General features: G+C 72.2%; 215 protein-coding genes, 2 rRNA genes, 5 pseudogenes and 2 riboswitches (1 of these 224 running past the window's edge). Of the genes and pseudogenes, 114 read left to right on the plus strand and 108 right to left on the minus strand.

The genetic code is table 11. The annotated features are described in order from the left end of the window. Nucleotides 1-221 precede the first annotated feature (221 nt). The 12 genes from RV983_RS30640 to RV983_RS30695 all read left to right on the plus strand — a co-directional run bounded on the left by RV983_RS30640 (nt 222) and on the right by RV983_RS30695 (nt 13,851). A 23S ribosomal RNA gene (locus RV983_RS30640) occupies nt 222-3,343 on the plus strand. Nucleotides 3,344-3,427: 84 nt separating this feature from the next. Further along, nucleotides 3,428-3,544: ribosomal RNA gene (gene rrf, locus RV983_RS30645) — 5S ribosomal RNA — on the plus strand. A 117-nt stretch (nt 3,545-3,661) separates the two neighbouring features. After that, nucleotides 3,662-4,270, plus strand: a complete 609-nt coding sequence (gene clsA / locus RV983_RS30650) for a cardiolipin synthase ClsA (protein WP_475988944.1) — start codon at nt 3,662-3,664, stop codon at nt 4,268-4,270. Between the two features lie 134 nt (nt 4,271-4,404). Then, nucleotides 4,405-6,900, plus strand: coding sequence for a sugar phosphate nucleotidyltransferase (locus RV983_RS30655; RefSeq protein WP_475988945.1), 2,496 nt, complete (start codon nt 4,405-4,407; stop codon nt 6,898-6,900). Nucleotides 6,901-6,994: 94 nt separating this feature from the next. After that, nucleotides 6,995-7,933 (plus strand): DUF881 domain-containing protein, encoded by a 939-nt coding sequence (locus RV983_RS30660; protein WP_475988946.1) that lies wholly within the window; start codon nt 6,995-6,997, stop codon nt 7,931-7,933. Continuing rightward, nucleotides 7,930-8,262 carry a small basic family protein gene (locus RV983_RS30665; RefSeq protein WP_003984969.1) on the plus strand — a complete coding sequence of 111 codons (333 nt, stop codon included), beginning with the start codon at nt 7,930-7,932 and terminating at the stop codon, nt 8,260-8,262. The genes RV983_RS30660 and RV983_RS30665 overlap by 4 nt, the downstream gene beginning before the upstream one ends. A gap of 148 nt (nt 8,263-8,410) precedes the next feature. Then, nucleotides 8,411-9,328 carry a DUF881 domain-containing protein gene (locus tag RV983_RS30670; RefSeq protein ID WP_475990509.1) on the plus strand — a complete coding sequence of 306 codons (918 nt, stop codon included), beginning with the start codon at nt 8,411-8,413 and terminating at the stop codon, nt 9,326-9,328. Nucleotides 9,329-9,440: 112 nt separating this feature from the next. Continuing rightward, on the plus strand, nt 9,441-10,262 hold the full coding sequence (locus tag RV983_RS30675) for an FHA domain-containing protein (protein ID WP_475990510.1): 822 nt from the start codon (nt 9,441-9,443) through the stop codon (nt 10,260-10,262). A gap of 18 nt (nt 10,263-10,280) precedes the next feature. Further along, nucleotides 10,281-11,021: a transcriptional regulator FtsR gene (ftsR, locus tag RV983_RS30680; RefSeq protein WP_475988947.1), complete on the plus strand. Its 741-nt coding sequence runs from the start codon at nt 10,281-10,283 to the stop codon at nt 11,019-11,021. Between the two features lie 89 nt (nt 11,022-11,110). Next, nucleotides 11,111-11,584, plus strand: a complete 474-nt coding sequence (locus tag RV983_RS30685) for a bifunctional nuclease family protein (protein ID WP_475988948.1) — start codon at nt 11,111-11,113, stop codon at nt 11,582-11,584. 237 nt (nt 11,585-11,821) lie between these two features. Beyond that, entirely contained in the window at nt 11,822-12,400 is a 579-nt protein-coding gene (locus RV983_RS30690) for a MerR family transcriptional regulator (protein WP_475990511.1), read from the plus strand. Nucleotides 12,401-12,489: 89 nt separating this feature from the next. Next, on the plus strand, nt 12,490-13,851 hold the full coding sequence (locus RV983_RS30695) for a DNA polymerase IV (protein ID WP_475988949.1): 1,362 nt from the start codon (nt 12,490-12,492) through the stop codon (nt 13,849-13,851). Between the two features lie 19 nt (nt 13,852-13,870). Here the strand turns inward: RV983_RS30695 and RV983_RS30700 are convergent, their stop codons facing one another. Further along, the gene (locus RV983_RS30700; protein ID WP_475988950.1) at nt 13,871-14,254 is read right to left on the minus strand and encodes a PRC-barrel domain-containing protein; all 384 of its coding nucleotides are present in this window, start codon (nt 14,252-14,254) and stop codon (nt 13,871-13,873) included. Nucleotides 14,255-14,355: 101 nt separating this feature from the next. Further along, nucleotides 14,356-14,460: riboswitch (glycine riboswitch) on the plus strand. A 150-nt stretch (nt 14,461-14,610) separates the two neighbouring features. Here RV983_RS30700 and gcvP point away from each other — a divergent pair. Then, nucleotides 14,611-17,505 (plus strand): aminomethyl-transferring glycine dehydrogenase, encoded by a 2,895-nt coding sequence (gene gcvP / locus RV983_RS30705; protein WP_475988951.1) that lies wholly within the window; start codon nt 14,611-14,613, stop codon nt 17,503-17,505. Between the two features lie 118 nt (nt 17,506-17,623). Here gcvP and RV983_RS30710 read toward each other — a convergent pair whose 3' ends face one another. The 3 genes from RV983_RS30710 to RV983_RS30720 all read right to left on the minus strand — a co-directional run bounded on the left by RV983_RS30710 (nt 17,624) and on the right by RV983_RS30720 (nt 19,219). Further along, nucleotides 17,624-17,830, minus strand: a complete 207-nt coding sequence (locus RV983_RS30710) for a DUF5999 family protein (protein WP_475988952.1) — start codon at nt 17,828-17,830, stop codon at nt 17,624-17,626. 250 nt (nt 17,831-18,080) lie between these two features. Beyond that, on the minus strand, nt 18,081-18,710 hold the full coding sequence (locus RV983_RS30715) for a hypothetical protein (RefSeq protein WP_475988953.1): 630 nt from the start codon (nt 18,708-18,710) through the stop codon (nt 18,081-18,083). A gap of 242 nt (nt 18,711-18,952) precedes the next feature. Next, nucleotides 18,953-19,219: a hypothetical protein gene (locus RV983_RS30720; protein WP_475988954.1), complete on the minus strand. Its 267-nt coding sequence runs from the start codon at nt 19,217-19,219 to the stop codon at nt 18,953-18,955. A gap of 35 nt (nt 19,220-19,254) precedes the next feature. Between RV983_RS30720 and RV983_RS30725 the strand changes: the two genes are divergently transcribed. Together RV983_RS30725 and RV983_RS30730 are read left to right on the plus strand one after the other, a co-directional pair. Then, nucleotides 19,255-20,751 carry a glutamate-cysteine ligase family protein gene (locus RV983_RS30725; protein WP_475988955.1) on the plus strand — a complete coding sequence of 499 codons (1,497 nt, stop codon included), beginning with the start codon at nt 19,255-19,257 and terminating at the stop codon, nt 20,749-20,751. A 42-nt stretch (nt 20,752-20,793) separates the two neighbouring features. Continuing rightward, nucleotides 20,794-21,621, plus strand: coding sequence for a CPBP family intramembrane glutamic endopeptidase (locus RV983_RS30730; protein ID WP_475988956.1), 828 nt, complete (start codon nt 20,794-20,796; stop codon nt 21,619-21,621). Between the two features lie 12 nt (nt 21,622-21,633). On the opposite strand, the gene RV983_RS30735 is transcribed toward RV983_RS30730, so the two are convergent. Beyond that, nucleotides 21,634-22,464, minus strand: a complete 831-nt coding sequence (locus RV983_RS30735; RefSeq protein WP_475988957.1) for a PhzF family phenazine biosynthesis protein — start codon at nt 22,462-22,464, stop codon at nt 21,634-21,636. A 650-nt stretch (nt 22,465-23,114) separates the two neighbouring features. Between RV983_RS30735 and RV983_RS30740 the strand changes: the two genes are divergently transcribed. Further along, nucleotides 23,115-23,270, plus strand: a complete 156-nt coding sequence (locus RV983_RS30740) for a DUF6131 family protein (protein WP_475988958.1) — start codon at nt 23,115-23,117, stop codon at nt 23,268-23,270. Nucleotides 23,271-23,392: 122 nt separating this feature from the next. On the opposite strand, the gene RV983_RS30745 is transcribed toward RV983_RS30740, so the two are convergent. After that, entirely contained in the window at nt 23,393-23,803 is a 411-nt protein-coding gene (locus RV983_RS30745) for a Fur family transcriptional regulator (protein WP_475988959.1), read from the minus strand. A 444-nt stretch (nt 23,804-24,247) separates the two neighbouring features. On the opposite strand from RV983_RS30745, the gene katG reads away from it, so the two are divergent. Together katG and RV983_RS30755 are read left to right on the plus strand one after the other, a co-directional pair. Further along, nucleotides 24,248-26,479 (plus strand): catalase/peroxidase HPI, encoded by a 2,232-nt coding sequence (gene katG, locus RV983_RS30750; protein ID WP_475988960.1) that lies wholly within the window; start codon nt 24,248-24,250, stop codon nt 26,477-26,479. Nucleotides 26,480-26,594: 115 nt separating this feature from the next. Continuing rightward, nucleotides 26,595-26,921 carry a hypothetical protein gene (locus RV983_RS30755; RefSeq protein WP_475988961.1) on the plus strand — a complete coding sequence of 109 codons (327 nt, stop codon included), beginning with the start codon at nt 26,595-26,597 and terminating at the stop codon, nt 26,919-26,921. A gap of 43 nt (nt 26,922-26,964) precedes the next feature. Here RV983_RS30755 and RV983_RS30760 read toward each other — a convergent pair whose 3' ends face one another. After that, entirely contained in the window at nt 26,965-27,984 is a 1,020-nt protein-coding gene (locus RV983_RS30760) for an aldo/keto reductase (protein WP_475988962.1), read from the minus strand. Nucleotides 27,985-28,119: 135 nt separating this feature from the next. On the opposite strand from RV983_RS30760, the gene RV983_RS30765 reads away from it, so the two are divergent. The 3 genes from RV983_RS30765 to RV983_RS30775 all read left to right on the plus strand — a co-directional run bounded on the left by RV983_RS30765 (nt 28,120) and on the right by RV983_RS30775 (nt 30,401). Then, nucleotides 28,120-28,713, plus strand: a complete 594-nt coding sequence (locus RV983_RS30765; protein WP_475988963.1) for a TetR/AcrR family transcriptional regulator — start codon at nt 28,120-28,122, stop codon at nt 28,711-28,713. A 96-nt stretch (nt 28,714-28,809) separates the two neighbouring features. Next, complete coding sequence (locus RV983_RS30770) at nt 28,810-29,217, plus strand: YciI family protein (RefSeq protein WP_475988964.1); 408 nt, start codon at nt 28,810-28,812, stop codon at nt 29,215-29,217. A gap of 8 nt (nt 29,218-29,225) precedes the next feature. Next, a complete protein-coding gene (locus tag RV983_RS30775; protein ID WP_475990512.1) occupies nt 29,226-30,401 on the plus strand; it encodes an RNA polymerase sigma factor in 1,176 nt (391 codons plus the stop codon). Between the two features lie 51 nt (nt 30,402-30,452). Here the strand turns inward: RV983_RS30775 and RV983_RS30780 are convergent, their stop codons facing one another. The 3 genes from RV983_RS30780 to RV983_RS30790 form a co-directional block, all read right to left on the minus strand. Next, the gene (locus RV983_RS30780; protein ID WP_475988965.1) at nt 30,453-31,028 is read right to left on the minus strand and encodes a hypothetical protein; all 576 of its coding nucleotides are present in this window, start codon (nt 31,026-31,028) and stop codon (nt 30,453-30,455) included. Then, nucleotides 31,025-32,524 carry a sensor histidine kinase gene (locus RV983_RS30785; protein WP_475988966.1) on the minus strand — a complete coding sequence of 500 codons (1,500 nt, stop codon included), beginning with the start codon at nt 32,522-32,524 and terminating at the stop codon, nt 31,025-31,027. Before RV983_RS30785 ends, RV983_RS30780 begins: the two co-directional genes overlap by 4 nt. Before the next feature lie 83 nt (nt 32,525-32,607). Beyond that, entirely contained in the window at nt 32,608-33,297 is a 690-nt protein-coding gene (locus tag RV983_RS30790) for a response regulator (protein WP_475988967.1), read from the minus strand. A gap of 306 nt (nt 33,298-33,603) precedes the next feature. Between RV983_RS30790 and RV983_RS30795 the strand changes: the two genes are divergently transcribed. From RV983_RS30795 to RV983_RS30805, 3 genes are all read left to right on the plus strand, one after another. After that, nucleotides 33,604-34,359 (plus strand): DUF3152 domain-containing protein, encoded by a 756-nt coding sequence (locus tag RV983_RS30795; protein WP_475988968.1) that lies wholly within the window; start codon nt 33,604-33,606, stop codon nt 34,357-34,359. A gap of 105 nt (nt 34,360-34,464) precedes the next feature. Further along, nucleotides 34,465-34,635, plus strand: a complete 171-nt coding sequence (locus tag RV983_RS30800) for a hypothetical protein (protein WP_475988969.1) — start codon at nt 34,465-34,467, stop codon at nt 34,633-34,635. Between the two features lie 259 nt (nt 34,636-34,894). Then, the gene (locus RV983_RS30805; protein ID WP_475988970.1) at nt 34,895-35,209 is read left to right on the plus strand and encodes an ABC transporter permease; all 315 of its coding nucleotides are present in this window, start codon (nt 34,895-34,897) and stop codon (nt 35,207-35,209) included. A gap of 114 nt (nt 35,210-35,323) precedes the next feature. Here the strand turns inward: RV983_RS30805 and RV983_RS30810 are convergent, their stop codons facing one another. Together RV983_RS30810 and RV983_RS30815 are read right to left on the minus strand one after the other, a co-directional pair. Then, entirely contained in the window at nt 35,324-36,088 is a 765-nt protein-coding gene (locus tag RV983_RS30810; RefSeq protein WP_475988971.1) for an SDR family NAD(P)-dependent oxidoreductase, read from the minus strand. 104 nt (nt 36,089-36,192) lie between these two features. Beyond that, the gene (locus tag RV983_RS30815) at nt 36,193-37,674 is read right to left on the minus strand and encodes an MFS transporter (protein ID WP_475988972.1); all 1,482 of its coding nucleotides are present in this window, start codon (nt 37,672-37,674) and stop codon (nt 36,193-36,195) included. A 294-nt stretch (nt 37,675-37,968) separates the two neighbouring features. On the opposite strand from RV983_RS30815, the gene RV983_RS30820 reads away from it, so the two are divergent. Together RV983_RS30820 and RV983_RS30825 are read left to right on the plus strand one after the other, a co-directional pair. Further along, on the plus strand, nt 37,969-38,613 hold the full coding sequence (locus RV983_RS30820) for a TetR/AcrR family transcriptional regulator (RefSeq protein ID WP_475988973.1): 645 nt from the start codon (nt 37,969-37,971) through the stop codon (nt 38,611-38,613). A gap of 111 nt (nt 38,614-38,724) precedes the next feature. Beyond that, nucleotides 38,725-39,177, plus strand: a complete 453-nt coding sequence (locus RV983_RS30825) for a MarR family winged helix-turn-helix transcriptional regulator (protein WP_475988974.1) — start codon at nt 38,725-38,727, stop codon at nt 39,175-39,177. A 434-nt stretch (nt 39,178-39,611) separates the two neighbouring features. On the opposite strand, the gene RV983_RS30830 is transcribed toward RV983_RS30825, so the two are convergent. After that, a complete protein-coding gene (locus tag RV983_RS30830) occupies nt 39,612-40,517 on the minus strand; it encodes an NmrA family NAD(P)-binding protein (RefSeq protein WP_475988975.1) in 906 nt (301 codons plus the stop codon). 46 nt (nt 40,518-40,563) lie between these two features. Further along, a complete protein-coding gene (locus RV983_RS30835) occupies nt 40,564-40,977 on the minus strand; it encodes a hypothetical protein (protein ID WP_475988976.1) in 414 nt (137 codons plus the stop codon). Nucleotides 40,978-41,474: 497 nt separating this feature from the next. Here RV983_RS30835 and RV983_RS30840 point away from each other — a divergent pair, with 497 nt between their 5' ends. Further along, complete coding sequence (locus tag RV983_RS30840) at nt 41,475-41,945, plus strand: hypothetical protein (RefSeq protein ID WP_475988977.1); 471 nt, start codon at nt 41,475-41,477, stop codon at nt 41,943-41,945. A 229-nt stretch (nt 41,946-42,174) separates the two neighbouring features. On the opposite strand, the gene RV983_RS30845 is transcribed toward RV983_RS30840, so the two are convergent. After that, on the minus strand, nt 42,175-42,543 hold the full coding sequence (locus RV983_RS30845) for a DUF6188 family protein (protein ID WP_475988978.1): 369 nt from the start codon (nt 42,541-42,543) through the stop codon (nt 42,175-42,177). Nucleotides 42,544-42,770: 227 nt separating this feature from the next. Here RV983_RS30845 and RV983_RS30850 point away from each other — a divergent pair, with 227 nt between their 5' ends. Together RV983_RS30850 and RV983_RS30855 are read left to right on the plus strand one after the other, a co-directional pair. Continuing rightward, the gene (locus tag RV983_RS30850; RefSeq protein ID WP_475988979.1) at nt 42,771-43,124 is read left to right on the plus strand and encodes a VOC family protein; all 354 of its coding nucleotides are present in this window, start codon (nt 42,771-42,773) and stop codon (nt 43,122-43,124) included. 216 nt (nt 43,125-43,340) lie between these two features. Beyond that, on the plus strand, nt 43,341-44,063 hold the full coding sequence (locus tag RV983_RS30855) for a GNAT family N-acetyltransferase (RefSeq protein WP_475988980.1): 723 nt from the start codon (nt 43,341-43,343) through the stop codon (nt 44,061-44,063). Between the two features lie 792 nt (nt 44,064-44,855). Here the strand turns inward: RV983_RS30855 and RV983_RS30860 are convergent. Beyond that, a complete protein-coding gene (locus RV983_RS30860) occupies nt 44,856-45,476 on the minus strand; it encodes an L-threonylcarbamoyladenylate synthase (protein WP_475988981.1) in 621 nt (206 codons plus the stop codon). A gap of 416 nt (nt 45,477-45,892) precedes the next feature. Here RV983_RS30860 and RV983_RS30865 point away from each other — a divergent pair, with 416 nt between their 5' ends. Next, the gene (locus RV983_RS30865; RefSeq protein WP_475990513.1) at nt 45,893-46,507 is read left to right on the plus strand and encodes a PadR family transcriptional regulator; all 615 of its coding nucleotides are present in this window, start codon (nt 45,893-45,895) and stop codon (nt 46,505-46,507) included. 69 nt (nt 46,508-46,576) lie between these two features. On the opposite strand, the gene RV983_RS30870 is transcribed toward RV983_RS30865, so the two are convergent. From RV983_RS30870 to RV983_RS30880, 3 genes and pseudogenes are all read right to left on the minus strand, one after another. Beyond that, nucleotides 46,577-47,626, minus strand: a complete 1,050-nt coding sequence (locus RV983_RS30870; RefSeq protein WP_475988982.1) for an alpha/beta fold hydrolase — start codon at nt 47,624-47,626, stop codon at nt 46,577-46,579. A 262-nt stretch (nt 47,627-47,888) separates the two neighbouring features. Continuing rightward, nucleotides 47,889-48,922: pseudogene (locus RV983_RS30875) on the minus strand (nitronate monooxygenase). A gap of 107 nt (nt 48,923-49,029) precedes the next feature. After that, nucleotides 49,030-49,647, minus strand: a complete 618-nt coding sequence (locus RV983_RS30880) for a TetR/AcrR family transcriptional regulator (protein WP_475988983.1) — start codon at nt 49,645-49,647, stop codon at nt 49,030-49,032. A 196-nt stretch (nt 49,648-49,843) separates the two neighbouring features. Between RV983_RS30880 and RV983_RS30885 the strand changes: the two genes are divergently transcribed. From RV983_RS30885 to RV983_RS30905, 5 genes are all read left to right on the plus strand, one after another. Next, nucleotides 49,844-49,996, plus strand: coding sequence for a hypothetical protein (locus RV983_RS30885; RefSeq protein WP_475988984.1), 153 nt, complete (start codon nt 49,844-49,846; stop codon nt 49,994-49,996). Beyond that, the gene (locus RV983_RS30890) at nt 49,980-50,225 is read left to right on the plus strand and encodes a nuclear transport factor 2 family protein (protein ID WP_475988985.1); all 246 of its coding nucleotides are present in this window, start codon (nt 49,980-49,982) and stop codon (nt 50,223-50,225) included. Before RV983_RS30885 ends, RV983_RS30890 begins: the two co-directional genes overlap by 17 nt. 42 nt (nt 50,226-50,267) lie before the next feature. After that, on the plus strand, nt 50,268-50,570 hold the full coding sequence (locus tag RV983_RS30895; RefSeq protein ID WP_475990514.1) for a muconolactone Delta-isomerase family protein: 303 nt from the start codon (nt 50,268-50,270) through the stop codon (nt 50,568-50,570). Between the two features lie 132 nt (nt 50,571-50,702). Continuing rightward, the gene (locus tag RV983_RS30900) at nt 50,703-52,013 is read left to right on the plus strand and encodes a YbfB/YjiJ family MFS transporter (protein ID WP_475988986.1); all 1,311 of its coding nucleotides are present in this window, start codon (nt 50,703-50,705) and stop codon (nt 52,011-52,013) included. A gap of 139 nt (nt 52,014-52,152) precedes the next feature. Then, nucleotides 52,153-52,866 carry an SDR family NAD(P)-dependent oxidoreductase gene (locus RV983_RS30905; RefSeq protein ID WP_475988987.1) on the plus strand — a complete coding sequence of 238 codons (714 nt, stop codon included), beginning with the start codon at nt 52,153-52,155 and terminating at the stop codon, nt 52,864-52,866. 120 nt (nt 52,867-52,986) lie between these two features. Here RV983_RS30905 and RV983_RS30910 read toward each other — a convergent pair whose 3' ends face one another. The 6 genes from RV983_RS30910 to RV983_RS30935 all read right to left on the minus strand — a co-directional run bounded on the left by RV983_RS30910 (nt 52,987) and on the right by RV983_RS30935 (nt 58,549). After that, nucleotides 52,987-53,685: an SDR family oxidoreductase gene (locus RV983_RS30910; RefSeq protein WP_475988988.1), complete on the minus strand. Its 699-nt coding sequence runs from the start codon at nt 53,683-53,685 to the stop codon at nt 52,987-52,989. Nucleotides 53,686-53,959: 274 nt separating this feature from the next. Continuing rightward, nucleotides 53,960-54,568, minus strand: coding sequence for an NAD(P)H:quinone oxidoreductase (wrbA, locus tag RV983_RS30915; protein ID WP_475988989.1), 609 nt, complete (start codon nt 54,566-54,568; stop codon nt 53,960-53,962). Nucleotides 54,569-55,290: 722 nt separating this feature from the next. Continuing rightward, on the minus strand, nt 55,291-55,986 hold the full coding sequence (locus tag RV983_RS30920; RefSeq protein ID WP_475988990.1) for a cytochrome b/b6 domain-containing protein: 696 nt from the start codon (nt 55,984-55,986) through the stop codon (nt 55,291-55,293). Continuing rightward, a complete protein-coding gene (locus RV983_RS30925; RefSeq protein ID WP_475988991.1) occupies nt 55,931-56,656 on the minus strand; it encodes a molybdopterin-dependent oxidoreductase in 726 nt (241 codons plus the stop codon). Before RV983_RS30925 ends, RV983_RS30920 begins: the two co-directional genes overlap by 56 nt. A 115-nt stretch (nt 56,657-56,771) precedes the next feature. Further along, nucleotides 56,772-57,395: a hypothetical protein gene (locus tag RV983_RS30930; protein WP_475988992.1), complete on the minus strand. Its 624-nt coding sequence runs from the start codon at nt 57,393-57,395 to the stop codon at nt 56,772-56,774. 68 nt (nt 57,396-57,463) lie between these two features. Beyond that, nucleotides 57,464-58,549 (minus strand): LacI family DNA-binding transcriptional regulator, encoded by a 1,086-nt coding sequence (locus RV983_RS30935; RefSeq protein WP_475988993.1) that lies wholly within the window; start codon nt 58,547-58,549, stop codon nt 57,464-57,466. Between the two features lie 107 nt (nt 58,550-58,656). Between RV983_RS30935 and RV983_RS30940 the strand changes: the two genes are divergently transcribed. After that, nucleotides 58,657-60,930, plus strand: a complete 2,274-nt coding sequence (locus RV983_RS30940; RefSeq protein ID WP_475988994.1) for a glycoside hydrolase family 3 N-terminal domain-containing protein — start codon at nt 58,657-58,659, stop codon at nt 60,928-60,930. Between the two features lie 88 nt (nt 60,931-61,018). Here RV983_RS30940 and RV983_RS30945 read toward each other — a convergent pair whose 3' ends face one another. After that, nucleotides 61,019-61,408 (minus strand): winged helix-turn-helix transcriptional regulator, encoded by a 390-nt coding sequence (locus RV983_RS30945; RefSeq protein WP_475988995.1) that lies wholly within the window; start codon nt 61,406-61,408, stop codon nt 61,019-61,021. A gap of 119 nt (nt 61,409-61,527) precedes the next feature. Here RV983_RS30945 and RV983_RS30950 point away from each other — a divergent pair, with 119 nt between their 5' ends. Together RV983_RS30950 and RV983_RS30955 are read left to right on the plus strand one after the other, a co-directional pair. After that, nucleotides 61,528-62,376: an NAD(P)H-binding protein gene (locus RV983_RS30950; RefSeq protein ID WP_475988996.1), complete on the plus strand. Its 849-nt coding sequence runs from the start codon at nt 61,528-61,530 to the stop codon at nt 62,374-62,376. 50 nt (nt 62,377-62,426) lie between these two features. Next, nucleotides 62,427-62,795: a cupin domain-containing protein gene (locus RV983_RS30955; RefSeq protein ID WP_401594822.1), complete on the plus strand. Its 369-nt coding sequence runs from the start codon at nt 62,427-62,429 to the stop codon at nt 62,793-62,795. Between the two features lie 15 nt (nt 62,796-62,810). On the opposite strand, the gene RV983_RS30960 is transcribed toward RV983_RS30955, so the two are convergent. Beyond that, entirely contained in the window at nt 62,811-64,118 is a 1,308-nt protein-coding gene (locus tag RV983_RS30960; RefSeq protein WP_475988997.1) for an RICIN domain-containing protein, read from the minus strand. A 570-nt stretch (nt 64,119-64,688) separates the two neighbouring features. Between RV983_RS30960 and RV983_RS30965 the strand changes: the two are divergent. From RV983_RS30965 to RV983_RS30990, 6 genes and pseudogenes are all read left to right on the plus strand, one after another. After that, nucleotides 64,689-66,936, plus strand: a pseudogene (locus tag RV983_RS30965) (RICIN domain-containing protein). 286 nt (nt 66,937-67,222) lie between these two features. Then, a complete protein-coding gene (locus tag RV983_RS30970) occupies nt 67,223-68,647 on the plus strand; it encodes a ricin-type beta-trefoil lectin domain protein (protein WP_475988998.1) in 1,425 nt (474 codons plus the stop codon). A 70-nt stretch (nt 68,648-68,717) separates the two neighbouring features. After that, on the plus strand, nt 68,718-69,440 hold the full coding sequence (locus RV983_RS30975; RefSeq protein ID WP_475988999.1) for a pyridoxine/pyridoxamine 5'-phosphate oxidase: 723 nt from the start codon (nt 68,718-68,720) through the stop codon (nt 69,438-69,440). A gap of 106 nt (nt 69,441-69,546) precedes the next feature. Continuing rightward, nucleotides 69,547-70,113: a hypothetical protein gene (locus RV983_RS30980; RefSeq protein WP_475990515.1), complete on the plus strand. Its 567-nt coding sequence runs from the start codon at nt 69,547-69,549 to the stop codon at nt 70,111-70,113. 12 nt (nt 70,114-70,125) lie between these two features. After that, on the plus strand, nt 70,126-71,118 hold the full coding sequence (locus RV983_RS30985; protein ID WP_475989000.1) for an EamA family transporter: 993 nt from the start codon (nt 70,126-70,128) through the stop codon (nt 71,116-71,118). Between the two features lie 165 nt (nt 71,119-71,283). Next, complete coding sequence (locus tag RV983_RS30990) at nt 71,284-72,258, plus strand: DMT family transporter (RefSeq protein WP_475990516.1); 975 nt, start codon at nt 71,284-71,286, stop codon at nt 72,256-72,258. On the opposite strand, the gene RV983_RS30995 is transcribed toward RV983_RS30990, so the two are convergent. Beyond that, nucleotides 72,192-72,884 carry an alpha/beta fold hydrolase gene (locus tag RV983_RS30995; RefSeq protein ID WP_475989001.1) on the minus strand — a complete coding sequence of 231 codons (693 nt, stop codon included), beginning with the start codon at nt 72,882-72,884 and terminating at the stop codon, nt 72,192-72,194. The two genes, RV983_RS30990 and RV983_RS30995, sit on opposite strands and share 67 nt — an antisense overlap. A gap of 274 nt (nt 72,885-73,158) precedes the next feature. Here RV983_RS30995 and RV983_RS31000 point away from each other — a divergent pair, with 274 nt between their 5' ends. Next, a complete protein-coding gene (locus RV983_RS31000) occupies nt 73,159-74,757 on the plus strand; it encodes a phytoene desaturase family protein (RefSeq protein WP_475989002.1) in 1,599 nt (532 codons plus the stop codon). Nucleotides 74,758-74,810: 53 nt separating this feature from the next. On the opposite strand, the gene RV983_RS31005 is transcribed toward RV983_RS31000, so the two are convergent. From RV983_RS31005 to RV983_RS31020, 4 genes are all read right to left on the minus strand, one after another. After that, the gene (locus tag RV983_RS31005) at nt 74,811-75,710 is read right to left on the minus strand and encodes a geranyl diphosphate 2-C-methyltransferase (protein WP_475989003.1); all 900 of its coding nucleotides are present in this window, start codon (nt 75,708-75,710) and stop codon (nt 74,811-74,813) included. A gap of 36 nt (nt 75,711-75,746) precedes the next feature. Continuing rightward, nucleotides 75,747-76,805: a family 2 encapsulin nanocompartment cargo protein terpene cyclase gene (locus RV983_RS31010; protein ID WP_475989004.1), complete on the minus strand. Its 1,059-nt coding sequence runs from the start codon at nt 76,803-76,805 to the stop codon at nt 75,747-75,749. A 28-nt stretch (nt 76,806-76,833) separates the two neighbouring features. Continuing rightward, a complete protein-coding gene (locus tag RV983_RS31015) occupies nt 76,834-78,276 on the minus strand; it encodes a family 2B encapsulin nanocompartment shell protein (protein WP_475989005.1) in 1,443 nt (480 codons plus the stop codon). A 249-nt stretch (nt 78,277-78,525) separates the two neighbouring features. Continuing rightward, nucleotides 78,526-79,785, minus strand: coding sequence for an MFS transporter (locus tag RV983_RS31020; RefSeq protein WP_475989006.1), 1,260 nt, complete (start codon nt 79,783-79,785; stop codon nt 78,526-78,528). 209 nt (nt 79,786-79,994) lie between these two features. On the opposite strand from RV983_RS31020, the gene RV983_RS31025 reads away from it, so the two are divergent. After that, entirely contained in the window at nt 79,995-80,342 is a 348-nt protein-coding gene (locus tag RV983_RS31025; protein WP_475989007.1) for a DUF1330 domain-containing protein, read from the plus strand. On the opposite strand, the gene RV983_RS31030 is transcribed toward RV983_RS31025, so the two are convergent. Then, the gene (locus RV983_RS31030) at nt 80,339-80,980 is read right to left on the minus strand and encodes an FMN-binding negative transcriptional regulator (protein ID WP_475989008.1); all 642 of its coding nucleotides are present in this window, start codon (nt 80,978-80,980) and stop codon (nt 80,339-80,341) included. The two genes, RV983_RS31025 and RV983_RS31030, sit on opposite strands and share 4 nt — an antisense overlap. A 14-nt stretch (nt 80,981-80,994) precedes the next feature. Continuing rightward, complete coding sequence (locus RV983_RS31035) at nt 80,995-81,684, minus strand: pyridoxamine 5'-phosphate oxidase family protein (protein ID WP_475989009.1); 690 nt, start codon at nt 81,682-81,684, stop codon at nt 80,995-80,997. A 26-nt stretch (nt 81,685-81,710) separates the two neighbouring features. Between RV983_RS31035 and RV983_RS31040 the strand changes: the two genes are divergently transcribed. Further along, a complete protein-coding gene (locus tag RV983_RS31040) occupies nt 81,711-83,051 on the plus strand; it encodes an aminotransferase class I/II-fold pyridoxal phosphate-dependent enzyme (RefSeq protein WP_475989010.1) in 1,341 nt (446 codons plus the stop codon). Nucleotides 83,052-83,070: 19 nt separating this feature from the next. Here the strand turns inward: RV983_RS31040 and RV983_RS31045 are convergent, their stop codons facing one another. Beyond that, entirely contained in the window at nt 83,071-84,024 is a 954-nt protein-coding gene (locus RV983_RS31045) for a DMT family transporter (protein ID WP_475989011.1), read from the minus strand. A 74-nt stretch (nt 84,025-84,098) separates the two neighbouring features. On the opposite strand from RV983_RS31045, the gene RV983_RS31050 reads away from it, so the two are divergent. Both RV983_RS31050 and RV983_RS31055 read left to right on the plus strand, forming a co-directional pair. Beyond that, nucleotides 84,099-85,013, plus strand: a complete 915-nt coding sequence (locus RV983_RS31050) for a LysR family transcriptional regulator (RefSeq protein WP_475989012.1) — start codon at nt 84,099-84,101, stop codon at nt 85,011-85,013. Nucleotides 85,014-85,040: 27 nt separating this feature from the next. Continuing rightward, a complete protein-coding gene (locus RV983_RS31055; RefSeq protein WP_475989013.1) occupies nt 85,041-85,685 on the plus strand; it encodes an SMI1/KNR4 family protein in 645 nt (214 codons plus the stop codon). Between the two features lie 97 nt (nt 85,686-85,782). On the opposite strand, the gene RV983_RS31060 is transcribed toward RV983_RS31055, so the two are convergent. Beyond that, complete coding sequence (locus RV983_RS31060; protein WP_475989014.1) at nt 85,783-86,259, minus strand: Rieske (2Fe-2S) protein; 477 nt, start codon at nt 86,257-86,259, stop codon at nt 85,783-85,785. A 293-nt stretch (nt 86,260-86,552) separates the two neighbouring features. On the opposite strand from RV983_RS31060, the gene RV983_RS31065 reads away from it, so the two are divergent. The 5 genes from RV983_RS31065 (at nt 86,553) to RV983_RS31085 (ending at nt 90,303) form a co-directional block, all read left to right on the plus strand. Beyond that, the gene (locus RV983_RS31065; protein WP_475989015.1) at nt 86,553-87,371 is read left to right on the plus strand and encodes a HipA family kinase; all 819 of its coding nucleotides are present in this window, start codon (nt 86,553-86,555) and stop codon (nt 87,369-87,371) included. Nucleotides 87,372-87,418: 47 nt separating this feature from the next. Continuing rightward, nucleotides 87,419-87,760: a DUF3037 domain-containing protein gene (locus tag RV983_RS31070; protein ID WP_475990517.1), complete on the plus strand. Its 342-nt coding sequence runs from the start codon at nt 87,419-87,421 to the stop codon at nt 87,758-87,760. 118 nt (nt 87,761-87,878) lie between these two features. Then, nucleotides 87,879-88,640: a 3-oxoacyl-ACP reductase FabG gene (fabG, locus tag RV983_RS31075; protein ID WP_475989016.1), complete on the plus strand. Its 762-nt coding sequence runs from the start codon at nt 87,879-87,881 to the stop codon at nt 88,638-88,640. Nucleotides 88,641-88,663: 23 nt separating this feature from the next. Further along, entirely contained in the window at nt 88,664-89,425 is a 762-nt protein-coding gene (locus tag RV983_RS31080) for an SDR family oxidoreductase (protein ID WP_475989017.1), read from the plus strand. A gap of 194 nt (nt 89,426-89,619) precedes the next feature. Then, the gene (locus tag RV983_RS31085) at nt 89,620-90,303 is read left to right on the plus strand and encodes a uracil-DNA glycosylase (RefSeq protein WP_475989018.1); all 684 of its coding nucleotides are present in this window, start codon (nt 89,620-89,622) and stop codon (nt 90,301-90,303) included. Between the two features lie 19 nt (nt 90,304-90,322). Here RV983_RS31085 and RV983_RS31090 read toward each other — a convergent pair whose 3' ends face one another. The 3 genes from RV983_RS31090 to RV983_RS31100 form a co-directional block, all read right to left on the minus strand. Further along, a complete protein-coding gene (locus RV983_RS31090) occupies nt 90,323-90,754 on the minus strand; it encodes a hypothetical protein (RefSeq protein WP_475989019.1) in 432 nt (143 codons plus the stop codon). A 71-nt stretch (nt 90,755-90,825) separates the two neighbouring features. Beyond that, nucleotides 90,826-91,335 carry a DinB family protein gene (locus tag RV983_RS31095; protein ID WP_475989020.1) on the minus strand — a complete coding sequence of 170 codons (510 nt, stop codon included), beginning with the start codon at nt 91,333-91,335 and terminating at the stop codon, nt 90,826-90,828. Nucleotides 91,336-91,388: 53 nt separating this feature from the next. Next, nucleotides 91,389-91,973 carry a TetR/AcrR family transcriptional regulator gene (locus RV983_RS31100; protein ID WP_475989021.1) on the minus strand — a complete coding sequence of 195 codons (585 nt, stop codon included), beginning with the start codon at nt 91,971-91,973 and terminating at the stop codon, nt 91,389-91,391. A 384-nt stretch (nt 91,974-92,357) separates the two neighbouring features. On the opposite strand from RV983_RS31100, the gene RV983_RS31105 reads away from it, so the two are divergent. After that, complete coding sequence (locus tag RV983_RS31105; protein WP_475990518.1) at nt 92,358-93,257, plus strand: Gfo/Idh/MocA family protein; 900 nt, start codon at nt 92,358-92,360, stop codon at nt 93,255-93,257. Here RV983_RS31105 and lnt read toward each other — a convergent pair. Together lnt and RV983_RS31115 are read right to left on the minus strand one after the other, a co-directional pair. Then, entirely contained in the window at nt 93,229-94,749 is a 1,521-nt protein-coding gene (lnt, locus tag RV983_RS31110; RefSeq protein ID WP_475989022.1) for an apolipoprotein N-acyltransferase, read from the minus strand. The genes RV983_RS31105 and lnt overlap by 29 nt on opposite strands. Nucleotides 94,750-95,027: 278 nt before the next feature. Then, on the minus strand, nt 95,028-95,762 hold the full coding sequence (locus RV983_RS31115) for a hypothetical protein (RefSeq protein WP_475989023.1): 735 nt from the start codon (nt 95,760-95,762) through the stop codon (nt 95,028-95,030). Between the two features lie 148 nt (nt 95,763-95,910). Between RV983_RS31115 and RV983_RS31120 the strand changes: the two genes are divergently transcribed. From RV983_RS31120 to RV983_RS31140, 5 genes are all read left to right on the plus strand, one after another. After that, nucleotides 95,911-96,786, plus strand: a complete 876-nt coding sequence (locus tag RV983_RS31120) for an Fpg/Nei family DNA glycosylase (protein ID WP_475989024.1) — start codon at nt 95,911-95,913, stop codon at nt 96,784-96,786. A 162-nt stretch (nt 96,787-96,948) separates the two neighbouring features. Further along, entirely contained in the window at nt 96,949-97,560 is a 612-nt protein-coding gene (locus tag RV983_RS31125) for an NAD(P)-dependent oxidoreductase (protein WP_475989025.1), read from the plus strand. Nucleotides 97,561-97,680: 120 nt separating this feature from the next. After that, nucleotides 97,681-98,217 (plus strand): DoxX family protein, encoded by a 537-nt coding sequence (locus RV983_RS31130; protein WP_475989026.1) that lies wholly within the window; start codon nt 97,681-97,683, stop codon nt 98,215-98,217. Between the two features lie 67 nt (nt 98,218-98,284). Beyond that, nucleotides 98,285-99,478: a lactate 2-monooxygenase gene (locus RV983_RS31135; RefSeq protein ID WP_475989027.1), complete on the plus strand. Its 1,194-nt coding sequence runs from the start codon at nt 98,285-98,287 to the stop codon at nt 99,476-99,478. A gap of 52 nt (nt 99,479-99,530) precedes the next feature. Further along, on the plus strand, nt 99,531-100,022 hold the full coding sequence (locus RV983_RS31140; protein WP_475989028.1) for a hypothetical protein: 492 nt from the start codon (nt 99,531-99,533) through the stop codon (nt 100,020-100,022). Between the two features lie 519 nt (nt 100,023-100,541). Here RV983_RS31140 and RV983_RS31145 read toward each other — a convergent pair. From RV983_RS31145 to RV983_RS31190, 10 genes are all read right to left on the minus strand, one after another. Then, nucleotides 100,542-102,500 carry a PAS domain S-box protein gene (locus RV983_RS31145; protein ID WP_475989029.1) on the minus strand — a complete coding sequence of 653 codons (1,959 nt, stop codon included), beginning with the start codon at nt 102,498-102,500 and terminating at the stop codon, nt 100,542-100,544. A 318-nt stretch (nt 102,501-102,818) separates the two neighbouring features. Beyond that, nucleotides 102,819-103,670, minus strand: coding sequence for a DMT family protein (locus tag RV983_RS31150; RefSeq protein WP_475989030.1), 852 nt, complete (start codon nt 103,668-103,670; stop codon nt 102,819-102,821). A gap of 49 nt (nt 103,671-103,719) precedes the next feature. Beyond that, nucleotides 103,720-105,618 carry a complex I subunit 5 family protein gene (locus RV983_RS31155; RefSeq protein WP_475989031.1) on the minus strand — a complete coding sequence of 633 codons (1,899 nt, stop codon included), beginning with the start codon at nt 105,616-105,618 and terminating at the stop codon, nt 103,720-103,722. Between the two features lie 7 nt (nt 105,619-105,625). Beyond that, on the minus strand, nt 105,626-105,970 hold the full coding sequence (locus tag RV983_RS31160) for a sodium:proton antiporter (protein ID WP_475989032.1): 345 nt from the start codon (nt 105,968-105,970) through the stop codon (nt 105,626-105,628). Beyond that, nucleotides 105,967-106,695 (minus strand): MnhB domain-containing protein, encoded by a 729-nt coding sequence (locus RV983_RS31165; RefSeq protein WP_475989033.1) that lies wholly within the window; start codon nt 106,693-106,695, stop codon nt 105,967-105,969. The genes RV983_RS31160 and RV983_RS31165 overlap by 4 nt, the downstream gene beginning before the upstream one ends. Further along, nucleotides 106,692-106,985: a Na(+)/H(+) antiporter subunit B gene (locus RV983_RS31170; RefSeq protein ID WP_475989034.1), complete on the minus strand. Its 294-nt coding sequence runs from the start codon at nt 106,983-106,985 to the stop codon at nt 106,692-106,694. Before RV983_RS31170 ends, RV983_RS31165 begins: the two co-directional genes overlap by 4 nt. After that, complete coding sequence (locus RV983_RS31175; protein WP_475989035.1) at nt 106,982-107,311, minus strand: monovalent cation/H(+) antiporter subunit G; 330 nt, start codon at nt 107,309-107,311, stop codon at nt 106,982-106,984. Before RV983_RS31175 ends, RV983_RS31170 begins: the two co-directional genes overlap by 4 nt. After that, nucleotides 107,308-107,586, minus strand: coding sequence for an MrpF/PhaF family protein (locus RV983_RS31180; RefSeq protein WP_475989036.1), 279 nt, complete (start codon nt 107,584-107,586; stop codon nt 107,308-107,310). The genes RV983_RS31175 and RV983_RS31180 overlap by 4 nt, the downstream gene beginning before the upstream one ends. Further along, nucleotides 107,583-108,047 (minus strand): Na+/H+ antiporter subunit E, encoded by a 465-nt coding sequence (locus RV983_RS31185; protein ID WP_475989037.1) that lies wholly within the window; start codon nt 108,045-108,047, stop codon nt 107,583-107,585. Before RV983_RS31185 ends, RV983_RS31180 begins: the two co-directional genes overlap by 4 nt. A 166-nt stretch (nt 108,048-108,213) precedes the next feature. Then, the gene (locus RV983_RS31190) at nt 108,214-108,579 is read right to left on the minus strand and encodes a hypothetical protein (protein WP_475989038.1); all 366 of its coding nucleotides are present in this window, start codon (nt 108,577-108,579) and stop codon (nt 108,214-108,216) included. A gap of 199 nt (nt 108,580-108,778) precedes the next feature. Here RV983_RS31190 and RV983_RS31195 point away from each other — a divergent pair, with 199 nt between their 5' ends. Both RV983_RS31195 and RV983_RS31200 read left to right on the plus strand, forming a co-directional pair. Continuing rightward, nucleotides 108,779-110,131 (plus strand): 6-phospho-beta-glucosidase, encoded by a 1,353-nt coding sequence (locus tag RV983_RS31195; protein ID WP_475989039.1) that lies wholly within the window; start codon nt 108,779-108,781, stop codon nt 110,129-110,131. 152 nt (nt 110,132-110,283) lie between these two features. Beyond that, entirely contained in the window at nt 110,284-111,615 is a 1,332-nt protein-coding gene (locus RV983_RS31200) for a glycoside hydrolase family 18 protein (RefSeq protein ID WP_475989040.1), read from the plus strand. 72 nt (nt 111,616-111,687) lie between these two features. Here the strand turns inward: RV983_RS31200 and RV983_RS31205 are convergent, their stop codons facing one another. After that, entirely contained in the window at nt 111,688-112,347 is a 660-nt protein-coding gene (locus RV983_RS31205; protein ID WP_475989041.1) for a CAP domain-containing protein, read from the minus strand. Nucleotides 112,348-112,794: 447 nt separating this feature from the next. On the opposite strand from RV983_RS31205, the gene cobF reads away from it, so the two are divergent. The 10 genes from cobF to RV983_RS31255 all read left to right on the plus strand — a co-directional run bounded on the left by cobF (nt 112,795) and on the right by RV983_RS31255 (nt 123,610). Further along, a complete protein-coding gene (gene cobF, locus RV983_RS31210; protein WP_475989042.1) occupies nt 112,795-113,550 on the plus strand; it encodes a precorrin-6A synthase (deacetylating) in 756 nt (251 codons plus the stop codon). 181 nt (nt 113,551-113,731) lie between these two features. Then, nucleotides 113,732-113,859, plus strand: a riboswitch (cobalamin riboswitch). A gap of 102 nt (nt 113,860-113,961) precedes the next feature. Continuing rightward, a complete protein-coding gene (locus RV983_RS31215) occupies nt 113,962-115,314 on the plus strand; it encodes a prenyltransferase/squalene oxidase repeat-containing protein (RefSeq protein ID WP_475989043.1) in 1,353 nt (450 codons plus the stop codon). After that, on the plus strand, nt 115,311-116,231 hold the full coding sequence (locus RV983_RS31220) for a hypothetical protein (RefSeq protein ID WP_475989044.1): 921 nt from the start codon (nt 115,311-115,313) through the stop codon (nt 116,229-116,231). The genes RV983_RS31215 and RV983_RS31220 overlap by 4 nt, the downstream gene beginning before the upstream one ends. After that, nucleotides 116,231-117,412 (plus strand): energy-coupling factor transporter transmembrane protein EcfT, encoded by a 1,182-nt coding sequence (locus RV983_RS31225; RefSeq protein WP_475989045.1) that lies wholly within the window; start codon nt 116,231-116,233, stop codon nt 117,410-117,412. The genes RV983_RS31220 and RV983_RS31225 overlap by 1 nt, the downstream gene beginning before the upstream one ends. Beyond that, complete coding sequence (locus RV983_RS31230) at nt 117,409-119,043, plus strand: ABC transporter ATP-binding protein (protein ID WP_475989046.1); 1,635 nt, start codon at nt 117,409-117,411, stop codon at nt 119,041-119,043. The genes RV983_RS31225 and RV983_RS31230 overlap by 4 nt, the downstream gene beginning before the upstream one ends. Continuing rightward, complete coding sequence (locus RV983_RS31235; RefSeq protein ID WP_475989047.1) at nt 119,040-119,948, plus strand: ECF transporter S component; 909 nt, start codon at nt 119,040-119,042, stop codon at nt 119,946-119,948. Before RV983_RS31230 ends, RV983_RS31235 begins: the two co-directional genes overlap by 4 nt. A 378-nt stretch (nt 119,949-120,326) precedes the next feature. Then, a complete protein-coding gene (locus RV983_RS31240; RefSeq protein WP_475989048.1) occupies nt 120,327-120,848 on the plus strand; it encodes a hypothetical protein in 522 nt (173 codons plus the stop codon). An 83-nt stretch (nt 120,849-120,931) separates the two neighbouring features. Next, the gene (locus tag RV983_RS31245; protein WP_475989049.1) at nt 120,932-121,774 is read left to right on the plus strand and encodes a DUF4097 family beta strand repeat-containing protein; all 843 of its coding nucleotides are present in this window, start codon (nt 120,932-120,934) and stop codon (nt 121,772-121,774) included. A 55-nt stretch (nt 121,775-121,829) separates the two neighbouring features. Continuing rightward, nucleotides 121,830-122,828 (plus strand): ATP-binding cassette domain-containing protein, encoded by a 999-nt coding sequence (locus RV983_RS31250; RefSeq protein ID WP_475989050.1) that lies wholly within the window; start codon nt 121,830-121,832, stop codon nt 122,826-122,828. Further along, nucleotides 122,825-123,610 (plus strand): ABC transporter permease, encoded by a 786-nt coding sequence (locus RV983_RS31255; RefSeq protein WP_475989051.1) that lies wholly within the window; start codon nt 122,825-122,827, stop codon nt 123,608-123,610. The genes RV983_RS31250 and RV983_RS31255 overlap by 4 nt, the downstream gene beginning before the upstream one ends. 863 nt (nt 123,611-124,473) lie before the next feature. On the opposite strand, the gene RV983_RS31260 is transcribed toward RV983_RS31255, so the two are convergent. Beyond that, nucleotides 124,474-125,490 (minus strand): hypothetical protein, encoded by a 1,017-nt coding sequence (locus RV983_RS31260; protein ID WP_475989052.1) that lies wholly within the window; start codon nt 125,488-125,490, stop codon nt 124,474-124,476. A gap of 161 nt (nt 125,491-125,651) precedes the next feature. Between RV983_RS31260 and RV983_RS31265 the strand changes: the two genes are divergently transcribed. Next, nucleotides 125,652-126,248: a TetR/AcrR family transcriptional regulator gene (locus RV983_RS31265; protein ID WP_475989053.1), complete on the plus strand. Its 597-nt coding sequence runs from the start codon at nt 125,652-125,654 to the stop codon at nt 126,246-126,248. A 15-nt stretch (nt 126,249-126,263) separates the two neighbouring features. Here the strand turns inward: RV983_RS31265 and RV983_RS31270 are convergent, their stop codons facing one another. Further along, complete coding sequence (locus tag RV983_RS31270; protein WP_475989054.1) at nt 126,264-127,253, minus strand: alpha/beta fold hydrolase; 990 nt, start codon at nt 127,251-127,253, stop codon at nt 126,264-126,266. Between the two features lie 444 nt (nt 127,254-127,697). Between RV983_RS31270 and RV983_RS31275 the strand changes: the two genes are divergently transcribed. From RV983_RS31275 to RV983_RS31285, 3 genes are read left to right on the plus strand one after another with little or no spacing between them, the layout of a single operon-like run. Beyond that, complete coding sequence (locus tag RV983_RS31275) at nt 127,698-128,702, plus strand: glycosyltransferase family 2 protein (protein ID WP_475989055.1); 1,005 nt, start codon at nt 127,698-127,700, stop codon at nt 128,700-128,702. Then, on the plus strand, nt 128,689-129,126 hold the full coding sequence (locus RV983_RS31280) for a GtrA family protein (protein WP_475989056.1): 438 nt from the start codon (nt 128,689-128,691) through the stop codon (nt 129,124-129,126). The genes RV983_RS31275 and RV983_RS31280 overlap by 14 nt, the downstream gene beginning before the upstream one ends. Then, a complete protein-coding gene (locus RV983_RS31285; protein WP_475989057.1) occupies nt 129,123-130,391 on the plus strand; it encodes an NAD(P)/FAD-dependent oxidoreductase in 1,269 nt (422 codons plus the stop codon). Before RV983_RS31280 ends, RV983_RS31285 begins: the two co-directional genes overlap by 4 nt. A gap of 530 nt (nt 130,392-130,921) precedes the next feature. On the opposite strand, the gene RV983_RS31290 is transcribed toward RV983_RS31285, so the two are convergent. Beyond that, nucleotides 130,922-132,673: a hypothetical protein gene (locus RV983_RS31290; RefSeq protein WP_475989058.1), complete on the minus strand. Its 1,752-nt coding sequence runs from the start codon at nt 132,671-132,673 to the stop codon at nt 130,922-130,924. A 275-nt stretch (nt 132,674-132,948) separates the two neighbouring features. On the opposite strand from RV983_RS31290, the gene RV983_RS31295 reads away from it, so the two are divergent. Together RV983_RS31295 and RV983_RS31300 are read left to right on the plus strand one after the other, a co-directional pair. Then, nucleotides 132,949-134,682 carry an RNA ligase family protein gene (locus tag RV983_RS31295; protein ID WP_475989059.1) on the plus strand — a complete coding sequence of 578 codons (1,734 nt, stop codon included), beginning with the start codon at nt 132,949-132,951 and terminating at the stop codon, nt 134,680-134,682. Nucleotide 134,683: 1 nt separating this feature from the next. Then, nucleotides 134,684-137,506 (plus strand): poly(A) polymerase, encoded by a 2,823-nt coding sequence (locus RV983_RS31300; protein ID WP_475989060.1) that lies wholly within the window; start codon nt 134,684-134,686, stop codon nt 137,504-137,506. Nucleotides 137,507-137,550: 44 nt separating this feature from the next. On the opposite strand, the gene RV983_RS31305 is transcribed toward RV983_RS31300, so the two are convergent. From RV983_RS31305 to RV983_RS31315, 3 genes are all read right to left on the minus strand, one after another. After that, entirely contained in the window at nt 137,551-138,717 is a 1,167-nt protein-coding gene (locus RV983_RS31305; RefSeq protein WP_475989061.1) for an alpha/beta hydrolase, read from the minus strand. Nucleotides 138,718-138,832: 115 nt separating this feature from the next. Beyond that, complete coding sequence (locus RV983_RS31310; RefSeq protein ID WP_475989062.1) at nt 138,833-139,924, minus strand: NAD(+)/NADH kinase; 1,092 nt, start codon at nt 139,922-139,924, stop codon at nt 138,833-138,835. A 145-nt stretch (nt 139,925-140,069) separates the two neighbouring features. After that, nucleotides 140,070-140,465, minus strand: a complete 396-nt coding sequence (locus RV983_RS31315) for a hypothetical protein (protein ID WP_475989063.1) — start codon at nt 140,463-140,465, stop codon at nt 140,070-140,072. A gap of 171 nt (nt 140,466-140,636) precedes the next feature. On the opposite strand from RV983_RS31315, the gene RV983_RS31320 reads away from it, so the two are divergent. Beyond that, complete coding sequence (locus RV983_RS31320) at nt 140,637-141,041, plus strand: ACT domain-containing protein (RefSeq protein ID WP_475989064.1); 405 nt, start codon at nt 140,637-140,639, stop codon at nt 141,039-141,041. On the opposite strand, the gene RV983_RS31325 is transcribed toward RV983_RS31320, so the two are convergent. Genes RV983_RS31325 through RV983_RS31360 form a run of 8 tightly spaced genes read right to left on the minus strand, consistent with a single transcriptional unit; the run spans nt 141,042 to nt 144,708 of the window. Further along, the gene (locus RV983_RS31325) at nt 141,042-141,449 is read right to left on the minus strand and encodes a gas vesicle protein K (RefSeq protein ID WP_475989065.1); all 408 of its coding nucleotides are present in this window, start codon (nt 141,447-141,449) and stop codon (nt 141,042-141,044) included. Further along, nucleotides 141,446-141,679, minus strand: coding sequence for a gas vesicle protein (locus RV983_RS31330; RefSeq protein ID WP_475989066.1), 234 nt, complete (start codon nt 141,677-141,679; stop codon nt 141,446-141,448). The genes RV983_RS31325 and RV983_RS31330 overlap by 4 nt, the downstream gene beginning before the upstream one ends. Then, on the minus strand, nt 141,676-142,485 hold the full coding sequence (locus RV983_RS31335; RefSeq protein ID WP_475989067.1) for a GvpL/GvpF family gas vesicle protein: 810 nt from the start codon (nt 142,483-142,485) through the stop codon (nt 141,676-141,678). The genes RV983_RS31330 and RV983_RS31335 overlap by 4 nt, the downstream gene beginning before the upstream one ends. Further along, nucleotides 142,478-142,936, minus strand: coding sequence for a gas vesicle protein (locus RV983_RS31340; protein ID WP_475989068.1), 459 nt, complete (start codon nt 142,934-142,936; stop codon nt 142,478-142,480). The genes RV983_RS31335 and RV983_RS31340 overlap by 8 nt, the downstream gene beginning before the upstream one ends. Nucleotides 142,937-142,957: 21 nt before the next feature. Beyond that, complete coding sequence (locus tag RV983_RS31345) at nt 142,958-143,209, minus strand: gas vesicle protein GvpG (protein WP_475989069.1); 252 nt, start codon at nt 143,207-143,209, stop codon at nt 142,958-142,960. Nucleotides 143,210-143,233: 24 nt separating this feature from the next. Then, nucleotides 143,234-143,947, minus strand: a complete 714-nt coding sequence (locus tag RV983_RS31350; protein ID WP_475989070.1) for a GvpL/GvpF family gas vesicle protein — start codon at nt 143,945-143,947, stop codon at nt 143,234-143,236. 1 nt (nt 143,948) lies between these two features. Beyond that, the gene (locus RV983_RS31355) at nt 143,949-144,404 is read right to left on the minus strand and encodes a gas vesicle structural protein GvpA (RefSeq protein ID WP_475989071.1); all 456 of its coding nucleotides are present in this window, start codon (nt 144,402-144,404) and stop codon (nt 143,949-143,951) included. 25 nt (nt 144,405-144,429) lie between these two features. Further along, complete coding sequence (locus tag RV983_RS31360; RefSeq protein ID WP_475989072.1) at nt 144,430-144,708, minus strand: gas vesicle protein GvpO; 279 nt, start codon at nt 144,706-144,708, stop codon at nt 144,430-144,432. Nucleotides 144,709-144,839: 131 nt separating this feature from the next. Here RV983_RS31360 and RV983_RS31365 point away from each other — a divergent pair, with 131 nt between their 5' ends. Together RV983_RS31365 and RV983_RS31370 are read left to right on the plus strand one after the other, a co-directional pair. Then, the gene (locus RV983_RS31365) at nt 144,840-145,673 is read left to right on the plus strand and encodes a histone protein (RefSeq protein ID WP_475989073.1); all 834 of its coding nucleotides are present in this window, start codon (nt 144,840-144,842) and stop codon (nt 145,671-145,673) included. Between the two features lie 3 nt (nt 145,674-145,676). Beyond that, entirely contained in the window at nt 145,677-146,711 is a 1,035-nt protein-coding gene (locus RV983_RS31370; protein ID WP_475989074.1) for an SRPBCC family protein, read from the plus strand. A 395-nt stretch (nt 146,712-147,106) separates the two neighbouring features. Here the strand turns inward: RV983_RS31370 and RV983_RS31375 are convergent, their stop codons facing one another. Further along, a complete protein-coding gene (locus tag RV983_RS31375) occupies nt 147,107-147,709 on the minus strand; it encodes a DUF1349 domain-containing protein (RefSeq protein ID WP_475989075.1) in 603 nt (200 codons plus the stop codon). 119 nt (nt 147,710-147,828) lie between these two features. On the opposite strand from RV983_RS31375, the gene RV983_RS31380 reads away from it, so the two are divergent. Continuing rightward, on the plus strand, nt 147,829-149,541 hold the full coding sequence (locus RV983_RS31380; protein WP_475990519.1) for a sensor histidine kinase: 1,713 nt from the start codon (nt 147,829-147,831) through the stop codon (nt 149,539-149,541). Nucleotides 149,542-149,578: 37 nt separating this feature from the next. Here RV983_RS31380 and RV983_RS31385 read toward each other — a convergent pair whose 3' ends face one another. From RV983_RS31385 to RV983_RS31410, 6 genes are all read right to left on the minus strand, one after another. Next, entirely contained in the window at nt 149,579-150,478 is a 900-nt protein-coding gene (locus tag RV983_RS31385; protein WP_475989076.1) for a hypothetical protein, read from the minus strand. 137 nt (nt 150,479-150,615) lie between these two features. After that, complete coding sequence (locus tag RV983_RS31390) at nt 150,616-151,320, minus strand: response regulator (RefSeq protein WP_475989077.1); 705 nt, start codon at nt 151,318-151,320, stop codon at nt 150,616-150,618. An 84-nt stretch (nt 151,321-151,404) separates the two neighbouring features. Beyond that, nucleotides 151,405-151,866 (minus strand): Crp/Fnr family transcriptional regulator, encoded by a 462-nt coding sequence (locus tag RV983_RS31395; RefSeq protein WP_475989078.1) that lies wholly within the window; start codon nt 151,864-151,866, stop codon nt 151,405-151,407. Between the two features lie 57 nt (nt 151,867-151,923). Continuing rightward, the gene (locus tag RV983_RS31400; RefSeq protein WP_475989079.1) at nt 151,924-152,991 is read right to left on the minus strand and encodes an alcohol dehydrogenase catalytic domain-containing protein; all 1,068 of its coding nucleotides are present in this window, start codon (nt 152,989-152,991) and stop codon (nt 151,924-151,926) included. Further along, nucleotides 152,936-153,337, minus strand: a complete 402-nt coding sequence (locus RV983_RS31405; protein WP_475989080.1) for an STAS domain-containing protein — start codon at nt 153,335-153,337, stop codon at nt 152,936-152,938. Before RV983_RS31405 ends, RV983_RS31400 begins: the two co-directional genes overlap by 56 nt. Before the next feature lie 771 nt (nt 153,338-154,108). Beyond that, nucleotides 154,109-157,648: a choice-of-anchor D domain-containing protein gene (locus RV983_RS31410; protein WP_475989081.1), complete on the minus strand. Its 3,540-nt coding sequence runs from the start codon at nt 157,646-157,648 to the stop codon at nt 154,109-154,111. A 349-nt stretch (nt 157,649-157,997) separates the two neighbouring features. Between RV983_RS31410 and RV983_RS31415 the strand changes: the two genes are divergently transcribed. Next, nucleotides 157,998-158,561: a PadR family transcriptional regulator gene (locus tag RV983_RS31415; protein ID WP_475989082.1), complete on the plus strand. Its 564-nt coding sequence runs from the start codon at nt 157,998-158,000 to the stop codon at nt 158,559-158,561. Nucleotides 158,562-158,823: 262 nt separating this feature from the next. On the opposite strand, the gene RV983_RS31420 is transcribed toward RV983_RS31415, so the two are convergent. Next, the gene (locus RV983_RS31420; RefSeq protein WP_475989083.1) at nt 158,824-159,927 is read right to left on the minus strand and encodes a sensor histidine kinase; all 1,104 of its coding nucleotides are present in this window, start codon (nt 159,925-159,927) and stop codon (nt 158,824-158,826) included. 448 nt (nt 159,928-160,375) lie between these two features. On the opposite strand from RV983_RS31420, the gene RV983_RS31425 reads away from it, so the two are divergent. Continuing rightward, on the plus strand, nt 160,376-161,056 hold the full coding sequence (locus tag RV983_RS31425) for a histidine phosphatase family protein (RefSeq protein ID WP_475989084.1): 681 nt from the start codon (nt 160,376-160,378) through the stop codon (nt 161,054-161,056). A gap of 52 nt (nt 161,057-161,108) precedes the next feature. On the opposite strand, the gene RV983_RS31430 is transcribed toward RV983_RS31425, so the two are convergent. Both RV983_RS31430 and RV983_RS31435 read right to left on the minus strand, forming a co-directional pair. Further along, nucleotides 161,109-161,378 (minus strand): hypothetical protein, encoded by a 270-nt coding sequence (locus tag RV983_RS31430; RefSeq protein ID WP_475989085.1) that lies wholly within the window; start codon nt 161,376-161,378, stop codon nt 161,109-161,111. A 124-nt stretch (nt 161,379-161,502) separates the two neighbouring features. After that, nucleotides 161,503-162,576 (minus strand): C40 family peptidase, encoded by a 1,074-nt coding sequence (locus tag RV983_RS31435; protein ID WP_475989086.1) that lies wholly within the window; start codon nt 162,574-162,576, stop codon nt 161,503-161,505. A 325-nt stretch (nt 162,577-162,901) separates the two neighbouring features. On the opposite strand from RV983_RS31435, the gene RV983_RS31440 reads away from it, so the two are divergent. Further along, complete coding sequence (locus RV983_RS31440; protein ID WP_475989087.1) at nt 162,902-163,447, plus strand: GNAT family N-acetyltransferase; 546 nt, start codon at nt 162,902-162,904, stop codon at nt 163,445-163,447. Between the two features lie 24 nt (nt 163,448-163,471). On the opposite strand, the pseudogene RV983_RS31445 reads toward RV983_RS31440, so the two are convergent. Next, nucleotides 163,472-163,818, minus strand: a pseudogene (locus tag RV983_RS31445) (ISAs1 family transposase); the annotation flags it as partial. Between the two features lie 145 nt (nt 163,819-163,963). Here RV983_RS31445 and RV983_RS31450 point away from each other — a divergent pair. Continuing rightward, a complete protein-coding gene (locus RV983_RS31450) occupies nt 163,964-164,746 on the plus strand; it encodes a FadR/GntR family transcriptional regulator (RefSeq protein WP_475989088.1) in 783 nt (260 codons plus the stop codon). Here RV983_RS31450 and RV983_RS31455 read toward each other — a convergent pair. The 8 genes from RV983_RS31455 to RV983_RS31490 all read right to left on the minus strand — a co-directional run bounded on the left by RV983_RS31455 (nt 164,731) and on the right by RV983_RS31490 (nt 172,953). After that, on the minus strand, nt 164,731-165,567 hold the full coding sequence (locus tag RV983_RS31455) for an amidohydrolase family protein (protein ID WP_475989089.1): 837 nt from the start codon (nt 165,565-165,567) through the stop codon (nt 164,731-164,733). The two genes, RV983_RS31450 and RV983_RS31455, sit on opposite strands and share 16 nt — an antisense overlap. Further along, nucleotides 165,564-165,902 (minus strand): L-rhamnose mutarotase, encoded by a 339-nt coding sequence (locus tag RV983_RS31460; protein WP_475989090.1) that lies wholly within the window; start codon nt 165,900-165,902, stop codon nt 165,564-165,566. The genes RV983_RS31455 and RV983_RS31460 overlap by 4 nt, the downstream gene beginning before the upstream one ends. Beyond that, complete coding sequence (locus RV983_RS31465; protein ID WP_475989091.1) at nt 165,899-167,080, minus strand: mandelate racemase/muconate lactonizing enzyme family protein; 1,182 nt, start codon at nt 167,078-167,080, stop codon at nt 165,899-165,901. The genes RV983_RS31460 and RV983_RS31465 overlap by 4 nt, the downstream gene beginning before the upstream one ends. A gap of 31 nt (nt 167,081-167,111) precedes the next feature. Further along, nucleotides 167,112-168,014, minus strand: coding sequence for a carbohydrate ABC transporter permease (locus tag RV983_RS31470; RefSeq protein WP_475989092.1), 903 nt, complete (start codon nt 168,012-168,014; stop codon nt 167,112-167,114). 2 nt (nt 168,015-168,016) lie between these two features. Next, nucleotides 168,017-168,970: a carbohydrate ABC transporter permease gene (locus RV983_RS31475; protein WP_475989093.1), complete on the minus strand. Its 954-nt coding sequence runs from the start codon at nt 168,968-168,970 to the stop codon at nt 168,017-168,019. Nucleotide 168,971: 1 nt separating this feature from the next. Then, a complete protein-coding gene (locus RV983_RS31480; protein WP_475989094.1) occupies nt 168,972-170,342 on the minus strand; it encodes an ABC transporter substrate-binding protein in 1,371 nt (456 codons plus the stop codon). An 833-nt stretch (nt 170,343-171,175) separates the two neighbouring features. After that, complete coding sequence (locus RV983_RS31485) at nt 171,176-171,937, minus strand: SDR family oxidoreductase (protein ID WP_475989095.1); 762 nt, start codon at nt 171,935-171,937, stop codon at nt 171,176-171,178. Beyond that, on the minus strand, nt 171,934-172,953 hold the full coding sequence (locus RV983_RS31490) for a zinc-dependent alcohol dehydrogenase (protein WP_475989096.1): 1,020 nt from the start codon (nt 172,951-172,953) through the stop codon (nt 171,934-171,936). The genes RV983_RS31485 and RV983_RS31490 overlap by 4 nt, the downstream gene beginning before the upstream one ends. A gap of 143 nt (nt 172,954-173,096) precedes the next feature. On the opposite strand from RV983_RS31490, the gene RV983_RS31495 reads away from it, so the two are divergent. The 4 genes from RV983_RS31495 to RV983_RS31510 all read left to right on the plus strand — a co-directional run bounded on the left by RV983_RS31495 (nt 173,097) and on the right by RV983_RS31510 (nt 178,385). Continuing rightward, nucleotides 173,097-174,092: an aldo/keto reductase gene (locus RV983_RS31495; RefSeq protein WP_475990520.1), complete on the plus strand. Its 996-nt coding sequence runs from the start codon at nt 173,097-173,099 to the stop codon at nt 174,090-174,092. A gap of 356 nt (nt 174,093-174,448) precedes the next feature. Next, nucleotides 174,449-176,857, plus strand: coding sequence for a right-handed parallel beta-helix repeat-containing protein (locus RV983_RS31500; RefSeq protein ID WP_475989097.1), 2,409 nt, complete (start codon nt 174,449-174,451; stop codon nt 176,855-176,857). Nucleotides 176,858-177,050: 193 nt separating this feature from the next. Continuing rightward, a complete protein-coding gene (locus RV983_RS31505) occupies nt 177,051-177,665 on the plus strand; it encodes a flavin reductase family protein (protein WP_475989098.1) in 615 nt (204 codons plus the stop codon). An 18-nt stretch (nt 177,666-177,683) separates the two neighbouring features. Next, nucleotides 177,684-178,385: a hypothetical protein gene (locus tag RV983_RS31510; protein WP_475989099.1), complete on the plus strand. Its 702-nt coding sequence runs from the start codon at nt 177,684-177,686 to the stop codon at nt 178,383-178,385. 40 nt (nt 178,386-178,425) lie between these two features. Here the strand turns inward: RV983_RS31510 and RV983_RS31515 are convergent, their stop codons facing one another. Further along, nucleotides 178,426-179,112: a TVP38/TMEM64 family protein gene (locus RV983_RS31515; RefSeq protein WP_475989100.1), complete on the minus strand. Its 687-nt coding sequence runs from the start codon at nt 179,110-179,112 to the stop codon at nt 178,426-178,428. A 66-nt stretch (nt 179,113-179,178) separates the two neighbouring features. Between RV983_RS31515 and RV983_RS31520 the strand changes: the two are divergent. From RV983_RS31520 to RV983_RS31535, 4 genes and pseudogenes are all read left to right on the plus strand, one after another. Next, a pseudogene (locus RV983_RS31520) lies at nt 179,179-179,885 on the plus strand (DNA alkylation repair protein). 16 nt (nt 179,886-179,901) lie between these two features. Beyond that, nucleotides 179,902-180,552, plus strand: a complete 651-nt coding sequence (locus RV983_RS31525; protein ID WP_475989101.1) for a class I SAM-dependent methyltransferase — start codon at nt 179,902-179,904, stop codon at nt 180,550-180,552. 30 nt (nt 180,553-180,582) lie between these two features. Then, nucleotides 180,583-180,981, plus strand: a pseudogene (locus RV983_RS31530) (EF-Tu C-terminal domain-related protein); the annotation flags it as partial. Further along, nucleotides 180,951-181,808 carry a spermidine synthase gene (locus RV983_RS31535; protein ID WP_475989102.1) on the plus strand — a complete coding sequence of 286 codons (858 nt, stop codon included), beginning with the start codon at nt 180,951-180,953 and terminating at the stop codon, nt 181,806-181,808. The pseudogene RV983_RS31530 and the gene RV983_RS31535, both read left to right, overlap by 31 nt. Here the strand turns inward: RV983_RS31535 and RV983_RS31540 are convergent. Then, entirely contained in the window at nt 181,748-183,085 is a 1,338-nt protein-coding gene (locus RV983_RS31540; protein WP_475989103.1) for an MFS transporter, read from the minus strand. The genes RV983_RS31535 and RV983_RS31540 overlap by 61 nt on opposite strands. Nucleotides 183,086-183,178: 93 nt before the next feature. Further along, nucleotides 183,179-184,171: a DUF8017 domain-containing protein gene (locus RV983_RS31545; protein ID WP_475989104.1), complete on the minus strand. Its 993-nt coding sequence runs from the start codon at nt 184,169-184,171 to the stop codon at nt 183,179-183,181. A 72-nt stretch (nt 184,172-184,243) separates the two neighbouring features. Between RV983_RS31545 and RV983_RS31550 the strand changes: the two genes are divergently transcribed. After that, nucleotides 184,244-184,696, plus strand: coding sequence for a DUF4442 domain-containing protein (locus tag RV983_RS31550; protein ID WP_475989105.1), 453 nt, complete (start codon nt 184,244-184,246; stop codon nt 184,694-184,696). 89 nt (nt 184,697-184,785) lie between these two features. Here RV983_RS31550 and RV983_RS31555 read toward each other — a convergent pair whose 3' ends face one another. After that, complete coding sequence (locus RV983_RS31555; protein ID WP_475989106.1) at nt 184,786-185,586, minus strand: hypothetical protein; 801 nt, start codon at nt 185,584-185,586, stop codon at nt 184,786-184,788. A gap of 306 nt (nt 185,587-185,892) precedes the next feature. Here RV983_RS31555 and RV983_RS31560 point away from each other — a divergent pair, with 306 nt between their 5' ends. Beyond that, complete coding sequence (locus RV983_RS31560; protein ID WP_475989107.1) at nt 185,893-186,546, plus strand: DedA family protein; 654 nt, start codon at nt 185,893-185,895, stop codon at nt 186,544-186,546. Between the two features lie 10 nt (nt 186,547-186,556). On the opposite strand, the gene RV983_RS31565 is transcribed toward RV983_RS31560, so the two are convergent. Further along, nucleotides 186,557-187,117: a gamma carbonic anhydrase family protein gene (locus tag RV983_RS31565; RefSeq protein WP_475989108.1), complete on the minus strand. Its 561-nt coding sequence runs from the start codon at nt 187,115-187,117 to the stop codon at nt 186,557-186,559. 56 nt (nt 187,118-187,173) lie between these two features. On the opposite strand from RV983_RS31565, the gene RV983_RS31570 reads away from it, so the two are divergent. The 4 genes from RV983_RS31570 to RV983_RS31585 all read left to right on the plus strand — a co-directional run bounded on the left by RV983_RS31570 (nt 187,174) and on the right by RV983_RS31585 (nt 190,361). Further along, the gene (locus RV983_RS31570; RefSeq protein ID WP_475989109.1) at nt 187,174-188,094 is read left to right on the plus strand and encodes a pseudouridine-5'-phosphate glycosidase; all 921 of its coding nucleotides are present in this window, start codon (nt 187,174-187,176) and stop codon (nt 188,092-188,094) included. Nucleotides 188,095-188,134: 40 nt separating this feature from the next. After that, entirely contained in the window at nt 188,135-188,884 is a 750-nt protein-coding gene (locus tag RV983_RS31575; protein WP_475989110.1) for an acyltransferase, read from the plus strand. A gap of 104 nt (nt 188,885-188,988) precedes the next feature. Beyond that, a complete protein-coding gene (locus tag RV983_RS31580) occupies nt 188,989-189,546 on the plus strand; it encodes a YbaK/EbsC family protein (protein WP_475989111.1) in 558 nt (185 codons plus the stop codon). After that, nucleotides 189,543-190,361 (plus strand): GNAT family N-acetyltransferase, encoded by an 819-nt coding sequence (locus tag RV983_RS31585; RefSeq protein WP_475989112.1) that lies wholly within the window; start codon nt 189,543-189,545, stop codon nt 190,359-190,361. The genes RV983_RS31580 and RV983_RS31585 overlap by 4 nt, the downstream gene beginning before the upstream one ends. Here the strand turns inward: RV983_RS31585 and RV983_RS31590 are convergent. Both RV983_RS31590 and RV983_RS31595 read right to left on the minus strand, forming a co-directional pair. Next, on the minus strand, nt 190,336-190,842 hold the full coding sequence (locus tag RV983_RS31590; protein WP_475989113.1) for a GNAT family N-acetyltransferase: 507 nt from the start codon (nt 190,840-190,842) through the stop codon (nt 190,336-190,338). The two genes, RV983_RS31585 and RV983_RS31590, sit on opposite strands and share 26 nt — an antisense overlap. Beyond that, nucleotides 190,839-191,246 carry a CoA-binding protein gene (locus RV983_RS31595; RefSeq protein ID WP_475989114.1) on the minus strand — a complete coding sequence of 136 codons (408 nt, stop codon included), beginning with the start codon at nt 191,244-191,246 and terminating at the stop codon, nt 190,839-190,841. The genes RV983_RS31590 and RV983_RS31595 overlap by 4 nt, the downstream gene beginning before the upstream one ends. A gap of 81 nt (nt 191,247-191,327) precedes the next feature. Here RV983_RS31595 and RV983_RS31600 point away from each other — a divergent pair, with 81 nt between their 5' ends. Continuing rightward, the gene (locus RV983_RS31600) at nt 191,328-191,954 is read left to right on the plus strand and encodes a YigZ family protein (RefSeq protein ID WP_475989115.1); all 627 of its coding nucleotides are present in this window, start codon (nt 191,328-191,330) and stop codon (nt 191,952-191,954) included. On the opposite strand, the gene RV983_RS31605 is transcribed toward RV983_RS31600, so the two are convergent. The 5 genes from RV983_RS31605 to RV983_RS31625 form a co-directional block, all read right to left on the minus strand. Beyond that, entirely contained in the window at nt 191,951-192,391 is a 441-nt protein-coding gene (locus RV983_RS31605; RefSeq protein ID WP_475989116.1) for a histidine phosphatase family protein, read from the minus strand. The two genes, RV983_RS31600 and RV983_RS31605, sit on opposite strands and share 4 nt — an antisense overlap. Before the next feature lie 200 nt (nt 192,392-192,591). After that, nucleotides 192,592-192,936, minus strand: coding sequence for a hypothetical protein (locus RV983_RS31610; RefSeq protein WP_475989117.1), 345 nt, complete (start codon nt 192,934-192,936; stop codon nt 192,592-192,594). Then, nucleotides 192,933-193,451, minus strand: a complete 519-nt coding sequence (locus RV983_RS31615; RefSeq protein ID WP_475989118.1) for a GbsR/MarR family transcriptional regulator — start codon at nt 193,449-193,451, stop codon at nt 192,933-192,935. The genes RV983_RS31610 and RV983_RS31615 overlap by 4 nt, the downstream gene beginning before the upstream one ends. Before the next feature lie 53 nt (nt 193,452-193,504). Next, nucleotides 193,505-194,443, minus strand: coding sequence for a tellurite resistance/C4-dicarboxylate transporter family protein (locus tag RV983_RS31620; protein WP_475989119.1), 939 nt, complete (start codon nt 194,441-194,443; stop codon nt 193,505-193,507). 68 nt (nt 194,444-194,511) lie between these two features. Further along, entirely contained in the window at nt 194,512-196,104 is a 1,593-nt protein-coding gene (locus RV983_RS31625; protein WP_475989120.1) for a serine/threonine-protein kinase, read from the minus strand. A 211-nt stretch (nt 196,105-196,315) separates the two neighbouring features. Here RV983_RS31625 and RV983_RS31630 point away from each other — a divergent pair, with 211 nt between their 5' ends. Both RV983_RS31630 and RV983_RS31635 read left to right on the plus strand, forming a co-directional pair. Continuing rightward, complete coding sequence (locus RV983_RS31630) at nt 196,316-197,476, plus strand: exonuclease SbcCD subunit D (protein WP_475989121.1); 1,161 nt, start codon at nt 196,316-196,318, stop codon at nt 197,474-197,476. Beyond that, on the plus strand, nt 197,476-200,478 hold the full coding sequence (locus RV983_RS31635) for an AAA family ATPase (protein WP_475989122.1): 3,003 nt from the start codon (nt 197,476-197,478) through the stop codon (nt 200,476-200,478). The genes RV983_RS31630 and RV983_RS31635 overlap by 1 nt, the downstream gene beginning before the upstream one ends. Here the strand turns inward: RV983_RS31635 and RV983_RS31640 are convergent. Then, nucleotides 200,443-200,892 (minus strand): Lrp/AsnC family transcriptional regulator, encoded by a 450-nt coding sequence (locus RV983_RS31640; protein WP_475989123.1) that lies wholly within the window; start codon nt 200,890-200,892, stop codon nt 200,443-200,445. The genes RV983_RS31635 and RV983_RS31640 overlap by 36 nt on opposite strands. A gap of 94 nt (nt 200,893-200,986) precedes the next feature. Here RV983_RS31640 and RV983_RS31645 point away from each other — a divergent pair, with 94 nt between their 5' ends. Beyond that, nucleotides 200,987-201,499, plus strand: coding sequence for a rhodanese-like domain-containing protein (locus RV983_RS31645; protein ID WP_475989124.1), 513 nt, complete (start codon nt 200,987-200,989; stop codon nt 201,497-201,499). Nucleotides 201,500-201,821: 322 nt separating this feature from the next. Here RV983_RS31645 and RV983_RS31650 read toward each other — a convergent pair whose 3' ends face one another. The 3 genes from RV983_RS31650 to RV983_RS31660 form a co-directional block, all read right to left on the minus strand. After that, complete coding sequence (locus tag RV983_RS31650; RefSeq protein WP_475989125.1) at nt 201,822-202,352, minus strand: GNAT family N-acetyltransferase; 531 nt, start codon at nt 202,350-202,352, stop codon at nt 201,822-201,824. 350 nt (nt 202,353-202,702) lie between these two features. After that, complete coding sequence (locus tag RV983_RS31655) at nt 202,703-204,376, minus strand: DUF885 domain-containing protein (protein WP_475989126.1); 1,674 nt, start codon at nt 204,374-204,376, stop codon at nt 202,703-202,705. Between the two features lie 48 nt (nt 204,377-204,424). After that, nucleotides 204,425-204,907, minus strand: coding sequence for an Lrp/AsnC family transcriptional regulator (locus RV983_RS31660; RefSeq protein WP_475989127.1), 483 nt, complete (start codon nt 204,905-204,907; stop codon nt 204,425-204,427). 59 nt (nt 204,908-204,966) lie between these two features. Between RV983_RS31660 and RV983_RS31665 the strand changes: the two genes are divergently transcribed. Then, on the plus strand, nt 204,967-206,148 hold the full coding sequence (locus RV983_RS31665) for a trans-sulfuration enzyme family protein (protein ID WP_475989128.1): 1,182 nt from the start codon (nt 204,967-204,969) through the stop codon (nt 206,146-206,148). Here RV983_RS31665 and RV983_RS31670 read toward each other — a convergent pair. Together RV983_RS31670 and RV983_RS31675 are read right to left on the minus strand one after the other, a co-directional pair. Then, nucleotides 206,102-207,469, minus strand: coding sequence for an N-acetyltransferase family protein (locus RV983_RS31670; protein WP_475989129.1), 1,368 nt, complete (start codon nt 207,467-207,469; stop codon nt 206,102-206,104). The genes RV983_RS31665 and RV983_RS31670 overlap by 47 nt on opposite strands. A gap of 76 nt (nt 207,470-207,545) precedes the next feature. Next, nucleotides 207,546-208,079 carry a DUF1990 family protein gene (locus RV983_RS31675; RefSeq protein WP_475989130.1) on the minus strand — a complete coding sequence of 178 codons (534 nt, stop codon included), beginning with the start codon at nt 208,077-208,079 and terminating at the stop codon, nt 207,546-207,548. A 259-nt stretch (nt 208,080-208,338) separates the two neighbouring features. On the opposite strand from RV983_RS31675, the gene RV983_RS31680 reads away from it, so the two are divergent. The 4 genes from RV983_RS31680 (at nt 208,339) to RV983_RS31695 (ending at nt 212,065) form a co-directional block, all read left to right on the plus strand. Beyond that, complete coding sequence (locus RV983_RS31680) at nt 208,339-208,710, plus strand: nuclear transport factor 2 family protein (RefSeq protein ID WP_475989131.1); 372 nt, start codon at nt 208,339-208,341, stop codon at nt 208,708-208,710. Between the two features lie 438 nt (nt 208,711-209,148). Beyond that, nucleotides 209,149-209,673, plus strand: coding sequence for a hypothetical protein (locus tag RV983_RS31685; RefSeq protein ID WP_475989132.1), 525 nt, complete (start codon nt 209,149-209,151; stop codon nt 209,671-209,673). Beyond that, entirely contained in the window at nt 209,615-210,154 is a 540-nt protein-coding gene (locus RV983_RS31690; RefSeq protein ID WP_475989133.1) for a hypothetical protein, read from the plus strand. The genes RV983_RS31685 and RV983_RS31690 overlap by 59 nt, the downstream gene beginning before the upstream one ends. A 57-nt stretch (nt 210,155-210,211) precedes the next feature. Beyond that, the gene (locus tag RV983_RS31695) at nt 210,212-212,065 is read left to right on the plus strand and encodes a glycoside hydrolase family 15 protein (protein WP_475989134.1); all 1,854 of its coding nucleotides are present in this window, start codon (nt 210,212-210,214) and stop codon (nt 212,063-212,065) included. Between the two features lie 146 nt (nt 212,066-212,211). On the opposite strand, the gene RV983_RS31700 is transcribed toward RV983_RS31695, so the two are convergent. Both RV983_RS31700 and RV983_RS31705 read right to left on the minus strand, forming a co-directional pair. Beyond that, nucleotides 212,212-213,423: an MFS transporter gene (locus tag RV983_RS31700; RefSeq protein ID WP_475989135.1), complete on the minus strand. Its 1,212-nt coding sequence runs from the start codon at nt 213,421-213,423 to the stop codon at nt 212,212-212,214. Between the two features lie 467 nt (nt 213,424-213,890). Beyond that, the gene (locus tag RV983_RS31705) at nt 213,891-215,339 is read right to left on the minus strand and encodes an NCS2 family permease (RefSeq protein WP_475989136.1); all 1,449 of its coding nucleotides are present in this window, start codon (nt 215,337-215,339) and stop codon (nt 213,891-213,893) included. A 259-nt stretch (nt 215,340-215,598) separates the two neighbouring features. Here RV983_RS31705 and sigJ point away from each other — a divergent pair, with 259 nt between their 5' ends. Further along, nucleotides 215,599-216,516, plus strand: coding sequence for an RNA polymerase sigma factor SigJ (gene sigJ, locus RV983_RS31710; protein WP_475989137.1), 918 nt, complete (start codon nt 215,599-215,601; stop codon nt 216,514-216,516). A 79-nt stretch (nt 216,517-216,595) separates the two neighbouring features. Further along, a complete protein-coding gene (locus RV983_RS31715) occupies nt 216,596-218,440 on the plus strand; it encodes a tetratricopeptide repeat protein (protein WP_475989138.1) in 1,845 nt (614 codons plus the stop codon). A 9-nt stretch (nt 218,441-218,449) separates the two neighbouring features. On the opposite strand, the gene RV983_RS31720 is transcribed toward RV983_RS31715, so the two are convergent. After that, on the minus strand, nt 218,450-219,196 hold the full coding sequence (locus RV983_RS31720) for an SDR family oxidoreductase (RefSeq protein ID WP_475989139.1): 747 nt from the start codon (nt 219,194-219,196) through the stop codon (nt 218,450-218,452). A gap of 613 nt (nt 219,197-219,809) precedes the next feature. Between RV983_RS31720 and RV983_RS31725 the strand changes: the two genes are divergently transcribed. Then, nucleotides 219,810-220,574, plus strand: coding sequence for a GntR family transcriptional regulator (locus tag RV983_RS31725; RefSeq protein WP_475989140.1), 765 nt, complete (start codon nt 219,810-219,812; stop codon nt 220,572-220,574). 21 nt (nt 220,575-220,595) lie between these two features. On the opposite strand, the gene RV983_RS31730 is transcribed toward RV983_RS31725, so the two are convergent. Together RV983_RS31730 and RV983_RS31735 are read right to left on the minus strand one after the other, a co-directional pair. Beyond that, the gene (locus RV983_RS31730) at nt 220,596-222,218 is read right to left on the minus strand and encodes an alpha/beta hydrolase (RefSeq protein ID WP_475989141.1); all 1,623 of its coding nucleotides are present in this window, start codon (nt 222,216-222,218) and stop codon (nt 220,596-220,598) included. A 221-nt stretch (nt 222,219-222,439) separates the two neighbouring features. Beyond that, nucleotides 222,440-223,597 (minus strand): ROK family transcriptional regulator, encoded by a 1,158-nt coding sequence (locus tag RV983_RS31735; RefSeq protein ID WP_475989142.1) that lies wholly within the window; start codon nt 223,595-223,597, stop codon nt 222,440-222,442. A gap of 128 nt (nt 223,598-223,725) precedes the next feature. Between RV983_RS31735 and RV983_RS31740 the strand changes: the two genes are divergently transcribed. Then, nucleotides 223,726-224,127: a hypothetical protein gene (locus tag RV983_RS31740; protein WP_475989143.1), complete on the plus strand. Its 402-nt coding sequence runs from the start codon at nt 223,726-223,728 to the stop codon at nt 224,125-224,127. Between the two features lie 235 nt (nt 224,128-224,362). Continuing rightward, nucleotides 224,363-224,776 carry the beginning of a glycoside hydrolase domain-containing protein gene (locus RV983_RS31745; protein ID WP_475989144.1) on the plus strand. Its footprint extends 957 nt past the window's final position, so 414 of the gene's 1,371 nt are visible here — the first part of the coding sequence; its start codon is at nt 224,363-224,365; the stop codon falls past the right edge of the window.

The following is a 224,776-nucleotide window of genomic DNA, read 5'->3' on the forward strand; positions in this document are numbered from 1 at the left end:
CATGGGTGGAACGTTGACTATTCGGCACGGTCTTGAGGGTTCACTAGTACTGCTTCGGCGTGGAATGTGAATCTGATGGGGCCGGGTCGGGCGCGCTGTTGGGTCCTGAGGGCACGGAAGTGTTCTCGGTTGTGGACCGGACTCGGAGAGCCTCGCGTTGGTGGGGGGATCTGGGTGACGGGTCGTTGTTTGAGAACTGCATAGTGGACGCGAGCATCTATGGCCAAGTTTTTAAGGGCGCACGGTGGATGCCTTGGCACCAGGAACCGATGAAGGACGTGGGAGGCCACGATAGGCCCCGGGGAGCTGTCAACCAAGCTTTGATCCGGGGGTGTCCGAATGGGGAAACCCGGCAGTCGTCATGGGCTGTCACCCATACCTGAACACATAGGGTATGTGGAGGGAACGCGGGGAAGTGAAACATCTCAGTACCCGCAGGAAGAGAAAACAACCGTGATTCCGGGAGTAGTGGCGAGCGAAACCGGATGAGGCCAAACCGTATGTGTGTGATACCCGGCAGGGGTTGCGCATGCGGGGTTGTGGGATTGTACTTCAGTCGTCTGCCGGCGGCTGGGCGAGTCAGAAACCGTTGATGTAGGCGAAGGACATGCGAAAGGTCCGGCGTAGAGGGTAAGACCCCCGTAGCTGAAACATCAACGGCTTGCTTGTACAACTCCCAAGTAGCACGGGGCCCGAGAAATCCCGTGTGAATCTGGCGGGACCACCCGCTAAGCCTAAATATTCCCTGGTGACCGATAGCGGATAGTACCGTGAGGGAATGGTGAAAAGTACCGCGGGAGCGGAGTGAAATAGTACCTGAAACCGTGTGCCTACAAGCCGTGGGAGCGTCGCATGCAAGCTTGCTTGTATGTCGTGACTGCGTGCCTTTTGAAGAATGAGCCTGCGAGTTTGCGGTGTGTGGCGAGGTTAACCCGTGTGGGGTAGCCGTAGCGAAAGCGAGTCCGAATAGGGCGACTTTAGTCGCACGCCCAAGACCCGAAGCGGAGTGATCTAGCCATGGGCAGGTTGAAGCGTGGGTAAGACCGCGTGGAGGACCGAACCCACCAGGGTTGAAAACCTGGGGGATGACCTGTGGTTAGGGGTGAAAGGCCAATCAAACTCCGTGATAGCTGGTTCTCCCCGAAATGCATTTAGGTGCAGCGTCGCGTGTTTCTTGCCGGAGGTAGAGCACTGGATAGGCGATGGGCCCTACCGGGTTACTGACCTTAGCCAAACTCCGAATGCCGGTAAGTGAGAGCGCGGCAGTGAGACTGCGGGGGATAAGCTCCGTGGTCGAGAGGGAAACAGCCCAGAGCATCGACTAAGGCCCCTAAGCGTACGCTAAGTGGGAAAGGATGTGGAGTCGCACAGACAACCAGGAGGTTGGCTTAGAAGCAGCCACCCTTGAAAGAGTGCGTAATAGCTCACTGGTCAAGTGATTCCGCGCCGACAATGTAGCGGGGCTCAAGCGTACCGCCGAAGTCGTGTCATTGCAGCAATACTCCCAACGGAGGCTGTGATGGGTAGGGGAGCGTCGTGTGCCGGGTGAAGCGGCCCTGTAAGGGAGTCGTGGACGGTTCACGAGTGAGAATGCAGGCATGAGTAGCGATACAAGAGTGGGAAACTCTTGCGCCGATTGACTAAGGGTTCCTGGGTCAAGCTGATCTGCCCAGGGTAAGTCGGGACCTAAGGCGAGGCCGACAGGCGTAGTCGATGGACAACCGGTTGATATTCCGGTACCCGCTTTGAAGCGCCAACGTCGAACCCTCTGATGCTAAGCCCGTGAAGCCGCCGGCTGAATCTTCGGATGATGTCGGAGTGGTGGAGCCGGTGACCCAAGGTGGTAGTAGGTGAGCGATGGGGTGACGCAGGAAGGTAGTCCAGCCCGGGCGGTGGTTGTCCCGGGGTAAGGGTGTAGGCCGAGTGGTAGGCAAATCCGCCACTCATTAAGGCTGAGACCTGATGCCGAGCCGATTGTGGTGAAGTGGATGATCCTATGCTGTCGAGAAAAGCCTCTAGCGAGTTTCATGGCGGCCCGTACCCTAAACCGACTCAGGTGGTCAGGTAGAGAATACCGAGGCGTTCGGGTGAACTGTGGTTAAGGAACTCGGCAAAATGCCCCCGTAACTTCGGGAGAAGGGGGGCCATTGCTGGTGAGGGGACTTGCTTCCCGAGCTGGTGGTGGCCGCAGAGACCAGCGAGAAGCGACTGTTTACTAAAAACACAGGTCCGTGCGAAGCCGTAAGGCGATGTATACGGACTGACGCCTGCCCGGTGCTGGAACGTTAAGGGGACCGGTTAGCTCTGATTCGTCGGGGCGAAGCTGAGAACTTAAGCGCCAGTAAACGGCGGTGGTAACTATAACCATCCTAAGGTAGCGAAATTCCTTGTCGGGTAAGTTCCGACCTGCACGAATGGCGTAACGACTTCTCGACTGTCTCAACCACAGGCCCGGTGAAATTGCACTACGAGTAAAGATGCTCGTTTCGCGCAGCAGGACGGAAAGACCCCGGGACCTTTACTATAGCTTGATATTGGTGTTCGGTTCGGCTTGTGTAGGATAGGTGGGAGACTGTGAACTCCAAGCGCCAGCTTGGGGGAGTCAACGTTGAAATACCACTCTGGTCGTGCTGGATGTCTAACCTCGGTCCGTGATCCGGATCAGGGACAGTGTCTGGTGGGTAGTTTAACTGGGGCGGTTGCCTCCTAAAGTGTAACGGAGGCGCCCAAAGGTTCCCTCAGCCTGGTTGGCAATCAGGTGTTGAGTGTAAGTGCACAAGGGAGCTTGACTGTGAGACTGACGGGTCGAGCAGGTACGAAAGTAGGGACTAGTGATCCGGCGGTGGCTTGTGGAAGCGCCGTCGCTCAACGGATAAAAGGTACCCCGGGGATAACAGGCTGATCTTCCCCAAGAGTCCATATCGACGGGATGGTTTGGCACCTCGATGTCGGCTCGTCGCATCCTGGGGCTGGAGTCGGTCCCAAGGGTTGGGCTGTTCGCCCATTAAAGCGGTACGCGAGCTGGGTTTAGAACGTCGTGAGACAGTTCGGTCCCTATCCGCTGTGCGCGTAGGAGTCTTGAGAAGGGCTGTCCCTAGTACGAGAGGACCGGGACGGACGAACCTCTGGTGTGCCAGTTGTCCTGCCAAGGGCATGGCTGGTTGGCTACGTTCGGGAGGGATAACCGCTGAAAGCATCTAAGCGGGAAGCCTGCTTCGAGATGAGGACTCCCACCCCCTTGAGGGGTTAAGGCTCCCAGTAGACGACTGGGTTGATAGGCCGGATGTGGAAGCCCAGTAATGGGTGGAGCTGACCGGTACTAATAAGCCGAGGGCTTGTCCGTAGGTTGCTCGCGTCCACTGTGTAGTTCTGAAACAACGAACCCCGGCTTTTTTGTGCCGGTGCCGGTTCGACAGTTTCATAGTGTTTCGGTGGTCATAGCGTTAGGGAAACGCCCGGTTACATTTCGAACCCGGAAGCTAAGCCTTTCAGCGCCGATGGTACTGCAGGGGGGACCCTGTGGGAGAGTAGGACGCCGCCGAACAATTCTTCAGCCTGTCCCCGGAGATCGATCACGATCCCCGGGGACAGGCTTTTTTATGCCCTGGGGTAGGGTCGGGTGGAATCATCGGAGCGTACGTACAAACAGGAGGGGCCCCCGGTGGAGGTCCAGGAGACACGGGTGCAGACGGATCGGGTCTTGACGATCCCCAACATCCTGAGCATGGCACGGCTGGCCGGCGTGCCGGTTTTCCTGTGGCTGATCCTGTGGCCGGAGTTCGGCGGCCCGAAGGCCGACGGCTGGGCTCTCCTCATCCTCGCTCTCAGCGGCATCAGCGACTACCTCGACGGCAAGCTCGCGCGCCGCTGGAACCAGATCAGCAACCTCGGCAGGGTGCTGGACCCGGCCGCGGACCGGCTGTACATCGTGTCGACGCTCGTCGGCCTGACGTGGCGCGGCATCCTCCCCTGGTGGCTGACGGCCATCCTGGTGGCCCGGGACGTCGTCCTCGGGGTGATGATCCTGGTCATGAGGAAGCGCGGCTGGGGTCCGCCGCAGGTCAACTTCATGGGCAAGGCCGCGACCTTCAACCTCATGTACGCCTTCCCGCTCTTGCTGCTCAGCGACGGTGACGGGTGGCTGAACACGCTCGCTGCTATTTTCGGATGGGCGTTCGCCGGATGGGGTACAACCCTCTACTGGTGGGCAGGAATCTTGTACGTGGTCCAGGTCCGCCGACTCGTGAGAGCGGACGCCACGGCCGATTGAGCCCGCGATCCCCGGCAGGACTGGCCTCCCGTCGGGTACCCGACGTGTGACCAGGTGGTCCGCCGGACCTCGGAGGTCCGAAGCGCGGGTGAGGTCGGCAAGCCAGTCGTCTCGCCAAGGAGGACGCTTCCGACATGAAGGCCGTCGTGATGGCCGGCGGCGAGGGCACACGCCTTCGCCCGATGACCTCGAGCATGCCCAAGCCGCTGCTGCCGGTCGTGAATCAGCCGATCATGCAACATGTGCTCAAGCTGCTCAAGCGGCATGGTCTGACCGAGACCGTGGTGACCGTGCAGTTCCTCGCCTCACTCGTCAAGAACTACTTCGGCGACGGCGAAGAGCTCGGCATGGAGCTCACCTACGCGAACGAGGAAAAGCCACTCGGCACCGCCGGCAGCGTCAAAAACGCCGAGGACGCCCTCAGGGACGATTCGTTCCTGGTGATCTCAGGTGACGCACTGACCGACTTCGACCTGACCGAGCTCATCAATTTCCACAAGGAAAAGGGTGCGCTCGTCACGGTCTGTCTGACGCGGGTGCCCAATCCCCTGGAATTCGGCATCACCATCGTCGACGAGGAAGGGAAGGTCGAGCGCTTCCTCGAGAAGCCGACCTGGGGCCAGGTCTTCTCGGACACGGTGAACACCGGCATCTACGTCATGGAGCCGGAGGTCTTCGACTACGTCGAGGCCGATGTCTCCGTCGACTGGTCCGGCGATGTCTTCCCGCAGTTGATGAAGGAAGGGAAGCCGGTCTACGGCTACATCGCCGAGGGCTACTGGGAGGACGTCGGCACGCACGAGAGCTACATCAAGGCGCAGGCCGATGTACTCGAGGGCAAGGTCGATGTCGACCTGGAGGGCTTCGAGATCTCGCCCGGAGTGTGGGTCGCCGAAGGCGCCGAGGTCCACCCGGACGCGGTGCTGCGCGGGCCGCTGTTCATCGGCGACTACGCGAAGGTCGAAGCCGGCGCCGAGATCCGCGAGCACTCCGTGGTCGGCTCCAATGTGGTCGTCAAGTCCGGTTCCTTCCTGCACAAGGCCGTTGTGCACGACAACGTGTACATCGGACCGCAGACGAATCTGCGGGGCTGCGTCATCGGCAAGAACACCGATGTCATGCGAGCGGCGCGGATCGACGACGGCGCGGTCATCGGCGACGAGTGCCTGATCGGCGAGGAGTCGATCATCGCGGGCAATGTCCGTGTCTACCCCTTCAAGACGATCGAGGCCGGCGCGTTCGTCAACACCTCGGTCATCTGGGAGTCCCGTGGGCAGGCCAATCTCTTCGGCGCGCGCGGTGTCTCCGGCATTCTGAACGTCGAGATCACCCCCGAGCTCGCCGTTCGGCTGGCGGGCGCGTACGCGACGACGCTCAAGAAGGGCTCGACCGTCACCACGGCCCGTGACCACTCCCGCGGTGCCCGCGCGCTCAAGCGGGCGATGATCTCGGCACTGCAGGCCAGCGCCATAGACGTGCGGGACCTGGAGAACGTGCCGATGCCCGTGGCCCGGCAGCAGACCGCGCGGGGCAGCGCCGGCGGCATCATGATCCGTACCAGCCCGGGGATCCCGGACTCGGTCGACATCATGTTCTTCGACGAGCGGGGCGCGGACCTGTCGGCCGCCGGTCAGCGGAAGCTGGACCGGGTCTTCGCGCGTCAGGAGTACCGCCGTGCGTTCCCGGGCGAGATCGGTGACCTGAACTTCCCCTCGAGCGTCTTCGACTCCTACACCGGTGCGCTGCTGCGGGCCGTGGACACCTCCGGGATCGCCGAGGCGGGCCTGAAGGTGGTCGTGGACGCCGCGAACGGCAGTGCGGGCCTGGTTCTGCCGAGCCTGCTCGGCCGGCTCGGCGTGGACTCCCTCACCATCAACCCCGGCCTGAACGAGGCACGGCCCACCGAGACCTCCGACGGTCGCAGGGCGGGCCTGGTGCGGCTCGGGGAGATCGTGGCCTCCTCGCGAGCGGCGTTCGGCGTGCGGTTCGACCCGGTCGGCGAGCGGCTGTCGCTGGTGGACGAGCGCGGCAAGATCATCGAGGACGACCGCGCACTGCTGGTCATGCTCGATCTGGTCGCCGCGGAGCGCCGCAGCGGCCGGGTGGCGCTGCCGGTGACCACGACGCGTATCGCCGAGCAGGTGGCGGCCTACCACGGCACGCAGGTGGAGTGGACGACGACGTCGCCCGACGACCTGACCCGGGTCTGCCGCCAGGAGTCGACGATCTTCGGCGGCGACGGCAGGGGCGGCTTCATCGTGCCCGAGTTCAGCAGTGTCTTCGACGCCTCCGCCGCGTTCGTGCGGCTGATCGGCCTGGTGGCCCGCACTCAGCTCACTCTGAGCCAGATCGACGCCCGCATCCCGCGCGCCCACGTCCTCAAGCGGGACTTGGCGACGCCGTGGGCGGTCAAGGGCATGGTCATGCGCCGTGTCGTTGAGGAGGCGGGGGACCGCTTCGTCGACACCACGGACGGGGTGCGCGTGGTCGAGCCCGACGGACGCTGGGTGATGGTGCTGCCCGACCCGGCCGAGGCGGTCACCCATGTGTGGGCGGAGGGCCCGGACGACGCGTCCGCGCAGTCCCTGCTCGACGAATGGGCCGCGATCGTGGACAGCGCCGGCCGCTGATCACACTCCGCGTACGGCTCACGGGCTCTTCCCGGCGCGCGCAACGGCGCGCCGGGAAGAGCCCGTTCGAGGTAGGACGCGGCGACGTGCGACGATGTGCGGCATGCCGCAGCAGCACCCCGATCGGAGCAGCCCCAGTGACAGGGCGGTGAACCGGCGCCCCGACGCGTCCATGTCGCTGCTGACCAACGTCATGGAGCACAGCCTCGACGACGGATATGCCGAGGCCGCGGCACGCAGGGGCGAGACCGGCCGCTCCCGGCTGCCGGGGTCCCTGCGGGGCAAACTGGTGCTCGCGCTCGGGCTGGTGCTCGCGGCCGTCGTGGTCACGGTGGGAGCCGCGCAGACACGGGTCGCGGCGCCGACGCTGGCCAAGGAGCGGCAGAAGCTCATCGACCGCATCCAGTCGGAGACGGCCGCCGCCGACGAACTGCAGGGCAGCGTGGACACTCTGCGCGACGACGTGGCGGCGAGGCAGCGCCAGGCGCTCAAGGAACAGGGCGGCGGCGCCGAGCAGGTGGCGTTGCTGGCGGGCGCCACTGCGGTGACCGGGCCCGGCATCAACGTGGAGGTCGACGACGCCAAGGAGGCGTCTTCGGGGGGCGGCGGCAATCCGCGGACCACCAGTGGCTTCTCGGACACGGGTCGGGTCCGCGACCGCGACATGCAGCGGGTCGTCAACGGACTGTGGGCCTCCGGAGCGGAGGCGATCTCCGTCAACGGGCAGCGCCTCACCGCCCTGTCGGCGATCCGTGCCGCCGGAGACGCCATACTGGTGGACAACAGGCCCCTGGTGCCGCCCTACACGATTTCGGCGATCGGGAACCCGCAGCACCTCAACACGTCTTTCCAGGACAGTGCGGACGGACAGTACCTGCACGTCCTGCACGAGAACTACGGGATCCGCGTGAGCATCTCCCAGGAGGAGAAGCTGAGTCTGCCGGCGGCGCCGAGTCTGATCATCCGCTATGCGACGCCGGTCCCCTCGGCCGGTTCGCCGGACGCAAACGGAACTGGGAAGGGCACGAATTGATCGCCGTACTGGGCCTGATCGTCGGAGTCGTGGTGGGCCTGGTGGTCCGTCCCGTGGTGCCGACGGTGGTCGAGCCCTACCTGCCCATCGCCGTGGTGGCCGCGCTCGACGCCGTCTTCGGCGGCCTGCGCGCCATGCTCGACGGGATCTTCGACGACAAGGTCTTCGTGGTTTCCTTCCTGTCCAACGTCGTGGTGGCGGCCCTGATCGTGTTCCTCGGTGACAAGCTGGGGGTCGGGGCTCAGCTCTCCACAGGTGTGGTGGTCGTCCTCGGTATCCGCATCTTCTCCAACGCGGCGGCCATCCGCCGCCATGTCTTCCGGGCGTGACAGCACGATGACGGACGAGCACGACCGGCACGACGAGCACGGCCGGCGCGACGAGCACGGCCGGGGACCGCAGGAGCCGGTGCCCGGGCCGGAGTCGGGCCTGCCCGGAGGAGCGCCCGACGGCACGCCGGAGCGGCCCGCCCGGCCGGTGTCCCCGGAGCAGCCGTCCGCGGCCGTGCCGGATGACGGCCCCGGGGAGCCCGAAGCGGCGCCGCCCGCCCGGGAGTCGGAGCCGTCCCCCGTGGTCCCGCCCGCGTCGGCGGCACTGCCCGGCTCCGCTTCCGATTCCGGCCCCGGGCCGCGGGAACCTCACGAGCAGGCGCCCGCGCCGTCCACCGCTGTGTCGACCGGCCGTCAGCGGCTCAAGGCCGGTCTCTGGCCGCCGCGGGCCAGCCGTGCTCAGCTCATCGTCGCGCTGCTGCTGTTCGTGCTCGGACTGGGCCTGGCGATCCAGGTCAGTTCGACCAGCGACACCAGCGCGTTGCGCGGTGCCCGCCAGGAGGACCTCGTGCGGATCCTCGACGAGCTCGACAACCGCACGCAGCGTCTCGAGGACGAGAAGCAGCGGCTGGAGGACCAGCGCCGGGAGCTGGAGAACAGCTCCGACCAGGCCGAGGAGGCCCGGAAGCAGACCGAGCAGAAGGCCGCCCAACTCGGCGTGCTGGCAGGCACGGTCGCGGCGCAGGGCCCGGGCATCACGCTGACGATCACCGACACCAAGGGCGGGGTCGAGTCCGACATGCTGCTGGACACGCTGCAGGAACTCCGCGCCGCCGGGGCCGAGGCGATCCAGATCAACGACATCCGGGTGGTCGCCGACACGTACTTCACACAGGGTGCCGACGGCGCCGTGGAGATCGACGGCCACAAGGTCGCCCAGCCGTACCGCTTCAAGGTCATCGGTAATCCACAGGATCTCGAACCCGCCCTGAACATCCCGGGAGGCGTGGTACAGACTTTGGAGAAGGAGCAGGCCACGGTCGATGTGACGCGTTCGCAGAAGATCGTCGTGGATGCCTTGCGGCCGCCGGAGCAGCCTGACTACGCTCAGTCGTCATCCCGGTGAGTCCGGTACGAGTGTGGGTGTACGGGGGAGGGCAGGAGAATGCGGGGGGTCGCCGCACCGTTGGGGTGGTGCGTGAGGGAAACTGTGTGTTGGTCGTGACTGAGGGTTCGTCCTGCCCCACGGGCGGGTCTGTGTCGTTCAAGGGGAATCGCCCGTGAAGTTGTTCGGTAAGTGGTTCGGCAAGAGTGCGCGTCCGGCCGGTGACAGCCCTACGGCACGTCACCGGGCGCCCCGGCACGCGCAAGATGAGTCCATGGGCGAGGATCGCCCGCTGTTCCGGGATCAGGGCGCTGCTCCAGGTGGCGACATTTCGGGCGGTCATGGTGCGGTTTCTGTTGACCCTGCCGCATCGGGGCGCATAGGTTTCGAGCAACCATCAGGCTCCAGCACGGGTGGAGGGTCCTTGCCGGTCTGTACGCGGTGCGGTTTCCAGAACGCGGAAGCGAGCCGTTTCTGCTCCAACTGTGGTGCGCCGCTGCGTGCCGGAGTGCCGTCGGAACGTCCCTCCGAGACCACGTCCACGATCTCGATCTCCGGCCTGGAGGCCTACGAGGCCGAGGTCACCGGGCAGACCGTGCTTCCCGCGCTGTCCCCGGAGGCCCAGGCGGCGGTCGACGCGCTGCCCCCGGGGTCGGCGCTGCTGGTCGTGCGTCGTGGGCCCAACTCGGGCAGCCGCTTCCTGCTGGACGGTGAGCTGACGACGGCCGGGCGCCACCCGGAAGGTGACATCTTCCTGGACGACGTCACCGTCTCCCGCCGCCACGTCGAGTTCCGGCGCGGCCAGGACGGCAGCTTCACGGTCTCCGACGTCGGCAGCCTCAACGGCACCTACGTCAACCGGGAGCGCATCGACTCGGTGACCCTGGCCAGTGGTGACGAGGTTCAGATCGGCAAGTACCGGCTGGTCTTCTACGCGAGCCAGTGGGGCGCCTGACCCCGCGAGGGAAGGTTCATGCTTCGTACACCGTCGGGCGGTGCCGGCAACGGCACCGCCACCGCGGACGACCGACCGCTGAGCATCGGAGCGGTGCTGAACGACTTGCGTGAGGAGTTTCCCGAGGTCACCATCTCCAAGATCCGCTTCCTCGAGGCGGAGGGGCTGGTGGAACCGCACCGCACCCCGTCCGGCTACCGGAAGTTCTCGGTCAGGGACGTCGAGCGGCTCGGTCACGTACTGCGGATGCAGCGGGACCACTATCTTCCGCTGAAAGTGATCCGTGAGCACCTGGACGCCCTGGACCGGGGCGAGCCGCTGCCGCTGCCCGCCCCCGCGGAGCCCCGGGAGCTGCTGGAGACCGGTGCCATGGAGCCGGACGTGGGCCGGGGTCTGCGGATCGGCCGGGACGAGCTGATGGCCGCCACGGGCGCCGACGAGGCCGAGCTGGTGCAGTGGGAGGCGTACGGGCTGGTGGAGGCCGGTGCTGACGGCGACTACGACGCCGAAACGGTGAACATCGCCAAGCTCGTCGCGGATCTGGGACGATTCGGCCTGGAGCCGCGCCATCTACGCGCTGTGAAGGCCGCCGCCGAACGCGAGGCGGGCCTGGTGGAGCAGGTCGTCGCCCCGCTGCGGCTGCACCGCAATCCGCAGACCAGGACGCACGCCGAGGCCACCGCCAAGGAGCTGGCGGCCCTGTCGGTGCGCCTGCACGCCGCGCTGGTCCAGTCGGCTCTCAGGATCCGGCTCTTCTGACGCTGAGTGACCGGGACTCGGCCCGGCCGGTGACCGGCCGGGCCCGTCCCGACTACCCAAACCTGCCGGGCACGTCCTAGGGTTGCTGTGTGAACGAGCTCGACGTCGTGGGTGTCCGGGTCGAAATGCCCTCCAACCAGCCGATTGTGCTCCTGCGGGAAGTGGGAGGCGACCGCTACCTGCCCATCTGGATCGGGCCGGGGGAGGCCACCGCCATCGCTTTCGCGCAGCAGGGCATGACGCCTGCGCGGCCGCTGACCCATGATCTTTTCAAGGACGTGCTCGAGGCCGTCGGCCAGACGCTGACCGAGGTCCGGATCACCGACCTGCGCGAGGGCGTCTTCTACGCCGAGCTGGTGTTCGCCAGCGGCGTGGAGGTGAGCGCCCGTCCCTCCGATGCCATAGCGCTCGCACTGCGGACCGGAACCCCCATCTACGGGAGCGACGGTGTGCTGGACGATGCCGGCATCGCCATCCCCGACGAGCAGGAGGACGAGGTCGAGAAGTTCCGCGAATTCCTCGATCAGATCTCGCCCGAGGACTTCGGATCCAGCAGCCAGTGAGGTCCGGCGCCGGCCATTCGACGAGCCGTACCCCCTGAGCGGATACGCGAAACCACTCCAGGGGTTGATATCACTCGGCGTGCCGAGCGTGGCGATCGTTGACGCACCCGGAGTGACTGCCTACCGTCGAGATGGAAAGTCCCGATGGCACGTGCGCGTGCCCTCAGGGGTGCGAAGGGACGGGAGGTCGGCGTGAGAAGCACCGGCGACGGTATGGCCGCTGGCGGCCCGTACCCGATGCGCGCGGCCCTGGCCCGCAACGCGGCCGTGGCCTCCGGCGGGGGCACGGGCGAGGTCTCCGGTCGGGAGCCGGAAGGGTCGGGCGAGAGTGTCGGCTACCGCGGGCCCACGGCCTGCGCGGCGACCGGGATCACCTACCGCCAACTGGACTACTGGGCCCGTACGGGACTCGTGGAGCCCAGCATCCGGCCGGCCTACGGTTCGGGCACCCAGCGGCTGTACAGCTTCAAGGACGTCGTCGTCCTCAAGATCGTCAAGCGGCTGCTCGACACGGGGGTGGCGCTGCAGAACATCCGCACCGCGGTGCAGCACCTGCGCTCCACCAGCCCCGCCGAGCTGGCCCGGATGACCCTGATGAGCGACGGCGCGACCGTCTACGAGTGCACGTCGCCCGACGAGGTCGTGGACCTGCTCCAGGGCGGCCAGGGCATCTTCGGGATCGCGGTGGGCGTCGTGTGGCGGGATGTGGAGAGCGGGCTGTCGCAGCTGCACGGCGAGCGGGTCGACACCGGCGAGACGCTGGTGGGCCGCAACCCCGGCGACGAACTCGCCCGCCGCCGCCATCGCGCGGTCTGACCTGCGGACCGCCGGGCCGGACCGTCGCACCAACCGGCTGCCGTACGGGCGTACGGCGGGTGTCGGTGCCATAGGGCACCATCGGTGACGTGAGAAGCGCGCCGACCATCCTCCATCTGGACATGGACGCGTTCTTCGCTGCCGTCGAGCAGGCCGCGAAGCCGAGTCTGCGGGGGAAGCCGGTCATCGTCGGGGGGCTGGGCCCGCGGGGCGTGGTGGCGACCGCGTCGTACGAGGCCCGTGTGCACGGCGTCCATTCGGCGATGGCGATGGCGTACGCCCGCCGGCTCTGCCCGAACGCGGCGTACCTCGTGCCGCGCTTCGGGGTGTACCGGCAGGTGAGCGACGTCGTCATGGAGATCCTGGCCCGGCTGTCGCCGCTGGTGGAGCCGCTGAGCCTGGACGAGGCGTTCGTGGACCTGGAGGCCGGCGGCATCGCTGACGAGCCACTGCGGGTGGGGGAGCGGCTGCGGGCCGACATCAGGGCGGCCACGGGGCTCGCGGGCTCGGTCGGGCTCGCCGGGTCGAAGCTGCTCGCCAAGATCGCCTCGGAGCAGGCCAAGCCGGACGGCATGGTCGTCATCCAGCCGGGCACCGAGCGCGAACTGCTGGCGCCCATGCCGGTGCGCACACTGCCGGGGGTGGGACCCGCCACGGCCGAGCACCTGCGCAGGGGCGGCATCACCACGGTCGGGGACGTCGTGGAGGCGGGGGAGGCCGAGCTCGTGCGCCTGCTGGGCAGGGCGCACGGCGCGCATGTGCACGGCATGGCCCTGGGGGTGGACGAACGGCCCGTGGTCCCCGACCGCGAGCACAAGTCGATCTCGGTCGAGGACACCTTCGACGTGGACCTCACCGACCGCGTCCGGATCCGGCTGGAGGTGGACCGGATCGCCGACCGCTGCGTACGGAGGCTGCGCGAGGCAGGGCGCTCCGGCCGCACCGTCGTGCTGAAGGTGCGCCGGTACGACTTCACGACGCTCACCCGGTCCGAGACGCTGCGCGCCCCGACCGACGACCCCACGGTGGTTCGGGAGACGGCGGAGCGGCTGCTGGAGGCCGTCGACCTCTCGGGCGGCGTCCGGCTGCTCGGCGTCGGCGTGGCGGGGCTGGCGGATTTCACACAGGAGGACCTCTTCGCCCAGGCGGCCGAGCGTGAGGAGGAGGCCCCCGACGAGGAAGGCGCCGCCGGGGCGGACGCGGGGGCGGATCAGCCCACCGCCGCCGCGGGGACGCCGACCGCCGCGGAACGGCGCTGGACGCCGGGTCAGGACGTCCGGCACGCCGAGTACGGCGCAGGCTGGGTGCAGGGCAGCGGCGTGGGCCGGGTCACCGTGCGTTTCGAGGAGCCCCATTCGGCATTGCCGGGGAGGGTGCGGACCTTCGCGGTGGCCGACCCCGATCTGGAGCCGTCCGAGCCGCTGCCGCTGGTGTTGTCCGCGGGCGGGTGAGGGAGGCGGAAGCGGACGGTCAGCCGTCGCCGGCCAGTTTGCCGAAGTCCCGGTCGGGCGGCGGCTCGTCGTCCGGCCCGGTGACGGCGCTGGGGCCGTTCATCCCGTAGTGGTGGTAGAGCTGCAGCTCCTGCTCCGGGGAGAGATGCCGGCCCACCCCGAAGTCCGGGGCGTCCTTGATCAGTGACTTGTCGAAGGGGACGCGCAGCCCGTCCTCGCCGAACTCGCTCGGTTCCAGCGGAACGAAGGCGTCGCGACTGAACAGGCCGGTGCGCACCGCGGCCCACTCGGGCTCGCCGGTGGCGTCGTCGAGGTACACCTCGTCGACGGTTCCGATCTTCATTCCGTTGCGGTCGAAGGCCCTGCGCCCGATCAGGCTCCGCGGATCGATACCGGTCTGCACGGTCCCTCCAACTGGTCGCGATTACTCCCATTTAGGCACGAAAGGTGTCCGCTGTCACATGACCGTTCAACGAACCCCGCTGGTAGGCTGGCATCGGCTGGCGACCCCATGCGGGAGAGCCCTGGCGGTGCTCAGCACCGGCCGCCGGGCGCCGAAGGAGCAAACCCTCCCCGGAATCTCTCAGGCATCCGTACCGCATGGGTGAGGTCACTCTGGAAAGCAGGAAGGGACGCCCGTCCGTGGCAGCCCGTTCCTCACCGACGGTGAAAGCCGTCCCGCGCGCGGGACGGTGAAACTCTCAGGTTCAGATGACAGAGGGGGAGGCCGTGTCGCGTCAGACCAGGAGGCCTCCGCAGATGACCGCCCACCGCATCCCTCTCGCCGAGCTGGAGCGCGGCATCCCGTTCGAGCAGCGTCACATCGGACCCGATGCCGCCGCGCAGGCGAAGATGCTCGCGCATGTCGGCTACGGTTCGCTGGACGAGCTCACCGCCGCAGCCGTACCGGACACCATCAAGAGCGCCGAGGCCCTCGGCCTCCCGGCCGCCCGCACCGAGCCCGAGGTGCTGTCCGAACTGCGCGCGCTCGCGGACCGCAACCAGGTGCTGCGGCCGATGATCGGCCTGGGGTACCACGGCACCTTCACGCCGCCGGTCATCCTGCGCAATGTCATGGAGAACCCCGCCTGGTACACGGCGTACACCCCGTACCAGCCCGAGATCTCCCAGGGCCGCCTCGAGGCCCTCCTCAACTTCCAGACGGTCGTCGCGGACCTGACCGGTCTGCCGACCTCCGGCGCCTCGCTGCTCGACGAGGGCACCGCGGCCGCCGAGGCGATGGCGCTGGCCCGCCGGGTCGGCAAGGTCAAGCAGGGCGTCTTCCTGATCGACGCCGAGACCTTCCCGCAGACCGTCGCCGTGATCGAGACCCGCGCCGAGCCCACCGGCGTCGAGGTCGTCGTCGCCGACCTCACCGACGGCATCCCCGCCGAGATCGCCGAGCGCGGTGTCTTCGGCATACTCCTGCAGTACCCGGGTGCCTCCGGTGCGGTGCGCGACCTGAAGCCCGTCATCGAGCAGGCCCACGGGCTGGGCGCGATCGTCACCGTCGCCGCCGACCTGCTCGCCCTGACGCTGCTCACCTCCCCGGGCGAGCTCGGCGCCGACATCGCGATCGGCACCACGCAGCGCTTCGGCGTGCCGATGGGCTTCGGCGGTCCGCACGCCGGTTACATGGCGGTCCGCGACGCCCACGCCCGCAGCCTGCCCGGCCGCCTGGTCGGCGTCTCCGTCGACGCCGACGGCGACAAGGCCTACCGCCTGGCGCTGCAGACCCGCGAGCAGCACATCCGTCGCGAGAAGGCCACCAGCAACATCTGCACCGCCCAGGTGCTGCTCGCCGTGATGGCCGGTATGTACGCGGTCTACCACGGCCCGGACGGCCTGGCGCAGATCGCCCGCCGCACCCACCGCTATGCCGCCGTCCTCGCCGGGGGCCTGCGCGCCGGCGGCGTCGAGGTGACCACCGGTGCCTTCTTCGACACCGTCACCGCCCGCGTGCCGGGCCGCGCCGCCGAGGTCGTGTCCGCCGCCCGTGAGGCCGGTGTGAACCTGCGCAAGGTCGACGCCGACCTGGTGAGCATCGCCTGCGACGAGACCACCGGCCGTGCCGACCTGGCCGCCGTCTGGGCCGCCTTCGGTGTCACCGGCGACAACGCCGACATCGAGGCGCTGGACGCAGCCACCGAGGACGCGCTGCCCGCGGGGCTGCTGCGCGACGTGGACTACCTGACCCACCCGGTCTTCCACCAGCACCGCTCGGAGACCGCGATGCTGCGCTACCTGCGCCGCCTCGCCGACCGCGACTACGCGCTGGACCGCGGCATGATCCCGCTCGGTTCCTGCACGATGAAGCTGAACGCGACCACCGAGATGGAGCCGGTCACCTGGCCCGAGTTCGGCCAGCTGCACCCCTTCGCGCCCGCCGAGCAGGCCGAGGGCTACCTCACGCTCATCCGTGAGCTGGAGGAGCGTCTCGCCGAGGTCACCGGCTACGACAAGGTCAGCCTTCAGCCCAACGCCGGTTCCCAGGGCGAACTGGCCGGTCTGCTCGCCGTCCGCGCGTACCACCGTGCCAACGGCGACACCCAGCGCACGATCTGCCTCATCCCGTCCTCCGCGCACGGCACGAACGCCGCCAGCGCCGTGATGGCCGGCATGAAGGTCGTCGTCGTCAAGACCGCCGGCGACGGCGAGGTCGACGTCGAGGACCTGCGGGCCAAGATCGAGCAGTACCGCGACGAACTCGCCGTGCTCATGGTCACCTACCCGTCCACGCACGGTGTCTTCGAGGAGCACATCGCCGACATCTGCGCGACGGTCCACGACGCCGGCGGCCAGGTCTACGTCGACGGTGCCAACCTCAACGCCCTGGTCGGCCTGGCCAAGCCCGGTCACTTCGGCGGCGATGTCTCGCACCTGAACCTGCACAAGACCTTCTGCATCCCGCACGGCGGCGGCGGTCCCGGCGTCGGCCCGGTCGCGGTCCGCGCGCACCTCGCGCCGTACCTGCCGAACCACCCGCTGCAGCCCGCGGCCGGTCCGGAGACCGGCGTGGGCCCGATCTCGGCGGCCCCGTGGGGCTCGGCCGGCATCCTGCCGATCTCCTGGGCGTACGTGCGGCTGATGGGCGGCGAGGGCCTCAAGCGCGCCACCCAGGTCGCGGTGCTCGGCGCCAACTACATCGCCAAGCGTCTGGAGCCGCACTACCCGGTGCTCTACACCGGCCCCGGCGGGCTGGTCGCGCACGAGTGCATCATCGATCTGCGCGAACTGACCAAGGAGACGGGCGTCACCGTCGACGACGTCGCCAAGCGCCTGATCGACTACGGCTTCCACGCTCCGACGATGTCGTTCCCGGTCGCCGGGACGCTGATGATCGAGCCGACGGAGAGCGAGAACCTCGCGGAGCTGGACCGCTTCTGCGACACGATGATCGCCATCCGCGCGGAGATCGAGCGGGTCGGCTCGGGAGCATGGCCCAAGGACGACAACCCGCTGCGTAACGCCCCGCACACGGCGGCGGCGCTGGGTGGGGAGTGGAAGCACTCCTACACGCGCGAGGAGGCGGTGTTCCCGGCGGGCGTGTCGGCTGCGGACAAGTACTGGCCGCCGGTGCGCCGTATCGACGGCGCCTTCGGCGACCGCAACCTGGTCTGCTCCTGCCCGCCGCTGGACGAGTACGACGTGTAGTCACGACCGGGCCCGGGGGAGCGGGCCGGGGAGTCACCAGGGTCGGCCCCGCTGTTCGTCGGCGGGGTCGGCCCTTTTCAAGTCTGTCGCGTCGTTCGTGTGTCGTCGGTGCCGCGGGTCATGCGGCGGTGACGACGTGCTCGCTGCCGAGCGGGCGGTGCGGGGCGATGATCTGTCCGTCGGGGAGCAGTTCACCGGTGTCCTCGAAGAGCAGGACGCCGTTGCACAGCAGACTCCAGCCCTGCTCGGGGTGGCTGGCGACGATGTGCGCGGCCTCCCGGTCGGAGTTGGCGGCGGACGGGCAATGCGGCTGGTGCGAGCACATGGACGATGTCTTTCGCTGCGAGTGGTGTGACATACGGCTTGATTGGGTAGGAACCTCAGTCATGGCCGTTCCCCCGTTCAGTCGGTCGGTCCCAGTGTTGCTCTACTGACGGTTTTCCGCAGGGATTTCGCGCGAGCTGCCCTCGATAGTTGGTGACGCTTTCACTCTGGCGGGCGGTTGCCCGGACAATGCAACGCCTCCGTGACCGGTCGGTCACGGAGGCGTTCGAGCATCGCCCCGGGAGGAACCGTCAAGCGATGGTGCCGAGCAGGGGTGGCGGTGCCAGCCGCAGGGTGAGCACGGGCACCAGATCGGAGAGCCGGTGCATGCGGTGGGCCGCGATGCCGGGAGGCGCCGGCGCGAGGGGGATCAGCAGGTCCGTGGCGGCCGGCTGGGCCGTTCCGGCGTCGGCACCGGTGTCACCGTGCAGCCACAGGGTCAGCATGTAAAGGCCCGGCACCGAGAGCAGGTGCGGCTGGTAGGGCGCGACCAAGGCGTCGGCCTGGAGCAGCGCGCGCTCGGTCGAGGCCAGGTAAGGCCCTTCGCAGAAGTGTGAGAACGCCCATCCGTCCGGCGTGTGGACGGTCTCCCCGGCGGCGACCACCCGGTCCCGGCCGTCCGACGGCGGGACCGCCGCCTCGTTCCGCTCCCCGGAGTGGATGTGGAAGCGCCAGCCGGTCAGCCGCGCCCTCGGCAGTCCGTCGGGCCCGGCGGCCACGGGGTCGAGCACGTGCAGTGGCAGCGGGTTCTCGGCGACGAGCAGCCTGTTCGCGGAACGCAGTGAGGGTGTGCGGGCCTCGCGGACGGCGGTGGGCGAGCTGAGTGCGGCGAGAACGCTTCGCAGAGCGGGTGCGGGGGCTGGAGCTACCTGCAGCGGCATGGTGGGCGGCCTCTCATGGGGAGACACGGGATGCTCAATGGGGTGCTAACAGCGCTGTCAGCGATGAAACGGCAGGCCAGGGCAGGCCGAACACATGGGGCGCCGGTGGGTGGCGGCGTTCGGAATCAGCGGGGGCATGCGGATCCCTTTCCCGTGGCCGGAGCGTCGCGGGCGCGCTGCGGATCGCGGAGGCTCTGCCTGTGAACTGAGGATATACGAGGTGTGTTCGGGCAGTGTTTCACCTAGCCGTCAGCGATATTAACCGCAAGGCGGATCCCGGTCACCCTGAACGGCCGAATGTTCCGCATTCTGGCCGTCTCCCGCTCGACGAACTGCGCATTCTCCGTGGACACGGATGGCTGAATCTCGTCGGCGTTTTTCACGAGGGCGCCGCCGATGGCAAATGAATGATGTGCCATGCCATCGGAATGTGCCGGAAGACGGTGCTGCGGCCAGCTTACCGGGTCGTGTGCGTCACAGGGGGCGTTATCGATCTCAACCGTGGGCATGATGTGATCACGGCCCACGCGAGGAGGGACCTTCGATGGGGGAAAAGGTCGCAGCGACGGGGTTCGACCTCTCCGACCGCCAGCGCTACCGCAGGAAGCTGAAGCAGTGCCTGCTGGGGCTGGAGCGGCTGCTGGAGGAGAAACGTTTCGACAAGCCCCGGAATCTCATGGGGCTGGAGATCGAACTCAATCTCACGGACCGGGACGGTCTGCCGCGCATGATGAACGAAGAGGTGCTGGAGCGCATCGCGAGCCGTGATTTCCAGACCGAGCTCGCACAGTTCAACATCGAAGTGAACATCGCTCCGCACCGGCTTTCCGGACGGGTCCTGGACCGTCTCGCCGAAGAGTTGCGCATGGCACTGGGATATGCCGACAGAAAAGCCAGGGAGGTCGGCGCCCAGATCGTGATGGTGGGAATCCTTCCCACGCTCGGGGCGCAGGACCTGGTGGGCGCCAATCTTTCCCGCGTCGACCGCTACACCCTGCTCAACGACCGCATCCTGGCCGCCCGCGGCGAGGACATCACCCTCGACATCGCCGGCGTGGAGCGCCTGACGAGCACGTCCGGCTCCATCGCGCCCGAGGCGGCCTGCACCTCGATGCAGATGCACCTCCAGGTCACCCCGGCCCGCTTCGCCGCCGTATGGAACGCCGCGCAGGTGGTCGCCGGGCCGCAGGTCGCCCTCGGTGCCAACTCCCCGTTCCTGTTCGGCCGTGAGCTGTGGCGGGAGACCCGGCCGACGCTCTTCCAGCAGGCCACGGACACGCGTCCCGAGGAGCACCGCGCCCAGGGCGTACGCCCGTTGACCTGGTTCGGCGAGCGCTGGATCGACTCCGCCTACGACCTGTTCGCCGAGAACGTGCGCTACTTCCCCTCCCTGCTGCCGATCTGCGAGGACGAGGACCCGCTGCACGTCCTCGACGAGGGCGGGGTACCGCAGCTGAGGGAACTCACCCTGCACAACGGCACGATCTACCGGTGGAACCGGCCGGTCTACGCGGTCGTCGACGGCGTCCCCCATCTGCGGGTGGAGAACCGGGTCATGCCCGCCGGTCCCACCGTCGCCGACGTCGTCGCCAACACGGCCTTCTACTACGGCCTCGTGCGGGCCCTGGCGGAGGCGCCGCGCCCGGTCTGGACGCGGCTGCCGTTCGCCGCCGCGGCGGCGAACTTCGACGAGGCCTGCCGCCACGGCATCGAGGCCGTGCTGCGCTGGCCCAGGTCTTCGCGTGGCAGCGGGACCATCGAAGTGCCCGTCGTGGAACTCGTGCTGGAGGAACTGCTGCCGATGGCCGCCGCGGGCCTGGACGGCTGGGGCATCGACCCGGTGGACCGGGACCACTACCTGGGGATCATCGAGGGCCGCTGCCGCAGGCGCACGAACGGCGCCGAGTGGCAGGCCGCGGTCTTCCACCGGGAGCTGGACCGCGGCCTGGACCGGCAGCGCGCCCTGGCCGCGATGACCGTGCGCTACTGCGAGCTGATGCAGGACGGGGCGCCCGTCCACGAATGGCCCGTGGGGCGCTGAGCCGGGCCCCGCGCGCGCTGCCCGCCGAGCCGATGAGGCAGGATGGCGCGCGTGGACGCCACGGAGGACGGCAGGACGATCGACGCGGGCGGCGCCGGGGGCAGCGGCGCCGGCGCACTTGAGCCGCGCACGCTGCGCAGCGAGACCTTGCTGGTGCTCGCGCTGTCGCTCGGCGCCAGCGCGCTCTCGGCGCTCATCAGCTTCATCGGCTCCCTCACCAAGCCGGGCGGGCTGAAGGACCAGGCCGCCACCCTGGTGGGTACGCAGGCGCCCGGGCGGCCGTGGCTGGATCTGGCCTGGCAGCTGTTCGGGATCGCCACCGCGCTGGTCCCGGTGGCGCTCGTGGCCCACCTGCTTGCGCGGGAGGGCACGGGCATGCCGGTGATCGGGTTCGACCTGCGGCGGCCGCGCTCCGATGTGCTGCGCGGGGCGGTCGTCGCCGCCGTCATCGGTGGTACGGGGCTGCTGTTCTACCTGGGGGCCAGGGCCTCGGGGGCCAACCTGACGGTCGTGCCGGAGTCCCTGCCGGACGTGTGGTGGAAGATCCCGGTCCTCATCGCCTCCGCGATGCAGAACGCCGTGCTCGAAGAAGTGATCGTCGTCGGCTATCTGCTGCGCCGGCTCGGCCAGTTGGGCTGGACGCCGATGGGGGCGCTGGTGGCGAGCAGCGTGCTGCGCGGTTCGTACCACCTGTACCAGGGCATCGGCGGCCTGCTCGGCAACATGGCGATGGGCGTCGTCTTCGTGCTGCTCTACCGCCGCTGGGGGCGGGTGGGCCCGCTGGTGGCGGCCCACTCGCTCATCGACATCGTGGCGTTCGTCGGGTATGCGGTGCTGGCGGGCAAGGTCGGCTGGCTGCCCACCGCGTGAGCGCGCGGCGGGTCAGGGGCGGGCGTGCAGTTCGCCGTCGACCACCGTCACCGCCCGGCCGGTGAGCAGTACGCGGTCCCCGCGGAGCACCGTCCGTACCAGGCCGCCACGGGCGGAGGCCTGGAGCCCGGTCAGCTCGCCGCGGCCCAGTCGCGCCGCCCAGAACGGGGCGAGTGCGGTGTGCGCGCTGCCCGTCACCGGGTCCTCGGGGATGCCGAGGGCGGGGAAGAAGCACCGCGAGACGAAGTCGTAGCCCGCCGTCCCGGGGGATTCGGCCGGTGCCGTGACGATCAGCCCGCGGCCCGACGGCAGCGCGGCCACCTGCGCCAGGTCGGGGGCGAGGGCCCGTACCGTCTGCTCGTCGGCCACCTCGACCAGGAGGTCGCCCACGTCCTCACCGGTCCCGTGGGCCGACAGCACGCCGGCGCCGATCGCCGGAGTCACGCCGGCGGGCACCTCGACGGGTGTCAGCGGCGCGGCCGGGAAGTCCATGGTGATCGTGCCGTCCGCGGCCGTGCTCGTCGTCAGCACTCCGCACCGGGCGCTGAACCGTACGGTGCCGCCGGCGGCGCCGCTGGTCTGCAGGGCGTGGGCCGTCGCCAGTGTGGCGTGCCCGCACATGTTCACCTCCGCCGCCGGGGTGAACCAGCGCAGTGCCCAGTCGGCGTCGGCGGCACCGGGCGTGGGGTGCGCGAAGGCGGTCTCGGAGAGGTTGAGCTCCGCGGCGACGGACTGGAGCCACTCGTCCGCGGGGAAGGTGTCCGTGTCGGGCAGCAGCAGCACGCCGGCCGGATTGCCCCCGAAGGGGCGGTCGGTGAAGGCGTCGACGATTCGAATCCGCATGAAGGTGAGCCTAGGCGGGGTGTGAAGCCGCAGGCCAGGGCCAATCCGGCGGTCGTGGACCCGGGGATCGGCCGGGCGTCGGGCGAAGAGGGCGTTCATGTACTCGACGTCGGACCGGAGGCTCTTGACGCGGTGGGCCTTGCCGTCCCGCAGGACGAGGACCGTCGACGCGCGCTCGCCGGAACCGCGTGGTCGCGGCGGGCGGCGTTGTGCGGGGACAGTGCCACGTCGTCCCGGCTGGGCGGGATGTGGAGCGGTGCGAAGTGCGGACCGCACCCGGCGATGCGGCGGGCGAGTCCGGTGATGGGCGGTCCCGGAGACGCGTGGTGCGTGCTGTCGGCCGACCGGCCCGCTCGCACCGGTCCGGTGCGGGCTTTTCGAGGCCGGGCGTCCGGCGAACGCGGGCCCCTGGAAGTGCACGAGTCGGAACAGGGATGATCCGCGCAAACGGGGGTAGCCGCCCGAAAGGAACGGATTATGGCGAATGAGGTGATTTCGATGACCGCACGGTCGCGCAGCACGCCGGAACGGCGGGACAGGCACCTCGGCGAGGTGCACAGAAGTCGGGCGAGTGCCGGTGGCGCAACGGAGCGAACGCCGCTCGCGCCGTGCGGAACCGGGCGTCGTGACATCGGGCAACGGAGGACATCATGATCGTACTCGGCGTCATCCTGCTGATCATCGGATTCCTGGCAGGCATATCGATCCTGTGGACCATCGGGATCATCCTCGTGGTCATCGGGCTCGTGCTCTGGGTGCTGGGCGCACTGGGGCACGCCATCGGCGGCCGCCGCCACTACTACTAGGCGACCCGGGAGAAAACGCGAACGGCGCGCCATCGGCGCGCCGTTCGGCGTGCGAGGGGTCAACGCCGGGCTGCCGGCGCGACGATCGCCCCGAGGCCCGGCGCGGACGGGCGCACGACGTGTCAGGCGCAGGACGGGCAGAGCCCGCGGTAGGTGACCTCGACGTCGGACACCACGAAACCGAACCGTTCCTGCGCGGGGAGGTCGGCGAGCGGGTCGCCGGCCGGGTGGACGTCGCGGACGGTGCCGCAGCGGGAGCACACCAGGTGCTGGTGCGGGCGGTGCGCGTTGGGGTCGTAGCGCTTCGCGCGGCCGTCCGTGGCGACCTCTATGACCTCGCCGAGGGAGACCAGTTCGCCCAGGGTGTTGTAGACGGTCGCGCGGGAGATCTCGGGCAGCCGCCGCGACGCGCGGGCGTGCACCTCGTCGGCCGTGAGATGTACGTGGTCGCCGTCGAGGACCTCCGCAACGACACGCCGCTGGGAGGTCATCCGCCAGCCACGCCCTCGCAGTCGCTCCAGAAGGTCACTCATGTCGGTTCACCTGTTCAGGTTCGATGGGATACCCGAAATTTACCAGTGGACGTCCCGGGGCCGGTGCGTTCGGCGGTGGGGGTTGGCTCGCTTCTTGACTTGGACTGCGTCCATCGTAGGATCGGTTCCGGCAATAGCCAAGGGACTGGAAGCCCCCAGCACGGCAGGAGACAGGGACGTGACGGGATCACCGCCGGCGATCTGCGCGCTGCCGGCCCGGCCGTGCCCGACGGCGAGGACCGCCCGGAACGGTGGCCTTCCCGGTACCGGAGCGGGTCGTGCCGTCCTGCCGACTCGTGGCTGAGGCCTCCTCCGCGTTCACCGCGGCGCGTTCCGTGCGTCGCGCCCGGCCCCTGCCGTACGGCCCACGAGGCCCCCTGCCCCCGCTGTCCTGCCACCCGCAGTGCCTGAGCACCGTGATCCGCCTGGTCCGGAAGGATTCGCATGTCTGAGAACCATGACGCAATCGTCGTAGACGCCAAGACGGAGGGCGGAGGTGGCTGCCCGGTCGCCCACGGGCGTGCTCCGCACCCGACGCAGGGCGGCGGCAACCGCCAGTGGTGGCCGGAGCGGCTCAACCTGAAGATCCTCGCCAAGAACCCCGCCGTGGCCAACCCCCTCGGCGGCGACTTCGACTATGCGGCGGCGTTCCAGAGTCTGGACCTCCCCGCGGTGAAGCGCGACCTCGCCGAGGTCCTGACGACCTCGCAGGACTGGTGGCCCGCGGACTTCGGCCACTACGGCCCGTTCATCATCCGCATGGCGTGGCACAGCGCCGGCACGTACCGCATCAGCGACGGCCGGGGCGGCGCCGGCGCCGGCCAGCAGCGCTTCGCGCCGCTCAACAGCTGGCCGGACAACGGCAACCTCGACAAGGCCCGCCGTCTGCTGTGGCCGGTCAAGAAGAAGTACGGCCAGAACCTCTCGTGGGCCGACCTCATGATCCTCGCCGGCAACGTCGCCCTGGAGACGATGGGCTTCGAGACCTTCGGCTTCGCCGGCGGCCGCGCCGACGTCTGGGAGGCCGACGAGGACGTCTACTGGGGTCCCGAGACCACCTGGCTCGGCGACCAGCGCTACACCGGTGACCGGGAGCTGGAGAACCCTCTCGGCGCCGTGCAGATGGGCCTCATCTACGTCAACCCCGAGGGCCCCAACGGCACCCCGGACCCGATCGCCGCGGCCCGCGACATCCGCGAGACGTTCCGCCGGATGGCGATGAACGACGAGGAGACCGTCGCCCTGATCGCGGGCGGTCACACCTTCGGCAAGACCCACGGCGCCGGCCCGGCGGACAGCGTCGGCGCCGACCCGGAGGCCGCGGCGCTGGAGGAGCAGGGCCTCGGCTGGAAGAACACCTTCGGCACCGGCAAGGGCGGCGACGCCATCACCAGCGGTCTCGAGGGTATCTGGACCAACACCCCGATCACCTGGGACAACACCTTCTTCGAGATCCTCTTCGGCTACGAGTGGGAGCTGTTCCAGAGCCCCGCCGGCGCCAACCAGTGGCGGCCGAAGGACGGGGCGGGCGTGGGCACCGTCCCGGACGCGCACGACGCGTCGAAGTCGCACGCGCCCACGATGCTGACGACCGACCTGTCGCTGCGCGTGGACCCGGCCTACGAGCAGATCTCGCGGCGCTTCCTGGAGAACCCCGCCGAGTTCGCGGACGCCTTCGCGCGTGCCTGGTACAAGCTGACGCACCGTGACATGGGCCCGGTCGTCCGCTACCTCGGCTCCGAGGTCCCGGACGAGGTCCTGCTCTGGCAGGACCCGCTGCCCGCCGTGACGCACCCGCTCGTCGGGGCCGGCGACGTCGCCGCCCTCAAGGGCCTGATCCGCGACTCGGGTCTGACGGTCTCGCAGCTCGTGTCCACCGCGTGGGCGTCGGCCTCGTCCTTCCGCGGCAGCGACAAGCGTGGCGGCGCCAACGGCGCGCGCATCCGCCTTCAGCCGCAGAGCGGCTGGGAGGTCAACGAGCCGGACGAGCTCGCGACGGTGCTGCGCACCCTGGAGGGTGTCCAGCGGTCCTTCAACTCGGGCCGGACCGACGGCAAGGAGCTCTCGTTCGCCGACCTGGTCGTCCTCGCCGGCGGCGTGGGTGTCGAGCAGGCCGCCAAGGAGGCGGGCTTCGAGGTCGAGGTCCCCTTCACGCCGGGCCGAGCGGACGCCACGCAGGAGCAGACCGACACGGAGTCCTTCGCCGCGCTGGAGCCCGTCGCCGACGGGTTCCGCAACTACCTCGGCAAGGGCAACCGGCTGCCGGCCGAGTACCTGCTGATCGACCGGGCGAACCTGCTGACCCTGAGCGCCCCCGAGCTGACCGTCCTCGTCGGCGGTCTGCGCGTCCTGGGCGCCAACTACAAGCAGTCGTCCCTCGGTGTCCTCACCACGACCCCCGGGTCGCTGACCAACGACTTCTTCGTCAACCTGCTCGACATGGGCACGGTGTGGAAGGCGACGTCGGAGGACGCGAACACCTTCGAGGGCCGCGACACCGCCACGGGCGAGGTCAAGTGGACCGGCACTCGTGCCGACCTGGTCTTCGGCTCGAACTCCGAGCTGCGCGCGCTCGCGGAGGTCTACGCGAGCGACGACGCGAAGGAGAAGTTCGTGGGCGACTTCGTCGCGGCGTGGTCCAAGGTCATGGACCTCGACCGGTTCGACCTCGTCTGAGCGTCCTGCCGTGTGATGCCCCGGCGTCCGGGCCGGCCCCATCGGGGTGGCCCGGACGCCGGGGGCGTCCAGGGAGTTCGTCCGCTCCGGGATCGCCGGGGATAGGCTGACGCTCATGGGACCGCTCCTGCCGTACCTGGTCCTCGCGGCCTGCCTGGCCGCGATCATGGGCCTCTTCGCGTGGCTGGCGACGGTGATCCGCCGCCGGGGGGTGGCCGGTTCGGCCGTCCGGGCGGCCATGGCCTCCTACGAGGAGGCCTTCCAGGTGACGGCCCATGACGCGCACTACGAGATCCTGGCGCAGGCGGAGCGCACGATGCCCGTGATGGCGCCCGACGATCCGTGGCGCTCTGCCCGCGACGGAGGGGTTTCTCGCCGCGTTCCGTCGAAGAGGCGCCCGCGCCGGCGGTCCGGTGGCTGGTGGCGAGTCCTCGGTCGCTGATGCCTCGCTGATGCCTCGCGGATCCGCCTGATATGACGGGGCGTCAGCGGCGCCGCAGCGACGGGTCGAGCAGGGCGGGCGGCGTGTCGAACTTCTCGTGTGCGGCGAGGTCGACGCCGGGCGGGACGATCGCGTCGATCGCATCGAGCACGTCGGCGGAGAGCGTGGTGTCCGCGGCGGCGAGCTGCGTGTGCGCGTGGTCCAGCGTGCGGGGGCCGATGATCGCGCTGGTCACGGCGGGGTGCGCGGTCACGAATCCGAGCGCGAGCTGGATCATGGTCAGACCGGCCTCCTCTGCGACCCCGGCGAGTCGCTCCACCGCGTCGAGCCGGGCCCGGTTGGACGGGACGGAGAGATCGAAACGCTGCGGCAGGAGCGCCGAGCGGCTGGTGGTGATCTCCCGGCCCTCGCGGACCGCACCCGACAGCCATCCGGAGGCCAGCGGGCTCCACACCAGCACGCCGAGGCCGTACTCCTCGGTCACGGGCAGGACGTGCGCCTCGATGCCGCGCTGCAGGATCGAGTAGCTGGGCTGCTCGGTGACGTAGCGGCTCACATGGTGCTCCCGGGCGGCCCATTGTGCCTGCACGAGACGGTGGGCCGGGAACGTGGAGGAGCCGAAGTAGCGGATTTTTCCCGCGCGTTGCAGGTCGGTCAGGGCCGACAGGGTCTCCTCGTCGCTGGTGGCCGGGTCCCACCGGTGGATCTGGTAGAGATCGACGTGATCGACACCGAGGCGGCGCAGGCTGTTGTCCAGCTCGGTGACCAGCCAGCGGCGTGAACTGCCCCGGTGGTTGCGCTCGTCGCCCATCGGCATGGTCGCCTTCGTCGCCAGCACGATGTCGTCACGTCGGCCGGCGATGGCCTTGCCGACCATCTCCTCCGACTGGCCGTCGCTGTACCTGTCGGCGGTGTCGATGACATTGATCCCGCCCTCGAGGGCGGCGTCGACGATCGCTGTGGCCTCCTCCTGGGTGGTGCGCCCGATCGCGCCGAAGTTCATCGCGCCGAGCGCGAGGGAGCTGACCTGCACACCGGTGCGGCCCAAGGTGCGGTACTGCATGACCGTGTCTCCTTTGGAACAGCTTGGCCGTGGCCCCCTGCTCTGACATCATAAGCAAGCGGAACCTTGTTCCGTTAACGATACGGAACGATGTTCCGCTTAGCAAGCCCGGTTCGGCGGCGGAAGGACAGTGCGGTGGACGGCAGCGACGAGAACGCGGGGGGCGCGGCCCGGCCCAGGCGGGCGGACGCCCGGCGCAACAAGGACACCCTGCTCGAAGCGGCCGCCGCGCTCTTCGTCACGGCGGGCGTCGAAGCGCCGGTACGCGACATCGCGGCCAGGGCCGGGGTGGGGACGGGCACGATCTACCGCCACTTCCCCACGCGGGCGGACCTCATCATCGCCGTCTACCGGCACCAGGTCGAGGCGTGTGCCGAGGCCGGTCCTGCCCTGCTGGCGGGTGGCGCGAGTCCGTACTCCGCGCTGGCGGAGTGGATCGATCTCTTTGTCGACTTCCTGGTGACCAAGCACGGACTGGCCGCGGTGCTCCAGTCCGACAACGCCGACTTCGAGGCCCTGCACGCCTACTTCCTCGACCGGCTCCTTCCCGTGTGCACCCGCCTGCTCGACGCCGCGGCCGGCGCCGGCGAGATCCGCACCGGCATCGACGCCTACCAGCTCATGCGCGGCGTCGGGAACCTCTGCATCGGTGCGGAGAGCGATCCCCGCTACGACCCGCGGCAGCTGGTCGGACTCCTCGTCGCGGGACTGCGTTCGCCCCGGTGCTGATTCCGGCGGCCTCGCCGTGTCGAGAACCGGCGGTCGGCTCCGTCCCAGCGGTGAAGGTGACCACAATGGGTCGCACCAGCATCGAGGAGAACCACCATGGCCAAGTACTTGCTGCTCAAGCACTACCGAGGCGCTCCGGCCGCGGTCAACGACGTGCCCATGACCGAATGGACGCCGGAGGAGATCTCGGCGCACGTGCAGTACATGAACGACTTCGCGGCCAGGCTCGAGAAGAGCGGTGAGTTCGTCGACGGCCAGGCGCTCGCCCCCGAGGGGACCTGGGTGCGGTACGACGGTGAGGGTCGCCCGCCCGTCACGGACGGCCCGTTCGCCGAGACCAAGGACCTCATCGCCGGATGGATGGTGATCGACGTCGACAGCCACGAGCGCGCCGTCGAACTGGCCGGGGAACTGTCGGCCGCCCCGGGAGCGGGCGGCAAGCCGATCCACGAATGGCTGGAGCTGCGCCCGTTCCTGACCGCGGCCCACACCATCACGGAGTGACCTCTCCGATGGACGAGGCCCTGCTCCGGAGCCTCACGCCGAGCGTGCTCGGGATCCTCGTCCGCCGCGGAGCGGACTTCGCGGCGGCCGAGGACGCCGTGCAGGACGCGCTGATCGAGGCGGTGCGCGTCTGGCCGGCCGACTCTCCGCGCGATCCGAAGGGGTGGCTGGTCACCGTCGCCTGGCGCCGGTTTCTCGACGCGACCCGGGCGGACGCCGCCCGACGCCGGCGCGAGGACCTCGTGGACGACGAGCCGACGCCCGGGCCCGCGCCCGCGGTGGACGACACGCTCCGGCTCTACTTCCTGTGCGCCCACCCGTCGTTGTCGCCCTCCTCCGCGGTCGCGCTCACGCTGCGCGCCGTCGGCGGGCTGACCACACGGCAGATCGCCCGGGCCTACCTGGTGCCCGAGGCGACCATGGCGCAGCGGATCAGCCGCGCCAAGCGCACGGTCTCCGGTGTGCGCTTCGACCGGCCCGGCGACGTCGCCACCGTGCTGCGCGTCCTCTACCTGGTCTTCAACGAGGGCTACTCCGGCGACGTCGACCTCGCCGCCGAGGCGATCCGTCTCACCCGCCTGCTGGCCGCCACGATCGACCACCCCGAAGTGGCGGGGCTGCTCGCGCTCATGCTGCTGCACCACGCCCGGCGCGCCGGCCGGACCGCGCCGGACGGCAGCCTGGTGCCGCTCGCCCAGCAGGACCGCGGCCGGTGGGACACCGCGTCGATCGCCGAGGGCATCACGATCCTGCAGGCGGCGCTCGTCCGCGACCGGCTGGGCGAGTTCCAGGCGCAGGCCGCCATCGCGGCGCTCCACGCCGACGCGCGAACCGCCGAGGAGACCGACTGGGTGCAGATCGTCGAGTGGTACGACGAGCTCGCCCGTCTGACCGACAGCCCCGTCGTCCGGCTCAACCGCGCGGTTGCCGTCGGCGAGGCCGATGGACCGCGCGCGGGGCTGGCGGCGCTCGCGGCGCTGGACGACTCCTCCCCGGGCACATCGGGCAGGGACGAACGCATTCCCCGCCGTACCGCGGTGGCGGCGTATCTCCACGAACGGGACGGTGACATCGAGACGGCGGCACGGCTGTACGCCGAGGCGGCCCGGACGGCACCCGACCTCGCCGAGCGCGATCACCTCACGCGCCAGGCCGCCCGGCTCAACACCCGCCGGCGTCGCTGACCGACCGTGACCGCGGCCGCGCCCTCCGGGGCCGGCCGGTGTGGTCGCCTCCTACGGGCGCAGCGGGTCGGGACACGCGTCGGTCTGCTGCGTCCTCGTCCATCCGTTCCCGAGCACCTGGACGCTTTTGATCGCGGGCTTGCTCAGACCCTGACCGGAGGGATCCGAGGAATCCCCGTTCCCCTTCGTGGGCGAGTCGGGCGGTGCGGTCGCATCGGCCACCGTGCACGCCACCTGAAGCATGGCCGCGTGGCTGAAGAGGGGGAGATTCTTCGGCAGCCGAATGGAGACGGTGTTGTCACTGCCGAAGGTCACCTCCGGTGCCGTGGTCAGCCGGGGCAGCTCCGTGGTGGCCACCGCGGCCTCGTTCTTGGCCGGTCCGTCGAAGAGCTGAGTCAGGACGGCGGTGAGGCCCCCGGGGAAGCCGACCTTGCGGAGGTAGGCCGTCGGAGCGCCGTCGACCAGGAAGTACACGTCGGCCGGCGCCGGAGGATCCGGGCTGGGGGAGAAGATGCCGCTCGCCGGTTCGCCGGCCTGGATGACGTCGGACGGGGGGACTCCGCACGCCGCCAGTGTGAGCGCAGCCGTGAGCCCGAGGAGCAGCGCCGACACACGGAAGCGCTTCACCGGGCACCCGCGGCGGCGTCGTCGGAGGTCGAGGACTCGCGGTGCAGGGGGAGTTCGACCGTGAACGCCGCCCCGCCCCAGGGCAGGTTCGCCGCACTGATACGTCCGCCGTGCAGGTACACGTTCTCCGCCGTGATGGCCAGGCCGAGCCCGCTGCTCTCGCTCCTGGTCCGCGAGGTACTGGCCTTGTAGAAACGCTCGAAGATGTGCGGCATCGCCTCCTCGGCGATCCCGGGTCCGCTGTCGGTCACCTCGATGACGGCCCACGTCACGTCGTTCGGCTCCTCCCGCACACTCATGGTCAGCCGCACAGGCGGCGCCCCGTGCCGCAACGCGTTGCCGACCAGATTGGCCATGACGACGTCGAGCCGGCGCGGATCCACGCGCGTCCTGAGCACGCCGGGTTCCGGCAGGTGGGTCTCCACCTGGTCCTGCCACCCCCGGGAGGCGAGGGTGCGCCGTACGGACTCGGCCAGGTCGACCTCGTCCAGGTTGAGCCGGATCGCGCCCGCGTCGAAGCGGGAGATCTCCATCAGGTCCTCCACCAGCGTGCTCAGCCGGATGGTTCCCTCGCTGATGAGCCGCAGCGCGTCGCCGGTCTCCCGGTCGTAGCGCAGCGCGTTCTCGTCCAGCACGTCGGTGAGCGCCGCCATCGCTGTCAGCGGTGTCCGCAGTTCGTGGGAGACGTCCGCGGCGAAGCGGCGCGCCTGGGCCTCCAGACGGCGCAACTCCGCGACCGAGCGCTCCAGCGCGGCCGCCGTGTCGTTGAAGGACCGCGAGAGGTCCGCCAGTTCGTCGGATCCGTTGACGGCCAGCCGGACGTCGAGATGGCCCTCGGCCATCCGCCGCGTCGCCCGGCGCAATGCGCGCACGGGACGGAGTACGCCGCTCGCGGCCAGCAGCGCCAGGACGACCGCGAGGCACAGGGCCACCAGTGTGGCGCGCTCGATGCCGCTGACCATCGCCTGGACGTAGGCCTCTTCGGTGCTCTGCGGTACCACCAGGTACATCACCAGCCCCGAGAGCTCGCCGGTGGTGTAGGTGACCGGCATGCCGACCACGAGCCAGGGCTCCCCGTCGACGTTCACCCGCTGGAACACCGCGGCGCGCGTGGTGTTGACGGACCGCAGCAGTTCGGGGCTCAGCCTGCCGAAGTCCGGACTCGTCGACCAGGCGCGGAGGCTGCCGTAGGTGGCCAGCACCGACCACTTCTGCTGCGCGTTGTCATGGGCCACATTGTTCACGGCCGTCTGCAGGCTCCCCTGGTCCGGCGCCGGCGGGGTGTACTGCGCCACGTTGTCGACGCTTTTCCGGAACTGCTGGATCACGGAGTCCTGGCTCTGCTGGAGCACCCCCGTGCGCGCCTCCCGGAAGGCGAGGGCCCCGGTGCTCAGGGCGCTGGCCACGGCCACCAGGGCGAACGCCACCACCAGGCGGGCGCGCAGACCCCGCAGCGGAAGGGGTGTCCTCGCCAGGACGGAGCGCAGGAACCGCACCGGCGGCGGGCCCTGCCCGGCTCCGGTCGCGCCGGTCCGGCGTTTCCGTGCGGCTCTGCGTGGCCCTACGGATCTCCTGCCGCTCACGGGGAGACGAACCGGTAGCCGAAGCCGCGTACGGTCTGGATGTACTGGGGATCCCCGCCCAGCTCACCGAGCTTGTTGCGCAGTCGCTTCACACAGGCGTCCACGAGGCGTATGTCGCCGTGGTAGCTGTGCTCCCAGACCGCTTCCAGCAGTTGCTGGCGGCTGAAGACCTGGCCGGGCGAGGCCGACAGCGTCAGCAGCAGCCGGAGTTCGGAGGGGGCGAGCGCGACGGGTGCACCGTGGTGTGTCACCACGAGCCCGGCCCGGTCGATGACCAGCGCGCCGTGCGACTCCGCCCTGGGCCGGACGCCGTCGGATACCGACGCGTCCTGCCTGCGCAGTACGGCCCGTATTCGCGCGTCGAGCACCCGGGCCTGCACGGGCTTGACCACGTAGTCGTCCGCGCCTGCCTCCAGCCCCACGACCACGTCGATGTCGTCACCCTTGGCGGTCACCATGATGATCGGCACCTGGTCGCGGTCCCTGATCCGCCGGCAGACGTCGAGGCCGGACATGCCGGGAAGCATGAGGTCGAGCACGACCACGTCGGGACGGAAGGGGCGGAGCTGTTCCAGCCCCTCTTCACCCGACCCGGCGGCAATGACGTTGTGGCCCTGATGCCGCAGCGCCAATTCGACGGCATTGCGGACATCCGGGTCGTCTTCGACAATAAGGACTCTCGACACCTCGACAGTGTACGCAGACGGTATTTGGCGACCGCCCCGGAAAGAGCCCCTCCCGGGGCCTGTTACAGAAGGGTCATAAGGAGAGCTGTTCGTTATCTTCTTGTGACTTTCCGAACCTATGGCGATCATCTGAAATGACCAGTTTGAGCTGCCATGTATTCGGTACGAGAGCGGGAATCCGCACCGCCCACCGATGGTGCGGCCGCCCACCGCAGTCGTCGGCAGAGCGAATCCCGGCGCGGTGGGCGCCACGGGACCTCCCACCACCGGGGCCGTCCGCGCAGCCGCGGCGGGCGCTATCTGATCATGGTGCTGGCGGCCGCCGGCCTGCTCGGCTCCGCGACGTTCTTCCTGGACGGCGGACGAAGCGACGCGTCGAGCAGTGCGCCGCCCCCGCGGGGCGTGGCGCACATCACCCACTCGCCCACGCCCTCCGCGACACCGACCCCCACGCCCACCCCGACACCGACGCCCACCGAGATCGACGTCCCCGCGACGGGCAGCGGTACGTTCACCACCGCGCGTGCCGGCGGGGCCAAGGTCGGTCGCGGTGCGCATCTGATCCGCTACGCGGTGCAGGTCGAGACGGGGCTCGACGTCTCACCGGACCAGGCGGCGCACGAGATCGCCGACATACTCGCCGGCCCCCGCGGCTGGACGCACAGTGGGAACAACTCGTTCCGGCTGGCGGGTGCGGGGGAGCCGTCCGACCTCGTGATCAAGATCGCGACACCGGGGACCGCGGACGCCCTGTGCTGGGAGGGGATCCACCAGAGCACCCATGGTGAGTACAACTGCGAGATCCCCGGCGGAGTGGTGGTGAACCTCAAGCGCTGGGTCGAGGGCTCGCCCACGTTCACCGGACCGATCCATGAGTACCGGGCGCTGATCATCAACCACGAGATGGGGCACTCCCTGGGCCTCACGCACATGACCTGCGGCGGTCCCGGCCAACTGGCCCCCGTCATGATGCAGCAGATCAAGGGACTGCACGGATGCGTCGCCAACGCCTGGCCCTACGACAAGAACGGCCAGTACGTCTCCGGGCCGCACGTGCCGTGAACCGGCGGCGACCGGCCCGTCCGCCGGGGCCGGACCGGCGTTACCGCTTGGTCATCGTCCGGGCCGCCGCCCATCACCTGGGGACGCCACTCTTCAACTCCGCGAGTGGCGGGGGAGCTGGTGGCCCTGGGCGACGGCGTGCCGAAGAACGAGGCGGGGGACGGCCAGGGCCAGGCGGGAGCTCCGGGCGGCGGGGGCAAAGACGCCTCGGCTCCCGTAGCGGTGCAGATCTCCATCCCGCCCCCGAGCGCGAGCAGCAACTCGCCGCGGCGGTGATCCTGCCGCCCACGACGGCCGAGGACCAGCTGGGTCTAAGCGTGGTGGCCCGGGTCCTGATCAACACCGTGCTCGGCGCGGCGAAGCAGGTCGCGCACCAGGCAGCGATCGCGCCGGCCCCGGATCCGAGGACGCCCTCACCGTCACGGCGCCGCCCGACCCGGCCAAGGCACGCAAGGGGGTAGAGGGCGACGTCAACGGCCTGTTCCTGGTCCTCGGACCGGTCTCACTGGTGGTCGGGGCCATCGGAATCGCCAACGTGACACCGGTGACGGTGATGGAGCGGACCGGCGAGATCAAACTGCGCCGCGCCCTCGGTGCCGCGCGGCGGCAGATCGCCGGCCAGTTCCTGGTGGAGTCGACGACCATCGGCCTCCTCGGCGGCGTGATCGGCTCCGTCCTGGGCATGGTCGTCGTGGTGGCCGTCTCCGCCGTCAGGGACTGGACCCCGGTGCTGGACGTCCGCCTCGCTTGCGGAGCCCCCGTCGTCGGAGCCGTCGTCGGACTCCTGGCCGGCCTCTACCCGTCACTGCGGGCGTCCCGCATGGAGCCCGTCGACGCCCTGCGCTCCTGAGACGGGCGAAAGCTCCGGGGGGACGGGCCGGCCTTGCGCGCCGTGCCTCTCGGTACGCCCTGGGCCTCGGCGGGCGTCGCGCGCGGTGGGTATGCGTGCGACGCCCGCAGGGGCTCAGTAGCCGGCGGTCAGGGCGCCGTCGATGGCGAGAGCCGCGCCGGTGATGAACGGGCTCTCGTCGCTGAGCAGGAACGCGGCGAACGCGGCGACCTCCGACTCGTCGGCGGCGCGCCCGGTCGGCTGCTGGGCGAGGAGGGCGTTCGCGGCTTCCGGGTTGCTCGCGATGAAGCCCTGCCACAGCGGGGTGTTCACCAGGCCCGTCACCAGGGCGTTGACCCGTACGCCTTCCTTGGCGGCGTCGAGCGCCGCGGAACGGGTGAGGCCCACGACACCGTGCTTGGCGGCCGCGTAGGCGGCGGCCGCCGGGTCCCCGACCACACCGACGACGGAGGCGTTGTTGACGACGGAGCCGCCGCCGCTGGCCACGATCGCCGGAATCTCGTACTTGAGGCTGTAGAAGACGCTGGTCAGGTTGAGGGCGATGACACGGTTCCAGAAGGACGCGTCGATGTCCCGGAGCGCTCCCTGGCTGTTGCCGCCGCCCGCGTTGTTGAAGGCTCCGTGCAGGCCGCCGAATTCCGTGACGGCGACGTCGACCAGGTGGGCGACCTCCTCCTCGACCGTCACATCGGCCGGGACGAACAGGGCCTTCCCGCCCTCACGGGCGATCTCCGCCGCGGTCGCCGCGCCGCGCGCCTTGTCGCGGGCGCCGATGAGCACGGTCGCCCCCTCGGAGGCGGCGCGCCTCGCGAACGCGGCGCCCATGCCGGAGGTGCCTCCGGTGACGATGATGACCTTGGACTGCAGGCGGTCGGACATGCTTTTCCTTTCGTTGCCCGGCATGGCGGAAGCCGCGGTCCGCCGGGATGTGCGGGTGTGGGTGGATGTGGCGCGGGACCGCGCCGGGTGCTGCGTGACGGCCGTCAGTGGACCGGGGCCGGTGTGTCCAGGGCTTCCGCTGTCGCGGGGGAGGAACTGTGGTCCGGGCGAGGGGCGTTCACCGCGAAGAAGGCGAACAGCGCGGCCAGGGCCAGGAATCCGGCCGCCCACCAGAAGCCCACGCTGAATCCGTGGACGAGTGCGGTGTCGGTCGCCGCCTTGCCGTGTCCGAGGTGGGAGGCGAGGTAGGCGGCGGTGGAACTGGCGGCGACGGTGTTCAGCAGCGCGGTGCCGACCGAGCCGCCGACCTGCTGGGAGGTGCCGACCATGGCGGAGGCGACGCCCGCGTCCTGGGGGGCAACTCCGTGGGTGCCCAGGCTCATGGCGGGCATGAAGGCGGTGCCTATGCCGAGGCCGGTGATGATCTCGGCGACGGCGAGAAGGCCGTAGGAGCTGTCCTTGTGCAGGAGGGCGAGCAGGAGCACGCCGACTCCGCTGACGAGGTAGCCGCCGGCCATGAGCACGCCGGGGCGCATCCTGGCGGACAGCCGGGTGCCCAGGACCATGGATCCGGTGCCCTGGGCGATCCCCAGCGGCACGAACGCGAATCCGGCCGCGATCGGGGAGTAGCCCTTGACCAGCTGCAGGTAGTAGCTGAGGAAGAGGAACATGCTGAACATGCTCATCACACCGAAGGCCACCGAGACGTAGGCGCCGGCCCGGTTGCGTTCGGTCAGCACGTGCAGGGGGAGCAGCGGCGAGGTGATCCTGCCCTGGGTGACCAGGAAGGCCAGCAGCAGCACCACGCTCCCTATGAGCATCGCTACGGTGAGGCCGGAGCCCCAACCGCGACTCTCGGCCTCGGAGAAGCCGAAGACCAGGGCCACCAGTCCCAGGGTGGCCAGGATGGCGCCCGGCACGTCGATGCGGCTGCGCTTTTCCCCGCCGGGGATGTCGTGCACCACGGTGAGCGCGCCGATGATGCCGATGACGGCGAACGGGATGTTGACGAACATCGACCAGCGCCAGTTCAGGTACTCGGTGAGCACACCGCCCAGGACCAGGCCGAGGACGCCGCCCGCGGTGGCGATGGCGCCGTAGATACCGAACGCCTTGGCCCGCTCCTTGGCGTCGGTGAAGGTCAGCGAGATCAGAGCGAGCGCGGCAGGGGCGAGCAGCGCGCCGAAGACGCCCTGGCCGGCCCGGGCGACCAGCAGAACGCCCAGGCCGCCCGCGGCTCCGCCCAGCGCGGAGGCCAGGGCGAAGCCGATCAGCCCGATGGTGAACGCGCGCTTGCGGCCGAGCAGGTCTCCCAGGCGGCCGCCCAGGATGAGCAGACCGCCGAAGGCCAGGCCGTACGCGGTGATGACCCACTGGCGGCCCCCGTCGGAGAAGTGCAGTGCCTGCTGGGCGGAGGGCAGCGCGATGTTCATGACCGCGCTGTCCAGGAACACCATCAGCTGGGCGATCGAGATGAACAGCAGCGCCGCCCAGCGGCGCGGATTCGGATGACTGGTTGCAGACATGGAAAAGGCGTTCTCTCGTGCAGTAGGAGACGTCGACCTGGAGAAGGGCTTCGGGAGGCGACATCGTCGGAAGACGCGGCTTCGGCGCTTGGGCGGGCCCGGCACAAGCGGACCGCGTGGTCATGTTGACGTTAACACGCAAGCGGACCGGGCGGTCATGTTAACTGCGCCACCGAACCGGACCAGATGGTCATGTTCGGCTGCGCGTGCGGGAGCCCGGTCGGTCGCGGCCTTTCCGCGAAACTGACCCGTGGGTCCGGTTGGGCTACACTCGCCCGGTGTGAGGGAGGCGCCATGACGGAGCCGGCAGCGGTCAGGCCGATGCGCAGCGATGCCGTGCGGACACGGAAACTGCTGGTGGATGCGGCGTCCAAGGCGTTCGCCGAGCGGGGCGCCGAGGTGTCCGTCTCCGAGATCGCCCACCTGGCCGGGATCGGCAAGGGGACCGTGTTCCGGCACTTCCCCACGAAGGGCGACCTTCTCGCCGCGATCGTCTGCGAGAAGATGTACGCCCTCGCCGCGACCGGTGAGCGGCTGACGCAGGCCGAGGACCCGGCTCGCGGACTGTGCGAGTTCATGAGCGCCGCCATCGAGCTTCAGGTCGAGGACCGTGCCTTCTGCCAGGTCGTCGACGGTGTGGCCCGCGATCACGCCGAAGTCCGCACGAGCCAGGAGAGGGTGAGCGCCGTCACCGACGCGCTGACGGACCGTGCCCGCCGGGACGGGGCCATCCGTCAGGACATCACCGGGCAGGACGTCATGCTGATGATGAGCGGGATCCCTCAGACCACGTCACGCCTGCACGCGACCCAGCCGCACCTGTGGCGCCGGTATCTGCGCCTGGTCTTCGACGGCATGCGAGCCGCCGGCTTCTCACCGCTCCCGGGTCCCCCGCCCGGCACGGGGAGCACGGACACCCCCGCACCCGCCGGCCTCTGAGCACGGGCGCCGGGCGGTTCGCCCGGGAAGCCCGGGAAGAGGCGCCGCCCGGCCATGTCGCATGTGCGAGCATTTGCTCGTATCGTGGGAGGGGAGAGTTCGGAGGGGACGATGAGCACGACACCGACGGGTGACGGGACCCCGTGCAACAGCCTGGCCCTGCGCAAGGCGGCGCGATACCTCGGTGCGACGTATGACAAGGCCCTGGCGCCGGCCGGTCTGCGGGGCACGCAGTTCAGCATCCTGCAGAAGCTCAGCGTGCTCGGAGAGACAACGATCACCGGCCTCGCCGAGGTGATCGCGATGGACCGCACGACGATGGCCTCGAACCTCAAGCCGCTGGCCCGGGAGGGCCTGGTGACCGTCGAGCCCTCGCCGGCCGACCGCCGGGCGCGGATCGTCACACTCACGCCCGACGGGCTGTCCCGCATGAGGGCGGCGCTGCCGTTGTGGAAAGCGGTACAGACCCGCTTCGAGGACAGCTTCGGCGACGCCGAGGCGGCCGAGCTGCGCACATCGCTCGAAGCCGTCCTCCACACCGGTTTCACCCCCTGGGCCGAGTAGGGACAAGGGTTGCGGCATCTCCGCGCCGAGCGCGGCTCGCGCGGACCGCGCTGAGGGCGGTCGATCATCCGTTGCCGTGGCGCATGCCCGCCGGTCCCCGACCGGGAGCCCGCATCCGCCGCGACGTTCCCACCGGTCCCGCAGGCCGGGTGTCGGTGGGTGCCGGAGCCGGTGCCGGCCGGAGTTCGGGGGACCGCTCACCGGCCGCCGGTGGGACGTTCTCGTCCACCGTGACGGCCGGGGCCGCGTGGGTGCCGCGTTCGGGCAGGGGGGCCATCGGTGTGCGGTCGTTCTGGAGGCTGAGGAGTTCCGGGCGGGCGTAGTGGCGAGCCCGCGGCCGTACGCCGACAGCCGTCCAGCCTGCTTCAAGATGCTGGAAGCAGGCCGGATGTCGTCCGTGTGCGACGTGTCGGTGCGGCCGGGGCCGAAGCCGCTCAGCCCAGGTAGAAGTCCTTGCGGGCGGCCACGAATGACTCGATCGACTGGGGAGCGACGCCGGTCACGCGCTCGACACCGTCGGACGTGCGGTCGTAGCGGTTCTCCTGGTGCAGTCGTCCCATGACGGCGATGTGACGCTCGATGTGCGGCGGCAGGCCCACCTTGGCCAGCACTTCGGTCTGCCACTGCTCCAGCGGAACGTCCACGTAGGACACCTCGCGGCCCAGCGCACGCGAGAACTCCGCGGCCATCTCGTTCATGTCGACCGAGCGCGGCCCGGTCAGTTCGTAGACCTGCCCGATGTGGGGGGTCGGATCGCGCAGCACGGTCGCCACGACCCGGGCGACGTCGTCCACGGCCACCGGCGAGGTGCGCCCGGCGCCGAACGGCAGCGCGATCGTGCCGTTCTCCTGGATCGTCCGCGCCGCGAGCGCGGTGAAGAGCGGGTTGTCCAGGAACGACGTCGGCCGGATGTGGACCACCGGCAGGCCGGACCAGTTCAGCACCTGCTCCGCCAGCCAGTGCAGCCGCTGCTGGTGGGACTCGTCGGTGCTGGTGGCCGTCATCTGCGACACCGTCATCTGTGACAGATCGACAAGGGCGTCCAGCTCCCCGTGCTCCCGCGCGACCGAGGCCACCACGGTGGCCGCCAGGAGGTGATCGGGCGACACCCGCATCGCGAAGTACATCCGCGACACACCCTCCAGCGCGGCCGCCACCGTCTCGGGCCGGGTCAGATCGCCGATGACGACCTCCGCCCCGAGCTCCCGCAACCCGGCCGCACGTTCGTCCTCGCGACGGACCATGACACGCACCGGTATGTCCTGGGCACGCACATACTCGAAGACCGCGCGGCCCACGCCGCCGGCGCCGGAGATGAGAACACGATTGCTGGCAGTCATCAGTTGATTCCCTAGTGATTGATGGTGCGAGTGCGGCGCCGTTGGCTCAGGCCTCGTCGGCGAGGAAGTGCTCGGCGAGGGGGGTGCCGGCGAACTTCTCGTGCATCAAGCGGGAGAAGCGCAGCAGCGCACTGCGCGGCCGGTGGAGAACCGCGAGGTCCTGGGCCTGTCCGGCGGCGTTGCGGACCACCGTGACGACGACCTTCAGCGGCTCGCCCTGCACCGCGGTGTCGTAGATCTCGAGGAAGCCGTCGTCGCCGAAATCGCCGGTGAAGCCGAAGTCCTGGAACTCGTACAGCTCGCGGGCCCTGACCACGATGGCGCGGACGGCCTCCGCGCCACGCGCGGTGCCGTTCATCGCCGCGCCTTCGAGGGTGGCGTCGGCGGCCAGGTTGTCGAGCCACCACGGGTAGTAGCTCAGTCCCTGGGCGGAGGCCTTTTCGCTTTCCGGGTTCGGCATGCCGGGTCTCCTTCGAAGATCCGGCGGTGACCGGATGATCAGTGGGTGTGTTTCCGATGTGTCGGCCACGAGCGCGGCCTCGGCGGACAGATGTGAGCATATGCTCCTATTCTGGAAGGGGCAAACAAGCCGCACGGCCGACGACGCAGCAGGGGGTGGGGAGCCCCCGGCGACACCCCGCGGTGATGGCGGCATGGCAACTGTCTCCACCGCCTTGCGGCTGACCACCGCAGCGGCCCGCAAGCGGCTGCGCCCTCTCGGTGTCCGGCAGCAAGGCCGGTCCCGAATCTGGATCGACGAGCACGGATGGCCAGGCCTGGTCGAGTTCCCTTCCCCGAGCGGGAGCCTGGGCGGCGTACTGACCGGGGGCGTGATGTGGCTGTGGCAGGGCACCTTGATCACGCGCTGGTCGGAGGGCAGCATGCTGTCCGGATCACGGCGGACTCCGAATCGCCGGGCGGCGGGGCGGGTCGGAGCATCCAGGAGGAGCGCGAAATATGCTGTCTTTCCGTCGCGGCACGGTGTGGCGCTGGATCGCCGTGGTGACTGCCGCGGGAGCTGTGGCAAGTGGCTTCTCGGTTCACGAGATGCACAAGCACCGCGAGTTCGCCGCGATCGACGCGAGGCTCGAGCAGTTGCAGGCGGACCGGATCACTGCTGCGTTGGACGCGACGGTGGGCCCCCACGCGTCGCGCCACCGCTACCGAACCTGCGCGGGCGAGGAGACGCCGTCCGTGGAGATTCACTACAAGGTGGCCGTCACCGAGTCCGTTCGCACCGAAGTGGCACGGACCGCGCGGTTCGCAGGATGGAACGCCAGGTCGTGGGACGATGCGGGCGAGGGCTATTTCGCCCTGAATATCGACAAGCAGTTCAAGGGTTGGCGCAGCAGCCAGTCGTTCATGAGTCTCCACACCGGCGACCTCATGGTGAGCCTGGAGACCTCTGACCATTCCGGATGCCTGTAGCCGGGCGGCCGCGGCCAACTCGGTCGGGGGCGGGGTTGCTGCGAGGTGACGGTGGTTCCCCCTGTCTGAACCTTGACCGATCCCACGCAACTTCGACCGCTCGCGGCCGGCCTGCTGACGGGGGTCCGGGCCGAGACCGGCCGACCCGACGGGTTCCGGTTCCCGCCCTGTCGAAACGGATCCGGTCGCCGCAGGCCAGATCCTTTGAGGCGGGACGGGACAGCCGCGGCTAGGACTCGTTCCTTCCTGAGCCCGACCAGACTGCGAGTTCGCCTCCGGGCAGCGATACGAGGCGCCATCCTGTCGGGCCGGTGACCTGCCACGCTTCGAAGGACGGATCGGACGAGCAGGTCAGGTGGTGGCCGGTGTCGAAAACGAGCCGCAGCATCCCGGACTTGAACGCGACCGCTGACATGACACGTGCTCCGAAGAGAGCCGACCCTGCTGCGACGTCCTGCGATTCCGGAGTCAGGAACACGGGCGTAGTGGCGTGGCCTGTCCCGTGCGAGAGGCTGACGGGTGTCTCCAAGGCGACTTCCCAGCCCGAGTCGAGGACCAGCACGAGCCGGAAATCCACGCTGATCTTGCTGACGCTCATGCCGACCACTGCACCTTGGCTGATTCGACAGTCGTGAGTTCGGGATTTCCGGAACCAGGCGGCATGGCTGGAACGATGTTCTGATCGAGGCGTTTGACGGCGAAGCCAGTCGTCAGCGCCCTCTTTGCCAGTGGACCTAGCCATGCGAGGCAGAAGCGCTTGGGGGGTGGGGTGGGAAGAGTGGCGGCTTTGCGGGGTGGGTCGCCGGTCCGCCTATGCTCAGGCCCATGGCACTGGAATGGGAACAGATCATCGTCGCCTCCGCCGACCCCGTCGCTCTCGGGCGCTGGTGGGCCGAGGCTCTCGGCTGGGTTGTGGTCGACGAATCCGAGGAGATCATCGAGATCCGGCCTGAGCCGGACCGGATGCCGGGCCTGCTCTTCGTGCCTGTCCCCGAGGGCAAGACGTCGAAGAACAGGCTCCACCCCGACTTCCGCCCCGACGACCAGGAGACCGAGGTCGCCCGGCTGCTCTCCCTCGGCGCCCGGCGCGTCGACGCCGTGCAGGACGGGCAGCATTGGGTGACCCTCCTCGACCCGGAGGGCAACGAGTTCTGCGTCCTGAGTGAGCGCAAGAGCTGAGCGGGGACCGGGCAGTTGTCCGGGCCTCGACGTCCGCCTCGTTGACACGCAAGTTGGTCGGCCCAGGTCAGGTCACCCCTGACCGACTGTCTCCGCTGTCAAAGGACAGATCGGGCGCCTGAGACGACGTCGATGGAGTGACGCCGTGCCGTATCCGCCGACGCCGCTGGTCAATTCCCATGTCAGCAGCTTGCTTCGACTGGCAGGATCGGCGCCATGTCGACGGATGCGTTAGTGGTCCGAGCCCGTGAGCTCTGGGAAGACCTGGCCCAGGTGCCGGTGTCGTTCGCCCCGCCGGGCGGTGTGAACGTCGTGGTCTCCCCCCGGTCCGGGCTGTGCCCGGTGGGCTGGGTCGGGGTGGTAGCTCTGGGCGGATCAGCGATCGTGACCGCGCCGAGTGACAGTGCCGCCGTGATCGTTCGTGGCGCACTCGGGAGACTGCCGGTTGAGGCCGTCGTGGATGGCGCGTTGGTCCGGGAAGCCCTTCCGGTGGCTCGGGTGCTCGGGCCGGCGGCGCTGTCATATGTGTCCCCAGCCAGTTTCCGGCCAGTGGAAGCTGGCGCCTTGACGGTGGAGCAACTGCCGACCGATCACCCGGACCTGCGGATCCTGGAGCAGGTGGCTGGTCATGAGGACGCTGATGAGGCTGCCCTGGACGAGATAACGTCGCCCGCCTTCGTGGTTCGCGAGCATAACCAGGTGGTTGCTGCTGCGGGATATCTGACCTGGCCGAGGCGGACGGCCCATATCAGCGTACTGACGGCGCCAGAAGTGCGAGGGCGAGGACTGGCACGAGTGACGGGCTCAGCTGCGGTCGCTCATGCCCTTGCCGACGGCCTGCTGCCGCAGTGGCGCGCGCGCCCTCCCGCCTCCCGGCGGGTTGCGGCCGCATTGGGCTTCGAGGAACTGGGCTCCCAACTCAGCATCGAGATCGCTTAAGAGGGGCGGTGCGGTGGGCCGGTGCAGCCAGAACGGCTGCGCGCCGATCCCCACCACGTTCGGATCGAAGTCCATCAGCAGCAGTCGGTCCCGCTCCAGCCACGACTCGAAGCCGAAGTGCCGCCCGGTCGTCGCCGCCCAGTACCAGCCCGGGAAGTGACGCTCACCGCGCGACCAGCGAAACGTACGTACAGGATCGACATCACATCCTCGGACCTCCCCGTCACACAGTCCCGCAGCGGACGCCGACGGCGTCCGTGCACCGCGTCCACGTGCGACAACTCGACGCCCGGCCCCGCCTCCGCCTGCTTCACCCCAGCCGGTACAGCCATCCAGGACCCCCAGCGCGTTCAACCGCGCGACTGGGTTCGTTGAGACAGAAGCGCGAACGACTCGGTTCGTTGAGAGACGACTCGATTGAGTGGGACGGGACAATGGGTGACTGTCTTGTCTCAACGAAGTGAGTCGTCCGTGTGCTGCTGACCTGGATGGACTGGGTTGGATGAGACGCGTGGACTCAGTTCGTCGAGACGGACCGCAAGTCCTGAGCCTGCCCCATCTCGTGGCGCGGCTAGAAGAGCACGCCCGGACGCGGCTTGCCGTCCGCGGGGTGGGCGAGGTAAGAGTCGGCGGTGCCGTCCTCGGTCGTGATGTCGACGGCTGTCCCCTTCACGGCGGTCATGCTGAGAAGCCTCCTGAGGAATCAGCGGCGGGAGGCTGGTGCCCTCGGCGCTGCATGTACGTCTCATGCTGCCACGCAAGATCCACACCTCCGTGACCGGCCTCGCGGCCTCACTCGAACCGCGAGGTGTCTCCCGCGCCCCGCCGTACGATCTCTGCCACGCCGCCGGAGAAGTCGACCACCGTCGTCGGCTCGGTGCCGCAGTCCCCGGAGTCGACCACGGCGTCCACCACGTGATCGAGCCGATCCTTGATCTCCCAGCCCTGGGTCATCGGCTCCTCCTCGTCCGGCAGCAGCAGTGTGCTGGACAGCAGCGGCTCGCCCATTTCGGCCAGCAGCGCCTGGGTGACCACATGGTCCGGGATGCGCACACCCACGGTCTTCTTCTTCGGGTGCAGCAGCTTGCGCGGCACCTCACGGGTGGCCGGGAGGATGAAGGTGTAGCTGCCGGGCGTGGACGCCTTCACGGCCCGGAACACGTCGTTGTCCACCTGCACGAACTGGCCCAGCTGCGCGAAGTCCCGGCACATCAGCGTGAAGTGGTGCCGGTCGTCGAGGTGGCGGATCGAACGGATCCGGTCCATGCCGTCCCTGCTGCCCAGCCGGCAGCCCAGCGCGTAACAGGAGTCGGTGGGGTATGCGATGAGCGCTCCCGACCGCACCGCGTCGGCGACCTGGGCGATGCTGCGCGGCTGGGGGTTCTCGGGGTGCACGTCGAAGTACTTCGCCATCTGCCGAGCTTATGCCGTACCCGGGTGCCGCACTCGCCGGGCCGCGCCCCGTCGTCGCAACGGGTGCGGCGTGCGGCGCTCGCGGGCGCCGGAGCCTCGCCGGAAGACGCTCGGGAAATGCCGTGCGTACTTCGTGGTTCACCGGGCATCCGCACCCGCGCTGTGCCTGGTCGCCGCTTGCCGGGCGGCGGCGGGGACGAGGTCCGCGTCACTTGCCACGCCGGCCCTCCAGGCCGCGTGACCGAACCTGGAACCTGAGAGGTGTGGCAGGTCAGGTCAACCTGTCACCCAAACCTGCATCAGACCCATGGAGTGGGACGGGACAATGGGTGACTTTCCACGGGCCTTGTCAGGCGACAGGTTCCGATATATCGTTGAAGCATCGCGATCGTTCGACGATGGAAGGAAGCATCATCATGCGTTCCCATGGACATGGACACTTTGGGCCCGGCCATCACGGGCGCGGCGGCCAGGAGGACGAGGGGCGGCGGGCCGCGTTCGGCCCGTTCGGGCCGCCGTTCGGGGGGCCGGGGCCCTGGGGTCCCGGGCCGTGGCACGGAGGGCGGGGCGGACGGGGCGGGCCTCGCGGGAGGGCGCGGCGCGGGGATGTCCGTGCGTCGATCCTCGCCCTGCTCGCCGACCGGCCGATGCACGGCTACGAGATGATCAGGGAGATCGCCGAGCGCAGTGGCGGTGCGTGGAAGCCGAGCCCCGGCTCGGTCTACCCGACGCTGCAGTTGCTGGAGGACGAGGGCCTGATCAGCAGTGAGTCGGAGGGCGGCAAGAAGCTCTTCACGCTCACCGAAGCGGGCCGTGCCGAGGCCGCGGAGGGGCCGGACGCCCCCTGGGAGGAAGCCGGGCGCGGCATCGACTGGGATGCGATGAACGAGATCCGCAAGGCGGGCGGCGGCCTGGTCGACGCCTTCCGGCAGGTCTGGGCGACCGGTACGCCCGAGCAGCGGGACAAGGCGCTGGCCGTGGTCAACGAGGCCCGGAAGAAGCTCTATCTGATCCTCGCCGACGAGGACTGAGGGCAGACGGACGCACCGCGGAGGCGGCCCGGGACGCGATGTCCCGGGCCGCCTTCGTCCTTCGTCCGGTCAGAAGCCGTCGACGTCCACGACGGCCTGCGCGAAAGCCTCCGGCGCCTCCTGCGGCACGTTGTGGCCGATCCCCTTCAAGGTGCGGTGGGCGTACGGGCCGGCGAACTTGCCCCGGTAGGACGCGCCGTCGCCGGCCGGGGTGAAGGGGTCCGTCTCCCCGTCGAGGGTGATCGTGGGCACCGTGATGACGGGACCCGCGGCGAGCCGCCGCTCGATGAGTTCGTACCGGCTCTCGCCCCTCGCCAGGCCCAGGCGCCAGCGGTAGTTGTGGATCACGATGGCCACGTAGTCCGGGTTCTCGAAGGACGTTGCGGTGCGCGCGAATGTGGCGTCGTCGAACGCCCACGCCGGGGAGTTGAACTGCCAGATCTGCCGCGCCAGGTCGTGCCGGTTCTCCTCGAGGCCGAGCCGGCCGCGCTCGGTGGCGAAGTAGTACTGGTACCACCAGGCCCATTCCGCCTTCGGCGGGAGCGGGGTCTTGTTGGCCTCGCGGTTGGTGATCAGGTAGCCGGTGACGGAGACCAGTGCCTTGCAGCGGTCGGGCCGGAGGGCCGCAATGATGTCCGCGGTGCGCGACCCCCAGTCGTAGCCGGCGAGGACGGCCTTCTCGATCCTCAGCGCGTCCATGAGGGCGATGATGTCCTGGGCGATGGCGGCCTGTTCGGCGTTGCGGAACGTGCGCCCGGAGAGGAAGCGGGTCGTGCCGTGGCCGCGCAGGTGCGGGACGATCACCCGGTAGCCCTCCGCCGCGAGCAGGGGTGCGACGTCGACGTAGCTGTGGATGTCGTACGGCCAGCCGTGCAGGAGGACCACCGCGGGGCCGTCGGCCGGACCGGCCTCGGCGTATCCGATGTTCAGGACGCCCGCGCGGATCTGCTTCAGCGGGCCGAAGGACGTGCGGCTGCCCGGCCCGGTACGGGTCGCGGCTTCCGGCTGTCCGGGCGTCGCGGCGGAGGCCGCCGCTGTGGGGAGTCCGGGCACGCCGGTCAGTGAGACCGCTGCCGCTCCCGTCCCGAGGACCTTGCCGAAAGTGCGCCTGTCGATCATGTGGAACCTTCCTTCGCGTCCGCGTGCCGCGGAAGTTCGCGCGCCGCGACGACGGCGAGACGGCGAGATGCGCCGCGCTGCCGCTGCTGCCCTGCCTCGGCATCACCCTTGCACGAGCAAACGTCACCGGTCAAGATGGTGACGACTTGAGGGTGTGGTGTGCCGGCCCGGGGCGGAATCCCGGATCGGATGCGCTGGGGGGAACGGTTGCTGGCGACCCGTCGGGGACTGCGGCGGCCCAGGGCCGGGGCCGAAGTCCCGCTCAGATCCCCGAGGCGAGTCGGCGCAGGATCTGCCCGGCCGGTTCGGCCACGGCCTCGCGGTAACCCGTGCCGGCCCACAGGTTGATCGACTCGGGATCGTTCGCGGCGGACGCGGCCTTGCGCATCGGGCTCGTCAGGTGGTGCAGCGCGGGATAGCCCGCAGGGGCGGTGGCGCTGTGGCGTTCGGTGAACCCGTTGCGCAGCGCGCGGGCCGGACGTCCCGTGAAGGCCCGTGTCACCACGGTCCCTTCGCGCGCCGGGTCCGTGAGTGCCGCCCTGTGCGGGCGCGAGGTGCCGGCCTCGTCGGCCAGCAGCAGAGCGGTGCCGACCATGACCGCCTCCGCTCCGGCCCGCAGGGCCTCGGCCGCGGCCTGCGGGGTCGACACGCCGCCCGCGGCGACGAGCGGCAGGGACACCGCGTGCCGCACCTGCCCGACCAGTTCGGGCAGAGGGACGGGCTCCGGGATGCGCTCGGGGGTGAGGGTGCCGGAGTGGCCCCCCGCGGCCGAGGCCTGTACGGCCAGCATGTCCGCGCCGGCCTCGGCCGCCAGGCGGGCCTCCGCGGCGAGGTGACCGTCTGCACGACCAGGATTCCGGCGGCGCGCAGCGCCGCCATCACCGTCGCCTCCGGTACGCCGAACGTGAAGCTGACGACCGGCACGGGGTCGGACAGCAGCAGGCGGATCTTCTCCGTCCACTGGTCGTCGTCCTCGACGACCCCGGTCGCCAGGACGTCGACCCCGTGGGCCAGGGCGTCGGGGGCGACCGCCCGGGCGTAGTGGCGATACGCCTCCGCGTCGACCGGGACGGGATTCGGCGCGAAGAGATTGACCCCGAAGGCCACGCCCGTCGAGCGGACCTCGGCGATCTGCCCGGCAAGGGCCTCCGCGGTGCGGTAACCGCCGGGGAGGAAGCCGAGGCCGCCGGCCCTGGCTGCCGCGACGACCAGCGCGGGCGTGGTGGGGCCGCCGGCCATGGGTGCGGCGAGGACGGGGATGCTCGCGCCCAGGGCGGACAACGGGGAGTTGCTCATGCTTCCTTTCCTCCTGCGGGGACGCTGCGGTGCCGGGGTCGGCGCGGTGCTGTGGACGGCACCGGCGCCAAGGTGGGCACGGCGGGGACGGCGCGCGGCCGCCGTCCTCAGACCGTGGCGGGCACCTGCGGCGCGTGGGCGCCGAGAAGTGCCAGGCAGTTCGTCCAGAGCATGCCGATCGGGGACGTGTTGTTGTAGAGCTTGGCGAACAGCACCTGGCCCTCGAGTTGTGCGACCACGGAACGGGCGGCCTCGTGGAGGTCGGTGGCGGTCACCTCGCCTCGTGCGCGGGCCTCGACGGCAACCGCTTCGACCATCGCGACCTGGGCGTCGAAGATGCCCTGCAGTCGCTCGCGGATGGCCTCGGTCTGGTTGCTCATCTCCAGGGTGAGGTTCCCGAACATACAGCCGGAAACGGTCCCGCAACTCTGCTGTCCGGCGCGCTGCTCCGCTTCCGTCTCCTCGAAGAGCTGCCGCAGCCGCTCCAGCGGCGGTGCGTCGCTGTTCATGATGCGGGTCCAGTCGGCGCGCTCGATCGCCCAGTGCTCGTCGATGACGGCGAGGGCCAGCGCCTCTTTGGATTCGAAGAAGTAGTAGAAACTGCCCTTGGGTACCCCGGCCGTCTTGCAGATCTCGGCCACACCCAGGGCCGAGTAGCCGCGCAGCTCTATGAGCGATTGCGCTGCGGTGAGGATCTTCTCTCTGGCGTCACTGGTCCGTCCCATGTTTGCCAGTATACGACCGCTCGACTACGGTTTACTAGACCGGTCGGCTACTGTCGTTGACCCGTACCGGACCGACAGGCTCCGGTGCGGCGGTCCGGGCAATGCGACACCGTCAAGCCGACGTCCGATCGCGTTCCAGGCCGTGTTCGCCCACGGGCGCGGCCACCGTTCCGCTGTCACCGAGGAGACCCGCATCGTGAGTGCCGACACCGAGACCCACCCCATGCACGACGTCCTGAGCCGCTGGAAGGCCGCCTTCGACACCCACCAGAACGACGTCATGGCCGGCCTGTTCACCTCCGACGGCCCTCTTCCAGGGGTTCGGGCCCGAGGTGCTGGCCGGCCGTGAGGCCGTGCGCGGCTACTACGAGGCCGTGCCGGAGGAGCGCACGGCCCACGTGGGGAAGGTCCACGTGTACGGGATCGGCGAGGAGATGGCCGGCGGGTTCGCCGACGTCACGTTCCAGGACCCGGACGGCTGGGCGGCCGCGGTGCACCTCTCGCTGGTCCTGCAGCGCGAGGGCGGCGACTGGCGCATCCGTCAGTACCACGTCTCCCGGGTCGCCACCGATCACTGAGACCCCACAAGACCCTCATCAGCACTCATGAGAGGCAGGACCATGAAGGAGTTCCTGGTCGAGCTCACCACCACCGTTCCCGAGGGAACGGACCCGGCCGAGGTGGACCGGCGGCGCGCGGCCGAGGCCGTACGCGCCGCGGAGCTCGCCGCGACCGGCCACCTGGTCAGACTGTGGCGCCCGGTGGGCGAACTGCGCAGCATCGGACTGTGGTGTGCGGACGACGAGGCCGACCTCCGCGAGAACGTCCTCGGCACACTGCCGCTCGCGCCCTGGATGACGCCGGTGATCACCGCACTGCAGGCGCACCCCAACGACCCGGGCCGGACCGCCGAGGCGGGCTGATCACGCGTTCCGTCCCCCCACCCGTCGCTCCACGCCGCCGCGTCCCGTGCCGGCCATGTCCGTCCCGTCATGGCCGGCGCGGGGGGCGATGGCCGGCATGCCCCGGAGCAGGACCACCCGAGGACCCCTGTCATGTACGAGTCCATCCGCCGGCCGGCCGCGACACGTGGCGAGGCGTTCCGCTCACCCTGGACCCACGTGCTGGCCGTGGCGGCGGCGCTGGCCGCGGCCATGGGCGTCGGGCGCTTCGTCTACACCCCGATCCTTCCCCTGATGCAGGCCCAGGCGGGTCTGACCGCCACCGATGGCGCTCACGCGGCCACCGCGAACTACATCGGATACCTCGTGGGCGCCCTCGCTGGCATCTGCCTGCCGTGGTTGCTGCGCTCCTCGGCCGTGCTGCGCGGATGCCTGACGGTCCTCGTCGCGAGCCTCGCCCTGATGCCGGCGACGCACACCACCGAGGTGTGGCTGGCGCTGCGGCTCGTGGCGGGCGTCGCCAGTGCGCTGGTCTTCGTCATCGCCGTCAACTCCCTGCTCGGCCATCTGCGCGGGCACCCCGCGCACCTGCCCGGGTGGGCCTTCGGCGGCGTCGGTGCCGGTATCGCGCTCTCCGGGCTGCTCGTCCTCGCCCTGCGCGGGCTCGGCGGCCTCGGTGACTGGCGGGCCGCGTGGTGGGTGTCCGCCGCTCTGGCGGCGGCGCTCTCGGTGCCTGCGTGGACGATGCGGCCGGAGCCCGCACCCGAGCCATCCGGGGCAGGCGCCGGACCCGGACCCGTGACCGCTTCCGGGACACCGGGGCAAGCGGCGGGTGCGCGCGGACACCGCTGGTTCGCCGCCCTTTTCGCCTCCTACACGCTGGAGGGCATCGGCTACATCATCGCCGGCACCTTCCTGGTGGCGGCCGTCGGCCAGGACGGGCCCGGCTGGCTCGGCAGCGGTGCCTGGGTCCTGGTGGGCCTGGCGGCCGTTCCGTCCTCGGCGTTCTGGGCGAGGCTCGGGCGGCGCTGGTCGCGCCCGGGACTCCTGCTCGCCGCGCTGATCGTCCAGGCCGTCGGGATCGCGCTGCCCGCGCTGGTCGGCGGTGTGGCGGCGGTCCTCGTCTCGGCGCTGCTCTTCGGGGCGACCTTCCTCGGCGTCAGCTCGCTCGCGCTGGCGACCGGGACGCATCTGCGGTTCCCCCGTGCTGTGGCGCTGCTCACCGCGGGGTACTCGGTCGGCCAGATCATCGGGCCGCTGGCCGCCGCACCCCTGCTGCACCACGGGTACCACCAGGCGCTGATCCTGGCGGCCGTCGTGGTGCTGGCGGCCGCCGTCGCGGCCCTCGTGCTCCGTATCGGGTTCCCGCACGAGCCCGGTACCGACGGCCGTCCCGGAGCCGGGCCCGGCCCGCGCCGCGAGCCGGTGGCGGGTGCCGGTGGCGCGGCGGCCGAGCGCGGGTAGCGGCAGGGCCGCTGAGGCAGGGCCGGTCCGGGCCGGGTGCCTGTGCCCTTTGACGTTTGTGGACCGGTCGTCTACTTTGTGGATGACCGGTCGATTAATGCCGGTTCCACCGTGTTTCGCACTGTTCGAGAGGGTCATCATGAGCAATCAGGGCCAGAAGGTCGCGGTCATCACCGGCGCCTCGCAGGGGATCGGTGCCGGCCTCGTCGCCGGTTACCGCAAGCTCGGCTACGCCGTCGTTGCCACCTCGCGGAACATCTCCGAGTCGCACGACCCGGAGATACTCGCCGTCCAGGGCGACATCGCCGTCCGCGACACCGCCGACCGCGTCATCGCCGCCGCCATGGAGCGCTTCGGCCGCGTCGACACCCTGGTCAACAACGCGGGGATCTTCGTCGCCAAGCCCTTCCACGAGTACACCCAGGACGAGTACGACGCGGTGCTCGGCGTCAACGTGAACGGCTTCTTCCGGATCACCCAGCTCGCCATCGCGCGCATGCTGGAGCAGGGCGGCGGCCACGTCGTGCAGATCACGAGCGCGCTGGCCGACGCCGCCAACTCCCACGTGCCCTCGGTGCTCGCCTCCCTCACCAAGGGCGGCCTGCAGTCCGCCACCAAGTCCCTGGCCATCGAGTACGCCACGCGCGGCATCCGCAGCAACGCGGTGTCCCTCGGCACCATCAAGACCCCGATGCACGCCGAGGAGCACCACGAGGCCCTGGCCGCCCTGCACCCCGTGGGCCGGATGGGCGAGGTGGACGACATCGTCGACGCGGTGATCTACCTGGAGAACGCTCCGTTCGTCACCGGCAACATCCTCTACGTCGACGGCGGCCAGAACGCCGGTCACTGAGCGAACGGGGCCCCGCTGTCCGCGATGGGGGAGCGGACAGCGCCCCGCGGGGGATACACGTGAACTCCACCGGCCCTTGGGTTCGGTGGAGTTCACGTGTATCCAGCCGCGCGATGCGCGTCAGTTGCCGGGGGCGGGGCCCACGGGCTGCGACAGCATGGCCTTGACGCGCCGGGTGTCCTCATCGGTGAGGACCTCGGGCAGGCCCGCGGCCAGGGCGTCCATGGTCAGTTCGGCCACGGTGGCGGCACTGATCTTCGGCGCGTCCGTCCAGGCGCTGAGGTCGGTGTCCACGAAACCCGAGTGCACGCCGACGACCAGGGTCCCTTGCGCGGCAAGCCCCTGCCGCAGGGCGTCCGTCAACGACCACTGCGCCGCCTTGGAGGCCGCGTAGCCGGGGAACGCCGGCTGCCCGACCCAGGAGGCCAGCGACAGCATGTTCACCACGGCCCCTCCGCCGTTGCGGGCCAGGATCGGCGCGAACGCGCGGGAGACGCTCCAGGTGCCGAAGTAGTTGACCTCCATCGCCTGGCGCGGGCCGTCCAAGGGGCCTTCGAGGAGGCCGGCGGTCGCTCCGCCGACCCCCGCGTTGTTGATCAGGACACTGACGTCACCGGCGACGGCGGCGGCCGCCGCGACCTGGTCGGGGTCGGTGACGTCCAGGCGCAGCGGGACGAAGTCCTGATCGGCCACGCTCGCCGGATCGCGGACACCGGCGTAGACCTTGGCCGCGCCGCGGTCGAGCAGTGCGCGGGCGAACGCCCGGCCGATTCCGCGATTCGCGCCGGTCACCAGGGCGACCGAACCTTCGATGTTCATGGGGGCTTCCTTTGTGACGGGCGCCCGGGGCGGAGCCCTGTACGACCGTGCGCGGGGCGGGCGGCGGTTCCACGGCCGCTGCCGCGCCACCCGGCGCGATCGGGGTGGCATCGAGGCCGCCCGGAAATCCCGAAGGCTCGGTCACAGGCACCAACGCGCCTGATGGACCCAGGTTAGCGTCTGACTTGAATAATGCAAGTTAGATGCCTGTGGGCCGGCGCCGCCCATGGCGGCGTCGGCCCACGGAACCTCCAGGCGTGGTTGTGCCGGGGCGTCAGGCCGTCTTGATCCGCGCGGCCAGCCGCACGACGCGCTCGGCCTGGACGCGGGCGGCGGTGCGGGTGATGTCGTCGATGGGGTTGTTGCCCTGGCCGTCCACGTGGGAGGTGCCGTAGGGGTTGCCGTCGACGAACTTGGTCGGGTCGGTGAAGCCGGGGGTGACCGTGATGCCGCCGAAGTGGTGGATGGAGTTGTAGAGCGCCAGCAGCGTCGACTCCTGACCGGCGTGGGCGGTCGCGCTGGAGACGAAGCCGCTGTAGACCTTGTCGGCCAGCTTGCCCTGGGCCCACAGGCCGCCGAGCGTGTCGATGAACTGCTTGAGCTGCGCGGAGACGTTGCCGAAGCGGGTCGGGGTACCGAAGATCACGGCGTCGGCCCACTCGATGTCCTCGGGGGTGGCGTGGGGGACGCCGGCGGTGGCCGCGTGGTTGGCGGCCCAGGCGGGATTGCTGTCGATCGCGGCCTGCGGGGCCAGCTCGGCGGCCTTGACGAGGCGGACCTCGGCGCCGGACTTCAGTGCGGCGTCGTGCAACTCCCTGGCGATCCCGGTGATGGTGCCGGTGGAGGAGTAGTAGACGATGGCGATCTTCACGGGGGTGGCCACAGGGGTGCTCCGTTTGTGTGTGGGGGTAGATGACGGCGACCGAAATAGTGGACCGGTCGGCTATTGCAAAGTAGACGACCGGTCGACAACTGTCAAAGGGGTGGGTGCGGTGCCGGGGAGGGGGTGCCTCATAGGGCGGAAGCGCAGGTCGGCGCCGGTGCGTGACGTCGTGGTGTCCACGCCGCGGCAGCAAGCGGCCCGTGGCGGCCCGTGGCGGCTCGGATCGCCCCGGAGGGCGAGCGGCCGGCGCGCAGAGGCTCTGTGTCGGACTCCGGCGCTCATGTTGCCGAGCAGGGTCACATCCGTGCCGGGGACTTCCTGGCCGCTCTCGTCGAGGAAGCCGACGCGGAAGGGGGGGCCGTCAGGCACACGAACGGCGCGGCCAGGGGGGCGTCACTCAGTGGCGATCACATCGCCAGTGTCACCCGGGATGAGCCGCATGCCGATGAGCGGATCCTCGTCGCGGATCGACTCCCGCCGCTCGAACCGCCACGGGGTGACGGCCAGGCCGACGCGGTGCTGCAGCGTGGACAGAGAAGCCGCCTTCCTGTGCCTGCGCCCGGATCGCCGCGGCCAGGGTGCCCCGCATCACGACGTCGGGACACGGAACGGCTGGATCGGGATGCGTCACCGCAGGTCGGACGCTGGCGTGGCGACGACCGCCACGGGGACGGCGATTCGGTTGCGCATCCCGGTACCTGGCCGGGCAGGTGTGGCGGTTGTCACCGGCCGGCCGGGCCGGAGCGCTGTTCGGGGGGCGGCTCATCGTCCAGCCAGCGGGGATGCAGCCGGCGTGCCCACTTCCGCTCCACATACCCCGTGCGCATCCCGAGCCGGGCCTGCGGGTCGCGGAACGCCATGCGCAGGTGGCCGAACAGGACGGCGGCGATGGCCCAGGCCAAGATGTCGTGCACGAAGATCGCGCTGGTGCGGGAGACCGACGGCAGCACGCCGGTGAACCACATCAGGAGGCCGGTGGCCATCATGGTCAGGACGGCTCCTGCGATCCAGCCCGCGTAGATCTTCTGTCCCGCGTTGAACTTGCCGGCCGGCCGGGCGTCCGGTGAGGTCAGGCGCTTTCCGACCGCGCGCAGCCACTGCCTGTCGTACTCGGTGAAGCGGTTCAGCTTCCGCAGGTCGGCGCGGAACGCGGGTGAGGCCAGGCCGAGCAGGAAGGGCAGCGGCAGCAGGATCCCCGACCACTCGTGGACCGTGGCGACCAAGTGGCGGCGGCCCACCAACTGGGCCAGCGGGGACAGGTACAGGCAGGCCGCGGTTGTCAGGCAGAGCAGCATCAACCAGCCGGTGGCCCGGTGGATCAGGCGTTCCGCACGGGTGAACCGGGCGATCGCTCCCTGGTGTTCATGCCGCGGCGCCGCCGTGCTTGTCGGCTCCGTCGAGCCAGCCGTCGACGGCATAGCCGTACTCCTCCCAGTAGCCGGGTATGACCTGGTCGGTCACGGTGATTCCGGACAGCCACTTGGCCGATTTGTAGAAGTACATGGGCGCCACGTAGAGCCGGACGGGCCCGCCGTGCTCGTGGCTGATGGGCTTGCCCTGCATGGTCAGCGCCACCATGACGTCGGAGCGGCGGGCCTGGTCGAGGGTGAGGCTCTCGGTGTAGACGCCGTCGAAGCAGGTGAAGTGGACGGCGGTGCCGTCGGGCCGTACGCCGGACGCGTCGAGGAGGTCCGACAGCCGCACTCCGGTGAACGGGGTGTCGGCCACCCGCCATCCGTCCGTGCACTGGACGTCGTGGACGATCCGGGTCTGCGGCAGGGCGCGCAGGTCGTCGAGGGTGTACGTCCTCGGGCGGTCGACGAGGCCGCCGATCCCCAGCCGGTAGTTCGTCGCGTCCTTGCGCGGCACGGAACCCACGACGCTGTAGTAGCGAAAGCCCCCCGGGTTGGGCAGTACTCCGGTGATCCCGATGGGGTCGACCTGGGAGGCGGCGCCGAGGAACTTCTCCCACCCGCGCTGTGCCCAGGGAGCGGTGGCGACGCCCGCGGCTCCCGCGCCGAGCATGGCGAGCATCGTCCGCCGGGCCACCGGCGTGCCGTCGGCCGCGCGATTCCGTCGTTCAGCCATGCCTCACGAAGCCTCTCCTCGCCCATCACCCGCTGGAAGAGTGACGACCTTCGCATGAGGTCAAGTCACCTGTCAAGGTGGTTATGGCCGAGGTGGCCGTGAGCGTACCGCCGCGTCAGGGGCAGCGTTCGCCGAATTTCACGGCCTTGAAGGACACCGGCTGCCCGTGCAGTGCGGCGCCGGGCGAAGGGGTCTGCGAGCACACCCGCCAATTGCTCTCCAGGAGGATGAAGCGATCCTTCTTCGTCGCGTCCTCGGCGGTGATGCTCGTCGCGGAGGGGAGGGCCTGTCGCGCCAGTTTCAGGGATGTGCCCGTGAGGTCGGGCATGGTGGTGCGGGCCGTCGGGGGTGCGGTCGCGTCGCTCGTGGGGCAGGTCTCGGCGAGCTTGACCGTTCCGAGGTCGACGGTGGCCCCGGTGGAACGGCGTCCCGGGGCGGGGCTCTGGAAGCAGACCTTCCAGTCGCGGTCCCAGATCTGCTCGCGCCCCCGGCCCAGGGAGTCGTGCGAGTCCAGCCGGTGGAAGCCGAGCGACCGGGCCCGGTCCTGGGCGGCCTGCAACCCCATTCCGTGGAGGTCGGGCAGGTCGGCTGCCGTGGCGGTGGCGGTGGCGGTGGCCGTGGTGCGGCCGCCGGAGGGCCGGTCGCTGGTGCCGTCGTCCGCCGGGTCGCACGCGGCGAGGGCGGCCGCGGCGATGACGGCGAGGGTTGCGACCAGGGTGCGGGCGGCGGGGCGGGTCATGCGCATAACCGGATACGTACCCGGACACATCACGTGAATGCCGCAACCCGCCGGAAGGTGACGTGCGGTCAGGACGGTGCGGCCCCGCAGGTGCCGCGGACGACCAGCCGGGTCGGCACCACCGAGGGGGCGCGGCGCCCGGCAGGACCCGGGCCGAGCAGGTCGCGCAGGGCGGCCACGGCGGCGGCGCCGAGGGCGCGGCGGTCCTGCGCGACGGTGGTGAGGGCGGGGCTGACGAGGGTCGCGGCGTCGATGTCGTCGAAGCCGACCACGGCCAGGTCGTGCGGCACGGACCGGCCGGCTTCGGCGGCGGCGCGCAGGGCGCCGACGGCCATGAGGTCGCCCGCCGCGAACAGTGCGGTCGGGGGCTCCGGCAGGGCGAGCAGGCGGTGCACGGCCCGGCGGCCGCTCTCGAGGAAGAAGTCACCGGTGACCACGTACTCCTCCCGCGCGGGGACCCCGAGGCGATCGCACGCGGCGTGGAAGCCCGCCAGCCGCCCGGCGGCGGGCGGGAGTTCGGGAGGGCCGGTGACGGTGGCGATCCTGCGGTGGCCGAGCGCGTGCAGATGGGACACCGCCGTCCCGGCGCCCGCGGCGTTGTCGGAGGTGACGCTCGCCGTGCGCGGGCCGTCGAGGGTGACGTCGAGGCCGGCGCAGGGGGTCCCGGAGGCGGCGAGCACGCGCAGGGCGCGGTCGTCGGCCGGGCGCCCCATGACGATGACGCCCTCCAGGCTGTGCCGGCGCACCGCCTGGACGTACACCCCGTCCGGGTCGCCGGGGCCGGCCGTCGTCAGCAGCATGAGGTGGTATCCGGCGTCGGACAGCGCGGTGCGCACCGAGCTCAGCAGGCCCTGGAGGAAGGGGTGGTGCAGCCCCTGCGACTCGTGCCAGGTGTCCCACAGCAGGCCGATGGTGTCCGAGCGGCGGCGGACCAGGGTGCGGGCCGGTTCGTTGGGGGCGTAGCCGAGTTCGCCGGCGAGCCGGCGGATGCGTTCACGGGTGGCCTCGCTGACGTCGGCCCGGTCGTTGAGCGCCCGTGAGACCGTCGCGGTGGACACTCCGCTGCGCCGGGCCAGTTCGCGCAGGGTGACGGCGGTGGCGCCCTGGGGCGGGGGGACGGGGGTCTGGTCTCCGGAAGTTCGCGGCACGCTCACCGTCTTGACGATATGTCATGTCAGCGTCAGGCTCTAGGGGCGACAGCAGCCGGAAACGTTTACGGCCAGCGCCCCCAACGGGGCCGGACAGGAACGGGATGCCTGCGATGCCTGCGAAAGAACCGCGCACACGCCTCACTCGCTCACGCCTGAGAAACCTCGTCGTCCTCGCCACGGCCGCCGCCTGCGCCGCCGCCGTCGCGTCGGTGCCCGCCCAGGCCGACGGCCCCGTCTACACGCGGGCCGGGGCGCCGGTGGACCTGCGCGTGAAGGACCTCCTCAAGCGCATGACGCTGGACGAGAAGATCGGCCAGATGGACCAGATCGCCGTCGCCCGGATCCAGGGCGACTGCGAATGGAGCGGCGGCGAGCTCAACGAGAGCTGTATGAAGACCGTCCTCGCCGACTACCCGGTCGGCTCGGTGATCTCCGGCGGCGGCATGGCCCCCGCCAAGAACACCCCGAAGGACTGGGCCACGATGGTCAACGCCGTGCAGAAGTACGCCATCACCAACTCGCGGCTGCACATTCCGATCGTGTACGGCGTGGACGGGGTGCACGGGCACAACAACGTGCTCGGCGCCACGATCTTCCCGCACCAGATCGGTCTGGGCGCCACCTGGGACCCGGGCACCGTGCACGACTCCTCCGCCGCCACGGCCCGCGCCGTCGCCGCCACCGGCATCGACTGGAACTTCGCCCCGGTCGCCGACCTCGCCCGCGACCAGCGGTGGGGCCGCTACTACGAGACGTACGGCGAGGACCCGCTGCTCGCCGGGACCCTGGCCGCCGCCGCGGTCGACGGTGCCGAGCACGCCAAGGGCGCCAAGCGGGTGGCCGCCACCGTCAAGCACTTCGGCGGCTACTCCGAGCCGGCCAACGGCCATGACCGCGTGCCCGCCGACGTCTCGATCCGCTATCTCCAGGACACCATCCTGCCCTCGTACAAGCAGGCCGTGCAGTCGGGCGCCAAGTCCGTCATGGTCAACTCCGGTGCCGTCAACGGCGTTCCGGCCACCGCGTCGACGTACCTGCTCACGAAGGTGCTGCGGCAGCAGTGGGGATTCAAGGGCGTGACCGTCAGCGACTGGGAGGACGTCCGCGCCCTGCAGACCCGCTACAAGATCGCCGCCGACTACCCCGAGGCGATCGCGCTGGCCGTCAACGCGGGCCTCGACATGGCGATGGAGCCGTACTTCGCCAAGGAGTGGAGCGAGGGCCTGAAGACCGCGGTGAACCGCCACCTGGTCCCGCAGCGGCGGATCGACGAGGCAGTCGGCCGCATCCTGCGGATGAAGTTCGAACTCGGCCTCTTCGAGCACCCGTACGTCGACGCCGCCAAGGCCGACGCCGCGGTGAACGGTGCCGACGCCGGCCTGGCGCGTACCGCCGCCGCAGAGTCCCAGGTGCTGCTGCGCAACGAGGGCGGCGTGCTGCCGGTGAGCCCCTCCGCCAAGCGGATCGTCGTCGCGGGCTCCTACGCGGACGACATCAACGACCAGGCGGGCGGCTGGACCATCGGCTGGCAGGGCGTGCCCGACGGGGTGACGCTCCCCGGTACGACCATCCTGAAGGGCATCCGTGAGGCCGCGCCCGCCGGGACCGAGGTGGTGCAGGCCAAGACCGCCGAGGACGCCGTCGCCCAGGCGGGGAACGCGGACCTGACGGTCGTCGTCGTCGGCGAGAAGGCCGCCGCCGAGGGCGCCGCGGACAGCCCCCGCCCGGAACTGACGGCCGATCAGCAGGCGCTGGTGAAGTCCTTGAAGGCGAGCGGCAAGCCGGTCGTCACCGTCGTCGTGGCCGGGCGCCCCCTGGTGCTGGGTGACGCCGAGGGCACGCAGGGCCTGCTGATGTCCTGGCTGCCGGGCACCGAGGGCGGCCATGCCGTCGCCGACGTGCTCTTCGGCAAGGTGAACCCGAGCGGCCGGATGCCGGTGTCCTGGCCGAAGAACATCGGCGACGAGCCGATGTACTACCAGCAGCTGCCGGGCACCAACGGCGGCCCGGAGTCCTCCTACGACCCGCTCTACGCCTTCGGCGCGGGCCTGTCGTACACGACGTACAGTTTCGACGCCCTCACCGCGGACACCAAGGGCGTCAAGGTGACGGTCTCCAACACCGGTGGCCGGGACGGGGACCTGGTGGTCCCGGTCTACGCGTCGCGGCCGGTCAGCGATGTGCTCGCACCCGCGCGCAAGCTGGTGGCGTTCACGAAGGTCCACCTCAGGGCCGGCGAGCACAGGACCGTACGGCTGGACTTCGCCAAGAGCGCGCTCGCGGTGACGCCCGGGGACATCGACGGCTCGGGGACGCCGCGGGTCGAGCGGGGCACGTACACCTTCACCGCGGGGGACAAGACCGCCGACGTGGTGCTGCGTTAGGCGCGGCGCGCCGGGGACCGCGGGCCGCACCGGGCCCGTGGTCCCCGGCGTCCGGCGTTGCGGGACCGTACCGGCCGGGCCGGGTACGTCATTGCTCGTCGTCGTAGCGCGTCCGCGCCCGGTCCACCTCGCCCAGGTGCTCCTGCGACCAGTGCGCGAGCGACGCGAACAGCGGCGCCAGGCTGCCGCCCAGCTCGCTGATCTCGTACTCGACGCGGGGCGGCACCTCGGGGTGGTACGTACGGATCACCAGGCCGTCGCGCTCCAGCTGGCGCAGACGCTGCGTCAGGACCTTCGGGGTGACCGCGCCGATCCTGCGCTGGAGTTCCACGAAACGCTGCCGGCCGTGGGCGTGCAGGGTCCACAGGATCGGGGTGGTCCAGCGGCTGAACACCATGTCGACGACCGGGCTGATCGGGCAGGCCAGCGCGGGTTCGGCGGCCGGGGACGGGACAGTGCGGGCGGAGGGACTGCTCATCGGGGCCCCTTGGTCGATGGTCGGCGGGGTTCGGCATAGTCACTATCCTCTAGGTACCTACTATACCTGCGCTGTTAGCTTCGTCGAGTCGCAGTCAACGGGCCGAAACGGAGCCGAACATGATCGCAGTAACAGGTGCCACCGGGAACGTCGGACAGCCGCTCGTCCGGGCACTCGCCGCGGCGGGGGAACAGGTGACCGCGCTCTCCCGCAGGACCCCGGCGCAGGGCCGACTCCCCGCCGGTGTACGCCATCGCCGGATCGACCTGACGGCCCCGGAGGAGCTGCGCGCGGCGCTGGACGGCGCCGAGACGCTGTTCCTGCTCCCGGCCGGGGACCTTCTCGCGCCCGGCGGCCGGCCGTACGACCTCGTCGGCGCAGCCAAGGCGGCCGGGGTGCGGCGCGTCGTGCTGCTCTCCTCACAGGCCGCGGGCACCCGCCCGGAGGCGGTCTCCCATGAGCCGCTGCGGGCCTTCGAGGCGGCGGTGCGCGAGTCCGGCACCGACTGGACGGTCCTGCGGGGCGGCGGTTTCGCCTCCAACGCCTTCGCCTGGGCGGAGTCGGTGCGCACGGCGCGCACGGTGGCCGCCCCCTTCCCGGACGTCGCGCTTCCCGTCGTCGACCCCGCCGACATCGCCGGGGTCGCGGCCGTCGTCCTGCGCGACGACGTCCACGCCGGACGCACCTACGAGGTGACGGGCCCCGTGCCCGTCTCGCCGCGCGAGCAGGCGGCGGCCATCGGCGAGGCGCTGGGCGCGCCGCTGCGTTTCGTCGAACTGAGCCGGGAGGAGGCGCGGTCGGGCATGCTGCGCTTCATGCCGGAGGCCGTCGCGGACGGCACCCTGGACATCCTGGGGGAGCCGCTCGCCGAGGAGCGGCGTGTCAGTCCCGACACCGAGGGGCTGCTCGGCCGTCCCGCACAGCCGTTCGCCGCCTGGGCGGCGCGCAACGCCGCCGCCTTCCGCTGAGGCGGTGTGCGGGAACAGGCCCCCGACCAGCAAGGTGTTAGCGTCCGGCCATGGACGACAGCGTGTACGTGGGCAACGCGGGCCGGGACGCGGCACTGGACCGGGGCTGGCTCCTGGGCCACTTCAAGGAGGCCGGCGACCCCCGGCACAGCACGGATGTGGAGATCAAGTGGGGGGTGCACCCGAAGGGCGACGAGCGCGCGGCGTGGGTGCGGGGGGAGGCGCGCACGGCGGTGCTGGTGCTGATCAGCGGCCGCTTCCGGGTCGAGTTGCCGGGGCGCAGCGTGGTCCTCGCGGAGCAGGGCGACTACGTGGTGTGGGGGCGCGGGGTGGACCACTCCTGGCATGCGGAGGAGGAGTCCGTCGTGCTGACGGTGCGTTGGCCGTCCGTACCCGGTTACGGGGTACGGACGGCCTGACGGGGCCGTCCGGTGTCAGGGCCGGGCGGTCAGCTGGAAGGACTGGGCGGCGGTGCCGTTGCAGGTGTACTGCTGCAGGCGCGCGGCGTCGGCGGTGGACGCCGACGGCACGTCGAGGCACTTGCCGCTGTTGCGGTTGACGAAGTGGAACGTCCCACCGGTCTCGGCGACCGGCAGCCACTGCTGGTTGGCGCCGGACGAGTACGACCAGAGCTGGATCTTGGCGGCGTCGGCGGTGGAGACGTCGGTGACGTCCCACGACTTGGTCGCGTCGTTCCGGTTGTTGACGCGGTAGTAGCCGTCACTGGTGGGCTGGAACTGCCAGTTCTGCGCGGTGGTGCCGTTGCAGGTGTACTGCTGCACCGCCGTGCCGTTGGCGGTGGCCGCGGCGGCGGCGTCGACGCACTTGCCGCTGTGCTTGGCGGCGACCGTCGCCCAGCCGCTGGGCACGGTACCGGTGGGCGGGTTGGGGTCGCCCGTGGAGCCGGTGCCGAGCCACTTGAGGCCGTCGAGCAGGAAGGTGTTCTGGGTCGCGCTCGCGAAGGTCGACGACAGGCCGGTGTTGGTGTCGTAGTTCATCGCGTTGTGGCCGAAGTTGGCGTACAGCATCCGGTACTTGGTGTTGGTCCACAGGATCGGGTAGTAGCCGCTGTACCAGGACTGGTTGGGGTCGGTGCCCAGCGGGAAGCTGACCGGGTCGACGGACGCCAGGATGTCGATGTCGGGGTTGTTCCGCAGGTCGTTGCTCCAGCTGTACCACTCGCTGACGGCCGAGGTGAACGTCGCGGGCAGCCGGCTGGTCGAGGGGTGGGTGCGGTCCTCGACGCGCAGTACGGCGGAGGTGGGGCCCCAGGTGTTGGTGGCGAAGTTCCCGCTGCCCAGGAACTGGTTGTAGTACCAGGGCCAGCTGGACGCGCTGCTCGTGAACGCGGAGACGTGGAAGCCCATCCAGCCGCCGCCGCCGCGCATGTAGGTCTCGAAGCCGGAGCGCTGGGCGGCGGTCTGCGGGGCGTCGTCGAGGAAGAGGACGACCTGGTACTGCTTCAGCGCGGCGCTGTCGGCCAGCAGGTTCCAGTTGTTCGTCGAGGTGTACGTGAAGCCGCCTGCCGCAGCCTGCTGCGGGAACCACCGGTTGGCTTCCCCGACGAAGTTGATGTGGGCCGCGTCGTAGGTGCCGTTGTAGAAGGCGATCACCTTGAAGGGCGTGGCGGCCGCGGCGCCGGGGCCGGTGACGGCGGGGGCGGCGGTGATGCCGAGGAGTACGGCGAACAGCAGTAAGAGGCGGCCGGCGGCGCGCCGGGCGGCGGTGGAGAGAGCGGTCATGGGGGGTCCTTCCCGTGTCGGCGTGCGCGGGTGGGGGCGCCGGTGAGGGTGAAGGGTGGTGAACGGCGTTGAACGGTGGAGCGGTGGGGGGAATCCGTGGGGAGACCTTTGTCAACGTTGTGATTTAAGGAGTGAAGGAAGGTCGCCGTCAAGGCTTTGGTACAGACCAGTCGGAGCGGTACCGGCCGTGAGGGCCGGAGTGGCACGCTGTGCCGGTGAGAAGGCCCGCGTTCAAGTGTTGATCATTGACCGCTGACGGCGGCCGCCGCCGGGGCCGCCTGGATGCCCGGTGTTTGGGCTGCTCAAACACCGCATGCCTGGGGCGAGTTGAGTCTTTACCACGAATCGGCGGGAGTTCGGCATCCGTAGCGCCACCCCTTGACGTGTCCCCTCCATGAGCCTAACTTCACGCCGTGAAGAAAGGTTGTCCAGACCTTTCAGCCGCTGTCGCAACCGGACGCCGCCTGTCCGGTGAACCTCGTAGCACCTCTTCACACTCCTGCATGCCGACGCTCGATCCGGCATGCCCGCCCCCCACGGCGCCGCGCCCCGCGCGGCACAGGAGCATCCATGACAATCCTCGGAACACCGTCTCCGGACGCCCCCGGCCGCAGTCGGATCCGGCGCCGCGTCCTGCCGTTCGCCCTCGGCGCGCTGTTCGCCTCGGGCCTGTCCACCGTCGTGCTCGCCCCCCAGGCCCAGGCCGCCGTTCCCACCGGCTGGGTGACGGTCGCCGCCAAGCACAGCGGGAAGTGCGTCGACGCCGCCGCCGCGGCCACCGCCAACGGCACCGCAGTCCAGCAGTACGCCTGCAACGGGACCACCGCGCAGCAGTGGAACTGCCACCGCGCAGCAGTGGCAGTTCCAGGCGACCAGCGACGGATACGTACGGGTCAACAACCGCAACGACGCCACCAAGTCGTGGGACATCACCGACGTCTCCACCGCCGACGGCGCACCGGTGCAGCTGTGGTCGTACTCGTCCGGCGCCAACCAGCAGTGGCTGCCGGTGGAGGAGACCGGCGGCACCTACCACTTCGTCAACCGCAACAGCGGCAAGTGCCTCGACGTGCCGTCGGCGTCCACCGCCGACGCCGCGCGCATGCAGCAGTACACCTGCAACGGAACCGCGGCCCAGTCCTTCAGCCTCGGCTCCACCGACGCGCCGCAGAACCCGCCCGGCACCCCCGACTTCGGTCCCAACGTCTCCGTCTTCGACCCGTCGATGTCCTCGGCCTCCATCCAGGGCCGGCTCAACCAGGTCTTCGGCCAGCAGGAGTCCAACCAGTTCGGCGCGCAGCGCTACGCCCTGCTGTTCAAGCCGGGCAGCTACAGCGTGGACGCCAACGTCGGCTTCTACACCCAGGTCGCGGGCCTCGGCCTGTCGCCGGACGACGTGACCATCAACGGCGCGGTCCACGCCGAGGCCGACTGGTTCCAGGGCAACGCCACCCAGAACTTCTGGCGCTCCGCGGAGAACCTCTCCGTCAACCCGACCGGCGGCACCGACCGATGGGCGGTCTCGCAGGCGGCCCCGTACCGGCGCATGCACGTCCGCGGCAACCTCCAGCTGGACGACGGCGGCTGGTCCAGCGGCGGTCTCATCGCCGACTCCAAGATCGACGGCCAGGTGCGCTCCGGCTCGCAGCAGCAGTGGCTGTCGCGCAACAGCCAGTGGGGCAGCTGGACCGGCTCCAACTGGAACATGGTCTTCGTCGGTGACGTCAACGCGCCCGCGAACACCTTCCCGAACCCGCCGTACACCACGGTCCCGCAGTCCCCGGTGACCCGCGAGAAGCCGTTCCTGTACGTGGACTCGGCCGGCGCCTACAAGGTCTTCGTCCCGGCGCTGCGCACCAACAGCCAGGGCACGAGCTGGGCGGGCGGCAGCCCGGCGGGCAGCTCGCTGCCGATCGACCAGTTCTTCATCGTCAAGCCCGGCGCCACGGCGACCGAGATCAACGGCGCGCTCGCCCAGGGCAAGAACCTGCTGTTCACGCCCGGCGTCTACCACCTCAACCAGACGCTCAACATCAACCGCGCCGACACCGTGGTGCTGGGCCTGGGCCTGGCGACCATCGTCCCGGACAACGGGATCACGGCGGTCAACGTGGCCGACGTGGACGGTGTGAAGATCGCCGGCCTGCTCATCGACGCCGGCACGACCAACTCGCAGACGCTGATGCAGGTCGGCCCGGCCGGCTCGGGCACGCGGCACACCGCCGATCCGACCTCGCTGCACGACGTCTTCTTCCGCATCGGCGGCGCGGGCGTCGGCAAGGCCACGCAGAGCCTGGTGGTCAACAGCTCCGACGTCATCGGTGACCACATGTGGCTGTGGCGCGCCGACCACGGCAGCGGCGTCGGCTGGACCAGCAACACGGCCGCCAACGGCCTGATCGTCAACGGCACCGATGTGACGATGTACGGCCTGTTCGTGGAGCACTACCAGCAGCACCAGGTGCTCTGGAACGGCAACGGCGGCCGCACGTACTTCTTCCAGAACGAGATGCCGTACGACCCGCCCAACCAGGCCTCCTGGATGAACGGTTCGGTGCGCGGCTACGACGCCTACAAGGTCAGCCCGTCGGTCACCAGCCATGAGGCGTGGGGCCTGGGCAGCTACTGCTACTTCAACGTCAACCCGTCCGTGGTCGCCGACCGCGCCTTCGAGGCGCCGGCGGTGGGCGGGGTCCGCTTCCACGACATGGTGACCGTCTCGCTCGGCGGCACCGGCACCATCAGCCACGTGATCAACAACACCGGAGGACCGTCCAACTCCTCCAGCAACGTGGCCAACCTGGTCTCGGGTCCCTAGCCAAGGGGACCCGGCCGAGGCGGGGCCGCCGTTCACACGGCGACGGCGGCCCCGCTCCCCGGTACGCCCGCGTCCACCTGGCGGTGCCCTGACGGTCCGTGGATTCCCACGGCGCAGGGGGTTGACGCGGAGCTGGTCTAGTCCATACCGTCATCGGCCATCAGCTGTTCATGTAGTGGTGTGGTGTTCACCTACATGAACAGCTGATCAAGGCCCCCCACGCCGTCCCCGCGGCGCACCACCCCCACAGCGCGCACCTCACCGTGCCCACGACAGGAGTCGTCCTGTGCTGAAAAACGCCGTCAGAGCCCTTGCCACCGCCCCCGCCGTCCTCGCCATGGCCGCCACCGCCGTCGTCGCCACCGGCGGCTCCGCCAGCGCCGCGGCCAACCCCGGCCCCGGCTTCCCCGCCCAGTACGCCGCGCCGTACGTCGAGACCTGGAACTCGCCCTCGGCGATGACCAATGCCCGCAACGCCACCGGCCTGAAGTACTTCACGCTGGCCTTTGTCATCGACGGCGGCGGCTGCAACGCCATGTTCAACGGCGACACGCCCGTCACCGACGCCGGCTGGACCTCCGCGATCAACTCCCTGCGGGCCGCGGGCGGCGATGTCATCGCCTCCTTCGGCGGCGCCTCCGGCACCGAGATCGGCGTCTCCTGTACGAGCGTCTCCTCGCTGAAGGCGCAGTACAAGAAGGTCGTCGACGCCCTCAACCTCACCCGCATCGACCTCGACGTCGAGGGCGGCCAGCTCGACAACACCGCCGCCAACGACCGCCGCAACAAGGCGCTGGCCCAGCTCCAGCAGGAGTACGCGGCCGCCGGCCGCAAGCTCGACGTGCAGTACACCCTCCCGGTCAACCCGACCGGCCTGGAGTCCAACTCGATCAGCCTGCTGAACAACGCCAAGAGCAACGGGCTGAACGTCAACCTCGTCAACATCATGACGATGGACTACGGACCGGCCATGGACATGGGCAAGGCGGCCACCGACGCCGCCACCGCTCTGCGCAGCCAGCTCGGCGCGATCTGGACCACCAAGACCGACGCGCAGCTGTGGGCGATGGAGGGCAACACCCCGATGATCGGGGTCAACGACACTACCGCCGAGACCTTCACCACCGGCAACGCCACCACGCTCGCCAACTTCGCCAAGTCCAAGGGCATCCAGGAGCTCGCCTTCTGGTCGCTCGGTCGCGACAAGGCCTGCGCCACCAACGGCCAGCTCTCGGACACCTGTAGCGGCACATCGCAGAGCGCCTGGCAGTTCTCCAGTATCGCCAACACCATCACCGGCGGCGGAACCACCCCGCCGCCCACCGGTTCCACCGGCCAGATCACCGGCCTCGGCGGCAAGTGCATCGACGTGGCCGCCGCGAGCAGCGCCAACGGCACCGCCGTCCAGATGTACGACTGCAACGGCACCACCGCCCAGCAGTGGACCGTGGGCACCGACGGCACCGTCCGCGCTCTCGGCAAGTGCATGGACCTGACCGCCGCCGGCACCGCCAACGGCACCAAGGTGCAGCTGTACGACTGCAACGGCACCGGAGCCCAGGTCTGGCAGCGCGCCAGCGGCGACACCCTGCTGAACCCCGCGTCGGGCAAGTGCCTCGACGTCACCGACAAGTCGACGGCCAACGCGGCCCGGCTGCAGATCTGGACCTGCGCCGGCGGCACCAACCAGCAGTTCCACCTTCCGGCCTGACAGGGGGACAGGCGCGCGGCCGCCCGGTGCACCGTGTGTGCGCCGGGCGGCGGCGTGTGAGGATCGTGACGTGACCGACGACAAGCCCGGCGTCTGCGGCGAAACCGCCCAGGACCCCGTGACCGCCGACTCCCTCCGTGAGCGCATGCGTTCCGCCCCCGTGCTGGCCGGCCCGCTGCCCGGCTTCGACCCGGCCGCCGCCGGGCCGGCGCCCGGACCGGTGTTCGCCCGCTGGCTGGCGCGTGCCCTCGACGACGGGGTGCCGGAGCCGCACGTCATGACCCTCGCCACGGCCGGCGCCGACGGCCGCCCTTCGGCCCGGGTGCTCATGCTGCGCGGCGTCGACATCGAGCGCTGCGCCCTCGACTTCGCCTCCGAGGCGGCCAGCAGGAAGGGACGTGACCTGGCGGAGCGTCCGTACGCCTCCCTCACCTGGTACTGGCCCCGCCACGGCCGGCAGATCAGGATGGCCGGGGCGGTGGAGATCCTGGACCGGGACACCGCCCGCCGTGACTTCCTCGGCCGCCGCGAGGCCTCACGGGCCGCCGGTTTCACCGGCGTCATGAGCGCTCCGCTCGACGGCCGGGCCGCGTACGAGCAGGCGCGGCGACGGGCCGTCGCGCATGTCGCCGCCACCCCGGAGGACGTCCCGGAGGGGCACACCGTCTACCGGCTCGTCGCCGACGAGGCCGAGTTCTGGCAGGCCGACCCCGACCGAGGCCACCTCCGGCTGCGCTACCTGCGCGACCCGGCGGCGCCCGGGGGCTGGACGCGGGGTCTGCTCTGGCCCTGAGGCGCTCCGGCCCTGAGACGCCGTCCGTCCGCCGTCATCCCTCAGGAGGACCGGTCGCCCGCACGTGCCCACCCCGAGGAGTAGCGACGAATGGCTCCGCGCGCCGATGCCGTGCGACGGCAGAACTGATGGGGTGGAGACCGTGCTCAGGGACGACGGGCGGCTCACGGTGGAGCTGCGCTCGGTGACCGCCGGGGCGCGGCGGCGCGCCGTGCGGGACGGCGACGAGCGCGTCGACACCGCGCATCTGCTGCACTCCCTGCTGGAGAACGACCCGCGGGTCCGCGAGGCGGTCGACGGCGGCGCGGGAGGCGCGCAGACGGCCCGCGTCCTGGGGTACCTCGTGCAGCGCAGCATCGGGTACGGAATGCGATGGCGCGGCGCGGTCGAGGACTCCGGGGCCCTGTCCGTGCTCGCCTCCCTCGGTGCGCCCGGCTGGAGCCCGGCGGCCGCGACGGCGATCGGCACCGCGGTCGCCCGTGCCCACGAGCGGGGCGTGGCGCAGGCCGACGGCAGCGACCTGCTGGCGGCACTTCTGGCCGATCCGGCGTGCCGGGCCGTGGAGGTGCTGCGGGCCGCCGGGGTGGACCCCGCGCGGCTGCCCGTGTGCCCGCCGGGCCCGCGCGGCGCCGATGACAGCCGCTACTGGGGTGACGGTCCTGTCGCGAGCTGACATCATGGCCCGATGCATGTGTCTCAGGGGAGGAACACCGGGCTTGGACTCGCGCTCGTCTCGGCGTTCGCGTTCGGTGGTTCGGGGGTCGCGGCCAAGCCGCTGATCGAGGCGGGGCTGGACCCGCTGCACGTGGTCTGGCTGCGGGTGGCGGGCGCCGCGCTCATCATGCTGCCCGTCGTCCTGCGCCACCGTACCCTGCTGCTTCGCCGCCCCGCGGTGCTGGCCGGCTTCGGGCTGCTCGGCGTCGCCGGTGTGCAGGCCTTCTACTTCGCGGCCATATCGCGCATCCCCGTCGGCGTCGCGATCCTGGTGGAGTTCCTGGGCCCCGCGCTGCTGCTCGGCTGGGTGCGCTTCGTGCAGCGCAAGGCGGTCAGCAGGGCCGCGGCCGTGGGCGTGGTGCTCGCCGTCGGCGGCATGGCGGCCGTGGTCGAGGTGTGGTCGGGGCTCGCCTTCGACCCGCTGGGACTCGCGCTGGCCTTCGGGGCCGCGTGCTGCCAGGTCAGCTACTTCGTCCTGGCCGACCACGGCAGCGACAGCGAGGACGCGCCCGATCCGGTCGCCGTCATCGCGTTCGGACTGCTCATCGGCGCCCTCGTACTGACCGTCACCTCCCGCCCCTGGGAGATGGACTGGACCGTGCTCACCCACCGCGCCGACATGGGCGAGGTGTCCGTGCCCGCGCTGCTGCTCGTCGGCTGGATCGTGCTGGTGGCGACCGTCGTCGCCTACCTCACCGGCGTGCTCGCCGTGCGGCGGCTGTCGCCGCAGGTCGCCGGCGTCGTCGCCTGCCTGGAGGCGGTCGTCGGCACGATCCTCGCCTGGTTCCTGCTCGACGAGCACCTGGGCGTGCCGCAGATCCTCGGGGGCGTCCTCGTCCTGGCGGGTGCCTTTGTCGCACAGACCGCGAAGAAGCGGGGGACGGCCACCGTGGTCGCCACCGCGGTGCCGGTCGACGCGGACGCCGCCGACGCCGACCCCCAGGGCGAGGCGCGGCTCGTATAGGGTCGGCGCCATGCGACACACCGTTCTCTCCCCGCCGCCTGCCGCTTAACGCGGGCGGCGCACCCACGGAAGACGAGGCCCGGGCATGTCCCCGGGCAGGCCGCCGCTGCCCGCACACGGGAGCACGCGACCACTTTCCCCTTCCCGCGGGAGCACATCGTGTTCATGTCCCCTGCCCTGCCGGTCCGGCGGGGCCTGCTCTACGTCACCCTCGCCGCCACCGCATGGGGCACCGCCGGCGCCGCCGCCTCCGTGCTCCACGACAGCACCGGGCTCGGCCCCTTCGCCCTCACTTTCTGGCGCTCGGCCGGCGGTTGCGCGCTGCTGCTCGCCGGCCGCGCGGCCCGGGGTGCGGCTCCGCTGCGCCGCCCTGGCGCGCGTACGCTGCTCATCGCTCTCGGGCTGACGGCCTTTCAGACCGCGTACTTCGTGGCCGTCCTCGCCACCGGCCTCGCGGTCGCCACGGTCGTCACCCTCGGTTCCGGGCCCGTGCTCATCGCCCTCGGCGGGCGGCTGTGGACCGGCGAACGCCTCGGCCGCGGCGGGGCGTGGGGCGTCATCGCGGCCCTGGCCGGGCTCGCCGTCATCGTTCTCGGCGGAGGTGACAGCGCGACGGTGCGCCCGGCGGGCGTCGCCCTCGCGCTGGCCTCCGGAGCGGGCTACGCCGTCGTCACCCTGCTGACCCGCCATGCCGCCCGCCGCGGGGAGGCCGAGGACCCCGCGTCGGCATCGCTGTGGTCCTTCGCGGTGTGCGCCGCGGTGGTGCTGCCGCTCGCGATGGCCGAGGGGCCGCTGCCGCGCCATGACGCGCTCACCGTCGCGCTGCCGCTGCTGCTGTACGTCGCCGCGGTGCCGACCGCGCTCGCGTACGGGCTGTACTTCGCGGGTGCGGCCGTCGTGCGCTCGGCCACGGTCTCAGTGATCGCGCTCATCGAGCCCGTCTCGGCGGCCGTGGTCGCCATCGCGGTCCTCGGCGAGCGGCCCGCGCCCACGACCGTGCTGGGAACCGCGATCCTGCTGGGCGCGGTCGCCGGCCTCGGCGCGGCCGAGACCAGGAGGCCGTCGGCCGCCGGTCAGCGGCCGGCGTCGGAGGTGATCAGCGCGGCCAGTTCGGCGGGTGCCGAGAGGAAGGGGGAGTGACTCCAGGCGCGCCGGTAGGTCCGCTCGGCGCGCAGGGCCATCGTCTCCTGGAAGGCCGGCGCGAGGGCGGCGTCGTCGGTGCAGACGATGTAGCTGGAGGGCACCGTCCGCCACCCGGCCCTTGTGAGCGGCTCGCCGAAGGACTTCAGGGTCTGCGGCACCAGGCGGGCGACGGCGCGCTCGGCGTCCTCCGGGGCGACGCCGCCGTAGTACTGCTCGCTTGTGTTCTCCTGCACGGGCATCGTGCCGGTGTCGGCGACGGGGAGATGCCCCCCGCTCTGCCCGGCGAGCGAATCGCCCTCGTCGAGCTGGAAGGCGGCCAGGTACACCAGGCGGGAGACATGGGACGCCTCCGCGACGGCCTCGGTGGCGGGGAGGCCGCCGTAGGAGTGCGCCAGTACGGTCACCGGGCCGTCGAGGGCCGCGAGCTGTTCGCGGACGGCGCGCGCGTCGTCGTACATCCCGGCGTTGTCCGCGGGGTCGGCGGACGCGCTCGGCAGGTCCACGGTGGCCACGCGCCATCCCAGCGCGATGAGCTCGGGAACGAGCGCCTCCCAGCACCAGGCGCCGTGCCAGGCGCCGTGGACCAGGAGGATCGTGGGCTTGCTGAGGTCTTCAGTGGTCATCGATCGGCTTTCGGGAACGGGGATGTCGGCGAGTGTGACGCGCCCGGAGGCCGGACGCGGCGGAGCGGGGCGTCGCGCGCCCCGCTACGCCGCCGACGTTACGGGTGCCACGGGCAGGCGGACCATGCTCGTCTGTCCGCGCTTCCTGTGCGGACGTCCTGGGCCGACGTCCTGGGCGTGTCCGGGCGTTCCGGGCCCGCTTTCCGGGTGCGGCCCCGCAGCGCGGCGTGCACGCTGGAGACCTCGCCCCGAGCGACGGACCCGAGGAGCACTGATGCCACGCACGGTTGATGCCGTCGTCGTCGGTTCCGGTGTGAACGGGCTCGTCGCCGCCGCGGAGCTGGCCAAGGACGGCTGGTCGGTGGCCGTCGTCGAACGGGGCGAGCGGCTGGGCGGTTTCCTCGCCACGGAGGAGCGGACCCTGCCCGGCTTCCTGCACGACACCTATGCGTCGTGGCAGCCGCTCTTCGTGTCCGGAGCGGCCTATGCCGCCCTCGGCGAGGATCTGCACCGGCACGGCCTGGAGTACCGCAACACCGACGGATTCGTCACCGGCACGGTCGCCGACGACGGCCGCGTCGTTCTCGCCCACCGCGATGCCGGCGTGACGGCGAAGGCCTTCGCCCACGCCGAGGACAGCGCCGCCTACCTCGCCATGCTGCGGCGGTTCCTCGACAACGCCGACGCCATCGGCGGCATGCTGGGCGGTGAGCCTCGCTCGCCGGGCATGGTGAGGAACATCGCGAAGCTGGTGCACCGGGAGCGGTTCACCGGCACCGAGGCCTGGCTGCGCGCCGCGCTCACCAGCGGCCGTTCGTACTGCCGCGGCACCTTCCGCGGCGACGAGGCGGACCTGCTGTGGGCGCCGTGGCTGCTGCACACGGGTCTGTCCCCGGACCATGCCGGCGGCGGTCTTCTCCTGCCCGTGCTGGCCGCCTCCCTGCACGGCTTCGGACTGCCGGTGGTGGCGGGGGGTGCCGGCAATCTCGTCCGCGCCTTCGAGGCGCTGCTCGGCGACATGGGCGTGGACGTCCGCACCGGGCAGCCGGTGCGGCGGCTGCCCGTCACCGGCGGCAGGGTCACCGGTGTGATCTGCGGCGACGAGACCATCCGCGCGCGCCGCGCGGTCCTCGCCTCGGTGACCCCCACCGCGCTGTACGGGGAACTGCTGCCGCAGGATGTCCCCCTTCCGCCCGCGGTCCGCGGCCAGGCGCGGCGCTACCGCTACGGCCGGGCCGCGATGCAGATCCACGTCGCGCTCTCCGCCCCGCCCGGCTGGCACGACGAACGCCTGGCCGGGCTGCCGCTGCTGCACCTGAGCGACGGGTCCGCGAGCACCGGGATCGCGTGCGCGGAGGCCGAGGCCGGCCTGCTGCCGCGCAGGCCCACGGTGGTCGTCGGCCAGCAGTACGTCCTGGACCCGTCACGGGTGCCGGAGGGGGCCGCGGCCCTGTGGATCCAGCTCCAGGAGGTGCCCTACGCGCCCGTCGGCGACGCGGCCGGCGAACTGGACGTCACCGGCGGCTGGACGAAGGCCCTGACCGAGGGCTACGTGGACCGGGTGCTGGCCCGCGTGGCCCGGCACGCGCCCGATCTGCCCGGCAAGGTGCTCGCCTGGGACGCCGTCACCCCCTCCGACCTGGCCGCGTACAACCCCAACGCGGTGGCGGGCGACCCCTACGGGGGCTCGGCGGAACTCGACCAGAGCCTGCTGTGGCGCCCGCTGCCCAGTGCGCCCCGGCACGCCACGCCCGTACCCGGGCTGTGGCACATCGGATCCTCCACCCACCCCGGCCCCGGCCTCGGCGGCGGCTCGGGGCACCTCGCGGCCCAGCAGCTCATCCGCGGCGCGCGTCGCCGCGGCCGTCGCTGACCCCCCGCGCCGCGGGGGGTCAGCGACGGCCGGTCGTCCGGCCGGCCGAGGGGTCAGACGCGGTCGGCCACGATCATCAGGTACTGGAAGCTGCCGTTCTTGTAGGCCGTCACGAAGGCGTCCTCGATGCCCGTGACCAAGTGGTCGGCCTCACTGCGCAGTTCCCAGTACGGGAGGGTGGCGGGGGTCAGGTCCTCGACGTGGACGGGGACCAGGCGGTTGCGGGCCATGGCCCGGAAGTACTCCGAGCGGGGGTGGATGTCGCAGATGTAGTGGGCGTTGATGAGGGACACCTCGCGCGAGGCGCGCCCGTAAGTGTCGTTGTAGCAGCCGGTGATCACCACATAGCGTCCGCCGCGGCGCAGCAGCCGGGCGTGCTCGGCGAAGAGCAGGTCCAACTCGACGTACATGGTGGACTCGTTGTTCCAGGACGCCGCGTACGCGCCCGTCGTGAGACCGGTGTCGAGCATGTTGCGGTGGTGGTAGCGCACCTTGGCGTCGATACCGCGCTGCCGGGCCTGGTTGTTGGCGAAGTCCGCCTGCTTGGCCGAGATGGTCACCCCGTCGGTGTGGCACCCGTACCGCTGGTGCGCGACCACGCTGCCGCCGCCCCGTCCGCATCCGGCGTCGAAGGCCCGGTCGTCCGGTGCCAGCGGTCCGAGGTGGGAGGCGAGGAGTTCCGCCTGAGCCTGTTCCAGCCGGTGCAGTTCGTGGGTGATCAGCCGGCGGCGCAGGTCCGGGTCCGTCTCGTCCAGTACCGACCTGTCGGCGTCACCGACGCCGTAGTGATGGTGGTACAGGTCGTCGAGCTTGCCGAGTTCGAGATTGACCGGGTTCTCCTCGGCGTTCCAGTAGTCCGCGACGCGGCTCTGGTAGGTGGACTGCGTCGGAAGCGAGACGGACGTGGCGCCGGCGTGCACAGTGGTCAACGGTGACTCCTTGTTGTGGGACATCCGATGGTCAGGCAGTGGTCGGGCGGTCATGGGGGCCTACCAGTAGTGCGGCAGGTGGTAGCGGTGGGTGTTGGTGGCATGCCACTCGTGGTTGCCGGACACCCAGTCGGCCAGACCCTGGGCATAGCGCTCGATCAGCGGCGAGGCGGCGGACGCCACCGCGGACTCCGTCTCGAACGCCTCCATGATCTGGTTGTGGATCTCGACGCTCTCGAGATAGGCGGCCTTGAGACCGCACTTCTCGTTCGCGGCGACCACCTGGGGCAGATTGAGATGGTCGGGATCGCTGGCCAGCTCCTTGGTGAAGGAGTACAGGTCGTTGACGATCGTCGTGGCGTTGCAGGCCAGTGCCGTGATCCGCTGGATCTCGGGACGGGAGTGGACCGCCTCGGGGAGTTCGTAGCCGTCGACGGCGTCGACGATCGACAGGCAGGGGCGGAAGTTGTTGAACTGCCGCATCACCAGGTACTCCCAGACCTCGGGCATGTGCCGCGTCTGCGCCCAGGAGGCCTCGGCGAGATAGCCCAGGTGCAGCCTCGCGGCATCGTGCACGAACCTGTTGGTCTGGCTGGGGGTGGCGAGCGCCGCGTAGTCCCGCAGCGCGCAGTGGTAGGCGCGCAGCGGGCTTCCGGCCTCGACGGCGCCGCGCCACCGCGCCTCGTGCTCCGGGGTGCTGTGGAGGGGGTCGAGGGCGGACTGCGCCACGATCAGCCTGCCGCCCAGGTCGCGCCGGGACGCGCCCTTGCCCTCGTCCTCCTCGCAGTAGCAGCTGTCGACGATGTTCTCGGCGAGCAGCAGCTTCCCGGCGACGGTGAGCCGTTCCAGGTCGGCCGCCGCGGGGTGCTGGAGGGTCACCGCCCGGCCGCACTGGAACTGCGCGAAGTCCCCGCTCCATTCGGGAGGGAAGAGCTCCAGACCGCGGGCCCAGGTCTCCACCCTCCGGTCGATCTCCGCGGCCTTCTCCGGGTCGGCGGGGACGGCCGGACGGTATCGCAGCCCGGGGACGGCGCCGTGGCGCCGGGCGCGCGCGGCCGGGACGGGGTGGGGCGGGCCCGGCATGGTGAAGCCGGTGGCGGTGTTCGCGGACGTGCTCATCGTTGTGTGCTCCACCGGGTCGGTCGGGTCAGTCCGCGGTACGGCCGAGCTGGACGTTCTCCAGGATCCCGGCCGCGTCGGGGACGAGGATGGCCATCGAGTAGTAGGCGGTGAGCAGGTACTTGGAGACGGCGGCCTCGTCGATGCCCATGAACCGCACGTTCAGGCCCGGCTGGTACTCCTCGGGGATGCCGGTCTGGTACAGGCCGACCACTCCCTGGTCCGCCTCACCGGTGCGCAGCGCGATGATGCTGCTGGTGTGGTCGTCGGCGACGGGGATCTTGCCGCACGGGAAGAACGGGACGCCGCGCCAGGCCGGGACCTCGTGCCCGTTCACGTTCGCGGTCCCCGGCGTGAGACCGCGTCTGTTGCACTGCCGGAAGAACGCGGTGATCGCTTTCGGATGGGCGAGGAACAGCCGCGTCTTGCGGCGCATCGACAGCAGCTCGTCCATGTCGTCGGGGGTCGGCGGCCCGGTGAAGGTGCTGACGCGCTGCCCGTGGTCGACGTTGTGCAGCAGACCGAACTCCCGGTTGTTGACCAGCTCCCACTCCTGCCGCTCGCGGATCTCCTCCACCGTGAGCCGGATCTGCTGCCGGGTCTGGTCCATGGGGTCGTTGTAGAGATCCGCGACCCGGGTGTGCACCCGCAGCACGCTCTGGGTGAGGGAGAGTTCGTACTCGCGCGGCCTCAGTTCGTAGTCGACGAAGCCGCCCGGCAGCGCCGGCTCACCGGTGTGGCCGGCCCGCACCGGAACGTCCGCCTCGCCCCTGCGGTTCACCGGCAGCCGCTGACGCTCCGCGTACGCGGTCAGATGGGCGGCCAGCGACGGCACACGGCCGGCGAGCTCCCGGACCACGGGCGAGGGCAGGGCCAGCACCACCCCCGATGTCTCGGCCCGCACCGAGACCGGCCACAGCGGATCGGGCCGCGTGATCGCCTCGTCCCCCAACTGGGCGCCGTCCGCGACGACACCGAGCACCTCCTGCCCCCCGTACCGCCCCGCGGCGAACCGGGTGAAGCGGCCGCGGACGACCAGGTACACCTCGGTGACGGGCTGCCCTGCCTCGGCGAGGACCTGTCCGGCCCGGACCTCCCGGGGACGGAACCGGCCGGCGAGCTCCTGTAGGACGTCGAGGTCCCCGTAGCCGCGCAGCGCGGGCAGTTCGGTCAGGGTCCTGGGAACCACCCTGATGTCGTCCGCGCCGTTGTGCTCGAAGTCGACACGGCCGCGCCCTGTGCGCAGTTGCAGACGCCGGTTGACCCGGTAGGCGCCGCCCTTGACATCCACCCACGGCAGCATCTTCAGCAGCCATCGCGAGGAGATGGCCTGCATCTGGGGCTCGGACTTGGTGGTGTCCGCCAGTTGACGCGCGGCCCGGGTGCTGAGGCTGCTGGGCACGCGGTCCGTGGGCGGGTCGAGAACGGATCCGTCGGTGCCGGGACCGGCGGCGCTGTCGGGTACGGGCACGAGGCCTCCAGAGGAGTCAGCGGTTGCGGAGGGACAGGCGGAGCACCGGCGTCACCACTGACGCCGGGCGGCACCTGCGGCCACACCAGCCAACAGCACCCCAGGACGTACGAGAAGTGCGTGAAGGGGTTGCTTTCAGGCGTAAAGGGTGCAAACCTCTTGATCGAGGATCATGGAGGAAGCGCGGATGCGAACGCGCCGGTGGAGTGACCCCGTCCGCCGGTTTGGACGGGTGAATCCCGAAGGCGCCTACGCCCCGGCGGGACCGGTGAGCGCGGCCGTTGGGCGCGCGGGCAGGCGCCGTACGGCGGGGACGCACAAAAGCGCGAGGGAGGCGGGGACTCCGACGACGGTCATCGCGAGCAGGGTGGGCCGTACGCCGAGCGACGCCGAGACCGGCCCGGCGAGCGCCAGGCCCAGCGGCATGAGTCCCGACGACAGCAGGAAGTCGTACGAACTCACCCGGGACAGCACCGCTTCGGGCACATGCGTCTGCAGCGCGGTCTCCCACAGGGTGAAGAAGACGGAGACGGCGACGCCGGTCACCGCCTCGAGCACCGCGATAAGGGTGAGCGATCCACCGGATCCGATGATGACGGCCTGGCAGGACGCCACGGCGAGCGCCGCCGCGGCCACGGCCATGGGGCGCTCGACCCGGAGCCGGTAGGCGCACACGTCGCCGACGACGGCACCGGCACCGAAGGCCGCGACCACGACCGACCAGCTCGCCACACCGCCCCACTCGCGTGCGGCCAGGACCGGTCCCAGCACGAACACCGAGGGCAGCACGACGACGTGGTAGACCCCCATGGCCGCCATCCCCGCCCACACCCATGTCGTGCCGCGCACCTGCACCCAGCCGGCCCGCAGTTCCCCGAGGAAGGTCCCTCCGGCGTCGGGCCCGGCCGTCTCCGTGGCCGTCGCACGAGGCCTCAGCCGGGCCAGGAACGCGGCGCTGACCGCGAACGTCAGGGCGTCCACGGCCAGGGCGCCCCCGGGCCCGGCCAGGGCGATCAGCCCACCGGCCAGGGCAGGGCCGAGCACGAGCCCCGACGACTGGACGAAGCCGCGCAGCGCGTTCGCCTCCCGCAGCCGGTCGGCCGCGACGACCAGGGGCAGCAGCCCCGTCGAGGCAGGCATGAAGAACGCGTCCGCCGTGCCGAACACGATCATCAGCAGGACGAGATGGTGTACTTCGGCGACTCCGGTGAGCAGGAGCACGGCGATGAGCCCTTGCACGGCGAACCGCACGGCGTCGGAGACCAGCATGATGCGGTGCCGCCGGAAGCGGTCCGCCCACACGCCTCCCACCAGCGTGAACAGCAGCATGGGGAGCAGACCAGCGGCGGCCACCAGCCCGACGTCGGAGGCGGAACCGCCCACCGAGAGCACGGCGAAGGGCACGGCCACGAACGACACACGGTCGCCCAGCACCGACAGGGACTGCCCCACGAACAGGCGGGCGAACTGCCGCTCGTCACGCAGCACGGCGGGGACCAGGGATTTCACGCGGGGGCCGATCAGGGACAGGAGGGACGGGTGGGCGACGCCCGATGATAGGCAGGCCGGGCCGCGCCAGTCGCCTGATCATGCCGGGCCCTCCTGACCCTCCCCGGGCGGCGGCCCCGCTCCCCTTACCTCCGGGGTCATCGACGCCCGGGCGGCCGGCGCGGAGGATCGAGGGGTGGCAGCGCGCCGCACCGACCCTGGGAGCCGCCATGACCGCCTACGCCGTGGGCCACCTCCGTCCGGGACAGGCCGACGAGGAGGCCCTCACCTACATCGAGCGCATTCAGGCCACCCTCGATCCGTACGGCGGCCGCTTCCTCGTGCACGGCGCCGCCGTGGAGGTGCTGGGGGGCCCGTGGCCGGGGACGGTCGTGATGATCGAGTTCCCGGGCATGGCCGAGGCCCACGCCTGGTACGGCTCACCCACGTACCAGGAGATCCTGCCGCTGCGCACCCGCCACGTCCCCGGGGAGGTGGTCCTGGTCGAGGGCGTGGGCCCGGGGTACGACCCGGCGCGCACCGCCGCCCGGATGCGGTCGGGAGCCGCGTCCGGCTAGTCCTCGGTCGCCGCGAGGCGCCGCAGTTGCTGGACGCGGGCGGCGGCGTCGCCCGGAGCGCCGCGGGCGGTCAGGAGGTCGCTCACGTTCTGCCGCGTGGCACGCGGCTTGTTGCCGCCGAACTTGAACTTGGCCCGTACGCCAGTGACTTCGAGCCGCAGACCGCGGATGCCGGGCAGCTGCCGGCCGTAGGGCGCCTCGCCCGGGGCGACGTGGGCGTGGTCGCCCGCCGGCTGGAAGTGGGCGAGCTGGCGCAGCAGGAGGTCCGCCTTCTGCTGCGGGTCGTCCACGATATGGGCGCGGCAGATCAGCTGGACGGCGGCGTAGTAGCTGGTGGGGGTGCCGTGTTCGGGCGGGACGTCGTCGGGGGCGTGCCAGGGGGCGGGGATGAAGGTGTAGTCGTCGACGACGCTGAGGACCGCCTCCGGGCGCGCCTCCAGTGCGGGCCACAGCGGGTTGGGCCGGGCGAGGTGGGCGACGGCCTCGCGCCGCTCCGCGTCGTACGCGAAGTGCAGCGGCTGCACGAAGGGCGGTTCGCCGGGGAGGCCGTTGACGGCGAGCTGCCCGAAGTCGTGGTCGGCGAGCCAGTCCTGCCACTCGGCGTCGTCACGGGCGGCGTCCCAGGGGTGGATGAGCACGGCGTTGCCTCCGTTCAGTGAGCGGCGAGGTAGCCGGGGAGGCCGATCGACGGGTCGAGGTCGTCGGCGGGGACGGGCGTGCCGTAGCCGGGGGAGACGGGCAGGACGCCGGTCCAGTGGGGGAGGGCCAGATCCTCGGGGTCGTCGGAAGGGCCGCCGGTACGGATCTTCGCGGAGACCTCGTCCAGGTCGAGGGCGACGACCGCGGTGGCGGCCAGCTCCTTGGCGTTCGCGGGGCGGCAGTCGGCGGCTCGGCCCGGCAGGACGTGGTCGACCACGGCGTCCAGGGCGGCGGCGCGCTCGGCGGGGTCGGTGACCTGGCGCGCGGTGCCGTGCACCATCACGGAGCGGTAGTTGAGGGAGTGGTGGAAGGCGGACCGGGCCAGGACCAGCCCGTCCACGTGCGTCACGGTCAGGCACACCGCGAGGCCCGGGTCCTCGCCCGCGCCGCGCAGCGGCCGCGATCCGGTGGAGCCGTGCACGTACAACCGCTCGCCCACGCGCGCGTACAGCGTGGGCAGGACGACCGGCGCGCCGTCCCGGACGAAGCCCAGGTGGCAGACGTAGCCCGCGTCGAGGATCGCGTGCACGGCGTCGCGGTCGTACGAGGCCCGCTCGCGGCTGCGGGTCGGGACCGTCCGGTCCGTGGCGGTGTAGGAGGCGGCCTCGGGCGAGGGGGCGGAGGACGGCGGCGGGGCGGACATGGCGCGATCCTTTGCACTAGTGCATAATGGCGTTTGTGCTAGGAGAGTACATGTTCACTGGGCAGGGTGCAGCCGAGATCGCGGCCGACGTCGAACGGGCCGTCGGACAGGGTGCGTTGGCACCCGGGGCGGCCCTGCCGCCGCTGCGGGAACTGGCCGCCAGGCTCGGGGTGAACCCCAACACGGTCGCCGCCGCCTACCGGCTGCTGCGCGACCGCGGAGTGATCGAGACCGCCGGACGGCGCGGCAGCCGGGTCCGGCCCCGGCCGGTGACCACGGCGCGCGACGAGATCCGCCCGGCTGTGCCGGCCGGCGTACGGGACCTGTCCACCGGCAACCCGGACGTCGCGCTGCTGCCCCCGCTCGGCCCGGCGCTGGCCGCGGCCGCCGCCCGGCACGCCGAACGGCCGACGCTCTACGGCGCCGCGCCCGTGGACGAGGAACTGGAGGCGCTGGCCCGCGCCGCCTTCGACGCCGAAGGGGTGCCCGACGGGCCGGTCGCGGTGACCTCCGGGTCGCTCGACGCGATCGAGCGCGCGCTCGTGGGCCACCTGCGGCCCGGCGACACCGTCGCGGTGGAGGACCCGGGCTGGGGCAGCGTCTTCGACATCGTCCCGGCGCTCGGGATGCGCGCGGTGCCGGTCGGCGTCGACGACGAAGGACCGCGCCCGGAGGACGTGGACCGCGCGCTGCGGCAGGGCGCGCGGGCCCTGATCGTCACCGACCGGGGGCAGAACCCCACCGGCGCGACGATCTCCGCCGGACGCGCGCGGGAGCTGCGGACCGTCCTCGCGGCGCACCCCGAAGTGCTGGTGGTGGACGACGACCACGTCCACGGCCTGACGGAGCTTCCGCTGCACCCGCTGGCCGGCAGCACCCGGCACTGGATGCTGGTCCGCTCCACCGCCAAGGCCTACGGGCCCGACCTGCGGCTCGCCGTGCTCACCGGCGACCCGGTCACCGTGGACCGGGTGCGCGGCCGCCTCCGGCTGGGCCCCGGCTGGGTCAGCCATCTGCTCCAGCACACCGTCGCCCACCTCTGGCGCACCGGCGCGGTCGACGTCCCCGCCGTCTCGGCCGCCTATGCGGCGCGGCGCGATGCGCTGGTCGGCGCGCTCGCCGGCCACGGACTGACCGCGCACGGCCGCAGCGGCATGAACGTCTGGGTGCCGGTGCCCGACGAGACCGGGGCCGTCACCCGCCTGCTCCACGCCGGCTGGGCGGTCGCACCCGGCGCCCGCTTCCGCCTCGCCTCCCCGCCCGGCATCCGGATCACGGTCTCACCGGTCACGGCGGCGGAGGTGCCGGCCCTGGCCGACGCCGTCGCCGCCGGGGTACGCCCGCGCCGGACCGGCCGCTACGGCTGAGCGCGCCCCGGCCCGGCCGTCATGCCTTCGGGCGGCGCTGGGTGAGCGCGGCCCCGGCCAGCACGACGACCGCACCGACCGGCTCGTTCCAGCTCAGCCGCTCGTCGAGCAGCGCCACGCCGGCCGCGGTGGCGATGACCGGGATGAGGTACGTGACCATGGTGGCGATCGTCGGGCCCTTCTCCGCGACGATCCCGTACTGCAGCAGGAACGCTATGCCCGTACCCAGGGCGCCGAGCGCCACGACCGACAGCGTCGGCCACAGCGGCCAGCCGTCCGGTGTGGAGGTGAACAGCGGCGTCAGCACCGCCAGTTGGACGGTGCCGAGCAGCAGCTGCGAGAAGGACATGGACAGCGCCGAGTTGCCGCTGCCGCTGAGCGTGCGGCGTACGTAGATCCAGCCGACCGCGTAGCTCGCCGACGCGCCCAGCGCCATCGCGGTGCCCGACGGGTCCGTCCCCGAGAAGCCCTGCCACGCGCCGAGCACGGTCAGCACGCCGGCGAAGCCGATGCCGACGCCCGCGACGCGCTGCCGCGTGGGCTTGTCGTCGGACAGGGCCACCACGGAGAGCAGCATGCTCCACAGCGGGGTGGTGGCGTTGCAGATGCCGGCCAGCGTCGAGGGGATGGTCAGCTCCGCGTACGCGAACAGCGAGAACGGCAGCGTGTTGAGGAGCAGCGCGGCGACGGCCATGTGGCCCCAGGCGCGTGCGCCGCGCGGCAGCCGCTGCCGCCTGACCGCGAAGGCCACGGCCAGCACGACCGTGCCGAAGACCATGCGGCCCAGCGCCACCTGGAGCGGGGCGTAGGCCTCCGTGCCGACCTTGATGAACAGGAAGCTGAAGCCCCAGATGAGGGCGAGGACCGCCCAGCTGACCCGCCAGTCGAGCGCGGGGCGGCGGGCCGGGGCGGCGGGGGAGGGGGAGCCGGCGGGGGTGAGGCCGGCATCGGCCGGGCGGGCGGTTGCGCTCATGGCCCACACGATGACGGAAGCAACCTCTTAGCACAAGGGAGATTCGCTCCGAGGCATCCCGTAGCATCGCTTACATGTTGAACCTGGAGCGGCTGCGCATCCTGCACGCGATCTCCGCCTACGGCTCGGTGAGCGCGGCGGCCGACGTCCTGCACGTCACGACCTCGGCGGTCTCGCAGCAGATGACCAAGCTGGAGCGGGAGACCGGGCAGGCCCTGCTGGTCAAGAACGGCCGGGGGGTGCGGCTCACCGACGCCGGCCGGCTGCTGTCGGGGCACGCCGACCGCATCCTGTCGCTGGTCGAGCTCGCCCAATCCGACCTGGAGGCGCACCGCGGGGCGCCGGTCGGCGAGCTGCGCATGGGCTCCTTCCCCACCGCCGTCCGCGGCCTCTTCCCGCAGGCGATGATGTCGCTGCGGAGCGACTTCCCCACGCTGCGGGCCATGGTCCAGGAGATGGAGCCGGAGCCCGCGCTCGGCCGCCTGGTGCGCGGCGACATCGACCTCGCGGTCGTCCTCGACTGGTACAACAAGCCGCTCTCGCTGCCCGGGGGGCTGGCGAAGGAGCCGCTGCTCGACGACATCGCCGACGTCGTCGTCCCGGCGGGGCACCCGCTCGCCGGGCGCGCGGAGGTGGACCTCGCCGAGTTCGCCGACGACGACTGGATCGCCTGGCCCGACGGCGGTTTCTGCCACGAGTGGCTGCTGTTCACGCTGCGCGGCAAGGGCGTCGAACCGCGCATCGCCCACCACGCCGAGGAGCACCCCACCGTGCTCGCCCTCGTCGGGGCCGGCCTCGGGGTCGCCGTCGTCCCCCGCCTCGGCCGCGGCCTCCTGCCCGTCGGCGTCCGCGCCCTGCCCGTCCGGCACACCATGCGCCGCCACATCTACGCCGTCTGGCGCGCCGACGCCGACCGCCGCCCCGCCATCCGCGCCGCCGTCGAGGCCCTGCGCGCGTCGGGGGCGGACCTTGCGGCGACGGATGTCTGAGGCCGACGGCCCCAGGGACGATTGTCGGTGGCCGCTGCCATCGTCTCCTCCCACCGGACGGAGGGGGCGAACGCGATGCAGCCGTTGAACGCGGCATGGGGGCGCGTGGAGGACTGGCTGGAAACGAGGGCTCCCCTGGTCCGAGGGTCGTTGCGGCCCGCCGTGACGCAGGCGGCACTCGACGAGGCGTGCGCGGGTTCGGGGGTGGAACTCCCCGATGAACTGGTGCTACTGCTGCGCATGCACGATGGGGCGGAGGCCACGGAAGCCGGGTGGTTCCTGAGGGGGCTGCGACTGCTGTCGCTCCGGGAGATCGTGTCGATGCACCAGGTCATGTGCTCCCTTCTCGACGCCGAGGACCTCGTGGGCACCTGGTGGCATCCGCAGTGGATCCCCTTCGCCGCCAACCACGACGAGTGGAGCAGGCTCTATCTCGATGCCCGGCCCGGGCCGGGTCGTGGTGCCGTGGGGTACTTCTTCATGGAGTCCGGCGGCCGGCCCCTGTGGCCCACCCTGACCGCCTCTGTGGAACAGCTTGCCGCGTCGCTGGAGAACGGCACGCCGCTGAACCACCACACGCCGCGGGTGGCCGAGAACGGGCTCCTCGTCTGGGACTGGCAGGCGCCGCCGAGGCGGCGGGAGTTCAGCAGGCGGCGCCGGTCCGGCGGGTGAGGGGGCGGTCGCGTACGCCGTACGGCGTGGGCACCGCGCCGTCGCGGGTGTGCCGGACGGCGTCCGGCACACCCGCGTGAGATGTACGCGATGAGGATCAGGCGAGGACGATCGAGTCGCCCTGCACCTTGACGTTGGCGGCGGGGAGGGGCTGGGTCGCGGGGCCGGCGGCCACGCTGCCGTCGGCGACGTTGAACTTGCTGCCGTGGCACGGGCAGTTGATCGTGCCGTCCGTGACGTCCTTGACCGCGCAGCCCTGGTGCGTGCAGATCGCCGAGAAGGCCTTGAACTGGCCTGCCGTCGGCTGGCACACGACCACCTTCTTGTCCGCGAAGACCGTGCCGCCGCCGACCGGGATGTCGGTCGTCTTCGCCAGTGCCTGAGCCGCTCCGTCCGCGCCCCCCTGCCCGCCGGTGGCGGCGCCGCTCTGCGGGGGCGCGGCGGGGTTGTACGCGCCGGCGGAGTCGTTCGAGTCGCCGCACGCGGCCAGCGCGGCCGTCAGGCCCGCCGCACCCACTCCGGCGACCACGGCGCGGCGGGTGGGAGCTCCTGCGATGCCAGTCGTCTCGGCCATGCCTCACACATCCTGTTGCCTCGTCCGTTCCGGGCCGGCGTCGCGCCCGCCCGGCGGCGTGAGATCACGCCCTGCACAGGCATACGGACAGGTCGCGACGGTGGTTCAATGCGCGACGACATTATTCTTCCGTGACCTTCCCGCCCCGCGTGGCGGCGTCGTGCCGGAGGGCGACGGTGACGGCGGCGACCGCACCGGCGGAGAGCACGGCCCCGGAACCGATCATGGCCGGTACGCGGTACGCGGTACGCGCCGTGTCCGTGCCGGTCCGCGCGGCCTCTTAGGATGCGGTCATGGAGGAAGTGACCGGGATACGGTACGTGACGCCGCTGCGCGAGGGCGGATCGGTGCCAGGGGTCGTCGAGGCCGACGACCTCGGCACCTACGTTGTGAAGTTCGTCGGCGCCGCGCAGGGCCGCAAGGCGCTCGTCGCCGAGGTGATCGCCGGGGATCTGGCCCGCCGCCTGGGGCTGCGGATGCCGCTACTGGTGCGGTTCCAGTTCGACCCGGTGATCGGGCTCGGCGAGCCGGACCAGGAGATCCAGGACCTGCTCAAGGCCAGCGGCGGCCTCAACCTCGGCATGGACTTCCTGCCGGGCGCGCTCGGCTTCGACCCGCTGGCCTTCGACGTGGATCCCGGGGAGGCCGGCCGGATCGTGTGGTTCGACGCGCTCATCGGCAACGTCGACCGCTCGTGGCGCAACCCGAACCTGCTGGTCTGGCACCAGGACCTCTGGCTGATCGACCACGGCGCCTCGCTGATCTTCCACCACAACTGGAAGGGCGCCGACCAGGCCGCCGACAAGCCCTACGACGCCGCCGACCACGCCCTCGCCCGGTTCACCCCCGACATCGGGGCCGCCGCGCGCGACCTCGCACCGCGCGTGGACGAGGCACTGCTGCGCGAGGTCACGGCGCAGATCCCCGACGAGTGGCTGGTGGACGAGCCCGGCTTCGACAGCCCCGACGACGTGCGGCGCGCGTACGAGCGGGTGCTGCTGGCCCGCGCCGGGACGGTGGGGGAGCGCATCAACCTCGCCCCGAAGCAGCAGGAGAAGCAGGCGCCGCCGGAGTGGCTGCGCACCTGGGTCGAGGGGAAGGCCGCGAAGTGAGCACGGCGAACGGGCGCGATGTCTTCGAGTACGCGCTGGTGCGCGTGATGCCGAGGATCGAGCGCGGGGAACTGATCAACGCCGGCGTGCTGGTGTACTGCCGCGCCAAGTCCTTCGTCGGGGCCCGGATCCATCTGGACGAGACCCGGCTGCGCTGCCTGGACCCGGACGTCGACATGGCGGGCGTGCGGGCCGCGCTGCGCGGCTACGAGGGCATCTGCGCGGGCGGCGACCGGGCAGGGCAGGCGGCCGAGGACGATCCGGGCCGCCGCTTCCGGTGGCTGACGGCGCCGCGCAGCACCATCGTGCAGCCCGGTCCGATCCACACCGGGCTGACCTTCGATCCGCAGGCAGAGGTGGAGCGCCTGCTCGATCTTCTGGTGCGCTGAGCCACATCGGCGCGGTGGGCGTTGACACAGGGTCACTGCGCTCCTACGGTTTCGGCAGCGGGACGTACTAAGCGGTCGCTCACCTGCGCGACCGGACCCACAGGGCTGAGGAGAACAGATGTCGACCACCGAGCAGCGTGTAGCGATCGTCACCGGGGCGGCACGCGGCATCGGCGCCGCCACCGCCGTGCGCCTGGCCGCCGAGGGCCGTGCCGTGGCCGTGCTGGACCTCGACGAGGTCGCCTGCAAGGACACCGTCGAGCAGATCACCAAGGCCGGCGGCCGGGCCATCGCCGTCGGCGCCGACGTCTCCGACGAGGAGCAGGTCGAGGCCGCGGTCGCGCGCGTCGCCGAGGAACTCGGTGCGCCGACGATCCTGGTCAACAACGCCGGTGTGCTCCGCGACAACCTGCTCTTCAAGATGAGCGCGTCCGACTGGGACACGGTCATGAACGTCCACCTGCGCGGCGCCTTCCTGATGGCCCGCGCCGTCCAGAAGCACATGGTGGACGCGAAGTTCGGCCGCGTGGTCAACCTGTCCTCGTCCTCCGCGCTCGGCAACCGCGGCCAGGCCAACTACTCCGCCGCCAAGGCCGGCCTCCAGGGCCTCACCAAGACCCTCGCGCACGAGCTCGGCAAGTTCGGCGTCACCGCCAACGCCGTGGCCCCCGGCTTCATCGTCACCGACATGACGGCAGCGACCGCCGCCCGCATCGGCATGGGCTTCGAGGAGTTCCAGGCCGCCGCCGCCACCCAGATCCCGGTCCAGCGCGTCGGCAACCCGGACGACGTCGCCAACGCCATCGCCTTCTTCACCGCCGACGCCGCGGGCTTTGTGTCCGGCCAGGTGCTGTACGTGGCCGGCGGCCCGCTCAACTGACCCGCGACAGGAGACCCTCACCCATGAGCACCCAGCCCGACAGCGGCCGTGTCGCGATCGTCACCGGCGCCAGCCGCGGCATCGGCTACGGCATCGCCGAGGCCCTGGTCGCGCGCGGCGACCGCGTCGTCGTCACCGGCCGCAACGAGGAGGCGCTGAAGGAGGCCGTCGAACGGCTCGGCGCCGACCGCGCGCTCGGCGTCGCCGGCAAGGCCCACGACGAGGCGCACCAGGCCGAGGTCGTGGAGCGCACGATGGAGGCCTTCGGCCGCGTCGACTACCTCGCCAACAACGCCGGCACCAACCCGGTCTTCGGTCCGCTCTCCGACCTCGACCTCGGTGTCGCCCGCAAGGTCTTCGAGACCAATGTGATCTCCGCGCTCGGCTTCGCCCAGCAGACCTACAGGGCGTGGATGAAGGACAACGGCGGCGCGATCGTCAACATCGCCTCCGTCGCGGGCATCAGCGCCTCGCCGTTCATCGGCGCCTACGGCATGAGCAAGGCCGCCATGGTCAACCTCACGCTGCAGCTCGCCTCCGAGATGGCCCCCGGCATCCGCGCCAACGCCATCGCACCCGCGGTCGTCAAGACCAGGTTCGCCGCCGCCCTCTACGAGGGCCGCGAGGAGGAAGCGGCGTCCGCGTACCCGCTGAAGCGCCTCGGCGTGCCCGAGGACATCGGCGGCGCCGCGGCCTTCCTGCTCTCCGACGCGGCGGCCTGGATCACCGGCCAGACCCTCGTCGTGGACGGCGGCATCTTCCTCAACGCCAGCGTCGGCCACTGAGCCGCGCTCCGGCGTGCGACCTCCCCGGTGCCGGCCCCCGAAAGGGCGGCCGGCACCGGGGAGGTCACGTTTCCGGACGTCGTCGTCCGCCGAGGCGCGGTGTCGCGGTGTCGCGGTGGGCCCGCCCGGGGCGATTGTCGGAGGGGAACGGTACGTTCGTCCCAGTAACGGATCGCGTACCGGAGGTTCCTGACGTGCCCATCACGCTGCCCGAGTCCTGGCAGGCCGTCCTCGGCGAGGAGTTGGCGAAGCCCTACTTCGGCCAACTCACCGAGTTCGTCGACGAGGAGCGCGGGAGCCACCGGATCTACCCGCCGCAGGAGCAGGTCTTCGCCGCGCTGGAGGCCACGCCGTACGACAAGGTCAAGGTCCTGGTCCTCGGCCAGGACCCGTACCACGGCGAGGGGCAGGGGCACGGACTGTGCTTCTCGGTGCGGCCGGGGGTGAAGACCCCGCCCTCCCTGCGGAACATCTTCAAGGAGCTGAAGGACGAGTACGGCCACCCCGTCCCGGACAACGGCTACCTGATGCCGTGGGCCGAGCAGGGCGTCCTGCTGCTCAACGCGGTGCTGACCGTGCGCGAGGGCGAGGCCAACTCGCACAAGGGCAAGGGCTGGGAGAAGTTCACCGACGCCGTCATCAAGGCCGTGGCGTCCCGTCCCGACCCGGCGGTGTTCGTCCTGTGGGGCAACTACGCCAAGAAGAAGCTCCCCCTGATCGACACGGGACGGCACGCCGTCGTGCAGGGCGCGCACCCCTCGCCCCTGTCGGCCAAGCTCTTCCTGGGCAGCCGGCCCTTCACCCAGATCGACGAGGCGCTCAAGGCCCAGGGCCACGACCCCGTCGACTGGCGCATCCCGGACCTCGGCACGAACTGATCCGCCCCGCCGGGCCGGCTCAACGGCCGTAGGTCTCCCGGCAGATGCGCGACGCGTCGCCGCCCGCCGCCCAGCCGCCGTACCGCTCGCCCCAGGCGCACACGTTCGCTCCCCCGGTCCGCGGGGCGGCGGGGACCGCGGTGCGGGGCGGCGCCGCGGGCGTGCGGTGGTGCGCCGGCGCGGCGGGGTCCGCGGGGGCAACAGGGCGGCGGATGCGCGGCGTCGACGCCGACGCCGATGCCGGGGAGGAGGGGGAGGGCGCGGGGGGCACGGTGGTCAGGGCCTCCAGCGCGGGCGCCTGGACCACGGGCACCTCGCGGACGGCCGCCGGCGGCCGTGACGGGGCGGGCGCCGGGAGCGGCGTACCCGGCTGCCCTTCGGAGACGGTCACACATCCCGGGACGGCGGCCATCGCCGCCAGGGCCACCGCTGCCGCTGCATATCGACGCACCCGCACAACTCTCGTGCACTGGTGCGTCGTTGCCCATTCCCCGCAGGAGTGATCAGCCGGCCGGTCGCGGGTCAGTCGCCGGTCACGCCGTCGATGCGCTCGCGGATGAGGTCGGCGTGCCCGTTGTGGCGGGCGTACTCCTCGATCATGTGGACGTAGATCCACCGCAGCGAGACCTCGTGCCTGCGGCGGCCCAGGCCGATGTCGTCCAGGGAGCGGCCGAGGACCAGCTCGCGGGCGTGCGCGATCTCGGCGCGCCAGGCGGCGAACGCCTCGGCGGTGTCGGCCTTGTCGAGGTCGTGGAAGTCCCCGTCCGGGTCCTGCTCGGTGTAGTAGAGCGGTGGCACCCCCTCGCCGGCGAGGGCGTTGCGGAACCAGCCGCGCTCCACCTCGGCCATGTGGCGGACCAGGCCGAGGAGGGTGAGTCCGGACGGCGGGACGCTGGCGGTGCGCAACTGCTCGTCGTCGAGGCCCGCGCACTTGAGTGCGAGGGTGTCGCGGTGGAAGTCCAGCCAGGTGTCGAGCATCGTGCGCTCGTCGGCGATGTGGGGCGGATCGGTGCGTTCGGGTGTCGTCGTCATGGCGGCCATGATGGCGGGGACCCTCACCGGCGTCGACGCATTTATCCGCCGAATCAGCTCCCGAGTATCCCTCGCAGCACGTCCAGCACGTCGGCCCGCAACTCCGCCTCGGACGGCGGTGACGCGGATCCCGCGCCCGCGACGGCGTGGAAGTGCACGCCGTCGCACCAGGCGAGGAGCGACCGCGCGTGACGCTCGGGCTCGGCGGAGCCGACGGCACGCAGCATCAGCTCCAGCCGGTCGCGGAAGGCGTGCCCGGCGGCGTCGTGGACCGCGCGCAGTTCGGGGCGGCGGGTGGCCTCCAGGGCGAGTTCGAGCCGGGCGAGGGTCAGGCCGCGGGCCTGGGTGACGGAGCGGTGCAGCGCCGGCGCGAGCAGCGCCGCGAGTCCCTCGGCCCCGGGTCCGGAGGCAGGTGTCTCCACCTCGGAGATCGTCTGCGCGTCTAGGGCGGCCAGCCGCAGGACCGCCGCCTCCAGGAGGGCGGCACGGGTCCGTGCGTGGTTGGACGTCGAGCCCAGCGGCAGTCCGGCCGCCTCGTCGACGGCGCGGTGGGTCAGGCCGCGCATGCCGCGCTCCGCGAGCAGGGCGAGTGCGGTGTCGGCGATGAGTTCGGGGCGGGAGATCGGCGCACTGCTCATGATGGCAACCTACCCGCCGGAACGGCACCATCCGTGCCCCCGGTATCCCGGTCGCAGGCGTTCCTGCCCCCCTTCCACCGCGGCCGGATCGCCCTGCTGGTCGCTGCGGCGCACGCCGGGTGATCGGGGGTGCGGTCGTCCTCGTCCATTCTGCCGGGGGCGGCGGGGACGTACAGCGTGCAGCGGCTGCCCGGCCTCAGCGGGGTGGTGCGCGGCTCCCGCTCGATGGGGCGGTTCGCCACTTGGTCGTCCCGGTGACGCTGTCGCCGTGCGCGCCACCGTCGGCCGCTTCGCTCCGCGCCCGGCCCTGGAGGCCCCCGCAGGCCCCGTATGCTGCCAGCGGAAACGACCGGGCACCGCAGGCGGGAGAGGCACATGGAACCCCTGAAGATCGGGGTCATCGGACTCGGTGACATAGCGCGCAAGGCGTATCTGCCGGTGCTCGCGGCGCAGCCGGGACTGGAACTCCACCTCCACACCCGCACCCCCGCCACGCTCGACGAGGTCGGCGACCGCTACCGCCTGCCGCACCGCCACAGCACCCTCGACGCGCTTCTCGACCAGGGCCTGGACGCCGCCTTCGTGCACGCTCCCACCGTCAGCCACGTCGCCATCACCGAGCGGCTGATCGAGGCCGGGGTGCCCGCGTACGTCGACAAGCCGTTCGCCCCCGACCTCGCGGGCGCCGAGCACCTCGTCCGCCTGGCCGAAGCGCGCGGCACCGGCCTCATGGCCGGTTTCAACCGCCGCTACGCGCCCGGTTACGCGCAGTGCCTGGAGCACCCGCGCGACCTGATCGTGCTCCAGAAGAACCGCATCGGCCTGGCGGAGGAACCGCGCGGCGTGGTCTTCGACGACTTCATCCATGTCGTGGACACCCTGCGCTTCCTCGTCCCCGGCACGATCGAGCACACCGATGTGCGCGCCCGGGTCCGTGACGGACTGCTGCACCACGTGCTGCTCCAGCTGTCCGGCGACGGCTTCACCGCGATCGGCGTCATGAACCGCATGAACGGTTCGACGGAGGAGGTCCTGGAGGTCATGGGCCAGGACGCCAAGCGGCAGGTGGTCAACCTCGCCGAGGTCGTCGACCACAAGGGCCAGCCCACAGTGCGCCGGCGCGGCGACTGGGTGCCGGTCGCCCGTCAGCGCGGCATCGAGCAGATCACCCTGGCCTTCCTCGACGCCGTACGGCACGGCAAGCCGCTCGACGCCCGCGACGCGCTGCGCACCCACGAACTGTGCGAACGCATCGTCACCGCGGTGGCCGAGCAGACCTCCTGAGCGTGTACACGCCCGCCCCGGCCAGCAGCAGCACCGCCAGCCGGGGCACCCAGTCGCCCAGCCGGTCGTACAGGGTGCGCCCGGCGGCCAGCGGCACCTCGTAGACCTGGGTGGCGCTGCGCGATGTGCCCAGCCACGGTCCGGTCCGCCGCCCCTCGGCGTCGTAGCCCGCGCTGATCCCGGTCAGCGTGGCGTGCACCATCGGCCGTCCGGTCTCGGCCGCCCGCAGCGCCGCGAGCGAAGCGTGCTGCGCCGGGGCCCAGCTGTTCTGGAACGACGAGGTCGAGGACTGGGCCACCAGCAACTGCGCCCCGTCGTCGGCGAGACGGCGGCTCATGTCGGGGAACGCCGACTCGAAGCACACCAGCGGGCCCAGCCGTACGGGGCCCGCGTCCATGACCACCTGATGGTCGCCCCGGACGCGGTCCTCGCCCGCCGCCTTTCCCACCGAAGTGGCCCAGCCCAGCAGTCCGCGGGCCGGTACGTACTCGCCGAAGGGCACCAGCCGCATCTTGTCGTACGCCTCGCCGACCGGCCCGTCCGGGCCGATCAGCAGCGAGGTCTTGGAGATGCCGTGGCCGTCCGCGCGGCGCGCGTCCACATTGACCAGCACATCCGCGCCGACCAGCGAGGAGAGCGCGGCCAGCCGGCCGGCGAGATCGGGCCGCGCCGACAGGTCGTAGCCGACGCTGCTCTCCCCCCACACCACCAGGTCCACGTCCTGGCCGGCGAGCGTACGGGTCAGCCGCTCCCCCTGGTCGAAGCGCTCCTGCGCCCCCACGACCACCCCGGGCTGCACCACCGCCACCCGTACGGCCACCCCGGTGCGCGAGGGCACCGGCGCCCACAGCCACACCGCCGCCGTCGCCACGGCGCAGACGGCGAGCGCCGCCCCCGCCCGGGCCCGCCACCGGGGCACGGCGACGAGTGCCGTCAGCGCCGTGTTCACGGCCACCAGCAGGAAGCTGACCAGCCACACGCCGCCGACCGACGCCAGGCGCAGCGCCGGCGCGACCTGCCACTGACTCGCCCCGAGCAGCCCCCAGGGGCCGCCCAGGGACTCCCAGGAGCGCACCAGCTCGACCAGCAGCCACGCGCACGGCACCAGCACCGTCGCCGCCACGACGGAGCGCGCGCCGGGGCTCCCGCCGAGCAGCCGCCGCACCAGCCATCCCCACGGCGCCCACAGCGCCCCGAGCAGCAGCGCGAGCAGCACGATGAACACATGCAGGCTCGGCACGAGCCAGTGGTGCACCGCCACCATGAACCCGGCTCCGCCGAGCCAGCCGTCCAGCGCCGCCCGCCGTCCCGTAGGGGCCGACCGGGCGAGCAGCATCCACGGCACCAGCGCACCGTACGCCAGCCACCACAGCGACGGTGCCGGGAAGGCGAGTGCGGGCAGCGCTCCCGCCGCGGCGGCGATCGCGCCCCTGCCCCAGGGCGAGGCACGCCGGGCGGACGGGACCGGCGGGCTGTCGACCTTCACCGTCACCTGCGCTCCTCATGGTCGTCTGCCCCCAGTCTCAGCCGTGTACCCCGCCTTGGACAGGGGGCGGCACGGCGTTCACCTGGTGGAACGATCCGCTCGTACGCGGTTCGGCAGCGCGGGGTGGAGGGCCGTCCTCGGAAGCCGGGCCGCGGCGCTCGCCGCCGGGAGGACGACCAGGGCAGGACAGCCGCCGCCGCGCGCGGTTCTGGGCGGCCGTCAGCGAATGACGGATGCCGCGGGTGCGGTCGGTGTGCCGGGTGTTCGCGGGGGTTCCGGCGTTCTCAGGCGCGGTCGCCGCTCTGGCCGCCCAGGCGCTCGCCGGGCCCGAAGCCCTGGCCGTTCCCCTGGCCCTGGCCGAAACCCGCGGGGTGCCGGTCCCCGTGGTGCTGGTGGCCGCCCATGCGGTGCCGGCCCGGGTGCTCGCCGTTGCCGGCGCGGTGGTGGGCGGAGGCGGTGCGTTTGACCGCCTCTTCCCAGTCCTGGCTGTCCCAGCTGCCGTCGGGGCGCGCGTGCCGGGGGATGTCCTTCGGGTCGTCCGACTCGCCGGCGGTGTGCTGCACGGCGTCGTGCACGGTGGTGGTGCCGGTCGTGCCGGTGCTCGTCACCGCGGCCGTGGTCACGGTGGTGCCCGTGTCCGCGTCCGTTTCCGTCGCGCGGGCGGAGGCGGTGGCCCCGGCGGCCGGGGGCAGGGTGGCGTCCTTGACCTCGGTGTCCGGCAGTGCGACCGCCGGCTCCTGAGCTCCGCCGGCGACGGTGGTCGCGGCACCGTGCGGCATCAGCAGCGACAGTCCGGCGACGGCGCCGGTCGCCGACAGCACCGCGGTGCCCAGTGAAGCCCGGCCGGGGCCGCGGCGGGAGCCCCGGTGGCGGCCGCCGACGACCTCTCCGCTGATGATCCTGACCGTATCGGCCTCACCCGCCTCGACCGGCTGCGGACGCGGGAACACCTCGGTGGGGTCCAGCGCCATGGTGTCCGGGAGCGGCACCTCAGGGGGCATGGGGAGAGATTCGGCCATGGAACCCGATCATTCATACAAGACCCCTCGCTGTCCAGTTGTTCCGATCATCCAACTGTGTGTTCACGTCGCGGTATTGGGCTGTAAACCGGACAGAGCAGGGCGGACGCCGGTCGCATGCCGTTACCGGCCGCGGCACACTGGTCGCATGCCGGAACTGCCGGAAGTGGAGGCCCTGGCCGGATTCCTCACCGGCCGGATGACCGGGCACGCCGTCGGCCGGGTCATGCCGGTCGCGGTCAGCGTCCTCAAGACGTACGACCCGCCGCTGGACGCCCTCGTGGGACGCACCGTCACCGCGGTAGGGCGGCGCGGCAAGTTCCTCGTGTGCACCACCGACGACGGCGACGGGCCGTACCTCGCCGTCCACCTCGCCCGCGGCGGCTGGCTGCGCTGGAAGGACGACCTGCCCGCACTCCCGCCGCGCCCCGGCAAGGGGCCGCTCGCCCTGCGGCTGCTCCTCGCCGAGCCCGAGGGCGCCGGCTTCGACCTCACGGAGGCCGGGACCCAGAAGCGTCTGGCCGTGTACTGCGTCCGCGACCCGCAGGACGTCCCCGGCATCGCCCGGCTCGGCCCCGACCCCCTCGACGCGGCCTTCACCCGGGACGCCTTCGCCGCCCTGCTCGCGGGCGAGCGCCGCCGTATCAAGGGCGTCCTGCGGGACCAGGGCGTCATCGCCGGGGTGGGCAACGCGTACTCGGACGAGGTGCTGCACGCGGCCGAGATGTCGCCGTACGCGCTCGCCGCCACCCTCTCCGAGGAGGACGTGAGCCGTTTGTACCAAGCCCTGCGCACGACTTTGGAGGACGCGGTCGAACGCTCCCGCGGCCTGGCCGCCGGCGCGCTGAAGGGCGAGAAGAAGACCGGTCTGCGTGTGCACGGGCGGGCAGGCGAGCCCTGCCCCGTCTGCGGCGACACCATCCGCGAGGTCTCCTTCAGCGACTCCTCCCTGCAGTACTGCCCCACCTGCCAGACCGGCGGCAAGCCGCTCGCCGACCGCCGGATGTCGCGGCTGCTGAAGTAGCCGCCGAAGTAGCCCCGCCCCGCGCGGTGTCCGAGGATGACGGTGACCGGACACCGAAAGGGGCCACCATGCCCGACGCCGCCGGCGGCCGGGCCCACGACGGGCCGAGCGCCTTCCCCCTCGCCCGCATGCCCGGGCGCGCGACCCGGGAGCGCCGCTGACATGCGCCTCGCCGTCTTCGGAGCCACCGGACATGTAGGACGCCGGCTCGTCCCGCCGGCGCTGGCCGCCGGCCACGAGGTCACCGTCCTCGTGCGGAACCCCGTCGGCCTGTCCGGGCGCGAGGGACTGCGGATCCTCCCCGGGGACGTACGCGACGCCCGCGCCGTCGACCGGGTCGTCGAGGGCGCCGACGCGGTGCTCAGCGCCCTCGGGACACGGTCGCCGCGCGGCGACACCATCTGCGCCGAGGCCATGCGGCGGATCCTGCCCGCGATGCGAGGACACGGTGTCCGGCGGCTCGTCGTGGTCGGCGCGTACGGCACCGGACAGGGCCACCGCGGCGCCTACCGCGCGGTGATGTCCCTGGCGATCCCCGCGATCATGCGGGACAAGGACGACCAGGACGCCCTGGTCCGCGCCGAGGGCGACCTCTGGACGATCGTGCAGCCGGCGATCCTCACCGGCGGCCGCTACTCCGGCGTCTACCGGACCGGCACCGACCTGCGGCTCGGACTGGCCTCCCGGGTCAGCCGCGCGGACGTCGCCGACTTCATGCTCCGCGCGGCGGCCTCCGAGGACTGCGTGCGCCGGGCCGTGGCCATCACGTCCTGACGACGTACGACGTCCGGACGGCCCAGCGCGGACGGCAGTCCGCCCGGCGCCCCCCGAGACTGGGGAGGAGCCCCGCTCCGGCCCGCCGGAGCGCGTCACCGTGGCGAACAGGAGCCGGCCATGCCGTTGAAGCACCGCAAGGACCTCGCCCTGCTCGCGCTGCGTCTGGGGCTCGGCGGGGTGCTCGTCGCCCACGGCTCGCAGAAGCTCTTCGGCTGGTTCGGCGGCCAGGGTCTCGAGGGCTCCACGGGATTCATGGAGTCCATGGGCTTCGAGCCGGGCAGGGCCAGCGCCCTGGCCTCCGGGCTCGGAGAGGCGGGCGGCGGCACCCTGCTGGCCCTGGGCCTCGCCACCCCTGCGGCCGGGGCGGCGGCGGCCGGAGCGATGGCGGGCGCCGTCTCCGTCCACGTGCCCGCCGGATTCTTCGCCGTCTCCGGCGGCTTCGAGTACCCGTGCTTCCTCGGCTACACCGCCGCGTGCCTCGCCGTCGCGGGCCCCGGCCGCTACTCGCTCGACCACGCGACCGGGCACGTCCTCAACCGCCCCTGGACGAGGGCCGTCTGCTTCCTCGGCAGCGCGGTCGCCGCGGCGACGGTGATCACCCGGCGCAACGCCGTCGTGCGCGGCCGGATGGCCCGCGAGCTGCCCGAGGCCTGACCGGACGGTGGACGCGGCGGCGCGGCCCTGACACAGTCCCTCTCGCGGACGAGAGACGGGACCACGCATGGCCGACCGGGCGGACTACCAGTACGAGATCTACCTCAAGGGGATGGCGGGACTGCGGCCGTCGCTCCCCACGGACCTGACGCGGCTGGAGGAGCTGGCCGCGGAGCGGCTCGGTCCCGAGGCCTTCGGCTACGTCGCCGGCAGCGCCGGCAGCGGACGCACCGCGCGCGCCAATCGCGAGGCGCTGGACCGGACGCGGATCGTCCCGCGCATGCTGCGCGACGTCACCGGGCGCGATCTGACGACCGAGGTGCTGGGGCGCCGGACAACGGCGCCGCTCGCACTCGCCCCGGTCGGCGTGCTCTCGATCGTCCACCCGGACGCCGAACCCGCCGCCGCGCGGGCCGCGGCCGCGCAGGGTGTGCCCTTCGTGGCGTCCTCGGCGTCGAGCACGCCCATGGAGGAGGTCGCCGCGGCGATGGGCGACGCGGAGCGCTGGTTCCAGCTGTACTGGGCCAAGGACCGCGAGGTGACGGCCAGTTTCCTGAGGCGGGCCCAGGCGTCGGGCTATACCGCCCTGTTCGTCACCCTCGACACCCCGCTGCTCGCCTGGCGTCCGCGCGACCTCGACCAGGCGTACCTGCCGTTCCTCCAGGGCATCGGGACCGCCAACTACTTCACCGACCCCGCGTTCAGGGCGGGGCTCGCCAAGCCGGTGGAGGAGGACCTGAACGCCGCGGTGCTGCACTTCGTCGGCATGTTCGCCGACCCCGGCAAGAGCTGGCCCGACCTGGCATTCCTGCGCGAGAACTGGGCCGGCCCCATCGTCCTCAAGGGCATCCAGCACCCCGACGACGCGCGCATGGCCGCCGACGCCGGCATGGACGGTGTCGTCGTCTCCAACCACGGCGGCCGCCAGGTCAACGGAGCGATCGGCGCGGCCGACGCCCTGCCCGCCGTCGTCCGGGCCGTCGGCGACCGCCTCGACGTCCTCTTCGACAGCGGTGTCCGCACCGGCGACGACGTCTTCAAGGCCCTCGCCCTCGGCGCCCGCGCCGTCCTGCTCGGCCGCCCCTACGCGTACGGGCTCGGCCTCGGCGGCCAGAGCGGAGTCGAGCACGTCATCCGCTGCCTCCTGGCGGAGTTCGACCTCACCCTCGCGCTCTCCGGGCACCGCCGCCCGGCCGACCTCGGTCCGGATGCGTTGTCAGCGGGTGGACCGGCGCGGGAGACGGCGGGGCCGAAGGGCTGAAGATCGCGGAAGCCGACGGCAGGCGGGACCGCCGAGCGGGTAGACCGGTGGGGTGCCGGAGGACGTGGAGGCCGCGACGGAGCGGCTCAAGGAGCGGATCTACGCCACCATCACCATGATCTCCGTCGTCGTCGGCCTCTCCGCGAGCGACGAGGTCGACGCGGCTGGTGCGGCGGCCACGATCGTCACCGCCGCGCTCGGTGTGTGGCTGGCCGCCGTGGTCGCCGACCAGCAGGCGCACCACACGGTGGCCGGCCGCCTCGCCACGGGGCGCGAACTGCGCCGCCTCCTGCACGTCAGCAGCCCGCTGCTGCTCGCCGCGGTGGGGCCGCTCGTCCTCGTCGGCGTGGCCGCGCTCGGGGCGATGCCGCTGACGACCGCGCTGCTGACCTCGGCCGCCGTCGACATCGCGGCACTCTTCGGCTGGGGCTGCCTCGGCGGCCTGCGCATGGGCGGCGGCCTGCCGACTGCCCTGATCGCGGGCGTCGTGGACGCGGCCATCGGCACGGCCGTCGCGGCGGTGAAGACCCTGGCGGGCCACTGAGGCGTCTTCGCGTCCGGTCCCGTCTGCGTTCGGTGCGGGTCGGTTGTGGTTGGTCGCGCGGATTCCCGTGCCCCTTTGGGGCGGGGTGTGGGCGGTTCGATCAGCGGCCGGCCGTTGCGGCGGTGAAGGCCCTGCCTCGTGGCGGTCGCCGGGGGTTCGGTTGGCGGGTCGTGTGTTGGGTGCGGGTCGGTGGTGGTTGGTCGCGCGGTTTCCCGTGCCCCTTTGGGGCGGGGTGTGGGCGGTTTGATCAGCGGCCGGCCGTTGCGGCGGTGAAGGCCCTGCCTCGTGGCGGTCGCCGGGGGTTCGGTTGGCGGGTCGTGTGTTGGGTGCGGGTCGGTGGTGGTTGGTCGCGCGGTTTCCCGCGGCCCTTCGGGGCGCAGGAGGATGCGGTGTCGTTCGGGGCAGCGGCGCGGGGTCCGGCTAGGGCTTGCGGGGTTCTGAGGGGTCGCCGCTGCCGGGTGGCGGGCCGGCCGGGCGGTTCCCGCGCCCCTTCGGGGCCCAGGGGGCGGGGGTCGGGGTTCAGCGCGGGTCCGGTGCCCCCTCGGGGTCGTCGTGGGCGGCGCCCGGGCGCAGGCGGAGGGTGAACCAGACGGTCTTGCCGTCGCTGGAGGGACGGGTGCCCCACCCGGCGGCGAGGGCTTCGACCAGCAGCAGGCCGCGGCCGGACTCGTCGCCGAGGTCGGCGGGCCGGCGCTGCGGGATGTGCGTGCTGTGGTCGGAGACCTCGACGGTCACGTCCAGCGCGGTGCGGTGCAGGCGCAGGCCCAGTGGTCCCTGAGCGTGGCGCACGGCGTTGGTGAGGACCTCGGAGGCCAGCAGGCATGCCGCGTCCGACACGTGGCCGCACTCCCAGGCGTGCAGGGTCTCGTGGACGAACCGTCGGCCGTCGGCGACGGCCGACGGCACCGCGTCGACCTCCGTCGCGGTGGCCGCGAGCGGGGCCTCGGGCAGCCGGGCCAGCAGCAGCGTGACGTCGTCCGCGTGTCCGTCGGCGTCCGGGCGCAGCGAGGCGAGCACCAGGTCGGCGGCCTCCTCAAGCCCGGCGGAGCGCGCGAAGGCGCCGCTCAACTCGGCGCTGAGGCATGCCAGTTGCTCGTCGATATCGGAACGCGGGGTCTCCACCAGCCCGTCGGTGTACAGCACCAGCGTGGAACCGGCCGCCACCGGCACACAGACCTGCTGGTGCGGCACGTCGCCGACGCCGAGCGGCACGCTGATCGGCGCGGGCAGCGGCCGCACCGGCGCCTCCGGTCCGGGGCCGACCAGCAGCACCGGCAGATGCCCCGCGGAGCACACCGTCACCTCGCCCGCGTCCGGGTCGACGACGAGGTAGCAGCACGTGACGAGCTGGTCGGGCAGGTCCTGGACGAAGGCGTCCAGCGCCTGGATCAACTGGCGTGGCGGGATGCCGGTCTTGGCCAGGGCCCGCGCGGCCGAGCGCAACTGCCCCATCACGGCTGCGGCTTCCAGCCCACGCCCCATCACGTCGCCGATGAGGACGCCGACCTGGCCGCCGCCCAGTGGGATCAGGTCGAACCAGTCGCCGCCCACCCCCGCGCCCTGCGTGGCGGGGAAGTAGCGGCTGGCCGTGCGCATGCCGGGCGGCTCGGCGGGGGAGCCCATGAGGCTGCGCTGAAGGGTGAGCGCGATGTGCTGCTGCTGCCGGTACAGCTCCGTCAGCTCCTCCTCGGCGCGCCGCAGGTCGGCGATGTCGCGGACGATGGAGCAGGCGCCGACGATGGCGCCGTCCCGCCCGCGGATCGGCCAGAGGGTGACGTCGACGTCGAGCATCCGCCCGGAGCTGGTGACCCGCAGCGTCTCGAAGTGCTCGATCCGCTCGCCCCGCGCCAGCCGGCCGAGCAGGGCGGTGATCTCCTCCTTGAGCTCCACCGGGGCGAGCATCGACACGTGCTGCCCGATCGCCTCGTCCGCCGCGTAGCCGTACAGCCGCTGCGCCGCCGCGTTCCAGTACGTGATCCGGCCGTCGAGTGTCTTGGCCAGGATCGCGTCCTGGGAGGACTCCACCAGCACGGCCAGTTCGTTGATGCGCTCCTCGGCCGCCTTGCGCTCGCTGACGTCGCGTACGGCCGCGGAGATGAGCAGGCCGTCGGCGGTCTGCAACGGGCTCAGGCTGATCTCGACGGGGAACTCGCGGCCGTCCTTGCGCAGCCCGTACAGATCGAGCCCGGCGCCCATGGGCCGCACCTGCTGATTGCCGGCGTAGCCGTGACGGTACGCCGGGTGGTGGCCGTGGAAGCGCCGGGGGACCAGCACCTCCACGGGGCGTCCCAGCAGCTCGTCGCGGGTGTGCCCGAACAGCGACTCCGTCTGGGCGTTGACCAGCCGTATGGTGCCGGTGTCGTCCACGATGACCATGGCGTCGGGAGCCGACTCCAGCAGGGCGCGGAACATCTCCTCGGCGGCGCTGTCGCCCTCGGCGGGGCGCACGGCCGCCCGCTGGTCCCCGGTCGTGTGCATCGTGCTCTCCCCTGTCCCTCGCGCGGTCCGTACAGGGCCGTTGCCGGGACGTTAGGGCCTGTCGGAGCGCGGCTGCCGGTGATGAGCCGAAAGCGGTCCTGTTCGCACGGAACTGCTCAATCGACGGTCTCCGATGTCGTTCCGGCAGCCGGTCGCCACCGGATGACCCGCCGCGCCCGAGCGCGCGGGCTGCTTCCGGACGACTCGTGGCCGGGGCCGTGTCGCACTCGCGCGCGGGACCGCCAGGGGCCGGGGGTGGACGAGGACATCCCCCGGGCCCCCCCACACCCCCGATCCTGGCCGTTCCGTGATCCGTGCTCAGGGAGGCGGGGCGGTCTGCTCCGCCTCCCCGAAGCGGGCCAGGGCCAGGGCGCCCGCGATGGAGAGGGCGAAACCGAGGACGGCCAGCGGAGCCCGGTCGTGGCGGGTGGTGTCGCCCAGCCAGACGACGCCGAAGACCGCCGGCCACAGCGACTCGGTGATGACCATGGCCGCCGTGGCAGCGGTCACCGAACCGGACTGCAGGGCGTCGACCAGGAGGACGAACCCCGTGACGCCGGCCACGGCCACCGCGTACGCAGCGGGGTCGGTCAGGAGTTCCTCCGCCCCGAAGCCCACGAGCATCCGCACGGCCACCGCCACCACGCCGAAGCTCAGCCCGGCGCCCGCGCCGAGGGCGGCCGCCCGGTTGCGGGGCGCGGCGCGTTCGGTGAACCGGCCGGCGGCGGCGAGCACCAGCGCCACGACGAGGACCGCGAACCGCAGCCGCTCGGTGCCCTCGCCGTGGCCGTCGCGTCCGGCAGAGACCGCGAGGACGACCAGGCCCAGGCACACGGCCGCCACGGCGGCCCACTCCTGGCGCCGCAACCGCACTCCCAGCAGGAGGGCCGCGACCACCGCCGTCACGGCAAGGGAGGACGCCAGCGCCGCCTCCACCACGAACAGCGGTACCGACCGCAGCGCCACCAACTCCGCCGCGAAGCCCGCCATGTCCATCGCGACACCGGCCACGAACGGCCATCGACGCAGCGCCGCCACGAGCGTGCGCGCGCCCGATCCCGCCGCGCCGGGCGTCGCGGCGACGGCCCGCCGCGCGCCCATGGCCTGGAGGACCGTCGCCGTTCCCATGAGCACGGCGGCACACAGCGCGAAGACGATTCCCGGTCCCATGCACGGACCGTAGCCGCCCGCCGGGCCCGCGCCGCGGGACCGCCACGCGTCAGCCGATGCCGGACTGCGCGCCGAACGCCAGCATCAGCGCGGCCACCCCGACCGTGAGCCAGGCGACGTAGTCACCGGGCAGTCCGGAGTGCAGCCGGCGCAGCGGCACGACGGCCCGGCGCGTGACCGCCGTCGCCACGGAACGGGCCCGACCGGGCAGTGCGCCCGTGAGACCCGGGCCCCACACGGCCGCCACGGCGACCGCGACGGCCAGCCCCGTGGAGAGCAGGCCGAGCAGCACCCCGGCCGTGTTCCAGTGGGCGGGCGGCGCCGGCACGGCGGGCACCGCGGCGGACGCGGGGCCGAACGCGGCGCTCAGATAGCCCGGGTGGTCGGTGAAGACCGCCGCGGCTGACGCCAGTGCGGCGCCCACGGACGGGACGGTGCCGACCGCGAGGCTGCCGAGCAGCAGCAGCGCGGGCACCGCGACCATGGCGGCCGGGAGCCGCCGCCGCGGGTCGTGGATCTCGGGCTCCTCGCCCTCGCCGCTCGTCTCCGGCTCCCACGGCCGGGGCCGCGGCCGCGGGCCGGCGCCGCGGAAGACGCGCAGCGCGGCCCGCAGGACGGCGCCGCCGGTCAGCGCGGATGCCGTCACGAAGACGGCCGGCAGCCAGCCCTGCCAGTGCCCGGCGGCCTCCTCGGCCAGTGCTTTGCCAAGACCCGTCCCGAACGGTGGCAGCCCCGCCAGCACCAGCGCGCCGAGGGCGTAGAGCGCCCCGGGCACGACGAGCCCGCGGGCCCGACCGTGCAGCCCGTACTCGTCGACGGAGCCGTAGCGGTCCAGCAGCACACCGGTCAGGCCGAACAGCGCGGCCTTGGCGCCCGCGTGTGCGGCGACGTACACGGCGGTACCGGCGGTGCCGAGCGGTGTCAGGGTGGCCAGGCCCACCAGGAACAGGCCGACGTGCGAGATCGTGGAGAACGCCAGCAGCCGTTTCAGGTGGCGTTGCTGCCAGCACATCACCGCGCCCAGCAGGGCGGTCAGCACGCCCGCCGCCGTGAGCGTGTCCCGCAGCGCGGGGTGCGGGATGCCGCCCGGACCGGCGAAGACCGCCCAGTAGACGCGGGCCACGCCGTACACGCCGAGCTCCACCATCACCCCGGACAGCAGCATGCACACCGGGGTCGGCGCGACCGCGTGCGCGTCCGGCAGCCACAGGTGGAAGGGGACCACGGCGGCCTTCACCAGCAGCCCGGTCATCACCAGGACGAAGCCGCACACCACGAGTGCGTCCGGACCGCCGTCCCGGGCCAGTTCGCGCGCGATGGCCGCGAAGCCCAGTTCGCCGGTGCGGGCGTAGAGCAGGGCGATGCCCATCAACGAGGCGTACGCGCCCAGCGAGTTGACCAGCCCGAAGGCCAGCGCACCCTGCAGCGGGCGGCCGTCCTCGATCCGGTGGCCGGTGAGCGAGTACGCGACCACGCCCATCAGCTCGAAGAAGACGAAGGCGTTGAAGAGGTCGCCGGTGAGCGCGAAGCCGCACATGCCCGCCTCGAAGAGCAGCAGCAGCGCGGGGAAGCTGCCCGCGTTGCCGCCGCCCGGCTCCTCGAAGTACCGCCAGGAGTAGGCGAGTACGGCCAGCACGAGTACGGCGACCAGCAGCGCCATGCCGCCGCCCACGCGGTCCGCCTCCAGCACGATGCCGACGCCGTGCCCGCCGGGACCCCCGGGCCGCCAGCCGCCCAGCCAGGTCACGGCCCGGCCGTCGCCGGTGCGTGCCCACAGCGTCGCCACGCACGCGACCTCGGCGGTCGCGCAGACCGTGGCCAGGACGTCGCAGCCCAGTCGCGGCAGCCGGCGGCCGGCGACGGCCAGCAGCACCGCCCCGAGCAGCGGGACGGCGACGGCCAGCGGCAGCAGGACGTGCGCCCCCGCGACGTCCGTGCCCGCGCCCACGCGCGCCTCAGCCCTTCAGCCCGGTCAGCGACTCGGGGTCGAGGGTCCCGTGCCGTTTGCGGAGCTGGATGACGAGGCTGAGCAGCAGGGCCGTCACGACGGCGCCCACCACGATGTCGGTGAGCGTCAGCGCCTGTACGACGGGGTCGACGACGGGTGCGCGGACGGGGACGTCGGAGAACACCGGCGCGGTCCCGCCGCGCCGGTAGCCGACGGCGAGCAGCAGCACATAGGTGCCGGACTGCGCGACGCTCAGGCAGCCGACGGCCTGGATGAGGTCGCGGCTGGTCACCAGGCCGTACACGCCGGCCAGGAAGACCCAGCCGGCCACGAGGTAGGGCAGCAGGCTCAATTCTCGGTCACCTCCACGGCCTGGTCGAGGAACGCGGCCAGCAGCACGACGACGCCCGAGCCGACCTCGATCCCCACGGCGGCGTTGATCAGCGGCACCAGGCCCCCGGAGGCCAGGTCACGGAAGGTGCCCAGGGGCAGCACGTTCTCCAGGTACGCGCCTGTCACGGCCAGGCCGACCAGGCCCAGGGCGGTGAAGGCGGCGGCCGCCAGCGCGTCCGTCACGTCGAGCACGGCCAGCGGACGGACCCGCCCCAGCACCCGGTAGTCGGCCGCCACGTAGGCGAGATGGAGTCCCGCCGCGAGGATCACGCCGCCCTGGAAGCCGCCGCCGGGGCTGAGCTGGCCGTGGGCGACGACGTACCAGCCCGTCAGCATCGTCAGCGGCAGCAGCAGTGCCCCGAACAGGCGTGTCGTCGGCAGGACGCGCCGCGCCGCGGGGGCCGCCTTGTGCTCGTCCCTGGCCGGCCGGAGCAGTACGGTCGCGCCGAGCACCGCGGCGAAGAGCACCGACTCCTCGCCGAGCGTGTCGAAGGCGCGCTGGTCGAAGTTGACCGACGAGATCACGTTGGCGGTGCGGTGCTCCAGTGCGGCGGCAACGGCGCGCGTCCCGTACGGGTGCGAGGCGCCGCCGAACGCGGGCAGTCGGATGCAGGCGAGGGCGAAGCCGGCGAAGACGACGGCCGCGGCCACCAGGAACAGGCGGACGCGGACGGTGCGGCTCACCGGCGCCGCCCCTTGGCCGTGTCCCGCTCCTCTCGGGCCGGCCGCCGCCGCACCCGGCGCACTGTCAGCAGGATCAGCAGCGGTGTCAGCGCCGAGCCCACGCCGAGCTGCGACAGGGCCACGTCAGGCGCCTGGAGGAGGGTGAACAGCAGCGCGAACTCCAGTCCGAGCATGGCCAGCACGACGCATTGCCGCACCGGATCGCGGGTCAGCACGGCGGCGGTCGCCGTGACCGCCACCAGCAGCAGCGCGATCGTGATCAGGGTGTCGCCGGCGGTCGTGCCCGTCATGTGCGCGGGTCCCTTCCCTCGTCTGTCCCGTCCAGCCCGTCCAGCCCCTCGAGCCGTGTCGTCAGTCGGCCGATCGCCATCGTGGTCACGGGTCCCGCGGCCGCCAGCAGGGCGCCGATCAGCAGCAGTTTCAGCGCCGCCCGGCCCGGTCCGGTCTCCACGGCGGCCGCGAGCGCGATCAGCGGGGCGCCCAGGGACGCCGCGGGCGACAGGGCGTGCAGGCGGGCATGGGGGCCGGGCAGCAGGATCAGCGCCACGGCGGAGAGCAGCAGCACCGCACTGCCGGCGGCCAGCAGCGCGAGCGCGACGTCATGACGGGCCGTCATGTCGCGGGCCCGCCGCCCTCGTGCGGCTCGCCCGCGAGGAAGCGGGTGAAGACCAGCGTCCCGACGGGGCCGAGCACCGCGAGCACCAGCGCCAGGTCGACGTAGGAGCCGCGTCCGAAGCCCTCGGCCAGCAGCAGGAACTCGACCGCGACCAGTGTCGTCGCCAGACTCACCCCGGCCAGCCCGGTGTGCGCGGCCCCGCGCAGCGCCAGCCAGGCGCACGGTCCCAGGCCCACCACCAGCAGCAGCCCGGCCGCGACGAGCCACGCGTTCACGCCCTCGCCTCCTCGACGGCCAGCGCATGCTCCAGACCTGACGTGGTGTCACCGAGGCGGTGCACCGTCAGCACCCGCTCGTCCCGCTCGCCGAAGGCCACGACGTACGCTCCCGGCGTCGACGACAGCACCGCTGCCGCCCACGCCGTCCCGACACCGTCCGGCAGCCGCACCTGCTCGAATCCGCCCCGCGCGCGCCGCGCGCCGAGGACCGCCCGCGCCAACTGCCATGTCTCCGCGAGCAGCGCGCCCGGCCACGCCAGCGCCGCCCGCACCACGTACCGGGCGCCTCCGGGCGCCGCGCCCGACGCCACGCGCACGGCGTCGGCCGCGATCGCCGCCGGCAGCGCCCCGGCCGCACCGACCACGACCTCCAGCACGGTCACCGGGCCGATCAGCACCACGTACACGGTCAGAAGCACCAGCAGCCACACCGCCATCCCGGCCGCCCTGCGCCCCATCGCTGCCTCCCCGTCCGACCGCACCGCCAGCCAGGTCTACCGGCCCGGCTGTTCCCCGCAGCGCCGCGCGCCGCCCGCGCGGGCGCTGCCACCCGTTCGCCGCACCGGGTTGGCTCGCGCCTACCCGGCCGCGGCCCGGTGATGCCGGCGCGTGCGCGCGGTGGCATCAGGCGTCGAGGTAGCGGTGGTCGGCGCCGGCCGGTCGGACGTGCACCTCGCCGGCGCGGATCTGCCACTCCTCCATGCCGGCGGTCTCATGGCTGACCAGGAACAGGCCGGTGACCTGGCACCCGTCCTCGTCGGGCGGGATCCGCGCGACGGCGCGCATCATCTCCAGGACGTCGTCGAGGGCGCTCGCGCGGACGTCGGCACCGTAGAAGGCGTAGGAGGTCCCGTTGTGGTGGACGGAGGGGAACCCCCAGCCGCCGATGTACGTGCGGTCCACCTCGGGTGACGCGATGATCCGCTTCAGCCCGGCGAGCTGTTCGGTGTCGCACGCGACGAATCCCCGCACGCTCACGTACACGCCCACGACAGCCCCCCTTGACGGCATGTCACGTTACGCGGCGCGACGCCGTCCGGCTTCCGCGTTTCGCGGGACGGTCCGGGTAGGGTCGGGCTCCCCGGGGCCGGGGGCCGGGGCCGGGGCCGGGGCGGCCGCAGGCCGGTGCCGCAGCCCGCGTGACGACCCGGACCTCGCCGCGCGGGGCCGGGGTGGAGGATGTCGAGGTATGAAGCTCACGATTCTCGGCGGCGGTGGGTTCCGCGTGCCGCTGGTGCACCGGGCCCTGCTGCGGGACCGCGCCGAGGGCCGGGTCACGCACGTCACCCTGCACGACCTCGACGCCGACCGCCTCGACGCCGTCGTGCGGGTGCTGCGCCAGATGTCCGAGGACGAGGCCCGCGGGGGCGACGCGCCCGTCCTCACCGTCACCACCGACCTGGACGAGGCCGTGACCGGGGCGGACTTCGTCTTCTCCGCCATCCGCGTCGGCGGACTCGCCGGCCGTGTCGTCGACGAGCGGGTCGCATTGGACGAAGGTGTGCTCGGCCAGGAGACCGTGGGTCCCGGCGGCATCGCCTACGGCCTGCGGACGATCCCCGTCGCGGTCGACATCGCCCGCCGCGTCGCGCGGCTCGCGCCCGAGGCCTGGGTCATCAACTTCACCAACCCCGCGGGCATGGTCACCGAGGCCATGTCCCACCACTTGGGCGACCGCGTCATCGGCATCTGCGACTCCCCGGTGGGCCTCGGCCGACGTGTCACGCACGCGCTCGGTGTCGATCCCGCGCGGGCCCGGCTGGAGTACGCCGGCCTGAACCACCTGGGGTGGCTGAGCGCCGTCCGTGTCGACGGCGTGGATGTGCTGCCCCGCCTGCTCGCCGACGACCGGGCGCTCGCCTCCTTCGAGGAGGGCAGGCTCTTCGGCGCCGACTGGCTGCGCACCCTCGGCGCGGTCCCCAACGAGTATCTGCACTACTACTACTTCGCGCGCGAGGCCGTCGCCGCCGCCAGAGCCGCGGAGCAGACCCGCGGCGCCTTCCTCCTCGACCAGCAGCGGAGCTTCTACGACCGGATGCGGGTGCCCGGCACCCCGCCCTTCGCGACCTGGGACGCGACGCGCCTGGAGCGCGAGACCACCTACGGGGCGGACGTCCGCGAGGCGGCGGGCGCGGGCGAACGGGACGCCGCCGACCTGGAGTCGGGCGGCTACGAGCGCGTGGCACTGGCCCTGATGCGGGCCATCGCTCGGGACGAGCGTACGTCGCTGATCCTCAACGTCCGCAACCGCGGTGTCCTGGAGGCCCTGGACGCCGACGCGGTCGTCGAGGTGCCCTGCTTCGTGGACGCCAACGGCGCCCGCCCGATCGCGGGCGACCCGCTGCCCGGCCACGCGGCCGCCCTGGTGACCGCCGTCAAGTCCGTGGAGCGGGACGTCATCCTGGCCGCGGGCACCGGTGACCGCGCCGCGGCACTGCGGGCCTTCGCCCTGCATCCGCTCGTCGACTCCGTCGCCGTCGCGCGGCGTCTGCTGCGGGGCTACCTCGACCAGGCGCCCGGGCTCGGATATCTGCGGGACTGACGGCACGTCGGGCGGTGCGCGGCGGGGCTGATGCCCGGTCACGGAGCGCGGGATTCCGTAATGGTGCAGACCATTGACCCCATTGGTCTAGTCCTCCTAGGGTGTCCCCGACTCTCGCGCGCCTCCACCCGTCTCCGACCCGAGGTAACCGCATGCCCAGACAGCAGGGATCACGCGTCCGCAGAACCCTCGTCGGCCTCGTCGCCGCAGGCACCGCGCTGCTCACGGCGGGCCTGGTCACCGGCCCGGCCGCGGCCCAGCCCGTGACCGCCGCCGGGGCATCCCACGGCTCCGCACACGCACAGGGACACGCACAGCGACACGGGCAGGGCCAGGGCCAGGGACACGGCCATCACGACAGCCACGCCCGGTCCAAGGTCGTCGGGTACTTCATCGACTGGGGCGTGTACGCCCGCAACTACCACGTCAAGGACGTCGCCACCTCCGGCTCCGCGGCCCGGCTGACGCACATCAACTACGCCTTCGGCAATGTGACGGACGGCAAGTGCGCCGTCGGCGACTCCTGGGCCGACTACGAGCAGCCGTACGACGCGGCGGGCAGTGTCGACGGCGTCGCCGACAGCACCGCCGACGGCACGCTGCACGGCAACTTCGGCCAGCTGCGGAAGCTGAAGAAGCAGTACCCGGACCTCAAGATCCTCTGGTCCTTCGGCGGCTACAGCTGGTCCGGCGGGTTCGCCCAGGCCGCCGCCGACCCCAAGGCCTTCGCCGACTCCTGCTACCGGCTCGTCGAGGACCCGCGCTGGGCCGACGTCTTCGACGGCATCGACATCGACTGGGAGTACCCGGGCGCCTGCGGCATGACCTGCGACACCAGCGCCCGTTCCGCGTACCCGGACCTGATGCGCGCGCTCCGCGACCGCTTCGGGCGCAAGAACCTGCTCACCGCCGCCGTCACCGCCGACGCCTCGCCGGGCGGCAAGCTCGAGACGGCCGACTACGGGCGCGCCGCGAAGTACGTCGACTGGTACAACCCGATGACCTACGACTACTTCGGCACCTGGTCGGCCACCGGCCCGACCGCCCCGCACTCCCCGCTCACCGCGTACCGGGGCATCCCCGAGAAGACCTTCAACGCCGAGGCGACCGTGCAGAAGCTCCGCAGGCTCGGCGTCCCGGCCCGCAAGCTGCTCCTCGGGGTGGGCTTCTACGGCCGCGGCTGGACCGGGGTGACGCAGTCGGCGCCCGGCGGCAGCGCCACCGGCCCGGCCCCCGGCACATGGGAGGCGGGCAGTGAGGACTACAAGGTGCTCAAGACCCGCTGCCCGGCCACCAGTACGGTCGCGGGCACCGCGTACGCCCGCTGCGGCGACGAGTGGTGGAGCTACGACACACCGCGCACCCTGCGGGGCAAGGCCGCCTGGGCCAAGGACCAGGGGCTCGGCGGTGCCTTCTTCTGGGAGCTGAGCGGGGACACCTCCGACGGCGAGCTGATCACGGCCCTGGGGCGCGGGCTGCGCTGACCGGCACTCCGTACCCCGCGCACACGCCGAGGGGCCCGGCCGCGATCGCGGCCGGGCCCCGCGGGCGTCACCTCAGCGGGATGCGCCGAAGTCCTGGGTCCAGTAGCTGCCCGGCTGCGCCAGGCCGACTCCTATTTCCTTGAAGGAGCAGTCCAGCATGTTCCGCCGGTGACCGGGGCTGTCCATCCAGCCCTTCATCACGGACGAGGGGGAGGAGTAGCCGTACGCCACGTTCTCGCCGTAGGACCGCCAGTTGTAGCCGGCGGCGCTGATGCGGTCCGAGGGGGTGGAGCCGTCCGAGCCCGTGTGCGACATGTTCTCGTGCTCGGCCATGTCCGCGCTGTGCTCCTGGGCGGCGTCGGTGAGTCTGCCGTTGAGCTTCACCGCGGAGCAGCCGGCCTTGGCGCGTTCCTGGTTCACCAGCTTCACCACCGTGGCGACGTTCCCGGTCAGGGCGCCGGACGGTGCCGTGCCGGGCGCCTGCGAGGGGGCGGAAGCCGGAGGTGCGGGAGCCTCGGGGGCGGAGGAGGGGGCGCCGGCCCCGCCGCCGTGCGACCACTGGCCGCCCCAGCGCGCGTCCTGCCAGTGCCCGTGGGACCACGCGCCGTGCCGCGCGTTCTGCTGAGGGCTGTCGATGGATGCCATGGCGACCGAGGGCACTCCCACGGCGGCGACGGCGAGAGCGGCGACGACGATCTTGCGATGGCGCGTCTTCCGGCGGTGGTTCGTCATTGCGTGACCTCACTCGGTGGTTCGGCGTCCGTATTCACATCCCGCCTGAGCTGCGATGACGCCGTGCGGGCTCGGCCATTGTGCGGACGGTCCCGAGAGCGGGGCAATGGAAGATCGTTACTACGCCGAGTCGTAGCGAAGACGATCCTTGCGCTGCGAAGCGAGGCATGCGTGTGCCCGTTCGGCGCCTTGTTGTGAAAATCTGACGTCCCTTCAGGATGCCGTCCGCGTCGGGCGGACGGCCGGAAGCGACACGCGGATCGCAGACGGTCCGTCCTCCTGTGCGTGAAATGTCCGGTGCGGTAGGGATGGCTCGCATATGCCGTTCGGGGCCGTCTACTATGCGGTGCCGTAATCGCCCCGTCCGGGGTGACGGAGTTCACAGGGGGCTCGGGAACAGGTCGGGCAGGGCGGCGTACGAGGGCCAACACGCGGCACAATCGCCCCATGCGACACATACGCGTGATCGGTATCGGCGCCGGCGACCCCGACCACCTCACCCTCCAGGCAGTCAAGGCGATCGCCGGGACCGACGTCTTCCTCGTCCTGGGCAAGACCGGCGAACGCCAGGAACTCGTCCGGCTGCGCCACCGCATGCTGGAGGAGCACGCCCGCCCGGGCCACCGCGTCGTGGAGGTTCCCGACGCCGAGCGCGACCGCACCGCCCCCGGCTACCCGGCGGCCGTCGAGGACTGGCGCCGCCGCCGGGCCGACGTGGTGGAGCACCTCCTCGCGGAGCGGGTCGGCCCGGAGGAGACCGCGGCCTTCCTCGTCTGGGGCGACCCCGGGCTGTACGACAGCGTCATCGCCGTCCTCGACGACGTCCGCGCCCGCACGGACGCGACCGCCTTCACCTACGAGGTGATCGCCGGCATCAGCAGCGTCTCCGTCCTGGCCGCCCGCCACCGCACGACGCTCACCCGCGTCGGCCGCCCCCTCCAGATCACCACCGGCCGCCGGCTCGCCGAGGGCGGCATCCCCGAGGGTGTCGACGACGTCGTCGTCATGCTCGACGGCGAAGCGGCCTTCGCCGGGATCGATCCCGAGGGTGTCGAGATCCACTACGGCGCCTACCTGGGCACCGACGACGAGATCCTCGTCTCCGGCCCGCTCGCGGAGACCGCCGGGCGCATCCGCGAGCTGCGGGCCGAGGCGCGGGCGCGCAAGGGCTGGATCATGGACACCTACCTGCTGCGCCGCTGACCCGCACCGCGGGTCCCAGGGGTCCCGGGGGAGTCGGCTCCTGTCTTGCCGGGAACGCGGCCGAGGGGCGGGGGAGTTCGGCTTCCGCGGGCGGGGCGGACGGACGTTGCCGCAGGTGATGGGCGCGTGGGTGTTGTCACACTCGCGGGTGCCGCCTTGAAGCGGCGCGTCCCCGGGACATAACCTTCCCTCCGCCTCTGGTGGGGGAAGCCGGTCGAATTCCGGCGCTGGCCCGCAACGGTGGGCCGCGCGGCATCCGTGATGCCGTCCGCGGCGAGCCCGATGACCCGTCGGCGGCGCTGGTTCTCATCCGTCGCGGTCACGGGACGAGGCCCCTGGGCACGGCCGCCCGCCTACCGCGCGGCCGCACTCGCGGGGTGCGTCCCGAAGGCCACCGTTCAGGAGGCTTCGTTGCGCATATCCGGCCGCACGGTCGCTCCCGCGCTCATCACCGCCGCCCTTGTCGCCCTGCCGGCGACGCCCGCAGCGGCCGCCCCGGCCGTGCCGTCGGATGCCGCGGCCGCGGCCGGATGGGCGGGCCGCCAGCTGAAGGACGGCGACCACGTCGAGGGCGACTTCGGCGCCGACCCCGGCCTCACGGCCGACGTCGTACTGGCCCTGTCGGCCACGCGTACGGGCAAGGGCGAGACCACCGCCGCGACCGACTGGCTGGCCGCGCACGCCGAGTCCTACCTCACCGGTGACACGCCCGGCGACATCTACGCGGGGTCGCTCGCGAAGCTCGCGCTGGTGGCCGAGGCGGGCCACCGCGACCCGGGAGCGTTCGCGGGCCGCGACCTGATCGCGCAGCTCAACTCCCGTATGCAGCCCAGCGGCCGCTTCACCGACCACGCCACCTTCGGCGGCACCGAGGTCAACGACTACTCCAACACGCTGACGCAGTCGCTGGCCCTGATCGCGCTGAAGCGGGACGGCGCCGCCGTGCCCGTCGAGGCCGTGGACTTCCTGCTCGCCAACCAGTGCGCCGACGGCGGCTTCCCGGTCTTCTTCCCGGACGCCGCCGCGGACTGCGCCTCCGACGCGGACGGCACCGGGATGGTCGTGCAGGCCCTGCTCGCCGCGGGCCACCAGGACGCTGCCGCGGGCAAGGCGCTGGACTGGCTGGTGAAGAAGCAGGGCAAGGACGGTGGATTCGCCGGCACGGGTCCGACCGCGGTCGTGAACGCCAACTCCACCGCCCTGGCGACCCAGGCCCTGCGGGCCGGCGGGCGCGGCGCGGCCGCCGGCAAGGGCGCGGACTGGCTGCGCGAACGTCAGGTCGGCTGCGGCGGCGCGGCCAAGGACCGCGGCGCGGTGGGCTACCAGGAGGCCAAGGCCGACGGCAGCGCGCTGCGCGCCACCGTGCAGGCGGTGACGGCACTGTCCGGGATCTCGTACGCGACCGTGGACGGCGCGGGCGCGACGGACGGACTGGCGACCCTGGACTGTTCGTCACCGAGCCCTACGGCCAGTGACTCCGCCACCGCCTCACCCACCGCCACCGGTGAGCCCACCGCGCCGGGCGGTTCCGCGACCCCCACCGGCACGGCGACCCCCTCCGCCTCCGCCTCCGCATCGGCCACGCCGAGCGCCACGGCGCAGGCCCCCGCCGGTTCGACGACCTCGGGCGGTACGGGAGGCACGCTGGCCAGCACCGGCACCTCCGTGCTGCCGCAGGCGGCGGGTTCGGCGGCACTCGTGGCAGCCGGCGCCGCGATCGTGGTCGCCGTGCGGCGGCGCCGCTCCGCGGGAACCCGGGCGTGATCCGGCAGGGCTCGGCGGCGCTGGCGGTCTGCGCCACCGCGGCCGCGGCGCTGCTGTGGCCCGCCGCCGCCCCGGCCGGTGCGGCAGGCGGCTGCTCCGGCGTGCTGGTCGTCGTGGAGGACCGTGGGGTCCCGGACGCCCCGTACCCGAGCCGGACCGGATGCGCGCCGTCACCGCAGAGCGGCATCCAGGCACTGCAACAGGCTGGCTTCTCGGTGCGGCTGGGCTCCGGTCCCTACGGCGGCGGCTTCGTCTGCGCGCTGGACGGCGCACCCGGCACGGGATGCGCGGCGGTGGACAAGGACACGTACTGGTCGTACTGGTACATGCTCCCCGGGACCAGCGACTGGGTGTACGGCGCGGCCGGACCGGCCGGCCGCACCCCGGTCAAGGGCGGCATCGACGCGTGGGTGTGGCAGGACTCCGGTGCCAACGAACCTCCGTCGCCGCGCAGCGCGGTCACGCCGACGCCGAAGCCGACGCCCCGTCCGGCTCATACCACCGCGAAGCCCGGCGGAGGTACGTCGGGCAGCGGGACTGGCGAATCGTCAGGTAACGGCGCGGGCGGATCCGGCAACGGCGGGTCCGGCGGCGCTGCCTCGCACCCGGCCGTGAGCGCGCGTGCGAGTGGCAAGGGCGCGACGCCCCGTCCCTCCGCGAGCCGGAGCGCCGCAGCCTCCCAGAGCCCCGACCCGAGCCCGTCCGCCGGCTCCCGCACCGGACCGGCCGGCACCACGAGCACTCCCGGCGCGGCCGCGACCGTACGCGGGGTGCCGTCGGCCGGCGCCGCCTCCGGCGAACAGCGCTGGAACGGCTGGCCGCTGGTGGCCGGCACCCTCGCGGTCGCGGCCCTGGCCGGCGCCGCCGTCGTCCGGGCCCGCCGGCGCGACCGCAGGACCCCGGAGGTGTCGGGCTGATGCCGCGCCCCGGCGCGCGGCTGCTGCTGCCCCGCCAACTCCATCCGTTCGCCTGGTGGGCCTGGGCCCTCGGGCTCGCCACCGCCGCGAGCCGCACCACCAACATCCTGCTGCTGGCCCTCCTGGGCGCCGCGGCCGGCTATGTGGTGGCCGCCCGCCGCACCCGCGCGCCCTGGGCGGCCGCCTACGGCGTCTTCCTGAAACTGGCCGTCGCGGTGGTGCTGCTGCGGCTGGTGCTCCAGTCCCTGCTCGTCGGCTACGGCGGCACCACCGTGCTGCTCGACCTGCCCGCGATACCGCTGCCGTCGTGGATGAGCGGCGTCAGGCTCGGCGGCCCGGTGACCGCGGAAGCGGTGTACTCGGCGTTGTGCGACGGCGTACGCCTGGGCGTCATGCTGCTGTGCTTCGGCGCCGCCAACGCGCTGGCCAGTCCCGCCCGGCTGCTGCGGGCGCTGCCGCGCGCACTGCACGAACTCGGCGTCGCCGTCACCGTGGCGCTCAGCGCGGCGCCGCAACTGGTCGCCGCGGTCGGCCGGGTACGCCGTGCCCGGCGGCTGCGGGCGCTGCCGGTCCGCGGACTGCGCGGCACGCTCTCCATCGCCGCCCCCGTGCTCGAAGAGGCCCTGGACCGCGCGCTCGCCACCGCCGCCGCCCTCGACGCGCGCGGGTACGGGCGGCGTGCGGCCGTGCCGGCCGGGCGGCGCGCCGCCGTCCACGCGCTGCTGCTGGGCGGCCTGGCCTCCGTCGTCGTCGGTGTCTACGGCCTCCTGGACTCCTCGACCACCGTCCCCGTCGGCCCGCTGGGTGCGGTGACCACGGGCCACGCCGGTCCTGTCCTGCTGGCCATCGGGCTGCTCGGCTGCGTCACCGGAATGCGCCTGGGCGGCGCCGCCGTCCAGCGCACCCGCTACCGCCCCGATCCGTGGGCGCTTCCCGAAGGGGCGACCGTCGCGAGCGGCGCCCTCGCCGCGCTCTGCTTCGTCCTCACCTCACCCGCGACCGCGCTCGCCCCGGACCCGTGGTCCCTCCAGCCGCCGGGCCTGCCGCTGCTCGCGGCCGCCGGAGTGCTCTGCGCCCTGCTGCCCGCCCACCTCACCCCGCCACCGCCGGGCGACCACGACCGGGCCCCCGCCTCCCGCGGACCGGGGCGGCCCACCGACCAGCCGAGGAAACATCCGTGAACGCCGTCCACTGGGAGCAGGTCTCCTTCCGCTATCCGCGCGCGACCGCGCCGGTGCTCGCCGGGGTCGACCTGGCCGTGCCCGACGGGGAACTCGTGCTGGTCGTGGGTGCCACGGGCAGCGGCAAGTCCACGCTTCTGCGCACCGTCAACGGGGCCGTCCCGCACGCGACCGGAGGCACGCTGTACGGCACCGTGACCACCGCGGGCCGGGACACCGCCGCGCACGCCCCGCGCGACCTCGCGGACGCCGTCGGCGTGGTGCCGCAGCGCCCGGCGGACGCCTTCGTGGCCGACACCGTCGAGGAGGAGATCGCCTACGGACTCGAGTGCCTGGCGCTGCGGCCCGAGGCGATGCGCCGCCGGGTGGAGGAGACCCTCGACCTGCTGGGGCTGGCCGACCTGCGGTCCCGGTCCCTCCAGGCACTCTCGGCCGGCCAGCAGCAACGGGTCGCGCTGGCCGCCGCGTTCGCGGCGCAGCCCGGACTGCTGGTGCTGGACGAGCCGACCAGCGCCCTCGACCCGCCGGCCGCCGAGGAAGTGCTCGCGGCCCTGACCCGGCTCGTGCACGACCTCGGCACGACGGTGCTGCTCGCCGAGCACCGGCTGGAGCGGGTGGCGCAGTACGCGGACGCCGCCCTGCTGGTGCCCGGCGGCGGCGAACCCGTGCGCTACGGCGCGACGGCCGACGTCCTGGCCGACGCGCCGGTGGCACCGCCGGTCGTGGAACTGTCCCGGCTGCTGGGCTGGCGGCCCGTGGCGCTGAGCGTGCGCGACGCCCGCCGCAGGGCAGCCGGCCATCCGCTGCTCGGAGCGGCGCCGGTGGCGCGTGACACGCCGGCGCAGGGCGAGGCGGTCGCCTCACTGCGCGGGCTGGTGGCGCACCACGGACCGGTGCCCGCGCTGCGCGGGGTCGACCTCACGCTCCACGAGGGACGGGTCACCGCGCTCATGGGCCGCAACGGCGCCGGCAAGTCGACCCTTCTGGCGTGCCTGGCAGGACTGCACCGCCCCACCGCCGGCGAGGTGCGCGTGGCCGGTGAGAACCCCCTCAAGCTGAAGCGCCGTCAGATCGCGGCGGCCGTCGGCATGGTGCCCTCGGACCCCGGTGACCTGCTGCTCGCCGACCGGGTCGACCGCGAGTGCGCGGGCGCCGACCGCGAGGCCGGAGCCGCGCCCGGGACCACGGCCGCGCTGCTGGAACGACTGGTTCCGGGGATCGATCCGCAGGCCCACCCGCGCGCCCTCTCCAGCGGCCAGCGGCTCGCCCTGGCCCTGGCCGTGCTCCTCGCCCGCCGCCCGAAACTGCTGCTGCTGGACGAGCCGACGCGCGGCCTGGACTATCCCGCCAAGGCCCGCGCCACCGAGATCCTGCGGCAACTGGCCGCCGAGGGGCACGCGGTGCTGCTGGTCACCCACGACGTGGAACTCGCCGCCGCGGCGGCCGACCGCGTCGCGGTCCTCGCCGACGGCGAGATCGTCGCCGACGAGGACGCCGTCGCGGCACTGGCCGCCTCACCCGCGTTCGCCCCGCAGACCGCCAAGGTCCTCGCACCGGCGCCGCTGCTCACCGTCGACGAGGCCCGCGTCGCGCTCCAGGCGCTCGGCACGGCGCAGGGGACCCCGGCATGAGCGGCGCACCAACGCCCGCCGACGACGGGCACGTTCTGCACCTGGCCGCCCGCACCCCGGGCCTTCCGCGCATCGGCCCGCGCTCCGCGGTCGCCCTCGTCCTGGTCTCGCTCGTCGGCCTCGCCGGCTTCGGCTGGCCCTTCCTCGCCGACGCGTCCTCCCCGGTGGCCCACGGCCAGGACGCCCCCTGGGTGTTCGCCGCGCTCACCCTGCTGATCCTCGGCGTGGTCGTCAGCGCCCTGCTGGACGGCACCGCCGACGCGAAGTCCGTGGCGCTGCTGGGCGTGCTGTCCGCGGTGGGCGCCGCGCTGCGCCCGCTCGGCGCGGGCACCGCGGGCCTGGAGCCGATGTTCGTCGTCTTCCTGCTGGGCGGCCGGGTGATGGGCCCCGCCTTCGGCTTCGCCCTCGGCAGCACGGCCATGTTCGCCTCGGCCCTGCTCACCGCGGGCATCGGGCCCTGGCTGCCGTTCCAGATGCTCGCCGCCTCCTGGGTGGGCCTGGGCGCCGGGCTGCTCCCGCGCCGGGTCGCCGGCCGCCCGGAGATCGCCCTGCTGGTCTGCTACGCGATGGTCGCGGGCCTCCTCTACGGGGTCGTGATGAACCTGTGGTTCTGGCCGGCCGGACTCGTCGACCCGGCCGCCGCGACCGCGTACGACCCGCACGCCGGCGCACTGGACAACCTGCGCCGCTACGCGGGCTTCTACCTCACCACCTCGCTCGGCTGGGACCTGCCGCGCGGAGTCCTCAACGCCCTGCTGGTGCTGCTGGCCGGGCCCCGACTGCTGGCCGCACTGCGCTCCGCGACGGATCGCGCCGCGTTCGGCGCGCCCATCCGTGTGCTGCGGCCCCGGGAGGACCAGAGCCCCGCCGCCCGGACGGACGGCGAGGCCCAGGACCACACCTGACGGTCCGTCAGCGTGTCACGTCCACGAAGACCGGGTTGGCGTGGCACCCCGTGTCGACCCGCGGGTCGCCGTCGCCGGGTGTGTGCGCCGGCGGGCCGTGCGGGCCGACCGAACGAGCGCCCGATGGATGCGGGATGGCGTCGCACGCCCCGCGGAACGCCTGCCCGGAGCGGTCGTGGTGGTGTCCGGCCGCGCCGTGATGGCACCACGATGGCGCCATTAGGTGTGCCAGGGGGCTCGGATTCCTGCGTGGCACCGCATTGGTGCACCGTGATGTCAGGCTGTTTACGCAGGTCAGCGCCGTAGGTGTACGCGGCGCCCGCGGTCGTGCCGCCTCTGGCCTTGCGTGTGGCGCCACGATGGTGCCATTATGGCGTCATGGACCTCACGCCCTATGTCGACAACCTCCGCCGTGAACTCGCGGTGGCCGCCGAAGCCGGTGGTGAAGAAGCCCGCGAGCTGGCCGAGCGGCTCACCGCTCCCCTGGAGTCGGCGACCCGGCTGACCATGCTCAATGTGCTCTCCGCCGCGATGGACGAGATCACCCGCGAGCTCGCCCCCGGCTCGGTCGACGTGCGGCTGCGCGGGCTCGACCCCGACTTCGTGGTGACGCTGCCGCCGCGCGACGAGGCCTTCGAGGACAGGAGCGGGCCTGCCGAGCCGCTCATGGCGCCGCCCCCGGCACCGGGTGACGCCGACGAGGGCGCGACGGCCCGCGTCAATCTGCGTCTGCCGGCACACCTGAAGCTGCGCGCCGAGGAGGCCGCGAGCCGCGAGGGCCTGTCGGTCAACGCGTGGCTGGTCCGCGCGGTGTCGGCCGCGGTCGACGGCGGCACGCGGCCGCGTCCGGCGGAGAAGACCCGGACCGTCGGTCAGAGCTTCACGGGCTGGGTGCGCTAGCCGCGCCGCGCCCGCACCGCTTCACGTACACACCCCCTCCCACCGGCGGGGATGACCCGAGGACTCAAGAGGACGGTACAGCCATGCCTTCTTTCGACACTCCCGAACCGATTTCGGTCAGCGCCCACGTCGGCGCCGGCTCCATCCTGTTCACCGCGGGCGACCGCCCGGACACCGTGGTCGAGGTGCGGCCCCTCAACCCCGAGCGGGACAAGGACGTGCGGGCCGCCGAGCAGACCGAGGTCACGTACGCGGGCGGCGTCCTGACCGTGCGGACGAAGGAGCGCCGCCTCATCGGGCCCAGCGGCGCCGTCGACGTGACGGTCGACCTCCCCGCGGGTTCGCGCGTCGACATCACCGGACTGTGGACCCAGGTGCTCGGCGAGGGCCGGCTCGGCGAGGTCCGGGTGAAGTCCTCGTCCGGTGACGTCCGCCTCGACACGACCGGACCGCTCCAGCTGACCGCCTCCCACGGCTCGATCACCGTCGACCGGATCGAGGGCGCGGCCGAGATCACCACCAGCTCCGGCAGCCTGCGCGTCGGCACCGTCGACGGGTCCGCCGTTCTGAAGAACTCGCACGGCACCACGACCGTCGGCACCGTGACCGGTGATCTGCGGGTGAGCGGCGCCAACGGCAACATCGACATCACGCGCGCCGAGGGCTCGGTCACCGCCACCACCGCCCACGGCACCCTGCGCGTCGCCGAGGTCGCCCGCGGAACGGTCCAGTTGGAGACCTCCTACGGCGCCATCGAGGTCGGTATCCGCAAGGGCACCGCCGCCTGGCTCGACGCCGGCTCCGAGCGCGGGCGGGTGCGCAACACGCTCGCCGACGCCGAACCCCCGCAGCAGACCGAGGACACCGTCGAGGTCCGCGCCAGGACCCGCTGGGGCAACATCGACGTGCGCCGCGCCCAGGTCTGATCGCCCAACCCGCCCGGCTCCCCCCGTCAGTTCACCCTTCGAATGGGAGGGCTCCATGCCTTCATCTGTCATGCCCACGTCTAAAAATGAGGATCTGCGGCCGCCCGCCGCCGTCTCGGTCGTCGGTCTGCGCAAGTCCTACGGCGACAAGACCGTCCTGGACGGCATCGATCTGCGGATCCCTGCCGGGTCCGTGTTCGCGCTGCTCGGCCCGAACGGCGCCGGCAAGACGACCACCGTGCAGATCCTCTCCACCCTCATCTCCGCCGACGGCGGGCAGGCCCGGGTCGCGGGCCACGACCTGGCCGGCGACCCGCAGGGCGTGCGCGCCGCGATCGGTGTCACCGGGCAGTTCTCCGCCGTCGACGGCCTGATCACCGGCGAGGAGAACATGCTGCTCATGGCCGACCTGCACCACCTGCCGAAGCAGGAGGGCCGCCGCACCGCCGCCGAACTGCTGGAGCGCTTCGACCTCACCGAGGCGGCGAAGCGGCCGGCCTCCACCTACTCCGGCGGCATGAAGCGCCGCCTCGACCTCGCCATGACTTTGGTCGGCGACCCCCGGATCATCTTCCTCGACGAGCCGACCACCGGCCTGGATCCCCGCTCCCGGCACAACATGTGGCAGATCATCCGCGAACTGGTCACCGGCGGCGTCACCGTCCTCCTGACCACCCAGTACCTCGAGGAGGCCGACGAACTCGCCGACCGCATCGCCGTTCTGCACAACGGCAAGATCGCCGCCGAGGGCACCGCCGAAGAACTCAAGCGCCTCATCCCCGGCGGACACGTCCGGCTCCGCTTCACCGACCCCGCCGCCTACTTCGGCGCCGCCTCCGCACTGGGCGGGGCCACCCGGGACGACGAAGCCCTCACGCTCCAGATCCCCAGCGACGGCAGCCAGCGCGCCCTGCGCACCCTCCTCGACGAACTCGACACGGCCGGCGTCGAAGCCGACGAACTGACCGTGCACACCCCCGACCTCGACGACGTGTTCTTCGCCCTCACCGACACCGCCGGCATCCCCGGCCAGCCCAAGGAGACCGTCCGATGAGTTCCCCGTCCCTCGCCGTCCGCGACTCCACCACGATGCTGCGCCGCAACCTCCTGCACGCCCGGCGCTACCCGTCCCTCACCCTGAACCTGCTGCTCACACCGATCGTCCTGCTGCTGCTCTTCGTCTACATCTTCGGCGACGTGATGAGCGCGGGCATCGGCGACGGCGGAGCCGACCGCTCCGAGTACATCGCCTACCTCGTGCCGGGCATCTTGATGATGACCATCGGCGGCACCGTCGTCGGGACCGCGGTGTCGGTCTCCAACGACATGACCGAGGGGATCATCGCCCGCTTCCGCACGATGGCGATCCACCGCGGCTCCGTCCTCATCGGGCACGTCGTCGGCAGCGTCCTGCAGTCGATCGCCAGCGTGGTCCTCGTCGGCGCCGTCGCCGTCGCGATCGGCTTCCGCTCCACCGACGCCACGGCCCTGGAATGGCTGGCCGCACTGGGGCTCATGGCGCTGGTCGCGCTGGCCCTCACCTGGATCGCGGTCGGGATGGGCATGGTCAGCCCCAACGCCGAGGCCGCCAGCAACAACGCGCTGCCGCTGATCGTCCTGCCCCTGATCTCCAGCGCCTTCGTCCCGATCGACGCGATGCCGGGCTGGTTCCAGCCGATCGCCCAGTACCAGCCGTTCACGCCGGCCATCGAGACCCTGCGCGGCCTGCTGCTCGGCACGGAGATCGGCAACAACGGGTGGCTCGCGGTCGGCTGGTGTGTCGCCCTGGCCGTGCTGGGCTACTTCTGGTCGAAGTCGGTCTTCGACCGCGACTAGGACGGCCTTTCCCCCGCCTTCCCGCCCGGGTGCCCTGTGGAGTCAGGGCACCCGGGCGCGCGTCGCGGGTAGGCCCGGTACGGGGCCTCCGGGGCTGCACGTCCTGGACTGGACATTCACGTGCGTCTCCCGTGCTTTCGCCTGGCTCCGGCCGGGGGTGCCGCCAACTCCCCGCCCCCTCCGTGGTCTCCGCGGTCTGATCCCCGATGGGGGTAGAAACGGCACCGTGCTCGGGGCCGCCCGTTGGCGCAGCGCCGATCGGACCGCGCCCACTGCGCGGCCGACGACCGCAGCCCGTACAGCGGGGCCGCCCCCTGCAGCGTCGCAGGGATCGACTCCGGTGCGGCCGGCAAGGTCGACCACCGCCGTCACACCGCACGCGCCGGTCAACGTCCCCTTCGCTGCTGGGCGCCGACGATGGCACGAGCCATGACCGCCCTCCACGCCCCACCGGCCGTCCCGGCGCCGCACACACAGCGGGAGAGGACGCCGGGCAACCCTTTCGGCCCACGATCGCCACTGCGGGGCCGCGTCCAGGCAACCGCGGCCGCCCCGGACCGGCTCCACACCCCCTACCGGGGATCAGGCGCGACAACTTGCTTAGGGGGCTGTGGTGTTGGGTGTGTCCCCGGCCGGAGGCTGGGGGAGGGTGGGCGTTCTGGACACTGGAGCATATGTGGGTGCATGACCCGGGGTGATCAACGCAGACGCCTGAGTCACCTCAATGTGCTGTCCAGAATGCATAGCCCCGGAGGCCCAGACCCCGACACCCACGGAAACGGGCGCCGGGGTCACTGACTTCACAGGGCTGGGGGCACCCTCGGCCGAAGGTTGGGGGGGGAAAGACGGGCCGCGGCGCAAGCTCAGACCGCTGGGGCCGTCCGCCCCCACGGCAACCGCCGGACCGCATCCCGCAAGCGGGGCCGCACGGCCACCAGCACCGCGGCGCCGCCCGCCCACAGGGCGAGCGTGGCGAGCGGGGTGAGCGCGTGCGCCCCGTCGAAGTACGTGAGGTCGGTGACCGCCCGTACCGCGGCGCCCGGGGGCAGGACCGCCGAGATGGCCCGTCCCGCACCGGGCAGCAGGTCGGCGCCGATCGTCGCGCCGCTGGTGGAGTTGCCGATGGTGAGCAGCAGGAGCGTAGCGACCGGCACGCCCAGCGGCCCGAGGTACGTGCCCAGCAGCTTCGTGGTGAACGCCGCGGCCGCCGACAGCAGGGCCAGGGTGAAGGCCAGCGGCAGGAAGGGCGCGGGGACGGCGCCCAGGACGGGGCCGGCGATGAAGGCGGCTAGCAGGCCCGAGACGGCGGAGAAGCCGGCGATGAGGGTCAGCCGGTGCCGCAGGTGCAGGAGCTGGCCGAGCCCCAGCGCGTTCTGGGCGAGGACGAAGCCCGCGAGCGACACGCCGAAGGACACGTAGAAGCCCGCGAGGCCGCGCGCGTCGTACGCGTTGAGCGGCACGGCGTCGTGCACGGCGACGTCCCTTCCGGCCCCGTGGCCGTAGGCCGAGACCAGGTTCTTCACCGAGGTCGTGGTCGACAGGCCGTTCGCGCCGGCGACGTCGAGCCGCAGGTCGTCGCCGTGATGGGTGGCGCTGAGCGCCGCGACGACGTCGTGCCGCTCCAGCGCCAGGCGGGCGTCGCCCGACGAGGCGGCCGGGCGGACGTCGACCGCGTCGCCGAGTGCCTGCTGCAGCTGGTGGGGCAACTGGGAGCCGGCGACCGAGATGGGCAACCGGTGCGGCTGGGGGTCGCGCTGCACTCCGATGTAACAGCTGATGAAGGCCGCGACGATGACGAGGCCGATCAGGGCGGGCTGCAGCCACGCCCTGACCGGAACGGCGCTCCTGCGGTGCGCGGCCTCGTGAGGGGTGGGGTGCACGAATGGTCTCCAGGTTCCGGGGCGGTGAGGTCGTGGACCGGCGGCGCTGCCGGGATTGGACGAGACGGCCTAATGTGACCGGTCGTCTTGGACAGGATAAGCGCATGTCCTCCCTGAACATTCCCGGACCCGGACCTGAGACGACCGGTCATACTGAGCGCGTGACGACCAAAGAGCGGATCGCCGAGGCCGGGCTCAGGCTGTTCCACGAGCGCGGCTACAACGGCACCAGCGTGCAGGACATCGTGGCCGAGGCCGGAGTGCCCAAGGGGTCCTTCTACAACCACTTCAGCAGCAAGGAGACGCTCGGCCTCGATGCCGTCGCGCGCTTCTCCGGTTCCCTGGACCTGGAGACTTTGGCCGGTCCAGCCGGTCCAGCCGGTCCGGTCAAGGTCTCGCCGATCGCCCGGATCGAGGGCAACCTGCGCCACCGCGTGGCGCTGGCGGCGCGCAACGACTTCGCGCGCGGCTGCCTGCTCGCCAATCTGGCCGCCGAGATCCCGGCGCACAGCCCCGCTCTGAGCGAGGCGGTGCGCGCGCAGCTTCAGTCCTGGCAGACGGCGCTCGCCCGGACGCTGCGGGAGGCGCAGGAAGCGGGGGAGGTCGGCCGGACGGTGTCGGCCGAAGCGCTGGCGGACTACCTGGTGAGCGGCTTCGAGGGGGCGATGTCCCGGGCCAGACTCGTCCGCGACCGGCAGCCGCTCGACGGCTTCCTCGACGTGACCTTCGCCACCGTGCTCGCCCGCCCCGCCGGCTGAGAGCCCGGCGCGCGGTCAGCGGCCGCGGGTCTCGCGCCTGCGGGTGAGGGCGTACAGGGCCGTGCCGGTCGCCACGGAGATGCTCGCCGCCGCGGCCATCATCGCGACGGGGCGGGAGTTCGCGGAGGGGGCGAACCGGGGACCGGCCGCGCGGGCCGCCTCGAGGATCAGGTCGGTCACGGCCCGGGGCGCGGTGACGTGAACGGCGTGCGGCGCGTCCACCTCGACGACGTGGGCGCCGGCCCGGAGGGCCATGAAGCGCTCGTTGGCGGCGCCGATGGCCTGGTCGGCGCCGGCGACCAGGTACCAGGACGGGATGGTGCGCCATGCCGCGACCCGGGCCGCCTCGGTCACGATCCCCGTGGCGGCGGGGCGCTGTGCCGCCGCGAGCGAGGCCGCGGTGGCGGCCGGGACACGGTCGCTCAGCATGATCTCGTTGTACCGCTCGGGCCTGAGCCACAGTTCGAGGCCGCCGGCACCGTCGTCCCCGCCGGGCACCGCGACCGTGCGCAGCGCGGCGGGCAGCAGCGCGGATGCGTCCGCGAGATGGCTGCCGGGGTACTTCGCGATGAGCCGGCGGGTGTTCTCCCCCGCGTCCGGCGCGAAGGCCGCTATGTAGACCAGCGACTTCACGTTCGGGTTGCCCGCCGCGGCGTTGGTGATCACCGCGCCGCCGTAGGAGTGACCGACCAGCACGATGGGGCCCTTGATCGTCTTGAGGACCGCCGTCAGGTACGCGGTGTCCGCGCTCAGCCCGCGCAGCGGGTTCGAGGGTGCCAGGACCGTGTAGCCGTTCTTCTGCAGTCCGCGGATGACCGGGAGCCAGCCCGACGCGTCCGACCACGCCCCGTGCACCAGCACGATCGTCGGTCTGGTGCCGCGCCCGCCGCCGCTCCCGCCCGCGGGGGAGGCCGCCACCGGGCAGGAGACCGCGAGGGCGGCCACCGGCACGAGCAGGGCCAGGCAGCGTGCGCGGCGGGATATCGCGATCGGATTCGCAGGCATCGTCACTCTCTTCGCCTCGGGGCGCCTAGAGGCAGGCAGGACGGTTGGTGAAGAGTCTGCGCGGAGGGCGGTCACGGGGCGCGACCGATGCGGCCGTCGGAGTGATCCGCGGGGGTGGCGGACCGGCTGGACGGTGCCCGCGCGACTGTCGGGAGTCCGTGCCGGGGCGGCGCCTGAGGGCGAGGGCGGACGGTCCAGCTCACCGCGGCTTCCGTCCGGGCCGGAATGGAACGGTCCGTTCGGGTGTTTGCTGGGCGAAGCCCGGGGTGCGACGAGGTTCTCGCCGGCGCATGGGCGAACGATGGCCGGAGCGTCGCCGCGTGGTCAACTGCACGAGAACGTCAGGAAATCCGATGTTCGCCGTTAATTAATGTGCGCTCCGTAGATTTGGCGGATGTACAGGAAATCGTATGAGCGCCCCGCGCGCGTTGCGGAGGCCCGACGGTGAGCACCCAGACCGCCGAAGCCGCGGGTCAAGTGACCCGGCGCCCAGCACAGGAGTCCGGTTCCGCCCCGTTGATCTCCTATGTCCTGCCGGTCTACAACGAGGAAGAGGGCATCCGGACCTTCCACAAAGAGCTCGTCTCCGCACTCGACGGGCGTGGGGAGTTCCGATACGAACTCATCTACGTCAACGACGGCTCCTCCGACGCCTCGGCGGAGATCCTGCGTGATCTGGCCAAGAACGACGAGCGGGTGCGGGTGGTGGACTTCGCCCGTAACTTCGGGCACCAGATCGCCGTCACCGCCGGCGTCGACGAGGCGGGCGGCGATGCCGTCATCATCATGGACACCGATCTGCAGGACCCGCCCAAGGTCAGCCTGGAGCTGATCGACGCGTGGCGCGACGGATCCGAGATCGTCCATGCGCGGCGCCGGACACGGCAGGACACCTTCTTCAAGCGCACTACCGCGCACGCCTACTACCGCGTGCTGCGCAGCTGCGCAGAGGTGGACATTCCGCTGGACACCGGGGACTTTCGGCTGCTCGACCGCCGCGCCGCCGACGAGCTGCGGCGTTTCCGCGAGCGCAGCCGCTTCGTGCGGGGCATCGTCGCCTCGATGGGCTTCCGGCAGACCGAGGTCTACTTCGACCGCGACGAGCGGTTCGCGGGCGAGACCAAGTACCCGCTGCGAAAGATGGCGCGCCTGGCCACCGACGGCGTGACGAGCTTCTCGACCGTGCCGCTGCGGCTGATCACCCGGCTCGGCTTCTTCGTACTGGCGATGTCGATGGTGGGCATCCTCTACGCCGTCGGCATGAGAATCTTCCGTCCCGACATCACGGTGTCCGGCTGGACGATGATCATGGTCGTCATCCTCTTCCTCGGCGGCACGCAGATGCTCGCCATCGGGGTGCTCGGCAGCTACATAGGGCGTATATACAGCGAGGCACAGGGCAGGCCCCTGTACATCGTCCGCGAGGTCATCCGCCATGACGGCAACTGAGACGAGCAGTGCCGCAGGGGCCACCGCCGCGGACGGTCGCGCCGACCGGCGTGCGGACCTGCGGCAGCTCATCCGCTACGGGCTGGTCGGCGGCAGCGGTGTCGTGCTCGACATCGTGGTGTTCATGCTGCTGTACAACGTGCTCGGCCTCAACGAGCAGGTGGCCAACGTCATCAGTACCAGCCTCGGCATCACGAACAATTTCGTCCTGAACGCGCTGTTCACCTTCGACAAGCGCGACCGGCTGCTCGTGCGCTTCCTGCGCTTCTACGCGGTCGGTCTGACGGGCATCGTCCTGACCTACGTGCTGTTCCGGATCTTCTCCGACGGGCTGGGTGTCGACCCGAACCTCGTCAAGGCGGGCTCGCTGCCGCTGGTGCTGGCCATGCAGTTCGTGCTCAACAGAAAGTGGAGTTTCGCGTGAATCTCGGCATCATCGGCGCCGGTGCCACCGGTCTGACCGCGGCCTACGACGCGGTCAAGGCGGGCCACCAGGTGACCGTCCTGGAGGCCGCGGACGAACTGGGCGGGCTGGCGGCGTCCATACCGGTCGGCGGAACACCGCTCGAGCGTTACTACCACCACATCTTCCGCAGCGACCGGGAGATGATCACCCTCATCGAGGAGCTCGGTCTCGGCAGCGAGCTGCGCTTCCACAAGCCCACCACCGGCGTGCTCCGGGACGGGCAGTTGCACCCCTTCAGCACCCCGCTGGAGATGCTGCGCTTCCCGTCCTTCTCACTGCTGGACGGTGTGCGCTTCGGAGCCTCTTCCGCTGCGCTGAAGATCGTGCGCAACGGCGAGCGGTTCAACGACCGCACCGCGCTCTCCTGGCTGCGCCGATGGGCCGGCCGCGGCGCCACCGAGTCGGTCTGGGAGCCGCTGCTGCGCGGCAAGTTCGGCGACCGCGCCGACGAGGTGTCGATGGCCTGGCTGTGGGCGCGCGTGCATTGCCGGACCTTCGAGCTCGGCTACATGCACGGTGGGTTCGAGCGCGTCTACGTGGCACTGCGCGACGCGGTCAGCGCTCGCGGCGGCAAGGTCGAGTTCGGCAAGCAGGTGGAGACCATCCGCCAGCCCGAGGGCGCCGAGCAGGTCACCGTGACCACGGGCGACGGGGCGCGGTACGACTTCGACCAGCTGATCGTGACCACCCCGCAACCGGTCTTCGCCAAGGCCGCGGACGTCCCCGCGGACGCCGCGGTGTGGCGCAACCAGTACCTCGGTGCCACCTGTTTCGTCCTCGAACTCGACCGCAGCGCCATCCCCTACTACTGGCTCAACATCAACGACCCGGACTTCCCGTTCCTGGCCGTCGTCGAGCACACGCAGATGGTCGACCGGGCGGAGTACGGCGGCCGGCACGTTCTGTACGTCGGGAACTACGTGCCGCGCGACGACTGGCGTTTCACCACCGCACCGGCCGAGCTGCTGGACCGGTACATCCCGTACCTGCAGCGGCTCAACCCGGACTTCGACCGCACCTGGATCCAGGAGTGGCACTTCTCCCGTGCCCCCTTCGCCCAGCCCGTGGTCACGCCCGAATACCGTGCCGGCATCCCGGACCACCGCACCCACATGAGCCGGGTCACCCTGGCCACCATGGCGCAGATCTACCCCCACGACCGCGGTCAGAACTACGCCGTCGCCCTCGCCCGCAAGGTCACCCGCCTCATCGGCGCGAGCTGACCGCACGCGATCGCGGCAGAGCGACGGGCCCCGCGGGACAGATGTCCCGCGGGGCCCCCGGCTCTGCGATCAGCAGCCGTCCGGCCGTTCATCGGCCACACGCTCCTGGCCTGTGATCGATCACGGTATGGCCCGTGCCTCACGACCGACGCCATGTCGTGCCTGCGGTCCGGGCGCCGCCGGCGAGCCCGACAAGGCGCGGAGAGGTGCGGCTCGACCCGGATCGGTTGATCGAGCTGATGGCCCGCTCGGCGGCGTCGCGCTTCGTGTACCGGTCCTCGGCCGAAGCCCGGCAGCCCCTCCGCCACGTGATCCCTTGCGCGAGCCGGCCGGCCGTCGACCTTCCACGTGTTCGTGTGCCGGAGTTCGCGACGTCTCAGGTGCTCGCGGCAGGGACCTGTGCGGCAGGCCCTGGCTGCCGCGACGCATCTTCTCCCGCACCCGCGCGCACCGGGGCCGGTCAGCCCGCTGTCCCGGCGTGACGATCAGGGACAACGGGCGACCGAGGCCGGCCGTGCTCAGAGCGATTCCTAACGGCGGCGGCAGACCACGGGCAGGGTCGGGTCGCCGCCGTTCAGCGGCGGACAGTCGTACACGTCCTTGATGCGGGCGGTGAGCGCGGCGTCCACGCGGTTGAGGACGAACCACGACCGTTGCAGTACGGCGTACGGCGCCGGGTGCTCGGTGATGCAGGCCTCGTTCTCGGCGTAGGACGGCAGCTGGTTCACCTCCGGCGCGAACTTGGTGCGCTGCAGGACGGTCGCGATCGGGTAGCGGCAATTCACAGGGTGCCCTACGTAGTAGGCGACATCGCCGAATGCCAGGTACAGGACGGGAGCACCGGGCGGAATCTCCCGGTTCACCACGGCCGCCCCGGCGGCGACGGCGGCACTGCGCCGGTGCTCGTCGGCGTTCGTGATCAGGACCTTGCCGTGGCCCATCTGGCGGGGCGTCTGCGGCCACACCGGTGCCGTCAGGCAGGCCACCCCGGTGACGGCGGTGAGCGCCACCGCGACGGCGGCGGGCCACCGGTGACGGGAAGCCCGCAGCTGCTCGCCGGAGGCGCGCCGCGTTCGCACCGTCAACAGGTCCGCGAGTCCCGCGAGCAACGCCAGCACGACGCCGGACCAGGCAGTCCCAACGTTCAGCAGCACACCCGGGGCGTCCACGATGAAGGGTGCTCCCGCGGCGTACAGCGCGGTGAGCGCGGTGAGGAACACCGGCGGCCGTCCGTGAGCGCCGTACCAGGTGGCGATGGCGACGGCCCACAGGCCCGCGGCGGCTACCGGGAGCGCGGCGCTGTGGTACAGGAACCAGTTGCCCTGCACCGCCACGGCCGCCATGCAGACCAGGACGAACGCGGCCGCCAGCAGCGTCAGTTCCAGTCGGCGCAGACGCCCGTCGACCCGCGACAGGAACAGCAGCAGAGCGGCGGGTGCCAGCGCGACCAGCGGGCTGAGGTACATGCGGTCGGCCAGATAGGTCAGCGACCGGTCGAGCACGAAGCCCAGGTGCAGGTTGTCGGAGGTCACCGCGTTCGCGTTGAGCTTGGGCATGTCCCGCGCCCACTGCCACTCGTGGGACCCGGACAGCGTCGACAGCCCGAACAGAGCCGCCGCTGCGACCCCCGTGGCGATGGCGAGCAGCACCGCACGCAGCCGGTCGGCGGCGAAGAGCACGATCAGCGCCATCGCGGCCGTGGCCGCGGTGGAGTACTTCATCATGATCGCCACGCCGAGAGGCAATGCAGCCGTCAGCGCGCCGACCCACCGGCTTTCGAAAGCGAACGCCACGGCGACCGCGACCACGGCGAAAAGCGCTGCGGCCCATTCGGGCTCCAGGAACTCGACTCCCGGGGCGAAGGCCAGCGCCATCGCGACCACCGCCGCCGTCAGCGTGGCGTCACGCAGTGGCATCCGCCGCGCCAGCGCCGCGCGCAGCCCCAGACCCGTCGCGACGCACAGCAGCACGGCGGCGAACCGGATCACCGACTCACGGGTGTCCGTGGACCCCCACGAGACGGAGTCCAGTGCGGCAATGAACCAGCGGTAGAACAAGGGGCGGTGAGTGAATGTCTCGGAGGGCGAGAAGCCGGCGGCCCGCGCACTTCGCAGGCAGGCCAGCACGTATTTGCTGTCACCGTTCAGCCCTGCCGTGGCCACGGAGTAGCACAGGAGCGCACACGCCGCGAGCGCTCCGCCCCAGAGCGCCGGCCGCAGGCCGCGGCGCCGTGTCGGCAGTGGCAGCAGCTTGCTGAGAGTGAGATAGCCCGAATCATTCACGCGGTTGAACATACCAGCCGTGTAATACGACGATATCGCCAGGGAATTGCGTCACCGGGACGACTTCGCGATGTATCCGAATGTTCATTTTTGGCATGCAACCAGAAATGTCGAATCGTGCTCCGCCGGATCCTCCCGCGCCCACAGGCCCCCCGCCGGCAGTCCCCGGCGGGTCCGACGCGACCGCGGTCACCGCCGATTAATGCGTGGAACCGGCGTCCAGGCGGCTCCTACAGTGGCCGGGCACCAAAGGATCACGGGGGAGTACCGCCATCATGCGTACGCACTATCCGCGCACCCCGCATCTGCCCTGGTCGCCCGGGGCCGCGTCGGACGACGTACGCGCCCGGGACCTGGACGGGCTGCGCGGGCGCGAGGTCGTCGTCACCGAGAAGCTCGACGGCGAGAACACCACGCTCTGCGCCGACGGCCTGCACGCACGGTCGCCGGACTCGGCACACCACCCCTCACGGGCCTGGGTGAAGGCCCTCCAGGGCCGGATCGGGCCCGCCATTCCGGCCGGCCGGCGGGTGTGCGGGGAGAACCTGTTCGCCCGGCACTCGATCGCGTACGACGCCCTGGACAGCTGGTTCTACGGATTCTCCGTCTGGGACGGCGACCACTGCCTGGACTGGAACGCCACGACGCGCTTCCTGCGGCGCGTCGGCGTCCCCGTGCCGCCCGTGCTGTGGCGCGGCACCTTCGACGAGCGGGCGCTGCGGGCGCTGCGCGTGGACACCACCCGCCAGGAGGGATGGGTCGTCCGCACCGCCGAGGGCTTCGACCGCGAGGAGTTCGGGCGGCGCGTGGCCAAATGGGTGCGCCCGGACCACGTGCGGACCGACACGCACTGGATGCACGCCGCCGTCGTGGAGAACGGTCTCGGCCCGGCCGCCGCGCTGTGGGCGGTCCGTTCGGGCGCGGCCCCCGATCCTGCGGCCCTGGAAGCGGCGCTCGCCCTGCCCGGGCAGGGCGCGCACGCGGCCGGCGCCGCGGCGGACGCGGCCGCCCGGCTCGACGTACTGGGACGGACCGGGGACGCCCGGCTCGCGGGCGTGCTCGCCGCCCTGCTGCACGGCGAGCGCCGCGCACCGCTCGCGCCCCGGCTCGCGGGACCGCTGGGAATGGCCACGGCCCGGCGGGTCGCCGACCTGGTCGGGCTGCACTCCGCGCTCCACCTGCCGTACCCGGACCAGGACCGCCGCGCAGGGCTCGGCCGTCTCTCCCTCGCCGCCGACCTGGGCGTCCTGCACGCGGTCGCGGGCGCGGTCGCGACCGGTGGCGCGGCCCGCGAACAGGCCGAGTGGTCGGCGCTGCACGCGGACGAGGCGGGACTGCTGGCCGAGGAGCCGTTCGAGCCGCTGCGCGGCGGGCTGCGCGACGCTCTCGCCGGCCTGGGCGACGACGCCGCCGACCGCTGCTGGACCGAGGCCCGCCATGCGTACGCCGGCGGGCGCCTCGGCTCCGCCGAGGAGGCCGTCGCGGCGACCTGGCGGCACCGCTCGGGCGACTTCCCCCGGCTGATCCACCTCGTGGGCCCGGCGGGCAGCGGCAAGAGCACCTTCGCCACCGGCCTGGACGGCGCCGACGCCCGGGTCTCCCTGGACGAACTGCGGGGCTCCCGCGGATCCCGGGCCGACCAGCGGGCCAACCAGGAGGTGCTGCGCGAGGGCCTTCGACGGCTGGACGGCGCCCTGACCGGACGTGCGACGGTGGTGTGGGACGCCACGTCCCTCAACCCGCACCAGCGGTCCCTGGTGCAGACGGTGGCCCGCCGCCGCGACGCCCTCGTCACCCATGTGGTCGCGCTGGTCGGGGAGGACGAGCTGACGCGCCGCAACGCGGTCCGCGACCACCCGGTCCCGGACGCCGTGCGCACCGCGCAGGCCCGCCGCTTCGACCCGCCGTACCCGGGCCACGCGCACCGCACCTGGTACCTGGGCGCGGGCGGCACGGTCGAGGACACCGACGGCACGCTCGGTACCCCGACCGCCGGACAGGAGGCGTGAGATGCGCACCAGCGAGGAGATCTACCACCGGGTCCGCTGGGACGCCCGCTTCGACCCGGCCCGCTTCGTGCTCGGCGTCCTCCAGCGCGGCGCGGCCCCCGAGCGCGTCCCGCTGCCGGCCTTCGTGCCCGGAGGGGAGATCCCCTGGCACCGCGTGCTGTTCGTCGAGGCCGACGGCGAGCTCGTCTGGGACCGTGCCACCGGCGTCGACCGCATCGACGCCACCGACGCGGGCAGGGTTCGCGAACCCCGGCTGCTGCGCGCCCCGTTCTTCACCGCCCGGACCCCGCACAGCTGGGATCCGGCGGCCGGCTGGCGCCCCGGCGGCACGGCGCCCGGCGCGACGGCCTGCGGCGGCGAGGTGCGGGTCCTGACCTGGAACACCCTGTGGGACCGCTACGACGGGCACCTCATCGACACTGCCCGCCGCCGCCCCCTGCTGCTGCGTGCGCTGGAGCGGTCGGGCGCCGACGTCATCGCGCTCCAGGAGACCGAACCGCGCCTGCTCGCGATGATCTCCGCGGAGCCGTGGGTGCGCGAGCACTACGTCCTGTGCACCGCGCCGGACGGCACCGGGACGCGCGAGGTGGCTGAGCACGGGCTGCTGCTGCTCAGCCGGCTGCCCGTGCGCGAGTCCGCGGTGCACGCCCTCGGTCCGCACAAGGCCGTCGCCGCGATCACCGTGGAGACCGCCCAGGGCCCGCTCGTCGTCGCCGCCACCCATCTGACCAGCAATCACTCCGAGGACGGCGCGGCCCGGCGCGAGGCGGAACTGGCCCGGCTGGCCGAGGGACTGGCCGGTGTCGACGCCCCCGGCCTGGTCGTGCTCGGCGACTTCAACGACGGCGGCGACGCGCCGGCCCGCGCCCTCGGGCTCCGCGACGCCTGGACCGACGTCCACGGCGCCGCCGACGCGACCCCCACCTTCGACCCCGTGGCGAACCCGCTCGCCGCCGTGTCCTCGCTCACCGGCCGCGCCTCCCGCCTGGACCGCGTACTGCTGCGCGACGCCGGAGGACTCCGTGCCACCGCCGCCCGGCTGCGGGGTGAAACCCCCGCCCCCGACGGGCTGTTCGCGTCCGACCACTACGGGGTGGAGGCCGTGCTGACCCCGGCGGGCGCCGCGGGCGCGGAGACCCTGGACGTGGCGCCCACCGCCCGCACCGCCGTGGCCTGGCTCCCGCCCGGGGAACCGCTCCCCGCGCTCCAGGAGGTCCGCCGGGAGCACGACCCGCAGGTCCACCACCGGCCCCCGCACGTCAACCTGCTCTTCGGCTTCGTCCCCGAGCACGCCTTCGAGCGCGCCGCGCCCCTGCTCGCCGCCGCGGCGGCGGCCACGCCGGGGTTCACGGCGCGGCTGGACGGGATCCACACCTTCGGCCACCGCGAGGACGCCACCGTCCGGCTCGACCCGGCCGGTGCCGGCGCGGCTCCCTGGGCTGCCCTCCACCACGCCCTCGCCGAACGGTTCCCGCGCTGCCGGGGCCGCGCCGAGGGCTGCACCCCGCACCTCACCCTGGGCCGGACCCCCGATCCGCTGCCCGTCGCGGCCGCCACGGCGGCCCGCCTCGGCCCGATGACGGCCCGCGTCGGGACGATCGTCCTGCTGTCGCGGCGCGGCGACGAGCCGATGCGTCCGCGCGCCGAGGTCACCCTCGGCACGGGCACATTGCGCTGGCTGGACGACGAGCCCCCGCCGGACGGCAGCCACACACCGGCCGCCGGGGACGCCGAAGCGAACCGTGTGCTGCGGCAGTTGACGGTGGCGCTCCGGCCCGGAGCGGTGCACCTGGCCGGGTCCCGCCGTATGGGGTGCCATCTGCCCGGCGCCGATCTCGACGTGGTGGCCGCGCTGCCCGGCACGGTCCGCATGGAGGACGTGGCGGCCCGCGTGGCGGCCGCCGTGCCCGACGCCGTACGGCTGCGCCAGGTCACCGGGGTCCGGATGCCGGGACTGCGCTTCACCGTGGGCGGCCTGGACGTCGACCTGGTGGTCGTGGCCACCGGCCCGCTCGCCCCCGGCGAGGCGGTGGACCGCCGCATGGAACTCGGCGGGGCCGCCGCCGTCGCGCTGAGCGCGGTCAGCGACGCGGACGCCGTGCTCGCGCTGGCCGGCGGCGCGCACGACCGGTTCACCGCGCTGGCCCGCCGGGTGAAGGCCTGGGCCCGGGCACGCGGGCTGGACGCGGCACCCTTCGGCGGACTGCCCGGCCTGGCATGGGCGGTGCTGGCGGCCCGCACGGTGGGCGAGCACCCGGGCATGCCCGCGTCCGGTCTGGCACGGGAGTTCTTCGCGACCTGGGCCGCGTGGGACTGGCGCACTCCGGTCGGCGGCGGGGCACTGTCCGCCCCGGCCGTGTCCGTCGCCACCCCGAGCGCCCCCGTCCGCCTGTGCACCGAGCAGGCCGGCCCCGGCTTCCGCGACCTGCTGACCCAGGAGCTCTACCGTGCCTGGGAGTTGCTGGACGACGGCGCCGACGCGGCCGCGCTGCTCGCGCCCCCGCCACTGCACCGGCGGCACGCCGCGTGGGCCGTCGCCACGGTGCGACCCGCCCCGGGCGAGGACCTCGACCGGTCGGTGGGCCGTTTCCGCGGCCGCGTGCGCGCCCTGCTGACCGCGCTGGAGGACGCGGGCGCCGTGGACGTCCACGCGTGGCCGCGCCCCTTCATGGCGGACCATGAGCAGGCGCGGTGGGCCATCGGCCTCGGCCGCACCCCGCCCGACGCCGGCGCGCTCGACCGCATCGCCGGGCGCTGGCTCCGCGTCGTCCCCGGTGTGACGCTCACCCACGTCGACGGCGGTGCCGTGCCCACGCTGCGCTGAGGGGGCGGCCGGAACGCGGCCGCCCCCTCGTTCCGGTGCGTGGGCTACTTGCCGGCCCCGCCCTCGCCCGAGCCGTGCAGGGCGTCGCGCAGTGCGGCGGTCGCCTCCGCGACGGCCGCCTTGTTGGACGCGGTGTCCTTCAGGGCGTTGAGCATCATGAAGTCGTGGGTGATCTTCTCGTAGTGCGACAGGGTCACCGGGACCCCGGCGCCGCGCAGCTTCTGCGCGTAGGCGGTGGCCTCGGAGAAGAGCACGTCGGAGTCCGTGATCACCAACGCCGGGGGCAGGCCGCGCAATTGCGCGGTGGTGGCGCGCAGCGGTGCCGCAAGCGGGTTCGCCCGGTCGTTGACGTGGGGGGCGTACGCGTCCCAGAACCACTGCATGGCGGGCCGGGTGAGCCAGCAGTTCTCCGCGAAGCGGTGGTAGGACGGCGTGTCGAAGTCGGCGTCGGTCACCGGGTAGAGCATGACCTGCTGGCGGAAGTGCGGGCCGCCGCGCTGCTTGGCCATCATGGTGACGGCGGCGGTCATGTCACCGCCCACCGAGTCGCCGGCGACGGCGAGGCGGGAGGAGTCCACGCCGATCTCGGCGCCGTTGGCCGCGACCCACTTGGCCACGGCGTACGCCTGCTCGATGGGAACGGGGAACTGGGCCTCGGGGGACGGGGTGTAGTCGACGAACACCACGGCGGCCTTCGCCCCGTCGGCGATTTCGCGGATCAGGCGCTCGTGGGTCTTGAAGTTGCCCAGCACCCAGCCGCCGCCGTGGATGTAGACGATGCCGGGCAGCGCGCCCTCGGCCCCCTCGGGCCGCACGACGTGGATGGAGACCGGCCCGGTCGGACCGCCCGGCACGTCCCTCCGGGTGACCGTGGCGGGCAGCATGTCCACCGGCCCGGCCTGGAGCTTGTTCAGCACCTCGCGGGCGTCGCTGTACGACATCTTGTACAACGGCGGGCCGCCGGCCGCCGCGAGCCCGTCGAGGAAGTCCTGGTCGATCTTCTCGAGCTTCACCGGTGGATCGCCGCAGGGCCCGTACTTCGCGGGCGCCCCGTCGGCCACCGCCACCCTCGTGGCCGCCGCGTCGCGGACGTCGGCGGAGCGGCCGGCCCGGCCCGCGCAGCCGCCGCTGAGCGCGGTGGCCACCACGAGCGCGGCGGCCAGGGCCCAGCGGCTCCGACGCGCCGTGGACGGGTCTCGAGGACAGGTCATGTCGGTCTCCCGGTTGTGGTCGCGTCCCCCAGGTCAGCCTGCGGAGGCCCGCTGTGGCGGACAACCGGGGATAGGCCGCCTGAGTGGCGCGCCCGCCGGACGATCCGGGAGGCCGTCAGCGCGCCCCGTCGGCGTCGGCGTCGGTGTCGGTGTCCGCGGGCGGGGGCAGACGCAGCCCGGCCAGATCCGGGGGGACGGGGGAGTCGGGCCGGATCAGGGGCGCCGCCATGCCGTCGGCGACCGCGGCGGGCGCGTCACTGAGCCGGAAGCGGTCGCGGACCCGGCGGTAGAAGTCGGTGGGGCCGAGCCGGATCAGCCGCAGCCGGTGCCGGCCGCGGTAGACGGCGACCCAGTCGCCGGGGTCCAGGACACCGCGCAACTGGCCGTCGATGCTGACCGCGACGCGCCCCGAATGGGGAAGCACCCGGATGGCGACGGGCTCGTCCGGTGCCGCCACCATCGTGCGGTCGAAGGCCATGTGGGGCGCCACCGGCGTGAAGACCACGGCGTCCATGTGCGGGGAGACGACGGGCCCCCCGGCGGCGAAGCTGTACGCGGTGGATCCGGTGGGCGTCGCCGCGATGATCGCGTCCGCGGAGTACGAGGCGAACAACCGCCCGGCCAGGTACACCGCCACGCTCGCCTGCCGGTCGCGGGCGAGCTTCTCGAAGACGATGTCATTGACCGCGTTGACGTTCATGGGCACGCCCCACCCGACGTCCACGGGGTCGCCCGGCCGCACGCTCGGCGCGGGGAGCGCCGGCCCGCGGCCGTACCGCAGCAGCGACTCGATGCCCTCGGGGACCTCCAGCGGGCGTGACGCGCGGAGCGTGAGCGTCATCCGGTCCTCGACGCCGGCCCGGTCCTCGCTGACCGCGTCCAGCGCCTTGGTGACATCCTCCACGCAGACCTCGGTGAGGAAGCCGACCCGGCCCAGGTCCACGCCGAGCACGGGCGCGCCGCAGGCCGCCGCGACCCGGGCGCCGCGCAGGAAGGTGCCGTCGCCGCCGAGCGTGACGATGAGGTCCGGATAGCCCGCCGACTCCGCTTCCGCCCGGCCGCTGTGGCGCGGAAGGTCCTGCCGCCAGATGTCGATCTCGACGGCGGGGATGTCGCGCTCCGCACACCAGCGGTGCACTGTGGCGGCCGCGTCGACGGCCTCCGGACGCCCCTCGTGGACGATCATGCCGACCCGGCTCACCGGCATTCCGCGCTCCTTCGGCTGGCTCGGATCTCTCTCGACTGTCCGTGCACCGGTACCAGCATGGCGACTCCCGGTCCGATCGGCAGCGGGAACCCCGGCGACCCGTCAGGCGTGACCGCGCCCCTCGTGGCGGCCGGGGCGCGGCGGGCTACACCGTGATGCTGCGCCAGGAGACCGGCACCCCGTCCCCGTCCGTCCAGCCCAGCACCAGGCGCCGGTACTCGGTGTGCGTCAGCATCTGCGTGCGCGTCCAGGCCGAGCCGCACTGCGCGCCGATCTGCTGCCCCGGAGCCAGCGTCGTCTCCCGGGTTCCGGACGGGGCGTCGTCGGCCTGGAGGAACACACATCCCGGCTCGTCCGTCGTCTTCGTGACCAGGGCGTCCACGTCCCAGCCGGTCCCCTGCGGGCGGACCGTGATCGTGGCGAACCCGACCCGGTCCGGCTCGGTCAGCTCCAGGCGCGCGGTGCCCCCGCCGCCCGACCGCGGCTGCCATCCGTCGGCGGCCCCGGCGGCCGGCGCCAGCGCCAGCAGCACCGACGACACGACCGACACGACAGTCCCAGCGACCCGGCTTCTGCGCACAGCGGCCCTCCACGGCGTTCGTCCGGCCGCCGGGCGGCGGCCCCCCTCATCCAAACCCGCGCGGCGCCCGGGTCCGGGGGCGCGGCACGCGGACCGGCCGGTGCGATCACCCGTCCGGCATAAGGTGTGATCATGAGCGGAGAGACGGATCTGCGGACACTGCTGAGCGGCATGCGCCCCGAGGCCGGCCGGGAACGGTATGTCTTCACCACCCTCCCCGTCGGCAGCGCCGTGCCGGACGGCCTGGCGCCGGTCGTCACCGTCGCCGAGGAGGAGGGCACGACCCTCGTACTGCCGCAGGAGCAGGCGGACGCGGCGGGCCTGGGCCACGACTACGTGGCGGGCCGGATCACCCTGCGCGTGCACTCCGCCCTGGCGGCCGTCGGCCTGACGGCGGCCGTCGCCCGGGAGCTCGCCGACGCGGGCATGAGCTGCAACGTCGTCGCGGGCTTCCACCACGACCACCTCTTCGTGCCCTACGAGCGGCTGGACGAGGCGGTCGCGTTGCTGGCGGACCTGGCGCGGCGCTCCGGCTGATCACTCCTCGGCGTCCGGCGGCAGCAGCGTGCCGAGCGGACCGAGGTCCAGGTTCAGGTCGCGCATGGTCAGGCCGTACTCGGCGCACAGACCGGTCATGCGGTCGTGGAGGATCATCAACGTGGCGCCGAGGCGCTCCTCCTCGTCCTCGGTGAGGTCGCCCGCGTCGACCCGGCGCAGCGCCTGGCGCTCCATGAGCTGGCGCAGCAGCTCGACGAGGGTGAGCACGAGACGTACCAGGTCCCGTTCGACGGTGTCGGGGTCGGCGCGCACCCGCCGGGCGGGGCGCGGCGGCGTGCCCGGCGCGGGCGGCGGGGGAGTGTCCTCCGGCAGCGCGGGCAGCAGACGGAAGGCCCGGGCCGCCGCGTCGGCGACCTCGCCGAGCCGGTCGGAGGGCCCGGCGCTCACGGCCGCTCCGCGGAAGGCGGCGGCGCTGCGGTGTCCCACGGGGACGGGTTCTGGGCGCTGATGGAGACGACCAGCGCGCGCAGCGAGACCCGCACCAGGTCGATGTCGGCGATGGACAGCACCACGTCCCCGGTGAGCACGACGCCCCCGCTCAGCAGGCGGTCCAGCAGGTCGATCAGCGCCACCTGCCGCTGCGGCAGCGGGTCGCCGCCCCGCGCGGGAACGCTCATGACGGCGCGCCCTCGGGAACGGCGGCGAAGGAGTACGGGGCCCAGGGCCCGGTCACCTCGACCCGCACCCCCGACAGCCCGGCGGCGGCGTCCTGGACGCGGACGCGGAAGGTCTCCGCATGTTCGCGGGCGACCAGATAGGCGTCGTTGACGACGTTCTCCCCGGCGTCACCGGCGAGTTCGCCCTGCTGGACGCGGTGCCGCGCGTGATCGACGGCGAGTTCGCGACCGATCGCCGCCACGCGCTCCGCAGCCCCGCGGGCGTCGTGGTGGGCGTCCTCGCGCGAGTGCCGCTGCACCCCGCGGGCCCGCAGATAGGCGCGTCCGGGGCTCAGGTCCTGCGCGGAAGGGGCGGCGGGTGCCTCGCGCGGGGCGTCCTCGACGTAGATCTTGACGCCCCACTCCAGGTGCCCGTCGAGCCGGTCCAGGCACGCCGTGAACATCGCGCGCCCGTTCCCCAGCATGTCCCGGACGCGGGCGTCGTCGAGGTACACCGTGGCCAGCCGCAGGGGGAGCACGGTCGCCTTCGCGGACAGCTCCTCGATCACGGTGTGGTGGGCGCGGGCGACGACCTCCAGCCACCCCAGGTCCTCCAAGTGCCGCCGCAGCGCGGCCTCCTGGAAGTCGGCTGCGGGCACCGCGCTGACCGCCGCGGCCAGTCCGGCGCCGGGCGGCCCGGACACCAGGCGCACCGGGGCACCGGCCACCCCGGTCAGGTCCGCCGGCAGACCGACCGGTGGCGCGGCGCCGCCCCCGTGAAGGACGGCGTACGCATAGGTCACACGGTCGGGCCCTGCGTCACTCATCGTCCGGCTCTCTCCTGCGGCGGGCGGCCGGCGGCCGCGCGGCCGCCCGGCGCGGGCGAGGGGCGGGCTTCCGTGCGTGTGCCGCGGGCGCGGCGGGAAGTTCCCGCTCCTCCCGAAGCGCCTCGATCTCCGCGCGAAGGCGCTTGTTCTCGTCCGCGAGCGCACGATCCCCGCCCGCACGGGAGGACAGCGAAGGATCGTGCTCCCACCAGTCGATCCCCATCTCCTTGGCCTTGTCTACCGAGGCGACGATCAACCGGAGCTTGATGGTGAGCAGTTCGATGTCCAGTAGGTTGATCTTGATGTCCCCCGCAATGACGATGCCTTTGTCGAGGACGCGTTCCAGGATGTCGGCGAGGTTCGCAGAGGAGCCGCCGCCCTGGCCGTAGGGGGAGTAGGGCGACTGTCCCCGGGTGGGGTACGAGCTGAGTTTGTCGGCGGGGTCCGTCACGCGGTCACCTCTGATTCCCGCTCAGCTGCCGGTGCTCCGGCGGTGTTCGGTGATCTCCTCGAGGCGGTCGAGCAGTTTGTCCTCGCGCTCCTCGAAGGTCTCCTCGTCGATCCGTCCGGCGAGCAGCTCCCTCTCCAGCGCGGCGAGTTCCTGTTCCACCGGCCCGGGGTCGTAGTACTTCTCCTCGGCCTCGTCCTTGACGCGTTCCACGACCCAGATCACGCCGCGCACGGGCGCCAAGGGCAAGGTGAGGAGTCCGGTGACGAGTCCCACGGCACTCCCCTCTCATACGGATTCTCATACGAAGCTGTACGGCGGCAGCGGTCCGCGTAGGCGGAAGTCGCACTCGTCGCCGAGCTGATTGGCGAGGCTGAGCTGGGTGGCGAGGAACATCTCCTCCTGGCCTTCCTCCACCAGGAAGGACACGCTGAGGAAGTCCTGCCCGGTGGGCGGCGTGGAGTCGTCCTCCCTGGCGAACGGGCGCAGTGCCTCGACGATGCCCGCGCCGAGCGCGCGCTGGCGCGCCTCGACCTCGCGGCCGATCAGTTCGCCGAGGGCGAGCGGCATCTCGGGGGTGCCGGAGCCGTCCCGGATCTGCTTGTTGAGCCGGGCCGCCTCCTCCGACTCGACGAGGATGCGGCGCAGCAGCGCGTCCTCCTCCCAGGAGACCTTCAGGTGGTACTCGGCGCATCCCTCGAGAGCCCGCAGCCGGCTGAGGTAGTCGTCGGCGCGTTCGTCCAGCGTGGCGCGCACGGTGTCGTCGTCCGGGGCGGTGAGGCCGAACCGCAGCGGCAGCACAGGGCCTTCGGCCATCAGCCGCTCCTGGACCTCCTGGTGGGCCATGACGTCGCGCCGCCGCGGCCGCAGGTCCTCGGGCGCGTCGCTGACGACGGCGCTCAGTGAGCCGGCGGTCACGGTGCGCAGGGCGCCGGGGGGCTTGCCGACGCCGTGGAGGCCGTCGAGGTCCGCCGGGTGCGCCTTCGAGATGATGGAGTAGACGTAGACGGACATGTCATTCCCTCTCCCGCCGGGCGCTCCGCTTGGCCGGGCGGCGCCGCCTCGCTCGGGGCTCCTCCTCGTACTCGGCCTCCTCCTGGCCCTCTTCCTCCTCGTCGTCGCCGCCCTTCAAGGTGTCGGTGACGGCTTCGACGGCGCCGGTCAGCGCGCCTTTGGACTTGCCCTTCGCGCCGCCCTCGGTGATCTCGCCCACGAGGTCGGGGAGCTGGGTGGGCTGCTTGCGGCCGGACTCCAGGTCGAGGCGGTTGCAGGCCTCCGCGAAGCGCAGATACGTGTCCACGCTGGCGACGACGATGCGGGCGTCGATCTTGAGGATCTCGATGCCGACGATCGACACCCGGACGAAGACGTCGATGACGAGGCCGCGGTCGAGGATCAGCTCCAGGACGTCGTACAGACTGCCCGAGCCGCCGCCCGACCCACCGCCGGCGCCCTGTGGCACCACGGTCATGGTGCCTCCTCCCTTCAGCGCCCCCTCAGACGCGTCGGTCGATCTGCCCACGGGTGTAACGCCGTGTCCGCTCGTACGAGACGAGCCCGCCCTCCTCGTCAAGACTCACGTGATAGGTCGCCATGACGCTGGTGGTCGGCGGAACACGTTCCAGTTCCAGGACCTCCACGTCGGCCTCCCAGCCGTCCTCGGTCGGTTTCACCGCGGACACCGACTCGGGCTGGCGCCCGAGGAGTTCGGTGAGCTGGTCGGCCGCCGAGCGCATGGCCCACGCGGCGGAGGGCTTGCGGGGCCGTCGGGTCATGTCGTCCCCTTCGGTCGTTGCCGCCGCCGTGCTTTCGAGCGGCGCCACCCCGGCAAGCAAACGTACTATTTCAGCATATATACCTACAGTCGTGCGTGGCGACACGATCGCCGATCGGAAGGGAACGACTGATGAAGGATTCGACCAAGATGGCCCTCGCCGCAGGGATGGCCGGTGGCTATGTGCTCGGCCGGACCAAGAAGGGCCGGCTCGCCTTCGGTCTGGCGACGTATCTCGCGGGCCGCCGCTTCGGTCTCGAACCGCAACAGCTGCTCACCGAGGGTGTTCGCAGACTCAAGGAACTGCCGCAGTTCGAGGACCTGAACGACCAACTGCGCGGTGAACTGATGGACGCCGGCCGCCAGGCGCTGTCCGCGGCCGCGGACCGCCGTCTGGCCGGTCTGGCGGAGTCGCTGCACGACCGCACCTCGCGCATAGGCGGGAAGGCCGGCAAGAGCGGGCGCGACGAGGACGAGGAAGCGGAGGACGAGTACGAGCCCGAGGGCGACGAGGGCGACGAGGAGGAGCCGGAGGGCGAGGAGGAAGCCGAGGACCAGGAACCACCGGAGGACGAGGAGGAAGCCGAGGACGAGGAGGAAGCCGAGGACCAGGAACCGGAGGACGAGGAAGAAGAGCCCGAGGACGAGGAGGAGCCGGAGGACGAGGAGGAGCCCGCCAAGCGGCCTGCGGCCAAGCGCGCGCCCGGGCGTGCCCGCCACCGCCGTCCCGCGAAGCGACCGGCGGCGAAGGACGCACCGGCCGAGAAGCCCGCGGCGAAGAAGGCGCAACCAGCGAGGAAGTCCAGCGCCAAGAAGGCCGCGCCGCCCCCGCGCAAGCAGGCGGCGAAGAAGCCGGCAGCCAAGAAGGCCGCCACGAAGAAGACCGCACCGAGTCGCGGCGGCGCCAAGAAGGTGGCGGCGAAGAAGGCGTCGGCCAAGAAGGCGTCGTCCACACGGCGGAGGTAGGCCATGGCCAGGACGGCACAGCACAGCCCGAACGGACAGGCCTCGGGCCTGGACCAGTTGCGTGACGAGATGGTCCATTTCCTGGGCGCCCAGGTGGAGAACCTGGCGGAGAAGGCGGGCGACAAAGTCGCGGGCCTCACCGGCCAGTTGCGCGACGTGGTCGAGAACAACGGTGCCCTGCCGAAGGCGGGGCTGCGCATCCTCCAGGGCGAGTCGCCGTTGAAGGCCTTCTTGGGCGAGAAGGCCAAGAGCATCGGCGGAGGCATGCTCGACAAGGCCAAGCAGGCGATGGGCATGGGCAAGGGGCGCAAGTCGGGGACGACGAAGGTGATGAACATCATCGAGTCCCTCGACGTCGGCGTGCCGCTCCGCTTCGCCTACGACCACTGGACCCAGTACGAGAAGTTCAGCACCTTCACCAAGGGCGTCCGGAGTGTCTCCAAGGGCGAGGACGCCAGCAGTGACTGGAAGGTCAAGGTGGGCCCGTCCACGCGTGGCTGGAAGGCCACCGTCCAGGAGCAGATCCCCGACGAGCGCATCATCTGGAGCTCCGAGGGCGCCAAGGGCACCACGCGCGGATGCGTCAGCTTCCACGAGGTCACGCCCACGCTGACCCGCATCGTGCTCGTCGTCGAGTACTACCCCTCCGGCTTCTTCGAGAAGACCGGCAACATCTGGCGGGCCCAAGGCCGCCGTCTCCGGCTGGACTTCAAGCACTTCCAGCGGTACGTCACCCTCACCGACGAGGAACCCGAGGGCTGGCGCGGCGAGATCCGCGACGGCGAGGTCGTGCGCACGCACGAGGAGGCGCTGGAGGACGAGGAGGCGGAGTCCGACGAGTACGACGAGGACGCCGACGAGGACGCCGACGCCGAGTACCCGGAGGACGACGAGGAGTACGACGAGGACGCCGAAGCCGAGGACGCCGAAGCCGAGGACGAGGGCGGCGACGAGGACGAGGGCGAGGAGGACGCCGAGGGCGCCGAGGACGAGTACGAGGACGACGAGGAACCGGAGTACGACGAGGCCCGTCGCTGACGTTCCGACACATGCCCAGTGCTGCCCGGCGCTCCGCCACCTCCGCGAGCCCGTCGAAGGTGCGCACCAGTACCTCGCGCCGCCGTGCGCGGTGGTCCGTACGCGGCTCCAGCCCGTCGATCGTGGCGTCCGGCACGGCGAGGTACCGTGCCTTCCACGCCCGGACCTCCGCCGCCACGGGAAGCGTCACCCCCGCCCAGCCCTGCGTGGCGAGCAGGTGCAGCACTTCGAGGTTGCAGGGCACCGCCACACCCCTGTACTCGTCCGGTTCCAGGTCTGAGGCGTCGCCCCGCATGGCCCGGGCGACCTCCGCGGTCAAGCGGCCGGTGAGCAGGCCCAGATGGTCCGCCGCGGTGTCCTCGTCGAAGTTCCCGCGCCCCAGCCGCCCACCGTGCTCAACCCTCCACGGCGCCGTGCAGCGAGGCGTCCGCGGGCCCCTGCGCGAACCGGGTGAACCGCACGCGCAGTCCGGCCCTCTCGGGCGAACAGCAGAAGGGGCCCGCCGAAGCCTCGGCCCCGGGCGCGAGCGGTGCGAGCCGCACCATGCGCCACGGCTCCTCGTCGCAGCGCGCCCTGATCGTCACGGCGTCGCCGACCCGGCTGGCCCGCACGGTGACCTCGCGGTCCTTCCACTCGGGTACCGGGGCCAGGGACCAGTCCGACCGTCCGTGGGTGACCACGGCGCCCAGGTGCGGCACGCCGTCCGACATCTCCACGCCGGCCTTGATCCAGGTCTCCGCGTCGACGCGGATCATGAGGCCGGCCTGGTCGTACAGCGTGTCGAAGTCCGCGACGAAGCCGACCTCGACCGCGCCGGGGCCGGCGAAGGGGGCCAGCAGCGCGTGTCCGTCGTCGCGGACGAAGCCGTAGCTCGTGGTGCGCCAGAAGTCGCTGCGGTCACGCGTGGTGACCAGCAGTCCCTGGGCGTCTGATCGGGCCTCCGACGGCGGGTTGAGCCACGCGGCCTCGTCCCAGCCGATCGCACGGTGATCATTCATGGGGTGAGTCTGCCCGTACCGCCCCGCCCGGGGCCAGGGGCGGACGCCGCGCCGCCTGACGCCAAGGTGAGGACAATGGCTGTGGGGAGCCCCCGTGCCTGATGGAGGAATCCATGGGGATGGAGCCCGACAAGGGTCAGGAGCGCCTGCCGCGGATGCAGCTGGACGATCTGCTGGATGAGTTGCAGATCCGGATCGATGCCGTGCGCGGGACGCGGGACCGCGTGCACAGTCTGCTGCAGGCCGTGCTGTCGGTGGGACGCGAGCTCGATCTGTCGCAGGCGCTGCGCCGGATCGTGGAGGCAGCGGTGGTGCTCGTGGACGCGGAGTACGGCGCACTCGGCGTCATCGGGAGCGACGACCGCCTGTCGCAGTTCCTCCCGGTGGGTGTCGCGGACGCGGACATCGAGAAGATCGGCCCGCTGCCGTCCGGTCACGGCATCCTGGGCGAACTCATCCGCCATCCGGAGCCGCTGCGGCTGGAGGAGATCTCCGAGCCCCCCGTCTCGTACGGCTTCCCGGCGAACCACCCGCCGATGCACTCCTTCCTCGGCGTTCCCATCCGGGTCCGCGAGGAGGTGTTCGGCAACCTCTACCTGACCGAGAAACGCGGGGGCAAGGAGTTCGACGGCGAGGACGAGGCCGTGCTGTCGACCCTGGCGGTCGCGGCCGGTGTCGCCATCGACAACGCCCGGCTGTACGAGGAGGCCCGGTCCCGGCAGCGCTGGCTGGAGGCGAACGCCGAGATCACCGCCAGCCTGCTGTCCGGCGCCGAGGAATCCCGGGTGCTGGAGCTGATCGTCGAGCACGGCCGGCGCATCCTGGCCGCGGACCTGGGCGTGATGGCCCTACCGGTCGAGGGGACCGGCGACGTCCGGATGGCCATCGCCACGGGCATCGACGCGGCCGCGCACTCCGGTCTGGTGCTGCCGCGCCGGGGTTCCTTCGTCGGTGCCGCGATGGCGGCGGGGGAACCGATCATCAGCTCCGAGGTCGGCCAGGACCCGCGGATCACGACCGGGCCGCCCCGCTTCGCCGGGCTGGGACCGGCCGTCGCCGTACCGATGAGCACCAGCGAGGGCGTGCGCGGCGCGCTGCTGCTGGCCCGGGCCAAGGGCGAGCCGGACTTCACCGAGATCGAGACGGCTCCGCTGACGGACTTCGCGGGTTCCGCCGCGCTCGCCATGGAACTGGCGGAGCGGCGCCGCTCCGCCGAGCAGTTGGCCCGGCTGGAGGACCGCGACCGTATCGCCCGCGACCTGCACGACCTGGCCATCCAGCGGCTGTTCGCGACGGGGATGACGCTCCAGAGCGCGGTGCGCTTCGTCGACCACCCGCAGGCCAGCGAGCGGTTGCTGCGCGCGGTGGACGACCTGGACGAGACGATCAAGATCATCCGGTCGACGATCTTCGGCCTGCGCACGCACGATGCCGGTCCGGGCCGCAAGGGCCTGCGGGTGCGGGTCGCGGGTGCGGTGGAGCGGGCGGTGCCCGCGCTCGGGTTCACCCCGGCGCTCCGCATGGAGGGCCTGATCGACACCGATGTGCCGGTCCCGGTCGCCGAGAACGTCGTCGCCGTGCTGGGGGAGGCGCTGTCGAACGTGGCCCGGCACGCCAAAGCACGCTCCGCGGAGGTGTGCCTGGTCGTCGGCGACGGCGCGCTGACACTGACGGTGGCCGACGACGGCGTGGGCATCCGCGAGGGCGCCTGCCGCAGCGGTCTGGTCAACCTCGCGGAGCGGGCGGAGAAGTTCGGCGGCTCGCTGGTCCTGGACGTTCCCGCGCAGGGAGGCACCCGCCTGGTCTGGCGGGTCCCGCTGGCCCTGGGCTGACCCGGGCCCTCCCCGCCCCGCGCCACCGCCGCGGGCGTCAGTTCACCGCGGTCACGGTGTGACCCGGAGCGCGCGCCGCGGTCCCCGGCCGCAGCGGCCCGTAGCCCAGCCGCACCAGCATCTGCACGTGCCCCGGGCCCGACTCCGGGCTGCGCAGGGCCCGGCGCAGGTCGGGGTAGTCCAGTGCCTGGTGCAGCAGCGAGACGCGCACCCGCTGCGCCGTGGCCACGAGCAGCACGTGTTCCAGCGCCTGCCCCGCGCGCAGCCAGTCGGCGGGGCCGTCGAGGGGCGTGGTCAGGACGGCGACGAGCGGGAACCGGTCGTCGCCGGGCGCCGGCCCGAGCGCGCGCGGAGATCCGTCCGCCGGATCCGGCGGCAACCGGACCACCGGCCCGTCCGGCGCGCCGCGCCGGCCGGCGTCCTCCGTCAGCTGCAGCAGCCGCCGGGTCTCCGCGGCGTGCGGCAGGCTCAGCGCGGCGCCCTCGGTGTGGGCGGCGTCGACCAGCCCCAGCACGACCGCTCCCGGCGGACGGTGCACCGGGTACGAGGTCACGCCGTCGCGACGGCGCCACAGGGCGCCGTACAGATCGGCGCGGCACGGCTGGGGGGCGCGCGCCGGGGCGGTCAGCCGCACGCTGGCGTACAGGCCGGGGTCCTCGGGGGAGGGCAGCAGGCGGACCTTCGGCTCCCAGCCGAAGTGGGTGACGGCGACCCGCAGGTTGAACAGTGCCGCACCGATGGAGACGTGCAGCGCCCGCCCGGCGTGGTCGCCGGGTGCGGCCGGCACGCCCTCCTCGCCGATGGCGCGCACGTGCAGGGTGGCCGTGTCCGGGTCGAGGCGGTACCGCCAGGGCCGCCGTGCCTGGCAAGAGGGCGCCGCGACCGCGGCGGAGATCAGCTTCTCCAGGGTCGTGCCGTCGAGTGTGTCGGTCGTCATCGTGCTGCACCTCCCGGCCAGGCGCCTTCACCCATGCTGCGCTCCTGTACGGCGCCGGGGGAGGGGCCGCCGGGCTCTGCGGGGGTCCGTTCGGCCCCATTGGGCGTGCCCGACCGGACCCCTCGCGGGTCCGGCGGTCAGTGGCGCGGTTCGGGGGGCGAGCCCTCGGGGTGGTGCTGTGTGGCGAGGACGGCGGCCTGGATGCGACGTTCGACGCCGAGCTTGCCGAGTAGCCGTGAGATGTGGTTCTTCACGGTCTTCTCGGACAGGAAGAGCCGCTGCGCGATCTCGCGATTGGTCAGGCCCTCACCGACCAGGTCCAGGATCTCCAGTTCCCGTGGGGAGAGCGCGGCCAGCGCGTTGTCCTGCGCGGCCGGCGGCGGTTCCTCGTGGGCCCGAAGGCTCTCCATCAGCCTGGCCGTCGTCGCCGGGTCCAGCATCGACTGGCCGGAGGCCACCGTGCGCACCGCGGCCAGCAGGTCGGACCCCTTGATCTGCTTCAGGACGTAGCCGGCGGCACCGGCCATGATGGCGTCCAGCAGCGCGTCGTCGTCGTCGAACGAGGTCAGCATCAGGCAGGCGAGGCCGGGCATGACCGAGCGCAGTTCGCGGCAGACCGTGATGCCGTCGCCGTCGGGGAGCCGCACGTCCAGGATGGCCACATGGGGGCGCAGCGCCGGGCCGCGGGCGACCGCGTGGTCGACCGAGCCGGCCTCGCCGACCACCTCCATGTCGGTCTCCGCGTCGATCATGTCGTGCAGCCCGCGCCGGACGACCTCGTGGTCGTCGACCAGGAAGACCTTGATCGGCGCCTGCGGTGAGAACTCCCGCACCTCGGTCATACGCGCTCCCGGCTGCCGCCTCGTGTGCCCGGCCGTCCCCTCGATCGTCGCCGATGCGCCCCGGTCGGCATAGCGCCGAACGGGTCACCGTCGGTCACCGCTGCCCTGGGGCCCGTAGAGGTCGAGCAGTCGGGTACGGGTGCCCTGGAGACGGTGCGTGACGATCTCCGCCACCCGGCGGGCGACCGCGTACCCAAGTGCCGGATCCGCCTCGCACAGAGCCCGTACGGCAGCCGCGTCGTACTCCTCGGCGGTGACCGGGTTGCGGGTCTGCGCCCCCAGATGCCAGGTGTAGGGCGCGAACAGCCAGGAGCAGCCGAGCAGGTCGCCGGGGCCCAGCGTCTCCACCTGGGCCGCCCGGCGGCCGGGCACGTGCAGGTCGAGCGCGACCGATCCGGAGCGGATCACCCAGAAACGGTCGGCCCGGCGGCCCTCCTCGAAGATCCGGGTCCCCGCCGGGAACGAGACATCGCGGCCGAGTTCCGTCAGGCGGTCCCGTGCCTCCGGCGGCAGCGCGCCGAGCAGGCCCCTCGTGGTGATGGTCACGGCGGTCTCCCTCGTCGGTCGGAAGGAACGGCGGGCGGATCCTGCCCGGGCCCGGGGTCAGGCGGGGATCGCGACGACGTCGTGGTGCGGTCCGCCCAGCACGACCTTCAGGGCCCCGGTGTCGGTCGCCGAGGAGAAGACGTCGTAGGCCGCCGCAGCGTCCTGCAACTCGAAGGCGTGCGTGACCAGGGACGCGGCGGGCAGCCGGCCCGCCTCCATCATCCGCAGCAGCGTCGGCGTGGAGTACGTGTCGACCAGGCCGGTGGTCACCGTCAGGTTCCGGCTCCACAGGGCTTCCAGGTGGAAGGTGACCGGCCGCCCGTGCACGCCGATGTTCGCCACGTGGCCGCCGGGCCGCACCATGCGCGTGCACAGCCCGAAGCTCTCGGGACTGCCGACCGCCTCGATCACCACGTCGGCGCCGAGTCCGTCGGTGAGGTCGTCGACCAGTTGCTCGGGCCCCTCGTCGGCGCGGACCACCGCGTCGGCGCCCAGGTGCTTGGCCGCGTCCAGCCGGGCCGGGACGAGGTCGACGGCGATGACGGCGTGGGGGGAGAACAGATGCGCGGTGGCGATGGCGGCCAGCCCCACCGGGCCGCTGCCGACCACGACGACCGTGTCCCCGGGGCGTACGCCTCCGTTGAGGACGCCCACCTCGTAGCCGGTGGGGAAGATGTCCGCCAGCAGTACGGCGACCTCGCTGCTCACCACGTGCGACAGGGCGTGCAGACCGACGTCCGCGAACGGGACGCGTACGTACTCGGCCTGCGTGCCGTCGATCCGATGCCCCAGCACCCAGCCGCCGCCCCCGCGGCACTGCCCGTACGCCTGCTCGCGGCAGTAGCGGCATTGGCCGCAGCCGCTCACGCAGGAGACCAGGACCCGGTCGCCGGGGCGTACGGTGCGCACCGCGGAGCCCGTCTCGACGACCTCGCCGACGGCCTCGTGCCCCAGCACCGTCCCGGGAGCGACACCCGGCACGTCGCCGCGCATGATGTGCAGGTCGGTGCCGCAGACGCCGGCCGTGTCGACGCGGACGATCGCGTCCGCCGCGTCCATGAGCCGCGGATCAGGCACATCCTGCCAAGCCGCCTGTCCCGGTCCCTGGAAGACCCATGCCTTCATGTCGTGTGACTCCCTCCGTCAGGCCGTGGCGCACGTCGAAGGCGTGCTCCAGGCCGGCCAGTCGCAGCGCCCCCGGCACCGGGCCGTCGACGACGACCAGGCGCAGCGTTCCGCCGCGTTGCCGCACGCGGCGCAGGGTCCGGCACAGCACGCGCAGCCCGGAGCAGTCGATGAAGCCCACCTCGCGCAGATCGACCACGAGGTCAGGGCAGGGCGCGGCAGTCAGCGCGTCCAGGCGTGCGGCCACCAAGGGGGCGCTGATCAGGTCGATCTCGCCGTGCAGGGACACCACATCGGCCCCGGCCACGGTGTGTTCCCGCAGGCACTCACGCATACCGTCAGCCATGACGATCACCTGCCTGTCCGTGCGCTTTCACTCCTCCACTGTGGGGCGACGGCGGCGCTCGGGCATGGGCCGAAGGGGTAACCCGGTGGGGCCGGGAGGCCCACCCGGCCTTGCGGGACGGGGGGGGACCGGGCGGGACCGGCGGCGGCGAAACGGCCGGGGCGCGGCGCGCCCGGCGCTGCTCCGGCGTTCCGCTGATCAGCGCCGCGGCGCTGCAGGCTGTCGGAGCCGGGGCGGTGTCGGGCGGGGTGCCGGCCTTGTGGCAGGCGACCATGACGGTGGCCTGCTGCTTCTCGGGCACCAGGATCGCCGGGTCCAGTGGGCGCCGCCCTGCTCGCGGAAGTCCTCCAGGGCCGGGGCGAAGAGGTTCTTGCCGCCGACCGTGAGGGTGGCGGCACCCGAGTCGCCCTGAGGGTTCTCCAGGACGAGGTCCGTGAGGCGCAGGGTCCTGCCGGCCGCCACGGTATACGTGTCGGCGCCGGTGCCGCCCGCGGAACCGGCGGCGGTCAGCCGGGTGGAGAAGAGCCTGGCGTCCGCGTGCGGCGCGACGCCGTCGCCGCGCCTGACGGGACGCGGGGACGCCCCGGTCGACTCGACCGCCCGCTCGGCGGCGCTTGCCGCGGGCTTCGCGTCGTCCGCCCTCTTGTCCGCGTCCGCCGCCCGCGAGGCTTCACCGCGTCCTTCACGGCGCTGCGGACGGCGCCCAGGACGTACGGTGCCGCCGGGTGCAGGCGCACCCGGCGGCAACGGTGTCCGGTGGTCCGTGTCAGGTCAGACGTTCCACACCTGGAACTCCGAGAGCTGGCCCGCGGGCCAGCCGTCGTTGGCGGTGACCGTCACCCGGACGTAGCGCTGGGTGGACGCGGTGAAGGTGATCGTGACGGTGTTGTCCGCGCCCGGGGTGAAGCTGTAGGACGCGGACGACTTGAGCGTGCTGAAGGCGGAGCCGTCGGTGCTGCCGGTGAGTGACAGCGTCTCGTTGCGGGCGCCCCAGCCGGTCGGGAGTTTCAGGACGACCTTGCTCACGCTCTGCCCGGAGCCGAGGTCGACCTGTGCCCACTGCGGGAAGGCGTTGTTGGCGCTCTCCCAGTAGGTGGCCTGGTTGCCGTCGGTCAGGTTGGACGACGGATAGACGTCGGCGTGGCTGGACTCGCTGGTCGGCCGGCCGGCCGCCAGGTTGGTCGCCGACGTGCCGCTGCCGGTGCCGGAGAGGGCGACGGCGACCGGGTTGCCGGTGGCGTTGCTGTTGATGGTCAGGGTGCCGGTGCGGGTGCCGGACGCGGTCGGGGTGAAGGTCACGGCGACCGTGCAGCCGGCGCCCGCCGCGAGGGACGTGCCGCAGGTGTTGCTCTGCGCGAAGTCGCCCGAGGCGGTGACCGAGGAGATCGACGCGGCGGCCGTACCGGTGTTGGTCACCGTGACGTTCCGCGCGGCGCTGGTGGTGCCCGGTGTCTGGGCGGCGAAGGTGAGCGAGGCGGGGCTGACCGACAGGGTCGCCGACGGGTTGCCGGTGCCGCCGCCAGGGAAGACCTGGAGGTCGGACAACTGCGCCGCGCTCCAGCCGGTGTTGGCGGTCACATTGATCCGCACGTAGCGGGCCGTGGCCGCCGGGAAGGTGATGGTCACCGTGTTGTTGTTGGCGTTCGGGTCGAAGGTCTGCGCGGCGGAGGCCGCGAGGGTGTCGAAGCTGGTGCCGTTGGTGGAGCCCTGCACGGAGAGGGTCTCGGTACGGGCCGCCCACGCGGTGGACGGCGGGAGCCTCAGGGTGGCCTTGCCGACGCTGTAGTTCTGGCCGAGGTCGACCTGCACCCACTGCGGGAACGAGCCGTTGGCGCTCTCCCAGTAGGTGGAGGCGTCCGTGTCGGTGACATTGCCCGCGGCGAAGGCGCCGTTGGTGGAACTCGCCGACGCGGGCCGCCCGGCGGCGATGTTCGTGCCGCCGTCGATGCCGGTGCCGCCGAGGGCGACCTTGGTCGGGCTGTTGTTGGCGTTGCTGGTCACCGTCAGGGTGCCGCTACGGGTGCCGCCCGCGGTGGGTTTGAAGGCCACGGTCACCACGCACGAGGAACCGACCGGCAGGGAGCCGCAGTTGTCGGTCTCGCTGAAGTCACCGGTCGCCGCCACGGACGAGACGGTGGCCGCGCTCGTCCCGGCGTTGGTGACGGTCACCGTCTGCGGGGCAGCCGTCGAGCCGACGACCGTACTGGCGAAGGAGAGATTCGCCGGGTTGGTGTTGAGCACCGGGCCCGGGGCGATGCCGGTGCCGGTCAGGGAGACGGTACTGGTGTTGCCGCCCGCGGTGACGGCCAGGGTGCCGGTGCGCTCCCCGGTCGCGGTCGGCCTGAAGGTGACGCTGACGGTGCAGGAGCCGTTCGCCGGCACCGACGTACCGCAATTGTTGGTCTGCGCGAAGTCGCCCGAGGTGGCCAGCGCGGACACGGCGGCGACGGTGCCGGTCGGGTTGGTCACCGTGACGGTCTGTGCGGGGCTGGTCGAACCGGTGGCGGCGGAACCGAAGTTGAGTGCCCCCGGGGAGGCCGTGACACCGGTGACCGGGTAGGGCGGGAAGACCGGGGCCGGGAAGCCGCCGCAGAAGGGTGTCCCGGAGATCCCGGAGTTGCCGCCGCCGTCGGTGACGGTGAAGTTGGGGCCCTCGCAGCTGTAGACCGGCGAGGAGGCGCCGACGCCGGTCGCCGTGACGTTGGTGAACGTGGCCGCGCCGCCGGTCTGTTCCTGGAGCGCGAACGTGCCCGTGCCGGCGATCGTCACATTGCTGAGGTGGACGCCGCTGACCGTGCCCTCGACCCACTGGACGGCCTCGTAGGGGCTCTGCTGGATGAGCGCGTTGGTCACGTTGATCGGACCCGTGATCGCGCCCTGGCTGCCGTCGAACCACAGCGCGCCGACGCCGAACTGCCAGTTCGGATCGAGGCTGCCGTCCCGGATCATCGTGTTGTTGGTGATGTTGGTGGTGCCGACCGGCGTGGAGGTGAAGCGCTGGCCGACGTGGATGCCGCCGCCCTGCGCCAGGCCGGAGTCCACCACCAGGTTGCCGCTCACCGTGTTGTCGTGACCGCCGTAGATCGCGATGCCGTTGGCGAGGATCTGCAACTGCACGGTGTTGTTGGAGAAGGTGTCGTTGACGTCGGCGCCGAGAGCGGAGTCCGCCCAGGTGGCCAGACCGTCGTCACCGGTATTGCGGATGTCGCTGTTGGTGACGGTCGAATTGGTCACGCCGCCGTGGAAGTTGACGCCGTCGGCGGTGGTGTTCCGGATCCGCATCCCGCTGAGGGTCAGCTTGTCCATCGGGCCGTCCATCCAGGCGCCGACCTTCATGTGGTCGATCCAGATGTTCGACGCGGAGGAGTTGCTCATCGCGCCGCCGATGCCGTTGACCTGGTCGCAGTCGTTGCGGGTGCCGACTTGGCCGAAGATCGCGAAATCGGACAGATGGACACCGCTGCTGACCCCGCGGTTGCCGCCGACCCCACAGCTGTCGGGCTCGCCGAGGCCGTAGAAGCCGGGCGCCGCCCCCGTCACCGTCGAGTACCACATGCCCGCACCGGCCACGGTGACGTTGTTGACCGTGATGTGGCCGGGGATCTTGAACGTGCCCGACGGTATCCACACCGTGCCGCCGGCCCCGGCCGCGCTGATCGCCGCGTTGAAGGCCGCCGTGGCGTCGCTGCCGCCGGTGGGGTCGGCGCCCTTGCCGGTGACCGACACCGAGCCGGCGGGCTGTGAAAGGGGCGCGCCGACCTGCTCGAAGTCGGCGAAGTCGAGGGTGGTGGTGGTGCCGCCGGCGCCCACCTGGAGGGTGAAGGTGGTGCCCGCCGGATACGTCTGCGGCAGCAGCCGGTGGGCCTCGTCGTAGAAGTGGTGCCGGTTGCTGCCGGGGGTGTTGGTGAACGGGTAGCTGCCGTAGTACCAGCTGTAGGCGTTGGTGAGCGTGAAGTCGGGCTGTGCGGCACCGTTGATGGCGAAGGACAGCGGGGCGGTGTAGGCCGAACCGCCGGCGGTGTCCGGGATGCTGTACCGGAAGTCGATCGAGTTGGTCGCCACGGGGGTGGTGAAGGTGACGAACTTGCCACTGCCCTGGAGGGTCACCGCCTTGCGGTACGACGCCTCGCCAGCGAGCTCGCCGTAGGTCCAACTCGGCCCGATCACGGTGCCGTTGGTGGTGGAGTTCTCCGCCTGCACCTCGACGTAGGGCAGGTTCGCGCCGCTGCCGCCGGTGGCGGCGGCGGCGAAGGCCGGAGCGGCGCCCAGTGCGAGCGCGCCGCCGGTGGTCAGCAGGGTCGTGCCGGCCACGACGGCGACGGCTCGCCTCAGGGACGGCCGTCTCCGGCCTCGGAGGAGGGGGGGTATACGAAACATCACATGCTCCTTTCGGCACAGAATGTCTGTTCTGTGCCAGGGGGGTGGAGCGCCAACGCAAGGGGCACCGTAATGTCGCGGATACACCCGCGCAATATCCACGCTCATCCTCGTGAGAAAGTAACTTTTTTGCGCAAGAATCTGCGTCCACGGCTGCGGGGGAAGAAGGGGCCCGCAACGGGCCCATGACGGGTGATCTGCTGACGTTTCCTCGCCATCCCGCTCAGGCCAAATGCTTTGCTAGTGGCCTTCTTGTCTATTCAAGAAGGCGTAATATCCGGGTATGGCATTGCGCAACGCGGTTCTGGCGGCCCTCCTGGAGGGGGAAGCGTCCGGCTACGACCTGTCCAAGAGGTTCGACGCGTCGGTGGCCAACTTCTGGATGGCCACGCCCCAGCAGCTGTACAAGGAGCTGGAGCGGATGGAGTCCCAGGGGCTGATCGAGGCGCGGGTCGTCCAGCAGGAGCGCAGGCCCAACAAGCGCCTGTACTCACTGACCGGGGCCGGGCAGCAGGCGTTGCACGACTTCACCGCGGAACCTCCCCGGCCGACCGCCATCCGTGATGAGCTGCTGGTCAAGGTGCAGGCGGTGGACGGGGGAGACGCGGCGGCCGTCCGCGCCGCGATCGCGGAACATCTGGAATCGGCGCGGGCCAAGCTGGCCCGCTACGACCTGGACCGCGCACGCCTGCTCGCCGGACGCACCGAGGAGCGGTTCCTCGCCGAGAGCGAACGGGTCGGCCCGTATCTGACGCTGATGCGGGGCCGCGCCTTCGAGAAGGAGAACATCAGCTGGGCCGAACGGGCGCTGGCCATCCTGGAACAGCGGTCCTCGCTTCCGGCCTGACGGGCCGCGCGGTCGCGTTCCGTCACCGGTCCCCCCTGCGCTGGTCCGATCGCAGGAGCCCGCGTGCGCACCACTCGTCGAGGACCCGCAGCAGTAAAGGGCGCGCCTCGGCGGCGGATTCCGGTGCGGGCGGCTGCGCGCTGCTCAGGGGACGTCCCGGGGGGCCGCGGTAGGGCGTGCGGCTCGGGCTCGTCGGCGCCGTGCGTGCACTGCCGGACCATCGGCACGGCGCGGTCACCGCACATACGCCGTACGGGTGCCGTCAGGTCGGCCCCTCGACCGGCAGCTCCAGGCGGACCTCGTAGCCCCCCTCGGCCGTGGGGCCCGAGCTGAACGTGCCGTTCAGGAGGGCGGCGCGCTCCCGCAGACCCACCAGGCCGTACCGCGCACTCGGCAGCGGAAGGGGCCGGCGGGTGGGCTGACCGTTGGTGACCGTGGCCCGGACGACGCCGTCCTCGCGCCGGATCCGCACGGAGGCCCTGGCACCGGGCGCGTGCTTGCGCACATTGGTCAGCGCCTCCTGGACCGTGCGGTAGACGGCGCGCTGCACGGGCGCCGGAAGCCCCTCCGGCAGGTCCATGTCGAGGTCGGCCTCGATGCCGCTGCCGCCGACCAGCCGCTCGAGGTCGGACACCGACGGCTGCGGAGTCAGCTCGGTCGGACGGCTGCCGGCCGCTCGCAGGACGTCCACCATGTGCCGCAACTCGTCCAGGGTCTGCACGCTCAGCCGTCTGATCGTCCCCGCGGTCTCCTTGACGGCCGCGTCCGGAGCGCCGACCTGCAGAGCACCGGCCTGCACGGCGATGAGGCTGACCTGATGGGAGACGACGTCGTGCATCTCCCTCGCCAGCTGGGCACGCTCCGTGGCCAGCACCGTCTGGTCGGTGAGCAGGCGCTCGTGGTCGCGTGCCTCGGAGATCTCGCGGAGCCGCAGGGACAGGTCGCGGCGGGCCTGCACGAGCTGTCCGAGGAAGAGGGGGGCGGCTGCCGTCGTCGCGGTGTAGCCGAGGGTGATGAACGTCGCCGTCTCCGTGAGGTCGAATCTCGGGGACGGCCACGGTGGCACGTCGCAGAGCGTGAAGGCCACGCCGCAGAACGCCAGCAGCGTTCGGCGCCGTGTGAAGGTGGCGAGCGTGTACAGGGCGGCCAGCGACGCGAAGACCGCGGACGAGACGAGCACGGCGGGCAGGGTCAGCAGGAAGGTGATCAGCGGGCGGTGGCGCCGCAGCATCAGCGAGAGCGCGGCTGTCAGGCCCCAGGCGAGGCTGGCGGAATCGTTGAAATGGACGTTGACGCGGACGTCGAGCAGCGCGAAGAAGACGAGCAGCACGTCCAGCAGCAGGGGCTGGGGGCAGCGGAACCTCATTCGGCGACCCGCCCGCACACACCGTGGCACGTACCGGCGCGGCGGACGCGCCGGGCACCCGTCACGCGTCCCCGGGCGGCCGGGGCCGGCGGAATCGTGCGCGCCGTACGGCATGGGGCCATGATCCGATGCCTACCCCGTTCGGGGCCGCGCGCCTTCCGCCCGCCGCCGTACCGGCCGGATGGCGGATGCCGTCCCGCCGGTCGGTGGAGGTAACGGCCGCCGATCGGTGGATGGATCCCGGGGACGCCTGGCGCGATGCTGTAACCAGGGAAAACCTGTCCACGCAATGCACGAACCGCAGCACCAGCGGTCGGCGCCTGCGGTGCTCGTACGTCGCCTCGTCACCCGAGTGGCGGCAGACAGCCCACGGACCGTGTGGGAGAACGGTTGCCGGAGCCTCACAGCACGCCCCGGCACCCGACCGGGAAAGGAAGGAGGCCACCGTATGGCGATCCACCTCACCTTTCTGTGCGCGGCCACTGAGACCAGCGGACGTGAAGCGGTCTTCGGCGACGAGCCCGTGGGAAAGCGGCTGCCAGGCAGCATGGCCCTGCCGGCATTCGTCGCCCATCCGCTGACCATCCGGGCTCCCTCGGCCCGCTGCGCACGGACCGCCGGGGCTTTCGGCCTCGAACCGACGGTCGAGCCCGCGCTGCGGGACCTGGACTACGGGCGCTGGAAGGGGCACACACGCGGGGAGATCGCGGCCATGGACCCGTACGGCCTGTCCCTGTGGCTGACCGATCCGGATGCCGCACCGCACGGCGGTGAGTCCGTACGGCAGCTCTGCGACCGGGCCGCGGACTGGCTCATCAAACTGCCGCGTGGTACCCGGCCCACCCTGGCCGTCGTCGAACCCTCCGTCGTCCGCGCCCTGCTCGTGCACGCGCTCTCCGCGCCGGCGAGGACTTTCTGGCACCTCGACGTACGGCCGCTGTCATCGGTCTCACTCGTCTCCACGGACGGCGGCTGGCAGGTCACGCCTGCCTACGAGGCCGAAAGGGACGCCTCCCGGCCGGCGGGGAGCGTTCCGATAGCCGTCCACGGACTTCCCGTTCCCCTGGGTACTCCGCGCCGCCACGCGCCACTGGAGCAGGCGAAGGCGGCGACACCGCCGCTGGCGTGACGCAGAGGCGCCCGTGGCCGGTTGTCCCGGCCACGGGCGCCTTCTTGTCGCATCAGGGAGCCTCGGTGGCCGCCTGCATCTGCTCCCGGCCGACCTCGGCCACGATGCGCTGGACGGTGGCCTCGTCGAGGTCCTTGCAGGCCCCGGGGCGGCTGAAGTCGGTGGAGTTGTGCTTGATGTCGTCGAACATCTCGGTCACGGCGCCCTTGCACGAGGCGGTGTCGGACGTGGCGTCGCTGCCGCAGGCGGTGAGCAGCAGGGCGGCCGCGAAGACGACGGCGGTCGCGAGTGCGGCGGTACGTGAGCGCGTGGTTCCCCCCATGGTGATGGCTACGGGAACACCATGCGCCGCGGTGACACCGCGCAAGCGGCCTGTGACCCGGCGGTGCCCGGGCTGTGACACGGCCAAGACCCCGGCTCGGTGAGCGCGGGGCCTTCGGAGTCCGTCAGATGCGGACGCCGAACTGGAACGGCATGTTGTTGATCGACTCGTAGCGGACGAGCGCCCCGGAGTGGGGTGCGTGCAGGACCATGCCGTTGCCGGCGTAGAGGCCGACGTGGTGCTGGTCGGCGTAGAAGATGACCAGGTCGCCGGGCTTGAGCTGACTCATCGCCAGGCGGGTGCCGGCGTTGGCCTGGTCCTGTGAGATCCGGGGGATCTTCACATCGGCCTGGGCGTACGCCCACATGGTGAGGCCCGAGCAGTCGAAGGACGTCGGACCCGTGTGGGAGAAGACGTACGGCATGTCGATCCGGGTCTGGGCGGCCGCGAGGGCGGCGGCGGCGCGGCCGGACGCCGGGGTGTCGTTGCCCAGGTTGACGTGCTGATTGCCGGCAGCGCCGGTGGCGCCGGCGTCCGCAGCGGCGACCGCGGCGCGCTGAGCGGCCGTCAGCGAGTTCAGCACCCGCTGCGTCTCCGCCAGCTTGCCCTGGACTTCCTTCTTCTTCCTGCTCAGTTCGCTGCGGGTCCGGTCGAGCTCGGAGAGCTTGCCCGCCGCCTCCGCTTTCTGCTGGTCGAGGGTGCGCTTCTTCTCCGCGATCTGCCGCAGCGCTTCGGCCTGCTTGGTGCTCAGCGCTTCGAGGGTGGACGCCTTGTCGAGGTAGCTGTCCGGGTCCGCGGAGAGGAAGAGCTGCAGCGTCGGGTCGATGCCGCCGCTGCGGTACTGGGCGCTGGCGAGGGTACCGAGGTCGTCCTGCAGGTCGTTCAGCTCGCCCTGCTGGCGGGCGACCTCGTCCTGGATGACCTCGACCTGCTTCTGCAGCTTGTCCTGCTTCTCCGTCGCGCCGTTGAGCTTCTCGGTCGCCTGCTCGGTCTGCTCGTACAGAGCGTCGACCTTGGCCTTGACGCTCTTGACGGACTGCTTCGCCGGAGCGGCCTGGGCGGCCTGGGCGGAGAGCGCCACGGCTGCGGCGGCGGTCGCGGTGAGCACGGTGATGCGTGCGCGACTGGTCTGCTTGGGACGACGGTGGGACGCCACTCGGGCGAGCTCCTTCTTCTTCCAGCCGCCTGCCGCGTGCATCGGGAACCACGGTTCCCCGGCCCCGAGCGTCGGCGTCCCCCGTCGTACGCACGCCACTTCGGATCGGCGGGACCTCCGCCGCCACCCCGATTGGGTGATCGCTGCACAGAGGTTCGAGGCATGACCTTAGTGACCATCTTGTGATCGGATCAAATCCCTTACGAAATAAAGTCGTTCTCATGTACTCCTCGTCTGCACACATTTCGCACATAGTGACGGCGAGTTGTGAGGGCACCACCGGCCGGGAGCCCAGGGAGAATCCGCTGGGCCGGCGGACGGCGCCGGTTATGCTGCCTCGTCCGACATGCCAGGGAGGATCCGAACCATGACCAGCGCGACGTCGCCCTTTCCCCCGCGGATCGAACTCGCCAGGGAAGGCCTCGTCCTGCGTGACTGGACGGAAGCGGACCTGGCCGCGATGCCGGATCTCTTCGACCATCCCGACGTCGCGTACTGGACGCCGATCGCCTCGCCCTTCGACGAAGCGGCCGCCCGCACGCGGCTGGACCGGGACCGGCTCCTGCGGGCGGACGGCACGGCGATCCTGCTCGCCGTCACCGTCGACGGCGGCGCGCCGCTCGGCGAGGTGATGCTGCGCCGCGCCCCGGAGGGCGCCGAGATCGGCTATGTCATCGGTCCCACGCACCGCGGGCAGGGGCTGGCGGTACGGGCGGTCCGGGTGATGACCGCGTACGCCTTCGAGCAACTGGGCGTGCGGCAAGTGGTCCTGGAGCTGGAGGCCGAGAACGCCGCGAGTGTCGCCGTGGCCACCAAGTCGGGTTTCCGCCTGCTCGACGTGCCGCTGGTCGAGGGGGAGGAGAAGGGGCGTCCCTTCGCCCTGCAGACCTGGGGCCTGTCCCGGGCGTCGTGATCGCTTGATGCCGAAGGCCGAAGCGTGTTCGTCGGCGGCCGCGCCGACCTCGCCGGGAGCGAGCCTCCGCAGAACGCCGCGCGGAGTCTTTTCGCTCGGCACCCGGCAGCCGCCGAGGAGCGGGTGACCGGATCGCGGCCGGCGGGTGTCATCACGCGGACCGCCGGGACCGGCAGGCAGGAGAGCCGGTAGCGCACTCCGCAAGCCCCTCCCGGATCGGTGACCGGCCTGAACGCGGCCATCGAACCGCGGAGTCGGTCCTCGGCGGTGCCCTCGCCGAGGGCCTCCCGGCAGGGCGCAGGAGGCAGAGGCACAGCGGCAGCGTCCGATGGAGGAACGAACGCGGCACCTTGCCGAGACGATCCGGGCACATCGCCGGGGGCGTGCCGCGTGGACCGGAGCCCGCCCCTGGCGGCCGGTGCCTTCGACGGCCGCCGCGGTCCCCGGCCCTGGCTCGGCCTACCGTTGCCGGTGACCTCTTCGACCGACGATTGATTGCGCGATAAGGTCATACGTATGCCAACCGAGTCGCAGCCCGCAGCCCGTCTGTTCCCGCGACGCCTGCCCGCCGGCCGCTTGGGTGTCGCGGTCGTTTCCGAGCTTGTCGACCTCATCGTGACAGGCCGGTTGAAGGAAGGCGAGCTGCTGCCGCCGGAGGGTCCGCTGAGCGAACACTTCGGCGTGAGTCGCACGGTGCTGCGTGAATCGGTGAAGCGGCTCGAGGAGAAGGGCCTGGTGATCGTTTCCCAGGGACGCGGCACCCAGGTGCGGGCGCCGGGCTACTGGAACACGCTCGATCCGGTGGTGCTGTCCGCGCTGATCGACAACGACGCGACGCTCGGCGTCCTCGACGAGCTGACGATCGTGCGGGCGAGCCTCGAATCGGCGATGGCGGGCGCGGTGGCCGCCTCCCGCAGCGCGGACGGCCTGAGGAGGCTGGAGAACGCGCTGGTCACGATGCGTGAAAGCGTGTCCGAGACGGACTCCTTCCGGCAGGCCGACGTGGTGTTCCACTACGCCCTGATGGAGATCTCCGGCAACCGGCTGGCGGAGAACATCGCCAAGCATCTGTACAAGCGGGCCGTGGAGTCCAGCCGCTACCAGGGCATCAACCCCCCCGACGCGGTCGAGCTGACGCTGCAGGAACACGCGGCGATCCTGGATGCCATCTCCAGGAAGGACGTCGCCGCGGCCCAGAAGGCGATGCACGATCACATCCACGTCTCGTGGGAGCGCCGCCGGCTGCCCGACCACGCGCCGAGGGCGCGCGGCCGGGCGCTCGATCAGGACAGCGAGTAGACGTCGGCGGCGTTGCCGCCGAACACCCGCGCGCGTTCCGAGGGGGAGAGCCCCTCCAGCAGCGTCTCCAGAGCGGACTTCCAGGGCGCCGCTCCGCCGCCGAGTTCGGCCAACGGCCAGTCGGAGCCGTAGAGCAGACGGTCGGCGCCGAAGTATCCCAGAGCGAGCATCACCGGTGCGGCGAGATCGTCCGCGCGCCATGATCCGGGGGCGAGGCCCGACGTGAGTCCCGAGACCTTCGCGACGACGTTCGGCTGCCGCGCGAGCTCCCGCAGCCGCGCCGCCCACATGCTCCTGTCCTGCCCCGGCCCGGGCGGACCGCCCAGGTGATCGAGCACGAAGCGGAGTCCGCCGTGGCGCGCGGCCAGGCGGGTCGCCTGAGGGAGCTGCCACTCACGCACGACGAGGTCGAAGCAGAGGCCCTCCCGATCGAGGACGGCGAGGCCCGCGCCGACCTCCTCGCGCATCATCCACTCCGGGTCCGGGTCGATGTGGGCCAGATGCCGCACCCCGACGACGGGGACGGCGGCGTTCTCGCGGATCCGGTCGAGCTGGGGTCCGACCTCCGCCGCGAGGTCGACCCACGCGACGAGGCCGGCGACGGCTGATGAGTCCAGCTCGGCGAGCCGGATGCTCTCATCGAGGCTGTTGCTCGACTGCACGACCACGGCACCGTCGAGTCCGGTCGAGGCCAACATCTCGCCCAGATCGGCGGCGCCGAAGTCGCGGGCGATCGGCGCCATGGTCTCCGCGTCGATCCAGTCCTGCGGGTCCAGCGCTCGGTCCCACAGGTGCACGTGGGCGTCGATGCCGGCCGTCATGCGAGATGCCACACTTCCTCGACGGGCTGCCACAGCGCCCCGGGATCACGCTCCTCGGCGATCCTCACCTGGCACGGGTCGGTGTGCGTCCACCATTCCTGCGAAGCCGGGTCCTCGGCGATCCTTCGCATGTCCGCCTCGTGGTCCTCGCCGACGTACTCGTAGTAGGCGAACAGGATGTCGCCGAAGACGAAGATGCTGTAGTTGCGCACGTTGCATTCGGTGAGCTTTCGCTCGACGCTCGGCCACACGGCACGGTGCAGCGCCAGGTACTCCTCGCGCTTCTCGGGCCGCACACCCACGACGAAGGCCCTGCGCTCAGGTCGACGGGTCATCGGGTTCGGCCTCCGGTGTGCGTCGGGATGTCGATCACGTCGGGTTCGGCCACCAGCCGCAGGGCGGCGCGTTCGGGCCGGATGTGCGGGCCGGTCGCCGCGGGCAGGGGCGGAGCGGCGTCGGCCGGTGACATCCGGGACTCGTCGACGACGATCCCGATGCCCGGGCGATCGCCCAGGACGATGCCTCCGTCGTCGAACTGCTGGTCTACGTCGAGACCGACGGGGAAGTGAAGGTCCTGGACTTCGAAGGTCAGCAGGTTCGGCACGGCGGCGGCGGCGTGCGCCACCGGGTTCGCGTTGTACGCGACGGGACTCACCGGCAGGTCGTGGGCGTGCGCGAGCGTCGCGACGCGGAGGAAGTGGGTGATCCCCCACACGTTGCCGACCTGCACGATGTCCACGGCGTTGGCGTCGAGCAGAGGGCGGTACTGCTCCAGCCCGGTCAGGTTCTCGCCGCTGGCGATCGCCGCGCGTACCTTCCCGCGCAGCGAGGCCATGCCGGCCGCATCCCATCGGCGCAGCGGTTCCTCCACCCAGGTGAGGTCCATGCGCTCTTCGATGGCCGCGACGTACCGGGCCGCCTGGGCGTGGTTCCACGACTCGTTGGCGTCGAACATGAGCGCCGGCCGGCGGGAGTTGCGGCTGAGGACGTCGCGCATGATCTCCAGCCGGGGCAGGTCGCGGTCGAGGTCGCGGCCGCCCTTGAGCTTGCCGGCCTTGAACCCGCGGTCCGCGAAACTGCCGTAGAGGACGACGAGTTCCTCGTCGGTCAGGCCGTACTCGAGACCGGACGCATAGCCGGGGACGAAGCGCTCCCGGGCGCCGAGGGTCCGCCAGAGCGGCTCGTCGGCGGCCTTGGCCTTGATGTCCCAGAGGGCCATGTCGACGGCGCCGATGGTGCCGAAGGTGGATCCCGAGTGACCGGCCTTGAACACCCAGTCGAGCATGCGGTCGTAGAGCGCCGTGACCGACCGCGGGTCGTCGCCCTCGATCGCGGGGAAGACGCGGGCGATGTCGGCGTGGGCCCCGAGGCCCACTCCCTCGATGCCGCTGTCGGTCTCGATGATGAGGACGGGGACCGGCGTGGCGTGGCCGGGCTGGACACCGTTGACGTCCCCGGTGATTCTGCCCCAGTCGTGAACGGTGCTCAGACTGCGGTACCCGGTGATCTTCATCGGCGGTGGTTCTCCTTGCAGGTGCGAATGGTCATTCCTTGGTTCCTCCAGCTGTCATGCCTGCGACCAGGAATCGCTGGGAGAACAGGAAGACGACCAGGACGGGCAGGATCGACACGATCGTCCCCAGCGCCAAGGTGGGCAGCTGGACGGAGTCGGATCCCGCGGAGCTGGGATTGAAAGCCGGGGTCGACGCCAGGAGCGAGGTGAGCCCGACCTGGATCGGATAGCCGTCGCTCGAGGGCAGCATCACGAACGGGAGGAAGAAGTTGTTCCAGTTCTGTACGAAGCTGAAGAACGCCACCAGGGCGACGATCGGGGCGGCCAGCGGAAGCGCGACCCGCGAGAAGACCTGGAACCCGTTGCAGCCGTCGATGCGCGCGGCGGCGAGGATGTCACGAGGAATGCTGGTCGAGAAGTAGATGTAGGTGAGATAGACGCCGAACGGGAAGAACGACATGGGCAGGATCACCGACAGCGGGCTCCCGATCAGGCCGACGCTGTTCAGTTCGAGGAAGATGGGCAGCACCAGTGCGGTGTTGGGGATCAGCATGACGACGAGCGTCAGCACCAGCAGCGCCTGCCGGAGCCTGAACTCCGTGAGCGCGAGCGCGTAGCCGGCGGGGATGCTCACGAGAACCGTGATCACCAGAGCGCCGATCGCGTACAGCGCGGAGTTCCCGATCCAGGTCGTCACCGCACCGTCCTGGAAGTCGAACAACTGGTGCCAGTTGGCGACGAGATCCGACCACGACCCGATCGAGAACGGGTCCGCGACGACGAGCGTCTTCGAGGACTTCGTCACCGCCAGCAGCAGCCAGACGATCGGGACGGCGAAGAACAGGACGAAGACGACGAGCAGTACGCCGGTGATGGACCGCCCGCTCCACCCGCTGAGGCTCGGCCGGCGGCGTGCGGCGGAGAGTGCTGCCATGGTCATTCCTTCTCGAACAGGCCGCCGCGGGTCACGAACACCCAGGACAGCAGGAGTGCGACGACCAGCAGGATCAGCGAGATCGCGGCCGCGCCGTTGAAGTCGTTCTGCTGGAAGGCGTACTGGTAGGCCAGCTGGTTGAGCGAGTAGTCGTTCGGCACCACCGCGTTGCTGGCCTGGCTGAGCAACTGCGGCTCGACGAACAGCTGGGTGCCGGCCGCGAGCGACATGACGCCCATGTAGGCCACCCACTTGCGCAGCATCGGAAGCTGGATCCGCAGCGCGATCTGGAAGGCGTTCGCACCGTCGATGCGTGCGGCCTCGATCACCTCGGTGCTGATGTTGTTGAGCGCGCCGTACATGATGAGGATCCATCCGCCGGCTCCGGTCCAGAACGCGATGATCGCGAAGATCGCCGGGAGGTGGCCGGGCTGGATCACCTGCACGAAGCTCTCGAACCCCATCGCCTTGAGCAGACCGCTGACGGGGCTCGCGGTCGGATCGAGGACGAAGAGCCACAACAGGACGCTGGACGCGCCCGCGAGCGCGCCGGGCAGGTAGTAGACGAAGCGCAGGGTCGTGCTCACCCACCGCACGCCGATGGCGTGGACCACCAGCGCCAGGCCGACGACGAACACGACCAGCCCGAGGAGCCAGATGACGAGATAGGCGGTCACGTGGAACACGGCCGGCCAGAACCGGAAGTCCCCGACGACCTTGGTGAAGTTGTCGAAGCCCGCGAATCCGCCATCGGTGTTCGTGAAGGCCAGGACTACCGCGTAGAGCGAAGGGACGATCCCGAAGGCGATGGTGAGCAACGCGTAGGGCGAGACGAAGAGATAGCCGATCGGACTGCGGGCGAAGGCGCGCCCGGCCGCCCGGCCGTCGCCCCGGCCCGGCCGCCGACGCCCCGAGGCGTCGACGGCCGACCGGCCACTCGGAGGGGCCAGGGTCATGTCAGTTCACCTTGTATCCGTTGACCTTGGCCTGGTTCGCGATGGCCGTCTGCCAGTCCGGCAGCAGGTCCACGATCGACTTGCCGCCCGTGACTCCCGGGGTGATCGTCTTCGCCCAGATCGCCTCCTGGCTGAAGGTCGGGTAGCCCCAGCCGTCCCAGACGCGCGACGCCGCGGTGACCACCGGCTCCAGCGGGGTGGCGTAGTACTTGCTCGCCTCCTGCTTGGCGACCCACTTCTGCGCGGCGGGCGCGTACGCCGGGTAACCCGGTGCGACATCGACCTGGTAGTCGTCGGCCGTGGTGGCGAACTCGACGAACTTCTCGGCGGCCTTCAGGTTCTTGGAGTGGCTGGAGACGAACCAGGTTCCGCCGCCCACGTTGCCCGTCGCGGCCTCGCTCTCGCCCTTCCACGGCAGCGGCGCGGCGACGCCGAGCTGCCCGGCCTTCACATTGAGCGACTGGGGGTTGTTGAAGATCGCGCCGGCGTACCAGGCCGGACCCGGCATCATCAGGACCTTGCCCGTGTACTTCTTCAGGAACTCGGGAGTGAACACGCTGACCACCGGCACCGTTCCGTTGCCGCGGAGGGTGTCGAGCATCGAGGCCGCCCGCTTGCACTCGGTCGAGTCCGTCTTCACGGTGACGGACTTGGGGCCTGTCACGTCATTGGCCTGGCACTTGCTCCCCCACATGAACACCTCGGGCGTCCAAGCGTCCCCGGCCGTCCCGACGATGTAGCCGGGGTGCTCCTTGGCGACCTTCTCGCCGAGCGCCTGGTACTCCTCCCACGTGGTGGGGACGGCGTAGCCGAACTTGTCCAGCTGGGTCTTGTCGTACCAGAGCACCGCCTGGGCGAGGTCGTTGCGCAGGCAGTAGACGCGGCCTTCCACCGTGCAGGGGTTGAGCGAGCCCTTGGTGAAGTTGCCGAGCGTGTCCTTCGGGACCAGGCCCTTGTCCAGCACGGCCGCGAACGCCTGCTTGCCGCCGTTCTTCTGGCTGGCCCACGAAGCGTCGTTGTTCTGGCTGGAGAAGACGACATCGGGCCAGCCGCTGCCGGCGCGGTCGAAGAGCTGCATCTTCGTCCGGAAGGAGTTGGACCCGTTGGCCGACCCGTCGTAGGTGACGACCTTGATCTTGGTGTCCGGGTTCTTCGCCTGGAACGCCTTCGCGGCGGCCTGCCGGTCCGCGTCCACCCATACGGTGATCGTCGAGGAGGCCTCCTGCTTGGCCTCGGGGAAGCCGTACGCGCCGTTCGCCGCGGTGCCCCCGCCGCCACAACCGGCGAGGCTGAGGAGCGCCGTTGCGGCGCATATGACGGCGGCGGTCGACGTTTTGCGGCGCGAGCGCACCGCAGTATGGATTTCGGCCATGAGATGTCCTTGTCTTGTCGACTTCGTTGACGACTCCGCGCCAGGACTGTAGGGCATACGTATGATGTTTGTCATCACCTTGAGTAGCCCGTTGTTGTTCCGATTTTGACGGGTACGTCGAACGGCGGTCCTGCGAGGGGGGGTTGCCGTCGTCCGCGGGCGTGAAGGCGCGGCCCTTCGACGGTCGGGGGACGTGATCCGCCGAGGTCCCGGAGACCCTGCCGCCGCGTCGTGCGTGGTCACAGCGGTGGAGCCCGATTCGGCGGCGCCGAAGGGGTATTCAGTCGCCCACCTGATCCGGGACGCGGCCCCGGTCTCCGGACCGCGTGCGGCGGCCCACCTCGGACCGACGGGCGGGGGACCGGCCGGTGTCCGCCCGGTTGCACGGTCGGGGCGGGGCAGCCGGCGGCGTACTGGCCTCGGCCGATGCCGGGCGCGATCCGTGCGGCGGCATCAAGTGCGGGCGGCCCCCGGCGACTTTCGGCCGTGCGACCGGGTCCGAGTGTTCCTCCGCGGCGAGGCCACCGGGGGGTCGAGGAGTTTCACGACCGGGGTGCGCGCAGCGACCCGCGCGGGCACCGGCGGCCCCTTGGAACCACGCTCTCGTGGTGTGAGGCGTGCAACGAGTCGCCGACCGGGGGCCGTCGGCTCCGACTCGTCCTGCCCCGGGCCGCCACGATACCGAGGCGGCCCGGGGCCCATGTCAACGGTGCTGTCCGTGCACCGGTCGTGCCGCGGGCGCCGGCCGCCTCGTGGAGGTCGACGATGCCCGCGTCGCGAACCGGTCCCGTCGTATCCAGGGGATCGGCACGTGCCCGTCCGTCAGACCGCACTCATCGGCCGAGCCAGCCTCCGTCGACGGGCAGAACCGTTCCGGAGACGTAGCGCGCGGCGTCCGACGCCAGGAAGACGGCGGCTCCCGCGATGTCCTCCGCCGTTCCCCACCGCCCCGCCGGTATCCGCTCGAGGATCGCGCGGGACCGGTCGGGGTCATCCTGCAGGGCCTGGGTGTTGTCCGTCGCGATGTAGCCCGGGGCGATGCCGTTCACCGTCACACCGTGTCCGGCCCACTCGTTCGACAGTGCCCGGATCAGCCCCGCCACGCCGGACTTGGCGGCCGCGTAGCCGGGCACGTTGATCCCGCCCTGGAACGAGAGCAGCGAGGCGGTGAAGACGATGCGGCCGTGCCGCGCCTCCAGCATCCGCCGCCCGAGAACCTGGCTGAGCACGAACGTGCTCGTGAGGTCGACTTCGAGCACTTCGTCGAACCATTCCACGGGGTGCTCGGTGGCGGGAGCGCGGCGGATGGTCCCGGCGTTGTTGACCAGGATGTCCACCGGGCGCTCGTCTGCGGCGAGTTGCTCGGCGAACCGGGTCACCTGCTGCCGGTCGGCGAAGTCGACGCGGTGTCCCGAGAACTCGCGGCCGAGCCCGCGCACGCGGTCGCCGATCGCCGATGCCGCCGGATCGAGGGTGGCGGAGACTCCGACGATGTCGGCACCGGCGGCGGCCAGGGCCTCGGCGACGGCGAACCCGATGCCGCGCTTGGCCCCCGTCACGACGGCGAGGCGCCCGGTCAGGTCGAACGGGTTCATGACGCGCTCACCTCGACGAGCAGCTTCATCGCCTGCCCGGCCTCGAGGACGCCGAAGGCCGACTGGACCTCGGTCAGCGGCACGATGCCCGTGATGAGCTTCTCGGCCGGGATGGCGCCCTCGGCCAGGAGCTCGATGGCGCGCTCGAAGTCGTGGCGCTGGTAGACCCGGGCGCCGAGCAACCTCAGTTCCCGCCAGAACACGCGGTGCAGGTCGACGGGGCGCGGTTGCGGGTGGATGGCCACCACCACGAGAGTGCCGCGGACCCTGGCCAGACTGGTCGCGCCGAGCACGGCGGCGGCCGAGCCGGAGACCTCGAACACGACGTCCGCTCCGGCGCCGTCCGTCCACTCCGCCACCCAGGCGACCTGGTCGACCGACGAGGGGTCCAGCGTCGTCAGCCCCATCTCCTCGGCGGCGGCCCGCCGGGTCGGGTCGATCTCGGCGACCACGACCTCGGCACCGGTCGCGGCGGCGACCGTGGCGATCAGAACACCGATCGGGCCCGCGCCGATGACGACCGCCTTGTCGCCCGCGGCCAGTTCGGAACGCCGTACGTCGTGGACCGCCACCGCGACGGGCTCCACCAGCGCGGCGTCCCGCAGGGGGATTTCCGAGGGCAGCCGTACGAGTGTCGACGCCGGCACGTTCCAGTACTCCTGCAGCGCTCCGGGGCTGTCGATACCGATGAAGTCCAGGTTCTGGCAGATGTGCTCGTTCCCCGCACGGCAGGCCGCACAAGTGCCGTCCCAGGCCAGCGGCATGACGGTCACCGCGTCACCCGCCGACCAGCCCTCCACGCCGGCGCCGAGGGCGACGACCGTGCCCGACATCTCGTGTCCGATCGTCGCCGGCTTGCTGACCCGGCCGTCCATGTCCCCGTGGAACACGTGGAGATCCGTGCCGCAGATGCCGACGTAGGCCACGGCGATCCGGACCTCGCCCGGACCCGGCTCGGCCGGTTCCCGCTCTTCGACGGCCATTGTGCGCGCGCCTGTGTAACTTGCCGCCAACATACCGATCGGCTCCTCCTCGCTGTGTCGCGGGCCGCACCGGCCCACAGCCCGCCGCGCAGCCTAGCAGGAAACATCATACGTATGCTCTCGTGATTACACTCCTCCTCGTGACCAGCAATCCACCGCCACGCGACCACGCATCCATGGAGCCGACGCTGCCGACCCGGGGACTGCGCACCGGGCACCAGCTCACGGAGCTGGGCCTGGGCGCCGCCCAGTTCGGCAACCTGTTCACCGAGACGACCGACGACGAGTCGTGTCGCGCCGTCAGAGCGGCGGCCGGGGAAGGGATCCGCTACTTCGACACCGCCCCGCACTACGGCCTCGGGTTGTCCGAACGCCGCTTGGGGGACGCCCTCCACGCGGCCGTCCCGCGAGGTGCGGTCCTCTCCTCGAAGGCCGGGCGCCTGCTCGTGGACAGCCCGGAGACGAGTCACCGGCTCGATGACGACGGGTTCGTCGTGCCGGCCGCGAAGAGGCGGGTCTGGGACTTCAGCCGCGACGGGATCCTCCGTTCCGTGGAGGAGTCGCTGGAGCGGCTCGGGACGGACCGGCTCGACATCGCCTATCTGCACGACCCGGACGAACACTGGGGGGCGGCGTCGTCGACCGGGATCGCCGCCCTGGCCGAACTCCGGGACCAGGGCGTCGTCGGTGCCATCGGCGCCGGCATGAACCAGGCGGCGATGCTCGCCGAGTTCGTGCGGCGGACCGACGTCGATGTGGTGATGGTCGCGGGGCGGTTCACCCTTCTCGATCAGTCGGCCCTGGACGACCTGCTGCCCGTCGCCGCCGCCCGCGGTGTCGGCGTCGTCGCCGCGGCGGTCTACAACTCCGGTCTGCTGAGCACCAGGTCCGTGGACGGCTCGGCGCCCTACGACTACGGGGCGGCGCCGCGGGCCGTCGTCGAACGTGCCGCCCGCATCGCCGCCGTCTGCGAGCGGCACGGCGTGGAGCTCCCCGAGGCCGCCCTCCAGTACCCGTTGCGCCATCCCGCCGTCGTCTCGGTGGTGACGGGGATGCGCACCGAGGAGCACGTGCGCGGCAATGCCGCGCGGTACCGGGCGGCGATCCCGGAGGCGCTGTGGGAGGAACTGCACGTCACAGGGCTCGTCCCGGACCCGGTCCGGACGAGCTAGTCATCAGGAATTACAAGTCATACGTCACATGAATCTTGTCGCAAACATCATACGTATGCTAACTCTGTGTCGGGCATCAACGCCCCTATCACAGGAAGCGATCGAACATGACATCGACGTCAGACTCGACCCGCTCGATGAGCAGACGACGGAGGCTCAGAGTCGGCGCCCTCGCGGCGCTCGGCGCCGGCGCCGTCATCGCGTCAGCGCTCATTCCCCTGCAGGCGCAAGCCGCGCCCCGGACGGTGTACTTCGCGGCCCCGGACGGCAAGGACTCCGGACACTGCAGCCAGTCGCAGCCGTGCTCGCTCGAGCGGGCGCAGCATGTTGTCGGCCCGGCCGTCAAGCATGGTGACGTGAGCGTTCAGCTTGCCGACGGCACCTACCGCCTTTCCGAGCCCCTGCGGTTCGGATCCGGCGACGGTGGCGGCGACCACACCGTCGAGTGGGCCGCCGCCCCGGGCGCCCACCCGGTCATCACGGGCGCCGCGAAGGTCGACGGCTGGTCCAAGTCCGATGCGGGCTCGGGTATCTGGGAGGCGGACACCCCCAGCGGCCTCGACACCCGCCAGCTCTACGTGAACGGCGTGATCGCCCCGCGCGCCGCCATCCGGCTGGCCAACGCGGACGTCACTCCCACTGCGACCGGTCTCACCATCAAGAACCCGGCCCTGAGCTACCTCGCCACGCTCCCCGACCAGGGGCGCATCGAGTTCGAGTCCCTCGGCGACTTCACGAACCGCTACTCGCCGGTCCAGAGCATCAGCCCCACCGCGATCACGATGGCGCAGCCCGCGTGGGACAACAACACGTGGGGCTGGGACACCGTCCAGAACTCCTTCCTGGCCGGTCCGAGCTGGTACCTCGACAACTCGCTGAGCTTCCTCACCCAGGTCGGCCAGTGGTACATCTCCCCGAGCGCCGGGAAGCTCTACTACAAGCCGGCGGACGGGGTCGACCCCAACCAGCTCGACGTCGAGCTGCCCCGCCTGGAGACACTGGTCAGCATCGGCGGGACATACGCCGAGCCGGTGACCGGACTTGCCTTCAAGGGCATCCAGTTCTCCGGAACCTCCTGGCTCGGCCCGTCGACCGACGGGTACGCGGACCAGCAGAACGGCCTCTTCATCAAGGGCGCCTACGACTACCGCCCCGCCAACGCCTTCAGCAACTGCTCCCGCGGCTGTGAGATGTTCGAGCGGGCGCGCACCAGCTGGTACCAGGAGCCGGCCGCCGTGCAGGTCTCCGCCGCCAGCCGTATCTCGTTCACCGGCAACACGTTCACCAACCTCGGCCAGTCGGCGCTGGGCATCGGAAACGACGCGAACGCCATGGCGACCGGTGTCGGGCTGGGCGCCAGCGACATCGACGTGGTCGGCAACCGGTTCACGGAGGACAGCGGGCACGGCGTCGCGGTCGGCGGCGTACTGCCCGACGCGCACCACCCGAGCGACCCGAGGATGACCAACCAGAACATCCTTATATCCGACAACACGATCAACCGCGTGTCGGTGGACTATAAGGACAACAGCGGCATCCTCAGCACCTACGTCACAGGTGCGCGCATCCTGCACAACGAGGTCTCCAACGTCCCCTACGACGGCATCGACACCGGCTACGGCTGGGGCATCAACGACGCCGGGGGCTCGAACGACTACGTCGACCGCGGCTACTACAAGTGGAACACCCAGTACACGACGCCGACGACGCTGAAGGACAACCAGGTCGAGGGCAACCTCGTGCACAACACGAAGGCGCGCTTCGCCGACGGCGGATCGGTCTACAACCTCTCCGCGAGCCCGGGAAGCGTGGTCTCCGACAACTACCTGTTCAACATCTCGGGAGTCGGCCTCTACCTCGACGAGGGCAGCCGCTCGATGACCTACGAGAACAACGTGGTCCAAGGCGGTTCCTTCCTCTTCACCAACGCGTCCAGCCTCCGCAACAACACCAGTGACAACGTCATCCAGAACAACTGGTACAACTCGGGTGGAGCCTCGACGCCGAACGCCGCGGCGCACAACAACAAGCTGATCAACAACGTGAAGGTCACCGGCGCCAACTGGCCCGCGGGCGCACGGGACGTGATCTGCCAGGCGGGTGTCGCGCCGCAGTACCGCACGTCGCTCAACGCGAACCAGTTCGGCTTCAGCGGGTGCCCGGTCGGCCCGCCGGTCGCGCCCGGCTTCCGCACTGCGGGAGCCTCGGCCGTCAGCTCGTACTTCGGCCAGAGCGGCGAGGCGTTCGGGATCGCGGCGGCCGGAGCCGACGTGTGGGGCGCCGGCGGTCAGCACGACGACCAGTTCGGCTCGATCTACCGGTCCGGCGCGTTCAAGGCCGACTCGAGCGTGTCCACCCGGGTGGTGTCGGTCAACGACGCCAACGCCTGGGCCAAGTCCGGGGTCATGGTCCGCAACGACATGGCCAAGGCGGGACAGTCGGCCGGGTACGCCGTCGTCGCGGTGACCGCCCGCAACGGCGTCGTGTTCGAGTGGGACGCCAACGGTGACGGCTATCTGGACACGGACGCCCGCGCCGGGGCCGACATCTACCGCCCGATCTGGGTGAAGCTCACCCGGTCGGGTACCTCGTTCAGCGCCTCGTACTCCTACGACGGCGCCAACTACGTCCCGATCGGTCAGCCCGTGACGTTGGCCGCGGCCGCGGCGGCGCAGGACGCGGGCATCTTCTCCACGTCGCACGACACCACCCAGTCAGCGATCAACCAGTTCGACTTCGCCTCCTTCCAGGCCGCGACGATGTAACAGGTACCGCTGTCCGGCCGTGCGGGGCGGGCGTACGCCCGCCCCGCACGGCCTTGTGGTCCCCCCCGGCGGTCGACTGCCGCGGCGGGCCCGCGGTGGGACGAGTACGTCGTCCCACGACGTGCGCATCGGACCGGCCGGGGTGCGGAGGCCGGTTGTGATCCGCACCCGCCGAAGGCGGATACTGGCACCCATGCGAATCGACTTCGATCCCGAGGCCATGGGCCGCACCCCGTTCTACAAGCTGCTGACCTCCGTGGTCGTGCCGCGGCCCATCGCGTGGGTGTCGACCCTGAGCGAGTCGGGGACGGCGAATCTCGCCCCGCACTCCTTCTTCACGGTCGCGTGCGTCAGCCCGCCGGTCGTGCAGTTCACGTCGGTCGGCCGGAAGGACTCCCTGCGCAACATCGAGGAGACCCGGCAGTTCGTGGTCAACCTCGCCCCGGAGCACCTCTTCGAGCAGATCAACGCGACCGGGACCGACTTCCCGCGCGGCGTCAGCGAGTTCGACGAGGTCGGCATCGCCCGCGAGCCCAGCCACGCGGTCAAGCCGCCGCGCGTGGCGGCCTCCCCGGTGGCCCTGGAGTGCGAGCTGCACAGCACGGTGACCCTCGGCGACTCGACGGTGGTCTTCGGCCGCGTGGTGCACGCCGCGGTCTCCGAGGCCGTCATGGCCGACGGCAGTCCGGACGTCCGCAAGCTGCGCCCGCTCGCGCGCCTCGGCAAGGACGAGTGGAGTACGACGGGCGAGATCCTGGAGATCTCCCGCATCCGCTACGCCGACTGGCCCGGCGCACGCCAGGGCTGACCGGCGTAGGCGCCGGTCGTGCCGGCCGAGGCTGCGGCGGGCAGCCGGCGGCGGACGGCGGGCGATACGGCGCTGGGCCGGGCGTCGCCGGTCCCTGGCGCGCCGCTCGGGCTGCGGCGTGTGAACCACCACGTCAGCCATGTGCCCGACGGGCTGAGCCGGACGGCGGCCGCCTTCCTCGGCACCCACGCCGTCCGCCTCGAGCCGCTGCCCGTGGAGCGGTGCCGGGAGAAGTGGCTCGCACTCGGCATCCCCGCCGTTGCCATCGACCGGGCGGTGGCGTACGAGGCGCGATGGGGCGGGTTCATGTCGCCACCGGCGCCCTGTGACGACGGCGGGCCTCATGTGCTCGGTGCGGACCTTCCTGACGGCACGCCGGAGGATGGCTGGTGGTTCGCGGCGGGCGATCAGCGCTGCTCTCTTCCGTTCAGCTTCATGATCGGCACCGATGGCGCGTTCGGGATCCGCAGCGACCGGTGGACCCCGCCGCACGCCCATGTCGAGGGGTGGGTCGAGGTGTCCGGAGACGCCGTGCAGAGCCTGGGCCTCGACGGTCTTGATCCGGTGCCGCTGGTGGCAGGCGTGGCCGACACATGGCGGCGAGGACCTGACTCGCGGGTGGCGGTCCACCGGGGTGAGGCCGAGAACTTCGGCCGTCCTGAGTTTCTGCGGGCCCCGGTCTACGAGGGCCTGCCCGAGCACGCCTTCTGGTGCGACTGAAAGGACCCGTGAGGGCGTCGCGGGCGCCCGGCCCGCGTGGTCAGCGGCGCCTGCGGCGGCGCGCCCAGGCCGTGAAGACCAGTGCCCCGAGTCCCGTCACGGCCAGGAAGCCCATCGCCAGCAGGAACACCGGCGAGGTGGGGGTGGCGGCACGGCTGCCCGCGACGACGTAGGCGGCCGTGTTCGGGATCGTGCCGAGTGCCGTTGCGATCAGATACGGCATGATGCGCGTCTCCGACACCGCCGCGGCATAGTTGGCCGCCGCGAAGGGGATGCCGGGGAAGAGCCGCATCAGGAGCATCGTGCGGAAGCCGTGCCGGCTCAACTGCCGGTCTGCGGAGCGCAGTACGCGGCCCCGCAGCAGCGGGCGCAGGGCGTCCCGGCCCAGGACGCGGCCCAGGACGAAGCAGATCGCCGCGGAGATCACCGTGCCGCCGATGGCCGCGGTCAGTCCCCACAGCGAACCGAAGAGCGCGCCGGCGCCCATGCTCAGCAGCGGGCGGGGGACGAAGGCCGTGGCGCAGATGCCGTAGCCGGCCGTGAACAGCACGATCGCCGCGAACCCGGTGAACTGCTGGGGCCAGCCGTCGGCGAGGAACCGCTGCGGTTCCCAGAACACCACGCAGACCCCGGCGCCCACGAGGAGCGCGACGAGCAGCGCCAGTCGGGCCCATGGCCACACGCGCAGGCGTGAGCGGGAACCGGACAGGGCAGGGGCGTCGGACATCCCGCGAGCCTAGCCCAGGAGGATGTCCGTCCGGAGACCGTCAGTGGTCCCGCGTACGGTGCGCGTATGACATCCCATGTCCCGGTCGTACCGGACAGCACTCTCGCCGATCTGGTGCTGCCCGCCTGACCACGGTGTACGCCGCGGCGGCCGACCCGGACCGGGCCGCCTCCGCGGCGGCTTACATGCGCGGAGCCTTCCCCTTTCTCGGCATCGCCACTCCTGCCCGGCGGGTGCTGTCCCGGGAGGTCCTGGCGGGCACGCCCCGCCCCGGCGAGGACGACTGCGCGGCCCTGGCCCTGCGCTGCCGGGCACTGCCGGAGCGGGAGTACCGCTACTTCGCGGTCGACTTCCTGCGACGCCACATCGGGCGGTGCTCGTCCGCCTTCCTCGGCACGGCCCGGCACCTCGTGGCGACCGAGCCGTGGTGGGACACGGTCGACCTGCTCGCGGCGCATGTGGTCGGGCCCCTGGTCGCCGCCGATCCCGCACTGGTGGCGGTCATGGACGCGTGGATCACCGACGACGACTCGTGGATCGTGCGCACCGCGCTCCTGCACCGGCTCGCGTACAAGGACGGCACCGATGCCGAGCGGCTGTTCCGCTCCTGCATGCTCCAGTCCGGACATCGCGACTTCTTCGTCCGCAAGGCGATCGGCTGGGCACTGCGCGAGTACGCCCGCACCGACCCGGACGCCGTACGGGAGTTCTTCGTGTCGGCGGCCGACCGGCTGTCGCCGCTTTCGGTGCGCGAGGCCACCAAGCGCTTGTGACTGCCATGCTGGGCGCATGCCCAGCGCCGGAGAGCACGACCAGGATCGTGTGCGCCGCAGCTACGACGCCGTGGCGGGGGAGTACCGGACGCGTATCGGTGGCGAACTCGCGCACAAGCCGCTCGATCGCGCCCTGCTGACGGCCCTCGTCGAGGAGACGGCCGACGGCGCGCCCGTCGCCGACCTGGGCTGCGGTCCGGGCCATGTGACCGGCTGGCTCGCCGGGCGGGGCGTGCGGGCGGTGGGGGTCGACCTGTCGCCGCGGATGGTCGAGCTCGCCCGCGCCGACCACCCCGGCGCCGAGTTCCGGGTGGGCGACCTCCGCCGTCTGCCCGCCGCCGACGGCGAGTTCGGCGCCGCCGTCGCGCTCTACAGCGTGATCCACCTCGCTCCGGACGAACTGCGGCCCGCCTTCGCCGAGATGCGGCGCGTGATGCGGCCCGCCGCGCCGCTGCTCGTCGCCTTCCATCTCGGCGCCGAGACCCGGCACATGGCGCAGTGGTGGGGCCACGAGGTCGACGTGGACTTCCGTTTCCTCGCCGCCGCGGACGTCCGCGCGGCCATGGAGGACAGCGGATTCACCGTGCGGGCGGTCCTGGAGCGGACGCACTACCCGCACGAGGCCGAATCCCGCCGCGCCTACATACTGGCGCGGCACGCGGTGTGACGTGACGTGACGTGAGGGAGCGTCACGCCCAGCCGCCGGTTCCGCGCCGGGGTCTACCTGCTGCCGGCCGCCGAGGGCGGGCGGCGCCGGGGATCACGACCGGCTACCGCCCCCGGTTCTCCGTGCGGACGGCGGACGGCGGACGTCGTCGGTGACGTGGACCTCGGCGGCGCCGGGATCGCGCTCCCCGGGGCGCGGGCGGAGATGACGGTCGAGCTGGGCCGGGCGGTGCCGCTGGAGGCCGGTCTCGGCTTCGCCATCCGCGAGGGCGGGCGCACGGTCGGCGCGGGCACCGTCACCGCGCCGCTCGACCGACAGAGACGAAGGGGCCCGGGTCCGGCCCTGGCCCCTTCCGCCCCCCGGGGTACGGTGCCGTTCCGCGCTGGGACAATGGCCGGATGGAGGACGACGACGCACGCATCCCGGTGAGCGAGGCCGTGGACTTCGGCGCGGCGAAACTGCTGCCCGACGTGGACCGGCCCGCCGGCTGGCTGCTGACCGTCGACGGGGCCCCGCAGTCGTACGTCGACCTCGACGACCCGACGTATCTGGAGTTCGAGTACACCCGGCGCCTGGCGTACGTCCTGGACGAGTCGGCCCCCGCCGGGCAGCCGCTGGACGTCGTCCACCTCGGGGGCGGCGCCCTCACGCTGCCGCGCTATACCGCAGCGACCCGGCCCGGCTCCCGCCAGCGCGTGGTCGAGGCCGACCGGGCGCTCGCCGAACTGGTCGCCCGATGGCTGCCGTTGCCGGCGGGCGGCGACGGGCTGACCGTGGCCGCGGAGGACGCCCGCGGCTGGCTGGAGGCGGCGCCGGACGCCTCGGCGGACGTCGTGGTCGCCGATGTCTTCGGCGGCTCGCGGGTGCCCGCGCACCTCACGTCGTACGAGTTCCTCACCGAGGCGGCGCGCGTGCTGCGCCCGGACGGCGTCTACCTGGCGAATCTCGCCGACTCCGCGCCCTTCGACTTCCTGCGGCCCCAGATCGCCGGTCTGCGCGCCCTGTTCGGCGAGGTCTGCCTGATCGCGGAGCCCGGCGTGCTGCGGGGCCGCCGCTTCGGCAACACCGTGCTCGCCGCTTCCCGGCGGCCGTTGCCCGTCGACCGGCTCACCCGGCGCACCGTGGCGGACGCCTTCCCGGCCCGGGTCGTCCACGGTGACGCCCTCGCGGTCTTCCTCCGCCGGGCGCGTCCCGTTCACGACAAGGACGCGGTGCCCTCTCCCGAGCCGCCCGGGGGGACGTTCGGGGTGGGCTGAACCACGCGCGCGGGTCCGCCGGCGGCCACTTCGGCGGTGGTGTCCTTGCGCCGCAGGTTGCGCACCTCGGGGGCGAGCAGGACGGCGCCGGTGAGGAGAACGGCGAGCCCCGCGCATCCCCACAGGGCACCGGTCAGCCCGAACGCGCCGGCCGCGGGTCCCGCGAGCGCGGTGCCGAGGGGGACCATGGACACCGACCCGAACCAGTCGTAGGCGGCGACCCGGGACAGCTTGTCCTCCGGGATCTCCTGGCGCAGCGCCAGCATCCACGTCACGCCGAAGACCTCGACGGAGAGCCCGGCCACGAGCATCGTCGCCGCCAGCAGCGGCACCGGCAGGACCAGCGCGAGCGCCACGGCGGGCAGGGCGAACGGGAAGACGCACAGCGTGCCCGCGAGCAGGATGCGCTGCGGACGCCAGCGCAGCATGAGGAAGCCGCCCGCGATGTTCCCCACGCCGAACGCGGCCAGTGCCGCGCCCCAGGGGCCCGCGCCGCCGAGCCGGTCCTGCGAGACCAGGGGGCCGTAGACCGCCTCGGAGGCGACCATGACCGCGTTGACGACCGAGAACTGCACGACGATGCCCCACAGCCAGCGCCGGGACGCGAACTCCCGCCATCCGTCGTGCAGATCGCGCAGGAGGCCGCCGCCGGGCGCTGCCGCGGCCGCCGTCCGCGTCACCCGCAGCAGCGCGCGCAGCGACGCGGCGAACGCGAAGCAGGCCGCGTCCACGGCCATGACCCACCCCGGCCCCACGAGCGCGATGAGCGCCCCCGCGAGCGCGGCGCCGCCGACGGTGGCCCCGTTCACCCCGAGCCGGAAGACGGCGAAGGCGCGGCCGGCGTGGGCGCCGTCGACGGTGGACAGCAGCATGCCCTCGTTCGCGGGCGCGAAGAACGCGGTGCCGGTGCCGCCCAGGGCGGACAGGGCCGCCATGTGCCAGATCCGGGCGTCCCCGGAGATCACCAGGAGGGCGAACACGCCCTGGGAGACCGCGTTCAGGCAGTTCGCGGCGACCATGACGCGGTGCCGGGGCAGCCGGTCCGCGACCGCGCCGCCGATGAGCAGGAAGACCACCAGCGGCACCGTGCGTGCCGCCGCGACCAGGCCGACGTCCGTGCCGTCGCCGCCCGCCCGCAGCACGGCGAAGGCCGAGGCGACCACGGCGCCGGAGGTCCCGAGGTTGGTCACGAAGGCGGCCGCGGCCAGCAACCGGAAGTTGCGCCCGGCCCAGTCGGGGAAGCGGGGGAGGGGAAGACGGGAGGCTGTGGTGGTCACCCGGGGACTATGGGCGCCCGGGCCACCGTCTGCCAAACCATTTGCGCACGACCGCCGGCACCGACGCCTCCGCCGACCGCCGGCGATCGGCGGTCAGCCGATCAGGCGGACGCTGTCGCGCACCTTGGCGACGGTCCCGGCGTCCGGAGCCCCCTTGAATCCGTCCACGACCAGGATCCAGGAGCGGACCTCCTTGTCCTTGCCGAGGAAGGTGAAGCTGTAGGCGGTGCCGTCGGCCGCGCACGTGCCCTTCATGCCGGTCGCGCGGGTGCTGGAGATCCAGCCGCCGACCCCCTGGCCGTTCTTGTACGCGCGGGTCGCGGACTGCGTCAGCTTGGTCCCGCCCTCCTGGTTGTACTTGGCGTACGCCCAGTTGTAGGCCTCGTTGGCGGCCTCGGACTGCAGGCTCTTGGCGCCCTTGCCGCCCTTCACCCCGGCCAGGCCGCGCTGGTCGGTGCCGCACCAGTCCTCGCCGAGCGTGGCGGCGCCGCCGGTGACGATGCGGTTCTTGTCCCACTCGTATCCGATCAGCAGGCCCGCCGACTTCACGGTCCAGTTCCTGGGGACGTCGTAGGCGACGCCCATGTCGCCGCGGACGACGGTCTGCCACCCGGCGACCACGGGCTTGATCGCGCTGTCGCCGGGGTTGCCGCGCGCGTCGTCGGCGCCGGGGCCGTCGTCGGAGGCGCCGGCGGACGCGGGGGAGGAGGGGGCCGCGGGGGCGGAGGACGCCGCGTCTGGCGGGCTCGCCGAGGCTGTCGGGTTGCCGCTCGCGGAGGGGCCGGCCTCGGGGCCGCCGGAGTCGTCGCCGGTGAGTTTCACGGCGATCAGCACACCGGCCGCGGCGACGGCGGCCGCGGCGACCACGGACACCGCGACGGCCACGCCCCGCCGGTTGCCGGGCGGCTTCGGCGCCCCGGGCCCGCCGGGCATCGTCTGCGCGCCCCACGGCGGGGGCGGCGGCTGGTAGGCCGGGTGCTGCTGCGGTGCGTACGGCGACGGGAACTGCTGCGGGGGCTGCTGCGGATGTCCCCCGGGTTGCTGCGGATACTGCTGTCCCCCGGGCTGCTGTTCTCCTGGCCACATGGCTCGAAACACTAGGGGCTGGCGCCTCACGGATCCATGGATCCCGTCATTACCAGCTGGTAACATTCGGCCATGTCCGAGAACCAGCCTCAGATCGCCGAGCTTCTGACGGCCACCGTGCCCATGGTGCGCACCCTGAACCTCGAGTACCTGGAGACCACCGCCGAGCGCGCGGTGCTCCGTCTCCCCGACCAGGCCGACTACCACAACCACGTCGGCGGCCCCCACGCCGGCGCCATGTTCACCCTCGCCGAGTCGGCGAGCGGTGCCATCGTGCTCGCCGCCTTCGCCGACCAGCTCTCCCGCGCGGTGCCCCTCGCCGTCCGCGCCGAGATCTCGTACAAGAAGCTCGCCATGGGCCCGGTCACCGCCACCGCCGAACTCGGCCGCCCCGCCGCCGAGGTCGTCGCCGAACTCGACAAGGGCGAGCGCCCCGAGTTCCCGGTCGCCGTCGCCATCCGGCGCGAGGACGGCGCCGTGACGGGCGAGATGTCGATCGTGTGGACTTTGCGCCCCAACTCCTGACGCCGATCCGCGCGTGGCGGCCCTTCATCCCTCCCGCCGGGGCCGTCCCCGGCGAGGGGCGGAGGTGCGGGACCGCCGCGGTTCGTTCGTCACGGCAGGCAGACGAGCACGGCCAAGGTGTAGAGCCCCATGGTCGCGGAGATCGGATATGCCTCCCAGGAGCGGATCCCCCGCTGCTTCGAGTCCTCCATCGCGTGCATGGTCCTCTGGACCCCGAGGAACGTCCCCACCACGGCCAGGACGAGGCTGCAAGCCACGAGCCAGTTGACGCCGGTGGAATCGATCTCGAAGTGGAGTCCCAGACAGTAGAGGACGATGCCGGCGGCGGCGGGTGTCGCGCTCGTGATCGCGACCAGGTTCGCCTTCCGGTAGGCGTCGTCCTTGCCCTTGATCCACTGTGTGGCCCGCCAGCCCTGCCTCACCGCGGGGTCACGTGGTCCGGACTGCCAGCTGTCGCCGATGGCGAACGAGGTGAAGTACGTACCGGCGAGTCCGCCGATGCCCGTGGTGATGGCGAACAGCGTCTTCTCGTGCGGCAGGTACACCGCTGCGAGCGCCTGGAAGGACGCCAGGATCGAGAGCAGGGAGATCACGACCGGGACGGCCGCGAACATGACGGCAGCCGGCAGGTTGGCCGTCTGGTCGCGCTCGGCCCCGATCGCGGCGAGCGCGATCGAACCGGTCAGGCTCGCGATCATGGCGACCACCAGGAGCCCGCAGGCCATCGCGATCAGGGTGTCCTGCCCGGGGGGTCTCCTGGCGGTGAACAGGACCGTCACGGTGGGCAGGGACAGCGCTCCGAACGCCCCGATGATCGGCGCGTAGGAGGCCGCCCCTCGCCTCAAGTCGTAGCGTCCTTCGGCGTTTTGGGCGTTTCCGCTGTTCGGCATGGATCGACCGTAGGGGTGTACACGTCATATGCCGACATGGCAGTGGGCATAGTTACCCATCCGGGACATCGGAGCCGTGCACGGCGGTGCCGGGTTCGCCGTGCCACCGCGGGACGCACGGCGCCGTGGTGCTGCCGTACGGGTGTCGCGGAGGCGGACGGCGGGCGTGCCGGCAGCCCTCCGGGGGCTCACCCCGCGGTGACCCGCGCCGCGCCGGGCCGTACGTCGGATACGCTGCAACGACGTGCGCGCCCGGCGCACCGAGCACCGACCGGTACCCGACCGCCCCAGGGGAAGGAAGCGGCCTTGCACGTCCAGGAGTGGCTCGGGACGATCCCGCCCGTCAGCATCTATCTGCTGGTGGGCCTTGTGATCGGTGTGGAGAGCCTGGGCATACCCCTGCCCGGCGAGATCATCCTCGTGAGCGCCTCACTGCTCGCGTCTCAGGGGCACGTCAACCCGTGGGTGGTCGGCATCTGCGCCACCGCCGGGGCGATCGTGGGCGACTCCATCGGCTACGCGATCGGCCGCCGCGGCGGACGTCCGCTGATGGACCGGCTCGGCCGGCGCTTCCCCAAGCACTTCTCCCCCGGCCACATCGCGACCGCCGAGGCGTCCTTCGAGCGCTGGGGCATGTGGGCGGTGTTCTTCGGGCGCTTCGTCGCACTGCTGCGGATCTTCGCCGGGCCGCTGTCCGGTGTGCTGCGCATGCCGTACTGGAAGTTCCTCGTCGCGAACGTCCTCGGCGGCGTCGTCTGGGCGGGCGGCACGACTGCCGTCATCTACTACGTGGGCATCGTCGCCGAGCCCTGGCTCAAGCGCTTCTCCTGGGTCGGCCTGGGCGCGGCCGTGCTGATCGGCCTCGCGTCCTTCCTCGTCGTACGCCGCCGGGCCAAGGCAGCCGCGGCCGCCCTGGAGCCCGAACCCGAAGAGGAGACGGTCGCCGCGACGGCCGACTGAGGCGGGGGGCTCAGCCCGCGGTGTCCGCCGCGCCCCCCGCGCCCTCTGCGAAAGCGGCACGGTGCGCACCGGCCAACTGCACATAGTGCTCCGCGTTCAGCCGGATCATCTCCCGCTCCTCGGCCGTCAGTTCGCGCCGCACCTTGGCGGGGACCCCGGCCACCAGCGAACCCGGAGGTACGCGCATCCCCTGCGGTACGAGGGCGCCCGCGGCCACCAGCGAACCGGTGCCGATGTGCGCGCCGTTGAGCACCGTCGCGCCCATGCCGACCAGTACGTGGTCCTCCACGACGCAGCCGTGCACCACCGCGTTGTGGCCGATCGTGACGCCCGCGCCGATCACCGCGGGGAAGCCCGGGTCGGCGTGGACCGTCGCGTTGTCCTGCACATTGCTGCCCTCGCCGAGGCTGATCGGCGCGCAGTCGCCGCGGAGCACCGCGTGGTACCAGGCGCTGGCGCCCGCCGCCATCGTCACCTCACCCAGCACCACCGAGGTCGGCGCGGCGAAGGCGTCCGGGTCCACCCGGGGTGTGTGCCCGCCCACGGCGGCGATCAGGGCTCTCTCCGTCATGGAGATCACCGTAGCCCCGCGATTGCGGTGATCGCGGGGCGGGTAGCGCCTACAGCGTGCTGAAGTTCTCCGATGATGTGATCGCCGCGCTGGAGTCGGGTGCCCCCGTCGTCGCCCTGGAGTCGACGATCATCTCCCACGGGCTGCCCCGCCCCCGCAACCTCCAGGTCGCCCGGGAGCTGGAGGCCGCCGTCCGGGACGCCGGAGCCGTACCGGCGACCGTCGCCGTCCTCGACGGCGTGCCGCGCGTCGGCCTGGAGGACAAGGAGCTGGAGCGCGTCGCCCACGACGAGCGGATGCGCAAGCTCGGCCACCGCGATCTGCCCGTCGCCCTCGCCACCGGTGCCAGCGGGGCCACCACCGTCTCCGCCACGGCGTTCCTCGCCGCCCGCGCCGGCCTGCGCTTCTTCGCCACCGGCGGGCTCGGCGGGGTGCACCGCGGCTGGACCCATGAGCAGGACGAGTCGGCCGACCTGCGGCTGCTCGCCGAGACGCGGATCACCGTCGTCTGCGCCGGGGTCAAGTCCATCCTCGACGTCGCCGCCACCCTGCAACGCCTGGAGACCCTCGGCGTCACCGTCGTGGGCTACGGGACCGGGGAATTCCCCGGCTTCTACCTGAGCGGTTCCGGGCAGCCGGTCGACTGGACGGTCAGCACGCCCGAGGAGGTCGCGGCGGTCATGGCCGCCCAGGACGAACTGTGCGGACCGCCCGCCGCGATCGTCGTCGCCAACCCGGTGCCCGAGCGGGAGCAGCTCGACCCGGAGCTCCACGACCGCGTGCTGAGGCAGGCACTGGCCGCCGCCGAGGACGAGGGCGTGACCGGCCAGGCCGTCACGCCCTTCCTCCTCGGCCGGCTCGTCGAGGGCACCGAGGGGGCCAGTCTGGAGGCCAACCTCGCCGCGGTGCGCGGCAATGTGCGCCTGGCCGCACGGCTCGCCGTCGCCTGGTCCGAACGCGGCACACATCACACCTGATCGACCGGCCGCGCACGACGGCCCTCGGTACGGTGAGCGGGTGCCGACAAACGAGAACGTGTTCTCCCCGCTGGGGGCCTGGCGCCGCCGTGCCACCTCCCGCCTGGTGCACCGGGGCTGGCGATGGGTGCAGGGCGCGGGCGCGGTGTCCGCCGAGCGCCCCGGGCCGCTGCGCTTCGGCCGCATCGGCACCGGGACCCGGCTGGCGTTCCCGCAGGGCACGATCTTCGGCGAGCGCTGGATCCACCTCGGCGACTACTGCATCATCGGCGAACAGGTCACCCTCACCGCCGGCATGATGCCCGGTCTCGACCTCGGCCCCGAACCCGTCGTCCGGCTCGGCAACGGCGTCGTACTCGGGCGCGGGAGCCATGTCATCGCCTCCCGGCCGGTGGTGTTCGGCAACGACGTCTACTGCGGCCCGTACGTCTACGTCACCAGCGACAATCACTCCTACGACGACCCGCACGAGCCCATCGGGCGGCAGTGGCCGCGCTCCGCGCCGGTCGAGATCGGCTCCGGAAGCTGGCTGGGTGCGGGCGCGGTGATCCTGCCGGGAGCCAGGATCGGGCGGAACGTGGTGGTCGCGGCGGGCGCCATCGTCCGGGGCGAGGTCCCCGACCACTCGGTGGTGGCAGGCGCCCCGGCGCGCGTCGTGCGGCGCTGGGACCCCGAACGCGGCTGGGAACCCCCGCTGCGGACGCCCGCCCCGGTGCCCGTGCCCGCGGGCGCGACGCACCAGCAACTCGCGGCGCTGGCCGCGCTCGTCGAGCTCGAACCGGAGGGGTGACGCCGGGCGGCGACCGCTCCGGGCCGGGGGCGGGGCCGGCGGGGGCCGTCCGTCCTGCGGATCGGTGACGCGGTCAACTCGGCACGTTTGTTAGCGTGCTGGACATGCGCGCACCCATCGGCACCTTCACCGACGTTCACCCCGCCGTCGAGCGGCTCGACCTGCTGCCCGGGCCCGTGGCCGCGGCACTCACGGCCTGGCACGGGGAGGTATCCGCCGAGGAGGTGCTCCTCGTCGACACCGACCCCGAGAAGGCGGACACGGCGGTCTTCGCCGAGGCCTACGGCGTCGGTATGGACCAGTCGGCCAACTGCGTGGTCGTGGCCGGCAAGCGCGGCCAGGACGTCACGCTGGCCGCGTGCGTGGTCCTCGCGACCACCCGGGCCGATGTGAACGGCTTCGTCCGGCGTCATCTCGGCGTGCGGAAGGCCTCGTTCGCGCCGATGGACACCGCGGTCGGCGAGAGCGGCATGGAGTACGGCGGCATCACCCCCATCGGGCTGCCCGCGGCGTGGCCGCTGCTGGTGGACGCGGCGGTCACGGACACCCCGTACGTGATCATCGGCAGCGGCAGGCGCCGCGGCAAGCTGCTCCTGCCGGGCAAGGCGCTGGCGGAGCTGCCCGGCGTGCAGGTCGTCGAGGGACTGGGCGTCACGGCGTGACCGAGGTGCTGGCGCGTCTGGAGCGCTACTACGACGCGGTGCCGCGGGCGGCCGCCCACGCCGAGGACTTCGGCCCGCTGACCCTCTTCGTCCGTGAGGGACTCGGCTGGCCGTACTACGCCCGGCCGACGCTCGGCGTGGACGGGCGCGTCGGCCGCGCGGACGTGGACCGGGTACGGGAGCGGCAGCGGGGTCTCGGCGTACCGGAGTGCTTCGAGTGGGTGGCGGAGACGACGCCCGGCCTGCGGGAAGCGGCGGAGGCCTCGGGCCTCCAAGTGCACGCACACCCGCTGATGGTGCTCGACCCCGCGGCGGCCGGAGCCGTTCCCGCGCCCGTGGTCGGCGTGGACGTGCGTGTACTGGCGCCCGGCGACCCGGCGTTCCCGAGCGCCATCACGGTGCCGCACCTGGCGTTCGCGCATCCCGGCACCTCGATCGGTGCGGCCGGGACGTCCGAGCTGGACATCGTCAGGGTGCTGCACGCCGCCCCGGCCGCCCTCGCGGCGGCCGAGGCCCGGGTCAAGGACGGCCTCACCGTCCACGCGGCGGCCGTGGCCGGTACGACCGCGCTGTGCGCGGGGCAGTACAACCCGGTCGGTGAGGTGTGCGAGATCGTCGCCGTCGGCACGCTGCCCAGCGCCCGCCGCCGCGGCCTCGCGCTCGCGGTGACCTCCGTGCTGGTGGAGCACGCCCGGGCGCGGGGACTGGGCACAGTGTTCCTGTCGGCGGGCGACGAGGACGTGGCCCGTATCTACGGCCGCATCGGTTTCCGGCGGGTGGGGACGGCGCTCATCGCGGAACCCGCGGCCGGCTGAGGTCCAGCGACAGCGGTATCGAGTGCTCGGCGAAGCCGAGGCTGCGGTACAGGGCCTCGGCATCGGGCGTTGCGTGCAGGTCGACCCGGGTGACGCCCCGCTCGGCGAACCACGCGAGCAGCGCCCCCGTGGTCGCCCGGGCGTGGCCCAGGCCCCGGTAGCGGGGATCGGTGCAGACATTGAAGACGAAGCCGAAGCGCCCGTCGGGGTGGGAGGGCGCGGCCAGTCGCTGCTCGAGCCGCCCCACGGCGCACGCCGCCAGGTGCGGCGCGCCGCTGCCGGGGTCGCCGTCGACCACGAACGCCCCGAGCTCACTCCCGGCGCCGCCGGCGAGCTGCTCCCGCGCCTGCTTCTCGGCGGCCGCCTCCCACGCCCCCGGCTCGTCCCGGCCGCTCATGGCCAGGAACATCAGCCGGCGCAGCCGCACCAGCTCGGCGGCGTCCTCGGGATGTGCGGGGCGTACGACGGCGTTCCCGGTCATCCGAGGCGGGGGATCTCGATCGCCGGGCAGCGGTCCATGACCATGACCAGGCCCGCGTCCTCGGTGCGCGCGTACGCCGCGTCGTCGATCACGTCCAGCTGGAACCAGACGCCCTTGGCGCCGATCGCGACGGCCTCGTCCGCCACCGCGCCGGCCAGGTCGGAATTGACGAAGACGTCCACGACGTCGACCGGGAAGGGGATGTCCGCCAGCGAGGCGTAGCCCTGCTCCCCGTGCACCGTCTCGGCCTTCGGGTGCACGGGCACCACACGCTTGCCGAAGCGCTGCAGCACCCGGGCGACGCCATAGGCGGCGCGCGAGGTGTTGTTGGACAGCCCGACCACGGCCCAGGTGTCCCCGAGACCGGTCAGCAGCTCGCGTACCGCCGCTTCGTCTTCGTGCACGTCGTCCTCCCACGGGCCTGCGATGACTCTCCGCAGCAGTCAACCAGAGGGCCCTCCCGGCCATTCCCGTAGGGTGGCGGGGTGGTGGAGCGGTATCTGACGATCGGGCGCGCGGGCGTCCACGAGAGCGAGATCAAACGATCGCGCTTCCTGTGCGCCCTGGCGCCCGTGGCGAGTGAGGCGGCGGCACAGGAGTTCATCGCCCGCGTCCGCCGCGAGCATGCCGGTGCCAGCCACAACTGCTACGCGTACGTCATCGGCGCCGAGGGCCGCGTGCACAGGGCAAGCGACGACGGCGAGCCCGGCGGCACCGCGGGCACGCCCATGCTCCAGGTCCTGCTGCGCCGTGAGATCCGCGACGTCGTCGCCGTCGTCACCCGCTACTACGGCGGGATCCAGCTCGGGGCGGGCGGCCTGGTGCGGGCGTACGGGGGCGCGGTCTCCGCGGCGCTGGACGAGCTCGGCACCGTCGAGCGGCAGAAGCTCGCGCTGGTCACGGTCGTCGTCGACCACCAGCGTGCCGGCCGCATCGAGAACGACCTGCGCGCCGCCGGCCGCGCCGTGCGCGGGGTGGCCTACGCGGCCGACGTCCGCATCGAGCTCGGTGTGCCGGAGGAGGAACTCTCGTCGTTCCGCGCCTGGCTCGCCGACGCCTCCGCCGGCTCGGCCGGGATGGAGGTCTCGGGCAGCGCGTACGTGGACCTTTAGAGTGCGGCCAAGTGCCCGGTCGAGGCGACGTCCACGACGGACAGGCCGTCGAGCGTGGTGATCGCGCAGGACGGGACGCCGTCGCGCATCAATACGGCCGGCACCGCGTTGTCACCGGTCAACGTGCGCAGCAGGTCCACGGTGACCCCGCCGTGCGTGACGAGCGCGACAGGGCCGGGCGCTCCGGCCAGGTCGAGCAGGCAGGCGCGCAGGCGATCGGCTGCGGCACGGGAGGAGTCGCCGGACGCGGGAAGGAAATCGCGGTCCCGCACCGAGGCGGCCCAGTCCCTCAGGAAGTCCTCCGCGGTCTGGGATGTGTCCAGGTTGATGCGCTCGCGCAAGCGGGCGTCCTCCTGGACGGGCAGTCCCGTCCGGGACGCGATGAACGCGGCGGTCTCGCGAGCCCGGCGCAGGGGACTGCTGAAGTTCGCGCACACCGGCCGGCCGCAGCCGGTCGGCCGTCCTCGCGGCCTGTCGACGCCCTGCCTCGGTCAACCCCGGGTCACCGGGCAGGTGTTCCTTCTCGGCGTGCTGCACCAGATGGAAGACGGTCATGCCGCCAGGGTGGCGGTTTCGGCACGTCCGCGGCCACCGGTATACGTCCTCCGCGGCGGCGGCACACGCCGCGCCCGCGGTCTCATTCGGCTGTGAGCTCGCTCAGCTGCTCGGCGGCGGTGGCGTTCCCGGTGTCGGCGAGGCGGCGGAGTTCGTTCATGTCGCCTTGTTCGGTGGCGAGTTCGATGAGCTGGTCGGTGGCGTCGCTGTTGCCGGTGTCGGCGAGGCGGCGGAGTTCGTTCATGTCACCTTGTTCGGTGGCGAGTTCGATGAGCTGGTCGGTGGCGTCGCTGTTGCCGGCGTCGGCGAAGCGGCGGAGCAGATCCATGTCGCCGTGCTCGACGCACAGTTCGAGCACCTGATCGATCGCGTCGCTGTCGCCGGCGTCGGCGAGGGCGCGGAGCCCGGTGGGAAGGTAGTCCGTCATGGGGAGGTCTCTCCTCGGTTTTGGTCCGGTGCGGGCAGGGCCCCGGCGGCCCGGAGGGCGTCGCGGTGCGTGTGCCACTCGTCCAGGAGCAGGGGCAGGCGCTCGCCGAGGAAGTCGGCGAGCGCGACCATCTCCTGGAGCGGTGCGCGGCGTTCGGGAGGGGCGTCGGTGAGCAGCGCCAGTCCCTCCCGGAAGAGGGCGGCGTGTTCCCGGTGGATCGCCGAGTCGAAGTTCTGCGGTTGCTGACTCGCCGGGTTGATCCCCACGCGGTCCACCCGCTCGCCGGCGGTGCGGGTGCGATGTGCCATCAGGTAGGTCTCGAGCAGCTTGACGGCACCGGTGATCGCGCTGCGGCTCGCCAGGAGCGCGTCGCTCAGTTCGTCGATCGTCTGCTGCTCGGGGTCGCAGACGAACAGGTAGCCCAGCAGGCGCCCGGCCATCGGGGGGAAGCCGTACTGGCGTGCGTAGAAGCGGCCGACGTGGTCGGCGAATATCAGCTGGGCGTCGTGGGGCACGGTGATGACGATATCAGTACCGACTGAGATGACAGAAATGAGTGTCATGTGGATTATCTCGTCGCGTCATCCCTCCGCGCCGAGCGGACCGCGCCTGCCGCCGCCAGGGCCCAGGTCGCCACCGCCGCCCACAGCAGCACGTGCCCGAGAACACCGAGCCCGGGGAGGCCGGTCGGCGCGGCGGCCGACAGGCTGGTCACACCGGTCATGCCGAGGGGGAAGACGGTGGCCCAGCGGCGGATGTCGTACCGCCGCCGGGGCCAGAGCAGTTCGGCGTAGACCAGGACGGGCAGCCACAGCAGCGCGGCGGCCAGGAGGGCGATGGTGGCGGAGCGCAGCGGGGCGTGCAGGGCCGGGGCCCAGCCGAGTGGGCCGTCCGGGTCGGCGGCGACCGTCAGCCGGTCACAGGCGAGCGCGGTGATCGACAGGGCCCCGCCCGCGATCCAGTGGTCACCGGCGCCGGTACGGATCTGGTGCCGGTCGAAGCGCCCGAGCGCCACGCCGTAGAGAACGCCGCCCAGCACCAGGAACGCCAGCGCGGGCCAGCACAGCCAGCCGATCCGGCGCGCCAGGGCCAGGGTGGCGGCGCCCACGGCCAGTGCCTCCGTGGCCACGCAGACCAGGAACACGACCCCCGGCAGACCGTGCTCCCGGCCCCGCAGCACCGGCACGAGCAGCGGTGCCCACAAGGCGGCGGACAGGACGAGCGAGGCGGCCGCGGCGGCCTGCAGGCCCTGTTGCGACAGGCAGGTGCCCAGGATGCAGGTGGCCGCGACCCCCGTCAGCGCGGCAGGCGTCAGCGCTTCCCGGCGCCACCGCTCCGGGCAGTGGACGAGCCGTACCGCGAAGGCCGCCGCGAGCGCTGTCCACAGCACGCCGGCGAGCGCGAGTACCGCGACGGACAGCGCCTGGTGGCCGGTCAGCCCGAACCCCACGCTGATGATGGCGGTGGCCATCACGACGGTGCCGGCCGCGGGTGTCAGTACGTTCACGCTGCCCACGGTGGTGCGCGCGGTGCCGCGGGGCACCTCCACACGCCGTCGTACCGCCGTCCGGGAGATCAAGGTTTCATGACGCGGGTGACCTTGCCCTGAAGCGTGGCCTGGACGTAGCAGGTGCGGTGGTCGTCCGTGCGGTAGAGGGACATGTAGCGGTCGTGCTCGATGAGGCCCGATGCGACGATCAGGTACAGATACTCCGGGTGCGCCACTCCGCAGTCCTTCTCGGCCCGCTTCATCAGGGCGGGCAGGGCGTCCCAATTGACGGAGTCGAGGTCGATCAGGGCGTCGTCGGGGTCGATGGTGCCGTCGGCCCCCCAGTGGCCGGTCGAGCCGTCGCGGTAGAGCGAGCCGTCGTAGATGGTCTTGTCGGACTTCGTGGGGGCGTCGAAGGTCGCGAAGTCCGGGTACAGGGTGAGCTTCAGTACCTCGGTGCCGCCCGAGACCCCCCGTACGACGCCCGCCATGGAGCGTCCGCCCGACACACTGAGCAGTCCTGCGGACGGCGCCTCCGGGGACGATGCCGACCCGGAGGGTGCGCCGGGGGACGCGGTGGAGTGCTTCCCGGAGGCGTGCGCGCCGGCGTCGTGCAGGCCCGGCAGGAGGTTCCAGAGCAGGACGCCCGCGAGGCCGACCGCCGCGATGGCGCAGGCCCCGACGACGGCGCGTCCGCGGCGCCGGGAAGGGGTGGCGGCCCGGCGCGGCCGGTAGGTGGCCGGGGGCGGCCCGAAGCCGGCGGGCACCGCGTCCGTGGGCGGGGCCGGGTCCTGGGCCGGGAACTGGAGGGGCGCGGGTGCCCCGACGTGCTCGGCTTCGGCCTCCGCGAGCATCCGGTCGAGGCTCCCCGCGTCGGGCCGCGCGCCCGGGTCCCGTACGAGCAGCGCGTCGAGCACCGGGGCGAGGGGCCCGGAACGCGCCGCCGGCCGGAGGGGCTCGTCGAGGATCGCGACGAGCGTGGCGATGCTGGTCTCGCGGCGCAGCGGATGGGTGCCCTCCACGGCGACGTACAGCATCATGCCGAGCGACCACAGGTCGGACGCGGGATCACCCTCCTGGCCGCGGATCCTCTCGGGGGCGATGTACTCGGGGGAGCCGATGAGGCCGCCGGTGGTGGTGAGCCGCGGCGCGTCGCCCAGCGTGGCGATGCCGAAGTCCGTGAGCACCGGGGTGCCGTCGGGCCGCAGCAGTACGTTCGCCGGCTTCACGTCGCGGTGCTGGACCCCGACCGCGTGGGCGGCGCGCAATCCGGCGAGGACGCCGCGCCCGATGCGGGCCGCCTCGCGCGGCGCCAGCGGGCCCCGGGAGAGGAGGTCCTGGAAGGTGCCGCCGGTGACCAGCTCCATGACCAGCCATGGGTGCGGAAGGTCCGTTGTGTCCACGATGTGGTGGATCGTAACGACATTGGGGTGGTGCACCCGGGCCAGCGAGCGGGCCTCGCGCAGCACACGCTCCCGCAGTCTCGCCGCCGCCCCGGGGTCGCTCTCCGCCAAGTCCGCGTCCGGCGGCCGGACTTCCTTCAGCGCGACCTCGCGGTGCAGCGCGGTGTCCCGGGCCCGCCACACAAGGCCCATACCCCCGCCGCCGAGGCGTTCCAGCAACTCGAACCGGCCGTCGACAAGGGGGACGAGGGGTCTGTCGGGGTCGCTCGCCGTCATGGCGGTCATCGTACGGGCCGCGCCTGCCTCCGCGGATGCCCCTTGACCGGTCTTGCCCGGATTCGGACTCCCGCGACGCGTTGTCACAGGCGGCGGATAGCCTGATCTCCGAAGCGCATGGGAAGGGTGGGGACACCGGGTCCCCTGCGGAATGCGTGGTACGGGCAGAACGAGAGCCGGAGGAGCGGAACATGCGGGCGGGAGAGCCGCGGTGAGGCTGCTGCACACCTCCGACTGGCACCTGGGGCGGTCCTTCCACCGGGTCGGACTGCTGGACGCCCAGGCCGCGTTCGTCGACCATCTCGTGGCCACCGTGCGCGCGGAGGGCGTCGACGCCGTCCTCGTCGCGGGGGACGTGTACGACCGGGCGCTGCCGTCGCTGCCCGCCGTCGAGCTCTTCGACCGCACCCTGCACCGGCTCGCGGCCCTGGGCGTGCCGACGGTGATGATCTCCGGCAACCATGACTCGGGCCGCCGGCTCGGCGTCGCCTCCGGGCTCATCGACCGCGCGGGCATCCACCTGCGGACCGATCCCGCGGGCTGCGCCACCCCCGTCGTCCTCGCCGACGCGCACGGGCCGGTCGCGCTGTACGGGCTGCCCTACCTCGAACCCGCGCTGGTGCGCGAGGAGTTCGCCGTGGAGCGCGCCGGGCACACCGAGGTGCTGTCGGCCGCCATGGAGCGCGTGCGCGCCGATCTCGCCGCCCGTCCCGCCGGCACCCGCTCCGTGGTCCTGGCGCACGCCTTCGTCGCGGGCGGGGCGCCCAGCGACAGCGAACGCGACATCACCGTCGGCGGCGTCGCCGCCGTGCCCTGCGGGGTCTTCGACGGCGTCGACTACGTCGCCCTCGGTCATCTGCACGGCTCCCAGACGATCACCGAGCGCGTGCGCTACTCCGGCTCCCCGCTGGCCTACTCCTTCTCCGAGGCCGACCACCGCAAGAGCATGTGGCTGGTGGACCTCGGTCCCGGCGGCTCCGTGGCGGCCGAGCGGATCGACTGCCCGGTGCCGCGGCGCCTGGCCCGTCTGCGGGGCCGTATCGACGACCTGCTGGCCGACCCCGCCCTCGCGCGCCACGAGGACGCCTGGGTGGAGGTCACCCTGACCGACCCGTACCGCCCGCACGACGCGATGGCGCGGCTGCGTGAGCGCTTCCCGCACGCGCTCGCGCTCGCCTTCGAGCCCGAGCGCGCGGACGAGGACCCGCTCGCCTCGTACGCCGAGCGCCTGCGCGGCCGTACCGACCGCCAGATCGCCGAGGACTTCGTGGCCCACGTACGCGGCACCGCCCCCGACACCGCGGAACGGGCCGTCCTGCGTGACGCCCTGGACGCGGTCCGCACCGACGCAGCCCGCGCGGAGACCGACTGATGCGTCTGCACCGCCTGACCCTCACCGCCTTCGGCCCCTTCGCCGGCAGCCACACCGTCGACTTCGACGAGCTGTCCTCGGCCGGGCTGTTCCTCCTGCACGGCGCGACCGGCGCGGGCAAGACCTCCGTGCTGGACGGCGTCTGCTACGCCCTGTACGGCGGCGTCCCCGGCAGCCGGCCGGGCAACCGCCTCCGCAGCGACCACGCGGGTCCCGGCACACCGACCGAGGTCGTCCTCGACCTCACCGTCGGCGGCCGGCGGCTGGAGGTCACCCGCCGCCCCGAGCAGCCGCGCCCGAAGAAGCGCGGCAGCGGCAACACCATGGAGAAGGCCGTCACGCTGCTGCGCGAGCAGTCGGCGGGGCAGTGGCGGGCGCTCAGCAAATCCCACCAGGAGGCGGGGGAGGAACTGCTGCGGCTGATCGGCATGAGCCGTGAGCAGTTCTGCCAGGTCGTGCTGCTGCCGCAGGGCGAGTTCGCGACCTTCCTGCGGGCCACCGCCACCGACCGTGCCGCCCTGCTCGGGAAGCTCTTCGACACCCGGCGCTTCAAGGCGGCCGAGGAATGGCTCAAGGCGCAGCGCAACGCCGCCCAGTCGCGGGTGCGGGCCGGCGACGACGAGTTGCTGCGGCTCGCCCATGGAATGCAGCAGGCCGCCGGGGACGGCTCCGAACGCCTGGAGGCCTGGCTGCCCGAGGGCGCCGACGCGGGGCACCCCGACTTCGCCCCGCACGTGCTGCAGTGGGCGGCGGTCCTGCGGTCGGCGGCCCGCGAGCAGGCCGCCGTCGCCGACCTCGCCACCTCCGCGGCCGAGACGACGCACGCCGAGGCCCAGCGCGCGGCCGAGGCCGTGCACGAACTGCACGCGCTCCAGCGGCGGCACGAAGCGGCGGGCCGCCGCGCCGCGGCCCTGGCCGGGCAGAGTGGGCTGCGCGACCGCGAGGAGGCGGTCCTGGAGACCGCCCGGCGCGCCGAGGCCGTCGGGCCCGCGCTGGAACTGCGGGACCGCGCCGCCGCCCGGCACCGCCGCGCGGCCGAGGAGGAGCGCGCCGCCCGCGTGGACCTCCCCGCGGGGCTCGCCGGCGCCGGCGCCGACCAGCTCACCGCGTACGGGAACGGGCTGCGCGAGGAGCTGGGCGGCCTCGCCGAAGCGGGCCGCGCCGAGCACCGCGCGACAGGACTCGTCGCCGAGCGCGCCCGGCTGGAGCGCGAGAGCGGTGCCGACGAGCAGCTGATCGCCGACACCGGCGCCTGGCTGGAGGACTGGGAGGGCGTGCGGCTCGGCCACGAGCGCCGCGTCGACACCGCCCAGGCCGCCACCACCCGTGCCGCCGAGCTCGCGGGCACCCTCGAGTCCTCCCGCCGCCGGCTGACGGCGGCCCGTGAACGCGACGCCCGGGAGCGGGAGTTGCGCGGAGCCGAGGAGCGGCTCCGCACGGCTCGGGACGCCGCCGCCGATGCCCGCGACCACTGGCAGGACGTCCGCGAGGCCCGTATCAACGGCATCGCCGCCGAGCTCGCGGCCCGGCTCCGCGACGGCCAGGGCTGCCTGGTCTGCGGCGCGACCGAGCACCCGCACCCGGCCCGGCCCTCGGACCGGCAGGTCGGCCGCGCCGAGGAGGAGGCCGCCCAGGCCGCCCAGCAGGACGCCGCAGCCGCCCGCGAGAGCGCCCAGGCCCAGGTCGCCCGGATCGCCGCGGCGCGCGACGCCGCCGTCACCGAGGCGGGAGGGACACCCGAGGCCGAACTCGCCGCCTCCCACGCGGCACTGGAGCGCGCCTGCCGCGAGGCGTCCGCCGAGGCCGCGGGGCTGCCCGAGGCCCGGCAGGCCCTCGACCGGGCCGTCGCGGAGCACAGCCGGCGTACGCGGCTGCGGCACGAGGCCGAGAGCCGTGTCGCCTCCGTCACCTCCCGCCGCGAGGTGCTGGACCAGGAGCACGCCGCGCTGGTCGGGCAACTGGCACGCGCCCGGGGTGAATGCGCCACCGTCGCCGAACGCCGTGCCCGTCTCGCGGCGCAGGCCGAGCGGATCGGTGCCGCGGCCGGGGCCGCCCGCGCCGAGCAGGACACCGCCCGCGCGCTCAAGGACGCCGACGCGGACCTCGCCGACGCCGCCTACCGCGCCGGGTTCGACACCCCCGAGGCCGCCGCCGCGGCGCTGCTGCCCCCGGCCGAGGTGCAGCGGCTGCGGCAGCGCGCGGAGGAGCGCCGCCGCGAGGAGGCCGCCGTCACCGCGGAACTGACCGCGCTGGACGTCGCGGAGGCGGCCGGGATGCCGCCCGCGGACCCCGAGGGCGCCCGGCGCGCCGTCGAGGACGCCACACACGGGCTGCGCGGCGCCGCGGCCCGTCAGGACGCGGCCCGCACGACCTGCGCCGCCCTCGACCGGCTCGGCGCCGAGGCACTGACCCGTACCCGCGAACTGGCGCCCGCCCGCGCCGGGTACGCGCGGCTGCGCCGCATGGCCGATCTGGCGACCGGCGCCGGGGAGAACACGCTGCGGATGGAGCTGGAGACCTATGTGCTCGCGGCCCGTCTGGAGCAGGTGGCGGCCGCGGCGAGCCTGCGCCTCCAGCGGATGTCCTCCGGCCGGTACACCCTCGTGCACACCGACGCCCGCGCCTCGCGGGGCGTCAAGTCGGGCCTCGGCCTGATGGCCGTCGACGCCTGGACGGGCACTGAACGCGACACCGCCACCCTGTCCGGCGGCGAGACCTTCTTCGCCTCCCTCGCCCTGGCGCTCGGCCTCGCCGATGTCGTGACGGACGAGGCGGGCGGGGCCCGGCTGGACACCCTTTTCATCGACGAGGGATTCGGCAGCCTCGACGAGCAGACCCTCGACGAGGTGCTGGACGTGCTCGACGGGCTGCGCGAGCGGGACCGCGCGGTCGGCATCGTCAGCCATGTCGCGGACCTGCGGCAGCGCATTCCCGCGCAACTGCAGGTGGTCAAGGGGCAGGGCGGCTCATCCCTGCGCCACCGCGCGGCGGGCGAGCGGTGAGGAGTAGACGACGCTCGTCGTCACCGAACCGAGCCCTGAGACACGGCCGGTGATCTCCTCCAGGTGACGCATCGAGCGGGCGGTGACCTTCAGGATGAAGCAGTCGTCGCCCGTGACGTGGTGCGCCTCCAGTACCTCGGGCGTCGAGGCCAGCAGGTCGTGGAACGGTTTGTAGTTGCCGTGCGGATAGCGCAGCCGGACGAAGGCGAGGATCGGGCGGCCGATCCGGTCGAGGTCGACCACAGCGGAGTAGCCGGTGATCACCCCGGCCTCCTCCAGCCGGCGCACGCGCTCCGTCACGGCACTGGCCGACATCGCCACCGCCCTGGCGAGCTCCGCGTAGCTGGCCCGGCCGTCGCGCTGCAGGGCGTCCAGAATGCGCCAGTCGGTCGCGTCAAGGGATTCCACGGTCATGAGCGGTGTCTAGCAGGGGATTCCCCGGCAGGACACGCGCGGTGCCGGGGAACACGCCTTCCTGGCGGGGTCTCCCGACCGTAGATTCCTGACCATGACACAGACCTCCGCACCTTCCGCGGCACCTGACGGCACCGCCGGCGACAACCCCGTGCTGCGGGTACCGCCCGCCGCGCCCGCCGACGCCGCCGCCTATTTCGCCGCGAGCCTCGCCTTCCACGCCGATGTCGCCGATGTCGCCGCCGCCCTGGCAGCCCCCGGCGGCGACCCCGGCTTCGCGCTGGTCGACTCCCGCTCGGCAGAGGCCTGGGCACAGGGGCACATCCCCGGCGCCGTCCACCTGCCGACCGCGCGGATCCCGCTCGGGGCGGCCGCCCTCCTCGACCCGGCCGTCCCCGTCGTCGTCCACTGCTGGGGTCCCGGCTGCAACGGCGCCACGCGCGCGGCGCTCGCGCTGGCCGGGCTCGGCTACCGGGTCAAGGAGATGCTCGGCGGCGTGGAGTACTGGATCCGCGAGGGCTACGCCTACGAGACGGCGACGGGCGGCGAACGGCGGCCCGCCGACCCGCTCACCGCTCCCGTCGGCGCGGGCGACTGCGGCTGCTGACCCGCCCGTGCGGCGGAGGGCGGGGGGCAGCGGCGTGCGGCCCGGGTCCGCCGCCCGCGGACGCGGCGGCCTCGGCCGCGACCGGGGACGCAGGGCGGTGCCGTGCGTGCGGGGCCGCGCCGCGGGCGGTCCGGCCCGGCAGGGCGCGGTGGCCGGCCCGTCCTGTCGGGGAGTTCCACCGCGCCGCCGACGTGGCGGGCGGCGAGCCTCCAGGTCGCGCGGCGGCTGGGGCGGAGCAGGCGAGCAGGTGCGGGGCGGCGGGGTCGAGGCGGGCGGCGGCCAGGGATCGGCGACCCCGGTGCGGGATGGTGTGGACGGCGTCTCAGGCGGCGCGCAGTCGCAGTTCGTATGCCCGCTGTGCGTCGCGGTCGGCGACCCGGCCGAACCCGGCCCGCTCCAGCACGCGTTGTGAGCGCCGGTTTCCCGGGTCGGTCGTGGCGAGCACCGTGCGTACGTCGGCGCGGGTCAGCGCCCAGTGCGAGATGACGCGGACGGCGTCGGTGGCCCAGCCGGCTCCGCGCGCCGACTCCGAGAGGTCGTAGCCGATCTCGACGACCCTGTCGTCGACCGACGGCGGGCCGTGGAAACCTATGCCGCCGAGGGCGAGACCGTCCTCGGACCGCTGGATCACGAACAGTCCCCACCCGGGCGCGTACACCCCGGCGGCGGCCGCGATCGTGATCATCCCCGCGGCGATGATGGTGCCCTCGCCGGGGCCGCCGTCGATCCACGACAGGCCGGCCGGTTTGCCGTCGGCGAGCCGGGCCGCCTCCCGGGGGAGCTGTTCGCGCAGGACGATGCGGCCGTGCGTGAGCATCAGGCGGCCCTCGTCGTGGCAGGCGTACGGGATCATCGGGTGGCACCGTTCTTTCGGGGACCGGGAGTGCCGCGGACGCGGCGCGGGCGGTGCGGGCACCGGCCGGAGGGCTCATGGCGCCCGAACCGGTCGGGCGGCCGCGATGTCCCGGGGACCCCCTGGATCCCGGGCACCCGGACGATGTCCGTCCGCGCCGCGGCGGTCGCGTGGCGGCACCGGCGGACCGGTGCATCCGTACAGACGTCGAGCAACACCCCCATATGCGCAGCCTATCCGCCCCGCGTTCCGTCAACAGGGCGTTACCGGACAGTCACTCGACGGAACCCGCCACGCCGCTGCCGCCGGCCGTCCGGCGGCGGTGGGGGACCGCCGCCGGACGGGCGCGGTCAGAGCCGGGACAGCTCGTCGACGAGGTCGTCCAGGCCCAGGGAGCCCTGGGACAGGGCGGCCATGTGCCAGGCCTTGGCGTCGAAGGCGTCGCCGTGGGCCGCGCGGGCGGCCTCCCGGCCCGCGAGCCAGGAACGCTCGCCGAGCTTGTAGCCGATGGCCTGGCCGGGCATGCCCAGGTAGCGGATGATCTCGCTGTCGAGCATGGCGGCGCTGAGCCCGTTGTACGCCCCGAAGAAGTCGCGGCCCAGTTCCGGGGTCCAGGTCTCGCCGGGCCGGTACGGGCTGTCGTCGGGGATGCGCAGTTCCAGGTGCATGCCGATGTCGAGGATGACGCGGGTGGCGCGCAGCATCTGGGCGTTGAGGTAGCCGAGGCGGCGGCCCGGGTCGGTGAGGAAGCCGAGTTCGTCCATGAGGCGCTCGGCGTACAGGGCCCAGCCCTCGGCGTTGGCGCTGACCTGGCCGAGGGTGGCCTGGTAGCGGGAGAGCCGGTCGGCGACGTAGGCCCACTGGGCGAGTTGGAGGTGATGGCCGGGGACGCCCTCGTGGTACCAGGTGCTGACCAGGTCCCAGACCGGGAAGCGCTCGCGGCCCAGCGTCGGCAGCCAGGTGCGGCCCGGCCGGGTGAAGTCGAGCGAGGGCGCGGTGTAGTACGGCGCGGCGGCGCTGCCGGGCGGGGCGATGCGGGACTCGACCCGCTTCACCGGCTCGGCCAGGTCGAAGTGCGTGCCGTCGAGCGCGCTCATCGCCTCGTCCATGAGGGCCTGCAGCCAGTCGCGTACGGCGTCGACGCCCTCGACGGCCTCGCCGTGCTCGTCGAGGTGGGCGAGCGCTTCCATGGGGGTGGACCCGGGCAGCACCTTCTCCGCCTCGGCCCGCATCTCGGCCTCGATACGGCGGAACTCCACCCAGCCCCAGGCGTACGCCTCGTCCAGGTCGAGGTCGGAGCCGGTCCAGTAGCGTGCCCAGGTGGCGTAGCGCTCCCGGCCGACCGCGTCGGAGGTGCCCTCGACGGCGGGGGCGTAGGTGTCGCGCAGCCAGTCGCGCAGCGCGGCCACGGCGCCGGTCGCCAGGGCGGCGCCTGCGTCCAGGTCGGTACGCAGCGCCTGCGGGCCGTCCTTGACGAACTGGGTGAACCAGCTGCCCGCCTCGTCCTCCAGCCATTCGCCGAGCTGCACGACGACGGTGGTGACCTGGCGGGGACCGGCCGGCAGCTTGCGGTCCAGGCCCTCCTCCAAGGAGGTGCGGTAGCCCGCCAGGGCCTCCGGGACCGCGCGCAGCCGGGCGGCGACGGCGGCCCAGTCCTCGTCGGTCTCGGTGGGCATGAGCATGAAGACGCCGCGGACGGAGTGCAGGGGGGAGTGCAGGTTGCTGACGGCGCGCAGACCTTCGCCCGCCTCGTGGACGGCCAGTTCCGCGGTGAGCCGCTCGCGCAGCAGCCGGGCGCAGCGGCGCTCGTCGTCGTCCGGCACCTCGGCGGCGTCGAGTGCGGCAAGGGTGCGGCGGGCGAGGTCCGCCTGGGCTTCCAGGCCTGCCGGTGAGAAGTCGGGGAGCCGGTCCTGCCCGGTCCGGACGCCCAGATACGTGGCGGTGATGGGGTCGAGTTCGGTGGCCGCGTCGACGTAGGCGTCAGCGACCGTACGGGGCAGCGCGCTGCTGGTGGTGTCGGACATGGTGCCATCCTGGTACGGACCGCCGTGCCGCGTCATCACCATTGCGGATCATATTGCTGACGTGGGCGGCAGCAGCGGCCCGCAGTCCCAGTGCTGGAAGATCAACCGGGTCTCGACGCGGGCGACTTCGGGCCGCGAGGTGAACTCGTCGACGACCAGGCGCTGAAGATCGCCGGTGCTCGCGACGGCGACGTGGACGAGGTAGTCGTCGGGGCCGGTGAGGTGGAAGAGCGACCGTGACTCGGGCAGTGCCCGCACCCGGTCCACGAACGGGCCGATCAGCTCCCGGCGGTGCGGCCGGACCTGGACCGACAGCAGTGCCTCCAAGGGGCGTCCGAGCCGGGCGGGGTCGACCCGCAGCTCGTGGCCGAGGATCACCCCGGTGCGGCGCAGCCGGTTGACCCGGTCCAGACAGGTGGACGGCGCGACCCCGCAGGCGGCGGCGAGGTCCCGGTAGGTCGTCCGGGCATCGTTCTGCAGCAGCCGCAGAATCTCGAGGTCGACCGGATCCAGAAGCACAGAATCGGACACCGGCCGAAATTAACACGGGCGATCACCACAACGGACCGGTAGCTGTTCAGCATCGGGCCATGGACACGACAGCCCAGCACCCATCCCGTCCCCGCGCCCTCACCACCGAGGCCGTGCACGCGGGCCGCGAGGACCTCACGGATCTCGGCCTGCACGCGGTCCCCCTGGACCTGTCCACGACCTACCCCTCCCGCGACAGCCGCGCCGAGGCCGCCCGGCTGGACGACTTCGCCGCCACGGGTGCCGCGTTGCAGGGGGCGCCGGTCTACTCGCGCCTCGACAACCCCACCGTCGCCCGCTTCGAGACCGGGCTGGCCCGGCTGGAGGGCGCCGAGGCCGGCGTCGCCTTCGCCAGCGGCATGGCCGCGTTCACCGCCACCCTCCTGGCCCGCGCCGCCATGGGCCTGCGCCACGTGGTGGCCGTGCGACCGCTGTACGGGTGCAGCGACCACCTGCTGTCGGGCGGGCTGCTGGGCACCGAGGTGACGTGGACCGACCCCGCCGGCATCGCCGACGCCATCCGGCCCGACACCGGCCTGGTGATCGTGGAGACCCCGGCCAACCCGACCCTCGCCGAGGTCGACCTGCGCGCGGTCGCCCACTCCTGCGGCACGGTGCCGCTGCTCGTCGACAACACCTTCGCCACGCCCGTCCTTCAGCGCCCGCTGGAGAGCGGCGCCCGGATCGTGCTGCACAGCGCCACCAAGTACCTCGGCGGCCACGGTGACGTACTGGGCGGGGTCGTCGCCTGCGACGAGGAGTTCGCCCGCGTGCTCCGCAAGGTGCGCTTCGCGACCGGCGGCGTGCTCCACCCGCTCGCCGGATACCTGCTGCTGCGCGGGCTGTCGACGCTTCCGGTACGGGTGCGGGCCGCGTCGGCGACGGCGGTGGCGCTGGTGGGGCGGCTGGCCGCGGATCCGCGGGTGGCACGGGTGCACTACCCGCGGATCGGCGGCGCCATGATCGCCTTCGAGGTGCACGGCGACCCGCACGAGGTGATCGCCGGGGTCCGGCTGATCACCCCGGCGGTCAGCCTCGGCAGCGTCGACACCCTGATCCAGCACCCGGCCTCGATCAGCCACCGCATCGTGGACGAGGACGACCGGCACGGCGCGGGCGTCAGCGACCGGCTGCTGCGGTTGTCGGTCGGGCTGGAGGACGCCGACGACCTGTGGGACGACCTGGACCGCGCGCTCAGCGCAGCGGAGCGCTCGCCTCGGCCGGCGACAGCGTCGCGGTGATGACCAGGGTTCCGTCCTCGACCTGGTAGTCCAGCGGCAGGTCCAGGCGGCGCATCGTCGCGATCATCCCGGTGTTGGTCGACCGGGTCACCGCGTACACGCATCCGCACCCGGCCTCCACGGCCTGGGCGACCAGCCGGCGGAGCAGTTCCAGCCCGATGCCGCGGCGCTGCCAGGCGTCCTCGACGAGCAGCGCGACCTCGGTCTCGTCGCCGTCCCACAGCAGGTGGGCGAGGGCGACGACGCGGCCTGAGACCGTCTCGACGGCGAGGGTCTGGCCGAACCGCGGGCCGAGCAGGTGGGTCAGGTAGCGGTCCACGTCGGGGACCGGACCGTGGTAGCGGTGGGCCAGCGTGGCCGGCGAGCAGCGCCGGTGCAGGTCCCGGGCGGCCGCGAGATCCTCGGGGCCGGCCCGGCGGACGGTGATCTCGTTGCCCTCGGGCAGGGTCAGGACGTCCCGGTGCTCCGGGACCCGGACGCCCAGCCGGTCGTCCAGCTCGACCAGGGCGCGGGCACGGGCGAACTCGGTCGGGGTGAACGGGAGATAGGCGCGTTCCACGGTGATCGTCCCTCCGGCGGGGTCGCGCAGCCGCATGACGGTCTCCTCCAGCGTGTCCTCGGCGATGTCACCGCCGGGCCGGCCGGACGGGGTGGACCTTATGGTGCAGCGGCCGAACAACTGGCGGAGGGACAGCGGAAGTTCCGCGGCGTCCATCGCGGTGCGCGTGGCCAGGGTCAGCATCCGGGTCGGGGCGTCGACGAGGTCGTGGGCGTCGGCCCGCTCGGTCCAGGTGTCGCGGCCGCCCGCGGCGTCGGCTGCGCGGGTCAACTCCCCGGCGGGCAGGCCCGCCGGGGCGCGCAGCAGGAACTCGTCGACGGTCCCGTCGGTCAGCGGGTGCGTCTGGAGGGTGAGGATGTCCACGTCCCGGGCGGCCAATGCCGTGGTCACGGCGGCGAGGCTGCCGGGCGCGTCGCGCACGGTGGTGCGCATCCGCCACAGCGCCGTCCCGGCGTCCTGACCAGTGGCGGCGGAGCTTTCCCCCGGCTCCGCCGTTCCGGTACCGGTGCTGGTGCCGCCGCCGGCCGGTGGTGGTGCGGGGCTGTGGCGGCGTGCCCACCGTGTGTGGAAGCCGGCCGTGGCGATCAGGGCGGCGGCCGAGGCGCCCAGCAGAACAGGGCCGTCCGGGCCGTGCCCGACGAGGCCGGCGATCAGGCCGGCCGTGGCCACCGCGACGAAGGGCGCGGCGACCACGACGACGCCGCGACGCCAATGATCGCGATGCCGGCGGTAGTTGGTCGTGGCGGACGTCAGATCTGGCATGCAAACACCATGCCGAAGACGTGTTGCGCGATCGCGAACGCACTGTGACCGACGGGTAAAGGGTGTTCCATGTCGATTAACTCCCCTTTTCAATAGTTTCGTCCTGCGACAATCGGCGCAGACATCGTCCGTACCGACGAGCGACGACACGCTGAGTGACGCGTCCCAAGGGGCCCAGTAGACGCACGTACCACCCGCCGGGTCCACTGAAGGCCGTCACATCAAGCCACACGGTGCCGTCCGGCTCCCGGACGACGACGAACGACTCCTCGCCGCGCTCGGGGTGCCCGGCGAGCGTCCCGTACGCGAACCCGGCTCGCTCCGGGCCGAGTTCGGCCCACACCACCCGGCACGGAGCGCTCACGGGGCCGAACCGCAGCGGCACCCGCACCCCCGGCGCGGCGTCCGGGGTGCCCGCGGGCACCCGCAGCCCCGTCGCGCGGTGCATCCGCCAGCCGAACAGGGCGCGGGTGGCCGCCGCCAGGACCTCCGGGCCCTCGCCGAGCCGCGTGCGCTCCCGCAGCCGGTGGAACCCGGGCGGCGGCGCCGCGTCGGGGTCCCGGGTGATGCCGGCGTGGTCGTAGGTCAGTTCGTCCGTCACGACCCGCATGTCTACCGCAGGACACGGGGATACGGCCCCGGCGCGGGGTGAATTCGTCCTTTTGCCCCGGTGTGCGCGCGTTGCCCCGGGCGTGCGCGCGTGCCGGGACCGCCCGGCCGGAGCGCCTTGGTGTCCCCGCCGGGGTGCGGATCAGATATCTCACACAGTCTGAATTCAACGGTCCCGGGTTGGCGGAGACACCGAGGACCCGAAAAGCAGCGGCGTGACGGTGACTCGTCGCGCGCACGTCCCGAAAATCTCTCACAATTTGACGCTCGATTACGGCGGTGTGAATCCGGAGGCCGAGGGCGTGGTCACGGCTGACGCGCTGCAGAGTGCCTGGCAGCGCCAGCTCGGGCCCCTTGATCTCACTCAGCACATGGTCAGCAGCCAGATCGTCACTGTCGACGGCGACGAGGCCTCCGTGACGTACTACCTTGAGTCGCTGCACTACCACGCTGCTCTCGGCGAGAGCGCGGACGTCAACACCTGGACGCATTACGGCCGGGGAACGCACGGACTGCGTCGCATCGCCGGACACTGGAAGGTGGTCTCCGTGCACTTCAGGGTCGTCCGCAGCACGGGGAACGCGAACATGATCCCCGAGGTCATGGCCCTGAACGCAGCGTCGGGTCGCTGATGAGGCCGTCGCGTTCGACGGCGACTCGTCGCGGACGCCGGCCTCGACCTTTCGTGACGGTCCGCCGGTTCTGGCGAATGGCGAATTCTGCGGCCGTTTCGGTGTTCGGGCCGGTCGCCGGCAGGCGGTGGACCCGACTGTCGCGTCGGGTGGGCGCCGTGTTCCACGGCTCCGGTCGGTGGTGCTGTTCGTAGGGGCCGTCGAATCTCCGCCGCCGTTCCTGCTCGTTCCGTGTGCCGTCGGCCCCACGACCGGTGAACCACCGCCCGGCACCTCGCCGGGCACGGCGGCCCGCGTCGCCCCCTCACGGGCACCGCGCGTCACCCGCGCACACGGAAACCCCTGGTCGTCCCCGATCGCACAGTCGTACGATGTGCGGCATTCGGCGGCCGCGATCACCAGATCGCCCTACCCGCGCCGCCCCCCGGGGCCTTGCCGGTGGGCGGGGAGGCCGAGGGCCTGGGCGCCTGGGCGCGGCTCGTGCTGGGCGGTGCGCAGCTGCGGCAGGGCCGGACGGCCGAGGCGGCCGCCGTCCTGGAGACCGCGCTGCCGGACCTGGAGGCCGTGCACCATGAGGGCCGCGTCGTCCAGGCCCGCTGGTGGCTGGGGGAGTGCCTGCAGGATCTGGGCGAGCCGCGCGCGGCCGCCGAGCAGTTCCTGCTGGCCGCCGAGATCGCCAAGGGCTGGGAGGAACAGCAGGACCACGCCGTGCTCGCCCATCTCGCCGCCGACTGCCTGGAACGGGCCGGCCTGGCCGACGAGGCCGTACGGGCCTACGCCCGCGCCGAGGAGCTGTGGCGGGTCCTGGGCCGCCCGGCGCAGGTGGTCAGGACCTTGCGGGCGCGCGCGTGCCTGGGTCACCCTGCGCGACGGACAGGGCGGTGTCGCCGAGGGCCGCCGCCTCATGGCGCGGGCCGCCGCCGAGGGCGAGGCGGCGCTGGAGGCCGCGAATGCGGCAGGTGACGCGGGCGAGGCGCGCCATCTGCGCGCGGAGCTGGCCGGCACGTACCGGCAGAGCGGCGAGCTGGCTGTCCGTGCCTGCCCCCACGAGCCGGGGGACGAGGACGACGACGGCTCGGCCCGCGCCGCGTACGAGGAGGGCGTGGCCTTCGCCGAGCGCGCCGCCGAGACCTTCGAAGCGGGCGACGACCGCAGCGCCGCCCAGCTCATGGCGGCCTGGCTGGAGGCCGATCTGGGCCTGCCGGGGCGGGCGCTGGCCCGTGCCCGGGAGGTGCTGGCCGGCTACGAGGGCCGGGAGGACGCGATCGCCGAACGGCGGGTCGCCGAGGCGAACGCGGTGGTCGAGTACGCCGAGGACGCCGGCCGGGCCGAGGAAGCGGGTCAGGAAAGCGCCGGAAGCGCCGGAAGCGCTGGAAGCACCGAAAGCGCCGGAAACGTCGCGGGCACGAAGCACGGCGAGATCGGGGACGCCAAGGGGGACTAGTCTGAATGGTGGCTTTTGTCGCTACATCCGGATCGCCCGGCGACCGAGGAGGCCACCGTGACCGCAGAAGCCCCCGCGTCCCCGTCCGCAGCCGTGGGCGGCGAACGGTACCTGCCGATCGCCGCCCACGGACTCATCGGCGACCTGCGCAGCGCCGCACTGGTCGGCACCAACGGCACCATCGACTGGTACTGCTGCGGCCGGTTCGACGCACCCAGCATCTTCGCCTCGATCCTCGACGCGGAACGCGGCGGGAGCTTCGAGCTGGCAGCCGACGTACCGGCCCTGACCAAGCAGTTCTACTTCCCGGACACCAACGTCCTCATCACCCGCTTCTTCGCCGAGGAAGGCATGGGTGAGGTCCAGGACTTCATGCCGGTCGTGGACGACTCCGACGACGAGGGGCGCCACCGGCTGATCCGCCGGGTGGTCTGCGTCCGCGGGATGCTGCCGTTCCGGGTGCGGGTCGCCCCGCGCTTCGTCTACGGGACGGTGCCGCACACCACGCACATCCACGGGGTCCAGGCGATCTTCGAATCCGCCGTCCAGACGCTCTCCCTGACCTCCGGCGTGCAGATGGAGACCGACGGCACCGACGTGTGGGCGCAGTTCAAGCTCGCCGAGGGCGAGACCGCGGTCTTCGCGCTGGACCAGATCGGCGAGGGCGTCGAACTGCGCGGCTGCCCGCTGACCGAGGCCGAGGGCGAGTTCGAGGCCACGGTCCGCTACTGGCGGCGCTGGCTTTCCAAGTCCCGCTACCGGGGCCGGTGGCGGGAGATGGTGCACCGCTCGGCGTTGACGCTCAAACTGCTCACGTACGCGCCCACCGGGGCCATCGTGGCCGCGCCGACGACCAGCCTGCCCGAGCGCATCGGCGGCGAGCGCAACTGGGACTACCGCTACGTGTGGATCCGCGACGCCGCGTTCTGCGTGTACGCCCTGCTGCGGCTGGGGTTCACCGACGAGGCCGAGGCCTTCATGGGCTTCCTGTCCGAGCGGGTGGCCCTCGGGGCCTGCGACGGCGGCGGGACGTGCGACGGCCCGCTGCAGATCATGTATGGCATCGACGGCCGGACCGAACTGCCCGAGCACGAGCTCCCGCATCTGGAGGGTCACCGGGGCTCGGCGCCGGTCCGGGTCGGCAACAGCGCGGTCGGTCAGCTCCAGCTGGACATCTACGGAGAGCTGATCGACTCGCTCTACCTCTACGACAAGTGGGGCGCCCCGATCTCCAGCGCCCACTGGGACACCGTCTGCGGCCTCGTCGACTGGGTCGTGGAGAACTGGGACCAGCCCGACGAGGGCATCTGGGAGACCCGCGGCGGCCGGAAGAACTTCCTCTACTCGCGCGTGATGTGCTGGGTGGCGATCGAGCGGGCCATCCGCATGGCCAACCACCGCGGACTGCCCGCCGACCACGCCCGCTGGTGCGGGGCGCGGGACACGATCTACCGGCGGATCATGCGCGAGGGCTGGTCGGAGAAGCGCGGTGCCTTCACCCAGAGCGAGGGCGAGGACGTGCTCGACGCGTCCGTGCTGATGATGCCGCTCGCGAAGTTCATCTCGCCGACCGACCCCAAGTGGCTGTCCACCCTCGACGCGCTCGGCAAGGACCTCGTCTCGGACTCCCTGGTCTACCGGTACGACCCCATGGCCAGCCCGGACGGACTGCGCGGTGAGGAGGGCACGTTCTCCATCTGCTCGTTCTGGTACGTGGAGGCCCTCACCCGGGCCGGTCGCGCCGACGACGCGCGCCTTGCCTTCGAGAAGATGCTCACCTACGCCAACCACGTGGGCCTGTACGCCGAGGAGATCGACCGCACCGGCGAGCAGCGCGGCAACTTCCCGCAGGCCTTCACCCACCTCGCCCTGATCAGCGCGGCCTTCAATCTCGACAAGGCACTGGGCTGACGCGATCCGTGGCGTGCCGGACCCACCGCCGATGCGCGGAATCAGCGCCGGGCGCTCGGCGAGTGGGGTGATCCGGATCCCGTCGGTGCCTGTCACGACGGCGCACCCCGCCGGAGGTGCCCCGTCGTGGCCACCGGTCTTCGGGCTCAGGCGGCCCGGCCGAGTTCCGAGCGGGCCGCGACGGCGGCGCTCCTGCGCCGGCGCACCGCCACCGCGCGCCCGCGGCCACCCGTCGCGGAGCCGAGGGCGACCGCGGTGAGGGGCACGGCGGCGACCAGGAGCAGACCGGCCAGCACGCCGCCCATGGCGGGGAAGCCGAGCCGCGCGCCGAGCACGGCACCGGTGAGCGGGCCGCAGGCCACCCCCAGGGACGAGGCGGAACCGGCGTACACCGCCCACCGTCCGCGGCCGTCCAGCGTGGCGGCCAGGCCGATCGCGTAGGAGAGCACGACCGGATAGAACGTGTTCCACAGGACCTCGCCCGTGGCGAAGGCCGTCGCGTCGTGCGCCGAGGAACTGACCGCCACACAGCCGGCGATCAGCGCGGTGCCCACGCCGACCGGCAGGGCGCGGCCGAGCCGCGGGCCGAGCGCGCCTGCCGCGGTGACCCCGAGCAGCCCGCCGCCGAGCGCCACCGCGAAGACCACGCCGAGCGCCGCCTCCGACAGCCCGACCCGGTCCAGGCCGATGCGGCCGCTCACGCCCCACAGCGCGTTCTGCGCCAGCGACCAGCACAGCATCGCCGCCGCAAGCACCGTGCCGGAGCGCCGGTTCGGCAGCGTTCCCGCGGCCTCGGACCGCGACGGCAGGGCGGGGGCGGCGGAGAGCCACCGGGTGAGCGGGAGGACGAGCAGGGCCGTCGCCCCGATGGCCGCCAGTGGCAGGGCGTGGCCGCCGCCGAGCGCCGGCAGCACGAGGTAGAGCGTGCCGGCCACCGCCGAGGTGGCCAGCAGGCCGAGCACGGTGACCCGGTGCGGCTCCCGCTGCCCGGCGATGCCCACGGCGGCCACCGCCGTGGCCGTGCCGGAGCCGAAGCCCCCGGCGACGCAGCCGGCGACCACCAGGGCCACGTGGTGCGTGGCCGCGGCGGTCGCGAAGCCGCCGGCGATCAGCAGCAGACCGCGCCTCGCCAGCCGTGCCCGCCCGATCCGGTCGACCCGCGAGGCCAGGGCGAACCCGGCGCAGGCGGAGGCCAGCAGCAGTGCGCTCCCGACGGCCCCGGCCTGCGAACCGCTCAGCCCGAGCCCGGTGGTGAGCCGCCCGACGACGGTCGGCATGAGGTACGGGGCGAGGTAGCCGGCGCAGAAGAGCGCGACGAGCGGCAGCAGGGCGCGCGAGGGAGCGGTCCGCGAAGACATGGGCGTTCCTGATGGACGGCCGAGGGCTCGGCGAGCAAGCGTGGGGGAGGAGCGACCGTCGACGGACAGGAACGCGCAACCATATGTATCAAGCACCTAAGGGCGCGGTTAAGTGGGGAAGGGCAACCCAAACCTGTCGTTGCCGAATTGAGATCAGATGCTCGCGCGGACTGCACGGACGCAAGCCGCCATCCGCCTGCCCGACAGCTGCCCGTAACCCGCGACGAGGGTCCGGGGCCGTTCGGGCGGCGCCCGCCCGCCGTCGCGTCCGAGCCGCCGGCGGCGGCGTGCCGCACTTCACACCGGACACCCGGGCCGGGGCGGGAACTACGGCGGTCCGCCCGTAGTTCGAACAGATACGGGCCGTCGCGCAAGCGCCGGCCCGGCCAGCGGCCCCGACCGGGGGCCCCCGTCCCGGTCGGGGTCCTTCACCGCCGCGCGACGGCCGCCCCGCGGTCGCGGGCGGATCACCGCACGCCGAGCAGCTGCTCCAGCGGATCGATCGCGAAGTACACCACGAAGAGCGCCGAGACCGTCCACAGCAGCCAGTGCACCTGCCTGGCCTTGCCCAGCACGGCCTTCAGCACGACGTAGGCGACGAACCCGGCGCCGATGCCATTGGTGATCGAGTACGTGAAGGGCATCACGGCGATCGTGAGGAAGGCCGGGAGGGCGATCTCGAACTCGTCCCAGCCGATGTTCTTGACCTGCGTCATCATCAGGAAGCCGACCGCCACCAGCGCGGGCGCGGCCGCCTGGAGCGGCACGATGGTCAGCAGTGGGCTGAGGAACAGCGCGACCGCGAACAGCCCACCGGTGACGAGGTTGGCGAAGCCCGTGCGCGCCCCTTCGCCGACACCGGCCGCCGACTCGATGTAGGCGGTGTTGGACGAGGCGGACGCGGCGCCGCCCGCGACCGCCGCGGCGCCGTCGATCAGCAGCACCCGGCCCAGGTTCGGGACCTTTCCCTCCTCGTCCAGCAGGCCCGCCTCGGCGGTGATGCCGACGACCGTGCCCATGGTGTCGAAGAAGTCCGACAGGATGAGGGTGAAGACCAGCAGCACAACGGTGATCACGCTGATCCGGCCGAAGGCCCCGAAGAGGCTGAAGTGCCCCAGCAGCCCGAAGTCCGGCGCCGCGAACACGTCGTCCGGCACCTTGGGCGTGGTCAGGCCCCAGCTCTTGATGTCGGCCACCGCGTCGATGACGATCGCGACCACCGTCATCGTCACGATGCTGATCAGGATGGCGCCCTTCACCTTCCGCGCCAGCAGCGCGACCGTCAGCAGCACGCCGAGGCAGAAGACCAGCACCGGCCAGCCCGACAGCGCGCCGGTGCCGCCCAGTTGCACCGGGACCGTGGTGTGGGCCGCGTCCGGGACGCGGCTGACGAAACCGGCGTCCACGAAGCCGATGAAGGCGATGAACAGGCCGATGCCCACACTGATCGCCTGTTTGAGCGGCTGGGGTATCGCGTGCATCACCGCTTCCCGCAGTCCGGTGACCACCAGGACGCAGATCAGCAGACCCTCAAGGACCACCAGGCCCATCGCGTCGTCCCAGCTCATCAGGGGCGCGATCTGGAAGGCCACGACCGCGTTGAGACCGAGGCCGGCCGCGATGGCCAGCGGCAGGTTGCCGCCGACACCCATGATCACGGTCATGACGGCGGCCACCAGCGCGGTGGCGGTGACCAGTTGCCCCGTGGACAGGGTGTGTCCGAACTTGTCCTTCGCGCTCCCCAGGATGATCGGATTGAGGACGAGGATGTATGCCATCGTGAAGAAGGTGGCGAAGCCACCGCGGATCTCCCTGCCGAAGGTCGACCCGCGCTCCCCGATGCGGAAGTAGCGGTCAAGCGGGTTGCTCGGTGCGGGCGGTGAGCTCTTCGCCACGTCGGTGGCCTGCGCGGACATGGTGCTCCTCGGGGTGCGGCAATCGGTCGGCCTGCTGATGGTGGGGGGATTGTGTACGCCCGGAGGTCGGTTCGGGTTTTGGAAGTGTTTCCTTGCGCTAACGAATGTGTACCGCTCAACGAGCGTGCCGAAGCCCGGCGTTGAGGTCCGGGTGCCCCGGCCTGCCGCATCGTGCGCCACCGCCGCCCGGCGCGCCCGCCGCCGTCGCCGCACCTCCCCGCCGTGCCGCGGCCGGCGGGCGACCGGAAGAATGGGAGGCGTGGGAGACGACACCGCCGCCGCCGCGGTCTTCGAGGAGCACCGTCCCGTCCTGACCGGCGTGGCCTACCGCATGCTCGGCCGCTTCGCCGACGCCGAGGACGTCGTGCAGGAGGCCTGGCTGCGCTGGGCCGCCACCGATCGGGACGCGGTGCGCGAACCGCGCGGATTCCTGGTGACCGTCACCACCAGGCTCGCCATCGACCGCCTGCGGCAGGTGCAGACGCGGCGCGAGGCCTACGTCGGCCCGTGGCTGCCCGAGCCCGTCGCGACCGACTTCGCGCACACCGTGCCCGACACCGCCGACCGCGTCGTCCTCGCGGAGTCGGTCTCCCTCGCGGTCCTCGTCCTGATGGAGTCGCTGTCACCGCTGGAGCGCGCCGTCTTCGTGCTGCGCGAGGCCTTCGACTATCCGTACGCCCGGATCGCCGCCGTCCTCGACCGCGCCGAGCCCGCCGTGCGCCAGCTGGCCGGACGGGCCCGCCGCCACGTCGAGGAGAAGCGCGCCCGCTACGACGCCGATCCGGCCGAGACCGCCAGGATCACCGAGCGCTTCCTCGCCGCCGCCCTCGGCGGCGACATCGACGGCCTGCTCGCCCTCCTCGCCCCCGACGTGCGCCTGGTCGGCGACGGCGGCGGCGTGCAGAAGGCCCCGCGGCGCGTCATCGAGACCGCGGCCAAGGTCGCCCGCTTCCTCCACGCGATCGCGCCCACCTCCGTTCCCGACCCGGCGTTCACCCTCCGCGAGGTCAACGGCGTCCCCTCCCTCGTCCTCACCTCCCACGGCCTGCCCCACACCGTCATCTCCCTCGAACTCACCGACGGCCTGGTCACGACCGTGTACGTGCTCACCAACCCCGGCAAGCTGACCGGCGTCGCGTCACCCGGCCCCGCCCTGGGCGACGACAGCCGCCTGTGACCACCCCCGTGCGACGGGTGGGGACGAAGGGCTCGGTTAGGGTGCCGGAGTCGGCGGAGGGGCGAGGTGGGGAGCTGCCATGGCTGATCGGTCCGGAGAGCGCGGGGACGCTGAGCGGCTGGAGGCCGAGGGGGAGGTGGCGACCGCCCGGATCGCCCTGGCCGACGGGGACTTGACGCACGCGGCGCGCCACCTGGAGGACGCGCTCGCCCGGGACCCCGGCCTGCCGGAGACACACGAGGCACTGGCCGAGTTCGCCGCCCGCGTCGGAGGCGCGGAAAAGGCCCTGGACTGGTTCGAGCCGGAGAAGCGCGCGTACGTCGGTACGGTCGCCGCGCGCGGGCACCTGTGCGCGGCCGCCGGGCGGTGGGACGAGGCCGTGGCCCTGCTCGCCCAGTGCGCGGGCCACGAGCCGGACCGGCCGTGGCTGGACGTCGCCTGGCTGCGCCGTCCCGGCATCGCGGAGCTCGTCGACCCGGACACCGTCGCCCGCGCCGCCGCCGGCGTGGCCCCGCGGTTGCCCGACCCGGTCGACGAGGAGCACCGCGCGCCCCTGGCACCGCTGCTCGACCTCCTTCGCGCGAGCGTCGTCCGCCACCCCGACCACTCCATGCTGCTGTGGTGCGGCTCCACGCTCGCCCGCCGCATGGGCCGCGCCGACGACGCCGTCGCGTGGGCCGAGCACTCGTACGCCCTGGAGCCCTGCCACCCCGCCGCCGTCATGCTGGGGTACGCGCTGCGCAGCGCCGGCCGCCCCGAGCAGGCACTGGACGTGTGGCGCCGCGAGGTCCACCGCGACCCCTCCGATCTCGACCTGTGCATCGACATCGCCGAACTGCTGCAGACACTGGGACGGCCGGCCGAAGGCCTGGAATGGGCGGAACGCGCCGTCGCGGCCGACCCCGCCCACCCCAAGGCGGCCCCGGCCGCGCACGCCCTGCGCCACGCGCTCGACGGCGGCACGCGGCACCTCGTCGCGCTCGCCGACCACCTGCGCGACGCGCCGGACCACGCGTACGCAGGCGAGCTCCTGGCCCGGCTCGGCCGCGGCCGCCCCTGGCTGAACTGGATACCCGGCGGCAACGAGGCGATCGTCAGCCTGCTCCACCAGGCCCTGGAGCAGCCGGTCGCCGCCGACGCCGAACTGGGCCTCACCGTCTCCGCCCTCGAGCCCCCGAGCGCGCTGCTCGCCCTGCGTACGGCCTTCCCCCGTGCCGTCCTCGACGTCCAGGACGTCCCCGAACCGGACCTGCGGACACCGCCCCGCCCGGTGACCACACCGCTGTGGACGTACGAGGGCACCACCGCGCACCCGGCCGTGCGGCCCCCTTCGCCCGAGGCCGCCGAGGCGGTGCGCCGTGTCGCGTGGCACGGCTGGCCGCACCTGCCCGCCGCCTACGACGACGCGGTGGTGCTGTCCGGCCTCGACCCGGCGGACCTGCTGGGCGTCCTGGTCCACCCGCCCGCCCCGCGCGACGACGAGCTCGGCCGGGCCCTCGCGGCGCAGGCCCCCGACCTGTGGATCCGTGCCGTGCAGGTCTGGGCGTGCCTGGGGCTCGCCCACCACCGCACCGACGAGCCGTGGGCGGCGTCCCGGCGCCGTGAGCTCCTGGCCGACGTGCTGGGCAACGCCGAGGACTGGGTGTGCGAGGCGGCCGCCCTCGCTGTCGTCGCCACCGCCTGGGTCGACCCCGCGGCTCGCGAGGACGCCGCCCAGTTGGTGTCCCGCCGTCTCCTGGACGCCCTGGAGGCCCGCAAGACCCGTGTGGTGACGCTGACTTGGTCGCTGTGCCACCTCGCCCTCGCCGCCCCGGACATCATCCCCGAGGTCGCGGCACTGGCGGCCGACGTGATCCGTGCCATCGAGTCCGCGAACGCCAACGACGCAGCCGGCGCCACCGGCGAGGCACCGGCGGACGCCTGACGCCTGCGGCTACAGCCCGCCCGAGACCCGCAGCACCGCGCCGGTGGTGTACGACGCCTCGGGCGACATCAGCCACGCCACCGCGGCGGCCACCTCCTCCGGCTGTCCCGGACGCCGCATGGGCACGCGGTCCGGGTTCCGCCACGGCCGCTCCGCGTCGCCCATGGCCGCGTGGATCCCGGTCACGATCATCCCGGGCTGCACGGAGTTGACCCGCACGCCCTCCGGGGCGAGTTCCTTGGCCAGGCCCACCGTGAGGGCGTCCACAGCGGCCTTGGCGGCCGCGTAGTGCACGTACTCCCCGGGGCTGCCCAGGGTCGCGGCGCCCGAGGAGATGTTGACGATGGCGCCGCCCCCGCCGCCGTACCGTGTGGACATCTCCCGGGCGGCCCGGCGGGCGCAGAGGATCGCGCCCATCACATCGACGTCGACGACCCGGCGGATCTCCTCGACCGGGGTCTCGGCGAGGCGGCCGAGCGGCCCGGTCACACCGGCGTTGTTGACCAGCCCGGTGATGGCGCCCAGCCGCTCCCGCACGGTGTCGAAAAGCCGCTCCACCTGTGCCTCGTCGCTGGTGTCGCCCTGGACGACGACGCACTCGGCACCCGCCTCGCGCACCTTGCGGGCGACGTCCTCCGCGGCCTCGCGTGCCCGCTCGTAGCCGATGCCCACGGCGTGGCCGTCGCGCGCCAGCCGCAGCGCCACTGCCGCGCCGATGCCGCGCCCACCGCCGGTGACCACTGTGACCGCCGCCATGACCGTGCTCCCTCGCCGTTCGCTCGTCCGCTCTCTGCCCGGCCCGTGCCCGCCCGCCGCCGGTGACGACCGCGAACGCTACCGGGTCCGTGAGAACCGAGCGGTCGCCGTGGAGGACCTGGCGGTGAGCGCACTCGCCCGCTCGCGCTCGGCCGAGTCCGTCCGCGGCGCCGGATGGTCGGCATGCGTGAGCATGCCGGAGTACGGGGCCGCCCGGTACGGGCGCACCTTCATCCGGATCGGGACCTCGACGCGGCGGTCAACGTCGGCAAGGCGGCCGGACCGGCTGTGTCAGCCTGTGGGGCGCAGGTAGGACCGGGCCTCGTCCCGGCACCGCGCCGCGAAGCAACGGCGCGGTAGGCGGGAATCGCCGTCCTTCAGGGCAGTGAGGATGTCAACGTCGGGCGAACGGTCCGTGACGGGCGCGAACACCGTGTGAACGCTGCACGGCGGCCACGGCCGGATCCCACCGGGGCGGCGAGCATTGGTCTTGACCAAGCCGCAGGGCGGCCCTATCGTCCCCTCAGTAGTGCAAGAACCTTTAATAAAGAGCCGTTCGGAAACAAGGCTGAACAAACCCCCGGTGGGGTCAGGCCGATTGCGGAGGATCAGGGTGGGGACCACGCAGCTCGAGAATGTGCCGGAGCCCAAGTACTGGCACCTCAAGACCGTGCTCGTCGACGCCCTCGACTCGGAGTTCACGGTGGGGGAGATCCTGCCGAACGAGCGCGACCTCGCCGCCCGCTTCGGCGTCGCCAGGGCCACCCTGCGCCAGGCGCTGGAGCAGCTGGAGCTGGAGGGACGCCTGCAGCGCCGCCGCGGCGTCGGCACCACGGTCGCGCCGCCCCGCGTCGGCGTCTCCGTGGGTCCCTCGCAGGGCACCTGGCCGGGCGCTCCCGGTGACGCCTGGCGCACCGTGGGCTGCGCCGAGGCCGCCGCGCCCGCCGCGGTCGCCACCGCTCTGGGCACCGCCGCCGACGAGCCCGTCCACACCGTGCGCCGGGTCCGCGCGATGGCCGGCCAGTCCGTCGCCACCGAGCTGCTGTACGTGCCGCGGGCCTCCGTTCCCGGCCTCGCCGACGACCTGACGCCCGCCGGCCACGCCCCGGCCGTGCTGCGCGCCCTGCACGACCTCGAACTCGACGGCGACGACCGCGCCGTGGAGCTGGGCTCGGCCCGCGCCGAGGACGCCAAGCAGCTCGACCGGCTGCCCGGCGCCCCCGTGCTCGTCGTCACCACCCGCTACTTCTGCGCCGGCCGCGTCGCCGCCGTCGCGGTCGCCACCTACCGGGCCGACACCTGCCGGCTCACCTTCGGTGACAGCGGCGCCATGGAGATCACCCACCACGACGGCGATCGGCACGCGGCGGCCTCCTGACGCGCTGCCCGTGCCGCCCGCTCAGTAGTAGCGGCCCGTGTTGGCGTCCTTCGCGCCCTGCGCGCCGGACGGCACGGGCACGGGGTGCCCGGCGCAGCGCACGTCCGCGTCGCCGACGCTGCCCGAGGTCAGGTAGCGGTCGACCCGGGAGATCAGGCACGGGTTCCAGATGCTGACCAGGCCGTGCGAGCCGCGTCCCACCTCGGTGACCAGCCGCGAGCCCTCCAGCCTGCGGTGCAGTTCCAGCGCGCCCTCGTAGGGCGTGGCGGCATCCCGTTCGGACTGCGTCAGGAGCACCGGCGGCAGTTCGGAGGCCATGGCGCCGACGTCGACCGGTACGCCGCCCGGCGCGGGCCAGGTGGCGCACGGCAGGTTCATCCAGGCGTTGGGCCAGGTCTCGAAGGGGTGCCGGAGAGCCAGCCGGGAGTTGTCCCGGTCCCAGGTGTTCCAGTCGCGCGGCCAGGCGGCGTCCGAGCACTGGACGGCCAGGTAGACCGCGTCGCCGTTCTCCGCGTCCTTGGACCCGGACCGGTCGGGCGCCGCCGCGGTCACCAAGGGCGTGTCGTCGCCGTGCAGATAGCGCGAGAGCTGGTGCGCGAAGACCACCCAACGCTGGTCGTAGTAGGCCGCGTTCTCCGCGGCCGCGTGCAGCTCACCGGGGCCGACCGAGCCGCCGGCGGGCTTCTTGGCCAGCTTGCGCATCGCGAGGTCGAACGACGCCTGCACCCGGCTCGGCGTGGAGCCGAGCTTGTACACGGAGTCGTAACGGGCCACCCATGCACGCCAGTCGGCCCAGCGGCCCTCGAACGCCACGTCCTGACTGAGGTTGGTGCCGTACCAGACGCCCTGCGGGTCCGGGTCGACGATGCTGTCCAGGACCATGCGGCGCACATGGCGGGGGAAGAGCGTCGCGTACACCGCGCCCAGATAGGTGCCGTAGGAGACGCCGTAGTAGTTCAGCCGGCTCTCGCGCAGGGCGGCGCGGATGACGTCGAGATCGCGTGCCATGTCGGCGCTGGTCATGTGGGCGAGCAGGGCTCCCGAGCGGCGGCGGCAGCCGTCCGCGATGTCCCGGGCCTCGGCACGCTGCCGGGCCTTGGCGGCCGTGGTCGCGCTGCGCGGGTCGGGGGAGGGCGCGTGGAGGTAGTTCTCCGGGCGCACGCACGAGAGGGGCGCCGAGTGGCCGACCCCGCGCGCGTCGAAGCCGATCAGGTCGTACGTCCTGGCGGCCGTCGCCCACACCTTGCGGGTCACCGGGCCCACGCCCTTCAGCCCGACGGCGGGGAACCACAGTCCGGGGGCGCCCGGGCCGCCCGGGTTGAACACCAGCGCGCCCTGCCTGCCGGAGGCCGGGCCGGTGGCGCGCAGCCGGCTCACCAGCAACTCGATCCTTCGGCCGCCCGGCTCCGCGTAGTCCACCGGTACCGCGACCTTGCCGCACTGCACCGGCGCGGCCAGCCCGCTGTCCTTGGGGCAGGCGCCGAAGCGGATCCCGGCGTCCGCGGCCGCGTCGGCGGCCAGGGCGACACCCGCCGCCCGCAACGGGTCGTCCACAGGACCGGGCATGAAGGCCGAGGCGGGTGACGCCGTGAGCGCCCCCGCCGCCAGGACCACGGACACACCCAGGATCACAGCTCGCCGCACGCGGGACGCCCTTCCACCGGCCGCGCCACCGCGGCGCGGCGTCAACTGCCGATGGCAAAGATCGTCTGCTGGTCGGACAAACCGGCAAAACAGGCAGGCCGATGCACCGTAATATTTCCCCCGAATTGCTCTCGAATCGCCCCGGGATCGCCTCGGGATCCATCCTGAACCCCCTGTGCAGGGTCCTGCGGCTTCACCGGTCTCCCCGGCCCGGCCTCCGCTCAGCGGTTGAGCAGGGACGTGCGCGCCACCGCGAAGAGCTGCTCCTCGACGTGGTCCAGCGCCAGCCGCAGCGCGCCGGTCGCCACCGCCTCCTGCCCCAGCGCCGACAACGCCACCTCCGGCGGGCGCAGGCAGTAACGGGCCAACTCGGCGCGCAGCGGCTCCAGCACGCCGTCAAGCCCCGCCGCCCAGCCCCCGATCACCACGAGTTCGGGGTCGATGGCCAGCACGAGCGCCGCCACGTCGTGCACCAGACGGTGCAGGAAGCGGTCGACGGCCTCGCGGGCCTGCAGGTCGCCCGCCCTGGCCAGGGCGAAGACCTCGGCCACCGCGGGTTCGTCCAGCGGGTGCAGTGGTGTGCCGGTCGTGGACAGCAGGCGCTCAGGGGTCGCCTCGCGGCCGAGCAGGTGCAGGGCGCCGATCTCGCCCGCCGCCCCGCCGAACCCCCGGTGCAGCCGGCCGCCGATCAGCGAGCCCGCGCCGGGGCTGAGCCCGGCCAGCACGAAGACGAGGTCGTCGGTGCCGACGGCCGCGCCCTTCCAGTGCTCCGCCACGGCCGCCGCGTTCGCGTCGTTCTCCACCAGCACCGGGCAGCGGAACGAGCGGCGCAGGCGTTCGCCCAGCGGCAGGCCGGTCCACCCCGGAAGGGCCGTGCTCAGCCGAACCGCGCCGTCCGTCTCCACGATCCCCGGGCTGCCGACGCCGACCGCCCACAGGGTGCTGCGCGCCACCCCCGCCTTGCGCAGCAGCTCGGCGACGGCGCCGCGCACGCGCTCCAGCCGCTCCTCCGCGGGGGTCGCGTCGGCCACGTCGTGCGCCAGCGAACCGAGCACCCGGCCGCTCAGGTCCGACAGCAGCGCCCGCACTTGGCGGGCCCCGATCTCGATGCCCAGCAGATGCCCCGCCTCGGCATGGAAGCGGAACCTGCGCGCGGGGCGCCCCTGTTTGCGCGCGTCGCCCGGTTCCTGCGGTGCCTCGACCACCAGGCCCGACTCCATCAGGCCCTCGATCACGCCCTCGACGGTCGGACGCGACAACCCGGTGCTGTGCACGAGTTCGGTCAGGCTCGGCCCGGGGGCACCACGCAGCGCGTGCAGCACCACAGCGGAATTGATCCGCCGGAGCAGGGACGGATCCCCACCGGTGAGCCGCCCCAACGTACGTCCTCCCAGCCTGCGCGCGTGTTGGCCGGATCGTACCCGCCCGGGCCGTCCGCGGCGAGTGGCCCGGCGGAGCCTTCCGTGACATGACGTCAAGTGTCAGACCCCGGGGGTTTACTGTTCCCATGGATCTCGTACGTCATCTCGCCGCCGTGGAGGCGCTGCGCGCACGCCTCGACGCGGCAGGTGGCGACCCCGGATTCCACCTCGCGGACCTCGCTGCCGGGGACGGCTGCCGCGATTCCGACGAGGAACAGCTCCCGCAGTGGGAGGACGACGTGGGGGCGGCCTGCGCGTCCCTCGTGGCCGCCCTGAGCGTCCGCTACGCCGTACCGGCCGTGATGGTCGACCTCCGCCCCCACCTGGAGCGTTCGGCGCTGGGCGAGGCCGTCCCGGCGCCGCTTGCGGTTCTGAGCGGCCTCGCCGACGAGGCCTTCACCTGGCGGGTCGGCCGGCACTGGATAGCGATAGCCGACGCCGCGCCCCATCTGCTCGCCGCCGTCGCCGACACGGACCTCATTCCTTAGGGCGGCTTCTTGCCCTCGGTGCTCGACGGTGGGGTGACCGGGCGCCTACGCTGCGTGCAGGACAGCCTGACGCGCCATCATGCGCGGCGGCACGTGCCCGGAGAGCACCCGGAATCCGTCCGGCGAACCGATCGTCCCGTCGGACGGACGGACGGACGGACGGACGGACGGCCGGACGACACGGACGACCGCTCCCCGGATCCGGCGCCGCGTCGCGCCACCCAGGGGGACCACCATGCCGCACCCGCGCCGTATCGTTCACCGCCCGCCGCACCGTGCCCTCCGGTACCGCGTCCGGCGTCTGCCGGCCGCGTTGTTCGCGGCCGTCCTGGCCGTCGTCACCGCCCTGGTGCTCGCACCGGCCGCCGTCGCCGAACCCGCCACGAGCGCCGGGTATCCGTCCGGAGCCACCGCGACCCGCTACTCCGGACTCGCCTTCGACGCCTGCACCGCCCCGCCGCTGACCACCATGCAGGCGTGGGGCGCCTCCCCGTACCGTGCGCTCGGCGTGTACATCAGCGGCGTCAACCGCACCTGCGCCCAGCCCGAGCTGACGGCCTCCTGGGTCACCTCCGTCTCCCGGCTGAAGTGGCGCCTGCTGCCCGTCCACAAGGGCTTCCAGCCGCCGTGCGGCGGCCGCCCCACCGAC

Source organism: Streptomyces sp. RLA123 (assembly GCF_056270165.1).

What these genes read in the sequence shown, in the direction of transcription:
- RV983_RS30925 (WP_475988991.1), bottom strand. Translation starts at nt 56,656, where the DNA reads ATGGCTGAACGACGGAATCGCGCGGCCGACGGCACGCCGGTGGCCCGG.
- RV983_RS30985 (WP_475989000.1), top strand. Translation starts at nt 70,126, where the DNA reads ATGCATGTGTCTCAGGGGAGGAACACCGGGCTTGGACTCGCGCTCGTC.
- RV983_RS30980 (WP_475990515.1), top strand. Translation starts at nt 69,547, where the DNA reads ATGCCGTGCGACGGCAGAACTGATGGGGTGGAGACCGTGCTCAGGGAC.
- gcvP (WP_475988951.1), top strand. Translation starts at nt 14,611, where the DNA reads ATGACCGCCCACCGCATCCCTCTCGCCGAGCTGGAGCGCGGCATCCCG.
- RV983_RS31535 (WP_475989102.1), top strand. Translation starts at nt 180,951, where the DNA reads ATGGAGGACGACGACGCACGCATCCCGGTGAGCGAGGCCGTGGACTTC.
- RV983_RS31300 (WP_475989060.1), top strand. Translation starts at nt 134,684, where the DNA reads ATGCGCACCAGCGAGGAGATCTACCACCGGGTCCGCTGGGACGCCCGC.
- RV983_RS31045 (WP_475989011.1), bottom strand. Translation starts at nt 84,024, where the DNA reads ATGAGCGCAACCGCCCGCCCGGCCGATGCCGGCCTCACCCCCGCCGGC.
- RV983_RS31555 (WP_475989106.1), bottom strand. Translation starts at nt 185,586, where the DNA reads ATGCCGAACAGCGGAAACGCCCAAAACGCCGAAGGACGCTACGACTTG.
- RV983_RS31740 (WP_475989143.1), top strand. Translation starts at nt 223,726, where the DNA reads ATGGATCTCGTACGTCATCTCGCCGCCGTGGAGGCGCTGCGCGCACGC.
- RV983_RS31355 (WP_475989071.1), bottom strand. Translation starts at nt 144,404, where the DNA reads ATGACCGTGGTGCCACAGGGCGCCGGCGGTGGGTCGGGCGGCGGCTCG.
- RV983_RS31505 (WP_475989098.1), top strand. Translation starts at nt 177,051, where the DNA reads ATGCGAATCGACTTCGATCCCGAGGCCATGGGCCGCACCCCGTTCTAC.
- RV983_RS31430 (WP_475989085.1), bottom strand. Translation starts at nt 161,378, where the DNA reads ATGGGGGGAACCACGCGCTCACGTACCGCCGCACTCGCGACCGCCGTC.
- RV983_RS30850 (WP_475988979.1), top strand. Translation starts at nt 42,771, where the DNA reads ATGGCACTGGAATGGGAACAGATCATCGTCGCCTCCGCCGACCCCGTC.
- RV983_RS31185 (WP_475989037.1), bottom strand. Translation starts at nt 108,047, where the DNA reads ATGGGGCGCAGGGCGGCCGGGATGGCGGTGTGGCTGCTGGTGCTTCTG.
- RV983_RS31375 (WP_475989075.1), bottom strand. Translation starts at nt 147,709, where the DNA reads ATGAATGATCACCGTGCGATCGGCTGGGACGAGGCCGCGTGGCTCAAC.
- fabG (WP_475989016.1), top strand. Translation starts at nt 87,879, where the DNA reads ATGTCGACCACCGAGCAGCGTGTAGCGATCGTCACCGGGGCGGCACGC.
- RV983_RS30660 (WP_475988946.1), top strand. Translation starts at nt 6,995, where the DNA reads ATGTGCGGCATGCCGCAGCAGCACCCCGATCGGAGCAGCCCCAGTGAC.
- RV983_RS30940 (WP_475988994.1), top strand. Translation starts at nt 58,657, where the DNA reads ATGCCTGCGAAAGAACCGCGCACACGCCTCACTCGCTCACGCCTGAGA.
- RV983_RS31525 (WP_475989101.1), top strand. Translation starts at nt 179,902, where the DNA reads ATGCCCAGCGCCGGAGAGCACGACCAGGATCGTGTGCGCCGCAGCTAC.
- RV983_RS31000 (WP_475989002.1), top strand. Translation starts at nt 73,159, where the DNA reads ATGCCACGCACGGTTGATGCCGTCGTCGTCGGTTCCGGTGTGAACGGG.
- RV983_RS31205 (WP_475989041.1), bottom strand. Translation starts at nt 112,347, where the DNA reads ATGACGAACCACCGCCGGAAGACGCGCCATCGCAAGATCGTCGTCGCC.
- RV983_RS31235 (WP_475989047.1), top strand. Translation starts at nt 119,040, where the DNA reads ATGAGCGGCGCACCAACGCCCGCCGACGACGGGCACGTTCTGCACCTG.
- RV983_RS31565 (WP_475989108.1), bottom strand. Translation starts at nt 187,117, where the DNA reads ATGACGGAGAGAGCCCTGATCGCCGCCGTGGGCGGGCACACACCCCGG.
- RV983_RS31070 (WP_475990517.1), top strand. Translation starts at nt 87,419, where the DNA reads ATGCCGAGGATCGAGCGCGGGGAACTGATCAACGCCGGCGTGCTGGTG.
- katG (WP_475988960.1), top strand. Translation starts at nt 24,248, where the DNA reads ATGTCTGAGAACCATGACGCAATCGTCGTAGACGCCAAGACGGAGGGC.
- RV983_RS31670 (WP_475989129.1), bottom strand. Translation starts at nt 207,469, where the DNA reads ATGCCAGATCTGACGTCCGCCACGACCAACTACCGCCGGCATCGCGAT.
- RV983_RS30905 (WP_475988987.1), top strand. Translation starts at nt 52,153, where the DNA reads ATGAGCAATCAGGGCCAGAAGGTCGCGGTCATCACCGGCGCCTCGCAG.
- RV983_RS30960 (WP_475988997.1), bottom strand. Translation starts at nt 64,118, where the DNA reads ATGACCGCTCTCTCCACCGCCGCCCGGCGCGCCGCCGGCCGCCTCTTA.
- RV983_RS30920 (WP_475988990.1), bottom strand. Translation starts at nt 55,986, where the DNA reads ATGCCGTCGACGGCTGGCTCGACGGAGCCGACAAGCACGGCGGCGCCG.
- RV983_RS30825 (WP_475988974.1), top strand. Translation starts at nt 38,725, where the DNA reads ATGAGCACGACACCGACGGGTGACGGGACCCCGTGCAACAGCCTGGCC.
- RV983_RS31580 (WP_475989111.1), top strand. Translation starts at nt 188,989, where the DNA reads ATGCGCGCACCCATCGGCACCTTCACCGACGTTCACCCCGCCGTCGAG.
- RV983_RS31690 (WP_475989133.1), top strand. Translation starts at nt 209,615, where the DNA reads ATGGCGCGGGCCGCCGCCGAGGGCGAGGCGGCGCTGGAGGCCGCGAAT.
- RV983_RS31365 (WP_475989073.1), top strand. Translation starts at nt 144,840, where the DNA reads ATGAAGGATTCGACCAAGATGGCCCTCGCCGCAGGGATGGCCGGTGGC.
- RV983_RS31665 (WP_475989128.1), top strand. Translation starts at nt 204,967, where the DNA reads ATGGACACGACAGCCCAGCACCCATCCCGTCCCCGCGCCCTCACCACC.
- RV983_RS30710 (WP_475988952.1), bottom strand. Translation starts at nt 17,830, where the DNA reads ATGTGCTCGCACCAGCCGCATTGCCCGTCCGCCGCCAACTCCGACCGG.
- RV983_RS31640 (WP_475989123.1), bottom strand. Translation starts at nt 200,892, where the DNA reads ATGACCGTGGAATCCCTTGACGCGACCGACTGGCGCATTCTGGACGCC.
- RV983_RS30730 (WP_475988956.1), top strand. Translation starts at nt 20,794, where the DNA reads ATGGCGCGCGTGGACGCCACGGAGGACGGCAGGACGATCGACGCGGGC.
- RV983_RS31470 (WP_475989092.1), bottom strand. Translation starts at nt 168,014, where the DNA reads ATGGCAGCACTCTCCGCCGCACGCCGCCGGCCGAGCCTCAGCGGGTGG.
- RV983_RS30930 (WP_475988992.1), bottom strand. Translation starts at nt 57,395, where the DNA reads ATGACCCGCCCCGCCGCCCGCACCCTGGTCGCAACCCTCGCCGTCATC.
- RV983_RS31150 (WP_475989030.1), bottom strand. Translation starts at nt 103,670, where the DNA reads ATGGGACCGGGAATCGTCTTCGCGCTGTGTGCCGCCGTGCTCATGGGA.
- RV983_RS31335 (WP_475989067.1), bottom strand. Translation starts at nt 142,485, where the DNA reads ATGAGTGACGCAGGGCCCGACCGTGTGACCTATGCGTACGCCGTCCTT.
- RV983_RS30725 (WP_475988955.1), top strand. Translation starts at nt 19,255, where the DNA reads ATGGGGGAAAAGGTCGCAGCGACGGGGTTCGACCTCTCCGACCGCCAG.
- RV983_RS31240 (WP_475989048.1), top strand. Translation starts at nt 120,327, where the DNA reads ATGGACCTCACGCCCTATGTCGACAACCTCCGCCGTGAACTCGCGGTG.
- RV983_RS31480 (WP_475989094.1), bottom strand. Translation starts at nt 170,342, where the DNA reads ATGGCCGAAATCCATACTGCGGTGCGCTCGCGCCGCAAAACGTCGACC.
- RV983_RS31545 (WP_475989104.1), bottom strand. Translation starts at nt 184,171, where the DNA reads ATGTGGCCAGGAGAACAGCAGCCCGGGGGACAGCAGTATCCGCAGCAA.
- RV983_RS30880 (WP_475988983.1), bottom strand. Translation starts at nt 49,647, where the DNA reads ATGGGACGGACCAGTGACGCCAGAGAGAAGATCCTCACCGCAGCGCAA.
- RV983_RS30760 (WP_475988962.1), bottom strand. Translation starts at nt 27,984, where the DNA reads ATGCAGTACCGCACCTTGGGCCGCACCGGTGTGCAGGTCAGCTCCCTC.
- RV983_RS31625 (WP_475989120.1), bottom strand. Translation starts at nt 196,104, where the DNA reads ATGACGGCGAGCGACCCCGACAGACCCCTCGTCCCCCTTGTCGACGGC.
- RV983_RS31120 (WP_475989024.1), top strand. Translation starts at nt 95,911, where the DNA reads ATGCCGGAACTGCCGGAAGTGGAGGCCCTGGCCGGATTCCTCACCGGC.
- RV983_RS30955 (WP_401594822.1), top strand. Translation starts at nt 62,427, where the DNA reads ATGGACGACAGCGTGTACGTGGGCAACGCGGGCCGGGACGCGGCACTG.
- RV983_RS31135 (WP_475989027.1), top strand. Translation starts at nt 98,285, where the DNA reads ATGGCCGACCGGGCGGACTACCAGTACGAGATCTACCTCAAGGGGATG.
- RV983_RS31175 (WP_475989035.1), bottom strand. Translation starts at nt 107,311, where the DNA reads ATGACGGCCCGTCATGACGTCGCGCTCGCGCTGCTGGCCGCCGGCAGT.
- RV983_RS30995 (WP_475989001.1), bottom strand. Translation starts at nt 72,884, where the DNA reads ATGACCACTGAAGACCTCAGCAAGCCCACGATCCTCCTGGTCCACGGC.
- RV983_RS30655 (WP_475988945.1), top strand. Translation starts at nt 4,405, where the DNA reads ATGAAGGCCGTCGTGATGGCCGGCGGCGAGGGCACACGCCTTCGCCCG.
- RV983_RS31270 (WP_475989054.1), bottom strand. Translation starts at nt 127,253, where the DNA reads ATGCCTGCGAATCCGATCGCGATATCCCGCCGCGCACGCTGCCTGGCC.
- RV983_RS31005 (WP_475989003.1), bottom strand. Translation starts at nt 75,710, where the DNA reads ATGTCCCACAACAAGGAGTCACCGTTGACCACTGTGCACGCCGGCGCC.
- RV983_RS31255 (WP_475989051.1), top strand. Translation starts at nt 122,825, where the DNA reads ATGAGTTCCCCGTCCCTCGCCGTCCGCGACTCCACCACGATGCTGCGC.
- RV983_RS31115 (WP_475989023.1), bottom strand. Translation starts at nt 95,762, where the DNA reads ATGGCCGAATCTCTCCCCATGCCCCCTGAGGTGCCGCTCCCGGACACC.
- RV983_RS31715 (WP_475989138.1), top strand. Translation starts at nt 216,596, where the DNA reads ATGGCTGATCGGTCCGGAGAGCGCGGGGACGCTGAGCGGCTGGAGGCC.
- RV983_RS31225 (WP_475989045.1), top strand. Translation starts at nt 116,231, where the DNA reads ATGCCGCGCCCCGGCGCGCGGCTGCTGCTGCCCCGCCAACTCCATCCG.
- RV983_RS31280 (WP_475989056.1), top strand. Translation starts at nt 128,689, where the DNA reads ATGACGGCAACTGAGACGAGCAGTGCCGCAGGGGCCACCGCCGCGGAC.
- RV983_RS30910 (WP_475988988.1), bottom strand. Translation starts at nt 53,685, where the DNA reads ATGAACATCGAAGGTTCGGTCGCCCTGGTGACCGGCGCGAATCGCGGA.
- RV983_RS31250 (WP_475989050.1), top strand. Translation starts at nt 121,830, where the DNA reads ATGCCTTCATCTGTCATGCCCACGTCTAAAAATGAGGATCTGCGGCCG.
- RV983_RS30835 (WP_475988976.1), bottom strand. Translation starts at nt 40,977, where the DNA reads ATGCCGAACCCGGAAAGCGAAAAGGCCTCCGCCCAGGGACTGAGCTAC.
- RV983_RS31720 (WP_475989139.1), bottom strand. Translation starts at nt 219,196, where the DNA reads ATGGCGGCGGTCACAGTGGTCACCGGCGGTGGGCGCGGCATCGGCGCG.
- RV983_RS31380 (WP_475990519.1), top strand. Translation starts at nt 147,829, where the DNA reads ATGGAGCCCGACAAGGGTCAGGAGCGCCTGCCGCGGATGCAGCTGGAC.
- ftsR (WP_475988947.1), top strand. Translation starts at nt 10,281, where the DNA reads ATGCTTCGTACACCGTCGGGCGGTGCCGGCAACGGCACCGCCACCGCG.
- RV983_RS31440 (WP_475989087.1), top strand. Translation starts at nt 162,902, where the DNA reads ATGACCAGCGCGACGTCGCCCTTTCCCCCGCGGATCGAACTCGCCAGG.
- RV983_RS30810 (WP_475988971.1), bottom strand. Translation starts at nt 36,088, where the DNA reads ATGTCCGACCGCCTGCAGTCCAAGGTCATCATCGTCACCGGAGGCACC.
- RV983_RS30715 (WP_475988953.1), bottom strand. Translation starts at nt 18,710, where the DNA reads ATGCCGCTGCAGGTAGCTCCAGCCCCCGCACCCGCTCTGCGAAGCGTT.
- RV983_RS31145 (WP_475989029.1), bottom strand. Translation starts at nt 102,500, where the DNA reads ATGCACACGACCGGGGACCAGCGGGCGGCCGTGCGCCCCGCCGAGGGC.
- cobF (WP_475989042.1), top strand. Translation starts at nt 112,795, where the DNA reads ATGCGACACATACGCGTGATCGGTATCGGCGCCGGCGACCCCGACCAC.
- RV983_RS31350 (WP_475989070.1), bottom strand. Translation starts at nt 143,947, where the DNA reads ATGTCCGTCTACGTCTACTCCATCATCTCGAAGGCGCACCCGGCGGAC.
- RV983_RS31635 (WP_475989122.1), top strand. Translation starts at nt 197,476, where the DNA reads ATGCGTCTGCACCGCCTGACCCTCACCGCCTTCGGCCCCTTCGCCGGC.
- RV983_RS30770 (WP_475988964.1), top strand. Translation starts at nt 28,810, where the DNA reads ATGGCCAAGTACTTGCTGCTCAAGCACTACCGAGGCGCTCCGGCCGCG.
- RV983_RS31195 (WP_475989039.1), top strand. Translation starts at nt 108,779, where the DNA reads ATGAAGCTCACGATTCTCGGCGGCGGTGGGTTCCGCGTGCCGCTGGTG.
- RV983_RS31415 (WP_475989082.1), top strand. Translation starts at nt 157,998, where the DNA reads ATGGCATTGCGCAACGCGGTTCTGGCGGCCCTCCTGGAGGGGGAAGCG.
- RV983_RS31590 (WP_475989113.1), bottom strand. Translation starts at nt 190,842, where the DNA reads ATGACCGGGAACGCCGTCGTACGCCCCGCACATCCCGAGGACGCCGCC.
- RV983_RS31385 (WP_475989076.1), bottom strand. Translation starts at nt 150,478, where the DNA reads ATGACGACCGACACACTCGACGGCACGACCCTGGAGAAGCTGATCTCC.
- RV983_RS30845 (WP_475988978.1), bottom strand. Translation starts at nt 42,543, where the DNA reads ATGAGCGTCAGCAAGATCAGCGTGGATTTCCGGCTCGTGCTGGTCCTC.
- RV983_RS30950 (WP_475988996.1), top strand. Translation starts at nt 61,528, where the DNA reads ATGATCGCAGTAACAGGTGCCACCGGGAACGTCGGACAGCCGCTCGTC.
- RV983_RS31330 (WP_475989066.1), bottom strand. Translation starts at nt 141,679, where the DNA reads ATGAGCGTTCCCGCGCGGGGCGGCGACCCGCTGCCGCAGCGGCAGGTG.
- RV983_RS31040 (WP_475989010.1), top strand. Translation starts at nt 81,711, where the DNA reads ATGGCGTTTGTGCTAGGAGAGTACATGTTCACTGGGCAGGGTGCAGCC.
- RV983_RS31370 (WP_475989074.1), top strand. Translation starts at nt 145,677, where the DNA reads ATGGCCAGGACGGCACAGCACAGCCCGAACGGACAGGCCTCGGGCCTG.
- RV983_RS31465 (WP_475989091.1), bottom strand. Translation starts at nt 167,080, where the DNA reads ATGAAGATCACCGGGTACCGCAGTCTGAGCACCGTTCACGACTGGGGC.
- RV983_RS30775 (WP_475990512.1), top strand. Translation starts at nt 29,226, where the DNA reads ATGGACGAGGCCCTGCTCCGGAGCCTCACGCCGAGCGTGCTCGGGATC.
- RV983_RS31650 (WP_475989125.1), bottom strand. Translation starts at nt 202,352, where the DNA reads ATGATCCCGTACGCCTGCCACGACGAGGGCCGCCTGATGCTCACGCAC.
- RV983_RS30840 (WP_475988977.1), top strand. Translation starts at nt 41,475, where the DNA reads ATGCTGTCTTTCCGTCGCGGCACGGTGTGGCGCTGGATCGCCGTGGTG.
- RV983_RS30895 (WP_475990514.1), top strand. Translation starts at nt 50,268, where the DNA reads ATGAAGGAGTTCCTGGTCGAGCTCACCACCACCGTTCCCGAGGGAACG.
- RV983_RS31025 (WP_475989007.1), top strand. Translation starts at nt 79,995, where the DNA reads ATGACCGCCTACGCCGTGGGCCACCTCCGTCCGGGACAGGCCGACGAG.
- RV983_RS31400 (WP_475989079.1), bottom strand. Translation starts at nt 152,991, where the DNA reads ATGAAGGCATGGGTCTTCCAGGGACCGGGACAGGCGGCTTGGCAGGAT.
- RV983_RS31295 (WP_475989059.1), top strand. Translation starts at nt 132,949, where the DNA reads ATGCGTACGCACTATCCGCGCACCCCGCATCTGCCCTGGTCGCCCGGG.
- RV983_RS31095 (WP_475989020.1), bottom strand. Translation starts at nt 91,335, where the DNA reads ATGACGACGACACCCGAACGCACCGATCCGCCCCACATCGCCGACGAG.
- RV983_RS31100 (WP_475989021.1), bottom strand. Translation starts at nt 91,973, where the DNA reads ATGAGCAGTGCGCCGATCTCCCGCCCCGAACTCATCGCCGACACCGCA.
- RV983_RS31405 (WP_475989080.1), bottom strand. Translation starts at nt 153,337, where the DNA reads ATGGCTGACGGTATGCGTGAGTGCCTGCGGGAACACACCGTGGCCGGG.
- RV983_RS30870 (WP_475988982.1), bottom strand. Translation starts at nt 47,626, where the DNA reads ATGATCGACAGGCGCACTTTCGGCAAGGTCCTCGGGACGGGAGCGGCA.
- RV983_RS31010 (WP_475989004.1), bottom strand. Translation starts at nt 76,805, where the DNA reads ATGAGCACGTCCGCGAACACCGCCACCGGCTTCACCATGCCGGGCCCG.
- RV983_RS31420 (WP_475989083.1), bottom strand. Translation starts at nt 159,927, where the DNA reads ATGAGGTTCCGCTGCCCCCAGCCCCTGCTGCTGGACGTGCTGCTCGTC.
- RV983_RS31515 (WP_475989100.1), bottom strand. Translation starts at nt 179,112, where the DNA reads ATGTCCGACGCCCCTGCCCTGTCCGGTTCCCGCTCACGCCTGCGCGTG.
- RV983_RS31305 (WP_475989061.1), bottom strand. Translation starts at nt 138,717, where the DNA reads ATGACCTGTCCTCGAGACCCGTCCACGGCGCGTCGGAGCCGCTGGGCC.
- RV983_RS30860 (WP_475988981.1), bottom strand. Translation starts at nt 45,476, where the DNA reads ATGGCGAAGTACTTCGACGTGCACCCCGAGAACCCCCAGCCGCGCAGC.
- RV983_RS31705 (WP_475989136.1), bottom strand. Translation starts at nt 215,339, where the DNA reads ATGTCCGCGCAGGCCACCGACGTGGCGAAGAGCTCACCGCCCGCACCG.
- RV983_RS30815 (WP_475988972.1), bottom strand. Translation starts at nt 37,674, where the DNA reads ATGTCTGCAACCAGTCATCCGAATCCGCGCCGCTGGGCGGCGCTGCTG.
- RV983_RS30820 (WP_475988973.1), top strand. Translation starts at nt 37,969, where the DNA reads ATGACGGAGCCGGCAGCGGTCAGGCCGATGCGCAGCGATGCCGTGCGG.
- RV983_RS31130 (WP_475989026.1), top strand. Translation starts at nt 97,681, where the DNA reads ATGCCGTTGAAGCACCGCAAGGACCTCGCCCTGCTCGCGCTGCGTCTG.
- RV983_RS31390 (WP_475989077.1), bottom strand. Translation starts at nt 151,320, where the DNA reads ATGACCGAGGTGCGGGAGTTCTCACCGCAGGCGCCGATCAAGGTCTTC.
- RV983_RS30690 (WP_475990511.1), top strand. Translation starts at nt 11,822, where the DNA reads ATGCGCGCGGCCCTGGCCCGCAACGCGGCCGTGGCCTCCGGCGGGGGC.
- RV983_RS31310 (WP_475989062.1), bottom strand. Translation starts at nt 139,924, where the DNA reads ATGCCGGTGAGCCGGGTCGGCATGATCGTCCACGAGGGGCGTCCGGAG.
- RV983_RS31360 (WP_475989072.1), bottom strand. Translation starts at nt 144,708, where the DNA reads ATGACCCGACGGCCCCGCAAGCCCTCCGCCGCGTGGGCCATGCGCTCG.
- RV983_RS31610 (WP_475989117.1), bottom strand. Translation starts at nt 192,936, where the DNA reads ATGACGGACTACCTTCCCACCGGGCTCCGCGCCCTCGCCGACGCCGGC.
- RV983_RS30945 (WP_475988995.1), bottom strand. Translation starts at nt 61,408, where the DNA reads ATGAGCAGTCCCTCCGCCCGCACTGTCCCGTCCCCGGCCGCCGAACCC.
- RV983_RS31490 (WP_475989096.1), bottom strand. Translation starts at nt 172,953, where the DNA reads ATGTTGGCGGCAAGTTACACAGGCGCGCGCACAATGGCCGTCGAAGAG.
- RV983_RS30745 (WP_475988959.1), bottom strand. Translation starts at nt 23,803, where the DNA reads ATGAGTGACCTTCTGGAGCGACTGCGAGGGCGTGGCTGGCGGATGACC.
- RV983_RS31450 (WP_475989088.1), top strand. Translation starts at nt 163,964, where the DNA reads ATGCCAACCGAGTCGCAGCCCGCAGCCCGTCTGTTCCCGCGACGCCTG.
- RV983_RS30855 (WP_475988980.1), top strand. Translation starts at nt 43,341, where the DNA reads ATGTCGACGGATGCGTTAGTGGTCCGAGCCCGTGAGCTCTGGGAAGAC.
- RV983_RS30830 (WP_475988975.1), bottom strand. Translation starts at nt 40,517, where the DNA reads ATGACTGCCAGCAATCGTGTTCTCATCTCCGGCGCCGGCGGCGTGGGC.
- RV983_RS31485 (WP_475989095.1), bottom strand. Translation starts at nt 171,937, where the DNA reads ATGAACCCGTTCGACCTGACCGGGCGCCTCGCCGTCGTGACGGGGGCC.
- RV983_RS31475 (WP_475989093.1), bottom strand. Translation starts at nt 168,970, where the DNA reads ATGACCCTGGCCCCTCCGAGTGGCCGGTCGGCCGTCGACGCCTCGGGG.
- RV983_RS31035 (WP_475989009.1), bottom strand. Translation starts at nt 81,684, where the DNA reads ATGTCCGCCCCGCCGCCGTCCTCCGCCCCCTCGCCCGAGGCCGCCTCC.
- RV983_RS31245 (WP_475989049.1), top strand. Translation starts at nt 120,932, where the DNA reads ATGCCTTCTTTCGACACTCCCGAACCGATTTCGGTCAGCGCCCACGTC.
- RV983_RS31065 (WP_475989015.1), top strand. Translation starts at nt 86,553, where the DNA reads ATGGAGGAAGTGACCGGGATACGGTACGTGACGCCGCTGCGCGAGGGC.
- RV983_RS31460 (WP_475989090.1), bottom strand. Translation starts at nt 165,902, where the DNA reads ATGACCCGTCGACCTGAGCGCAGGGCCTTCGTCGTGGGTGTGCGGCCC.
- RV983_RS30755 (WP_475988961.1), top strand. Translation starts at nt 26,595, where the DNA reads ATGGGACCGCTCCTGCCGTACCTGGTCCTCGCGGCCTGCCTGGCCGCG.
- RV983_RS30865 (WP_475990513.1), top strand. Translation starts at nt 45,893, where the DNA reads ATGCGTTCCCATGGACATGGACACTTTGGGCCCGGCCATCACGGGCGC.
- RV983_RS31455 (WP_475989089.1), bottom strand. Translation starts at nt 165,567, where the DNA reads ATGACGGCCGGCATCGACGCCCACGTGCACCTGTGGGACCGAGCGCTG.
- RV983_RS31435 (WP_475989086.1), bottom strand. Translation starts at nt 162,576, where the DNA reads ATGCACGCGGCAGGCGGCTGGAAGAAGAAGGAGCTCGCCCGAGTGGCG.
- RV983_RS31200 (WP_475989040.1), top strand. Translation starts at nt 110,284, where the DNA reads ATGCCCAGACAGCAGGGATCACGCGTCCGCAGAACCCTCGTCGGCCTC.
- RV983_RS30720 (WP_475988954.1), bottom strand. Translation starts at nt 19,219, where the DNA reads ATGCCCACGGTTGAGATCGATAACGCCCCCTGTGACGCACACGACCCG.
- RV983_RS31320 (WP_475989064.1), top strand. Translation starts at nt 140,637, where the DNA reads ATGAGCGGAGAGACGGATCTGCGGACACTGCTGAGCGGCATGCGCCCC.
- RV983_RS30900 (WP_475988986.1), top strand. Translation starts at nt 50,703, where the DNA reads ATGTACGAGTCCATCCGCCGGCCGGCCGCGACACGTGGCGAGGCGTTC.
- RV983_RS31125 (WP_475989025.1), top strand. Translation starts at nt 96,949, where the DNA reads ATGCGCCTCGCCGTCTTCGGAGCCACCGGACATGTAGGACGCCGGCTC.
- RV983_RS31655 (WP_475989126.1), bottom strand. Translation starts at nt 204,376, where the DNA reads ATGTCCGACACCACCAGCAGCGCGCTGCCCCGTACGGTCGCTGACGCC.
- RV983_RS30740 (WP_475988958.1), top strand. Translation starts at nt 23,115, where the DNA reads ATGATCGTACTCGGCGTCATCCTGCTGATCATCGGATTCCTGGCAGGC.
- RV983_RS31080 (WP_475989017.1), top strand. Translation starts at nt 88,664, where the DNA reads ATGAGCACCCAGCCCGACAGCGGCCGTGTCGCGATCGTCACCGGCGCC.
- RV983_RS30735 (WP_475988957.1), bottom strand. Translation starts at nt 22,464, where the DNA reads ATGCGGATTCGAATCGTCGACGCCTTCACCGACCGCCCCTTCGGGGGC.
- RV983_RS30795 (WP_475988968.1), top strand. Translation starts at nt 33,604, where the DNA reads ATGGTGCTGGCGGCCGCCGGCCTGCTCGGCTCCGCGACGTTCTTCCTG.
- RV983_RS31050 (WP_475989012.1), top strand. Translation starts at nt 84,099, where the DNA reads ATGTTGAACCTGGAGCGGCTGCGCATCCTGCACGCGATCTCCGCCTAC.
- RV983_RS31425 (WP_475989084.1), top strand. Translation starts at nt 160,376, where the DNA reads ATGGCGATCCACCTCACCTTTCTGTGCGCGGCCACTGAGACCAGCGGA.
- RV983_RS31170 (WP_475989034.1), bottom strand. Translation starts at nt 106,985, where the DNA reads ATGACGGGCACGACCGCCGGCGACACCCTGATCACGATCGCGCTGCTG.
- RV983_RS31675 (WP_475989130.1), bottom strand. Translation starts at nt 208,079, where the DNA reads ATGCGGGTCGTGACGGACGAACTGACCTACGACCACGCCGGCATCACC.
- RV983_RS31060 (WP_475989014.1), bottom strand. Translation starts at nt 86,259, where the DNA reads ATGGCCGAGACGACTGGCATCGCAGGAGCTCCCACCCGCCGCGCCGTG.
- RV983_RS31495 (WP_475990520.1), top strand. Translation starts at nt 173,097, where the DNA reads ATGGAGCCGACGCTGCCGACCCGGGGACTGCGCACCGGGCACCAGCTC.
- RV983_RS30990 (WP_475990516.1), top strand. Translation starts at nt 71,284, where the DNA reads ATGTCCCCTGCCCTGCCGGTCCGGCGGGGCCTGCTCTACGTCACCCTC.
- RV983_RS31700 (WP_475989135.1), bottom strand. Translation starts at nt 213,423, where the DNA reads ATGTCTTCGCGGACCGCTCCCTCGCGCGCCCTGCTGCCGCTCGTCGCG.
- RV983_RS31550 (WP_475989105.1), top strand. Translation starts at nt 184,244, where the DNA reads ATGTCCGAGAACCAGCCTCAGATCGCCGAGCTTCTGACGGCCACCGTG.
- RV983_RS31645 (WP_475989124.1), top strand. Translation starts at nt 200,987, where the DNA reads ATGACACAGACCTCCGCACCTTCCGCGGCACCTGACGGCACCGCCGGC.